Below are 230,686 nucleotides of genomic sequence, written 5' to 3'. Positions count from 1 at the left end.
TCGACAGTAACTTTGCCAATTCTGGTGATATCAAACGTTTATTTATGTATACCTGCATGATCGGATTTTCTTTGACGACATTCTTCGCGTTGTTCTTGTTCACCAAGATCACTCAACCGATGCAACGTGTCATCGAGGCTGCAAACAATATTCGACGTGGTGAATACGGAACAAGGCTGACGCTTGTCACGAGCGACGAAATCGGTCAATTGGCGACTTCCTTCAACCATATGGCTGAGGAGTTGGAAGAGAATATCCGCAGTCTGCACCATGAGAAGGGTCATCTATCCAGTGTATTACGCAGCATGAGTGATGCTGTAATCACCTTTGACACCCTAGGCCAGATAATTCTGACCAATCCGCATGGTCAATCGCTTCTTGAGAGTTGGAGCGATTTAGAGTGGGAACAAGAGAGTGATATTGAACCTCATTCGGAAACGGCTGAGAGTAATGTTCCACCTCCCCTTCGTCCTTTATTTTTGAGCACGTTGAAACAAGGCGGCGATGAGCGTTCTAATGTACATGTCCGGCAGGGCGTGTGGTCCGTCCATATGGCACCTTTATATTCTGAGGGTAGCATTCGTGGAGTGGTTGCTGTTCTGCGTGATGTGACTGAAGAAGTACGACTCGAAAAAATGCGCCGTGACTTCGTGGCGAACGTCTCTCATGAGATTCGGACGCCATTATCGATGATGCAAGGTTATAGTGAGGCTTTACTTGACGGCATGGCTACTTCACCAGAGGAAAGCAGTGAACTGATTCAGGTCATTCATGATGAATCACTCCGTATGGGACGTCTTGTAAAGGATTTACTCGACCTTGCGCGAATGGAAGCCGGACACACGGATATGTTGAAGGCAGAGGTAGATATGAATGAACTGCTTGAACGTGTGTACCGTAAATTTTCCGTACGTGCTAAAGAGCGTGATATTCATCTGCAGCTAAACAAAGAGAGCGATGTCCTTGTTCTTAAGGCTGCGGATGAAGATAAGCTGGAGCAGGTCTTAACGAACTTGCTCGATAATGCTTTTCGTCATACACAGGGCGGTAAGAAGATCACAGTTCATACAGGAACTTGTATCTTAGAAGGACGTCGCTATTTTGAAATTAAAATTCAGGATGAAGGCGTCGGTATTCCTCAGGAAGACCTGCCGTATATATTTGACCGTTTCTACAAAGCCGATAAGGCACGTGTACGTGGAGAGTCAGGTGGAACGGGACTTGGGCTTGCGATTGTTAAAAATATTGTTGAGTCGCATCATGGAACCATTACAGCTTCCAGTAAATTGGGTGAGAGTACTACCTTTACCCTAAGACTTCCTGTCGAAAAACAGTAATTCCAAACACAATGTGTGATAGCGCCTCTGACAGCAGAGGTGCTTTTTGTTGAAACGAACACATTAATCTTGTTCATCGTGGAACATATCTCATTGTTTATGCTTGGGAGGCCATCAAATGATTTTATCTTTAGACCAAGGGACTACCAGTTCACGAGCCATATTGTTCGATAAGGACGCTAGAATGGTCTCACAAGGACAATATGAGGTTGAACAATCTTTCCCCCGCCCTGGCTGGGTGGAGCATGACCCAGAGCAAATTTGGGCGTCACAGCTTGCAGCTGCAAGAGAGGCGATTACTCGGAGCGGGATTGCGCCTCAGGAAATATTTTCTATCGGTATTACGAATCAGAGGGAAACGGCCCTAATCTGGGATAGAGCAACAGGTAAGCCGATTTATCCTGCGATTGTATGGCAGGACAGACGTACTGCAGAGCTATGTGAAGAGATCAAGAGTAAGGGGTTAGAGGGACTTATTGCTAGCAAGACGGGACTCGTTGTGGATGCTTATTTTTCTGCAACCAAATTCTCCTGGATTCTTGATCATGTGGAAGGCGCCCGAGAGCGTGCGAATAATGGCGAGTTATTAGCTGGGACGGTGGACAGTTGGTTAATCTGGAAGCTTACTGGCGGAGCTATACATGCCACTGACGTAACTAACGCATCACGTACGATGCTATATAATCTCCATAAACGCTGCTGGGATGAAGAGCTAATGGATGAGCTTCGAGTACCACACTCCATCCTGCCAGAAGTGAGAATGTCCGGTAGTGAATTTGGTGCAGCAGATGCACAGTGGTTCGGTGCAGAAATCCCTATTCACTCTGTATTGGGAGATCAACAGGCTGCTTTGTTTGGGCATACTTGTCTTGAACCCGGCAGTGCCAAAAACACCTATGGAACTGGATGCTTTATTCTGATGAATACAGGCACGGAAGCCGTTGTTTCCAGTCATGGTCTGTTGACCACTGTGGCCTGGGGAATGGGAGAGGAACTCTATTATGCGCTCGAGGGCAGTGTATTTGTAGCCGGAGCGGCTGTGCAATGGCTTCAGGAAGGGCTGGGACTCATAACGGAGCCGGCAGGCTCAGAAGACAAAGCACGGGAAGTTGAGGACAGTGAAGGGGTTGTCGTCGTACCAGCTTTCACTGGACTAGGTGCACCTTATTGGGATATGTACGCACGTGGAGCCGTATTCGGTCTAACTAGAGGCACAACCTCGGGACATTTGGTACGGGCAACGTTAGAGTCATTAGCATTTCAGTCTAGAGACGTAATAGGGGCTATGGAAAAAGATGCGGGCATGCCATTAACCGGCCTTCGTGTAGATGGTGGAGCTGTTCGTAATGATTTGCTGATGCAGTTCCAGTCTGATATCCTCGGTAGTGAAGTTACTCGAACTACATATGCGGAGACGACTGCGCTGGGAGCAGCGCTTTTGGCTGGATTAACCTATGGGGTCTGGACAAGAGAACAGCTGGAAAGCTTCAATAAAGCGGAGAGGGTCTTTTCACCTGTAATGGGTATGGATGAGCGTGAACGTCGTTACAGCGCGTGGAAAGACGCTGTAGCGCGGACCATGGGCTGGGAGAAACACGAAGGATATCAGTGATCAGGGAGATGCATATGTCTAAGAACAGAAATATAGAAACTGATCCTGCAGGAATGCTTGGCGGATCAGAATCAGATCTTCCGACTGGATTGGCCAAGCCTGCGCTTCGAGCACTCCATGGTGCTGGGTATACAGAGATTCACCAAATCAGTAAGCTCACTGAGTCAGAGCTTCTGCAGTTACACGGGATGGGACCTAAGGCACTTAATCAATTACGGCGTGCGCTCACGGAGAAAGGTTTGTCCTTTGCCAGTGAGTCCTAAAGTCCCCATCACAGATTAACACAAAAAGCGGCAAGCTAAGGATTATCCTTGGCCTGCCGCTTTTTGTGTTGCAATATTTAATATTCAATAACAAATGCTACATTTTGCCATCCGGCATATAGTTACTTTATTTCTTCAATCGTTTCGAGAAGGATATTAAAAGCGGTAATGATTCTAGGTGCCCCTATTGCGGGTACTAAGTGTAATAGAATCCCTTTGAGTTGTTCTACAGTAACTCCCACACGAAGAGCCATGACATAATGAACACCCAATTGATCAAACTGACCCATCGAAATCAGGGCAGAGATAACTGCGATTTCCTTCCAGTCAGCTTCGATTGTGTTGCGTTGAAAAATATCGCCGTAGGCATTTCCCATAATAAATTCAGCCAAATCAGGGAAATGTTCTTTAATCGGAGCCAGTGCCTTAGCTCCGTAGTCTCCTGAGAGATTCGTGAAGTGGTTAAGACCACTGTTTACATTGTCTTTCATAAGTGACCTCCTAATTTAGGTTCAGAGTACGATGAGCAGTCGGAGGGACCTCATCACGGTCTGTTAGCAGTTCAATGACGGCAACACGGTTGATGGCAACAGCGTCCTTGATAGCTGTTTCGAACTCCTCAGCTGTCTCACATTTGTAACCCGTAGCACCAAGTGATTCTGCGAATTTCACAGCGTCCATAGGGACTTCGTAGATCGTTCCGTCAATACGTCCTGTAGTTTTTTCCATACCTTTTAGAGCCATATCTAGCTGTTTATTATTCACAACAATGAATATGACAGGAATATCCTTGCAGACAGCAGCGTTAATCTCTGCGCCTAGCATCATAAAGCAGCCGTCTCCTGTAATGCAGAAGATCGTTTCTTCTGGTGCAGCAACCTTTGCGCCAATTGCCATCCCGATGGAATTACCCATACATGCAAAGTAAGCATCGAATACAAAACTGCCAGGTTTCTTAACCTTGTACCATTTCGCAGCATGGAAACCGTGACTTCCATCATCAACAAAGACTGTGCTGTTATAAGGAATCAAATCACTCATCGTACTCAAGACCGATGCAAGTGAAAGGTTTGGTAAAATCGGAGGCTCTTCGGTATAATCGGAATTTGTCGGTGCTTCGCGTTTTGTGATGTTGTTCGTGTCAATATTATTGAGATAGCAAACTAGATTGTCACGTAGATCTCCAGTCACTGGAATCGTTTTAGAGAACAATATTTTTCCGACAAAAGTCGGATCGCTATCAAACTGAATTAATGTTGCAGGATGATTTTCCCTTTTAAGATTACAAATAGTCATATCGCTTAAACGTGACCCGAGAACGATAAATAGATCACTTTGATTCAGCAAGTCATCCCCATGGGTACAACCGCCTACTCCAATTGGACCGTGATAGAGTGGATGATCCCAAGCTATAGCTCCTTTACCACCTGGAGATGTAACTACAGGAATATTAAATGTTTCTGCTAATTGAATTAGCTCACTATGTGCTCCTGAGCGGTTAACGCCTTTACCCGCGATAATTATTGGATTCTTTGAGTTATTTATAGCATCAAGTACACGGTCGATATTAGCATGGCTAACCAGTGATTCGCGTTCAGGGATTACAATATTACATTCCTCTAGCAATTCCGTTTGTACATCAAAGGGAATACAAAGGTGAACGGGACCACGATTACCGCTCAAAGCAATGGATATGGCATGATTAAAGATTGTGCTAAAGTGATCTCCACGTTCAATAAGCTTGCTATATAAGGTGGCAGGTCTAAACATATCAGCTAAATCAGCTAGAAAAGAGGTAGAGTCCTGACATTGGGGAATTCCAAGCTCTTTAATAGATTGATGGCCAGTAATAAATAGGACAGGTAGGTTGTTGGCCTTAGCATGTGCTGCTGCAGTTAGTAGGTTTGTTCCACCAGGACCCGAAGTGCCAAAAGCTACGCCTAGTTTTCCAGTTTTCAGCGCATAACCAGCTGCTTCGAAGCCGGAACTGCTTTCATGTCTTCCAGGAATAAATTCAATACCGTAATCTACCATTTTAAGAACGATAGGACAAATGGATTTACCGATGATACCAAAGGAATGGGTAACACCAAGGTTCCGTAGTGCTTCCGACATGTAATCTGCGACTGTCTTCAAAAAATACACCTCACAAGTTGATTGTTATTTTAAAACCAAACACTAGAAAACCTGTGCTCTAAAATAGGGCACAGGTTGGTAGCATAAATCGCCATAGAGACTGAACAAAAGTCCAGTCGTCTTGGTTTTCAGCAACCTGGCAGTCATGGCCTCAGATTAAAAATGAGGCTGTAGATCCATGGTTTTGCGTCATCCTCTTTCGAAGATTTTGCCAATATTAATTTAGAAATTTATAAGAAGAATTTTCCTTTACAATATATTCCTAGACACTCTTTGTCAATATATTATCGCAAATTAACTCGAATTTTGACGAAAGTCTTGTCGAACCTATGAAATAATAGATATAAAAAAACTGCTCCTAAGTCTAAGCTTAGGGGCAGTTTTTGAATTTGTTTATATGATTTGGACGTCACTTAAAACTTGAAAATATGGATCGTCTTCTGTAGATTAAATACAGCCTGAGTCATTTTCTCAGTTTCTTCTGCAACGGACTGCAGGGCATTAATTTGTTCATTCATAGCGGCTGATACTTCTTCGGTGCCGGCAGCGGTTTGCTGCGTGATCGCAGAGATATTCTCGATTGCACTTGAGATTTTCAATGCACTTTCCAACATAAGATCACTTTCGGCAGAGAAGGAGGAGATCTGCTCGGTAATATACTGTACACTTTGCACGATTTGAGCAAAGATATGAGCAGATTGAGTGATCATCTCATTCTGTACCTGTACGACTTCTTCGTTGATAGCGATATTATCAATCGCTTGTTTAATATCAGTTTCGATGCTCCGAACCAAGCCAAAGACTTCCTTCGTAGAAGCCGTTGATTCTTCAGCGAGCTTGCGAACCTCCTGTGCGACTACAGCAAATCCTCGACCATGTTCTCCTGCACGCGCTGCTTCGATGGAAGCATTTAGTGATAACAGGTTGGTCTGTTCAGCGATCTCAGTAATGGTCTTTGTGATCATCGTAATGCCGCGAGCATTTTGAGAAAGGGCTTCGATAGTGTCAGCTACTTTTTGAGTAGCCTGGATGTTTTTACGCATGCCTTCAGCTTGAGTATCAACGGATTGGCGTCCTTGTTCAACTAGCTCTAATGTATGTATTGAACGTCTGTTCATTTCTTTTGTTGAGTTCGTATAATTGGATACTTTATTCTCAATATCTTTAATAGATTCTGTCATTTCAGCGATATCCGTAGATATTTCATTTGCACCAAGAGCTAGCTCGTTAGACGAAGAGGCTACCTGTGCCATGACAATTTTCAAATTCTGATTCTTATCTTCGATTCCACGGCTTGCATCCATAACTTGACGAGTGATTTGTGATGCTTCTGTCAAAATCTTCTTGAGCTTGTCAATCATAGTATTAAAGGAACGGCTTACGTCCCCCATAGACCCGTTCTCGTCGGCTCTACTAGTAAAATCCCCTTTTGAAATACTATGAGATACATTCGCGATGTCATCAAAAGAAGATGTAAGCGTTCTCTCGATAAAGCGGGCCACTGGGAAGGTTAGAGCAGCAAGAACGACGATTAGAACAATACCCAAAATAATGTTGCCTAAGATCATAAAAGTAACTAAAACAGGAATAGCAAATAGTGCGGCAACGAGGTAACATCCGGCAACAATTCTTTGTTTTAACGGAAGTTTATGCATCCAGTTCATTGGTATAATGTCCTCCTTATTAATATTATGTATTGGTGTTATTATATGGGATTTAAAGGTGATTGGTCTATAGTAAGAACTGACATAAATCTTCTTTTCGGAGTAGTTCGTTAGATTTCGTGTCAAAAATCCTCATAAATAGCGGAAATTTTTGCGATAGCAGACTTTACCATCTCTAAAAGTTCTTGCGGTGAAAGTACAATAACCGAGGGACTAAAAGAAAGGATTATCCGGCAGGCCGACTCGATCGTATTAAATTCGGCTTCTACGTTCACCCACTCTGCATTGCTAGATGGCTCTATCATATGGATAGAAACGAATCTTTCACGTTGCAATTCTTTTAAGACAGATGTTCTAACCCTTAATTTTACCGGATATTTTGGCAGTGCTGCTTTGAAGGCTGTAGTGGACTCTTCCCAATAATGTTTTAAATCAAATTCATCAGGCCTGTTAAACCGCTCATTGGTCTCTTCTACGTTTATCAATCTGGACACACGAAAGGTTCGCAGTTCATCCCCTATATTGGCTACGACATACCAAACTCCTCGTTTTGCAACTAACCCAAGAGGTTCAATCATCCGGACTTTTGTCTCGTCGTTCCGGAGATAAGTGATTTTTACTTTACGGTCTTCCCAAAGAGCTCTCTGAAGTACAGAAAGGAACGGATAAGTCTCATCCGAAGGATGCCAACTGGCACCGTCAATATGGATCCGCTGGCTTAGATAATTTGCTGGGTTACTAGTTCGATGAGAGGAAGCAGCCTCCAGTTTGAGAACAGCGGAAGAGAAGTCGTCCTGTATCCCCAGATCTTTCATGATAGATGAGTCAGTGGACAGAAGCAGTGAACCAATCTCTTGTGGCTTCATACCTGTTAAGGAGGTTCGGTACCCTTCTGTAAGCATCCAACCTCCTTCACGCCCTCGTTCAGCTACAATCGGGATGCCTGAAGCACTCAATGCTTCCATATCTCTAAACACCGTTCGTTCTGACACTTCGAGTGTTTGGGCCAGCTCGCGAGAAGTCATTTTTCCACGTTTTTGCAATAGAAGCAATATAGATAACAAACGGTCGGCTCGCATTTATTATTTACTCCTCCTCGAATTAAATATTGGACGTGCTCCATTCAACCATTCTAAATTTTGATTATATTATATATGTCAGTGGATGTCATATATTAAGGCTATACTTATAAAACGTAGGGAATGATCACAGAATACTGAAATTGAAAACATACTGAAAGGGTTGAGGGGAATGACATTGAAAGGAAAAGTGGCACTGGTTACGGGGAGCAGTAGAGGCGCTGGTAGAGGGATCGCTTTAGAATTAGCAAGAAGAGGTGCTTTTGTCTATATTACAGGGAGAACCATAGATGTATCTGCCACTGAACCAATTAAGGGGAGCATAAATAGCGTACTTAGAGAGATAAAAGAGAGTGGAGGATCTGGTGCGGTAATCCAATGTGACCATACGAAGGATCAGGAAACAGAAGCAGTGATCCGTCAGATCGCTGAAGAGCAGGGGCGGCTCGATATTTTAGTGAATAACGTATGGGGAGGCAATGATCTAGCTATCGAGCAGAAGCCTTTTTGGGAGCTATCTACAGCTCATTGGGAGAATATGTTTAATGCAGGGGTGAGAGCACAGTTGATCACGAATTATTACGCAATTCCCCTCATGCGGAAGGCAAATACTGGCGGTCTAATTATTCATACAACCTTTTGGGATCATTATAAATATCTGGGCAACTTTTATTATGATCTTTCTAAAAATTCACTTTTACGTATGGCCTTCGGACTATCGAAGGAGTTAAAGGATGACAGTATTGCAGTTATTCCACTTTCACCCGGATGGATGAGAACAGAAGCAGTTTTAGAAGCCATGAACACAGATGAGGAACATTGGCAAGAGGTCGAGGAGCTGAAAATGAGTGAATCGACGACATATATTGGTCGAGCTGTGGCTGCACTGGCCGCTGATCCGGAAGTAATGTCCATGTCCGGTGAGCCGCAGCTGGTTGGAAAGCTAGCTGAAAAGTATGGATTTACCGATACCGATGGAAGGTCCATCCCTGCATTCATAATATAGGAAGAAAAAGGTTCGTTAAATCAAAAAAAGGCCACTCCAGTACATACTGGAATGACCTTTTTATGTTATAGATTAAAGTAGGATGATTTCTTCAGCAGTGTTAATCTCTGGTAAACCAGCAAGTTTCACTAGGACATCCTTAGGAACAGCTTTGTCAACGGTCAGCAACATGATTGCAGCGCCCCCAATAATTTTACGTCCCACTTGCATGGATGCGATATTAACATCGTTCTCACCAAGTAATGTACCCACGAGTCCGATAATTCCTACTTTGTCGTTATGAGATACGAAGATTTGATGACCTTCAGGAGCAACATCAACCGGGAACTTATTTACTTGAACAATCCGTTCTCCATAACCTTGCAACAATGTGCCGGCAACAAGATACTCTTGGTCATGATCAGCTTTTAGAGTAACGGTAATTAGATTGGTAAAGCCCTTAGTTTTGGAAGCTTTAGTTATTACTACGTTCACGTCGCGTGTTTTCGCCAAATGCATCGAGTTTACGATATTAACGTCCTCTGCAAAGTGACGGGAGAGCACACCTTTTACGATGTAACGGGTTAGGGGTTGGGTATCTACATCTGAAAGATCCCCAGCGTATTCAACATGGATCTCACGGATAGCAGCAGCTGCGATTTGGGTAACAAAGCTGCCCAATTTTTCTCCAAGCGTGAAGTAAGGTTGAAGCTTGTTCATTACACTTGGAGCCACCGGAGGAATATTGACAGCGTTAATGAACGGTTCATTACGCAGAATATGCAATACTTGCTCCGAAACATCGATCGCCACATTTTCCTGAGCTTCAATTGTAGAAGCGCCCAAGTGAGGAGTCACGATGATTTTTGGATGCGACAAGAAGGGGTGATCTGCTTGAGGCGGCTCTTTTTCGAATACATCAAATGCAGCGCCTGCGACAATACCGCTATCAATTGCCTCTACTAACGCCATTTCATCAATAACACCACCACGGGCACAGTTGATGATACGCATTCCTTTTTTCATCACTTCGAATTGTGGGCGAGAAATCATATGGCGTGTTTCCGGAGTTAGTGGAGTGTGCACAGTAATGAAGTCTGCTCCGCGTACAACATCGTCTACGGAAGCTAATTTAACTTCCATCTTTTCAGCACGTTCAGCGGTTAGGAAAGGATCAAAAGCAAGAATTTCCATACCAAAAGCTTTGGCACGTTTAGCCACTTCGCTACCGATTCTGCCCATTCCGAGTACACCCAAGGTTTTTCCGCGAAGTTCTACACCTACGAAGGTTTTTCTATCCCAGGTTCCACCAATTGTTTTTGCATAAGCTTGTGGAATGTGACGGGCCAGAGCCATCATCATTGCGAAAGCATGCTCACAAGTCGTAATTGTATTTCCATCCGGAGCATTGATTACAACAATACCACGCTTTGTTGCAGCATCCAGTTTGATATTATCTACACCAACACCTGCACGACCAATTACTTTTAGATTTTTTCCTGCTTCGATGATTTTGTCTGTTACGGTAGTTTGACTGCGGACAAGTAAGCCATCGTATTCACCGATAATTGCAATGAGTTCGTCTTCGCTGAGGCCTGTTTTTTTGTCAACAACTACATCTTCTGCGTCCATCAATTGCTGAATTCCCAAATCACTGATTGGATCCGATACTAATACTTTAAACATGGTTTCTTATCCCCCTTAAAGTTGAAAAGCTTTATATGTCGAGGACGCCTATTGGCAATCCACAATACCTGAAGTTTCACAAACTAGTAGAGAAAAACATGCGATAATAGTAGATCAACGCGGTGTCGCATAAAAGAAATTGCGTGCAAAAGTGCCGCGGAATCGGTAACTTTGGGCAAAAGGGTAGTATAAATTAGGTGTTTAGGAACTAAAAAAACTCCCGACCCCCATACTACTGCCGTAGTAAGGGACGAGAGTTATCTTCGTGGTACCACCCTAATTCACTGCAACTTGGAAGAAGCAGCCTCATTGGCCTGCAAAGGCCACACTGGTAACGGAGTTGATCCGATTGTACCTACTTTAAGGTTCGATACAATATCTCAGGAGCGCTAAAGACATCTGTTCGTCACCGGTTTGCACCAACCACCGGCTCTCTGAAGACTATCAGAATCTTTGTTCCATCATCGTTTTTGATTGATTAATTTTTTCATAATGTAACACGGTAATGTAAATGTGTCAATAGGCTTTGAAAGTAGGCTTTCTTGAAGTGAACTTCATTTTTCGTTATGATTCAATGACTGGCTCTACTCATAAAAGAACGGGAGCTGTGGAATCGTCTCCTTGCTATAGTACTGTTCTCGCCACTTCATAAAATCCTCTGTCTGTATAGCACCTGTGGAAATAAGCAGGGTAACAGAGGACTGGACATCTGTAAGATTTAATGAACTGGCGGTACCAGAATGAATCAAATCGTCTATTTTTGCAGTAATGTCCTGAGGATCATAGGCTGCAAAAATTCCGCGGTTCAACATGATATCAGCAATAGATGCGTTCTTTTGGAGAAGGGGCATTTTTTTCCACTGTATAAAGGACATTGTTTTTAGCTCACCAGCATCAGAAGGGATTTTCTGGTTTGTCTTAGAGCCCCATTTTAGCATAGAATCATAAAAGTTCTTTTGTGCGAGCAATCCGAATTTAACCGCACCGGCAGTATAAGGATCATTTTTTAGCAATTTTGCCGTCTCTACACCAGATGCACTTGCACTTATTTCACCAGAAGCTTTGGAGAATAAAGTTAAGCTTTTGAGAATGTTTAGCTGTGATTGATGCAATAATGGAGAGTTGGAAAAAATAGAGTCCTGGTTAACTCTTTCATATTGCTTATCTGCTAGAAGGCTGAGATTCTTGATAGCTGCTGCGTTCATACGGGCATCTGTACTGCGTGCCAGCTTGTCCACTTGTGTGTTCCAATTCTGCTTGAATTCCCGATAAGGCAAAAATACGTTATGATAGAAAGTAACAAGATCCTTCTGTTGGTAAGAGCCCGTGAATTCTTCTAATCCATATCCATTGCTGTTCTTTTGTTGCTCATATTTAGCTTCCGTCTTGTCTGCGCCAACCTTGACGCCTGTAAAAAATGCGGCGAAGGCGCAAATAAGGAAAAACAAAAAAAATAGGGTGTATAACATTTGAGTACGGGAGTTACGTTGGCTCATAATTAGTGCTCCTTTTTCTGGGGGAATTATCCTATGTATTATGTATTGATAGCAACATTATGGACGGTTTCTCTTTCGGAGCTGCCCGAAAAAATTAAAGAACAGGCAGGTCACGATGAAAAAATTCAAATTTGGTGAGATTAAGATAAAAAAAGTAGAACCAGGCCAGTTAACAGACCGTCTTCTGCTCCTCAATCTCTACATTACTCAGGGGCTTACATTAATTATCGGTTTGATATGGATATTATTTCAGAAAAGAAATCCGTTTCAGCTATTAATTTTTCCAGAAAGCGTACATTTTGTGGCATGGGGTCTTGGACTGGCCGCTGTAATGCTGGTAGTTGATTATTTACTGACTCATATTGTACCTGAAGAAAGTATGGATGACGGTGGGATAAACGATCTTTTATTTCGAAATCGGCCTGTATGGCATATTATTATAATTGCAGCAATGGTATCGATATGTGAGGAGCTTCTGTTCAGAGGAGCGATTCAATATTCCATAGGTCCTTATTGGACGAGTATTCTATTCGCACTTATTCATGTTCGTTATTTGCGTCACTTTGTACCTACCGGATGGGTATTCTTAAGCAGTTATGGTCTTGGATATATATACATTCAATCAGGTAGCCTGTGGGCACCTATACTATGTCATTTCTTCATCGACCTATTCTCTGGTCTGGTGATCCGCTACAGGAGGGAATCATGAGTGAGGAATTGAGCCGGTTGAAGTCTCGTCAGAAAAAGCGTGTTGGCGAAGGCAAAACACCAGGCAAAAGTAAAAAAGCGAATCCGCGATCGGAGGGCGCCCCTAAAAAGAGCAATCATTCGAGGACAACAACGGCAACTTTATCAAGGAAAGCGCGCCGCCGTCCGGCAGCTTCTACTAAGGGAACTAACGGTGGGAACAAAGAGCAAGAAGAAACTGTTCCATCACGTTCGGATACGTATTCTTCAGAACGTGTTCGACTTAGCAAAATGTTCGTAAACTCACTGATCTTCATTTTTGTTATATTGCTGGCAGCGCTCCTCTGGTGGGGAATCGAAGGGGCGCCGCCTTTGAGAACTTTATGGTGATCGTTTGGTTATGGGGATTGATCGGGGCTGTGCTTCTGATCGGGGTAATTATTGCAGTGATTATGGTGAGTAACGCCTTTAGAAACAGAATTATTACCGAGGAAATAATTCTAAAGTCTCTCCCTGATGTGTTTGATGGATTTCGGATCCTATTTATAACCGACATCCATCGCAGACGCCTTCCATCAGCGCTATTGAATCCGTTAAAGGGAAAAGTAGATGTTGTTTTACTAGGCGGTGATCTAACGGAAAAAAATAGTCCTCTGGATCGACTGGCCGATAATATGACGCTTGTCACCTCTATAGCTCCTACTTATGTAGTGCATGGAAATCATGATTATCGAGCTGATATTTCATGGGTTGATCAGATTATTAAAGGCAGTGGTGCAAAGCTGTTAATGGATGAAAATGTGCGTATTGAACGTGAGGGAGCATCTCTTTGGTTAACGGGAGTGGATTTTCCGAAAAAGGGTGGTAAGACCTCATATCGTCCATTTCCGCGTCTTACAATGCCTAATGCTTTAGATGTTACTTGTCGGATCATTCTGGTTCATGATCCGCTCTGGCTCTCCATACAGAAAAGTGTGCCGGCTGATCTGATATTGGCAGGACATACGCATGGAGGACAGGTTATACTTCCTTTTTTGGGTCGCAGGCATGTAGAAAATTTCTATCATAAATATGATGCGGGAATGTTTCAATGGCCCAGAAGGGATGGAACTGGAAGGGAAGCAAAGCTGTTGATCAGTAGAGGGTTTGGAACCTCTCACTTGCCAATCCGCTGGGGGAGTCCTGCCGAGATGCATGTATTAACCCTCCGAAAAGAGAAAGAGTAGTTAGTGATAAAAAAACAGGTAATCACCTCTTCGTAAGGTGATTACCTGTTTTTTTGTTCTATTCCAGAATTAACGCATCTTAAGCTCAATGCTGCGGGGATCTACAAAGCTATAGCCTTTGCCTTCAAGTGTAGTAAGCAACTTATCCAAGGCTTCGACTGTCCAAGGGAGTTCATGCATCAGAATATTACTCCCGGAGTGCAACTGGTCCGTTACATTTTTGATCAATTTATCCGTTTTTTCAGTTTCTTTCTCTTTCATCTCCCAGTCTAAAGATCCGTTGGACCAGGTCATATATAGCATCCCGTTCTCAGCGGCAATCTTTTTGCCGACATCACCGCCAGCACCATGTGGAGGGCGGAAAAAGTGAGGGGCTTCACCGATAGTCTCCTTAACAATGCTCTGAACATCTTCGATTTGCTTTTTAACCTCTGCATAAGACTTGTCTTTGAGAATAATATGATCCCAGCTATGGTTGCCAATAATTCCTCCGCGTTTATGAATTAACTCTAAAAGCTCGGGATGCGCTTTAACACGGTAACCGTTCACGAAGAAAATAGCTTTGGCTTGATGCTTGTCCAGAATATCCATTAATGGATTAATCATATTCGCATCTTTGGGACCGTCGTCGAAAGTAAGCAAAACGACCTTTTTATTTGTTGATTCTTCATTGGGGACGATATCATAATTTTTGTTCATATGGTACTGAAGTGGAACTTCAGCCCCAGTATTGGTGTTACTTCCTGCAGTTTCACCTTCTAATGTTGCTTGAGGTGTAGGGGTGACTGCAACTTCCGCTGTTGGTGCCTCTGTTTCTACGCTCTGTGTAGCTGCCGCTGTGGGCTGATTATTTGTTGTGGTTGTTTCCTTAGTATTGTTGCTATCTCCTCCGCTATTGCTACAGGAAGTCAGCAGCAAGGTAGCTAATAGCAGCACTGATGTCATTTTACCCACTTTTTTCATCTCGCTTTCTTGTGATTAGGTTGTATGAGCTGGAATCTTTACGCGAACACTAAACATGATTTTACCATACAAGGAGGCTGGGATTATGAATACTTCGTCATTTTTATGCGGGGTGCTGATGGGCGCCGCAGCCAGTATGATTATGTCCAAAAAGCGGAATTCTTTAATGTCTTCGCTGGGGCAATCAGGTGGTTCCATGAGCGGGGCCGCAGATAAAGCAAAAGAAAAAATAATTGGTATGGCTACGACAGGATTTGGTAACACTGCTGCTTCAAGCAGTAATGCAAGCAATAATGCGCAAAGTAATGGCTCGAACAATGGAACTTCTGAGCATAAAATGGAATCGCCGGCAAAATCAAAAGAATCCAATCTCAAATTACTAAAGGATTTCATTCGCAACAATCCTGAAGTGAAGAGCGAAGTGGAGCAGATTCTGAAAGATACGCATACAGCCATACCGGGATTGTAACCGTAAAGGTCTCCTTCAGAATCATTTTGAGGATGAAATATTCCTCAGGATGATTCTTTTTTATATTCAAGCTCTTGAAAATGGTTTATGAAGTAGAATAGGCTCTTCAGTAGTGGCAACGTTTTAGAGGATTTTATATATTTATTTTCGTGCATTTATCTCTGCAAAATGATAACATACATACATAGTAACCATTTTTGGCTCATTACTCGGGACTCATCATACATTATAATAAATGAGCTTGCAAAAGGAGGATCCTGTCATGAGAATAGAGCGATTAAGTCAAGATAAGATACGGATTTTCCTCACTTTTGACGACCTGAGCGAGCGGGGCATCCAGAAGGAAGACATGTGGCAGGAAGTTCCCAAGGTACATGACCTGTTTACGGAGATGATGGATCAAGCATATAGTGAACTAGGTTTTGATGCTACTGGTCCGCTTGCCGTAGAAGTTTTCGCATTGCCCGCGCAAGGCATGGTCGTTATAGTGACCCGAGGAAAATATGATCACCATCAGTACGGTGCGTCCGGGGAAGAAGAATTGCCAGAAGAGATTTACGAAATGGAAGTTACTCTTGAACAAAGCGACTCCATTGTATATGCATTCCGCGATTTCGAGGTTCTTGTTGAAGCGGCTCATGTGCTCATCGGTAATATTACTTCCCAGGGGAAACTGTATTCTTATAACAATAAATGGTATCTGTACTTCGATCCAAAGGAATTTGAAGAAACGGCGTTGTCAGGTCTTGTTGGCGTACTTGCCGAGTTTGGAGATTCCTCACCGGTTACAGAAGCTGTTCTCGACGAATACGGGAAGACAGTAATGTCGGAGAATGCAGTCCAGTTGTTGTGCACTCATTTTAAGCGTCAGGATTAATTAGCATGATAGGGCTGATGAGCATCATTTTGAAATATAAGAAAGTATAAGTTTCACACTATACTCTATCCTTATATTTCTCGCATAAACGCTTACCGTCCTTATAAGGACGCCAAAGGCGTTTATGCTTGGCTGATTAGCCCTAGTCTTGTTCTTGATGGTGTGGCGGTCATTCTTGAATTAAAGCTGTTATCTGCCTTGCTGTAATCAGCAGAATAAGGCGCTAGGGATATAGGGAGGTTATTCGGTGCTCGTGTTATCGGTTATTTCGTCGGCAGTAGCGCCGGGACTTGCTCTGCTGACCTTTTTTTATTTGAAAGATAAGTATGATCAAGAACCGCTTCATATCGTTATTAAGGTGTTCCTGCTAGGCCTTCTGATTGTATTCCCTGTTATGATCATTCAGAGAGGACTAATGCTGGGGCTGAATGGCGGTCCTTATGTGGAGTCGTTTCTCATATCCGCTGGCGTGGAAGAATGTCTAAAATGGTTTGTGCTTTACCATATGATTTACAATCACACCGAATTTGACGAGCCATATGATGGGATACTATACGCCGTAGCGATTTCGCTCGGCTTCGCAACAATAGAAAATATAATGTATGCTTGGTATAGCAATGCATCAATCGGTTCCATGTTCCTGAGAGCGCTGCTTCCGGTTTCTGGACACGCTATGTTTGGTGTAATCATGGGCTATCATTTAGGGAGAGCCAAGTTCTCAAAAGGAGCTAAAACAAAAGGGATTCTGTTAATCTCTATCTTGTTGCCATGGCTGTGGCATGGGATTTATGACTTTATTTTGAGTACGACAGCTAACTACTGGATATGGTTTATTGTTCCTCTGATGGCTATTCTATGGTACGGAGGAATGGGGAAAGTGGATAGGGCTAATAGCCGATCCCCTTTCCGCTTTCTGAAACGAGAAGAAGAGGTTAACCTATAATCGAGATGGACACACTTATATTCAAAGGATTGTTCCTTAGCGGGGAATTCCAGAGAGGAGAGAGGTGTCTTTTTTTGCGTATAAAAGTCCGTATACTTTGCAAACAATGCGGTGAGACCTACATATTAAGAGGGATAAAAGAGCAGGGTGTTATTCAGACCGGCTTTAAGCAATGCCTTTGCAGTAATAGCAGTGGCTTTGAGATTGAAGAGAGAGCTTAAGTGCTATGATATGAAATTTTGAAGGAATTAGCTTTGTTCATACACTTTAGTCACATTGTGTTACAGACGGGTGCATAAGACTCCCAGTTTATTGTCAAACTAACGCCAATAAGCTATCGAAAGGAGTCTTGTAGCCCTATGTACAAAAGATTAAGTGCTGTAATGTTCCCCCTGACTGCGCTGCTGTTAATTGGAGCGCTCGTGTGGGGTTATCAGGAGAATCAGGAGAAGAATGCGATTCTAATTAAGGCGGAGAACCAATATCAGCGTGCCTTTCATGATTTGTCTTACCATGTGGAACGTCTTCATGGAGAGCTCGGGAACACACTAGCTGTTAACTCCGCTTCTAACGGGATGCACCGCAAAGGACTTGTTAATGTGTGGCGGATGACCAGTGAAGCGCAAAATGAAATTAATCAGTTGCCGCTCACATTACTGCCATTTAGCAAAACGGAGGAGTTTCTGTCCAAAATCTCTAACTTTTCTTATAAAGCCGGGATTCGTGATTTCACTAAGAAGCCTTTGACAGATGGTGAATTGAGCAATTTAAAAGCATTGTATAAGAGTTCTGGAGAAATCTCTAAAGATTTGCAAGATGTTCAGAATAAAGTGATCGGTAGCCGCCTGCGCTGGATGGATGTCGAAACCGCACTGGCTACAGAGAAAAAGGCAGAGGATAATTCGATTATTGACGGCTTCAAGTCGGTGGATAAACGTGTCGAAGGTTACCCTGAACTGGATTGGGGTCCTTCAGTTGCAAGCATTTACGATAAACGTTCTGTAAAAATGCTGGGGGGCACCCCTGTTTCAGTTGAAGATATCAAACGTAAAGCCATTAAGTTTGCAAATGCAGGCTCCAATGCTAAGGTAGATGTGAAAGAAAACGGCAAAAATACGGATTGGCCTTCCTATACGGCTACTGTCAGCGGTTCGAATAATAAGCAGATTATCAGTATGGATTTCACCAAAAATGGTGGTTTGCTGATCTCTTATTATGATAACCGTGAGATTGGTCCAGCTAAGGTATCTTTAGAAGAGGCGGTTACCAAGGCAGAGCAGTTTCTTAAGAAAAAGGGATATCCTCATATGACTGCGGTGAACGCTGACCGTTATGATAATATTGGGAATTTAACCTTTGTAACCAGCCAGAACGATGTGTTGATTTATCCTGAGAAAATGACGATTCGCATAGGACTTGATACTGGGACAACGGTTGGATTTGAGGCTAGCGAATATGTCAATGAACATAAGGACAATCGTAAGATTCCAAAGCCTAAGCTCTCCCTTGCGGAAGCAAAGAAATTCCTGAATTCGGATTTCAAGGAGAACTATCATCGCATGGCTTGGATTAAAAATGAGGACTCCGTAGAAGTCTTGACTTACGAATTTGGCGGAGAGGTAAATGGTACTCAGTATCGTATTTATCTTAATGCGGATGATGGCATTGAAGAGTCTGTGGAAGAAATCAGAGCTTCTTCGGGAGTTGAACAAAAGTGAAAGAACAGGGCTTATCCATAATATGGATGAGCTCTTTTTTATTTTTAAATTCAAATAATATTTATCTCATTGGGTGATATTCCCATGCTATAATCATTGTTAACTATACTGATTTGGCGGTGACATCTTTGTATCCTAAAATTAATGAATATCTATACATACAGGTTGCTTCCAGTGACGCTGCTGAAGCAGAAGTTGAATATAGATCGAGAATTGCAGAGACAGAAGACGACGCGTTTCTGATTGAAATTCCTATGCAGGAGAGTAACGGTCGTCTAAAACGACTTTTTATGGGGGACGAGCTTTCGGTTTACTTTATAACTGAGGGCGGCATTAAGAATTACTTTAATACTCATGTTCTCGGGTTTAAAGAAGATGTAATTCGTATGGTACGGATCCAAAAACCAGAGGCGGATTCAATTTTCAAAATTCAGAGACGGAGCTTTTTTCGAGTGAATGCAGATCTTGAATTAGCTGTGAAGGATAACCTTGGTAAAAGATTCCTTGTACGTACAGATGATATTGGTGGCGGAGGAACCTCTTTCTTGGTGGATAACCAGGTGAAGCTCGATGTGGGGGCGAAATTATCCTGCTGGGTTCTAGTGCCGTATAGAAACGGTAGTATTGAGCATGTGGATTTTGAGGGTGAAGTGGTTCGAATTAAAAAGCTTGAAAATGGGCGTCAATTGGCCATGGTGAAATTTGTGGCCATTACGGATAATGAGCGTCAGAAAATAATACGTTATTGCTTTGAACGTCAGTTTGATTTCCGCAACCGATAGGCATTTTTCTAAGCTCTATTAAGCGTTCTGATTTTGCACTGACGTATAAACTGTGGTATAATTTTATAAGTCGCAGGCAATGCCTGCTTTTTTCTTGATAATATCATCAAGCATATCCAATTGTATGTGCTTCTTGATATTGCAGGAACGAACTTGACATCGCTAGATGCTTTTCTTATGAAAGAGTGTTTGAGGAGGAATGCCCCGTTGGATAGGCAGGGTACACATACTTACGACAGAATTAACGTCGCCATCGACGGACCTGCCGGGGCAGGCAAGAGTACTGTAGCCCGATTGGTAGCCCAGAAGCTGTCTTATATTTATGTCGACACAGGCGCAATGTACCGGGCAATCACCTGGTATATGATCCGTGAAGGCATAGAGCCGGAAGATCAGAATCAAGTGAACCAGAAGGTTCGCGACATGGTTATTGAGCTTATACCGGAAAAAGACATCCAAAAGGTGCTGATTAATGGGGAAGACGTAACGCCGCATATTCGGAGTCTTCAGGTTAGCGGCCTTGTGTCGCAGTATTCGAAGATCGAAGGTGTAAGGTCCAGACTCAGTCATTTGCAGCGTCAGATGGCGCTTCGCAAAGGCGTTGTAATGGATGGCCGCGATATCGGTACAACCGTGCTGCCCGATGCCGAAGTAAAGATTTTTATGACGGCAAGTGTGGAAGAAAGAGCTCTCCGTCGTTATAAGGAATTGAGAGACGCGGAATCGGTGACACTTCAGCAGCTTGAACATGATATTGCACAGCGAGATCGTCTGGATGAAGGACGGGAGATTTCACCGCTGCGCCGTGCGGAAGATGCAATTCTTCTGGACACGACCTATATGGATATCAATCAAGTCGTTGAGGCCATTGTATCCCATTGCAGATCTCATGTTGACGGGGAGAGAAATCATTTATGATTTATGTATTTTGCCGAGGATTGCTTCGCTTGATTTACGCAATTGTTTTCCCGCTTAAGATTGTGGGGGAAGAGAATGTGCCAAAGGAGGGCGGGGTGCTGCTCTGTGCCAACCATATTAGTTTGCTAGATCCGATGACTATTGGGATTAAGCTAGACCGTCAGGTAAAGTATATGGCTAAGGCAGAACTGTTTGAGGTTCCTGTGCTTGGCTGGCTCATTAACAAATTGGGTGCTTTTCCAGTCAAACGTGGTGGCGTAAGCAAAGAATCCATTAAAACGGCCCTTAACACACTTCGTAGTGGTAATGTCATGGGTATCTTCCCGGAGGGTACGCGTAACTCTGACGCCGGAGTTGCCAAGAAAGGGGCTGCAAGCTTCGCACTTCGAAGCGGTGCTGCAGTTGTTCCAGCTGCTATTGTCGGTGAGTACAAACCCTTTCGACGGATGGTTGTTGTCTATGGGGCTCCTATAGATCTCAGTCAATTTGCCGGTGCAGGAAGTGAATCTCTCGAGGCTGTTACCGATGTCATTATGGAACGCATCAACGAGATGAAGAAGTCGGGTATACCAACTGTTAGTTAAGGGATAAACGAAATAATAAATTTCGTCCAGTACTACGATTAAATAACGGCATAGTCGCTATTTTTTGGAACATACTATCTTCAAGTGTAATTTGTAATGCCAAGCAGTGCTTGTTTTGAACTCTGCTATACGCAGGTTTAAATAAATGGGGTTTTGAATCGAGGAGGCTAATCACATGTCTGAAGAAATTAAAAATCAGGAAACTACGGAGAGTAATGAAACCGTAGAAGCGGTGGAATCCGCTGTGACAGAAAATAACGGAGCTGTAGAAGAAGTTGCTGCCGTTAACGAAGAAGAAGTGACTAACCAAGCTGACTTGGAAATCATTTCTTTGAAAAAAGGCGATACCGTGAAAGGAACAATCGTCAAAATCGAAGATAACCAAGCTTATGTAAGCATTGGATATAAATACGACGGCGTGATTCCGATTCGCGAATTGTCCGCAGTACAACTGGACAACGCTGCAGCAGCAGTAGAAGTTGGACAGGAAGTAGAATGTAAAGTTGTTAGCATCAACGACAACAAAGAAAGCCTTGTTCTTTCCAAACGTGCTGTTGATAGCGAAAAATCATGGGAAGATCTTGAGAAATACTTTGCTTCCCAAGAAGCTTTCGAAGTTACTGTAGCTGACGTTGTTAAAGGCGGTCTAGTTGCTGATGTTGGAGCACGTGGATTTATCCCTGCTTCTATGGTTGAGCGTCACTTCGTTGAAGATTTCAGTGATTACAAAGGCCGTACCCTGCGCGTTAAAGTGAAAGAACTTGACCGTGAGAACAGCAAAGTAATCCTGTCCGCTAAAGAAGTCCTTGAAGAAGAGTTCGAAGCCAACAAGCTCAAAATTATGGCTGAACTGTCTGAAGGTCAAATCATTGAAGGTACTGTACAACGTCTAACTCAATTCGGCGCATTTGTTGATGTTGGTGGAGTTGATGGTCTTGTACACGTATCCGAAATCGCTTGGAATCACGTAGAGAAACCTTCTGATGTAGTTTCCGAAGGTGATAAAGTACGTGTTAAAGTACTTAAGGTTGATCCTGAAAAAGGAAAAATCAGCTTGAGTATCAAAGCTGCTGCTCCAGGTCCTTGGGACTCTGCTGCTGGCGAAATTAACATCGGTGATGTTGTAACAGGCGTTGTAAAACGTCTTGTGAACTTCGGAGCATTCGTTGAATTGCTTCCAGGGGTGGAAGGTCTTGTGCACATTTCGCAAATCTCCCACAAACACATTGCTACTCCACACGAAGTATTGAAAGAAGGACAAGAAGTTCAAGTGAAAGTACTCGACTTCAACCCATCCGAGAAACGTGTTAGCCTAAGCATCAAAGAAACAGAAGAAGCTCCAGCACCTACTGCTAGACCTGAACGCAGCAACAGCAGAGACAGAGCTCCTAAAGAAGTATTGAACAACCCTAACGTTTCTCTAAGCAACGAAGGCCTTAGCTTTACGCTTGCTGAACGTTTTGGTGACAAGTTGGACAAATTCAAAGGTAATAACTAATCCTGCTTTTTGAATATACGGGTAAAGTAATCGGCGAGCCCTCGATACGGGGGTTCGCCGATTCTCTTTTTCCGGTAACAGAAAGATTTATTAAAGCTAACATGAGTGTTAGCCAATTTTAATGTTTTTTGCTATGATGAGTATCGTAAGGATGACAGGAGGAATGAATATGGCAAGACCCGTTGTGGCAATCGTTGGGAGGCCTAACGTCGGGAAATCGACGATTTTTAATCGGCTGATTGGCGATAGAATGGCCATTGTAGAAGATAAACCGGGGATTACACGTGACCGGATTTATGGTATTTCAGATTGGAACGGTAAGTCGTTCAGTGTGATTGATACCGGTGGTATTGAAATTGATGGAGATGACACGATTCTAAAATCAATCCGCGTACAAGCGGAGCTGGCGATTGAAGAAGCGGATGTTATTGTATTTATGTGTGAGGCGAAGAGCGGTGTGACGAATTCAGATGAAGAGGTAGCTCAGATTCTGTTCCGTTCAGGTAAACCAATCGTTCTTGCCATCAATAAAGTGGACAATATGAAGCGTGCAGATGATATTTATGAGTTCTATAGCCTAGGCTTTGGAGATCCGATCGGGATTTCCGGTAGTCATGGTACAGGACTCGGTGATTTGTTGGACGCTGTAGTAGAACGTCTGCCAGAGAAAATAGATGATGAATACGATGATGATGTCATTCGTGTTGCATTGATTGGCCGTCCGAATGTAGGTAAATCATCTCTAGTTAATGCGATTCTGGGTGAAGAACGCGTTATCGTTAGTGATATTGCAGGCACTACTCGAGATGCTATTGATACACCATTTGAACGTGATGGACAACGTTATGTACTTATCGATACTGCGGGTATGCGCAAAAAAGGTAAAGTATATGAGAACATTGAGAAATACAGTGTTATGCGTGCTATGCGTGCGATTGAACGGGCTGATGTGGTCCTCGTTGTTATTAACGGTGAAGAGGGTATCATCGATCAGGACAAGCATATTGCTGGTTATGCACATGAAGCAGGTAAGGCATCAATTTTTGTTGTGAACAAATGGGATGCTATTGAGAAAGACGACAAGACTATGCAAAACTTCGAGACTAAGATTCGTGACCATTTCTTGTTTATGAGTTACGCACCGGTTGTCTTCTTGTCGGCTTTGACTAAACAACGACTGCAAAAACTGCTACCTGTGGTGCAGCATGTATCACAACAGCACGCACTGCGCATTACTACGCATCTGGTGAACGATGTTGTATCGGATGCCATTGCGATTAATCCTCCTCCAACTGACAAAGGCCGTCGCTTGCGTATTAACTACGTAACGCAGGTTGCGGTGAAGCCACCGACGATCGTGGTGTTCGTAAATGACCCATCGCTGATGCACTTCTCCTATGAACGTTACTTGGAGAATAAAATCCGTGCGGCGTTTAATTTCGAGGGAACGCCAATCCGTCTCTTTACACGGCGCAAATCCGAAAACGAAGGTTAGGGGAGAAGAAGTGTGGCGCTTGAACTTCTGGTTATCGTTGTAAGCTATTTGCTTGGTTCTGTCAGCTTTAGTGTGCTGTTTGCCAAGCTGCTAAAGGGAATTGATATCCGACAATATGGAAGCGGCAATGCGGGGGCTACCAATACACTACGTGTATTGGGGAAAGGTCCTGCGATATCTGTGCTAGTGCTGGATGTGCTAAAGGGTGTTGCCGCTGTTTGGTTAGGAACTTGGGTAGGTGGCTGGGGAACCTGGGTTGCTGCTCTTTGCGGAATCGCTGCCATTGTTGGACATAACTGGCCGCTTTACTTTCGTTTCCGTGGGGGGAAGGGCATCGCTACTACGATTGGCGTTATGGCTACATTGTGTTTATGGCCAGCGCTGCTCGCCGGTGTCATCGCCATAGGATCTATCTTTATCACTCGTTACGTATCACTTGGCTCGTTAATTTTTGTCGCGCTGACACCGGTCTTTCTATTGCTGACAGGATTTACTCAGCCAGTGCTCTGGACCAGTATTATTATCGCGGTTTTTGCCTTCTGGCGGCACCGGACGAATATTGTTAAGATTGTGGAGGGCCGGGAGAATAAGATAGGCTCAAAAGTAAAAGGAGGGAATCGTGTTGTCTGATAAAGTAACCGTACTAGTAGCGGGGAGCTGGGGAACTGCGCTGGCAAGTGTGCTGGCTGCTAATCACTCGGAAGTTTATCTGTGGACACGTAACTCTGATCAAGCTGCCGAGATCAATGGCTCTCATATGAATAATAAGTATTTACCGGGGATTTCCCTGCCCGCAAACATCATTGCAACCACTGATATGGAGACCGCAGTTTCCGGTTCTAAAGCGGTTGTTATTGTGGCCCCATCTTCAGGTATGCGGCAGGTTGCTCGCAGTCTGAAGCCGTTCTGGAAGGATGATATGCTATGCGTTCATGCTACGAAGGGCTTTGAGACTGAAAGCAAGAAACGGATGTCCATCGTTATTGCTGAGGAGCTCGGCTGTAACGAAGGGCAGATTGTCGTTCTCTCCGGACCGAGTCATGCAGAGGAAGTAGTGCGCCTATGTCCTACTACGGTTGTTGTGGCTTCACCTGATGATAAGCGTACCGCAGAAGCACAGGAATTGTTCATTAACAATGATTTTCGTGTATATACGAACCGCGATCAGGTAGGGGTAGAGCTTGCTGGTGCACTAAAGAATATTATTGCACTCGGTGCAGGTCTATCCGATGGTCTTGGATTTGGGGATAACGCTAAGGCGGCGCTTCTGACACGTGGACTGGCCGAGATTTCTCGGGTGGGCGTTGAGCTTGGAGCGAATCCTTTGACCTTTGCAGGGCTTGCAGGTATCGGGGATCTTGTAGTGACTGCTACCAGCCAGCACAGCCGTAACTGGCGTGCAGGCTTTATGCTCGGGCAAGGGAAACCATTGGATGAGGTACTGGAGTCAATGGGGATGGTAGTCGAAGGTATTCGTACCACAGAGGCTGCTTATGCCATTTCCATCAAGCTAGGTGTCCAAATGCCCATTACAGATCAAATTTATCATGTGCTTTTTAAAGGCAGAAGTCCACGTAGTGCTGTAGAAGCTCTGATGGGCCGTGATCGTAAACCTGAGCTTGAGGCGATATCTCAGGAAACTTGGGAGCAGTGGCATTCCTGATCCTGTTCACCTTTTTCCGCGAATTCTCATATGTTGTATTGGGGATTGACGGAGGAGGGATGAAAAGTGAGCAGAGATTTTTCCAAGGATGCATTGAACGCCATTAATAAAAAGGCGGGCAAGAACATTACGGAAAGTGCCGTCAAAAAGCTAGCCAGTACGGTCAAACCAGGAACTACGCAGAATGAAGCCCAGCTCCGCCAGTTAATTAAGCAGGTGTCATCGATGGCTAAAGTGCCGGTCAGTGAAGCTACTGTGCAGGAAATTATCAATGCCGTCAAAAAAGGCGGCGCAGGTACCGGCACAATGGAGTCTTTAATGAAAATGATGCTTAAAAAATAGCTTTAGGTTGGGTGAGCAAAAGATTCGGAATCCATACAGATTCTGTTATCTTTTGCTCTTTTTTTGTATTGATTGGAAAACTATCACAAACAAAATTATCTAAATAATAATATATAAAAAATGATGTTTTTTTACAGAATAGGATAAGGTCATGATATAATAGTCCCTAATATATTACAGGCGAATGGGGGCTTTGACCTTGGATCCGATGACAAAAATGTGGTTGTCCCTGATTGCAATGCTGATTATGGGACTGTCTGTGTTTCTAATAACGTTTGCTCGGAGCAAAACAAAGGGGCTGCTTAAAGCACTGCTATCTATCCTAGCGTTTGTCATCATGTTAGTTGGCCTCTTGGGCGGAGTTGTTTCGATTATGTAAGCAGTTACATAGCGATAAGGAAGGAAGTAACATCATGAAACCGCAAAATGGCGTCACCGTCGTATTTCAACCTGAAGGTCGTAAAGCTGTCGTGAATCGCGGTATCTCCGTACTGGAGGCAGCTCGTAAAGCCGGAGTAACGATAACCACTCGCTGTGGAGGCAAAGCAGGCTGCCTGATGTGCAAAGTTAATATTGCAGATGAAGAGGCCTCAGCGGTTAGACCACCTGGAGATGTTGAACGGCGTAAGCTTGGAACTGCGTTAGAAGAAGGAATGCGTCTGGCCTGTCAGGCTGCCGTATGGGGCGATGTGACCGTTCAGGTACCAGAAGATCCACTTAAGGCTGCTGTGCGCCGTAAGCTTGAAGCAGCGCGGCGTGGGGAAGAAGATGAGCTGTGGTAGTGTCAGATTTTCACCGTGGGAGGGACTCGGTTGGAGTTTATACGAAGAAAGAAGAAACTAAAGGCAGGAGCAAGACTTTGTCTAGTAGTGATGTCGATTACTCTTACTCTTTCGGGTTGTCTGTATCCAGGAGAAGAGAAACGAGCTAGTGTTAATTATCGAGAAAGTGTTAAGCGGATACAAGCAGCCGTAGATGATTATCAGCAGGAGGAAGGTGTGCTTCCGATTCTTAATGCGGATGAAACTACTCCAAGATATGAGAAGTTCCGTATAGACCTGGGCAAGCTTAACAATAAGGGATATTTGGATGATATTCCTGCAACGGCTTTTGAACAGGGAGGAAGTGCTTATTTTCTAATTTTAAATGAGGAAATTGATCCAGTAGTTAAGGTAATGGACCTTGTTACCGTTCAAAAGGTTAATGATGTGCAGCGACAGATTAATCGTTATAAATCAGCTCATGACGGCTCTCTACCTATGCTTGATGAGCTTTATCCTGGACTGTACACCATTGATCATAAGAAGGCAGGAACGAGCTCCATATCATTAACTAGTGTCTATTCCGGCCAGGTTCTTGATTTCATCATGGATAAGACTGGTACGGTCTACGTAGATTATGTTTTTGATATAATGGCTGCTATCGATAAGAATGGTGGAGAACATGACGAGAAAAAAGATTTGCGACTAGATCTGGAGGAGGCATCCTATTACGTGCCCGTGAAGTCTTTGCCGTATTTATGGATTAACAATCAGCCGATTCCGCAGCCTCCTAGTTAAGTGTACATAAAATACTGCCATTTAGAAGAAGAGCTTCCCCAAACATCGGTTTCTGGCCGAGGGGGAAGTTCTTTTTTTATATAAAAAGTATAAGTTTCACGTATACATTATCCTTATAATTCTCCCATAAACGCTTAGCGTCCTTTCGGGACATCGAAGGTGTTTTCGCTTGCTTAAAATAGCTGTTCTATCAATGAATCCTATCTCATATGATGGATGAGAAAGCTTCCGGGCGTCAGACGCCTTGCGGCGCGCACAACTAATTTTTTTAGAAATTACATTGCAAAATGCGCGATTATGGGTCATAAATTCGTTCCGGATACATATGATGATACTAGTCCAAATGCATGTCCGAGCATTCGGAGTTTAGCGCGGGGCAAGTACGTCCCGGTCGAAAGCAGCTAGGCTTCGGGCGGGCATACGATAAGTCCGGTTGATGTCCTGCAAGGGTCAGATTACCGGCGGAACGCGAAGTCGATGCTCTTCAGGCATTTTTTCTTCGGAGTAATATGAGGAGGGGATCTCTTTTGGAAAAAGTGGATATTTTCAAGGACATTGCCGAGCGTACCGGCGGAGACATTTATCTTGGCGTCGTCGGCGCGGTTCGCACGGGGAAATCGACATTTATCAAGCGCTTCATGGAAACAATCGTCCTGCCGAACATCACGAATGAGGCAGATCGGGTAAGAGCTGTGGATGAGCTTCCGCAAAGCGCAGCAGGCAAAACAATTATGACCACTGAACCTAAGTTCGTGCCTAACAACGCAGTCCAAATCAAGGTTGCGGAAGGGCTTGAGGTTAACGTTCGACTGGTAGACTGTGTGGGCTACGCTGTAGAAGGCGCTAAGGGCTATGAGGATGAGAATGGACCACGAATGATCTCTACTCCTTGGTTTGAGGAGCCAATTCCTTTTCAGGAAGCGGCAGAGATCGGAACACGTAAGGTCATCCAGGAGCATTCAACGCTTGGTGTTGTAGTAACAACAGATGGTACGATTGCAGAAATTCCGCGGAACTCGTACGTGGACTCTGAAGAGCGTGTCATTGCAGAGCTGAAGGAAGTGGGTAAGCCATTTGTACTGGTCATAAACTCCACTCGGCCACGCAGTGAGGAAGCGCAGCAGCTCCGCAGCGAGCTAGCCATCAAATACGATATCCCTGTTATGACGCTTAGCGCGGCAAACATGACTGAAGAGGATGTAACCGGTGTACTTCGTGAGGTGTTGTACGAATTCCCAGTACATGAAGTGAACGTAAACTTGCCAAGCTGGGTTATGGTGCTTGGAGAGAATCACTGGCTGCGTAGTAGCTATGAGAACTCCGTTCGCGATACGGTAAAAGATATTCGCCGTTTGCGGGATGTTGACCGCCTAGTATCTCAGTTCACTGAGTATGATTTTATCGATAAAGCTGGCCTAAGTGGTATGAACATGGGTCAGGGTGTAGCAGAGATCGACCTGTATGCCCCAGAAGAGCTGTACGACCAAGTTCTGATGGAGGTAGTGGGGGTTGAAATCCGCGGCAAGGATCACTTACTCCAGCTGATGCAGGAATTCTCTCATGCAAAAAGGGAGTACGACCGCTTCTCGGAAGCTTTAGAAATGGTCAAAACTACCGGATATGGTATCGCTGCTCCTTCGTTAGCTGAAATGGCTCTTGATGAACCTGAGCTGATTCGTCAAGGCTCTCGCTTTGGGGTTCGGTTAAAGGCTACTGCACCATCTATTCATATGATTCGTGTTGATGTTGAATCTGAGTTCTCACCAATCATTGGAACAGAGAAGCAGAGCGAAGAGTTGGTTCGTTATCTGATGCAGGATTTCGAGAACGACCCGATCAAGATTTGGGAATCCGATATTTTTGGGCGCTCCTTGCATTCCATTGTAAGGGAAGGTATTCAAGGCAAAATTGCAATGATGCCGGATAATGCGCGCTACAAATTGCAAGAAACGCTTGGTCGGATCATCAATGAGGGCTCAGGCGGACTTATTGCAATTATTCTCTAACCTGAATTTAAGCGGATTGGAAGAGTGGGAGAGATCCCACTCTTTTTATGTGTAAAAATAACGAAACTTGATTCCTAGTTCCTATAATAACGGTGAATCTGACTCAATTTTTATGCGGAAAAGCAGAATTATCCTGGTCTTATAGGTCTATAAAATTAGATAGAAATTAGATAATTACGCAAGCATAGATGATAATTTCTACTCCTTTTTTGTCTTACTGCTTGAATTTATGGATGGGCTGTATTACTATAAGTTTGTTGCGCTTCAAGGTCTATGGGCGCCAGTGATCAGTAATAAACGGGATTATCACGTATATTTTACGTTGAAACGGAAACAGTGTATGATACCGGAAATTTACTCAGGGAGGTGAGAAAACATGAATAAATCTGATTTGATCAATGTAGTTACAGAAGCAACTGAACTTCCCAAGAAGGATGCTACTAAAGCTGTAGATGCGGTTTTCGAAGCAATTACAGAAGCACTGCAAAGCGGTGACAAAGTACAACTGGTTGGATTCGGAAACTTTGAAGTGCGCGAACGTTCCGCACGTAAAGGCCGTAACCCACAAACTGGTGAAGAAATCGAAATTCCTGCAAGCAAGGTGCCAGCTTTCAAACCTGGTAAGGCGCTGAAAGACGGAATCAAATAAAGATTTCTACATATCAATCCCATAGTCTTTTTAAGTAACAACTATGCCGCCCTCCAAGGCGGCATTTGTTTTTTCGGATATCATGGGCTGTACATTAGGGTTAGAGGAGGATCAGCAATGACGGATAAAAAGACGAATGAAAATCCGCTTCCGACAGGCAGCGACTATATTGTGGTTAAGGCTAAAGAGAACGGCGTTCAAGTGATTGGTCTAACTAGAGGTACGGATACACGCTTTCATCATACAGAGAAGCTAGACAAGGGTGAGGTGTTGATTGCCCAATTTACCGATCATACCTCAGCTATGAAAATCCGCGGTAAAGCTGAAATTTTAACGAAACATGGACAATTGGAAAGTGAAAGCTGAAAAGCAGGCATAGCCTGCTTTTTTTCAAAATATAGTAAGGGTGAATGATCATATCCGCATAAAAGTGGGTACTATGGATAAGGGGGCGTGTCCATGAACAAAGCCTGGTTGGTCGGTGCTGTATTACTCTTGACTGCGACCTCTGCTATTATTTTGCCGAAACTGGCAGACTTAGACTCATCCGTACAGCAGAGAAATGGAACAGTGGAGACTTTTACTGGCAGCCATAACACAGTGCTGGGCAATGACAATCTTGTTGATATTATGGGCGCTCTTCCGTTGACCTTATCCATAGATAGCGTAGGCTGGGAAGATCATGTTCTGTCACTGGATCTAAAAGTGAGCGGGAACGATCATGAACCTGAGGAACTCTATCAAAATATGGCTCAGGCCATTTCCTTTGCTATTCAAGAAACTTCGAATGTGAATCAGCTTTTACTTCGCATTGTCGTAGAGGATAAATGGCTTGGTAGCCGACGACTGTTGTTAGCTGGAGATATCAGACGTTCGGAGTGGTCTTATGCGCTGCAAGATGAACTCCAGTCTAGGGGGAATCTTCCTATATCGGATCGTCTCAAAACGGGCTTCCGCATTAGTGAAACCGAGCTCTGGAAGAAACAGTTCATTTATCCATGAATGGATTAAAAGAAACTCAGACGTATCACAGTGCGTGACAAAAAAACATGTGATATAATAGACAAGATTGTGAACAAACGAATTATTATTATGTCAATGGCTTCGGAGGCTGAAATGAAACCGTACTGCATACCGCAACTGGCTAAACCCTACACAGACTACGACATGATTCAGAAGCATACGGAATTGCCGCCGTTTTCTGATGGCCGGGGTCATTTGTTATATATTTTTCTGAATCACGCTTCTTCTGCAAAAGGTAGTGCCGGAGAGTTGTACACGCTTGTGACAGCGCTTGTTCAACTGGGACTGGACACTCATGAGGTAATTGACCGTTCAAATGATAGACGGGGGGGAGATCCTATGCGTTCCCGTCAATTGAAGGTGCTAGCTGGTGATTACTTCAGTAGCTGGTTTTACCATTTGCTTGCAAAGAGTGATCAGATCGAGATGATTGGAATCTTGAGTAAGGCAATTGCAGATTTCAATGTCTTGAAAGCGAATCTCTATGTGAAAATGAGAGGCATACGCCTTTCGGCTGAACAATACTTGCGGCATATGGTACAGCTGAATATGCGGCTGTTCCTTTCTTTTACGCCTTTGATTGAGAACTCTGTAGTGGAGCTGTGGGAGAAACTGCTGGCAGAATTCAGTCAATGCGAGACCGTTGCTCTCGAGCTTTCCCGTAGTGATGATCCTGCAAATGCAGGGAATGGCTATTGCTATTGGAAGATGATGGAGACTGCAACGGAGGAAGAATGCAAGCAGCTTCAAGACCGGAACCTTGATCAGAAGGAATGGAAGAAGCTGAAAATGAAATATAAATGTGATTCTCAACTGACAGACAAGCTGCATCAATCGCTTCAGTCTATTCAGGGACTATTGCAAAGTGTTAAAGACGAGAGTTTGCTTAGAGAGCTAGAGATCGCGCTGGATCGTTTTCTTCTGCAGATGAAGGTCACAGGACAAGCAGCCGTGGAGGGTTAATGGATGACTATGGAAAAGACGACAACTGCTGTGGGTGACAACAGCAAACCAAAAGAGCAGTTTGTGCATTCCGTGTTTGAGAGTATTGCTGGAAAATACGATTTAATGAATGACATCCTAAGCTTTCGCCGCCACAAGGCTTGGCGTAAATTCACGATGAAGAAGATGGGGATGAAGCGTGGGGATTCCGCCGTTGACCTATGTTGCGGAACCTGTGATTGGAGCATCGCTTTGGCGGAAGCCTCGCAGACTGGCAATGTAATCGGACTGGATTTTAGTGCCGGCATGCTTGAAGTCGGACGCCGTAAGGTTGAAGAGCGCAAGCTTCAGAACCGTATTTCGCTGGTGCAAGGCAATGCTATGGAGTTACCTTTTGAAGATAATGCATTTGATTATGCAACGATTGGATTCGGTCTACGCAATGTGCCAGATCCTGTTCAAGTGCTTAACGAAATGAAGCGGGTAGTAAAACCTGGTGGAATGGTTGTGTGTTTGGAGCTATCGAAGCCGATGAAACAGCCGTTTAAAGGCGTATATTTCTTCTATTTCCAGCGTGTACTCCCACTGCTTGGTAAGCTATTCGCGAAAAGGTACGAGCAATACAAATGGCTGCCAGAGTCACTGGCATTGTTCCCTGACCGGGAGCAGCTAGCCACTATTTTCCGTGAAACCGGACTTCAAAAAGTGGAATCCTTCCCCTTGACCGGAGGCATCGCGGCATTACATATTGGGCTCAAGGAGAACGGAAATGTTTAAGAAAATCGGTATCTTTTTGCAAATGATTAAGTTTGAACATACGGTATTTGCTTTACCATTTGCCTTTATGGGGGCTTTACTGGGATCTGTTGTCATGAATGATAGTCTCCCGTCCTGGAGCCAAATAGGCTGGATTATAATCGCCATGTTTGGAGCACGTAGTGCAGCTATGGGGTTGAATCGATTGATTGACCGAATTAGTGATGCCAAGAATCCGCGGACAGCCGGAAGAGCGATTCCTGCAGGGCTACTCAAGATCGGTGAAGTTGTCATTTTTATCGGCATTTCGTTTTTCTTACTCTTTTGGGCAGCCTTTAAGTTGAACCCTTTGTCAGCTAAGCTTTTACCTATCGCTGTATTCTTTCTTGTCATTTATTCATTCACTAAGCGCTTTACATGGGCATGCCATCTTATCCTCGGCCTCACCATTGCGCTTGCACCTCTGGGCGGATGGGTAGCAGTGACCGGAAGTGTGAATTGGACTTCAATGGTATTTTACTTCACAATTGTATTTTGGACTGCTGGTTTTGATGTTATATACTCTTGTCAGGATGTTGAGTTTGATATTAAAGAGGGCTTAAACTCCATTCCAGTGCGGTTTGGGGTTCAAGGTGCGCTCGTTATTGCTCGCGTATTTCACATTCTCACGGCGATTGGATTCGTATCGCTGTTGTTTTTGACGGATTTAAGCTGGTGGTATGTGGCAGGTATGATTCTTGCTTATATTATTCTTTTTTATGAGCATTATATTGTATCCCCTAGTGATCTTAGTCGTTTGCAAACCGCTTTTTTCACTATGAACGGCGTGCTGAGCATCGTGGTGTTCTCTTTCACTTTGATTGACTTGGTGGTGCATTTCAAAAAATGACGCTTACTAAACCGAAAAACTTCGTGGTAGGAATTACAGGGGCAAGCGGTGCTATTTATGGTATTCGTCTGATCGAAACGTTGTTATCGCTAGGCTACTCCGTGCATTTGGTAGTAAGCAATGCGGGCTGGCGCGTATTTAAAGAAGAACTAGGTTATATCGCATCAGACCGGGAAGGCTTTTTGAACGAAAAGTTCAAGGGCTATCCCGGTTCTCTACTTTATCATCCTGTCGCTGATATCGGCGCAACGATCGCAAGTGGTTCCTTTCGTGTAGAAGGGATGATTATAATGCCTTGTTCCATGGGAACATTGTCAGCAGTTGCTAATGGGACTTCAGATAATCTGATGACTCGTGCTGCTGATGTTATGCTTAAGGAAGGACGTCCGCTGGTCCTTGTACCTCGTGAGACACCTCTGCATGCTATTCATCTAGAGAATATGTTGAAGCTGTCCCGTCTGGGGGTTCGGATCATTCCGGCAATGCCGGCTTTTTACTTTGGACCGCAAAGTATGGATGATCTGATTAATTTCATGGTGGGTAAAGTGCTTGACAGCTTTAATATTGAACATCAATTATTTCGCAGATGGGGGGATTGAAAGAATGGAGAATAACAGCCACACCATCATCGGCAAAATCAGCTATACCAACTCATGGCCGGTATTTCACAATTTTCATCCCTCTGCATTGAAATATCCTGCAGAGATGGTGAGTGAAGTACCTGCCATTCTTAATCAGGGGATGAGTCGCGGAACGATTCATGTAGGTGCGTTATCCTCTTTTGCTTATGCTGAAGCCAGTGAGAAGTTATTGCTGTTACCTGATTTATCGGTAAGTGCGGACGGTCCGGTGAGGTCAATATTTCTTTTTTCTCGGGTGCCTCTTGCACAGATAGGTTCAGGTACGATTGCTGTTACGAACACTTCTGCAACATCGGTTAACTTGCTGAAAATTTTAATGGAAAAAGCTTTTGGCAATAAACCAGAATATATTAGTGCTAATCCTGATTTGGATGCCATGATGCATCAAGCAGATGCCTGTTTACTCATTGGTGATCATGCGATTAAAGCCTCTTGGCAGGATCAAGGTTATATCGTAACGGATTTAGCAGAGCTCTGGAAAGAATGGACGGGCTTAGGGATGACCTTTGCGGTCTGGGCAGTGAATCGAAAGGCAGCGAAGGACAAACAGGAAGCCATAGCTGAGATTGCAGAAGCTTTTGCTGAGAGTAAGCTCCGGGGATTAAGTGATTTAGATCCTATTGTACTTGCAGCCTGTACGACAATTGGAGGTACTAAGTCTTATTGGGAAGGGTACTTTCGCAATTTATGCTATGATTTTGGAGAAAGGCAGCAGAAAGGTCTGAACCTCTATTTCCGCTATGCCTATGAGATGGGTCTGCTGCCGCAGGCAGTGAAGATGGAGATTTGGAGTCATAAACTGTTGACACGGGTGAAGGAATGAAACGACTGCAAATATTCGGATTACTGAACAGAGACATGGATCAGATTGAAAAAGAGTTGTATCGTAGCGTACAGGGTGATGACGACCTGCTAACCGAGACTTCCCTGCATTTATTAAAAGCTGGCGGTAAAAGATTGCGCCCAGTATTTGTCTTAATGGGAGGAAAGTTTGGCAAGTATGATCTAGAGAAGCTGAAGCGTGTGGCGATTCCGCTGGAACTAATTCATAGTGCATCACTTGTTCACGATGATGTCATCGACGATGCAGAACTTCGCCGAGGTGAACTTACTGTTAAGGCCAAATGGGGCGATAAAATTGCCATGTACACCGGTGACTACATATATGCGAAAGCACTGGTGATGACGACGGAGCTGAAGAATCCGCGAATTCATCAGATTTTGTCCAAGGCTATGATTGAAATGTCGATCGGTGAGATGGAGCAGATTCGTGACTTCTTTAACAGTGAGCAAAGTGTGCGTCATTATCTACGCCGAATTCGCCGCAAAACAGCCTTGTTGATTGCTGTTAGCTGCCAACTTGGAGCACTTGCTGCTGATGCAGATCCAGAGGTGGCACGTCTACTTTATAATTATGGATATAATGTAGGGATGGCCTTCCAAATCCGTGATGATTTACTCGACCTTTCAGGCACCGAGAAGCAAATCGGTAAACCCCCGGGCAGTGATATGCGGCAAGGAAATATTACCCTTCCTGTCATTTATAGCTTGGAAGATGATAGGTTGCGAGCCCCGCTTCTTGAGGAGTTGAAGTCTATTCGCGAAGGCAACAGCACAGTAGGACGTGCTATTGATCTTATTCTTTCTGGAGACGGAATCGCCCGTTCCGAGGAGCTGGCTTCGCGTTATATCGCGAAGGCACTTGCCGCACTAGATCAGTTGCCTAACAACAAGACTAAGCGTAATCTGCGTGATATTGCCTTTTTTGTAACAGGTAGAGCTTATTGAGGTTTTGGTGATTACAAATTAAACGTTTCCAGAAAGCGCGGTTTCTGTTAAGATAGCGTCAAAACAACCCAACTTATGGGGAATTGGAGAGTGCCTCTATGGAAAAGACGTATCTGATGGTCAAGCCGGATGGAGTACAACGTGGATTAATCGGGCGTATTGTTTCACGTTTTGAAGATAAGGGCTTTAAGCTGGTCGCTGCTAAGCTGATTACAGTTAGTGAAGACCAAGCTAAAAGACATTATGCGGAGCATGCTGGCAAGGACTTTTTTTCAGAGCTGGTCTCTTTTATAACCTCAGGTCCAGTGTTTGCAATGGTATGGGAAGGTGATGATGTTGTAACATTGTCCCGTACACTCATTGGTAAAACGAAGGTAGGAGAAGCTATGCCGGGTACAATTCGCGGTGACTTTGCCAGTCATACACCGCTTAATTTGATTCATGGATCAGACTCGCCTGAAAGTGCAGAACGAGAAATTGCAAATTTCTTTACGCCAGATGAACTGAATCTGTATAACAAAGAGATCGCACTCTGGATGTAGGAGCCAAGCGGGAGGCAGGGGATTAACATGTCTGATCGTAATGTTGCAGCATTAACAGCAGATTCAGATTACATTGGGTTTATTCATCATGTTAAGCAAAGCACCGGAATTGATCTAGCTCAGTATAAAGAAGCGCAGATGAAGCGGCGTTTAACGACTCTTCGTGTGAAGAATGGATATCATACCTTTAGTGATTTTTTTGCCGCAATGATGAAGGACAAGGAATTATTTTATGAATTTTTGGACCGAATGACGATTAACGTCTCCGAGTTTTGGCGGAATCCGAATCGATGGGAAGTATTGCGAGATATCATTCTTCCTGACATACAACAATCTGGTCGCAGATTAAAGCTGTGGAGCGCTGCGTGTTCCACTGGAGAAGAACCTTATACGCTGGCTATGATTTTATCGGATAAGAATTTATTGGGACAGACTGGCATTCTGGCTACGGATATTGACGACGGTGCGCTTTCCAAAGCAAAGCAGGGCTTGTATCTGGAACGTTCTTTAAAGGATGTGCCTAAGGATGTTGCTGCTCGTTATTTCAAACCCGAGGGTCCTTTATTCAAAGTTAGTGATACGCTTAAGAAAAACATAGATTTCCGCAAACAGAACCTACTGCTGGACAAGTTCGACGAGGGCTTTGATCTTATCATTTGTCGCAATGTAATGATCTATTTTACTGAAGAGGCGAAGAATAAGCTCTACCATAAGTTCTCGGCAAGTTTACGTCCCGGTGGATATTTGTTTGTAGGCAGCACAGAGCAAATCTTTACTCCAGCACAATATGGCTTTGAATCGACGGAAACCTTTTTCTATCGTAAAAAATAAATACTTCTTGCTCCTTCGTCCGTGTACTTTTTAACGTATACTTTCGCTATAGTTCAGTGATACTGGGTAGTAGAATCTGTAAGCTAAGTGAAAGGATCGTTAAACCGATGGACAAAAGCAAGGTCATTGCCGCGTACAAACGAGGCTTTATCACCGTTCGTGAGTGCGGGCAAATTCTCGGTGTAGAAGAAATGCAATTGAAGCGCCTTCTGCAGCTGGAAGAGCGTAAGTCTACATTTCCTTCAACGAGTCAGCGGATCGGCAGCTAACAAGCGCCGGACTGAGCCGAGGAGCGCCATTTATACTCTTTAGAGTATGAATGGCGCTTTTTCTTTAAAAATATAAGGAAATAGAAGTTCCGCACTTCCTCAACAGTAACGCTCATAATGTGAATTAGGGAAAATGTACCTAATTATTCTGATAAATACACGGAAATAAGGTTTTTTAGGGAAAACCTCCCTAATCATCCATCGAAAAGATAGACAAAGAGGTGATTTCACGGAAAATTAGGGAGAATTTCCTCAATTCATAGATAATGGATCAATATCTGCTTATAATCAGGGAGATTTTCCCTAATCATCAACATCTTAAAGATACCAGGCACACTGAAGCACCGAATCTTTTCACCCTCAGCCACAGTATTTCACCAGAGGGGTTACAAGCCACTAGCTCATGTGCAAACGGACTCAGATGCAGTTAATTGTACGTTTTGGATCTTTTTAAGCAAGTTTCGGACACATTATTTTGTCGGGAAGGGTGCCTTTTTAGGAAGATCCCTTTCTTGTCAAAGAGGATTGCCTATACTATAATGAGCAAAGATCATTAGGATTTTAGCGGTTTACAGTTTAAAAGTATAAAAGGGGGAACGCAGCATGAGTTTGCGCTATTTAACAGCGGGGGAAACGCACGGCCCCCAGCTCACGGCCATTATTGAGGGATTGCCTAGTAATTTGACCTTGGATTTTGAAGAGCTTAATTTTCAATTGCAACGTCGACAAAAGGGATATGGACGTGGACGTCGCATGCAGATTGAGAAAGATACGGCACAAATCGTAGGTGGAGTGCGTCATGGCTATACTACAGGTGCTCCAGTAGCCTTGGTAGTAGAGAATAAAGACTGGACCCACTGGAAGAACATTATGAATATTGAGCCTATTCCTGGCAGTGATGAAGAAAAACGGCGCGTAAACCGGCCGCGTCCTGGCCATGCAGACCTGAACGGCGGATTGAAGTACAACCATACGGATCTTCGTAATGTTCTGGAGCGCTCCAGTGCTCGTGAAACAGCAGCTAGAGTCGCATGTGGCGCTGTAGCCAGACAGCTATTGGCGGCTTTTGGCGTGAAAGTAGCAGGACAAGTCATCCGTATCGGTGAGATTGAAGCGCCTGCGAACGATCTGCCTATCGATGAGTTGATTGAACGGACAGAACAATCCTCTGTCAGAGTTGTTGATAAAGAAACGGAACAGAAGATGGAGGCTTACATAGATCAGATCAAGGAAGAAGGCGACTCCATCGGTGGAATCGTTGAATGTATCGTCGAAGGACTTCCTATTGGACTTGGCAGCTATGTACAGTCAGACCGGAAGCTTGACGGAGCAATCGCTGGAGCTGTAATGTCAATTAATGCCTTTAAAGGTGTAGAGATTGGCATTGGGTTTGAAGCTGGTAAATTGCGTGGATCGCAAGTCCATGATGAAATTATGTATGAAGCTTCTAAAGGATACTACCGTGCAAGCAATCGCTTAGGCGGTTTTGAAGGTGGTATGACTAACGGAATGCCTGTTGTAGTTCGCGGCGTCATGAAGCCGATTCCTACCCTTTATAAACCGCTTCAAAGTGTAGATATCGACACGAAAGAACCATTTACAGCGCAAGTTGAACGCTCCGACGCTTGTGCAGTTCCAGCGGCTTGTGTTGTACTGGAAAGTGTAGTGGCATGGGAAATTGCAAAAGCCTTTCTTGATAAATTCGGTGGAGATTCACTGGAAGAAATTAAAGCGAACTATGAAAATTACCTATCACAGCTGGAGAGCTACTAATTATGCGTACAATTAATGTAGACTTAGGCGATCGATCGTACCCTATCCTTATCGGTAGTGGAGTACTTAAGGACATCGCCCGTTATTGTGCTGAAGCAGGATTTTCGGAGCGTAGTCCACTGTTAGTGGTGAGTGATAGTGAAGTAGCGCCAAGGTATTTGCCGGCACTTGAAGAAGCTTTGCGTTCTCATGGCTATACTGTGGTTAGCCACATTATGCCAGCAGGTGAAGCTTCTAAATCATTAACCGTGTATGAAGAGGTCATGACAACTGCGATTCAAGCAGGGCTAGACCGTAATTCAGCGGTTTTGGCTTTAGGTGGCGGTGTAGTTGGAGATTTAGCTGGATTTGTAGCAGCGACCTATATGCGTGGGATCGGATTTCTACAAATTCCGACGACGATATTAGCTCACGATAGCAGTGTAGGTGGTAAAGTGGCAGTCAATCATCCATTAGCTAAAAATATGATTGGGGCTTTCTATCAACCGTCGATGGTACTCTACGATTTGGATACGTTACGTACTCTTCCAGCACGGCAAGTCGCATCGGGTCTGGCTGAAGTGGTAAAGCACGGTCTCCTGGTGGACAAAGAGTTCGCCTATTGGTGTCGTGATCATGCCGAAGAGCTGCTAAGTCTGAATGTCGAAGCTTTAGGTTATGCTTTAGAGCGTGGCTGTGCGATCAAGGCAGAGGTAGTAGGAAATGATGAGCGTGAGCATGGACTTCGAGCGATTTTGAACCTTGGACATACGATCGGACATGCGATTGAAGCCGTTGGTGGGTACGGTGTGTTCCTGCATGGGGAAGCGATTGCGATTGGCATGGCGGGTTCAGCGCTATTGGCTGTGAAGCTTGGACGGGATGCTTCCATTTATGAGGATACTGTATCCATGCTGTCCGCGTTATCGCTGCCGGTACGCCTTCCTTCCGAGTATGATGAAGATGAACTGATGGAAGCTATGATGCATGATAAGAAATTCAAAGAAGGCAAGATGACCTTTATCGTGCCTGATTCCATAGGCTCTGTAAGCATTGTGAATGATGTGCAGGAGTCACTTGTGCGAGAGGTTCTCGCAGAGCTTAAGAAGGAGGAAAGACCGTGGTAAACCGAGGAATTCGCGGAGCAACGACCGTGACAAAGAACGAAGAGGCAGAGATTTTACGAGAGACAGTTATACTGCTGCGTGAAATCGTAGAACGTAATGATGTTGTAGCTGAGAATATAAGCAATGTATGGATTACGATGACCAATGATTTGGATGCAACTTTTCCCGCAAGGGCTATTCGTGAGATTGAGGGCTGGGAAATGGTTCCACTTATGTGTTCAACAGAAATCCCGGTTAAAGGCAGCTTACCGAAGTGTATTCGGTTGATGGTACAGATTAATACGGATAAATCGCAGCGTGAGATTCGCCATGTTTATCTGAATGAAGCTCAGAAGCTACGTCCGGATTTATCAGAGAGCAAGTCTTAAATTATAGTTGTGGGTTGTCAATGACCCTTGTCATCATGTATAGTGTAGTTAGCCGAGTATAGAAGAGTTTAGTTTAGTTGAGATGAGTATAGTTGAGCAGAGTGCAAGAAGTTTTTTAGATTAGCATGTATTGTGTAAGCAGAGTCTTTATTTTGATATGCACTGAAGTGTTATTTTCACATCAGTGGTGTATCTTATTTAGGGATAAGTCTGTAAACACTACATCAGTATGCTGATCCATGCTCAAAAACATATACTTACTTACATAAACCCTCTACTTCGGTAGAGGGTTTTTTTGTATTTCGGAACCATTCATATATCTAAGGGGGCATCTAACAATGACGAATCCAAGTGTTCAAGAGGTGGTAAAGCTGTCGCGGGATTATAATCTGATTCCTGTTGTAAAGCGACTGCTCGCGGATATGGAAACACCTATCCGATTATTCCAACGTTTCGCTGAACGTGATCGCGCGTTCTTACTTGAAAGTGTAGAGGGCGGGAAACAATGGGCACGGTATTCTTTCATCGGTAGCGATCCCTTTTTGATGATATCCGGTAAAAAGGGTGCAATTAACGTAGAGGTCGGAGGAGAGCAGAAGCGACTATACGGAAAGCCGATTGAGGAGCTTAAAGCGTTACTCCGTTCATACCGTAGTCCTAAGCTTGACGAAATGCCTCCGTTTACCGGAGGGGCTATAGGATTTTTTGGATATGATCTGCTGCAATATTATGAGAAGCTGCCTCAGCATCCAGTGGATGATCTCCAAATGGATGATATAAGATTTATGTTTTGTGATCGGATCATTGTTTTTGACCATGTGAAGCAGCAGATTCTACTTGTTGGTAACCTGCATGTAAAAGACGGAGATACAGATTCGGATATCAGATCCAATTATGAAATCCTGAGTCGTAAGCTGGAGGACATGGCCGAAGATCTACAAAAAGAAGGTCCTAAGGAAAATGTGAATCGTCGCAGCATACCTCAGGATATCGAGCTTGGTGAGATTCATTCAAATCTTACTAAAGAACAGTACATCAACAATGTTGAACAAGCGAAGGAATACATTCGTGCAGGCGATATTTTTCAGGTGGTCTTGTCACAGCGATTGCATATTGAAACGGAGGTTTCTCCGCTGCATGTATATCGAATGCTGAGAACACTTAACCCCTCCCCATATATGTACTATTTAAAAATGGATGAGGAGATTATTGTTGGTACTTCACCGGAAGCGCTAGTAAAGGTGGATGGAAATCGGGTGGAGACACGGCCAATTGCTGGAACAAGGCCAAGGGGGGACAGTGAAGCAGCGGATCGGGCGTTCGCTTCGGAGCTCTTGGAGGATGAAAAAGAACGTGCAGAGCATCTGATGCTTGTTGATCTGGGTCGTAATGACCTAGGCAGAGTATCCAAATTTGGTTCAGTGAAATGTGATTCCTTTATGGAAATTGAAAGATATTCTCATGTCATGCATATGGTATCGAATGTGTCAGGCACACTCAGTGAGGATAAAGATTTCTTTGATGCATTCCTCTCTTGTCTGCCGGCCGGAACGGTTTCCGGGGCGCCTAAGCTACGGGCCATGGAGATTATAGCTGAGTTGGAAAAAGAAGCGCGAGGAGCATATGCCGGAGCCATTGGATATCTAGGGTTCTCTGGAAACATGGATTCCTGTATCACCATTCGTACGATCATCTTCCGGAAAGGTCGCGCATATGTGCAGGCCGGAGCAGGTATCGTTTGGGATTCGGTTCCTGAGAAAGAGTATGAGGAAACCGTGAATAAAGCGAAGGGCATGCTGAAGGCTATTCGTATGGCAGAAGCTATGTTTCCATCTGAAGTGAAAGAGAAACAAGTCATCAACCAAGATTATATGTACGAATATACCCCTGAACAAGTGGTTTGATTTATATAGTAACTCATTAAGGCTGGGAGGAAGATTATTATGGATGCAACGAAATTAATTCAATTAGGAATCGCCGGACTGATCGAAGGCAAAAATCTGACACGTACTGAAGCACGGGATATAATGGGTGCTATAATGCTTGGAGATGCTTCACAAGCACAAATCGGTTCATTGCTGACTGCTTTACGAATTAAAGGAGAAACCGTGGAGGAGATTACGGGTTTTGCGGAAGCTATGAGAGGTTTCGGCACATCCGTACTCACTGACCGCGCACGTTTGTTAGATACCTGTGGTACGGGCGGTTCCGGCATCCATAAATTTAATATTTCAACCGCCTCAGCGATTATTTCATCTGCGGCTTCGGTTAGAGTTGCAAAGCATGGCAATCGTTCGGCTTCAGGCAGAGCGGGAAGTGCTGATGTACTTGAAGCCTTAGGTGTTAACATTCATCTGAATGCAGAGCAGGCTCGAGAATGTCTGGATCGCATTGGCATTTGCTTTTTATTCGCACAAATTTACCATCCTTCGATGCGACATGCAGCAGCACCTCGTAAAGAGCTTGGTGTACGAACGATCTTTAATATGCTGGGTCCTCTTACAAATCCCGCAGGTGCTGACCGTCAGCTGCTGGGGATTTATGACCGGGATAAGACGGAGACGGTGGCTAATGTACTGAAGGAGCTAGGTTCCAAGCGTGCAATGGTTGTAAGCAGTTCGGATGGTCTAGACGAAATCAGCATTTCTGCCTCTACATTAGTGTCTGAGCTAAAAGAGGGTATAGTGACCACTTATGAAATTACTCCGGAGGGATTAGGTCTTAACAGACATCCGCTTGAAGCCGTTCTGGGTGGAGACGCAGCTGAGAACGCAGCAATTATTACCTCCGTGCTCCAAGGTGAGATCAATCCCTATCGCGATATCGTGTTAGCTAATGCGGGAGCATGTATATATGTTGCAGGTCTGGCAGATACCTTGGCCGGAGGCGTCGAGAAAGCAAAAGAAGTAGTGGATTCGGGTAAGGCATTATCCAAGCTGGATCAGCTTGTTGTGATGACGGAGGAGCTTAATTATGTATCTTGATAAAATTGTCGCTACAAAGATCAAAGAGGTGGAGTCGCTCAGTGAACGCTTTTCTATAGCTCAAGCCGAACGTGATATAGCAGCACTCCCTCAGACTAGGGGCTTTCGTAAGGCGCTGACCCAAGGGAAGAACAGAGAGATGGGATTGATTGCTGAGGTGAAGAAGGCTTCCCCTTCTAAAGGTTTGATCCGTGAAGATTTCGATCCTGTTTCTATTGCAAAAGGCTATGAAGCGGGAGGCGCTGATTGTTTATCTGTTTTGACGGATAGGGATTATTTTCAGGGCAGCGCTGCCTACTTGCAGCAAGTGAAGGATAGCGTTAATCTTCCGCTGCTCCGCAAAGATTTTATTATTGATGAGAAACAGATTTATGAAGCGCGTATTCTTGGAGCAGATGCGGTGTTGTTAATCGTCGCAATTTTGACACCGGATAAACTGTCTCATTTTGTAGATATAGCCACAGGACTTGGAATGGATGTATTGATCGAAGTTCATGATCGAAATGAGCTTGCGGTGGTATTAAGTACAGACAAAATAACTCATCCTAATATACTGCTGGGCATTAATAATCGTAATCTGCGTACGTTTGAGACTTCCTTAGAGACAACGGCAGAACTTGCAGCATTAGTACCTCAAGGCGTCCCTGTGATCAGTGAAAGCGGAATTGCAGGTCCAAGTGATATTGACTACCTAAGAACGACTGGCGCTCATGGTGTACTCGTTGGGGAATATCTAATGCGTCAAGCTAATGTAGAAGATGCGGTAAATGGATTGTTAGGTATGCTCCCAAATGGAAAGGACCGTGTCCGGCATGGCTGAGACATTGGTAAAAATCTGTGGACTTCAGGACGTTGAAGTGCTAAAATCTATGGTACACTTACCACTAGATTATATTGGATTTGTATTCGCACCTAGTCGTCGCAGGATTACTCTGGAGCGTGCTTCCGAACTGATTGCTGAACTTCCACAATGGAAGACTAGTGACAAGCCTAAAGCTGCTGGGGTTTTTGTTAATCCCGAGCTGGATGAGCTGAGCGAACTGCTCTCCGTTGTGTCACTAGATGTTATTCAGTTACATGGGGAGGAAAGTCCAGCCTTTTGTCAAAAGGTTCAGCAAGCTTTCCCACAAGTTCAGGTGTGGAAGGCATTGTCTGTTGCTGATAAAGAGTGTGATGACGCCGAAAACAAATATACATTGGAACAATACGCAGGCTTCGTTGATGCTGTATTGTTAGATACTTATGATCCTCAGCAGAGCGGCGGCTCTGGGCGCACTTTCGCTTGGGAGAGGTTGCCTGATTATCAGGAAATCGCGCTACGAAATGGTTTGCCGTTATTTGTAGCTGGAGGACTTCATCCTAATAACGTAGGAGAGTTGCTAGATACTTATGCTCCGTACGGAGTAGACGTATCTAGTGGAGTAGAGAGTGAAGGCGTTAAAGATATTATTAAAATGACAGCTTTTGTGGAAAGGGTGAAGCAATCATGACACAAGTACCGGACCAGCATGGACGTTTCGGTTCATTCGGAGGGCGCTTCGTGCCCGAAACTTTGATGACTGCATTGATTGAGCTGGAGGAAGCCTATCAGAAGTATTCGGCGGACCCGGCTTTTCAAGAAGAAATAGATTATCTATTAAAGCAATATTCCGGACGGGAGACCCCACTGTATTATGCAGAACGTCTAAGTAAACATCTGGGAGAAGCTAAAATATATTTGAAGCGTGAAGATTTGAATCATACGGGCGCTCATAAGATTAACAATGCGATTGGTCAGGGAATTCTGGCTAAAATGATGGGTAAAACCAAGGTGATCGCTGAGACTGGAGCTGGTCAGCATGGTGTTGCTACTGCTACGGTTGCAGCCCTACTTGGTATGGAATGTAAGGTGTTTATGGGGGAAGAGGATACTCGTCGCCAGGCACTCAATGTATTCCGTATGAAGCTGCTTGGAGCTGAGGTGATTCCCGTTACTTCAGGATCGCGTACTTTAAAAGATGCCGGCAACGAAGCGCTTCGCTACTGGGTTAGCAATGTGGAAGATACTTTTTACATTCTCGGTTCTGCCGTAGGCCCACATCCTTATCCGATGATGGTTCGTAACTTTCAGCGGGTGATTGGTGATGAAACGCGGCGCCAGATTCTGAAGGCTGAAGGAAGACTGCCGGATGTGCTTGTTGCTGCAGTAGGCGGCGGTAGTAATGCCATCGGCATGTTCTATCCGTTTGTAGAGGATGAAGGTGTCGGTATGATTGGTGTGGAGGCAGCAGGCAAAGGAATTGACACACCATTTCATGCGGCGACGATGAGTAAGGGGACTCATGGCGTATTCCAGGGTTCGATGAGTTACCTTCTGCAGGATGAACATGGTCAAGTAACAGAGGCTCATTCTATCTCCGCAGGTCTGGATTATCCTGGTGTAGGTCCTGAGCACTCCTATTTAAAAGATATCGAACGCGCAAAATATGTCCCGATTACAGATGCAGAGGCGTTAGATGCACTGAAGCTGCTATGCGTGACGGAAGGCATTATTCCAGCGTTAGAGTCAGCACATGCGATAGCCCATGTAGTAAAGATGGGTCCAACCCTTACCAAGGACGATATTGTTGTTATCTGTCTGTCAGGCCGGGGAGACAAAGATGTGGAATCGATCATGGCGTACACAGAAGGGAAGGGAAATGAATGACAACCGAAACTACAAACCGAATGGATTTGGTATTCCGGAAGCTTAAAGCTGAAGAACAGACGGCATTAATTCCTTTTCTAACTGTGGGAGATCCTGATCTAGAGACTACGCTTGCCATCATCGCCGAGCTTGAACTAGCAGGTGCAGATATTCTCGAGCTAGGGGTTCCTTACTCTGATCCGCTTGCAGACGGCCCTGTCATTCAGCGAGCGTCTGCGCGTGCTCTGCGGGGTGAGGTTCACCTGCGTACTTGCATGGAGACTGCGTTAAAGGCTCGTCAAGCTGGAAGTGAATTGCCATTTATTTTGTTTTCCTATTACAACCCTATTCTGCAAATGGGACTGGATACATTTTTTGCAGAACTGAATGCTCATGAGATTAGTGGTCTTATTATTCCAGATCTTCCTGTCGAGGAATCAGAGGAGATGCGTCGCCGCAGTAGTGAGGTTGGCGTTAATCTGATTCCACTGGTTGCACCGACCTCAAGTGAACGGATTGCGAAGATTGTCTCAGGTGCGAGTGGGTTTATCTATTGTGTATCCTCGTTAGGTGTGACAGGAGAACGATCCACTTTTCATGCTGATGTAGAAGCGTTTATTGATTCTGTACGTCAAGCAACAGACCTACCAGTAGCTGTTGGATTTGGTATTTCAACGGGTGAACAGGTTGCCCGCTTTGCTCAGATTTGCGATGGGGTTGTAGTAGGCAGTGCCATTGTCCGCAAAATAGAAGATGTCATTCCGCTGCTCGACAATCCTGTCACACGGAATGAGGGGCTGTTGCAAATTCGAGAATTTGTGGCACAATTAAAAAGACCATAACAGGGTCATTTAGACCTGTGTATAGTGGAGTAATCAACTATGGAGAGCGAGGACTATTCATGAATCCAAAACCGAATATAGTTAATCTCCCTGTCTACAAACCAGGGAAACCTATAGACGAAGTTAAGAAGGAGCTCGGCTTAAGTGAGGTTATTAAGCTTGCATCCAATGAGAACCCGTATGGAGCTTCCCCGAGTGCTAAAGAGGCTATTCTAGCAGAGCTTGAGAATCTTTATCTATATCCAGACGGATCGGCCGTTGAGTTGACGGCAGCACTTGCCAGCCGGCTTGGTGTAAATAGCGATAATATTATTTTTGGTTGTGGTTCTGATGAGATTATTGCTCTTATTGCTCGTGCTTTCTTCTTGCCAGGTGATGAGACAATCATGGCTGACCAGACCTTTTCTGTCTATAAGAGTAACGCAGATATCGAAGGCGCTGTATCCATCGAGGTACCCCTTGTAAAGGGTACACATGATCTGGATGGGATGCTGGCCCGTATTACGGACCGCACGAAGGTTGTCTGGATTTGTAATCCGAATAACCCAACAGGAACGATTGTACCAGAGGAAGCCTTGGTTTCTTTCCTTGATGCTGTTCCTTCGAATGTAATGGTTGTCCTTGATGAAGCATACTGCGAGTACGTAACAGATCTTTCTTACTCCAACGGTATCCAATTATTAAATCGTTATACGAATCTGGTTGTGCTTCGCACATTCTCCAAAATTTATGGTTTAGCCGCATTGCGTATTGGTTATGGCGTTGCTAGTCCTGAGATTATTTCATTGATCAACAAGGTACGTGAGCCTTTCAATACTTCTCGTCTTGCGCAGGCGGCGGCTCTTGCTGCCTTGAATGACCAAGATTACGTGGAGCAATGCCGTCGTCTTAATAGCGCGGGTATTGTCCGATTACAAGGTGAATTCAAACGTCTGGGACTAGAATCTTTCCCTGCACACGGGAACTTCATTATGGTAGATGTTCGTAAACCTGCAACCGAGGTTTTCGATGCTTTGATGCGTAAAGGAATCATAGTAAGAGCAGGTCATCAAGTTTACCCTACTTATATTCGTGTTACTGTGGGCTCTGCTGAACAGAACAAAGCGTTTATAACTGCGCTGGAACAAACGCTTATAGAGTATGGTGTGCGCGCTTAGTAATAAACAGCAAGACTAGACTAAAAAAGGCAGGTAGTTCAAAGAACATGACGACAAAAATAGCTATATTCGGTGTCGGTCTGATCGGAGGCTCACTGGCCCTTTGCTTTAAAGGCAAGGAGGGCCTGACCGTCGTAGGACATGCCCACCGTCCTGAATCCGCGAGTAAATATATAAGCAGAGGTGTGGTTGATCAAGCCACGCTTTCTGTTGAAGAAGCGGCACTTGATGCTGATTTCATTTTTTTATGTGTACCGGTAGGGATGTTAGAGGATTATCTGCAGCAATTAAGTAAATTGCCTCTAAAACCCGGCTGCATTATTACAGATGTTGGAAGCACGAAAGCTAGTATTGCCGCATGTGCGGTCTCCTTAGATATTCCTGGAGTACATTTTATCGGCGGACACCCAATGGCAGGATCGGAGCGCTCAGGTGTTGAGGCGGCTTCATCACTGCTATTTGAGAATGCGTATTATGTGTTGACGCCTCCTCCAGGCGTACCAGACGAGGCTTATCATGCGTTGGAGTCTCTACTACACCACACAAGAGCGCAGATTGTACGCCTTGATCCAGAACGTCATGATGAGATTGTAGGCGCCATTAGTCATTTACCGCATATTATTGCCGTTGCTCTGGTGAATCAGATTCGTGCCTATGATGATACTGACTCCTTATATAGCACATTAGCTGCTGGGGGCTTTCGGGATATTACACGGATTGCTTCCAGTGATCCTATAATTTGGCGAGACATTTTACTGAACAATCGTTTTGTAATGCTTCGTTTATTGAAGGATTGGAACGAGGAAGTTTCTTCTTTTGTTCGTCTACTGGAAAGTGAAGATGGTGTGGGGATTGAAGAGGCCTTCCAGGAAGCAAATGGCTTCCGCAGTCAGTTACCTGAACGGCGTAAAGGCATGATAGCACCTTTATTTGACCTACATATTGATGTACCGGATCATCCGGGGATTATCGGTCGTATTGCTACTGAGCTGGGGGACCAAGGCATTAACCTTAGTAACGTACAAATCATCGAGAGTCGTGAAGATGTGCCGGGTATTATGCGCCTATCATTTCGACAGGAGAACGATATGGAACGTGCGAAGGTGCTTCTGCAGCAGCACGATTATACCGTATATGTGTAGTTAGTTGCCCTTCCAATATGGAGGGGCTTTTATTTATTATGGGCTCTAAAAAAGTATAACGCTGTGAACAGCAACTGCTTCAAGTGGATGCAGAAGAGGGTATTGATAATGAGCGGGGCTAACCTGGCTGATTTGTTTTAGTGATGGTAGCTTATATTTTTATAAGTTAGATACAGCGCTTACAAGGCAAAAAAAAGACCGCTTACAAAGTAAGCGGCTACAGTTCACAATAAATTGGAACCGTGTAGTATTTGGATAGGAGTGGAGAGAAACCATACTGTACTTTTATTATATGTATACGTTTACATTTTGTCAACAGTTTATTAAAAAGAGATTAAAGTCATTTTACAGTGACCAAAGTCTTATTGCTGAAGCTAATGTTTATTTATAATCTGATGTCAGGTCGTGCTGACGAGATTACTGCTCTGAAGTCTATTAATGTCATCCTATGAGAATCTGTGATACAATAGATCTGGTATATTTCTAGATTCGTTATAAAATTTATATGCTTTTATAAGTATGCCATTTTTCTTTTTATATTCATCACAATCATCATGCCATAAATATTGGGTGGTTGAATATACATAGGTGTATTTCAAAATTTAAGATCATGTAAGTCTTATGTTATACATTATCTTTAAATTTCGACGAGAAAAGGTTGTCCTACATAAAATGACGACAATATCGTTTCTTCTTGGTAATAAACTAAAAAATTGCAGTTAGCACCGCAACTTTTAAAGCCCAAACCGGTATAATAAGTACGGACCGGACGGGAAAAGACGTGCAAGGGCGAGGAGGGCCAATCTCACCATGACGGATTCCCAGTTGATCCAGCAAATCAAACAAGGAAATACAGAATTATATTCAGAATTAATGCGTCGTTATCAGCGAAAAATATTGGCATTTGTATATCATATGCTAAGAAACTCACAAATGGAGCTAATTGCAGAGGACCTTTGTTCGGAGACTTTCTACAAGGCATTCCGTAGCTTGCATTCCTTTCGAGAGGTAGATGCTTCCTTTTCAACTTGGTTGTACACTATTGCTCGTAATACTGTACTAAGTGAGCTTCGTAAGAATCGTGCCGGAAATGTATCTCTAGAAGAGAGCGGATATACTCCCGTTGCACCGTTTGAGGTAGCACCTGAGCAGGCTGCATTGCGTAAAGAACGGATGAATTTAGTCCGCGAGGCAATTAATAATCTTCCGGAGAAACAACGCTCTGCGCTAATCCTGCGTGAATATGATCAAATGGACTATCAAGAAATTGCAGAAATTTTGGATCAAAGTGTAAGCTCCGTGAAATCATTGTTGTTTCGTGCCAGAAGTAGTGTGAAGCTTCAACTCGAATCCTATTTCAATGAGCCTGAAGTTGAAGAGCAGGTTGAGAGGGTGTAAGGCGAATGAATTGCAGGGAAGCGCAAGAATGTATTCCGCTCTTGTGGGACGCTCCCCCCACACATCCTAGGCGGATTTTACTAGAAAGACATATTGAAACTTGTCCTTACTGCGCTGCTGAATGGTCTTTGTGGCAAGAAAGTAGTCAGCTTATGCATGATTTGAAGGAAGAGATTAGCGAAGAGAGTGCAGAGCTCATAAATGTTAAAGTTATGGAACGGATTTATCTAGAGAGTCCTTGGTTGATGCCAGGGGATGGGAAATCCGCGGGGACATCTGCTATTGTCCGCCATCGGCTTAGCCTCTGGATCGCTTGCTTTCTGGCAGTATTTTTATCCAGTGTTCTTTACTTCACTATGTTTAGAACACCTGCTGATATCACAGCGGCTCAGAGTGGAATTGTAGAGACGGGTATTGCAGGTTCTATGGAATGGACATCGACTTATCCGATTTTAGGGTCTGAAGGTGGGATTATTGAACCGCTTGTAGTGAATATGGGACCTACTCATCCTCAATATTGGATGATGTTATCCATGCTTGGTGTGGGTTTTGCAGTGTTTTCGCTAACCCGGCTGAATCGCTATCGCAGATCTTAAAGGGTCTATTGACGTATGACTTAGCTGTTACAGTATATAATAGTGTTAATAACGTTGTAGGAGTCCCTTTACTTAAAGTTAAGAGGGGCTTTTTTTGTATTCTAATATGCATAAAAGAAGACTTTTTATTGCATCCATGTTACATTAAGAGACAAATACTTGGATGAAAAGGGGGAGGCAATATGCTAATCGGCTTGATACGCCATGGATTGACGGACTGGAACGCAATTGGGAAGATTCAGGGACAAAGTGATATTCCGCTTAATGATGAAGGACGGATGCAAGCTGCTATGCTTGCTGACCGCTTACTACAAGAACCGTATCGATGGGATTATTGCATTACAAGTAACCTTTCCCGTGCCGCAGAGACAGGCAAGATTATTGCCGATAAATTAGGCATACCGCTGCTAGATCCTGATCATCGGATCCGGGAACGTGCTTACGGGCAGGTAGAAGGGCTTACTGCCGCTGAACGCGAAGAGAAGTGGGGCAAGGAATGGAGTCAGCTCTCGCTAGGTCAAGAAACCGACGAGCAGCTTCAGGCTCGTGCACTCGCTTTTATGGAGGATATTTTTGCGCAGCATCCCGATCGGAACATATTAGTTATTTCTCATGGGGGGTTCCTCGCTCAGCTGTATACTGCACTTTACAAGGATAAGTATTCTGAACGAATTGGAAATTTATCCCTAACCATCTTGGAGAAGAAAGAGCGAGAATGGAACCCTATTTTATACAATTGTACTCGCCATATCCTGCAAAATCAGCGTTAACCCGTGCATCGGGTTATTTTTTTTGCGCTAAGGGGAATAAAATGGGCTGTATTTCCCATAATGGTAGTAAAACGGTGAGGCGATAAAACATGAATCTGGCGGATATGCTTACTTATGCAGATATTGGACAGCTGACCGCCATAGCGGGACGCTACCGGTGTGAATGCAAGCAGAATTCTAAACATGACTTGATCCAGAGTATTTTGATTATGCTGGGTAGCAGAAGTTTTATGGAGTCTCATATCCGGGAATGTGCTCCGGAGGATCTGCGGTTTCTGAATACATTACTTTTTGATGAACGCAGCTACTTTAGTCTAGAAGATTTGTTGGCTGTGGCTAGGCAGGCTTCGTTTGACACTCCTGAAGGAAAGACCGGAGGTTTCAGGGAGATGGTTTCTCGTTTCAAAAGCGGAGGCTGGCTCTTTAGTGGCTCCTCCCAGCAAACCAGATACTTGTTCCAAGTGCCTAAAGATTTGAAAGAGCGCTTTCGTGAGACGATGAGCGCACATATCAAGGATAAGGTTACGGTTAGCTCTGAACCAGCCATGTATCGAAATGAAGGCGAATTGTTATTAGGTGATCTGGTTATGCTTCTGAGATATATTAAAGAAAATGAGCCGGAGCTGAATCAGGAAGGGGCAATGTATAGGCGGTATCAGCAAGGAGTGATGAATGCACTTCATATTCCGGAGGATCTTCTTAGCAAAGGCGGCTGGAGATTTGGTTATGGTAGGGCATGCGAGCATTATCCACCTAGATTAGCGCTCCTGTATGACTATGTTCGTCATCGCCGCTGGATCACTGAAGAAGGGTTTCGGTTAAGGCTTACGGCGACAGGAGAGGCAGTGTTGGCCGATGGAAAATGCGACTCGTTGATGCAGATATTCTCTTTTTGGTTAAAACTATATAAGGGGGCTATACCAAACCTGCCTTCACTTGTGTATTGGGTGAGCATTAGTGCAAGGAATTGGGTGAGTGTACCTTCATTAGTGGATGGGGTAGGGTGGTTAATTAAACCGTTCTATTATGACAGTGCTGCTTCTATCCTGGAGCAACGAATTATTCGGATGATGGTGCACCTTGGGATGCTTAAATTAGGGGATACTACTGCTGGTCTCACTGTGATGATGACGCCGTGGGGGATGGAGATAGCCGTTCCTAAACATCTATAGTAGTATGGAGGCATACAAGCAAATGCTTATGGGGATTACATACGTAGATGAGGACTTCGCTTTGGTTGTTAATAGGAACAATAGATGAAGTATTGATCAGAATGGGTAAATATGTAGAACGTAGACAGGATTGTTGAATATGATTTAGTAGGTGCCGTCACTTTTGAAACCGAAAACAAATCATCTTGATGGATATCAAAATATTAAAGCAATAAGGATCTCTTAAACAGCGGAGGTGTATCGAATGGACAAAATGAAGGCTACGTACGAAGTGATGCTAGGACTTGCGGCAGAAATGGTGTGGGATGAAGCGCTGCGAAAGCGTCGCTCCGACATCTTGCACCGTGAGATTGACACGGCGCTGGCTACAGGAGATAAATTGGCTTTTCGAAATCTTACAGAAGAACTTAAAAGTTTGGCATAAAGAAATGCGCTTAGCGCATTTCTTTTTTTATTAATTTGTTGTGATCTTGCTAATGGAGCAATGAAGCTCACTTTCTGTATCAGTAAAAATCTAAATCTAGACGTTTGTACCCCTCTTTCAATATAATGGGATTTATAACTTCGGGCAAATTTGTGAACAGCGGAAACGACGAAGGATTGTATTATAGGGAGATGGACATAAATGAAATTCAGTGAATTTGAAGTTGAACAATGGGCTGACAATCGAAATTTCTATGATACATGTCTCATACCTTTTACAGGATTAAGCGGGTCTGAGAGTCCCCCTGAGACGGTTCAAGCATTAGAAAGATTACGTGATTTCATGGATTTGGTGGAAATACCATTCAAGGGACGTATCGTAACTTACCCAGCGATTCAGTATGGAGGGGGAGGATATGTCGAGCTAATTAATGAGGTTTGCCAAAAAGTCAAATCCAGTGGTTTCCAGTATGCTGTAGTATTGACAGCGGATATAGCACTTCTGAAGGAGGAAATCTTTGAAAGCGATTTAGTGCTCTCTCTGCCTATTATTGAGTCCTCTCTGGAAGGCAAGATTAATAGTGATATTGGTATGAAAATTCAAGAAATGTGGCGACGGTGAGCCTCTTTTAAATGTGACAGAAAATCAACAATTGTAGGCGAAAATCACTTTTTGGCCTGTCACAAATTAGACAATATTCTTGACGGGTTTTGGTGCCTAAGCTATTATTAGGTTGAATCGAAATGGTATGTGATGTATTTCATTGAAAAGATTTGAAAACGGATTATTTATAGTAAGGCATCTCTGATCGGACACCATAGATACTTTCTTATATCTTGTGAAGGGGGTTATATAACAGTATGAGCAGCCATAATGATCAACAGGATATTTGGCCTGAACAACCACCCAGCCGTAAAGAGATGTCGCGCAGGCAATTTTTGACCTACACGCTAGGTGGCGCTACTGCTTTTATGGGGGCAGGCACAATTCTCCCAATGGTCCGTTTTGTCGTGGACCCAATATTACATAAGAAGGGCGCAGGTGAATTTATAAAGGTTGCTGAAATAAGTAAAATCACCGAAGAGCCCCAAGAATTTACGTTTGAATTGAAGCAGAAGGACGGATGGTACGATAGCACAGCGACGCTGACTGCGTGGATCCGTAAAGACGCAAAGGGTGATATTTATGCGCTTTCACCCATATGTAAACATTTAGGATGTACGGTCGGATGGAATAACGATAAGGCTCATCCCGACGAATATCACTGCCCTTGCCACGGTGCGCGTTACACTAAACTCGGCAAAAATCTCGAGGTTGCTCCAAAGCCGCTTGACCAGTATAAAACGAAATTTGATAACGGCTGGGTTCTTTTGGGTGATATTGTGCCTAATACAGTAGCTAGTGGGGAGGCGTAGGTTCTAATGTTTAAAAATGTCTATAACTGGATTGACGAACGTTTGGATGTTACGCCAATTTGGAGGGACGTGGCCGATCACGAGGTTCCTGAGCATGTTAACCCGGCCCATCATTTCTCTGCGTTTGTGTATTGTTTTGGCGGACTGACCTTTTTTATTACAGTGATTCAGATCTTATCGGGTATGTTCTTAACGATGTATTATGTTCCAGATATTATCAATGCTTATGCAAGTGTTGAATATTTACAGTCTAGTGTTGCTTTTGGACAAATTGTCCGCGGAATGCATCACTGGGGTGCCAGTCTAGTTATTGTTATGATGTTCCTTCATACGATGCGTGTCTTCTTTACAGGCTCTTACAAAGCTCCGCGTGAGATGAACTGGGTAGTGGGTATGCTTATCTTCTTCGTAATGTTGGGTCTCGGTTTAACGGGTTACTTATTGCCTTGGGATAATAAAGCTTATTTTGCAACAAAAGTAACCCTTGAAATTGCTAACTCTGTTCCTGTGATGGGACCCGTACTAAAAGAGCTTATGCAAGGTGGTACGATTGTTGGTGCAGAAACATTGACTCGGTTTTTCGCACTACATGTATTCTTCCTCCCAGCGGTGCTTCTTAGTCTGCTCGTAGGACACTTTATTATGATCCGCAGACAAGGGATTTCTGGACCGTTGTAAGTTAATCTGAGAGAGGAGGAATACGGATGGCACATGGAAACAATTCTAAGGAAAAGGTTGTATACGTCGGTGATACCAGAGTTCGTAAAGGCAATGGATTTATCACACCTCCAGACTATTCAGCCTATCCTGGTAAATCGGAAGCCTTCATCCCTAACTTTCTACTGAAAGAATGGATGGTTGGCGTCGTTGTACTTGTAGGAATATTAGTGCTTACTATTTCAGAGCCTGCGCCGCTAGGGTTTCCAGCGAATGCGAGTGCTACGGTTATCCCAATTCCTGACTGGTACTTCTTGTTTCTCTATCAGTATTTAAAGCTTCCATATGCTTCTGGTGATTATATCGTACTGGGTACATTAGGAGTAACCGGTGTAGCTTTTGGTTCACTTCTTTTAGCTCCATTTCTGGATACAGGCAGAGAACGCCGCTTCTATCGTAGACCGATCGCTTCATCTTTGATGTTCTTATCACTTGCAGCGATTGTGTACTTGACGAATACGGCTTGGACTGAATACAAACATGAAATGGCTGAAACCGGTCAAATTCCTGAAGATGTTCAACGGGAAGAGAAGGCGGCGGAGAATAGGGCGAAGGGCCTCCCAACCTCGAATGCAGTTAAAGCAAAGGAAGTAGCGATTGTAGACAAGGATGATCCAGCCATGGGACTCTTTAAGCAAGCTACCTGCATTTCTTGTCATGCCGCCGATTTGAAAGGGGCTGGTGGACCCTCTCTTCGTGGCGTAGGGGACACTCATGATAAAGAAGCAATCCTTACTATTATAAAAGAGGGTCAAGGGCAGATGCCGAAGATGTATGATACTGCTCTGGGAGCGGGGCTTTCGGATCAAGACATTGATGCCTTGGCAGACTGGCTTGCCAAACAAAAAAGCGAACAGTAAAATAATAATAACGCAAAACCTGATCGAATCTGCGGTCAGGTTTTTGTATGTCAATCGTAAAGTTGCCACTACTTGGGAGGTTAATGATCTGTATGTCAGTTCATGGGTTTGATAGACTGTTTAAACACCGAGGAATCATTTGGTTGTTATTTATTGTGAATCTTCTCGGTACCATTTATGGCTACATATGGTATGGCAATCAATTGGAGTTCACGGCAGCTAACTTTCCGCTTTGGTTGCTGCCGTTTGTTCCAGATAGTCCAACCGCGAGCTTGTTCTTTACCTTGGCACTGTTGCTAATGCTCTTTCCTCCAAAAAGCTATACGGGAAATAACGTTAGGGAGCTTATTGAAGCATTAGCGGTAGTGACGTCCGTGAAGTATGGGATTTGGGCGGTAAGTATGATTTTTGCTGGAGGGTATCAAGGAGATATTCTAGTGTGGAAAGATTGGATGCTGGTAATCTCCCATTTGGGGATGGCAGTGGAAGCCTTGATCTATGCACGATTCTTTTCTTTCCGCAAAATGATACCGCTAGCGCTGTTCTGGACCCTTGCTAACGATTTGCTGGACTATTCCTATGGAATATACCCATGGTTACCTTCTGTACTGAATGATGATGTTACTCAGGTACAATACTTTACAATGGCGCTTACGGTGTTTAGCGTAATTGTTGCTTGGTTGTTTAGTAGTAGACAAAGACCAGGTGAGTCTATCTATCAGTTTAAGAATAGGTTCTAGCAAGCAGTTCTAACCCTTGTCCCTTTGCCATACATTTAGAATTATAAGAAGTATTAGTTTTATACTATACTTTATCCTTATAATTTTACGAGAAATGAATATCGTCTTTAAAAGACGACAACGTCGTTTCTTCTTAAGGTAGGAGGGGGATGTCTCATGCTCCGCGGGAGATATTATGTGTTGGTTATTCTAGTATTTTGCTGGTTACTGACCAGCATGAATGTTGAAAAAGCTTCAGCAGCGCAAGCGAATGCTGGTGAAGGTGATGGCAATGATACGAAGCAAAGCGCCGATGTTAGTTCGGGCAATGGTTTGGTTGTGATGAGTGGGAAAACTGGAGCACAGCAGCTAGAACAAGCCGCTGAGGCATTGTATGGGTATGTCTTGGAAGGCGATGTGATGAAGGTCCGACAAGAAACCGAAGAGCTCTCTAGGATCTTAGTTTCCTCTTCCTTTGAAGGAATGACTTCTGTAGAGGGCATTAATGCGCTGTCAGGGGTAATTATGGACCTCAAGGCTGCAGTGGCAAGTGCAAAAATATCTCAGGAGCAATTGGAGACTACAGCAACCAAGTTACGGTTAGCCGCCAACAGTCTAAATCAACCTGGACAGCCCATTTGGCTGCAGTATTATAAGCTAATCCACGAGGATCTGAATGCGATGGAACGAAGCGGTGCTGCAAATGATCTGGCTGGATGGAAAGCGGCTGTAGAGAGGCTACAGAGCAGGTACGAGAATATTCGGCCAGCAGTGATCGTCTCCCGTCAGGCTGAAGTTGTAAATGCTTTTGATTCTTGGCTCTCTTATGCAGCAGGCATTCCTTCTTCTTCACAAAAAATCGAACGGGCCCGGTTGCTTGAAATAGTGTCTTACGGCCAGGATGCGGTGCGGGTAATGTTCGGAAAATCGAAGGATGAGCCGGCTTTGTCATTACCCCTGGCCTCACAAGAATTTGGGATTTGGGGAGGGCTAGCCGCAAGCTTTATTATTGCAGCATTAGCTTATGTGGGCTATCGTAAGTATCGTGGAGAAAATCAAAAATTCAAGCCGATTTAGTGAAATTGGCTTAATGAATAACAAAAAGGAGCGGGAAGAGTCCTCGCTCCTTTTTCTTTATGTTTCTCTGAATCCCTCGCCTTGAACATCATGCACATCACTTATAATTACGAACGCGTGCGGATCAATTGATTTGACTAATAAACTAAGACGGCGAATTTCCTGCCTTGAGACCACACAATACACCATATGCTTGGCTTGCTTAGAATACGCACCGATGGCGGGGATGAGCGTTACTCCTCGTTCTAATTCAGCAGTTATTAGATCGGCAATTTGGGGTGCCTCGTCACTAATGATAGTAAAAGCTTTGGCGGCATAAGCGCCTTCCTGGATGAAATCAATAACACGTGAAGCGATAAACACTGCGACGAGTGTGTATAGAATTTTTTCTTTGGGAATATAGAAGATGGAAGAACCGATAATGAAAATGTCGATAGCCAGAATAATCTGTCCCATGCTCCAGCCGAAATTCCGTCCCAGAATTCTTGCTACAATGTCTACGCCACCTGTTGTGCCACCAAAACGGAACACAATCCCAAGCCCTGTTCCAAGTGTCACCCCTGCGTATAGTGCAGCAAGAATAAAGTCATGTTCGGTGCTGAACGGCACGATCCATCCGGCAGAGATCAATCTTTCGAAGATCCACAAGAAAAGGGATAAAGACCCGATCCCTACACCTGTGTATACAATTTGGCGGCCGCCTAGGACTTTCCAACCCAGCAGAAACAATGGAAGATTGATTAGCAGCGTTGTTAAAAAGATTGGGATGTCAAAGGCATAATTAAGCAACAGTGTGATACCTGTTACGCCGCCTTCCATTAGCTGACTGGGAATGATGAAATACAGTAGACCGAATGCATATACGGCAGTGCCGAGCATGATGGGAGCAACTGTTTTACTGATTGTGATTACCTTGTTTGAATTCATGGAATCCCTCGTTAGGCCTTGTTAAGGCAGTTTTTCTTTTCCTATAATAAGTATACCTTTTCTTGCAGGTGTTAAAATATTCAAAAAAGATTTGTCTTCAAAACGTCTTTACGATAACATAGGGGCAAACAGAAGGCAAGATATACAGAGGGGGCAAAGATACATTTTATGGACAAAAGTCTTGGTGACATTCAGCGTGAAGTAGACGCTTATATATCGCAATTTAAAGAAGGGTACTTCAGTCCGCTGTCTATGTTAGCCCGCATGTCCGAGGAAGTCGGAGAGTTGGCGCGGGAAGTTAATCATGAATTCGGTGAAAAGCCGAAGAAGTCTGATGAAGCAGAGAATTCTATTGAGCTTGAACTGGGAGATATTCTGTTTATTACCGTTTGTTTTGCGAATTCTCTTGGGATAGATCTGACTGAAGCGCATAATAAGGTTATGCATAAGTTTAATACCCGAGACGCTGGGCGTTGGACACCAAAAGACACCGATTAGGCCTCTATAACATATGCTGTACCAAACGAACGGGATTTAGCCGTGAGGATGGTGTGTATATGGATCAAAGAGATTATGTAAGAGAAGCCTACCGATCTATATTGCGAAGTGACTTTGCGGAAGCTATTGTTTGCTTTGAGGCTGCGATTGCGGCAAGTCCGGCAGATGCAGAAGTCAGATATCGTTGTTCCATAACGTATGCCCGCAGTGGTATGCTAGATAAAGCTTTAGTTCATGCTCAGGCCGCTATGAAGTTAGACGGTAGCAAACCTGAGTATAGTCTACATCTACAGCATCTTCAGGCTATGATGCATGTACAGGAAGCTAAGCGGTTGATAGAAGATGAAGATAACAAAACTCGCAACCCGTATCATCCGATTACGCTGCTTAAAGAGGCCATCACTCTTGACCCCTTATATGGGGATGCTTATGTATGGCTTGCCATTGCGCATAGTCGGGTAAATGAGCATATTCAGGCTATAGCTGCCCTGAAAGAAGTGATTTCTTTACATCCGGATGATTCTGGCTTGCGAGAATTGATGGTAGACCTTCAGAAATCCATACAATCGTATATGCAGTAACTATATAACCAGTGAAGGCGAGGATGAAAAGATATGAGCAACAAGATCAGAGTTATCGTATCCGGCGCAGGCGGGAGAATGGGTAAAGAGGTTATTAAACTTGTGCTGCAGGACGAAGAGTTAGAGCTGGCAGCTGCGGTAGATCGTTCAACGATGGATATAGACGCAGGCCGTCTTGTAGGTCTAGAAGACTCGGGAGTTATTGTAACTTCAGATCTTGAGGCTGCCCTCGCGGGAAGCAATGGAGATGTTGTAGTTGATTTCACTACACCACAATCAGCGTATACGAATACAGCACTAGCCATTAAATACGGAGTGCGTCCGGTTATTGGTACAACCGGATTCACACCGGAGCAAATTGTGGAACTGGACAAGCAGTGTCAAGACCAGGGGATAGGCGGACTCATTGCTCCTAATTTCTCCATAGGGGCTATTCTGTTGATGAAATTTGCGGCTCAAGCTTCAAAATACTTCCCGCATCTGGAGATTATCGAGTATCATGGTGACCAGAAACTGGATGCTCCATCCGGAACTGCAATTAAAACGGCAGAGATGATTTCAGAGGTTCGGGAAGAGCTTCGTCAAGGGAATCCTAAAGAAGAAGAAACGATTGAAGGTGCCCGCGGGGGTTATTATAACGGATTCCGGATACATAGTGTCCGTCTTCCTGGTGTGTTTGCCCAAGAAGAAGTGATTTTTGGCGGGTTCGGACAATCCTTAAAAATCCGGCATGATTCTTATGAGCGAGCAGGATATATGCCAGGCGTTAAGATGGGGATTCAGAAGGTTATGGAATACACTGGCTTGATCTATGGATTTGAGCACTTTATAGAATAGACAGGGGAGAACACCATGTTAAAAATCGCATTTATTGCACATGATCGTAAAAAAGATGAGATCGTAAATTTTGTATTAGCCTATGAGCATGTTTTTGTAGGTCATGAATTATTTTCCACGGGGACTACTGGCCAACGAATCATGGATGTGACTAGCTTGAAAATTCATCGCTATATGTCCGGCCCATTAGGTGGAGATCAGCAAATTGGCGCAATGGTAGCGCAGGATGAATTGGACCTTATTATTTTCTTGCGTGATCCATTAATGGCACAGCCACATGAGCCAGATATTACAGCTTTACTTCGTCTATGCGACGTATACGGTATACCTGTAGCTACGAATATTGCGACAGCTGAAGTGCTTGTGAAGGCGATTGATCGCGGTGACTTTGCTTGGCGTGAACTAGTTCATAAATACAAACCAGGTGTCGATGAATGAAGCTGGACATTCTTGTATTTGGAGCTCATGCGGATGACGCGGAGATCGGTATGGCAGGTACGATTGCGAAACATACCGCTGCAGGCCTTAAAGTGGGCTTGTGCGATTTAACGGCTGCAGAGATGTCCTCGAACGGTACTGTAGAGTTACGCAAGGAAGAGGCGCAGCAAGCTGCTGATCTACTTGGTGTATCGGTGCGGACGAATTTAGGTTTATCAGACAGAGGGCTTTTTATAACGGAAGAGCATGTAGCAGCTGTTACGGCAGAAATTCGCCGTTTTGCGCCTGTGATAGTTTTTGCTCCTTATTGGGAAGATCGTCATCCTGATCATATAGCATGCAGTAAGCTGGTAGAAGAGGCGGTCTTTAATGCCAAACTACGTAAATATATGCCGGACAAGCCGGCAGTTTCAGCACCACAATTGTTTTTTTATTTTATAAATGATCTTGGACGTACGGATCTTATTGTAGATGTTACTGAACAATATGGGTTAAAGGAGCAGGCATTGTCCTGTTATCGCTCTCAGTTCACCAAACCGCTGGGTGCCGATGCTGTATCCACACCGTTAACGGAGGGTTACATTGAGCGGGTCCGCTCTAGAGATATGTTGCTTGGACAGCGCAGACTCATTCCTTATGCGGAAGGGTTTGCTACAAAAGTTCCTTATGCGGTAAATTTGTTTACTGCGGGGGATCATACTTTATAAAGTATAGAAGGGGACGGAACATGGATCGTTTGAAAATAGGTATTACCTGTTATCCGTCTCTTGGCGGCTCAGGCGTAGTAGCGACTGAATTAGGAAAACTCTTGGCCGAAAAGGGGCACGAAGTTCATTTTATTACACACAGTATTCCGTTTCGGTTAGGGAAGTTTCAGAAAAATATATTTTATCATGAAGTAGAGGTTAACGATTATTACGTATTTAAATATCCTCCTTACGACTTAGCACTTGCTACGAAGATGGCTCAGGTTGCTAAAATGCAGAATCTGGATCTGTTCCATGTTCATTATGCCGTTCCACACGCTGTTTGTGCATTTCTTGCCAAGCAGATGCTTGGTAATGATATAAAGGTTGTAACGACCTTGCATGGCACTGACATTACGGTACTTGGACAGGACGAATCTCTAAAAGATCTAATTCGTCTTGGAATTAATGAAAGTGACGCTGTAACGGCTGTATCGAAGGATCTCATTAGAGAAACACGTGAAGTGCTGGATATCACTCGCGAGATTGACCTCACTTATAATTTCGTTGATCATCGTGTCTATTACCCGCGGGATGTATCGAATCTTCGGGAAGATTTTGCTTCACCTGAGGAGAAGATCCTGATGCACATCAGTAACTTCCGTCCAGTTAAAAGGGTAAGCGATGTTGTAGATATCTTTGCTAAAGTGAATCGTGAAATCCCTTCACGACTGCTGCTTGTTGGCGAAGGGCCTGATCTTCCCAAGATTCAAGCTAAGATCAGTGAAATGGGTCTGGAAGATAAAGTCCGCTTCTTAGGAAGACAGGATGAGATCGCTCAAGTCATTTCGTTAGCTGATTTGCTGCTGTTACCGTCAGAGAAGGAAAGCTTTGGTCTGGTTGCGCTAGAAGCGATGGCCTGTGGAGTACCGACTATAGGTTCTCAAACCGGAGGGATTCCAGAGCTAATTGAGCATGGCAAGACAGGATTTATTGCTCCGATTGGTGATACGGACACTATGGCGAAATATGCAATTAAACTCCTTTCGGATGATCGCATGGTACAGCAATTCAGACAAGCCTGCCTGGAAACAGCCTGCAAAGATTTCTGTAAGGATTCGATTACAAGTCAGTATGAAGATATATATTACCGTGTGCTCGGGCGCAAGGTACCTAGACTGGATACAGTCAGGGGGTAAGGGGTTCTAATGAAATGGAAAATGGCGCCATCCGCTATGGCTCTTGCGGCGGAAAATGTAATTTCTGAGCTAACTCAGAACGGCCATGAGGCTTTTTGGGTCGGAGGCTGCATTCGCGATGAGCTGTTGGGTAGGCCAGTACATGATATGGATATTACAACTTCAGCAGTGCCGGAGGAAGTGATAGCCATCTTCGCACGCAGTATTCCGACAGGGCTAGCACATGGGACGGTCACCGTGCTTCAGGATGGGCATGGGTTTGAAGTGACGACATACCGAACTGAAAGTGGGTATGTCGATCATCGTCGTCCGGAACATGTTGAATTTGTTAGTGATGTGAAGGAAGATTTGCGTCGTCGCGATTTTACGATTAACGCAATATGCTGCGGACTGGACGGAGATTTGATTGATCCCTTCGGAGGCGAGAAAGATCTAGCTCTCCGTGTGATCCGCTGTGTGGGGGATGCAGAGGAACGGTTCGATGAGGATGCGCTACGCATGCTTCGCTGCGTTCGTTTCGCATCGGTGTTAGATTTCTCCATCGCCAAGAATACGTGGAGGGGACTGTTGCGCCAGCGAGATAAGCTGGCGCATATTGCTGTGGAGCGCGTCCGCGCGGAGCTGGACCGCATCGTAGAGGGGCCGCATCCTCGGCGCGGACTTGCAATGCTAGCGCGCTGTGAACTGCTCGCGCGCGGCAAAGCCCCGTTCCCCTGGACCGGAACCGATCTGGCGGCTGCTGCCGCCTTGACGGCCGGGATAGGGGAACTGGAGAGCGCCCACCTGCGGTGGGCGCTTCTCCTCCATGCCCTGAAGCAGTCGGCCCAGGAGGCCGATGAGCTGCTGCGGGCATGGACGTTCTCTGGGACGACGCGTACCAGCGTCGTCCAGGTGCTGCGGGTCCGCGAAGCTTGGACCGCTGCCCTGGAGGCAGTGCCGCCGGGGGAACCGGACGGCACGGATTTACTGCGGCGGCGCTTCCTCGCCGCCGTGCTGACCTTCGGCGTGGAAGCCGCCGAAGGGTGGCTCTCGCTGCTGGCGATCTTGCCAGCAGGTGGCCTTCCCGCTGCGAACCCGCCAGCGGGTTCAGAGATTTCACCCGCTGTCACCCCAGCGGCGCCAGAGCTTGTAAATGGCTTGATCTATTTGCAAGCTGCAAGAGACTGGATCTCACAGATGCCGCTTAAGAGCTTATCGGAGCTTGCAGTTACAGGTAATGAGCTGGCGGAAGCGCTTGGGAAACGTCCGGGTCCTTGGCTCGGCAATATGCTGAGTGCACTTCTGCAAGCGACTGCTTCGGGAGATCTACTAAACAATAAACAAGTATTGCTGCTTGAAGCAAAAAGGATGGATGGACATGAGCTATGATAAGGCGCTGTCGCTAACCGAATTGAAGCAGGAAGCTTCCGATTCGAATTGGATAGACAGAGTTCAGCTCCTAGAGTCTGTCGTATCTACTCAGGAGGAAGCCAAACGATTGGCAGAAAGCGGCGCACCAGAAGGAACAACCGTAATCGCTGAAGAACAAACCGGCGCTAGGGGGAGAATGGGCAGAAATTGGTTTTCTCCTCGTGGCAAAGGGATTTGGATGAGTATAGTATTGCGGCCGAATTTACCTTTGTTACAGACTCCGCAGTTAACACTGCTTGCTGGGGTTGCCGTTTGTAAAGCAATACGTCGTGTGACCGGAGTCGATGCCGGTATTAAATGGCCGAATGATTTGCTTGCGGGCGGTCGTAAGATATGCGGAATTTTGCTTGAGTCTTCGCTAAGAGAAGGGGAGCTTCATTATTGCATCGCCGGAATTGGAATTTCTGCGAACTTGACTGAAGACGATTATCCTGATCATCTGAAAGAAGTGGCAACTTCACTTCGGATACAGCGGAGCGGTGTTCCTATTGACCGTTCGGAGCTGGTTAGGGCTGTGCTCGATGAGTTGGAATTGCATTACAATCTGTATATGAATCAAGGTTTTAAACCCATCAAAGAGCTATGGGAGTCGATGTCAGTTACATTGGGTCGCCAAATCGCCCTGAATAGCCCTCAGGGGCGTTCTGAAGGCGTCGTAGTAGGTCTGGACAACTTAGGCGGACTACTCCTTAAAAATAGCTCAGGGGACATTTCAAATGTATGCTCAGGTGAAATTGAGCTTTTATAAGTCTTTTCAATATGGCAGGGGTGTCATCCCTTGTCATATTTTTTTCGTGTAATTCCGAGTCCTTTTTGATATACTATGGGTCGGAGGCGGTATCGTTTTACGAACTGTACTCTTGATCTGATGGATTTATAATGTTTTTATTATTGGAATTACCTTCATAACTGCGTTAGACGGTTACGTTGGATTCTGCTCTGAGCCGTAAGGACCGAGACAGAAGGGACGATCGCGAGTGACTCTTTTTTGCCCTTCGGACCTTTTTAGCAAATGATTGCTAAAGGGTTTTTTTGTTGCGATTTTTACGGGGATGTTATTTCAAAAAGGAGGACGAAGAGAGAAATGGCAAACAAACAAGCACTTAATATTGTGAAAATGAAAAAAATGAAAGCAGATGGTGAACGGTTGAGTATGTTGACCGCTTATGATTACCCATCGGCTCTACTTGCTGAAGAAGCCGGTATCGACCTTATCCTGGTGGGTGACTCCCTGGGAAACGTGGTACTTGGATATGATACAACTTTACCCGTTACGATTGACGATATGGTCTACCATACTCGTTCCGTAACTCGAGGCGCACAAAATACGTTCATTGTGGCAGATATGCCGTTTATGACCTATCACGGAAGTGTAGATGAGACCCTGCGGGGTGTGCGCAGACTGATGCAGGAAGGGCGGGCTCATGCCGTCAAAATGGAAGGCGGCCTCGAAATTTGTGAGACAGTCGCTGCAGTTGTAGCTGCGGGAGTCCCTGTGCTTGGGCATATTGGACTTACACCACAATCGGTAAATATGATTGGGGGCTACCGTATTCAAGGTAAGGACGCCAGAGACGCAAAACGCCTGATGGATGAGGCCAAGGCGCTTGAAGCAGCCGGTGCATTTGCAGTCGTACTGGAGCTGGTGACAGAAGAAGTCGCACAAGCGATTTCTGAGGCACTGAGCATTCCGACCATTGGGATTGGTGCAGGTCGTTATTGTGACGGTCAGGTATTGGTTTTCCATGATTTGCTGCGGTATGCCTCACCCTATCGTGAGAAACGTTTTGTCAAAACCTATGCGGATGTGGGTAATGTAATTCGTGAGGGGATTAGCCAATATGTGCAAGAAGTGAAGGATCGCTCGTTCCCAGATGAAGGCCATGTTTTTAAGGCAGATGAAACCGTTCTGGAATCTTTATACGGCGGTGCCGGAAAGGATGGGGAATAAGATGAGAGTTGTCAGAAGCATTGAGCAGCTGCGCGAAGCTTTGGAGTATATGAGACAAGGTGGGCATACCCCAATTGGTTTTGTTCCAACCATGGGATATCTTCACGAAGGACATGCCAGTCTGCTTCGGCGGGCAGGAGAAATGAGCAACACGGTGGTTATGAGCATATTTGTGAACCCGCTGCAGTTTGGACCGAATGAGGATTATGATTCCTATCCGCGCGATGAAGATCGTGATTTGGAGCTGGCGGAACGCGAAGGGGTCGATATTGTATTTATCCCCAGTGTAGAAGAAATGTATCCGCAGCCTACCCGGACTACAGTCTCAGTATCTGAGCTTACTACTCGACTTTGCGGAGCTTCGCGCCCAGGGCATTTTAATGGCGTAACTACGGTTGTGAATAAACTATTTAATATCGTGCAGCCTGATTATGCTTTCTTTGGACTAAAGGATGCCCAGCAAGTAGCAGTGCTCCGCCGAATGGTATCCGATTTGAATATGAATGTTGAAATTGTACCTTGCCCTATCATTCGTGAAGGGGATGGACTTGCGCTTAGCTCACGAAACGTATTCTTATCTTCTGAGGAACGTAGTCAGGCATTAGTGCTATCTCGTTCCTTACGTGAAGCACGTCAGTCCATTGAAGAAGGAAAAGTAAGAACCGTTGCTGAAGTGCGGGAATTGTTGACATCGGTTATTTCCAGCTCTCCTTTGGCGGTCATTGATTATGCGGAAATACTGACATTCCCTAATCTGGAAAGTTTAGACCACGAAGCTTTAATAACGGATGTAGAAGGGGAAATTATTATAGCGCTTGCTGTAAAGTTTGGCAGAACACGCTTAATTGACAATAATGTATTTATTCCAAAGGAGGTTGCCGCTCTTGTTTAGACATATGATGAAATCCAAAATTCACCGCGCTACGGTGACAGAAGCGAACTTGAATTATGTGGGTAGTATTACCATTGATGAGAACTTAATGGAAGCGGCAGATATTCTTGAAAATGAAAAAGTACAGATCGTGGATAACAATAATGGTTCACGGTTAGAAACGTATGTTATTCCTGGACCTCGCGGAAGTGGTGTGATCTGTCTGAATGGTGCAGCCGCCCGTCTTGTTCAACCAGGAGACACAGTAATTATTATTTCATATGCGATGTTGTCTTCGGAAGAACTGGAGTCGCATAAGCCAGCAGTGGTATTCGTGGATGAGAACAACAGACCCGTCAAGCTGGCTGATCATGAATTGCATGCTACAATCGCTTAAATAATGGACTTACGCCATGTAATGAATGGCAGGGATGAAAGACCCCGTTCTCGCAGAAAATGAAGTCAGGCAAGCTGAACTGATTTCATCTTCAGTAAAGGGGGATAGCCCATGTTTCAACATTTGTTTGCTGAAATGAACAAGGTGCTTCAGGAGATCGTTACAGATTACCCTACAGCGGAGGGTGCCCGCCGGAATGAGCTTTTATGCAATTATAATATGCTGCACCGACTAAGCGATAAAGTAATGGATGAATGGCTGGCCTTTGCAGAGAAGCTAAGTCACTTTCGTGAAAGTGTAGATTTTACGACTGTGGCTGTAGAGGACATGCCAGAGCAGGAAGCACCCGAGCTCTGCATGGATACTTTTGTTAGAGGCCAGGGGTATTATAAGCTGCTGATGTATGGAAAATGTATTGAGCAGTTTAAGGAAGTTATTGCGCAATATCCGGATAGTTTGGCTGCTCGCTTATATTTAGCCATCTCTTACCTTCAGGAAGGGGATGGGGAAGCAGCGTGGAGTCATTTGAACCATATGCTCGGTTTGATACGAGAAACCAAGCTGAAAGCAATGGTTTATAATGCTTTAGGCTGCATCCGGGCTTCACAGGAACGCTTCAATGAAGCGCAGGAGCTGTTTGGCCTCTCGTTGCAGCTTGACCCTGCACTTCCTGAACCAACGGTTAATTTGGAGGTTTGCCGCCGCCGTGGAGGAAAGCTTCATTTCGGAAATCAGCTTGTTTCATTATTGTAAATTATTACGTTTACGGTTTATTATTCCGCATTTTCATTCAAGCGATGCATCCCCTGAACCAGTGGTGTGCATCGCCTTTTTTCGCAACTTCTGTTATGCTGATTAAGAGTCTCAATTGAAAGGGAATAGAATTATAATGAAATTTGCCGTGCTTGATTTTGAAACAACGGGAACCCAATCCGTGGGTGAAATTATCCAGGTTGGCCTTGCAATTATAGAAGAAGACCGGTCCATCTCCCGGGTATATGGTTCCTACGTCAAGCCCGGAACGCCGATACCTCCTTTTATAACTGGTCTGACGGGGATTACCGACGATGATGTAAAGGATGCGCCTGAGCTGGATGAGATGATGATGGAGCTTGTTCCACTCTTGGATGATGTTGTGCTTGTAGGGCATAATGTCGCATTTGACTTCCATTTTTTGCAAAATGCTTTAGACAGATGTGGGTATTTACCATTTCAAGGGCGGATTTTAGATACGATTGATTTTCTAAAAATCTGCTTTCCTTCCCTAACATCCTATCAACTAGGGTCAGTTAGTGCACATTTTGGAGTGACACATGATCGTCCGCATCAGGCAGATAGTGATGCACTGGCGACAGCTCTTGTGCTGTTGAAATGTCTGGAGGAGCTTTATAGTTTGCCGTTACTCACCATCCAGCGACTATGTGAGCTGTTTACCGAAGAGGATAGTGATTTAGGTTGGTATTTTGATGGTCTGCTGCGTGAGCGGGAAGCGGAGACGCTTCAACCCGAAGGTGATCTGACTTTCTATCGTCAATTAGCGCTTGCAGTAGGGGATTGGAATGAACTAGCTCCACCTCGTGACGAGCATGCTGAGAATCCGCTACAGAATTTATCATTTACAGATTATATGGATGAAGTAACTAAACGGCTTAAGGACACTTTGCCACAGTATGAAAGCCGAGAAGCTCAGGATATTATGATCAATGAGGTGATTACGGCACTTGCCGAAGACAAACATCTATTGATCGAAGCAGGGACAGGAACCGGCAAATCGCTTGGTTATTTGTTGCCTGCCATATACCAAAGTGTTCGTACTAATGAGAAAGTTATGGTCAGCACTCATACCATTAATCTGCAGGATCAATTGCGTGAGCGTGATATTCCTTTGTTAACGCAGGTAGTTCCGTTTCCATTTAAAGCTGCGATTTTTAAAGGTAGAGGGCATTATTTGTGTCTTCGTAAGTTTGAACATAAAATTAATAAAAAAGACTTTATAAGTCCAAGAGAAGATGCACTTACTGCGGCTCAGATGATCGTTTGGCTGACACAAAGTGAATCAGGGGATGACGAAGAGCTCAATTTAAGCGGTCGTGGCGGAGATTTCTGGGAGACGGTAGCAAGCGATACCGATTCTTGTCTCGGTCGCTCCTGTCCTTGGTTCCGCAAGTGTTATTACCATCGGGCAAAACATGAAGCAGGTATTGCTGACGTGGTTATTACGAACCACTCTAAGCTTTTCGCAGATGTTAAGGCTGGGCACCAGCTACTCCCGGCTTATGAACATCTTGTTATTGATGAGGCCCACCATCTGGAGGACGTGGCTGGCAAGCATTTAGGTATGCATATGAAGCATTTCACGGTGGCTCACACGCTATCCCGATTATACAAGGATAGTCGTAACGGCCAACTCCCAACGCTTCGTCAAATGCTTCAGTCATCAGGCAGTGAGGAAGCTTCTGAATGGAGCGGAGTTATCGATAGAATCTATCCAGATCTGCTTACTGTAAAAGAAACCTGGGATCTACTTAGTGACAAGCTATTTAGCCTCTTGCCGGAACGTAGCGATGCAGCGGCGGGAGAAGCTGGACAGCTAGTCATGCGGTTACTTCCTACCCGTAAACCGAAAGATTGGGATGAATTGGTTGCTTTGGAGAATACTATGAATCTGACATTAAGCGAAATTATCCGTAAGGGTGATAAAATGCTTAATGAGATGCGTGATCAAGAAGGTCAATCTTCTTCAGATAGTTTAGTAACCGATATTAGCGGCTTATTTAAGGATTTAGCTTCTATACGTGAGCAAGTACGGTTTTTTATGGGATTAAACGACGAGAATGTAGTATATTGGCTGGAGGCGAATGGAAATTATCGCAGCAAATCGCTACAGCTATATGCCGTCCCTGTTGATGTTAGTACCCAGCTTAAAGAGCTGTTCTTCGACAAAAAGAAAAGTATTGTGTTAACCTCGGCGACGCTTTCTGTCGATAAATCGTTCCAGTTTATGATTGATAATCTCGGACTTAATGAAGCTGCGGAAGAGGGGCGTCTAATGACATCTCTCCTTCCATCTCCCTTTAAGTATCGGGAGCAGGCACTATTAGTAATTCCACGGGATTTCCCTAGTGTGAAGGGCAGTGTGGGCGATGCCCGATTTGTCGATACGCTCGTACAGTCACTAGCAGAAGCGGCAATTACGACACGCGGACGGATGCTTGTTCTGTTTACTTCTTACAAGATGCTGCGCCAAGTTTACGATCCTTTGAAAGAGGCTCTAGCCTCACAAGAAATTATGGTGCTAGGTCAAGGCGTGGAAGGTGGAAGCCGCAGTAAGCTGATTCGACGCTTTCAGGACAGTGCTGCTTCAGTTCTGCTTGGAACTAGCAGCTTCTGGGAGGGAGTAGATATTCCGGGTGAGGCATTGACATGCCTGGCCATCGTGAGGCTTCCATTTCAACCGCCTAATCACCCTCTAGCCGAAGCGAAGTCTGAGTTATTACAAGCCCAGAAGAAGAATCCGTTTATGAAATTGTCGGTGCCTCAGGCAGTTATCCGCTTCAAGCAAGGATTTGGAAGACTGGTACGGACAGCGCAGGATCGGGGTATTGTTATAGTGTATGACACTAGGGTTATCGAATCTCATTATGGGAAGTATTTCCTTTATTCGTTGCCTGGCCCGAAAATGGAACATATGCTTACGGATCAAATGGTTCCTCGTATAGCAGAGTGGTTGGAAGACGGAGGCGTTTCTTAAGAAGGACATCTTCTGTTTAATTAATCACTCCACAATGAAGGGCGGTATAAGAGAATACCGCTCTTCATTGAGACGAGGTACAGAAATTTTAATAGGATTCAAACAGAATAGTACTTAAATTAGGAGGTAAATTATGAAATCGGATAAAATATCAGAAGCCGTTGTTCGCAGACTTCCTGTATACTTACGTTTCTTGAATGATCTTCAGAAACGTGAAATATTAACCGTTTCCTCGCAAGAGTTAGGACAAAAACTTGATCTGAATCCCGCTCAAATCCGTAAAGATTTAGCGTATTTTGGAGACTTCGGTAGAAAAGGTATCGGGTATGACGTAACTTATCTTATTGAGAAAATCCGTCATATTTTGAAGCTGGACCAACAGCTGAATGTGGCATTAGTAGGTGCCGGTAACCTTGGACATGCGTTATCTAATTATAATGCTTATCTGAAGGATACTATGAAGATTACCGCTATATTTGACTCTTATGCACCTAAGGTAGGGCGGAAAATCAACTCTCTTACGGTTCAACCCATGGAGGAGCTAGGTCAGACAGTTCGTGAGCAAGGCATTCGAATTGGGATTATTACTGTACCTGACTCAGAAGCGCAGAATGTAGCAGATATTCTTATTGAATCTGGCATTGAGGCGATTTTGAATTTTGCACCAGTGATTCTAAAAACACCACCGAATATCCGGGTTCATGCAGCCGATTTTACAACGGATTTGCAAAGTCTTGCTTATTATTTGAAAGACGGAAAGGAAGAAAGCGGAAATGAAGAGTAGTAAAACGATTATCAAAGGCGGGCGTTTTCTTATTCCGGGAACGGATGAGCCTGTTCTTAGTGGATATATGACTATTGAAGATGATTTGATCACTTACATAGGAAAAGAAGAGCCTTTGATGGAAGAAGGTGTGCAAGTTGTTGATGGCAGTCGTCTGTTGTTTATGCCTGGTCTGGTAAACACACACGGCCATGCCGCAATGTCATTGCTTCGTGGTTATGGAGATGATTTAGCGCTTCAAGTATGGCTTCAGGAAAAAATGTGGCCGATGGAAGAGAAATTCACCGGAGAAGATGTGTACTGGGGAACCTCCTTGTCTGTTCTGGAAATGCTGAAAGGTGGCACTACAACCTTCCTGGATATGTATGATCATATGGATCGAGTAGCTGAGGTGGTCGAATTGTCAGGTATCCGTTCTGTATTGATGAGAGGCGTGATCGGTCTTTGTCCAGAGGAAGTACAGAATCACAAGCTTGCGGAAGCGATTTCTTTTGCACGGAACTGGCATGGAAAGGCTGACGGTAGAATTACAACGATGATCTCGCCACACGCTCCATATACTTGCCCGCCGGATTTCTTTGTTAAGTTTGTACAGGCGGCGCATGATTTGGATTTACCGATGCATACCCATATGTCCGAAACGAAACGCGAAGTGGAGCAGAATGTAGTGGATTACGGCCTGCGGCCTGTAGCTCATTTAGAGAAGCTTGGAATGTTCACACGTCCGTCTATTGTTGCTCATGGCGTTCATTTGAATGATGAAGAGATCGAGATTCTGGCTCGTCATAATGTAGGTGTATCTCATAACCCGGGAAGTAATCTAAAACTGGCTAGTGGAGTTGCTCGTGTTACGGATCTTCTAAAGGCCGGTGTGAAGGTGTCGTTGGGTACAGATGGCGCGGCAAGTAATAATAACTTGGATATGTTTGAAGAGATGCGTCTTGCAGCACTTATCCATAAAGGTGTAAGTGGTGATCCTACGGCTGTACCGGCTCCGGAAGCTCTGAGTATGGCTACAGAGTATGGCGCGAAGTCTATCTTTTTAAATGATGTGGGCAGGCTCGCTGTAGGCATGAAAGCTGACTTTATCGCGATTGATATAGACCAGCCGCATTTACTACCGCACACAGATTTGCTGTCTCATGCTGTATACTCTGCCAGTGCCAAGGATGTTGAGCATGTATGGGTGAATGGTAAACAGGTTGTAAAACATGGACAATGTGTAACGTTAGATGAGGAAGCTATCCGTCGTAAGGCGCAAGAATCCTTTGAGGGGCTGCTCAAGCGCTAGTCTAAGATCATAAATTAACTGAAAGGCTGTGACTTTCTGCGTTTGCAAAAGTTACGGCCTTTTCTGTAAATATAAGAATTTATATGAATGAATATGAAACTTTGGATAAACACACGGGTGTGTTATATAATCAAAAAAGATATATTACTAGAAAGGGAGCTGTACCTTGAAGAAAAGGAAAAAATGGATCCTCCTGGGGTCAGTTCTGATTCTGCTCCTTCTGTTTGGACTTATCCAGTTCTATGCCTATATTATGAAAGATCAATGGAACGAGCGAGATATTGCTAAGGATATCGCCAAAACCAGCGCTGGTCTGACAGAGGTAACTAAAGCACAGAAATCCGTGTGGGATGAAAATGCAGTGTACTGGGTCTTAACAGGGAAGAATCAATCCGGGACCGAGTTGATGGTATGGGTACGCTTTACTGTAGACGGGAAGTTTGCAGAAGGCAACGACGCAGTATATGCTGAGGAACTGAGTAAAGGGACCTCTGAAGCGAAAATACGCAGCATAATTAAAGCTGATCTTCCGGACATTAGTATCGAGCGGTTGTTGCCGGGGGTATATAACGGAGAGTATGCATGGCAGCTTTTTTATAAACAAAGCGGTCGGTATTATTATCAATTTTATCGGTTCTCAGATGGAGCTCGAATGGGTGAAGGATATAGTTTACCCAGCCGCTAAAATAAACAAAAGTACTATACTAGAAACAAGCGGACCATTTATGGTTCGCTTGTTTTCGTTAATATGATGGATTATTTTGATATACTCGTAATGTACTATTTGTGATATACTAAGTAGGTAGTTTTTATATATTCTATTTAAAAAACACATGTGGAAATAAGCCTGTTAACGACAAGTAACGGCTCTTTTTTTTCGTTGAAATAAATTAATATATTTAATGAATTGGAAAAAAATAAAAAATAAAATTTTAAATATCTTCACACTTTTTTTCATTTTCGTATATACACATGTGATATACTACTGTTTGTAATTAGAACAGTATTAAGAGAACGTTAGGCTCTGATGAGCGCTTAACAGCTTTGATTTATTGATCATTCTGTTTACATTTTGTCATCTTTGAGAGGAGGACGTTTCTTGAAATTACGTCTTGTACCTGTACTGATAACGTCTCTACTGTCGGCTACTCTATTGTTCGGAGGATTCTTTTTATATCGTCAGTTTGCTTTACAGGAACCGCTCCAAAAGATTGTATCCGGTTATGAGGGAGTAAATAATTCACATATTAGTATTAACCGCGATGAGGTCACTTTGAAACTTGATTTGCAGCCGGGCACGAATTTACGTGATCTAGTATCGTATGTATCCAAAGAAGGAAAGTCAGTGATTGAAGGACGTAAACTTAAACTCGATGTGGATCAAAATTCAAATGAATTATTAGATGATTACTGGGATAAAGCGTTGTTCTCTGTAGCTGAAGCGATGGAGAGCCGTAAATATACTCTTATACCTACTGAACTTGATAGATTAAAAGAGCAACATTCGGAATATAAAGATGTGATAGCATCTACTGAAATCGACGACAACAATGTGTATGTTAGTTTAAGCAATGGAAAAGAAAGTAAATTTATTATTTTGCCGCGAAAACCTGCGACCTTGGGGGTATGGAATAATGCCTAAGTATCTTAAAGAAATTTTACTCGGATTTATTCCTGTACTGTTTATTTTCATGGCTTTTTTAGGTATAAATATATTCCCAATTGTTATAGCAGCTGGAATGCTTACTGCACTTCTTATAATTGCTCATTTGCGCGGCGGGCTTACGGTGAATGCTGGTGCTGGGAAAAAACGCAAGAAGGAAGGACCTTCAAAGCTAACTTTTGAAGAAATTGGCGGGCAAGACAATGCGAAGCAAGAGCTTCGTGAAGCACTCGATTTTTTGATCCGTCATGAGGAAATCAGCAAATTTGGGATTCGTCCCTTAAAAGGGATTCTGCTCACTGGTCCTCCAGGAACAGGTAAGACCCTTATGGCCAGAGCGGCTGCACATTATACAAACTCTGTATTCGTAGCTGCATCAGGTAGTGAATTTGTTGAAATGTATGTGGGTGTCGGGGCCGGCCGGATTCGTGATTTGTTCAAGGATGCCCGTAGCCGCGCTGTTAAGGAGAACAAGCAGAGTGCCATTATTTTCATTGATGAAATTGACGTAATTGGCGGTAAACGTGAAGGCGGGCAGCAGCGTGAATATGATCAAACCTTGAATCAGCTGTTGACTGAGATGGACGGTATTTATAATAACGAAACACCGCGAATTCTGCTGGTAGCTGCAACAAACCGGAAAGAGATGCTTGATTCGGCATTGCTACGTCCTGGACGGTTCGACCGTCATATTCAAGTGGACATGCCTGACAAGAAGGGCCGTAAATCGATTCTCGAATTGCATGCGAAGAATAAACCTCTTCATCCAGAAGTAAGCCTCGACAAAATTGCTGAAGAAGCCTATGGCTTCTCCGGTGCTCAGCTGGAAAGTGTCATGAATGAGGCTGCGATTTATATGATGCGTGAGGACTTGACGGAAGTTGAGCAACGGCATCTGTCGATGGCGATTGACAAGGTAATGATGGGTGAAAAAACGGATCGAGAAACCAATCACGAAGAGAAAAAGAGGGTCGCTATTCATGAATTGGGACATGCCATCATGGCAGAGCTCCTTCGTCCAGGAAGCGTTAGTCAGGTTACACTGACTCCGCGTGGGCAAGCCCTTGGATATGTACGGCACAATCCTCAGCAAGAGCAGTATTTGTACACCAAAGATTATTTGGAAGATCAGATTATGATTGCACTTGGTGGAGCGGCGGCTGAAGAAATGTATTATGGCGGACGAAGCACAGGTTCACGCGCTGATTTCGATCAGGCGCTGAATATTGTGGAAACGATGATGAAGTCAGGATTAACTTCGCTGGGGATTGCTAAGCTGGAAATGGTTACCACTGAAGAGCTTATGAAGGAAAATAGTAAGATATTGGATGAACTGATGACGCGCACTCGTGAGCACCTTGAAAAGCAACGAAATGTATTTGATTACTCTCTTGACATTTTAATGAAGGAAGAAGTACTCTCTGGAGAGCAATTTCGATGTCAATTTCGTGACAGCGTCCTTTTACCAGCATAAATTTTTATGCTGGTTATTTTTTTTTACTTTTCAGGCATGCTAAGATATCATTATATGTCGGGCTTTATAAATTTTTGCGACAGACAAGGTACAATACAAAAGTATAGATACCTGAAAGGATGGAGACTTTTTTATGAATTTCAAAAAAATAGGTGTCATCGGCGGTGGCACAATGGGACAAGGTATTGCTGAAATGTTAGCAGCCAAAGGCCTGGATGTATTGCTGGTGGAGAAAACCGCAGAAAAACTGGACTACTCTTACGAAATGATCGAGACAAGTCTAGATAAGCAATTGGAGAAATGGGCGATCACTCAAGCAGAAAAGAAGCTGATTCTTAGCCGCATTCAAAAAGTGACACATTTCGCAGAGCTCAGCTCTTGTGATATGGTCATCGAAACCATTGTTGAGGATTTGGAAGAAAAGAAAAAGATTCTAAATCAATTGGATCAAGTATGTCCAAATCACATTATTCTTGCCAGCAATACGTCAACACTTAGCTTGACTGAACTTGCAAGTTCTACAATGTATCCGGAACGCGTGATCGGAATGCATTTCATATATCCTGTTGCTAAAGTGGATCTTGTTGAAATCGTACGCGGTCTGAAAACTTCAGATGCTACTTTTGAAGACACAAAATCCTTTGTTGATGAGATTGTTGAGAAAAAAGGTGTAATGATTTATGAATCCCCAGGATTTGTAACATCACGCCTCATTTGCTTGTTTATCAATGAAGCTATGCATGTGTTGCAAGAGGGCGTTGCCTCCGCACAGGATATTGACGATGCTATGCGTATCGGTTATCAATTCCAATATGGACCGCTTGAAATGGCTGACAGATTCGGCTTGGATTCGGTTCTTGCTGCGCTTGAAAATATGTTCCGTGAATACGGTGAGTTGAAATACCGCCCTTCTACAATTCTCAAGAAGATGGTACGTGCAGGACAACTGGGTATGAAATCAGGAGAAGGCTTCTTCAAGTACGACAAGGATGGTGACCGTGTATGAATATTCTAGTTATTAACTCAGGTAGTTCTTCTTTGAAATATCAGCTCTATAACATGAACGATGAATCGGTTTTGGCTAAAGGTTTGGTTGAACGTATTGGAATGGACTCCTCTATTCTGAACCATAAACCGACTGGCAAAGCGGAAGTGACAGAAGTAAGCGAAATCCTGGAACATAATACTGCGATTCGTAAAGTCCTTGCTTGTCTTACAGACAAGGAGCATGGTGTAATTGAATCCATTAAAGAAATTGATGCTGTAGGTCATCGCGTAGTGCATGGTGGTGAATTCTTCAAAGCCTCCGCACTTGTGGATGCTGACGCAAAAACGAAAATTCGTCAATTGTTTGACCTTGCACCACTGCATAACCCAGCAGCAATGATGGGGATTACGGCTTCTGAAGTAAATATGCCGGGTGTACCGCAGGTCGTTGTATTCGATACAGCCTTCCACCAAACGATGCCTGAGAAAGCTTATATGTACGCTATTCCTAGAGTACTGTACAATAAATATAAAGTTCGTCGTTACGGCGCACACGGTACATCACATGACTTCGTAAGCAAGGCTGCTGCGGAGTACTTGGAGCGTCCGCTGGAAGATCTGAAGATCATTACTTGTCATATCGGTAACGGCGGTAGTGTAACTGCAGTTCAGGGCGGAGTGTCCGTGGATACTTCGATGGGTATGACACCTCTGGAAGGTTTGATGATGGGTACACGCAGTGGTGACCTTGACCCAGCAATTGTTCCTTACGTAATGAACAAGGAAGAATTGTCTGTAGGTGAAGTGAACTCCATGTTGAATAAACATAGTGGTCTCTTAGCAATTTCGGGCGTAAGCAGTGACATGCGTGATATTATTGAGGGTATGGAAAAAGGTGAGCCTAATTCCACGCTAGCTTTTGAAATGTATGAGTACCGCTTGCGCAAGTATATCGGTTCATATACGGCTGCCATGAACGGTGTAGATGCGATCGTATTTACTGCCGGTGTTGGTGAAAATGCTTCATTGCTTCGTGAGAAACTGCTAAATAACCTTACTTTCCTGGGTATTGAGTTGGATGCTGAAGCTAACAAAGTTCGTTCCGGCGATCCACGTCGTATCTCTACGGTAGATTCCAAGGTACAAGTGCTAGTAGTTCCGACAAACGAAGAACTTGTCATTGCACGCGATACACACCGTATTGTGCAAGGAATTAACGGCTAAATTAGAGGAGAGATTGAAGGCATGGCTAACAAGAGTGTAATCAAGAACGTGAATGAACATGTTGGAGAGAGCGTTGTTATCGGTTGTTGGGTAAACAACAAGCGCTCCAGTGGTAAAATTCAGTTCCTGCAGCTTCGCGATGGTACAGGTTATATTCAGGGAGTTGTAGTGAAATCAGAAGTACCTGAAGAGGTATGGGATGCTGCTAAGAGCCTCACGCAGGAGAGCTCTTTGTATGTGACCGGAATTATTCGCGAGGAGCCTCGCAGTCAGTCCGGGTTTGAAATGACTGTAACTGGAATTGAAGTCCTGCATCTTACAGAAAATTATCCTATTACTCCGAAAGAGCATGGCGTAGATTTCTTGATGGATCACCGTCATCTCTGGCTTCGTGCCTCGAAGCAGCGTGCTGTTCTGGTAATTCGTGCGGAAATTATTCGCGCAATCCAACAGTTCTTTAACGAGAGTGGATTTACAAAGGTAGATCCTCCGATTCTGACACCAACGTCGGCAGAGGGAACTACTAACTTGTTCCACACGAAGTACTTCGATGAGGATGCCTATCTGACCCAAAGCGGACAGTTGTACATGGAAGCTGCTGCAATGGCACTGGGCCGTGTATATTCCTTTGGACCAACTTTCCGTGCAGAGAAATCCAAGACTCGTCGCCACTTAATCGAGTTCTGGATGATCGAGCCAGAAATGGCCTTTACAGATCACGAAGAAAGCTTGAAGGTACAAGAAGAGTTTATTAGCTTCGTTGTGCAATCCGTCTTGAAGAATTGCCGTACGGAGTTGGAAGCAGTAGGTCGCGATATTTCCAAACTGGAGAATATCAAAGCGCCATTCCCACGGATTACTTATGACGATGCAATCAAGTTCTTAAACGATAAAGGCTTTGAAGATATTGCTTGGGGTGATGATTTCGGTGCACCTCATGAAACAGCAATCGCAGAAGCATACGATAAACCTGTATTTATTACTCATTACCCTACTTCTTTCAAAGCGTTCTACATGAAGCCGGATCCAAATCGTCCAGAAGTCGTGCTGTGTGCGGATATGATCGCTCCAGAAGGCTACGGAGAGATTATTGGTGGCTCACAGCGGATCGACGATCCTGCACTGCTTGAAGAGCGTTACAAAGAGCATAATCTTTCGATGGACTCTTACAAGTGGTACATGGATCTGCGTACTTACGGATCTGTACCTCACTCTGGTTTTGGACTTGGACTTGAGCGTACTGTAGCTTGGATCTGTGGTCTTGATCATGTACGTGAGACTATTCCATTCCCACGTACACTGTACCGTCTCTACCCATAAGTTCTTATATTTGAAGGGGGACGTTCATGGACGGCAAAGGATGGAGTACCTGGGGCGAAGGCGTCTCCTTCGGTCTGGAGAACGGAATGGCCGTCATACCTTATGCATTACTGAAGTATTACCGGAAGCTGAATTTAAGCGGAAGTGAGGCCATGCTGCTGATCCATCTGCTTTCTTTCAGGCAGGTGGAAGGGATTGACTTCCCTTCGCTTGAGGAGCTTCAGGTCGTAACAGGCCGTAGCATATCTGTTCTAGCAGGAGAATTGCAGAAGCTTATGAAGGAAGGTTTCATTAGTATCGATGGAGACAACGATGAACTAAGAGACATCCATTATGAACGCTACAACTTCTCAGGGTTATACGGAAAGCTTGGTGCTTATCTAGCGACAGTTATGCAAGAGCATGAGCATGAGCAAGATAAGCACGCAGGGGGCTATGCAACTTCGGCACCGCGGGCTGCTTCAGGGGGTGGATTCGGCGGAAAGCCCCCCTCATCTCCTTCTCAACTTGGAGCTGAAGAGGAAAGCCGAAATCTGTTCAGTATTTTCGAAAAGGAATTCGGACGTCCGCTATCTCCAATGGAATGTGAGACGATATCTAGTTGGGTTGATCAAGACCGGTATCCCGAGGAGCTGATTCTGTTAGCACTGAAGGAATCTGTATTTGCAGGAAAGGTTCATTTCCGTTATATTGATCGAATATTGCTGGAATGGGCCCGCAACCGGGTCAAGAACGCTCAGGATGTTAAGAACTATACGCAAAAATTCCGCAATGGCGGAAGATAGCTTGCTCAGGAGAGAACCGCATTGCTTTAGCCCATCGCTAAAGTCAGTGCGGTTTTTTTATTATTTTTATAAAAAAATGCAGGGGTAGTTGTAATCGATGGCGTCTATTGCTGTGGGAAGGAGGGGAGAGTCATTGAAGAAGAGGTATTAATTCGGCAGATTTGCCAAGGTGACGAAGATGCGTTCCGCCAATTTGTAAATACATACAGTCAGCAAATTTACAAAATTACTTATTCTGTATTACGCGATGCCAAGATGGCGGAAGATGCTGCTCAGGAAGCTTTTTTACAAATGTACAAATCTCTCCCTGACTACCGTTTTCAAGGCTTGAAATCATGGATTACACGGATCGCCTTAAATAAGGCAATCGATGCTAAGCGTAAGCGTGATCGACTTAGGGAACTGCCTGTTGACTATGAGCTTGTACTAAGCCAGACCGCTTCCAACGAGGAGGATGTGTTGTCAGGTGTTGTACGCCGTGATCGGATGGATCGGCTGCTCAGTGAAATTAATAGCCTGCCAGAAACTCATCGTGGAATTATGGTGGCTTATTATCTGGAACATAAAAAATATGATCAGATTGCTGCAGAGCAGGGAATTTCACTGAAGACAGTAGAATCCAGATTATATAGGGCGAGACAATGGATTCGAAACCATTGGAAGGAGGACGAATGGCTATGATGAAGCGTGGAGAAGATCCAAACCAACGTGAACAAGCAAAAGCGTATGTTGAAGGTCACATGGAAGAAACGATCAGAGAAGATTGGGAACGATTGCTGTTGGAAGATGAAGAAACGTTTACTTCCTATATGGAAATGCTGGATGAGCTACAGGAGGATCTGCCTTCATTGGAGAATTCGTCTGTTTTTACAGAGAGAGTTATGGCTGATTGGGCAAAAATGACCGAATCTTCAGCAGCATTGGATCAAGTGACAGTTGAACAGGGGGGGCGGCGATATCGCTGGTACGAAAAGACAATCTTTCATTATGCTGTTGCCGCGTCACTTACACTGTTGATTATGTCATCAGGTATGTTTGATAAGCTGCACACAGGTCAAATGGAGCTAATGATCCCTAAAAAAGATAATTCCCTATCATTTAGCGAGCAAGTCATACAGGCAACTAGCGGATGGTTGGATCAGCTAATGGGCAGCAGAAAGTGATGAGAGGAGAAATGAAACATGCAACAGCAGCGTAGTAAATTAAAAGCTTTTTTTCTTAATTTGATTCCTGGAGCAGGTCATTATTATATGGGAAAACGTCCACAGGGAATTGCTTATCTTCTGTTAAGCTTTGGCATCTTATTTATGTCGTTCTTAATAGCTGTGGCTGAAGGTGCCGAGGATATTCTAATAATGGGTGTGATGGGGTTCCTGCTCATCGGGACGGTTTCGATGGTGCATCTGGTGGTTAAAATGCTGCAGATGCCTACTCCGGTAATGACTCCAGATGGATCGAATTTTGATTATTCTTCAATGCCCGTTAAGACAGACGATAATGAGCGTGTACATGTAATTTTATTATCGTTCATTCCAGGATTGGGTCATTTTCATATGGGGTTGATGCAGCGAGGATTGTCTTTCCTTATTTCTTTCTTCGGTTTCATGACCGTGATGTTATTCCTGGCAGGGATTACGTCAAGTGATGTTTTCCTTCTCCTGTTTGGCGTATTACCAGTGATTTGGTTATATTGTATGTTTGATGCGGTTCAGTTAATCCATCGCAAGCAAGCTGGAGAAGAAATGGTAGATCGTACCTTATTCGAAGAGATGGAGGCTGGTCGTGAGGAGGGGCGCCGTAGCAAAGTTTTGGCTACACTGCTTTCTGCTTTTCCGGGTGCCGGACAAATGTATCTAGGGCTGCAAAAAAGAGGATTACAGCTCATGTTACTATTCCTCGGGAGTATTTATGTCATGGACCTACTGCGTTTAACGCTGCTATTCTTCCTCATTCCAGTCATTTGGTTTTACAGTTTGTTCGATGGCTTACAGCTTGTCAGCCGACATGGACGTGAGCCTTTACAGGATAAGCCAGTCATAGAAGGATTTTTAAATCATCAAGGATGGCTTGGAGCGGCTCTGATGTGTCTAGGGCTGTATTACATTGTAGTGAATGTCGCAGTTCCCGCACTTGATATCAGATTTCCTGAATGGCGTTTGGAGTATAGAGTCAATGAATATTTCAGGACCATTATTGTATCCGTGCTATTGATTGGCGGTGGTTTGAAGCTGATGGCGGGAAGTAAAAATAATAAAGGAAGAAAAGGGACGGGTGGTCACTCTTGAATAATCCGATAGAAATACAGCAGGGAGTCATTGTTCCAAATGAGCGTCCAGTCACGGAAGATAAAACAAGGCGCTGGCGTGTAGGAACGTTGTCGATGGGACTGAGTCTTTTATTTCTGGGAGCACTAATTATGGTCTCGCAGTGGAGAGGCGCGGAGGTGTTCGAGACGACGTTAGCTTGGTGGCCGATTATTTTTATATTATTAGGCTTAGAAATTGTAATATACACTTTATGGTTTCGTGGAAAAGGAAAAATGTATTATGACGTGCTAAGTGTTCTGTTCGTTGGTTTTATAGCAGTATGTTGTCTAGTTTTTGCAGCATTTAGTTCTTTAGGATTAACACAGGAATTTCGCCGTACCGTTTCAGCTGTGCAAGAAAGTTACGCATTGCCAGATTGGAAAGGAGCCGTTCCAGATGGCGTTAGTACCATCATTATTCAAGCTGCCGAGCCTTATGGGATTAAAGTGGATCAAACGGGTGGAAACGAGCTAAATGTATTTGGAAGTTATTTTTCAAATAAAGGAAAGCTACAAGAAGCACAAGAGCAGCAGCTGCTTCAAACTAAGCATGTTGGGAATACGTTATACATCATTTTAGGGGAAACTCCTAGAGCCCTGCTATTCGATAATTCTCGGAACACACTGGACGTGACTGTTGGGGCTCCGGCTAATGTTAAAGTGATTGTTCGAGATACTTATGGAAATGTTGTGACCAGTTAATCTAAGTTTTAATTTGAAAAAAGATCGCTTCCTGACCAATGTGGTCTGGGAGCGATCTTTTTAGTTAGGAATGCAGCTCTTTCTCAAGCGCAGCGCCCATTTCACGGGAACGTTCGGCACATCGATTTACTGCTGCAATGACAGTTTCAAAGAATTCTCCTTGCTCTAGTACTTCTATTGCTGCTTGTGTAGAACCATTCGGGGAAGTGACCTTCTTGCGAAGTGCAGCTGGATCTTCACCCGTTTGCTGTACCATTCTGGCAGCACCTAGAACCGTTTGAACGGTTAACTGCGTGCTTTGATCAAGCGGCAGTCCGCCTCGTATACCAGCAGCGATCATTGCCTCCATCATATAATAAATATAGGCAGGTCCACTGCCGGAAATGCCCGTCAAGGTTTCCATGCGTTCTTCGTCTATGACTGTTGTAAGTCCGACAGCTTCAAAGATGTTGAGTGCAAGGCGTCGACCTTTCTCATCTACTTCCTTGGAAAAGGCAATGCCGGTGGCACCAAGACCAATAGAACTAGAAGTATTCGGCATTGTGCGGACGATGGGTTGCTCTTTACCAAGCAGACCTTGCATCGTTCGAATGGACAGCCCAGCGATTACAGAAACTATGATCTGATCTGGAGAAAGAAGAGGACTTAGTCCGCGTAGCGCTTCGGCAGCATCTTTTGGCTTCATTGCTAACACAATTACTGGTGAGTTCCGTAGATAATCTGTTTTTTGTTCAGGATCATTTGTACCGATTACGCCGTAACGACTTCTTAGCTCTGCCAGACGTTCACTACTGCTGCGGTTAAGCATAATAACATTATCGGATTTCACGATACTGCGGCTAATCATCCCGCGAACGATGGCTTCTGCCATGGAGCCAGCGCCATAAAATACAATATTATGATTCATTAGTGGAATGGAAGGTTGCTGACACATGGCTAAAATCCTCCTAAAGTGGTGTAATTGAAAACAGATACGTGGACACTAGCCTCGTATTTGACCTGTTCCATAAATCTTATATTTGGTTGAAGTAAGGGCAGGTAGACCCATTGGTCCACGAGCATGGAGTTTCTGTGTACTAATGCCGATCTCTGCACCAAATCCAAATTCAAAGCCGTCTGTGAAGCGGGTGGAAGCATTGTGGTAAACAGCTGCAGCATCTACTTCCTGTAAGAAGCGTGAAGCGTTATCCGGATCTTCTGTTACGATACATTCCGAGTGCTTCGTTCCATACTGGGCGATATGCTGCATAGCTTCATCTAAATCGCTGACGATTTTGATATTCAAGATATAATCGTTATATTCTGTAGCATAGTCCTCTAATGTTGCAGGTAATGCCCATGGGACATAAAATATTGTTTCCTGACAGCCTCTCAATTCAACCTTAACCTCACGGAAAGCTTCGGCTAATGAAAGCAAATACTCTTTTGCGAAATCCCGATGAACGAGCAGCGTCTCCATAGCATTGCAGACCGAAGGGCGTTGTGCTTTGGCATTCAAGCTAATGTTCTGTGCCATTTCTGGCAAGGCGCTTGCGTCGAGATAAGTATGGCAGATGCCTGCACCTGTTTCAATAACGGGCACGGTTGCGTTAAGCACAACATTTTGAATCAGAGAACTACCTCCACGGGGGATAATTACATCAAGTAGTCCGTTGAGCTTAAGCATTTCATCAACGGAGGAACGGTTGGGATCCTCGATCAGCTGAAGTGCATTTTTCGGCATTGAAGTCCCTGCTAGCGCTTGGTGAAGCACCTCGACAATTTTTCGGTTAGAGGACAGAGCGGAGGAGCCACCGCGCAGCACAACAGCGTTACCCGTCTTAAGACACAGACCAGCAGCATCAACAGTTACGTTTGGGCGTGCTTCATAGATGATCCCGATGACACCGAGTGGAACACGGAGTTTCTGGATGCCCAGACCATTTGGACGCTCAATGGTTTCTAGCGTGTCACCAATCGGATCAGGTAATACAGCGATTTGTTGAAGTCCTTCAGCGATACTGTTTATTCGGCCTACATCTAAGGCTAGTCGATCAAGCATAGACTCAGGAGTGCCGCTTAGGTGCCCGCGTTCCAAATCTTCCTTGTTGGCAGCAATAATGGCTGGAGCTTCACGGCGTAGCGCTTCTGCCATCGCTAAGAGAGCTTCATTTTTTTGACCGGTTGTTAGACTAGCTAATACTCCAGTGGTTTCCTTGGCTAATTTTGTTTTATTGACAACCTCACTCATGACGATTCCTCCTTAAATTTTGTATGGACAAGATTCCTTACCTTAAAGTAATCCATTCGTCACGGTGAATGACCTCTAGCCGGTGTACTTCTCCCAGCTTCGGAACAATCTGACGGCTTGGTAAGCCTTGAATACTGCGCAGCTGGGCGTCATCGTAATTCACAATCCCGCGTCCCAGCAATTTGGAGTCAGGTCCAAGGACCTCTACAACATCACCTGCATGAAAATTGCCTTCTACATGTTTGACGCCGACAGGCAGCAGACTATGACCGCCATGGAGCAGCGCTTCAACGGCTCCTTCGTCAATGTAAAGGGAGCCGAGTGGGGTGGACATGAAGCCAAGCCATTGCTTTTTAACAGGCAAGGAAGATAACTTGGTTGCAAAATAAGTACCTCGACCCGTTCCTGACGCTGCGAGTTGTAAATCTCCAGGCTCGGTAGCTCTTCCAACAAAGACAGGTACACCACCTCGTGTGGCAATCTTGGCAGCATCGATTTTTGAACGCATACCACCCGTTCCCACACTAGAGCCGGCTCCACCGGCAATAGCATAAATCTCTGGCGTAATATCATCAACGAACTGATAGCGAACAGCGTCGGGATGTTTCCGCGGATCTCCGCTGTATAAGCCATCCATGTCGGTTAAGACGAGCAATCTGCTGGCTTTCAGCAGGTTGGCTACGAGCGCAGATAAAGTATCGTTATCGCCGAATTTCAACTCATCTACGGAGACGGTGTCATTCTCGTTAAATACAGGCACCGCTCCTTGGCGAAGCAGCTCATCTACCGTCATCATAGCGTTATTCATGGCTCTGCGACTACAAAAGTCGGTACGGGTTAGTAAAATTTGTGCTGTGGTGATTCCATGCTCAGCAAAAGCTTCTTGATATGCCTGCATGAGCAGCACTTGGCCTACAGCTGCCGCTGCTTGCTTCTCATGCAGTAGCTTTGGACGTGTTGGGTAACCGATACTGCGAAAGCCTGCAGCTACAGCACCGGAGGTTACCAATAACACCTCGCAGCCGTTTCTCTTCAATTCGGCAATCTCTGAAGCGAAGAAGGAGACGGCTTCGCGATTTAAACCGCCCTCTGTTCCAGTCAGCGAGCTGCTGCCTATTTTGACTACGATTCGTGTCGTCATTTCTGTTCACTTCCTTAGTATTTTATAGATCCTAAAAACGACAAAAAGCCCCCATCCTTAGACTTAGCAAAGGACGAAAGCTATTAACTTCCGCGGTACCACCTTCATTGATGAGGGATCATCCGACTTCATTCTCGTAACGGGAGGATCCGTCCTGTTTAGCACAGGCCGCTCGGGGGTAGGATTCGGAACGAAAACCGCGGTAAATTCTTTCAGCCTGTCGGAATTTACTCTCTAGGCGCGGTTAGACTCATTCTTACTGGTCCCGTCTGCACGTTTCACTTATTTTCAATAGAATACCATGGAGATGGTTGCATTGCAAAGGAAAAACGAAGGAACTATTTCTCGCATGAGAGAGCTTTAAATATTATGTTTAGCCTCTAAGCGAGGGGGTAAAGTACTTATAATCTGTTACTAGGAGGTGGATTGAAGTGACTAAAGGCAACAATGCTGAGCAGGCACAGAACCAAGATCCAAACGAAATAGCAGAGTTTCAAAATAGTGTGACTCGTGAATTTGTGGAGGAACATACCGGAACTTTCATTGTTAAAGGATCTGTTAATGAAAGTACGGCTCGGGTGTCAGATGATCAGAACCGCCTGATTACAAAGCGTAATATGCGTAAATAAAACAGAAAGTTTTATAAGGTAAACTTGAAAAAATGCCCTGACAACCATGCAATTGGTTATCAGGGCATTTCATATGTTATGGAAGAAGGTTATGAAAGGCTAAGTATCTATTCCTCAGTTAGTTCAGCTACCGTAGATTTAAATGTTTCTACAAAAGCCTTTGCGGCCTTGGATAAATAACGTCCACGTCGATAGGCTACGACTAATGTTCGGCTAGGGGCTGGATCAGCTAGAGGCAAGTAGACAGGCACGAACTCACTCCGCGGTGCACGGGCGATAAAATGAGGTACAAGAGTTACCCCCATGCCAGTAGCCACCAGTGACTGAACTGTCTCCATGTTATTGCTCTCAAAAACAATTTTTGGCTCGAAGCCAGCGTTTCGGCACAGATCCATAGTCATTTTGCGGAAGCCTTGACCTTCTTTAAGTACAATAAATAGTTCGTCCTTTAGTTCTTCCAAAGAGGTTTTAGTTCCATCTAAGCTACGTTTAGCTAGGGGGTGTTCGGGTGGGACTGCAAGATCGATCCTTTCCTCACCCAGTTCTTCGTAAGCAAGAGCCGGAATTTCGAGCGGCAATGAGAGCAGGCTTAAATCAGTCTGACCACTCGCAGTAAGCTTCTCTAGGTTCATGGAGGAGTCTTCAAGCAGAGTGATTTCTACATCCGGATAATTTTGTTTAAAAACCGGAAGCACATGCGGTAGTAAATGTGCACCAGTGATCGGCATACTGCCTACAACGACTCGACCGGTACGCAGTTCAGAAATATCAGACATTTCTTGCCGCAGCAGTTCTACGCCATCAATGATGATTTGGGCTTGCTCTACGAATTTAGATCCAGCATAGGTCAGTTCAACAGAACTGGTATTTCGCTGGAACAGCATTACACCGAGCTCTTTTTCCAGCTTGGAAAGCTGCTGACTGAGTGATGGTTGGGCAATGTGCAGCTTGTCCGCTGCTCGGGAGAAGTTTTTTTCGGCTGCGATTTGCAGTACATATTGTAGTTGTCTCAGTTCCATGTATAAACTCCTTTGGGAGATTGTTTTTACTTATAAGTATAACCTATGAAGTTGAAGTTTTATATAGGTTCGCATGTGAGTTCGTGCACGAACGCTCTGACCGGCAAATAGGAAGGTGTGGTTTACCAGTAATCGCTGGAGTCCTTTATGTTTGCCGGTCTAATTTCTATGCTATCTTATTACGTCTTACTATACTTTGCGGGCTGGAGAGATGCTTTGAGGGTTGTTAAATATATTTCCCGGGTCATATTTAGCTTTGACTCTCCGTAATCTAGGATAGTTCGCTCCATAATATACTGTTCCGGAATTTTTAATTCCCTGGTCTGGAACGTTGATGTAGCTCCCCACGATAAATGGCTGCAGCTTCCGACGTGTATTTCGTACTACGAATATATTTCTGGCAGCTTCCGGTTTCTTGATCCATGAGCTATTCCACTCTACATAGAATTTCGCTTTACGCCAGTAGAAGGCTGTAGATTTGGGTGACTTACGGCTTACAGCTCCACCCCAGTTGAGGAAAAAGAAACCTGCGAACTCTCCCTCCACTTTCTCTAAGAATTCACGCATGGACTTAATTGCCTTGTCCGGGAAGGGTTTTCTTACGAAACCGCTGGAGAACTGGTTGCTGACTCTTTGAGTTAGCACTGGATCGGGCGCTAACATAAAACTCACTACTTTTGTATAGGGCAAAGAACGGATAATTTGATTCGTAGGCGTTCCTACGCTCGTAACGGGCTTTAAGAGGCGAGAAGCCTCTGCTTTTGATCCGAGGAACAGCCCCGTCATAGTGACATTACCGCCTTTTTTCGGACCAATGGATAATTCACTGCCCAACTTGGTATTAACGGAAGGAGCCCAGAGTTGCCAAGCTTTGAATACCTTCTCGAACTGATCCCAAGGCCAGGTGATACGAAAAACGGTAGCCGAAGCTGGAGCTTGACGTACTTTGAATTTGTAACTGGTGTAAACTCCGAAATTCCCGCCGCCACCTCCGCGTGAAGCCCAGAGGAGATCAGAGTTACTATTCTTATTGGCACGAATAATTTTCCCTTTGGCATCAACCATTTCGAGTTCGATTAGATTATCACTAACAAGGCCCACGGTTCGCTGGAGCGGCCCGATACCCCCGCCTAGGGTGATGCCTCCGATTCCAACCGTAGGGCTATCGCCGAATGGAGCCATATATCCTTGCCCAGCAAGCGTGTGTGCAATTCTCCCCACTGTATTTCCGGTACCCACAACAACAGTTCCTGATTTTTTATTTAGTTTGATTTTCTTCATTTCACTTACATCGATGACAATTCCTCCGGTGACCTGTGAAAGATTAACCTCCAGAGAATGTCTACCGCTTCTTGCACGGATGGGGACTTTATTCTCGTTAGCCCATTTTATGGCGTTCGCAACATCTTGTGTTTTTTGTGCGAAAACAAACACTCTCGGGAATTTGTCAGTATGCGGATCCCAATTCTTACGTGCCGTTTCATACCCTTGATCACCTTTGAAAATAACTCGCCCGGTAAGTCTCGTTCCTGACTTCAATTGTTCCAACTCCTTCTGAGCTAACAAATGCACTGCATTTCAACAACTAGGACCCGATATAGTATGAAGGGCATTCGTCTAAGGAGTGGGCTTACTAGGGTCTCAGCAAAAAAAAACGTCTTCTATCTTATAGGTTGAACCTATCAGTTCTATAGATATCATATCTTGGAATTATAAAGACGGTGATGTTATATTTAGATCATTCAAGAGAGACTCCACGCTCTCTTCCAATGAACGATTCTATTAATGAGGTGAAATTATGAGCAACAAGACAATGTTTGAGAAGATTTGGGATAATCATGTTATTCATCAAGAGGAAGGTAAGCCTAGCATTATTTATATTGATCTTCATTTGGTTCATGAAGTAACTTCTCCACAAGCGTTTGAAGGACTTCGCCTCAGTAACCGCAAGGTTCGCCGTCCTGAATTGACTTTCGCTACAATGGATCACAACGTTCCTACCAAGGATCGTTTTAACATTAAAGATCCAATTTCCAAGCAGCAAATCGATACACTTTCTAAGAACTGTGCTGATTTTGGTGTGAGATTGTTCGACCTGAATGATATTGATCAAGGTGTTGTTCACGTAATGGGTCCTGAGATCGGCTTGACTCACCCTGGTAAAACAATCGTTTGCGGTGATAGCCATACCTCTACACATGGTGCATTCGGTGCGCTGGCCTTTGGTATCGGAACAAGCGAAGTTGAACATGTAATGGCTACCCAATGTTTGCAGCAATCCAAAGCTAAGACTATGGAAGTTCGTTTTACAGGTAAACGCAATCCTGGTGTAACAGCAAAGGATATGATCCTTGGTGTTATTGCTAAGTATGGTACTGATTTTGCAACAGGTTATGTAATTGAATACACAGGTGAAGCTATTCGTGAGTTGTCGATGGAAGAACGTATGACCGTCTGCAACATGTCGATCGAAGGCGGAGCAAGAGCCGGCTTGATCGCTCCTGACGAAACTACTTTTAACTATCTGCGTGGACGTCAATATGTGCCGCAAGGCGAAGCTTATGACGCTGCTGTTGAAGGATGGAAGAGTCTTGTTAGTGACGAAGGTGCTCAGTATGATACGGTTGTTGAATTCGATGTGGAGACATTGATTCCACAAGTGACTTGGGGTACTAGCCCGGGCATGGGTACAGATATCAACTCTAGCGTGCCAAATCCGGCTGACTTTACCACTGAAAATGAACGCAAAGCTGCTGAAAAAGCGCTTGAATATATGGATTTGACTCCTGGAACTCCTATTTCTGAAATTCCAATTGATTATGTATTTATCGGTTCTTGTACTAACGGACGGATCGAAGATTTGAGAGCCGCTGCCGTGGTAGCAAAAGGCCATAAAGTATCTGACAAGGTTACTGCCATTGTTGTTCCTGGTTCTGGTCGTGTTAAAATGCAAGCTGAGAAGGAAGGGCTTGATAAAATCTTTACTGACGCGGGCTTTGAATGGCGCGAAGCGGGATGCAGCATGTGCCTTGCGATGAACCCTGATGTACTGCAACCTGGGCAACGCTGTGCATCTACCTCGAACCGTAACTTTGAAGGACGTCAAGGTCGCGGTGGACGCACGCATCTGGTATCCCCAGCTATGGCTGCTGCAGCTGCGATAAAGGGTCGTTTCACTGATGTACGTGATTGGAACTATAAGACGGAAGCTGTCAGCTCATAGAACTAGAGAGAACACGGGAGGATAAAACTATGGATGCTTTTAAAAAATTAACAGGAATTGTTGCACCAGTAGATCGGGTGAATGTAGATACGGATGCGATTATCCCAAAGCAGTTCTTGAAACGGATTGAACGGACTGGATTTGGACAATTTTTGTTCTACGAATGGCGTTTTGATGAGGCTGGCAACGATAATCCTGCCTTTGAAATGAATAAACCACGCTATAAAGATGCTTCTGTCTTGATCTCACGTGCTAACTTTGGCTGTGGTTCGTCACGGGAACATGCACCTTGGGCGATTATGGATTATGGTTTCAGAGTTGTTATTGCACCTTCTTATGCAGATATCTTCTACAACAACTGCTTTAAGAATGGCATTCTGCCGATCAAGCTTTCGGAAGAGCAAGTGGATGAGCTGTTTAATCGGACAGCCGAGCATGATGGCTACCAGTTGACCGTGGACCTTGAAAGCAATACACTTCATGATGAATTTGGACTAAGCATCAGTTTTGATCTGGATGAGCACCGCCGTCAGTTCTTGCTGCAAGGTCTGGATGATATCGGCTTGACCCTTCAACATGCGGATGAAATTGCTGCGTATGAAGAGCGTCATGCGGCTAAGTTATTCTCTTAATAGTAGGGTATGACTGGTTTTATTCTTAATTTTTACAAAAATTACGCAAAACTTCTATTTCCGGGTCAGGGAAATAGAAGTTTTTTTGCTATAATCAAAATATTCATTGGTTATTAAGGAAACATTTGGTGATTTCTGTCGTCTAAGTATTTATCTAGAACTATCACTTGCAGAAGGAGCGGGAAAATGAGAAGAGTTGGGTATCGAACGTTGCTGCTATTGTTGCTGCCATTATTATTACTATCATTCACTGGACGTGAAGCTGCCGCAGCTAGTAGTAGCTCAGGCAGAATTATTATGGATAATCAAGAGCTTACTTTACCAAAAGGAATTAAACTTGAGAACGTCAATGGCAGTGTTATGATCCCTGTCAGAGTGGTAGTGGAGAATCTTGGATTTGAGGTTTTATGGGAGCAGCAGGCCCGCAAAGTAACGGTTCACCAAGATGGAAAAAGCATTGAGCTGGCTGTAGGACGAAAAACAGCTGATGCGGATGGAGTAACGTTTGATTTAAACGCAGCACCCAAGCAAAGCGGTGGTACAGTTCTCGTTCCGATTCGCTTCGTAAGTGAGCAGTTCGGGCTCAAGGTTGGCTGGGATAATAGTGATAAAACGGTCTATTTGACGGGTGGACAAGCTTCGGTGGCTACACCTGAGGGAACCGTTACTAGTCCTACAGCAACAAGTACGCCTTCTCCAACTCAGATTACTACACCCGGCATGGATAATGGCACAAGCGCTGGAAGTGTTGTGCCCTCACCGACACCACAATCATCTTCCGTACCAGGAAGCACTGGTGTGAATGCAGCAGGTCCGCTTGTAAATGGGGCAGCCTTCACTGAGAATCGATTAATCATCGCTGTTTCTGGGGCTGCTAAACCTAGCATCACAAAAATGAGCAGTCCAGATCGAATCGTCGTAGATTTTCCCGGTGCGGCTTTTGCTCCTGATTTCGTAGGAGGCCTACCGAGTATTACCACAAACGGAAGTCCGCAAGGGAAGCTGGATGTTACGGGTTACCCTCTAGTTTCTGAGATCCGGTATGCGTTGTTCAGTGTAAGTCCTTCTACTGTTAGGTTCGTGATTCAAACAGTCGGGAGCCAGCCTTATCAATTAAGTACGGATGAAAGTACTGGACTGGTGACACTAGATTTGAATGTTACAGGCAGTGAAGGGAATACCTCAGGTGGTAGTGGAATGACAGGGAAGCCAGTTGTAGTCCTCGACGCGGGTCATGGAGGGTCACAATCAGGAGCAGTCAGCCTCACAGGTAAACTGGAAAAAGACTTCAATTTAGCTGTTATCCGTAAAGTACAAGCACTGTTAATGCAAGAAGCTTTGGTTGACGTCGTATTTACTAGGACTGAAGATATTACGTTAGGTCTTCAGGACCGTGTGAATATCGCAGAAGCTGCAAAGGCTAATCTATTTATTTCAGTTCATGGGAATTCACTGGAGCAGGGTTATCCGAATAGAGATAAAATAAATGGCAGTGAAACGTACTATTCGCGTAGTGGGAGTCTGCCGCTTGCACAGATTATGCACAAACATCTGATAGCTGGTACTGGATTCAAGGACAACGGAGTAAGAACGAAAAGTCTGCATGTTACAAGAGAAACAAGTATGCCGGCAGTACTTCTAGAAGTGGGGTATCTTACTAATTCAGGAAATGAATCAGGGATGTATAGTGAGCAGCTTCAAGACAAATTAGCGAGGGAAATTGTAGCTGGTATTAAGGAATATTTAGGACTTTAATGCTTAATGTTGGTGAGATTTCTCAATTTTTATGGAATATATTCGCAACCTTTATAGATTATTAGCGTCTAATAGAGGTCTGAGGTTGACGTAGACAGGCCATCACGATCGCCATTCACAGGCGAATACTAGATTTAGAGGTGAAGAATGAAGAAATTCAGTTTGATGTTGTTTTTGTTGCTCTTAGTTTTTGTTTTGCCTGAGAACGGACATGCTGCTGCCGGGAATAGCAAGATTTATCTGGACGGCAAGGAGCTGACCGCAGGGCAAAATGTCCCGGTTGAGAATGTGAATGATACAATCATGGTGCCGTTAAGGTTGATCTCTGAAAGCCTTGGATATAACGTGGGATGGGATCAGAAGAGCAAGACGGTAACGATTGAACAGCAAGGAAAGGTCATCAAACTGGTTGTGAATCAAAAGACAGCCTCAGTTGATGACAAGACACTAACGCTTACCACGGCACCAATCCTTCGTAGTAATACGACACTTGTACCGATTCGATTCATAAGTGAACAGTTTGGATTGAATGTCTCGTGGGACAACGTGAAGAAGAGTGTATATCTTATTACCCCAGGATCCTCAAATGATAACGGTAGTTCTGGTGGAAATACTGAAAATGGTGGATCTGAGGTTGTACCCCCAGTAGATCCTTCTAAGAATTTAACGATGGTAAATGGTGTGAGTTTTAGTGAAAATCGTTTGAGTATTGCGATAGAGGGTAATTCAGCACCGAAAGTGACGGCGATGACTGGACCGGATCGGTTAGTGGTTGATTTTCCTAATGCTACTTTCTCCGATCTGTTCGGAACTGGACAAGTTCTTGACCCTGACCTGAATGGTAAACTGGAAGTAACGGATTATCCTGATGTTTCTGGAGTGCGTTATTCTCTTTACAACACTAACCCTTATACAGTACGTTTTGTGATCGATTTGAATCATCCTAAAAATTATAACGTAAGCGTTTCTGGCACCGATTCTAAGCTGGTCATCATTGATCTGAATGCAGAAGATACGGGAGATACTTCAACACAGCCAGGCAAGGATGGTAAGAAGCTTGTAGTACTGGATGCAGGGCACGGAGCTAAGGATTCTGGAGCAGTTGGAGTCACTGGTAAATACGAGAAGAATTTTAATTTAGCTATAGTGCTTAAGGCAGCTGCTTTGCTTAAAAAAGAGAGTAATATCGACGTTGTGTTGACGCGTAGTGACGATACTTTCTTGGAACTTAAGGATCGTGCGGCAATGGCTAATAATTTAAAGGCAGACCTATTTATTTCTGTACATGCCAATAGTTCAGGATCCTCGGCGGCAAGTGGAACAGAAACTTATTATCAACGGGAAGCCAGTAAGGCATTGGCGAACGTGATGCATAAATATCTTGTTCAAGCTACAGGACTTAGCGATCGCGGTGTACGTTACGGTAATTTCCATGTAATTCGTGAAACGAAAATGCCAGCAGTTTTACTTGAAGTAGGGTACCTGAGTAACAAAAAAGATGAGGCGTTGCTCTTTACAGATGCACTTCAAAACAAAGTTGCTGCTTCAATGGTGAGTGGAATTAAGGAATATTTGGGTATAAAATAACAGACCAGTGGCAGACGAGCGCCGCAAAGTCAGCTTTCTGCTTTTGTTTTTAAAAGGCAAGAAGTGGTTTTGCGGTACCTGTCTGCCCGTATTCATCTAGAGGAGGCGTTTATTAATGATGAAACAAAAATGGACTATGGTTGGGGTTGCCGCGCTGCTCCTGCTAGTGATCGCTGGCTGTGGAGATAAGCCTACAGCAGCTCCAGCAAACGGTGTGGAGACAGATAGTACTAATGTTGTAAGTGGTGCTGGAGAAAGTACTCCGGCTCCAAGTGAAGATCCAGGAAACGAAGTGGCTAGTACTCCGCAACCGACAGCAGACAATACTAGTGCAGAAACTCAGCCTACTGCGAAACCAGTAGCAGATGAGAAGCAAAAACAGAGCCTGAGTATAGAAGCTTATTATACGAATTCACAAGTTATGGATCTGATTCCTGCTAAGACTAGCATTAGCTTCTCTGACGATGTTGAGAAATATACAGAGACATTCAAAGCATTGCAAAGTAACGAGAATACTGAGCTTGTATCGTTATGGGGAAAGATTGAGCTGAAATCGTTAAAGTTTGTGGATGGTCAAATTGTGATGGATATTCATAAACCCGATGAAGCACAGCTGGGTGCTGGTGGGGAGTCCTTAGCGATTTCTTCACTTGCCAAAACCTATTTTCAATTTGATGAAGTGAAAAGTATCGAAGTTTTGGTAGACGGTGAAAAGGTTGAAAGCTTGATGGGTCATGTGGACCTAATGCATCCTATGACTAGAGATAATAGCTAATTGTTATTACAACAAAGGAATACAGCATCTAACTGACGAACTTTAAGGTATACTATTTATTTGTGTCACAGAGAGGGGAATAATCTATTGTCCGCGCAAAAAAGGTCAAAACGTCCATTGAAGACTTATTCTACTAAAGCAGTATCGGCTGTTATGGCTGGTGCCATGATTTTTGGCGGCACAAGCGCAGTGTTTGCAGATACAGCAACGACAGCAGCAACAACCACAACACAATCGGTAGGCATTTTTAGCGATGTGAAAACAGGCTTCTGGGCTGAAAAGCATATTTATAAACTTGCATCACAAGGAATTGTGGTTGGTAATAATGGTTTGTTCCGCCCTGGCGATTCTGTAACTCAACAAGAAGCTGTGCTTATGGCATTACGTTTTATGAAGTTGCAGGATAAAGTGGATACTTCTTCAACAGTTGCCTTACCTAATGATTTTAAGGTTACGAATTATTACAAGGATTATGTAGTGTTGGCCTTTCAACAAGGCCTGCTAGATAAGGCAACCGAAATGGCTCCAGATAATCTGAAGACTTCTTGGGGAGAGCGTAAAGCGTCCCGCGAATGGATTGCTGAACTCCTCATTCGTGCACTAGGAAAAACTGCAGATGCAGCCGTAGCAGCTAGTGAGCCGACAGGTTTTGCGGATGATGCTAAAGTGTCTGCAAACAAAAGAGGCTACATCAACGTTGCTGTTGATCTGAAACTAGCCAATGGTCTTGATGGTAATCGCTTTGATCCACAAGGGGCTGTGACCCGTGCTCAATTGGCAACCTTTTTCAGCCGTGCGGAAGCTCACAATACGGTTGAATATGACAACACGGTATCAGGAACAATCAGTCAATTAGCAGATGGAAAACTATCCGTTTATAACAATGGAAAGACTTCTACATATAACCTGGGAGCGAGCACCGCTTATTACACAAGCGCTTCTGAAAGTAGAATAAATCTAAGTGATATCCAACCTTACACAAAGGTTACTGTAATTGGAGCGACATATAACGCAGCTTATGTTGAAGTGACAGACCCTACACAACAAGTGGAGAGCCTTTCCGGAAACTTCGCAATGGTAGCACCTGGTAATAAGCTATGGCTGAAATCAGCTACTGGGTTCACTGAATATTACTACGATGAAACGACTACCTTTGTAGATGCGAATGGGACTTCAATTGAACCTGCTTCGCTGGTAGCAGACAGCATAGTTACGTTACAGCGTGAAACTTATAGCGGTTCACATAAAGTGGTCAACGTTCAAGTGACTTCAGGCGTTGTTAACAAAACGACGACAGGTACCGTTCAAAGCATAGATCTTACTGGGAAAAGCATTACGTTTAAAAATGCTGCTGGTACGGTGGAAACCTTTAAATGGGAAGATGGCACTTCATTATTCAGCTCGCAATCATCAGTACTGCAGCCAGCAGATTTAAAGACAGGTGCTGCTGTTAAATATACGATTAAGGAAAACGTGATACGTACTGTAGAAGTGACAGAGGGTGTTGAACGGACAGTTCAAGGTGTACTTACGGAACTGAGCAATTCAACAGTTGTTTATAAAAAAACGGACGGAACACTTGAAGTTAAACTGTTAGGCACGAAGCCGGTGATTGTTATTCCGAATATGAATAGCGCCGTGGCTGATGATCTTATAGCTGATAAAGTAGGTGGGGACAAAATTCAGCTTACGCTAAACAGCAGTGACCAGGTCACAAAAATTGAAGTGTTAAGTCGTCAAATTGAGCAGTATAGTGGAGCGACGGTTATTGACTATAATACAAAAACACAGCTGTTGACAGTTCTGGATGTTGATAAAAAGGCACATGTCGTTCAGTTGGATGAAAAAACAAAATTGTTGATTGAAGGCGTACTTCCTAATTTAACGAATGCCGGTACGAAACTTGTTGAGAACCGTAAAGTAAATTTAACGGCAATAGGTCAACGGGCTTTGTCTTTGGAAATTGTCACAAAGTACGAAGGAACTTTGTCTGCTGTTAATACTACTTCTAGAACAATTGTATTGAAGCTTAAAGATGGCGGGCAAACTATAACACTGCCATATCCACAATTAGTTGATCTTTTTGGGAAGACTAATCCATCCTTAAGTGATGTCCCTGTTGGTAGTAATGTGACAGCCTCACTGACAACTAGTCAGGATCTCATTGCAGTATTGAAAGTAAAGACCGTTCTTCAGGTTGAAGCAGCAACTGTTAATTCTGGAACCAACCGTGTAAGCATTAAGTGGAACGGGGGGACCAGTGAAATTAATACTGCGGCGCTTCCAATAACTAATGAAGCCGGTGAGAGCATTAAGATAACCGCTTTGAAATCAGGAGATTATCTGAATGTGACTTTTGATGGAAGCGCACCGCTCTCTATTCAGGCCGTCAAGCTTACAACAGGTCAGATTAGTTCAGTAGGAGCAGCAACCAATAGCTTAATTGTGAAGGAGTATGCTGGAGCAGCACAAAACTTTACTGTAGGTGGAGTTAGAATCATACGTGATGGTGCGACAACAACGGCTCTTAGTAACTTAACAACAGCGGACAGAGTGGAGATTCGGAAAGATACGGATGGAGTGACAGTCATTCGAGTGTTACCACAGTTAACTCGTTCATTCTCTCGCTTTGACAGTACGACGAACTCATTGGTGACGAAGAGAGCAAATCTGAACGATAAGTATCAGTTCACTCTTGCTTCAAATGTATATATTCATCAAGGAGATACGACATTGTCCGTGCAATCTCTGAAAGAAAATGATAATATTATAATGTATTTCAATAATGATATCGTGGTTGAAATTGTGAAACAATAGTAGCAATGGTGGATTTCCGAGTGAATCACCGTCTTGACACAGGAGCTTTGCCTGCGTCAAGACGTTTTTTTTGAAATATAAGAAAGTTTAAGAGTTGTATTTTCTTGAAATGTATGAAACCATACGTTATAATACAGACTTTGCTTATATTTCTTTACATTAGAGGACACGCTCGTGTAAGTTTTACTGAGCGTAATCGCTCCGTGGAGGGGACACTATGAAAGTTGCAGAGGTCCGCCACATCTTGGATACGATTGGAGACTTGTTCCCTGATGCACATTGCGAGCTCAATCACAGTAATGCTTTTGAATTAACGATAGCGGTACTGTTATCAGCCCAATGTACGGATGCAACGGTGAACAAAGTGACCGAGGACCTGTTCCAAAAGTACAAAGCCCCCATCGATTATATTTCTGTACCGCTGGAGGAATTGGAGGGGGATATCCGGCGCATCGGCTTATATCGTAACAAAGCTAAGCATATCCAAAGCCTATGCTCTATACTCATAGAACGGTATGGTGGCGAGGTGCCTGAGGCTCATGACTTGCTTGTAACGTTGCCCGGTGTAGGTCGTAAAACCGCAAACGTAGTAGTATCCAACGCTTTTGGAGTTCCTGCCATTGCAGTGGACACGCATGTGGAGAGGGTTGCAAAACGACTTGCGCTAGCAGGCTGGAAAGATTCTGTGCTGGAAGTGGAAAAGAAGCTGATGAAGGCTGTGCCACGTGACGAATGGACGATCACTCATCACCGGCTTATCTTTTTCGGACGATATCACTGCAAGGCACAGAACCCAAAATGTCAAGTTTGTCCGCTCCTTGATGTATGTCGAGAGGGCAAAAAACGTATGAAAACAGCAGTTGTCAGGAAAGCTAAAGATCATACGTCAAAAAGTTAGAGTTGAAGAAGAGGATGGGATAGAGATGAAATGCATTTCTGTATACACAGATAATTTTGAAGTGTTCTCTGATATTTTTGATCGCGTAGTGGAAAGCCCACTCGAAGAGAACGAAGAGCAAGAAGTAGAAGGTATCACGATCAGTCATTCCGGTGACGTTCCTGAACACTATTTTGAGCGTATGTCAGTGAAACCTGAGGTTGTCGTAATGAGAGATAAATCTCGTGGGTTGACTATTCTGCAGCACGGAAAAGTATTCGAAATTCTGTTACCTGTTTCGGAAACTGCATAAGTTAAAAAATGTTAAAAGGAGTCAGCCCTCAGGTTGGCTCCTTTTTTGTTGCTTACTTTTTAGCGATAATAGCAGAAAGATGTTTTAATAACCTCATTTCGTAAGAGATGATAGGTTATTTTGTAAGTAGTGTGTATTTAATTTGTGTCAAACTGGTGATAAACTGTAATTATTATTTATAAAAAAGGTTTCGCATGACATCTCAGAAATTACACCGTTATAAACATTGTATAAATTTAAATGCCTTCAGCGTCCTTATAAGGACGGCAAGCGTTTAAGCGAGAAATATAAGGATAATGAATAGTGTGAAACATATACTTTCTTATATTTTAAAAATGAGTCTGATTTCGTATTCTTGAATGGGTAATATTCAAAGCATGATTAGATGGTAACAGTGGAGGTGGAGAGTCAGTGAGAGCGGAACAGGTTAGCATTCAGAAAGAGACATTAAATGAAACAGCATCGCTGCTTTTCCAGTTGCGTAGATTAATGCATCGCTGGGGCGATGAGGGATCTGAACGTATATATGAAGATTTACAGCATAAAGAGGGTGGGAATGAACTGACCCTTGCTTTTTGCGGGCATTTTTCGGCAGGGAAATCCAGTATGATCAATCTCCTATGCGGCAGTTCAGTGCTGCCTTCGGGACCTGTGCCGACTAGTGCCAATATTGTCTCTATTCGCAGTGGAGTTCCGCGAGTGCTTATTTATCCTAGGGTTGAAGGAAGTGAAAATGAACCTTCACCTATAGAGACAACTCCAGAAAGATTACAGGAATACTGTCGAAACGGTGGCGAATATTCCGCGATTGAGGTATGGAATGAAATACCGCTGCTAGGTAAGGATGGCGTTTTATTGGATACACCTGGTGTAGATTCAACGGATGATGGTCATCAGGCGGCGACTCGTTCCGCGCTGCATTTGGCGGATGTTGTATTTTATGTAATGGATTATAACCATGTACAGTCAGAGAATAATTTGGCCTTTGCCAAAAATCTTAGCGACTGGGGTAAACCGTTGTATCTGATCGTTAATCAGATCGACAAGCACAGGGAACAAGAAATTTCTATTGAGGAATATAAACGTCAACTTGAAAATGCTTTTGAACAATGGGGGATTCATTGTGCTGGAATTCTGTTCACCTCTCTCAAAAAGAAAGAGCATCCACTTAATCATTGGGATCATCTACTCATCCTAATAACCGAACTATTGGAACAAAAGGAGCAACTACTTCAATATAGCCTATCTCGTTCCATCCATCATACAGCGGACGCTTCTTTAACTGCATTCCGTGAAGATCAGCAGGAGGAGAAAGCAGCTCTCCTTGAAGAATTGGAAGGTACGAATGCAGAGACGGTGACGGAGGAACTGAAGTCGCTAGAAGAAGAGCAGAAACAACTCGAGGAGTTGCCTCAGCAGTCGCGATCGAGCTTGCGAACGGGTCTCGACACCTTACTGAATAATGCTAATCTAATGCCTGCGGATGTTAGAGAGGCATCGGGAAACTATATCGAGAGTGCCAGCCCTACGTTTCGGTTAGGGTTTTTCTCTACGGCTGCGCGACGGGAGAAGGAACAAAGTAAACGACTGGCAGTCTGGCAAGGACTGTTGACCCGAGAGATTTCCGCTCAGCTGGAATGGCATTTGATTCAGCTGGTTCGTGATTGGGCGGAGATTCTCGGGCTGTGGGAGGAGGCGGCGGAGACGACTCTGAAGCATGGGTTCCCGGCGGTGAGCCAGGAGTGGCTGGCGGCTGCAGTTAAGCCGGGAACGGGGTATAGCGGCGAGGCGCTGCTCAATTTCTGCCGCACCCTTGCGGCTGATATTAAGAGCCAGTTCCGCCGTGCCGTCTTAGCGGTGAGCGATGAGCTGTTAGCGAAGCTGCCACCGCTCATGGATGATCGGCGTGCGGAACTCCACCGCCGAGAACAAGCTCTTGCGCGGCAGTCGCGCGCCGTAGCCGCGCTAGCCGCCCTGGACCGCGCGGCTGACGCTCGCGCGCACGAGCTCGCGGCGCTGCTGCCGCCGCGCCGGCCCCTCACCCCCGGCATCCTGCCGGAGGTGAGGGTCACCCCGCGTGCGGCCGCGCAAAGCGCCGCACCGCGGGAGGTCCAGCCGCCGCAAAGCGTAGCGGCTGGAAGTGCCGCCGCCGCAAGCTGGGCGGCGGGAACGGCTTCGCCGGCGGGCGGGCGCCGCCGGCTATCGGCAGCGGCTGACGCGCTGGCGGCTGCGGCAGAGCTGCTGCGCCGCGAGCCTGCGATGGCATCGGCGGCGCGGAGTCTGGCCGCACGGGCGGAGGATCTCGCCGGCGGCCGCTTTACCCTCGCGCTGTTCGGTGCGTTCAGCGCGGGTAAGTCCTCCTTCGCCAACGCTTTGCTCGGCGAAGAAGTGCTGCCCGTGTCTCCACATCCCGCCACGGCTGCGGTCAACCGCATATTGGCGCCGGAAGGAGACTTCCGTCATGCCAGCGCGGTTGTAACGATGAAGACCATGGCAGATTTCTGGGATGACATCTGCCATTCGTTCAATGTGCTGCAGCTGGGTGAACCACAGCAGAACTCATGGACAACAGTTCTTGCAAGCTTGCCTGCAAGAGGAATTCATCCGTCTGCGTTGCCCCATGCTGGATTTCTACGGGCAGCAGCGGCTGGCTGGGCAGAAGCCGAGCCTCTGCTTGGAACAGTTCGAACTGTGGATCTGGAAGAATACCGAAGCCTTGTAGCCGAGGAAACTCGGGCCTGCTTTGTACAGGGGATTGATTTGTATTATGCCTGCCCCTTGACCGAAAGCGGGATTGTACTCGTGGATACACCAGGAGCCGATTCGTTGCATGCCCGTCATACCGGCGTAACCTTTAATTACATGAAAAATGCGGACGCAATATGTTTTGTTACCTACTACAACCACGCCTTTTCAAAAGCAGATCGAGGTTTGCTAGCACAGCTGGGCCGTATTAAAGATAGCTTTGCACTTGATAAAATGTTCTTTATTATCAATGCTTCCGATCTTGCTTCTAGTGAAGATGAATTGGAAGAGGTACGAGAGCATGTCGCTCAAAATTTACGTGCAGGTGGCTTACGTTCACCGAGAATTTACGCGCTCTCTAGCTTGCTGGCTCTGGAAGGTAAAACTCAGCATAATTATGAACGCTATGAGGCTTCCCGTTTCCATCATTTCGAGCAAGCCTTATCCAGCTTTGCGGGAGATGAACTTCCTCAGCTTTCACTTAATGCAGCTGCAGAGAGTATTGCATCTGTTCGCCGCAGGGCGGAAGAGTGGCAGAATCTCGCTTCCATGGCGGCAAACGAGCGCGAAGCAGGATTAAAAGAAATGCAAGAACGTCGTCAATTAGCATTGAAACGGCTATCCCTATTGGAGACAGAAGAACGTCCTGGTAGAGATCTAGTACATGAAGGAGAGGAGCTGATCTATCATGTGTGTCAGCGGATTAGCTTCTCCTTCACTAGAAATTTTCAAGAGTCTTTCCACCCCTCCTTGCTGCGTGAGGATGCAGGAAATTTAAAAGCTATCTTCGCTGCATGTGGTGCAGAGCTGATGAGTACCACTCAGCGTGAATTGGAGCAAGAGCTATGGGCGACAACGCTGCGACTGGAGAATACTGGGCGCAGACTTGTTCATGAAGCTGCCGAAGCGGCTGCTGCTGAGCTGCGCTTCTCTACGCAGGAGTTTCAGCTGATGGAGAATGAAGAAACGGCATGGCCATCTCCTAGTGAGCTGGAATGTCAGCTTCAGTCCGTGGAATGGTCAACCTTATGGGGACATTTTAAATCTCCCCGCTACTTCTTTGAAGGCGCTGGCCGGGAGCAAGTCAAAGGTGCGGCTGAGCCTCTTGTGAAAGAAGCTGTTAATGTTGCGGCGGCAGAGCAGAAGAAAAAATTACTTGCACATTATGTCGAATGCATTGCCAATGAATTAAAGGCCGCTTCAGAACATCTTCAAGAAGGGATGGCGGAGCAAGAGAAAGCGATGCTGGATCTCCTTAAAGGAGGTGAGTCCGCAGATCATTGGGGCCAGTTAGGTCACCAATTATCTCTCTTGGAACAATCTTTTGTTGATAGATTGGACAAAAATCTTTGAAATTTGTAGGAAATTGTCGAAGAACACTTGCAATCTGGCGTATGATGGATGAAAATAAAGAAGCCTGAAAATATACAAAGAAACTGTTCCGTTTTCAGAAATTTATGGAAACGTGATAGTCAATTTGCCGAAAGAGGTTGAAATCGACAATGTGGGGAGCTCCTTTTTCAGCTCAAAGCCGCAAGCTGCTGCTGCTGGGCAGCGGGGAACTGGGTAAGGAAGTCATAATCGAAGCTCAACGTCTTGGCGTAGAGACCGTAGCTGTAGACCGTTATAGCGATGCACCAGCGATGGGTGTAGCTCATCGTTCACATGTTATTGATATGCTGGATGCAGAGGCGCTTAAAACGCTTATTCGCTCAGAAAAACCGGATGTTATTGTTCCGGAAATTGAAGCAATTGCCACTCATGCTCTTCAAGAGCTTGAAGAGGAAGGTTTCTTCGTTGTTCCGACCGCACGAGCGGCTCGTCTGACCATGGACAGAGAAGGCATTCGCCGACTTGCTGCTGAAGAACTTGGATTGCCAACAGCGGATTATCGTTTTGCAGATAGTCTGGAAGAGCTGCATCAAGCCGTTGCAGAACTAGGCACTCCTTGTGTCATCAAGCCAATTATGAGTTCTTCTGGCAAAGGGCAAAGTGTTTGTAAAAGACCAGAGGATGCGGAAGAGTGCTGGAACACTGCTTTGGATGGAGCTAGAGCCAAAGGAACACGTGTGATCGTGGAAGCCTTTGTTACCTTTGAGAGCGAGATTACACTCTTGACGGTAAGGTCCGTGTCTGGCACGATATTTTGTCCGCCTATTGGGCATATTCAGAAGGATGGAGATTATGTCGAATCATGGCAGCCTCACTTTATGAAGCCGGAACTACTAGATGAAGCTCAGTCTATTGCCAAAGCAGTTACGGATCAGCTCGGAGGATTCGGTATTTTTGGAGTGGAGCTTTTCTTGACGGATCAAGGCGTATTGTTTAGTGAAGTGTCACCCAGACCTCATGATACAGGGATGGTGACGATGGCGACGCAGGATTTATCTCAATTTGCAGTGCATGTCAGAGCTATTCTTGGATTTCCAGTCCAATCAGTTCAATTACTGACACCAGGTGCCTCAGCAACGCTGAAGGCTGAAGGAGAAGGACGAGCTTTTGTTGTGACTGGAATTGGTGAAGCTTTGGAGTTACCTAGGACTCAGGTTCGGGTATTTGGTAAACCAGAAGTCCGTCCTGGGCGGCGGATGGCAGTGGCGTTAAGTGCGGCGGAAGATGTGGAAATCGCGCGGACGGTAGCCAAGCAGGCAGCGTCTATGCTAAAAGTGGAGGTAAATGAGGATGAACAGTAGTACCATGGCACCTGTACTGGAAATTCGCAAATGCGGCTTGAATGATCTGGAGAGAGTTACAGCGCTTCTGCGGGAATTCGGCTATCCAACAACGCTTAGCGTGATGAAAGAGAGACTCGAAAGCATGGAGAATAACCATCTCCAATGCACGCTTGTTGCAGAACTAAACAATGAAGTTGTGGGAATGGTCGGTCTTAGACAGGTAATCTCGTATTACAAACAAACAGATTGTATCACTGAGATTACTGCACTTATCGTATCAGAAGAACTCAGAGGAAACGGACTCGGTAAAAGACTTGTGGCCGCAGCAGAAGAATGGGCACGTGAGCAAGGTTGCTGTCAGCTCTTCTTGAGAAGTGGTAACCGCGTAGAGCGCGCACCGGCACATGCTTTTTATCGTCATTTAGGTTTCGAAAAGACAGCAGGTTATCGCTTTAACAAAGCGTTGCTATAATACTTATAGGTTCCGATCATCCCCATCCCAGCTACGGCGGGATGGTTTTTTTTACGTAAATATAAGGATCGATCAAGGATATAAACCTGTAAAAAGAACACTTTTTTATAATACGGAGATCGCTAAAGCAGTAATTTCTGAGAATCTGAAGTAGTTCTTGCTATGAAGTAGCTTTCAAGTCACTTCATCCCCTCATATCTTTCATATCTCTCCGACTAGCACATTGTAGTCATTCGACAGACTCTTTTAGTTTTTAGTAAATCGATTTAAATAACTAACCATAGATGGAATAGTTTGAATCATATAGAATGAATTTTATGACAGTTAAATAAATCGTTTCCAAAGAGGGATGAGAAATGTACAAGTTAATTCTTGCTGAGGATGAAGAAGATGTTAGAGAAGGGGTCATCGGGCAGATTGATTGGGAGCACTACGGTTTCGAAATTGTAGAACAGGCGGAGAATGGGCGGGAGGCAGCGGATGCGATTGATCGTTTGCTCCCGGATGTGGTTGTGACGGATATTCAAATGCCTTTTATGAACGGGCTGCAGCTGGCGGAATGGATTCGCGAACGGCATCCCAATACCAAGATCATTATTTTGACAGGGTATGATGAATTTGAATATGCGCAGAAGGCGATTAAACTGCAAATCGACGAGTATATTCTGAAACCGTTTTCTTCACAGGAGTTGATTGATGTTCTGCTAAAGGTCAGAGCCACTATAGAGGCTGAAATTGCAGAGAAGGAGAATGTTTTTGTACTCAGTGAGCATTATCGAAAAAGTCTGCCTGTGCTGCGTGAGCAGTTTTTATCTTCACTAGTTTCACGCAAGTTACGAATGATTGAAATAGACGAAAAAAGTTCGGAATACGGAATAGATCTACATGGGAAATGGTTCCAAGCCTCAGTAATTAGTGTGGATTATATCCGTCCAGAGCGAGAAACGGTTAGCCTTACCGCAGGTAAGCTAATTTCTTTGCGAGATACGGGAGAGAGAAATTTACAGCTCTTCGCTGTGCTCAATATTGCAGAAGAATTATGTAATAAGCATAATTTTGGCAGGGTTTTTATCCATCGTGATGAGGTAGTGCTTCTTTCCATTTGTGATGCAGAAGAAGAAACTGAAATTACGGGGAAAACTTTTGAAATTCTAGAAGAAATCCGCCACAATGTGCAGCGGTTTCTTAAGCTAACGGTAACCGCTGGTTCTGGAACGGTTTGTCATTCGCCTGCTATGCTATTTAATTCCTTTGGAGATGCCATGCAAGCGTTAGATTATCGTCTCATTCTTGGCAATAACAGAGTCATTTGGATCGAGGATGTGGAATCACGTTCGAATACACTCTTGGCCTATGATGAATTGACCCAGCAGTCCTTAATCCGAACGATTAAGATGGGAACCGTACAGGAGCTTAAAGAGGTCGTGGAGGAGTTATTTGGCGGATTGAATGCTGAGCAGGTATCTACTCAGGATTATCAGATTTTTTTGCTGGAGATTATTACATCTATCCTGCGTGTAGCCAAAGAGTCCGGTAGTGATGCTGCTAAGTTCGTTGGATCTGGCATCTCCTCATTAACTGAGATGAATAAATTTAATAGTATGAGTGAAGCCAAACAATGGATTATTACGATCTGCAGCCGGCTAATGGACTCCATTGCCTTAGAACGCCAATCTAGCTATAAGCTGCTCATTGATGAAGCTAAAGAATACATCCGTAGCCATTATGAGGAATCGGATATTTCTATCGGAAAGGTTTGTCAGCATTTACATATCAGTACGGGTTATTTTAGCAGTATTTTTAAGAAGGAAATGAAGATGACTTTCGTTAGTTATCTCTTGCAAATCCGATTAGAGGCAGCAAAGGAACTTTTACGCTCCACGGAACTGAAGGCTTTTGAAATCGCCGAGAAAATTGGCTTTGCTGATCCTAACTATTTCAGTTTTTGCTTCCGTAAAAAATATGGCCAGTCTCCCAAAGAGTATAAAAACAGCTCCAGAGGAGGGTAGCCATGCGGCAAGAAAAGTCCTATTCTTTTCGACTGCGGCCGCAGCATCCAAAAGGGGGGAAACGCCGGTTGTCCTCCAAGCTGCGGAGCATTCAAGTGACGATTACGCTCACTTTTACATCTGTCGCTGTACTTGTAGCGGTCGTTGTTAGCCTTATGCTGTATAACAAGTTTGCGAAGACAGCAGAAGAGAATGCCAATATGAATATGCAGCAGATTATTGAGCAAGTGAACTACAATCTGGAGCTTTATGTTAAAGGGATGCGGAATATTTTTGAAACCGCAGAAGATCAAATAACGAATAGTCCCTCCGTGGACTCCGCTTTACTGATGGAAAGAATGGCTATGTTAATGGGAAGTAGAGAGGATCTTGTTTCTGCAGCAGTTTTTACACCACAGGGGAAATACGTTGTGGGCACAGCAGGACAGAAGTTGCGCAGCAACACACAGTTAGAAACCCAGAGTTGGTTTACTACGGCCAAAAGAACGTCTGAGATCTCTTATTCAGCGCCCCATATTCAGAACTTGTTTAAAGGTCAATACATATGGGTCGTGTCGATCAGTAAACTCATTCAATATCAGGAAAAGGGAGTATTAAAAACGGGTATCCTCCTGATGGATTTTAACTTTCGCACCATAGATGAGCTGAGCAAGCAGGTTAAGCTTGGTAAAAGAGGATACGCTTACATCCTCGATCAATTAGGCAACATTGTGTATCATCCGCAGCAGCAGCTTATTTATGCTGGCTTAAAGTATGAGAATGTGGAGCCGGTACTGGAATATGCTTACCGTAGCTATTTGGATGAGTCTACCGGTGAAAAACGTTTTATCACAGTGCGTACGCTGGAACAGACCGGATGGAAAATAGTCGGAGTTGCTTATTATGACGAGATAGTAACCACCAAGCGAGATCTGAACACCTTTTTATCCTGGTTCCTAGCGGTAGTTATTTTATGTGTAATTATCGTATCTGTCTTTTTATCTGCACGAATTGCCCGCCCGATCCGTAAGCTGGAACGGACACTTCAGCAGGTAGGCGAAGGGGATCTTAATACTCGAATCGATGTGAGCGGTGCGTATGAGGTAGAGCAGTTGTCCAAACGGTTTAACCTCATGCTGCAGCGAATCCGTCAATTGATGGATCAAATTATTTATGAACAAGAAACGAAACGCAAGGGTGAGCTTGAAGTCCTGCAATCCCAGATTAATCCACACTTCTTGTACAATACCTTGAACTCTGTGATCCGGCTTGCTGAGCGTGGTAAGACGGAGGAGGTCGTCACAATGATTCAGTCCTTATCGAAGTTTTTCCGTATAAGCCTAAGCAAAGGCAATAATATGATTACCGTGCAGGAAGAGCTGGATCATATTCGTCATTATCTCGTCATACAAAGCTTCCGTTTCAAAAATAAGTTCCGCTATGAGATCATCGCGCAGGATGAAGTGCTGCAGTGTCAGACGATTAAGTTGATTTTGCAGCCGATTGTAGAGAATGCCTTGTATCACGGAATTGAAATGATGCCTGATGAAGGTTTTATCTCTATCCAAGCGGAACTGAAGGACAATCTTGTCATCATACGGATTAGTGATAATGGACTAGGAATGTCCAAGGAGACTATGAAGGTTATTTTGACAGGTGGCAGTAAAAGTATGAGCGGTTCCGGGGTAGGCGTAAGAAATGTGAACGAGCGGATTGAGCTGTACTATGGCCGAGAATATGGTCTTTCTTTTGAAAGTGAAATTGAAGAAGGCACTACGGTTACCCTTATCTTTCCGGCACTCGCAAAAGGCGAAGGCAATGAAGGGCTTAAGGAGGATGAGACATCGTCATGAAAACCTTTCGTTTTTGGCTAACCTTGTTAATGTGTGTGGTGTTATGGACTACGGTTTCTTCTTGTTTTAATTCAGCGCCCAATTACATCAATACAAATAAGACCCGTAATATTCATCTCATTGTGAAAATGAACAGGGGTGACTACTGGAATACGGTTAAATTGGGGGCAGAAGCTGCAGCGCAGGAATTTAACGTGAAATTAACCTTCAAAGCTCCGGAATCTGAGAGTGATATCACAGAACAGGTGAAAATGGTGCAGGATTCTATTAATGAAAAAGCAGATGTGATTATTTTAGCTGCAAGTAGTTATATGGGGCTTGCACAGGTTGTAGATCAGGCGGCTTATTCCAAAATCCCTGTCATATCCGTAGATGCGGAAGTAGGTTCAGCAAGAGTAAGGACATATATTGGCTCGAACGGCTATGAAGCGGGTCAAAAATCTGCAGAAAGATTGATCAAGCTTTTGAAAGGATACGGCGAGGTGGGCATTATTAATTTCACCAATTCAACTCAGCGTGAGAAACAGGATTCTACCAGCGGAATTGAATATGGTGCTAGAGACGCAGAGGAACGGGAGAAGGGATTCTTAAATTATACGGCCCGTTATCCAAACATACAGGTGGTTGAGATTTCATACACGACCTCCAGCATTAAGGATGCAGAAGAACTTACGCAGCTAATGCTGCTGAAGCACCCGAATTTGCGGGGAATTGCGAGTCTGAATGAAACTGCTTCACAGGGTGCGGCAATGGCGATCCAAAGTCGGGGGCTGCAAAATATTAAAATGGTTGCCTTTGATAGCTCCCCCTCCATGATGGAATTGCTGCAGGATGGTACAGTTCAAGCAACTGTCATCCAAAACCCTTTTAGTAACGGGTATTTAGCTGTAAAACATGCCGTTGAAGTGATCGAAGGAATCGATGTGCCAGAACGTGTAGATACAGGAACAAAACTAATTGATTTGGACAATATGTTGTGGCCTGAGAATCAAAAGCTGTTATTTCCGTTCGTTAGATAGGAGCTATTTTGAGCGTATACGATTCGTGAAACGGATACCATCCTTGAATGGGGCGGTATTCGTTTTTTTAGAATATAAGAAAGTATAAATTTTTAATGAAAATCATCCTAATATTTCTTTACGGGTTCATTAGAATTTTTATATTAATGAGTAGGATTTTATATTCGCAAGCGTTTTCAGGTGAGGCATAATATGGATGTACCCGAGACGATCAGGGGCAAACAAAAAAGAAGTATAAATAGGAGGTCAATGAATAATGAAAAAAATCACTTCCGTGCTATTAGCTAGTGCTTTACTGGGTGCTGCTCTGACAGGCTGTGGTGGCAACAACAATACTACTAATAGTGCTGCAGGCAATGATAAGGCTACTAATGCTCCAAAGACTGAGAACTCAGGTACTACAACAGAAACTCCTAAAGTTGGGGTCGCCATTTACAAATTTGACGATACCTTTATGACAGGTGTTCGTAACGCCATCGATAGTGCTGCTAAAGGCATTGCTACAGTAGATATCGTAGATAGCCAAAATTCACAGCCAACACAAAATGACAAGGTTGACTTATTCATCACTAAAAAATATAACGGGATGCTGATTAACCCAGTTGACCGTACAGCTGCTGGCGTCATTATCGAAAAAGCTAAAACAGCTAACATTCCGGTAGTATTCCTGAACCGTGAACCGCTTCCTGAAGATATGAAGAAATGGGATAAAGTTTATTATGTAGGTGCTAAAGCAGAAGAATCCGGCACAATGTCCGGCCAACTGATTGTTGACTACTGGAAAGCACATCCTGAAGCTGATAAGAACGGCGACGGTGTTCTCCAATATGTAATGCTAAAAGGTGAACCAGGACACCAAGATGCTGAGCTTCGTACTACTTACTCTATCCAAGCTATCGAAGATGCAGGAATCAAGGTGGAGAAACTGGCTGAAGATACAGCAATGTGGGATCGCGTAAAAGGACAAGAAAAAATGGCTGCATTCCTTGGCTCCCACGGCGATAAAATCGAAGCAGTTCTTGCTAATAACGACGATATGGCCCTCGGTGCAATCGAAGCTCTAAAAGCTTCAGGCTACTTCACGGGTGACAAATTTATGCCGGTAGTAGGTGTAGACGCAACTGCTCCTGCGATTCAAGCGCTGGAAGATGGAACAATGCTCGGTACGGTGCTGAACGATGCGAATAACCAAGGTAAAGCTGCTATCACAGTTGCTGCTTTGCTTGCTAAAGGTGAAACACCTACGAAAGACAATGTAGGTTTTGATATCACTGACAACCAATACGTATGGATTTCCTACAAAAAGATTACGAAAGACAACATAGCTGACGCTAAGTAATTACCTCGGCTACAGCGTTATTGATGATTATATGACAGCACGGGGAGCGGCTAACCGCTCCTCGGTATTTCTTTTAGGCAGGGAACAGGATGGAACCGCTGTGCCTCTCATAAAAAAGAAAAAAAGCGTAGGGGGCGTAACAACATGGAAAAAGCTGAGTTTTTGCTGGAAATGAACAACATTACTAAAGAATTCCCCGGCGTCAAAGCGCTGGATGATGTTAGTTTAAAGGTCAGACCGGGTTCGGTTCATGCACTTATGGGCGAGAACGGTGCAGGTAAGTCCACACTCATGAAATGCCTTTTTGGTATTTATTCACCGGATGCCGGTGAGATTTTTTTGGATGGTGAGAAGGCTTCCATCAGCAGTTCCAATGATGCGTTAAAAAGCGGTATTTCAATGATTCACCAGGAGCTGCACCCCGTGCCGTTCCGAAGTGTTATGGAGAATATCTGGCTAGGACGTTTTCCAACGAAGGGAATCGGACCGATTCAGTTTATCGACCATAAGAAAATGTACACTGACACGGAAAATTTGTTTAAAGATCTGGATATCGATCTGAATCCTGAGACTTTAGTGGGTAAGCTGTCTGTATCCAAAATCCAATCCATTGAAATTGCGAAGGCTGTCTCTTTTCACTCCCGAGTTATTGTAATGGATGAACCCACTTCTTCCTTAACCAGTGTGGAGGTGGAGCATTTATTCCGGATCATACGGGACCTCAGAAGTAGAGGCGTAGCTATTATCTATATATCTCACAAAATGGAAGAGATTCTTGCAATCTCTGACGAAGTTACTATTATGCGTGACGGTAAAAAAATTGGTACCTGGCCAGCGGAGGAATTAACTACAGATTTAATCATTTCCAAAATGGTGGGTCGCGATTTAACGAATCGATTCCCAGAACGTTCTAACGTACCTGGCGAAGTATACATGAAGGTGGAAGGGTTAACCTCTCCGGAGGAAAGATCCTTTAAAGATGTATCTTTTGAATTAAGACGAGGTGAGGTCCTAGGGATTGGTGGTCTAGTAGGTGCCCAGAGAACCGAGGTTATTGAGGCATTGTTCGGTCTGCGAGCCTTGAAATCCGGAACGATCTCTATTAAAGGCAAGAAGGTTAATATCAATTCTCCGAAGGATGCGAAGAAACACGGAATGGCTCTGCTTACCGAAGAGCGTCGTGTAACAGGCATATTTCCAGTTTTGTCTGTTCATGAGAATGGTGCCATCGCTAATCTACATCGTTACCAGAAGCTTCTTCTTCTACTAGATGGAAAAAAGAAGAAAGTGGAAGTCGATAAAATGATTGAAAAATTACGTACTAAAACACCAACAACCAAAACGCTAATCATGAATCTTTCCGGTGGGAATCAGCAAAAGGTGTTACTTGCCAGATGGCTGCTGACTGAGCCCGAAATCCTGCTTCTGGACGAGCCGACTCGTGGTATCGACGTAGGGGCTAAATTCGAGATTTACTCCATTATTACCGACCTGGCCCAGCAAGGGAAGAGTATCATTATGATCTCCTCTGAAATGCCGGAGCTGCTCGGAATGTCTGACCGCGTAATGGTCATGTCGGAAGGTAGACTCACCGGTATACTAGAAGGCGAGCAAGCTACGGAAACCGAAGTTATGCGTCTCGCTGCACAGCATTAGGATAGGAATGTACTGATAGTTTTGCTAGGCGAAACTAGATTTGGTTTACGAAGAGAACTACTCTTCGCGTAACTTTAAGGAGGAACACTACTAATGAACGTTAAAAGAACTCAAACCTTTATTACGCAAAATGCCATTTATATTGTATTGGTACTTCTGATTATGGGTATTGCTTTATACGAACCGGCCTTTATCTCTGTAAATACTTTACGAGACATATTAATCCAATCGTCCACGCGAATTATTATCGCGCTTGGTGTTGCCTTTATCCTTATTACGGCAGGTACTGACTTGTCCGCTGGGCGTGTGGTTGGTTTCACGGCAGTTATCTCTGCCTCCATGCTGCAAATTCCGGACTATTCCCGGCGCTTTTTCCCTGATCTGCCGCAGGTTCAAGTATGGCTTCCAATCCTTATAGCTATTATAGCTGGTCTTCTCTGCGGACTCATAAACGGTATTGTCGTTTCCAAACTGCATGTTCCGCCGTTTATAGCAACACTGGGCACGATGGTTATTGTTTATGGTTTAAACTCACTGTACTTCGATATGGATCCTAACCAATCTCAGCCGATTGGCGGTCTGCGTCCTGATTTCACCAAAATTGGTTCTGGCTTTATAGGAAGCGGCCAATACTCAATTCCGTATATCGTGCTGATAGCCTTGGGTGTCGCCGCCATTGTGTGGGTGGTATTCAATAAAACCAAGCTGGGTAAGAACATGTATGCGATTGGCGGAAACATGCAGGCAGCTAAAGTATCCGGTATCGATGTTTCTAAGAATCTGATTTATATCTATGCAATTGCTGGTGCCCTTTATGGTCTGGCAGGTGTTCTGGAAGCTGCTAGAACAGGTGGAGCAACAAATAACTACGGTAACATGTATGAGCTTGATGCCATTGCAGCTTGCGTAGTGGGTGGTGTATCTACAACCGGGGGTATCGGTACTGTACCGGGTGTTCTAGTGGGGGTTATCATCTTTACTCTCATTAACTACGGTCTGACCTTTATCGGTATTAGCCCGTACTATCAATTGATTATCAAAGGTTTGATCATCATAGCCGCGGTCGCATTTGATATGCGGAAGTACTCTTCGAAGAAGTAGCTTGGTTTGATGATCGTATAGAAGTCTGTGAACTAAATCGATCATTTCATTACTCTTATAAAGGGCTGAAGAAGCGTTTGCTAGTAATAGGCAAATGCTTTTTGGCATGTCTATTTCGTTGCTAACTAGTGCTAGTCTTCTCCATGACTCAGAACCTCAATCGCGCTTCTATACTAACCTAATGTCTCTTACATTACTACACGGCCCTCCTCATGCCATTCTCGCAACTTGATCATCCGGTACCACGCATCACCCCACCTCGGCGAACCAGTCTCGCACACTCACCCCATATCACCAATATCAAAAGCACATAAACCAACATTCTCCCATATTCTATAGGCAAATGCCTTTGTTAAAGGGGAGCGACTGGATGTTAAGAATAAGGTTGAATGAGCTGGGGAAAGGGAATGAGAATGGACCGTTACAGGCGGATGTATGGAGATGGGACGGTATTGGCTGGAACGAATATATTACACAGCAAGATGAAGATTTCATACGTACGGAAGAGGAGCTATTCGTCACAATCCCAGCAGAGGCGGGATTATATCGTGTTGACTACTCCAATAAGCCATATGAGACGCCTTACGTATTACCGGAGTGGGTTGACGACGATTTAAGAAATACTGGGCTACATCCGGCACCTTTTAATCTTAAAGAGGGTACGCTCTGGGGATATATTAATGACGAAGGTCGCGCCCAGATTGAACCTAGATACGAATATGCTGAGGAGTTTCAGAAGAATGGGTTAGCAATTGTGCAGCGAAAAAACAGTAGCGGACTGATTGATAGCTCTGGACGGGAGCGGGTAAAGCCCATTTACTCGTTTATTGCCCCTTTTTCAGAAGGACGCGCAGTGGTGTCTGATGCGAAAGGGTACACATTTATCGATGAAAAAGGTAAAGAAGTGACTCCAGCCCGTTATGATTATCTGAACTCATTGCATGAGGGATTGGCATTATTTTCAAAACAAAATACAACCGGCGGTCAATCGCTATATGGGTACGTAGATGCGCAAGGCAAAGAGGTATTGCCTGCCATTTATGTGGACGCCAATGATTTTATGAATGGTATGGCTTTGGTTAAGATAAAAGAGGGAGAGTATGCACTTATCGACCCTGAAGGCAATATTTTGCATACGTACAATCATCCTTTCGTAGGGAGTCCTGGTGAGGGGCTACTCGCTTATCAAGCAACTGTGAACGGTAAGTACGGATATTTGAACACGGATGGTACGGTAGCAATTCAGCCACAATTCACTTCCGCTTTACCTTTCTCGGAGGGGCGTGCAGTGGTGAATACCGCTGAGAATTATGGTAACGCCTACGGGCTGATTGATAAACAAGGAAGAATGATCATCCCCGCAAAATATTATGAAGTTCTGCAGCTTGGTGAAGGCAGAGCAGCCATAGGAACACCAATATTCCCTAGTCAACCTTATCGAGGCTCACGCTACATTATCGCCGATGCAGAGACAGGAGCGATTCTGAGCAATCATACCCTGCTTGGTGTGAATAATTATCAGGACGGACTGGCGTCTGTGTATGATGCTAAGGAGACCTTTTTTATAGATCGAACCGGAAAAAGAGCAGCTCAGCCTCCAGTCATCCAAGGAACCGGAACGCTTACCCTTAGCGGACGCTTAATTAGAGCAGATATAGATCAACGTACAGCTTATTATGACCGTCAAGGCAAGCAAATTTGGAGGCAAAATGGCGTCATTCCACTGAGACCTCCTTATTCCGTTGTGGAGAAGAAATACAAACCGAACAGAGATTATCTGGTCTACTATCCGGTTGTTGAGGGAATTGCCAGTGCGGAAGTTTCAAGAGAGGTAAATGATAAGCTGCGCAAGCTGTCACTTGCTGAAGATGCTGGTAATGGTGGAGCAGCACAGGATTTCAGTTATAATGGTGATTTTTCAGTATCCTTTTTCCGCAAAAACCTTCTAGTGCTGGAGTTAACGGGTTACCGTTATCCTTTTGGAGCAGCCCACGGCATGCCTACCAAAATCTATACACATACTAATCTACGTAACGGAAGGTTCTATAAACTGGGTGATCTGTTCAAGCCAGGAAGTAGATACGTGGAGAAGCTAAGTAAAATCGTAGGGAAGCAGATTGAAAACGATCCTCAGTACTCTTATGTTTTTCCGGATACGTATAAAGGAATTACCTCAGATCAGCCTTTCTTTGTAGATAATGAGGCGTTGTATCTTTACTTCGCACCATATGAGATTGCTCCTTATTCTGCAGGTTTTCCTACTTTCCGAATTCCATATGCAGAAATTATGGGACTTATCTCTACGGAGGGAGAATTTTGGCAGTCGTTTCACTAGATACCTGATACACTTAAGCATACAAAAGTCGCTATTCTCTCGAGAATGGCGACTTTTTTTGCTTTTTAACGCTAATATCGAATGAATTCAGTCTCGGAAAACTTACAAACAAGACTATTAAATGTTAAAAATTAGAAGAGCACAGCTGATAGATTTATGCTACAATGACTGAGGAACAAATTACAACTTTGTAACATTTGTAGCTGGTCACTCTAAGCAGGAACATATATTACACACAAGAAAGAGGAGATGGCAGAATGAAGAATAAGAGATTAAGAGCAATTATTGGTGGTAGTGTAGCAGCTGTTATGGCACTTAGTATTTCTCTTCCACTCGAAGCGAATGCAGCCTCAACTGAAGTAACAGTCATTAAATCAGGAACTAGCTATGAGCAAGTTTTACAATATTTAAAACAAGCTAACCTACAGGGACTTCCTATTTTTAATAGCACAATCGTGGTGTCCAAGCCTCAAACTGGAACGGTTCCAAATAAAGATACATCCACCGGAACTCCGGTTACTAAGCCTTCGGATACAACTACTGTGACTAAGCCTGTAACTAAGCCTTCGGATACAACTACTGTAACTAAACCTGTGACTAAACCCACAGAGACTACACCAAGTACCGGTTCTGTGAGCAATAAAGAAACTTATGTTCAGCAGATCGTAACGTTGGTAAATAAAGAACGTGCGGCAGCTGGTCTGAAGCCCGTTTCTGGATTGGACAGCCTTCATAAAGTAGCTGCTACAAAAGCTACGGATATGCGCACGAACAACTATTTCTCACACACTTCACCTACGTATGGTTCACCTTTTGACATGATGAAATCCTTTGGGATCACTTATAACGCTGCAGGCGAGAACATCGCTATGGGTCAAAAAACACCAGAAGAAGTAATGAAAGCATGGATGAATAGTCCGGGTCACCGCGCTAATATTTTGAATGCTAACTTCAATTATATCGGTGTAGGTTATGACAATAACTACTGGGTTCAAGAATTTATCGGTAAATAAGTAAATTAACCATTACTGTAATCAAACGTTCTCCGAAGAAAATCGGGGAACGTTTTTTTGTGTCGGAGCTCTAATCACCAAATTTTTTTTGAGGATTTTCATGTCTTTATTTGGATTAAAAATGCAGAGCAGCAGGATTTATTTCTATTTTAGACATTTGCAAAACCGGTAGGGAAGATTTATGTTTATGTACATAGTTAAGATCTTTGTAAAATGTGGAACAATACATAATAGAACGGCACACGGAGGGATGGCTTTGAATGATTCAAAGTGGACATGGCGCACGGTCAGCCTGATTTCCATAATAACAACAATAATTCTAATTGTAGGTTTAGTTTATGCGGTCAAAGACATCATTTATCCGGTTGGAGAAGCGTCAGAGACAAATTTGCCACAGCAAACAGCCGCTCCAGTGACGGAGACGACTAAGAAGCTAAAGGTTGTTGCTCTCGGAGATTCGCTAGCCAAGGGAACTGGTGATAACACCGGAGAAGGATTTGTTAAGCGCACGGTTAGTGGTTTATCCGCTAAAGGTATCGAAGTTGATTTTTTAGGGAACATGGGGATCAATGGTTTGACTACTGCAGGACTGCAAAGCAAGCTGGAAGAAGATGGAGTGGATTACGCACTGCACATGGCAAATGTCATTCTGCTCTCGATCGGAGGGAATGATTTATTCAAGGACTCGAACATTTTGCAGAATAGCGGCGCGCTTCAGAGTGAATCCACAACGGATCAAGAGCTAACGCCAGAGTCATTGCTCGCAGCTCTTCCCGAAGCAGCAGCCAGATTGGGTAAGGTTCTTGAGAAGATCATGGAGATCAATCCGAACGCTCAAATTTATTATATGGGGTTATATAACCCCTTTGGAGATATCCCAGATCTACTTGTACCAGGTAATCAGGCGGTTACGAAGTGGAATAATGCAGCTATGGAAATTATTAACAAGCACAGCAATATGACCTTGGTTCCTACCTTTGATTTGTTTAACAAGCACTTGGACAAATATTTATCAACGGATCATTTTCATCCGAATGGGGATGGATATCAGCGAATCGGAGAGCGATTCATTCAGGCTATACACTAAATCATAAGATGGCTGTGTTAGATAACATATCCTTTGAACAAGTACTAGTCGAGGAAATGACAGTAACAAGGAGATAAGCAGAATATGACAAAAGCGAACAGTGGAGAATCCAGCCCGGTCGTCTTGTCTGTGGACGGGGTACGGAAAAAAATAGGACGAAAGTGGATTATTGATAATGTTACGTTTGATGTGAGAGAAGGAGAAATATTTGGCTTCCTAGGACCCAATGGTGCTGGGAAGACGACTACAATTCGAATGCTTGTCGATTTGATTCGTCCTAGCGAGGGCAAGATTACGGTATGTGGTTACAATGTGAATCGAAATCCGGAAAAAGCGTTGCAATTTGTTGGCTCTATCGTTGAGAACCCTGAGGTATATACCTATTTGACCGGATGGGAGAATTTACAGCATTTTGCCCGCATGCAGCCTGGTATTGATAATGCTCGTATTAGCGAAGTCGTAGATATCGTTCGGCTGGATCAACGAATCCATGATAAGGTAAGTACATATTCACTTGGGATGAGACAGCGTTTAGGTATAGCGCAAGCGCTGCTGGGACGTCCGCGTCTGCTTATTCTGGACGAGCCTACAAATGGCTTAGATCCAAAGGGAATTAAGGAGTTACGAGAATTTATACGCAAGCTGGCTGATGAGGGCCTAGCGGTATTTGTATCGAGTCATTTACTCAGCGAAATTCAGCTTCTTTGTGACCGTGTTGCGATTATTAGCAAAGGACGTGTGCTGGCGGTAGGTGCGGTAGATGAGCTGATCGCTCGAAATTCGCCTTACGTTCTTTGGGAGCTGGAGCCTTTTGCTGAAGCTCGGGCACTGCTGGCTGATCGCCCGGACATTCAGATTCAGAAGCTGGAAGAAGTCACCTTGGATGATTCTATTATTGCAGGGATGGGTCCGAATTCTTTAATCACTATTATGGAGCAGGATTTAATCCCCGAGATTGTGGCCGTAATGGTGACTTCTGAAATCGAAGTTAGGGCTGTGCATAAAATCAATCCGACACTGGAACAGCTATTCTTGAAACTAACGGAGGGTGAGAACGTTGAATAATATGCTTCCGTTAATCCGTAATGAGTGTTTAAAAATCATTAAAAAGAAACGGTTTTATGTTATACTGCTGATTCTGATTGTATTGGTGCCTATGTTTACCTACGCTCAGATGCGATCAGCGGAGCGTAGCCGAGATAAATTCAATTCCGATTGGCGTCTGGAGATCCAGCAGCAGATCATTGATAATCAAAATTCTTTGGGCAGTGATCGAATTCCAGAGGAATGGAAGACTTATCGGCGAATATTTGTACAGCAGCTTCAATATTACCTACATCATGATGTGAATCCGAACGAGCCAAGTGGCGTTACGTTTACCCGAGAGTTTTTGGATAATTCGGTTACTTTATTTATTCCACTGCTCATAATGGCGGTAGCATCGGATTTAGTCTCTGCGGAGCGAACCACAGGAACGATCAAAATGCTGCTGACAAGGCCAGTTAAGCGCTGGAAAGTCTTATTTAGTAAAATGGCGGCGCTGCTTATGTTTGTCTCGCTTATCGTACTCTCCACATTTGTGATCAGCTACCTAATCTCCGGTCTGGCTTTTGGATACAAGGGTTTTAATATCCCTGTATTTACAGGCTTTAAGATCAGTGGGGACTCGGTGGATATGTCTACCGTACATGCAGTGCCACAGTGGAAGTATATGCTTATGCAAGGTGGATTGGTCTGGTTCGTTAGCGTCGTAGTTGCCTTGCTTGCTTTTATGATCTCTGTACTTGTAAGGAGCACTGCTGCTAGTATAGTGGTCATGATGGCAGCGCTGATCGCCGGGAATATTTTGACCAATATGGCTTCAGCGTGGACAACAGCGAAATATTTATTTATGGTAAATCTTGGACTGACCGGTTATTTGTCAGGAACGCCTGCACACATAGAGGGGATGTCCTTGTCATTTTCCATGGCTGTGCTGGCTGTATGGGGGGCCGCTTCGGTGATCATTTCATTCGCCGTCTTTACGAAAAGGGATATTTTGAATTAGAATGTACAAAGTGACCAAAACGTTTGTTTGCATTTCTTGAAATATAAGAAGTATAAGATTTGCATCTATACTTAATATCTTATATTTCTCGCTTAAAGGCTTACCGTCTTTAAAAGGACGCCGAAGGCGCTAATGCTTGAGTATAGAGAAAAGAAGGAGGAGCATGAATGCTCGAACAGATCGATATGTTTGCTGAAGTTTCTAATAACGGCGAGAATGGCCGTACTGGATACGATGCTGACGACATTCAAGTGCTCGAAGGTCTAGTTGCAGTTCGCAAACGACCTGGCATGTATATCGGCAGTACAAGTTCTTCGGGACTACATCATCTAGTATGGGAAATTGTAGATAACGCTGTGGATGAGCATTTAGCCAAGTATTGTACGAAGATTGATTTACTACTTCGCAAAGATGGCTCAGTAACAGTGACTGACAACGGTCGTGGAATTCCTACTGGAATGCATAAGACAGGAGTGCCAACGCCGCAGGTTGTATTTACAATTTTGCATGCAGGCGGTAAATTCGGTGGATCTGGTTACAAGAAATCAGGCGGTTTGCATGGCGTCGGAGCCTCAGTGACGAATGCTTTGTCTGAATGGCTTGAAGTAGAGATCTATCGTGAAGGCAAAATCCATCGTCAACGTTTTGAATATTGGGTGGACAAGAAGGGGAAAGAGCATGTTGGCGAACCTGTAACAGGCCTTGAAATTCTGGGCAACACCAACAAAACCGGTTCGAAAATCACTTTTAAACCGGACATTCGCGTCTTTCCAAATGGAATAGCCCTGAATTATGACACACTGGCAGAGCGGGTACAGGAGATTGCCTTTCTGAATTCCGGTCTGCGTATTACGCTGCATGATGAGCGCAGTAATCGTCAGGACGAATTCTTTTACGAGGGTGGAGCAAGCCAATTTGTTCAATTCCTGAACGAGGGTAAGGATGTTCTGCATGATGTCATTCATTTCAGCGCAGAAAAAGATGATATCGAAGTGGAAGTAGCCCTTCAGTACAATGGAGGCTATACAGAAACCTTGGCTTCCTTCGTTAACTCCATTCCTACTCGTAGCGGTGGTACTCATGAGACTGGCTTTAAGACTGCGTATACTCGTGTGCTAAATGACTATGCCCGGCGTACACAGTTGCTTAAAGAAAAGGATAAGAATTTAGAAGGAAATGATTTACGCGAAGGTATGATGGCTGTCATTAGTGTCAAAATGTCCGAGGTTGAATTTGTTGGACAGACGAAGGATCAGCTCGGTAGTGCTTCTGCCCGTAGTGCAGTAGACTATATCGTATCTGAGAATATGGCTCGTTTCCTGGAAGAAAACCCACAGGTTGCACAAAGTCTTCTGAAAAAGTCGATTCAAGCTTCGAAGGCTCGGGAAGCGGCTCGCAAAGCCCGTGATGAGATTCGTACAGGTAAGAAACGCAGCGAGAGCTCGAATCTTGGCGGTAAATTATCACCTGCGCAGTCTAAGGACGTTACACGAACCGAGCTGTTCATCGTAGAAGGTGATTCGGCCGGAGGCTCGGCGAAGCAAGGCCGTGATTCTAAGATTCAGGCGATCCTGCCGCTAAAAGGAAAACCGATGAATCCGGAAAAAGCCAAGCTGTTGGATATCCTGAAGAACGATGAATATAAAGCGATCATTTCCACGATTGGTGCAGGAATTGGTCCAGACTTTACCGTCGAAGACAGCAATTATTCCAAAATTATTATTATGACCGATGCGGATACAGATGGAGCGCATATTCAGGTGCTGCTGCTGACATTTTTCTATCGTTATATGAAGCCGTTACTAGATGCTGGAAAGGTCTTTATCGCTCAGCCTCCGCTATATAAGCTGACCCGTAAAACGGGCAAGCTGGAGACCGTAAGATATGCTTGGAGTGATGAAGAACTGCAAAATTACTTAAAGGAATTCGGCAAAAACTTCGAGCTTCAGCGTTATAAAGGATTGGGTGAGATGAACCCGGATCAGTTGTGGGAAACGACGATGAATCCAGAGTCGCGTACACTGCTTCAGGTGCAGATTGAGGATGCTGCTAAAGCGGAGCGCCGCGTTTCTACACTAATGGGTGATAAAGTCGATCCTCGTAAACGCTGGATTGTTGAAAATGTCGATTTCACTGAAATTGTAGAGTAGTTGCAGCTAGTATTGCTGCAAGTGACGAATACTTCCACTGTTTTTAATTTTTTGGTGATAGGCAAACGGAGTGGCGGAATCGTTCTGGAGGAGCGTTAGCGTTCGCCTTTGTTTCCGGATTTTATCCGCTAATAGCGGTATAATCGAAAAATCTGGAAACAACAGCGACCGGAAGAATGATCCGCAAAGCGAAGTTAAAGAATATCACCAATCTTTAAGAAAGTGGACAGATTGAGGAACAGAAGGTGAGCAAAGTGAGTAGTTTATCAGAACAATTTTTGCCGGCTTTTCTGGAAGAGGTCGTCGGTGACCGCTTTGGTCGGTATTCCAAATACATTATTCAGGACCGGGCTATTCCCGATGTCCGCGATGGACTTAAGCCTGTACAGCGTCGGATTCTTTATGCGATGTACGATTCTGGCAATACGCCTGACAAGCCGTATCGCAAGTCCGCCAAAACCGTCGGGGATGTAATGGGTAATTACCATCCACACGGTGACTCCTCGATTTATGATGGTATGGTTCGTATGGCACAGCCATGGAAGATGGGGCATGTACTTGTTGATGGTCACGGCAACTGGGGCTCGATGGATGATGACCCAGCTGCAGCGATGCGTTATACGGAAGCACGGTTATCTCCGATTGCAATGGAGATGATGCGTGATATCGAGAAGCGGACAGTATTGTTTAAGGATAACTTTGACAATACAGCTAAAGAGCCTGTTGTTGTTCCCTCTCGGTATCCGAACTTACTCGTGAATGGTACGAGTGGGATTTCCGCAGGTTTTGCCACTGAAATTCCGCCGCATAATCTGCGTGAGGTTATTGATGCTTGCATCGCAGTGATGCAAAAGCCGGATATTGAACTTGAAGATATCATGACCTTCATGAAAGGTCCGGATTTTCCTACTGGCGGCACTATCATGGGTGGCGATGGCATCATGGATGCATACCGCACAGGTAAAGGTCGTATTTACTTGCGCTCCAAGACTGAGATTGAGAATATGCGTGGCGGTAGGCAACAAATCGTGATTACTGAAGTTCCCTTCCAGATTGTAAAATCACGACTAGTTACCTCCATGGAGAACATTCGGTTAGAGAAGAAGATCGATGGCATTGCCGAGGTTCGTGATGAGAGTGGACGAGAAGGTCTTCGGATTGTAGTTGAACTCAAAAAAGAGGCTGATGCCCAAAGCGTTTTGGCGTATCTGCTCAAAAAAACCGATCTTCAAATCACTTATAACTTCAATATGGTAGCTATAGTTAACAAAGCTCCGCAACAGCTTGGTCTTAAAGCCATCCTGGAGGCTTATATTGCTCATCAGCGTGAAGTTGTGACTCATCGCACCCAGTTTGATCTGGAACGCGCAGAAGACCGTGCTCATGTCTTAGAGGGCTTGGTTAAAGCACTGAATATTCTAGATGAGGTTATCGCTGCCATCAAGGCATCGAAGAACCGACAGGATGCTCAGAACAATCTCGTGTGGATGTTCGGGTTCAGTGAACGTCAAGCGGACTCCATTCTTACCTTGCAATTGTATCGTCTGACTAATCTGGAGATTACTTCACTCCAAAAAGAATTGGACGAAATGATGGCAAAGATTACACATCTGCGCGGCATATTGGAAAGTGACAAGAAGCTCGTAGCTGTAATCCGTAAGGAATTACTGGAGATCCGCGACAAGTACGGGATCGATCGCCGTTCTCTGATCCAAGGCGAGGTTGAGGAGATTAAGGTTAGCCTTGAAGCGTTGGTCAACGCAGAGGATGTGTTAGTAGCACTTTCCGCAGACGGTTATATTAAGCGTACAAGTATGCTTTCCTTTACCCGTTCTGGTGGTGAACGCCATACATCGGGTGTTAAAGAAGGCGATCATATCGTCAAGCTGCTCGATGTGAATACCCGTGACAGTTTGCTGGTATTTACGCGAAAAGGACAATACTTCTTGCTTCCAGTTCACCAGATACCGGAGTTTAAATGGAAAGAACCTGGCACAGCGATCGTTAACGTTATCGGATTGTCTAAAGGGGATGGAATCATAAGTGTGATTCCGGTCAATAATCTTGATGATCCGCAGCAAAGTCTTGTGTTTATCACCCGTAGAGGTCAGGTTAAGCGTACAGAGCTCAAGGAATACTCTACAAGCCGTTCCGGAGCTGTAGCAGCCTGTAAGGTAGCAGACGGTGATGAGATCATTACAGTGGCTACTAGTACGAATGACAAGGATATTGTACTCGTGACTCGTGAAGGAATGAGTATTAGATTCCATGAGAATGAAGTTAATCCTATGGGCCGTGTTGCATCCGGTGTAAGAGGGATTCAGCTTCGTGAGGGCGATGAGGTGATTTCTTGCTTCTGGGTCAGCGAAGATGAAGGTGAGATTCTCTCCATCTCTGATATTGGATATGCAAAACGTTCATTACTAGTAGATTATCCATCTCAAAGCCGTGGTGGAAAAGGGATGCCAACCTTTGAATTTAAGGAAGGCAAACGAGTACGACCAAATGGCAGTAGATTGGCAGGGGCTTTCTATTGCAGAGAACCGCTGGAACTGAATGCTATTACAAAGGAGAATGCACATCACACATTCTCTTCTGAATCTGCACCACTTGGAGAGCGTCGTTCTACGGGTAAACAGATTGTCCCTGTAGAGAAAAAAGATGAGATTGTTAATCTTTTTCCGGCAGTTAAGTAAAACTAATCAGTAATTAACAGATTAAGGTGTTTAGTCAATTCTTTTTGAGAACTGACTAAACGCCTTTTTTTAATGTTCTTGCTCAACCGTGCAGAAGATTTATTTTTCTTCACTTGCAGGAAATGGAATTTGTTTCGCGAAAATGTAGTTATACCGGATAGAACCGCGAGGAAAGGAAGGAATAAGTGTGCACGCTTCTGAATTCAGTAAAATATGGCATAAAATTTTGAAAGATTACAAACTACATATGGACAGTAATCTTGCCCCATCGCTAACGGATGCCCAGCTCACAGTACTTGAACTGCTTCAGGAACGTGATGCCATGAAGCCTTCTGATCTGGCTCCACATCTGGCGACCAGTCCTGCAGCGGTTACTATGTTACTTGATCGGATGGAGAAAAATGGGCTTATCATTCGGGAGAGAGATGCTGCGGACCGCCGTATTGTATGGGTGAGTATAACCGAGATTGGAACGCAAGAGACTGTACGTGGTTTGAAGATCCGCAGTGATTTTTTTGCAGAAGCGCTTGATCCGATTTCCTCTCATAACCAACAGTTACTACTTTATTTAATGGGCAAAATGGTAGTTACAGCTACGCCGGAAGGTTCTACGCCGTGAATAAGCTAGCTTTGTTGTATCATTATTACGATAAAGCTACGGGTCCATTTCAGAATTTATCTGATTTACCACCACAAGAAGCAGAACAAATTCTGAATGATCTACGACACCAGAATAGAAGCTTTGCAAGTAAACGTTCGCAAGATTATCTTGAAATTCGACGGAGCCTTGAAGCAAAAGCCAGAGAATTATTTATTCAAAAAGGTGGAAAGCCATCGCGAGCTTACCCACATTATATGACACTAGGAGAGTGTCCGTGGTTATTAGACTGGTATCCAGAAGCTAAAAGCCTGCAGCTTTCCGTTGATCAATTTAATGCTGAGGGTATCAGCTTCACCTACGGGGATTTATTTCCTACAATGAGATATAAAGATGGTAAACCTTATCGCAATCAAGTGTATACCAAGGACGAGATCGTCCGTGTAATAGAACAATTTGGTATGCCGCAGGAATGGAATACCAGCGGTGACAAGGGACCTGAACGATATATTGAGGCCCAGATATGGGATGACAAACCTATAAATATCTTATTAGAGTATTTAGAGAAATGAAGGAAGTAGTGTTTAGAGGCACGAAGTAGGCATTTAGAAATACTTAGTTGTATTTCGTACAGCTACAAGTTGCTATTCACTCTGCCAAATAGATATAACTGTATTTTATACACCTAAACGCAGGGTTATCTTTACTTTTGAGAGGTTTAGCCAGTTTTTAATTGTAGAGAATGCACTTGAAATCCGATTGACTGCTTTTTTATTGTGAATAAGTGTACAGAATGCAGCTACTGGGTTCAATCAACCCACCGTAGATCTAAAAAAACAGGCAGCGATTCTCCGGTTAATGGACAATCACTGCCTGTTTTAAATTGCAAGAAAGGGCTGTTTTAAGAAAGCTCTTTTTTTAGTATTTCCCGCGACCACAGATCCCAAGGATAGGTTTGTGGCGGAAGAGAAATGAGTTCTACTTCTTCTTTAGTAACAGGGTGGGGAAAGCCTACAAGTGCAGACCACAGTGCAATTTGCTGTCCAGGTCTGTTCACCGAAGCCCCATACTTCTGATCACCGTATAAGGGGCAGCCGATGGAGCTAAGCTGCACTCGAATTTGATGTGAACGACCGGTAAGTAAATCGATCTTGAGCAGACTGTAACCCTCAGCGCTGCCAAGTACCGTGTAATCCAGAATGGCTTCCTTACCGCCGGGTGTTCCTTTCCGGACTACGGTGACGGTATTGCTCTTGGCGTCTTTAAGCAGCGTATCGGTAAGACGGCCATGAGATGCTGGTGGTTTACCGTGCACGACCGTTAAGTACACCTTATGAAAGCTGTGAGTTCTGACACACTCGGATAGTCTTGATGCTGCTTTTGATGTCTTGGCAAAGATCATTGCACCTCCAACCGGACGATCCAGGCGGTGGACTAGCCCCATATAGACATTGCCAGGTTTGTTAAAGCGTTCCTTCACATCTTCTTTGAGCAGGTTGAGCAGATCAGGATCTCCAGTAGCATCCTCCTGAACAGGAATATTCACGGGCTTCACAATGCCTAGAAGATGATTATCTTCGTATAACACTTCAAAGCGCTTCGACATTCCGTCCAACGGCTCATTGCTGCCAGATAAATGCTGTGTCATGGCTTACGCCTCCCAGCGTCCCAGAATACCGCATGGCAGGTTCATGCCGGAGGAAGTGATCGGAAGACCGATTTCGCCGGAGGTGAGCTTCCCACCATAACGTTTACCCATGGTCATCGACAACATATTACGTAGGACAGTTGGAGAAATCCCTGTGGTGTATGAATTGATTAGCATAAACAAAGGTTTGTCGCTCATAATTTGCATACAGCTCTCAAGGAAAGGATATAAGCTGGATTCCAGCTTCCACATTTCTCCGCCAGGTCCTCTTCCATACGAAGGAGGGTCCATTATAATCGCATCATACTTACTACCACGACGTTGTTCACGTTGTACGAATTTGAATACGTCATCCGTGATGTAGCGAACTGGACGATCACCCAGGCCGGACAGCTGGACATTTTCTTTGGCCCATTGCACCATTCCTTTAGCTGCATCCACGTGAACAACAGAAGCGCCGGCACTTGCTGCGGCTACAGTAGCTCCACCAGTGTAAGCAAATAGATTCAGTACTGAGATCGGACGGTTAGCAGCCGCAATCTTGTCCATCATCCAGCTCCAGTTGGCCGCTTGTTCAGGGAATAGCCCTGTATGCTTGAAATTCGTAGGACGGAGGTGGAATTTTAATTTTCCGTAACTAATCTTCCAATCGTCCGGAATCGTTTTTTTCATTTCCCATTGTCCACCACCAGCCGAGGAACGGTGATAATGACCATGTACATCACGCCATTTCGCGGTCTCATTGGAGAGTGGCCAAATAATTTGCGGATCAGGACGGCGCAGGATAATGTCACCCCAACGTTCAAGCTTCTCTCCACCGCCAGTGTCAATTACTTCATAGTCTTTCCAGTCGCTAGCTATATACATTTTTTAATCCATCCTTCAAAAATTCATTTAGCCTTTATTGTACATCATTTCACCATATAGCTACAAACAAAATACGCACAGGTCTAATGCACTGTTTATTTTATTGAATGAAGATAATGTGTATAATATTTCCATGCTGACTGCTGTTATTCTGGCAGATCAAGCAGCGATTGTGTATGATCAGAATCCAGAGTGCTTACAATTTTACCGATCGGAGAACAGCAGCTTATGTTCAATCTCGCACCTCTATATTTCCCGATAACTGCAAATCCAGCCCAAACCAGTGAATATCTACCCAACCAAGCTTTGCAGCCGTATATTCGCTGTTTCTGGGGCTCTGTTGCACCACGTATTCGTACGGATGTATCAGTTCCCTTAATGGACAAGATATCTTGTTATGAACCTCGAAATGAAACGATTATTCCGGATACATGCATGGACATTATTTGGGATTTAGATGAATCAACAGGGATAACAACATCCGTTTTTTCTGGCATCAATGATGCTCCATTTGAGGTGCCTTCAGACAGGGGGGAAGGGTTGATTTCACGATTCGGTATCCGATTTCATTTCTGGGCTGTTCATTTTTTTGCGGATGACCATCTGCGGGATGTCTTGAATGCATTTGTGGATGTAGACCATTACTTTAGTACGTTTAAAAGTGAGCTTGGACTATTGCTGGAACAAGCAAACTCTATGGATGAAAGAATAGCGGTAGCTGAGGCTTATCTGTTTCAGCGTCTTGACCGTGGAGGCCGGACTAACGATCGGATGATGAATGCCGTTTATACCCTAATTAAACAAAAGGGTGTCGTAACCGCTGAGGATTTGGAAGCCAGCTCTAATCTAAGCAGACGTCAACTCGAAAGACTGTTTCAAGAATACATAGGTGTATCACCTAAAAAAACAGCTGATCTTGTGCGATTTCAGAATGTATGGCGGGAAATGTATCATCAGCCTGTGCAGACGAAGAATATGCAGGATCTTATTTTTTCGTATGGATTCAGCCATCAGCCGCATTTCATAAATAGTTTCAAGAAATATGCAGGAAGAACACCACTTGAAGCTTTAGTCTATGCTGGCAGATAAAATGTCGCAATTTTGCAATACAAAGGCTGTTAGCCTTGTTAAACTAAATTCAAGTTAAAATTGACACTATGATGCTGAGAATGAAAGGGGACAAATTATGATTTCGTCTTTTGAAGGTACTAACATTTACACCAAGGACACAGCAGCGCTGGCTGCATTTTACTCGGAGGTGCTGGGTATTCCTATCCCGTTCGAAGGTTATGGCAATTTTGATGGCGCAAAGATTGGCTTTGACAAGAAGCAGCCTGGAATTATCATTTGGGATGCGACAAAATGGGACAAGCTCACGACAGGCTTTGTTAATTTAGTGTTCGGCTGCGATAATCTCGATGAGACGTATGAGCAATTAAAAGCTAAGGGACTGGATTGTCAGCCGCCGGTTACGATGGAGTATGGCGGGAAGGAAATGAACTTCCGCGATCCTGAGGGGAACCACATTACCTTACTCGAAGGAGCATACTAATTCAGTATTGAGCAAAAATAAGGATCGAACGCAAGCTTAACCGTGTGAATAACCGGGAGTTTGCGTTTTTTTATTTTTATCATTTGACAATGATAATCATTATCAAATAGAATGAGGGGGAAGCACACATCATTTAAATTTTATGTTTAGTAATGGGAGGAACAGATAGATGACTAAAGTGCTAGTGGCGTATGCCAGTTTAACTGGGAACACTGAGGAAATGGCTGAATTGATTGTAGAGGGAATACGCCAAGCAGGCGGTGAAGCCGTTTTGAAATCGGTCACTGAATGTAATGCGATTGAGATAAATTCATATGAAGGCGTTCTGTTAGGAGCATACACTTGGGGAGATGGAGAGCTGCCGGATGAAGCTCTTGATTTCTATGAGGAGATGGATGAGCTTGATTTGACCGCTATGAAATCAGCAGTTTTCGGTAGTGGAGATACAGGTTACGCCATTTATTGTGGAGCGGTGGACTTATTTGTGGAGAAGTTAAAGGAACGCGGGGCTTTTATATTACAGGATAGCCTAAAGATTGAATATGGACCGAACGCTGCTGAAAAAGAAGCTTGCCGCCAATTCGGTCGTCAATTTATCGAAGCTTGTACGGTGGTTTCATAGGATGGGCGGGCCAGCGGGAAGTTGGATGAAGAAATCAGTGAGTTTACATACGCCATCGTATAAACGGTTGCATGATTATCGAGTGGAGCACATTATGCTTGGTGGAGCCGAGAATTTATCAAGCGGTGCTCCAGCGACCGGGCTCCCACGCTGGCGCCAGCAGGTTCAATATGCTGTAGGGCATACACTTAACGACTTCTACAGTTTGTTGCCTGAAGTTCGAAGGGAAACACCTATACAATTTCTGTTAGAGCGTCGATGGCCTCCTAGAGGGGACGCATTTCCTTCATTACTTCAATATTGGGATATCAAGACGAGTATAGCTGATGAACTTATGCGTATCGTTTCGACCAATCATCTAGAGGAAATTCCGGTAATGCTATACGAGCAGTGGTATGTGCCCGTGCCGGAGTTGAATCTGGAGCTATCTATGATTACTCAATTGGCTTGGAATTCTTCTCAGCATGGTCGAAGTCTGAACATTCAGAAATTTATGGTGAATGGCAATGAGGATACCGTTGCAGGCTTTTTGCATATGACTAATGTCTTTTGTTATGCGGCCTACGGAGAGCCTGCAGAGACCGTGGAAATTTACTCTTTACTAGAGGGGCATAAATACACTTACAAGGGAAATGCAGTCCCGTATAAGGAGTCTTTGGATTACGTGCGATTGTTATCTGTATTTCTGGATCAGGAAGTGCTCGCTGACGGCTCGTTAAGCTGCAGTAACCGTAGAAGTGATAGAGGCGAAGCTAATGTTGGAGGCTTTGGACTCATGTGATAATAAGAAAGCCTCCTGCTCTACAGGCGAGAACGCCATTAGACAGGAGGCTTTAATTCTATGGATTAGCCGATATAGCGGTAATAATCCTGTTTATTCTGAATGACAAAGCCACAGCTTTCATATAGCTTAAGCGCATTAGGATTATCTAGAGCGACCTCCAGATTAATGCCATTATAGTTTTTACGTTCTCGTTCGATCGTTTGAAGAAGTGCGCTTCGACCAATACCAAGTCCTCGTAGCTTCTTGTTGACGGTAAACCCATAAATCCAAGTTTCATTATCTTCGGTCCACAGTCGCATTTTACCAACAGGTTGTCCGTCCATTTCGATCATAATATGCTCTTGCAGATCTTCTTGCTTCTGCAGGTCATAAAGTTCGGCGGCATCTGCTGTCTTCATGTCAAAGCCTCCACAATCCAGCTCTACGAGGATAGGTGCTTCGTCTGCACGAGCAGGTCGTAAGATCACAGTTCCTGTCGCTGAGCTTGCTTCAGAAGAAGCAACCGAATCTCCGCTCCATTTCATTTGATATTCCGCGTGGTTGAACTGAAGAGGTAGTGTTTGCAGGAACGCAGCTCCGGAAGCTGAGGAGGCGGGAGCATTTAGAAGCAGGCTATCAACATTGCCCCGTTTGATAATCGTCTGTGCCCGGTTCCACAGGGAGGTGAAGATTCCACGTCGACGGTAACCTGGTCGAACCATACCGCAAACTTCCATTTCACTTCCGAATCCATACAAACCTAGGAATCCGACCAGTAGTTCATCATCATAGGTCACAAGCCATTCTGTATCACCAACATTTGATGGGCCGCGAAGCATATCCCAATTCAACTTTAGTGAAATTCCGTCATATTGCTCACAGCGTTCTTGTAACTCCTCTATATTTCTCAAAGTATCAGTAGTAGTCAAACCCGTTTCCTCCTAAAGTGTATTTGAACTAAGTGAATAAGTTCGAATAGGTTGATAAAGCTTTACGGAAACGGGAAGAGAGATCAGTCTCGTCCGCCTGTGTTCCCGCTCAGCACGTCCTTATACTCCGGATGCTTCTCGAATTGATGAGCTGCATAGGAGCACACAGGAACAATTTTTAAATTTTCATTTCGGGCTTTATCTACAACAGCCCGTACAAGTTCTTCACCGGTACCTTGCCCGCGCAGTTCTTCAGAGACACGGGTGTGGTCAATGACCAATTCCCCAGCCTCTTTATCCAAACTGTATGTGATCTCGGCAAGGTCCTTACCGTCATTCGCAACAAAAAAACGATCTGTCCCATTTTGAATTTGCATCTTATGGCTTCACTCCTAAATTGTTATTGCCTATATTTTACTACTGCGATTTGTAAAAAGCGAGAAGATACCCAGATAGGATTGCAGTTATCCGTGAGCAACTCATTGTTTCCTAAGTTATGAATAATTATTGTTAAATTGTATGATAATACAATTTAACCCTGTTATAACCTGCATTAATAAGATCCTTAATGGTTCAAAGGCAGGACAAATGGGTAATAAGAGAGTGGTTAGGTTATACGTACATATCTAATCGGTCTTGTTTAAAATCCCTACTTAGGAGGAATCATCATGAATACAACAGTACGTTTGACAGAAAGATCCGGCTCGACTTCTTCACAGCGCAGAAAAGGCTTTGTACCGGTCGTCGTGTACGGTGCAGGTTCAGATAGCCGATCCTTTTCAGCGGATGCTAAGACAATTACCGGGATTTTGGCTAATAACCCTCGGGCAGTTCTAACATTGGAATTGCCAGACTCAGGCAAAAAGAATGCTGTCATTCAAGAGATTCAGCGCCAGCCCGTATCCAAACAACTACTTCACATTGATTTTCAGCAGATTGATATGAAAGCCAAATTGGATACAAAAGTAGCATTCCACTTTACTGGCGAGCCCGTTGGTGTGAAAAGTGGTGGCGTACAACAAATTGATTTGCATGAACTGGAAATTCGTACACTTCCAGATAAATTAACGGCATCTTTTGAAGTGGATATTAGTGGACTGGATATTGGAGATCAATTGCTGGTGTCCGATTTGCCAAAGCATGAAGGCTGGGAAATTTTGACGCCTGAGGACACTTTGATTGTCCGGATCGCACCTCCAACAGCTCAAGAGCCGACAGAAGAGGATGCTGCTGAACCAGCTGCAGTGGAAGCTTCTGGAGAAGACAAAGCTGAATAATCTTGATTTAGTAATACAGTAGATGAATTATAGCAGACAGTTTCCTTACTATTAGGAGCTGTCTGCTTTTTTGTGCTGAGAGTGGAAATCCTCCTCTAGACGGAGGTTTACTTTTTGCCTGTGTCGTAAAATCTTGGAGGGAAACTTTAATGCAATGATTTGTTGCGGTAGAGAAGTTAAGGGGGAGTGTTTTCTTTACAACGTAACAGTGTTATGTTACGATGCTTTCAAGGAGTGATCGCATATGGAAGATGATTTGATTTCGAAGAAGCAACTGCTGGATTTAACCGGTATTTCATATGGGCAATTGTACCGCTGGAAAAGGAAGCAGTTAATTCCCGAGGAATGGTTTATCCGTAAATCTACCTTCACTGGGCAAGAGACTTTTTTTCCTAGAGAGATGATCTTGTCGCGGATTCACAACATTGTGAATATGAAAGATGGGCTGTCCTTGGATGAAATGGCTGATAAGCTATCGGATAAGGCATCCTTTGAAAAGGTGAGTATAACTGCTAAGGAAATTGTAGAACGTAACATTGTTTCGACAACGACGCTGAGGAAATTTGGAGAAAGTCTCGGTGATGAAAGTAAATATACTTTTGAGGAGCTCGTTCATTTATTCGCTGTAGACCGCCTGCTTAGTGCTGGGGAAATGAGTATGGAGGAGGCGGAGCTTCTGTTTCGCACTTTGCAGGAGAAAGTTTCAAGGCTCGAGAGTGGAAGCTGGGAATTGTTTTTTGTCCGGAAAATGGGGGTTTCATCTTTCATTCTGGCACAAGCGCCTGCGGAGTTATGGTTTGATGAAGGGGTTAGATTAGTCAGTAAAATGACATATGCAGATTTGATCGAACAATTGAAAGGTAAGCTTGCCTACAAGCTTGTTGAATAGGAGGAAGAGTAATGGACAAACATCAGCTGCCTGATTTGATTATAAACGGGGTAAGTGGTGGGGCCGGAGGTACTTACAACAACGTAAACATGGATGGTGTAGGTAAAGTAGTGGGGCCGATTGTGGCACGAATGTTTAAAGGAAATGGGCATATGAATTTGAATGATGATCTCACAGCAGCAGAAGCAGAGTGCAACGGGGTCATTAAAGTGATAGGCAATTTGCAATTTGGCACCCTAAAGGTGGATGGGGTTCTTACTGTAGGTAAGAGTTTTCGAGGTGAAAGCTGCACCCTTAACGGAATGATGACAATCAAAGGGGATTGTGAACTTGAGGATTTCGTAGGTGAAGGAAGCTTTAATGTTGGTGGTTTACTCAGTGCTGGTCATGCGGACTTCAAACTGCAGAGTCAGGCGAAGGCTAATGAAATTGGTGTGGAGAGCCTAGTGATACGGCAAGTAAATAATGGGTTTTGGAGTAAGATGTTCAGTGGAATCATCCCTAAACTTCGACCGGAGCTATGTACTCGAACGATCGAGGGAGATTTTATAGATATAGAATATACAACTGCGGATATCATCAGAGGGAATATTGTTATTATTGGCCCAGGCTGTACACTCGGACGGGTAGAGTATCGCGAACAAATTACGGTGCATCCTGAAGCGAAGGTTGGAAAGGTGGAGAAGGTCGGTGAATGATAATCTGAAAATAATTGGAACGACGTCTTCAGCCGGGGGTTCTTTCAAAGATGTTAAGATCACTGGAGAATGCAAATTCGCCGGAGATGTGAATTGCGAGAAGATGAGTCTGACTGGAAATGCCAATATTGCTGGAAATCTGCATATGAAGCAAATGAAAATCACTGGTGAAATTGCGCTAGAGGGTGGTCTTGAAGGAGATTCCTTGCGTGGACAGGGGGAAATAAAAGCAGCCTCTGTAAAAATCGATAAGCTTCATCTCTACGGAAATCTGGATGTGAAGGGTGATTGTGAAGGGGAAAAATTGCAAATTTCCGGTGCCTTAAGCGTAGCTGGATTACTTAGTGCGGAGCATTTGGAGATTAAATTGTTTGGTCCAAGTAGTGCGAAGGAGGTTGGGGGCAGTATCTTAACCATTAAGAAGAGTAAAACTGGGAGACTGCTTCATATGATGAAGCCAACTTCGAAAATACTGTTTGAAGCAGGGCTAATCGAGGGCGATGCTATTGATCTGGTCAATACAAGGGCTAGTATGGTAAGGGGAGAACGTGTAATCATTGGCCCGGACTGTGAAATAGAAACGGTGGAGTTCCGAGATACACTAGAAGTTCATAAGCACGCAACAGTGAAGCATCAAGTGAAGATTTAAAGATAATTTTATAGTTATTTTTTGAGAAAAAGAGGAGTGGAGCATATGAGTGCTGCCAAATCGCCCAATCTGGGCATTGTTATCGCAGGTCTCCTATTAGGAATTCTGATGGCTTCCATGGACAGCACTATAGTTGCTACAGCGATGGGGAATATTGTTGGAGAGCTTGGCGGAATGGACAAATTTGTCTGGGTCACATCAGCCTATCTCGTAGCCGAGATGGCGGGTATGCCCATTTTCGGCAAGCTCTCTGATATGTATGGACGCAAGAAGTTTTTTATTTTTGGAATTATCGTATTTATGGTAGGTTCGGCTCTCTGTGGAACGGCTGATACAATTACTCAGTTAGCTGCGTACCGGGCTATTCAGGGAATTGGCGGGGGCGCGCTGGTGCCGATTGCCTTTGCAATCATGTTTGATGCTGTACCTCTGGAGACCCGGGGGAAGCTTGGCGGGGCCTTCGGTGCAGTATTTGGATTGTCGAGTATATTTGGTCCATTGCTGGGTGCATATATTACCGATCATATTGCTTGGCAGTGGGTATTTTATATTAACTTGCCCCTTGGCCTGTTGGCTTTTGCGATGGTTGTATTCTTTTATAAAGAATCCCATGAGCATTCTAAACAGCCTATTGACTGGTTGGGAGCAGGTACGCTGCTAGGTTCAGTTATTTGCTTAATGTTTGCGCTGGAACTAGGCGGGAAAGAGTATGCTTGGAATTCGTCCATGATTCTTGGTTTATTTGCAGCCTTTGTGATCCTTGCAGCGCTGTTTCTTTTTGTGGAGACTAGAGCGAAAGAACCGATCATTTCCTTTGCTTTGTTCAAAAAAAGATTATACGCAGTGAGCATTATCTGTGCTCTGTTTAGCGGTGCAGCTTTTATTGTGGCTTCCGTATATATTCCGATCTTTATTCAAGGGGTATTAGGTGGATCAGCTACAAATTCGGGACTGGTGCTGCTGCCAATGATGGTTGGCTCCGTGGTTACAGCTACGATTGGCGGATTTCTGATGTCAAAAACCAGTTACCGCAGCCTGCTCATTCCTACATTCGCACTTCTGGTGATCGGTACTGGTCTTGTAGCGACACTTACGCCGGAGGCTTCGCGATTGCTGGTTACATTGTATATGATCTTAATTGGACTAGGGATTGGTGCTTCATTCTCAGTGCTAAGTACGGCATCCATTCATGGATTAACCGCACAGCAACGTGGTTCGGCCAGCGCAACGCTGAATTTCATTCGTTCATTGGGTATGACCATAGGCATTACCACCTTTGGTATCATTCAAAGTCATTATTTCTCCGGCAGTCTTACCAAGCTACTCTCGGCTAGTGGAGGAGGAGCGGCTCCTGCGGGAGCTATGGATTTTAAAGACCCGCATGCCTTGCTTTCACCGGAGACTAGGGCGCTAATTCCACCTGAGATTCTGGGTAAGATTACTGCAGGGTTATCGTCTTCCATAGTAAATACTTTTGCTTGGGCGGTGATTCCCGCAGCGTTAGCATTATTGGCTTCGTTTTATATGGGACGTCAGAAGATGGATGCCTCTGCGGAGGGGGATGTCCGGGCGTCTGGGCATTAGGCTATCGTGATGCAGTACGGACTTCAGTATGCGTACAGTGGGTATTTGGTGTTAACAAACTAGGGTTTTAAAGTAATGCAGCAGCAACCTATCGGGGGCTGCTTTTTTTTGTTGACACGGAGAGCGAACATGGTGGAAATGCTGAAAGAGGGAGAGTCTGAGGCAAGGGAAGGTGCTGATGAAATCACGATATGGCTCTTATTGGTATGAATTGGCTCGTATTTTGTCCCACAGGGCAGGTAGAAAATGGTCGATTGTGCTGCGAATTTGGTTCACTAGCATCTGACGGTTCTCCAGAGAGGACGTTCTGTGCTCTATCTCGCCAGAAGCTCAGGTTCTGATATTCTGAAAGCGTAATCAAAATCTGGATATAGGAGATTCCGATATGGGGGTACCTGCTGGCGAACTGCTTCCCAGCGTAGATCCGGTTCATCGATCCCGCTGGAAGATGAAGAACAAACATAAATTGTTCTTCATGGCTTTTCCATTTCTTGTTGTCACCTTTATTTTCTATTATCTGCCGATCAGCGGATGGATTTATGCCTTTTATGATTTCATTCCCGGAATACCTTTGTCAGATACGCCGTATGTCGGGCTGAAATGGTTTAAGACGATTGTATCCAATCCGACACAAACCGCAGAGGTTCTACGCGTGCTGAAGAACACACTTGCCATGAGTTCACTTGGATTAATTACGTCCATATTTCCAGTGTTCTTTGCCATTATGTTGACCGAGATTAAGTCAGGCTGGTATCGCAAGATGGTGCAGACGCTAACCACGATCCCGAACTTTATCAGCTGGATTCTGGTATATGCATTGGCATTCTCGTTGTTCTCAGTAGATAACGGTGTCATCACTCACATTCTGGTGCAGCTTGGAATAGTGGATGAAGGCTATAATTTACTAGCTTCCAGCTCAAATATCTGGGTCACGATGATCCTTTGGTACTGGTGGAAATCGTTAGGCTGGGGAGCCATTCTTTATCTTGCTGCAATTGCTGGCATTGATCAGGAATTGTATGAAGCTGTTGAGGTGGATGGTGCAAGTCGGTTCCGCAAAATCTGGCATATTACCATTCCAGGTCTGATCCCAACCTTTTTTGTACTGCTGCTGTTATCCATAGGTAACCTAGTCAATAACGGTATGGAGCAATATTTTGCCTTTCAAAATGCTATGAATAAAGATTCCATTGAGGTGCTGGATCTTTATGTATACAATATTGCGTTTGCTAATAACTTTCCTTTTGCCACAGCCGTCAGCATGTTGAAATCGGTTGTCAGTGTAATTCTACTGTTCGCAGCCAACACATTATCTAAGATGGTGCGTGACGAATCTATCATTTAAGTCAGGGGTGATCCCATTTGAGAAAGAAAAAACTAACAACTGGAGAACTTATCTTCCAGATAATTATCTATACGCTCTTTGGATTGTTCACCCTGTCATGCATCTATCCATTCTACTACTTGTTTATCAACACGATCAGCTCGAACGATCTTAGCGCAGCAGGGTATATCAAATTTTATCCAAGACAGATTCATTTCGATAACTATAGCAAGGTTCTAAAAATTAGCGGTCTAGGACATGCGGCAACAGTCTCTGTATATAGAACAGTTGTCGGGACGCTACTTACTGTAGGGTCGTCAGCTTTTTTAGGTTACTTGTTCACTAAAAAGGAAATGTGGGGCCGGAGTATTTGGTACCGCAGTGTTGTAGTTACGATGTATTTTAGCGCAGGTCTAATTCCTTGGTATATCACAATGCATAATTTGCATCTGACCAATAATTATCTGGCTTATATTTTGCCTACGATTATTACGCCATTCAATATTATTCTAGTCAAAACCTTCGTTGAAGCCATTCCACCTTCACTTGAGGAGTCGGCATCTATGGATGGTGCGGGTTACATGCGAGTGTTCTGGAGTATTATTGTACCGCTTACGACGCCAATTTTAGCTACGATTACGATTTTCTCCGCAGTGAATCAGTGGAACTCCTTCATTGATACGGCGTTTTTGATGACAGATACGAAGTACTATACGCTCCAGTTCTTGTTATGGCGTTATTTGAACGAGTCCAGCTCGCTCGCTGCTCTAATCCGCAGTTCACCTGATATGGCCGCTGGTGTAGCGAATATGCAGACTCCAACCTCGGTACGGATGACCGTGACCATGATCGTCGTATTGCCGATTTTAATCGTGTATCCGTTCTTCCAACGCTTTTTCGTCAAAGGAATTATGATCGGTGCGGTTAAGGGCTAATGAGTTACCGGATCGTTAATGAAATGGGGTTTTCCTCTGCTACAAGCAGAGTTGAACTATAAGTGAAGATACGAAAGGGAGGGTATAAAGCAATGAGACTAAGAAGAGCATCGCTTGTCATGCTATCCGTAATCCTGGTCTTCGTTCTGGCAGCATGTGGCGGGGGGAATAATACGGCTAACTCGGGCAAAAACACTAGTACAGAGAAGCCCACGTCCGCTGCCACAAATGCGCCGGCGGAAGAAACAGCAGCACCAGATGATGGAGCACTTGATCATTCCAAGCCGCTGAAGCTGACCGTATTCTCTACAACGGCTAACTATGCGGGGCCACAAACTGGATGGTTCGCCAAAATCATCAAAGATAAGTTCAACATTGAGATGGACATTGTAGCTTCAAATCTAACAGGTGGAGATACCAAAATTTCTGCAATGATGGCATCTGGTGATCTTGGAGATATTATTATTTTCGGTGATGACAAGAACCATTATCCAAATGCGATCAAAGGAAAGCTGCTCTTAGACTGGACACAAGACGGACTTCTGGACAAATACGGAAAAGATATTTCTAGCACTTTCCCAAAAGCTATTGAGAAAGCAAAGGTAGCTTTTGGCGGTGGATCATCAGTCTTTGGCATGGGAAACAGCGTAGCTTCTAACCCATCCGGACCTTCTGAAGGAAAAGATATGACTTGGGGTCCAGACCTGCGCTGGGATCTTTATCAACAAATCGGAGCACCTGAAATTTCAAAGATTGAAGATTATCTTCCAGTCCTGAAAAAAATGCAAGAGCTTGAGCCAAAGAATGAGCAAGGTAAGAAAACCTATGCCTTCTCGATGTGGTCTGACTGGGATGGCAACTATAAAATGACACTGGCTAAACAGTTTGCAAACATGATGGGCTATGATGAAATTCCTGACACTGCTGTGTATGTTAAAGCAGACGAAGAAAAGTATTATGACTTCTTATCCGAAGATAGCTGGTATATGAAATCGCTCAAGCTGTATTTTGAAGCTAACCAAATGGGTCTGGTGGATCCAGATTCTATGACTCAAAAATTCGACGATGTTGTAGCGAAATACAAAGATGGCCGTCTGTTGTTCTCCTGGTTCCCATGGCTTGGAGCCGCTAACTACAATACACCGGAAAGAACAGCTGAAGGTAAAGGTTTTGCATTAGTTCCATTTAAGGATGAGCTGATGTACTCTACAGGCTTCAATGTTTACGGTGGTAACGGTATTATAGCAATCGGCGCAAAAGCTAAGGAACCAGCAAGAATTATGGAATTCATTAACTGGATGTACACCCCGGAAGGTGCAATGATCTCTGCAGGAAGCGGGACTGCTGTACCAAACGGACCTAAGGGGCTGACTTGGGATATAGATGGAAGCGGTAAACCTGTCGTGACTGATTTTGGTTGGAAGGCTTACGCGGATCAACAGAATACGCAAGTGCCTGCAGAATATGGCGGCGGTGACTACTACTACGGCTCCAATCAAATGAACTTCTCTTTTGTAGTACCAGCGATGGTGAATCCAGAGAACAAAGAGCCATATGATCACAATCTATGGACGACAACCCTGCAACGTAATCCGTCTAAGCTTGATAGTGATTGGAGAGCGAAGATGGGCGTTCTGACACCTAAGGAGTATTTTGAGAAAAATAATCTGCTGGCTGTAGCTCCACAAGGCTTCACTGGCAAAGAGCCATTGATGATGGATAAAACACTGGAGCAAAAGAACAAACAAATCGGTACGGTCATTCAACAAATTTCTTGGAAAATGGTTTTTGCTAAAGATCAAGCTGAATATGACAAATTGAATAAAGAAATGCATGATAAGGTGAATGGTCTTGGCTATTCCGAGGTGATGGATTTCTCTATTAAAAAAGCTGAGGAACTATTCGAGGCTCGCAAAAGCGTGAAATAAGGTTCGATTATAAATAGGGCGGGGCGGCGTGGAGGCTGTTCTGCCCTATTCTATTCAATTAAGGATAAATGTGGTATTCTCACATTAATAAATAAAACGCTTACAGGAAGAGAGAAGAGGATCATTCGGATGGTAAGAGTACTTCAGCGTAATCATACCCCAGCTGTCAAATCCTTACGTAATACTCTATTCATCTATCTAGTTATCGGAACGCTACTTCCGCTTCTCTTAGTAGGATTCGTAACCTACACCTCTATTTACTCTATCCTTTCAGGGAAAATTGGCAATGGTATAAGTGCAAGCCTGAAACAGGAAGCCTCAAGTTTGGAGAATGCCATCGACAATATGGATTTTGCTTCTAAACAGTTTGCGCTGGATGGTCAGATTGTGGAGGAAATGTCCTCTTTTATTCAAGAAAAGCAAATTTATCGCAAATCGCAAATGATGAACTCCATCAATCAGAAAATCAACCTCGTCAATTTTACGAATCCCTATATTGGACTTACAGCTTACATTATGCCTAGCAGTGATGATCCGGTTCTGTTCACCAATATGAGTGCGCGCAGAAATTTCGATATCAGTACTTTACCTTCTTTTATGCGATATAACGGGGCGGATTACTACGGGCCGCATTCTACGATGTATGCCGTCGGAGATAATCTCGTATTCTCGGAGCAGCGCATTGTACGCGTACCAGGTGAACATAAGTTATATATTTATTTAGAGACGAATTACAGTCTGCTTCGCAAAATATTTAATCAGGAATCTTACGGGATGAAGGTAAATCATATCCTTGTGAATCAACAGGGCACTAACACCTATGAAATTGACGGAAAATTGCCCCAAGGAATTATCAAAGCTGCAGGAAGCAGCTCCAATCTCTCACATGAGACGCTTACCGGATATCATCTGTTTCGATATGCTAGTCCGCAGGGCTGGAAGCTTATTGCCGTAGTTAAAAAGTCTGAATTCAACAGTGAAATTTATTCCTGGTTCTATAAAATGATCCTGCTTGCGTTCTCGACTCTACTCTTTGCCGGAGTTCTGGCTTGGATGATTTGGAAAAAGATTTATGGCCCATTGCGCAAGGTTAACCTTGAAATTAATCGAATGGCAGAAAATGTTACCTCTCCGGTTGCCTACACGAACGTGGAAGAGTTTGATTTCGTACTTAGTAACTTCCAGCAGATGAAGAAACAGGTGAATGAGCTGATTGTTGCGGTAGCCCATAATGAGAAGCAGAAAAGCCAATTCGAGATTGAAAAGCTGCTCAGCCAGATCAATCCGCACTTTTTGCACAACACATTGAATACGGTGCAGTGGATGGCAAGGCTCAACGGTCAAAAGGAGATCGACAAGCTGGTTACTCTCCTTGTAAAGGTGCTGCATTATAATCTGGGCAAGCAAAGCATCATTGTTACCCTTGGAGAGGAAATTGAAGCGATCCGAAATTATATGGAGCTGCAGCGCATCCGTTATGACTATGAATTCGAATTTAACGTGGAGGCAGATGAGGATGTATTGTCTGTAGCAGTCCCCAGATTCTTACTTCAACCTCTCGTAGAGAACTCTATTTATCATGGACTAAGCGATAATGGCAGGGTAGATGTCTTAATTACAGAGCATGGCGAAGGAGAAGTTAAGCTATGTGTAAGAGACAACGGGGCTGGTATGGATGCGGATACGTTAGACCAGCTGCTGTCAGAGGACGGAGCCAAGAAACGGGGACTCGGAATCGGATTCTCGTACGTGAACCGGATGCTTAGAACCTACTATGGAGAGCAGATGAAGCTAGAGATGTACAGCAAGCTAGGGGAAGGTACGGTTGTATCTATCGTGATTCCGAGGAAAGGTAAGGAGGACTTCGATGATTAAGGCTGTAGTGGTTGATGACGAGAGACTTGTGCGGAAAGGCTTCATATCTCTAATCGATTGGTCGTCCTTAGGGGTTGTAATTGTCGGTGAGGCAGGAGATGGCAAATCTGCCCTGGAGCTACTTCAACAGCAGGATGTGGATCTGCTATTTGTAGATTTGACTATGCCTGGTATTTCTGGATTCGAGCTAATTAAACTAGTGAGGCAGCGTTTCGCAGGCATTCGCTGTGTTGTGCTTACTTGCCATCATGAGTTTGACTATGTGCAGGAGGCCATGCGTTTAGGAGCTGTTGATTATATTGTCAAAACTCTGTTAGAGATGGAAAATGCGGATGAGACTATACGTCGGCTCGTTGATCGGATCAAATGGGAGGACAACACACGGGATGCCTTGGTTCATGGTGAAGGTAAACGGATGGCCGCTGACAAGGCGCTGCTCTATTTACCATTAAACAATCACTGTAATGAAGAAGAGTTATTTCACCTATCCTTTGTGAAGAATAATCCGTTGATCACCTTTCATGAGATGTGGATGTCACCTCTGCTTCAACGTTTCTCAGAAGAAGAAGGTAAGCGGGAGCTTAAAAGCCAGCTTTCTGGGAGATGGCAGATCGCGCTTATCAGTGGGATAAGAGATCAGTCGTTACAGGAATTGGAGGAGCAACTCACAACGAAGCTACGGCATATGCTATTTTATCATTCTGGAGCTGAGGAACTGACCTCTCTGAATTATGAGGAACTAAAGAAGGAAATATCGGGCACCAATTTAATACATGATGAAGCGGATCTATTCGAGCAAGCTCAAAATCTCAAGTGGACGATTGATGGAAACGAATGGGACCATTTTGTATCGAACATACGCTTGCAGAAGCCCCGTTCTGATAGATATCTAACGTTCGCACATTCTCTTTTGCAAAGATGGAGTGCTTTACTCTTGAAGCCTGAAGATGCTGTTCAATTGGAACGGGACATTTCACTTAACTTGAACTGGTGCCATTGGAAGACCTGGCTGCGCAGATTCTCTGATCATGTGGGACGGAGAATGCTCGAGCTAGGATTGACTAAAGAGGTGATGTCCTGCCTAATTCGCGCAGTTCGTTATATGCAGAGCCATGCAGGTGACAAAATCAATCAGAGCGACGTAGCGGCTGAAATTAATATGAGTCGTGGTTATTTCAGTCAATGTTTCGCTCGTTTTGCCGGAGAGACATTTGGTGAATGTTTACGGGGAATGCGGCTTGAGTTGGCTAAATCATTGCTGCTGGAGACCTCGCTACCCGTCTGTGAGGTTGCTTCAAGGTCTGGCTTTGAGGATGACCGTTATTTCAGTAGGCTGTTCAGGGAACGCATTGGTAAACTACCGAGCGAATATCGTGCGGAGGGGAAAGGCCAATGATGAAATTTTGGAGATCCATCCTCCTTCTTATAGTGATCATCGGACTGACATCCTGCCGTGACCAGAGCATACCAGTGGATTCTGGCAGAAGTCCTCAGGGAGAGGTCGAAGATACTTCTATCGCATATAGCAAATATGAAGATCCGATCGTGATCCGGGTAGGATTTAAGGTTCCAGATTCCAGGTTAAATACAGGTGACAGCAACGATAACAATCCAATCACCCGTTATTTGGAGAGTATTACGAATATCAAGGTAGTTCACTCTTGGGAGGCAAAGGGTGAAGATGCTTTTAATCAAAAAGCACAGCTTGCGATCGATAGCAATGATTTGCCAGATGCGATGGTTGTAGATCGAGATCAATTGAAGAAGCTCATTGATAATGACATGATAGAGGACCTTACAGAGACCTACAAAGTATACGGCTCTGAGTTAATTAAAGATATGTACAATTCTACGAAGGGAGAAGCATTAGAAGATGCTTCACGTGATGGTAAATTATACGGATTACCGAATGTAGCGATTGATGCGGATTCTCCTGTTCTGCTCTGGGTACGTCAGGATTGGCTGGAGAAGCTGGAGCTGCAACCCCCTCAGACCTTTGAAGACATCGAGAAAATTGCTCAGGCTTTTATTGAAAAAGATCCTGACGGGAACGGGAAAAGAGATACTGTAGGATTAAGCGGCTACAAAAATATCGTATATGGAACTAAGCCATTAGTTAATGGTCTGGATGCTGTTTTTAGTGCATTTCATGCTTACCCGACGAATTGGATCAAGGATAGCAACGGTAAAATTGTGTACGGCTCTATTACACCAGAGACCAAACAAGCACTTGCTAAACTGGCGGATTGGTATAAACGTGGGTTGCTAGACCCGGATTTTGCTCTGTATAAAGAAACTCAGGAGCCTATAATCACTGGGAAATCAGGCATGTTTTTTGGCCCATGGTGGATGCCTTATTATCCATTGTCAGAGGCTGTAGCTTTGGACACGAAGGCAGAATGGAGAGCGTATGCAGCTCCACTAGATGATTCCGGCAAGTTTGTTGCTCACTTGGCTCCAGTTACGGATCGTTATCTAGTTGTACGTAAAGGATTTGAACACCCAGAAGCCATTATGAAGCAGTTGAATGTGTTTACAAGACTTGAGAGAAGGCAAGACCCAAATACAGAAGAAGTTAAGAAGCTGGATGATTTCTCTGCACAAACAGGAATTCAGCTGCGTGCTTATTATCCGTTTGACCTTCTAATTGATTATTCGGATGCGATAGAAAAACATTATGCAGATATTCAGCAAGCTCTACATGGAAAAATAGACCCGGATACATTAAATCCAGATACCCGACTCATCTATGATCAATGGGTGGAGGACACTGAACAACCTAAAAAAGATCTAGAAGGCTGGAAAGCAGCGAACGCGTATAAATACGGAGTTGCCGTCTTAACCTCAACTGCTATTGAGGGAGTGCGAGGGGTCTTTTATGGAAACACACAACTAATGAAAAGCAAATGGGCGGAACTTCAAAATCTAGAAAGTGAGACATTTTTGAATATCATTGTGGGCGATTCACCCCTTAGTGACTTTGATGTTTTTGTAGAGAAATGGAAGAGCCTCGGTGGGGAAGAGATTACGAAAGAAGTTGCTGAGACTGTAAAGGTGAAGTGAGTACGGAAAAAGAAGCAGCTATCCCATTAGTAGCATTCACTACTTTTGTGACAGCTGCTTTTTTGTTCCTACTCTTCGTCAGTGCTGATCTTTTGAAGTAAGTAACGAAGCTGTTCTACTTCCTCATTTGTTAATTTGCCAACGAGACTTTTATTGTAATCATCTAAAATAGACTGAAGGATAGGTGAGAAATTAATTGCCTTAGGAGTTGGATATAATAGGTGAGAGCGTCGATCATTAGGATCTGGTTTACGTTCAATGTATCCCGAATTCTCTAATTGCTTTACGGAACGAGCGGTGGTTGCTTTATCGAATTTCAATTCAGAAGTTAATTGATCTTGTGTAATCCCTGGTTTGGCAAGAATCAATTTGAGAAAGCTGTGTTGCCCGCCGCTACCTATTCCATAGGGCATGAATTTTTTTACCAATTGCTTTTGATTTTGACGATGAAAATAGGAAATTAATTTACCTATAGGCTCTTTTTCCAAGATATAGACACCTCTTTGGGTTTAGTTCGCGTATTTACTACTCTGAGACAAAGTGTACAATAAAGTCGTTGCGTGCGCAACTAATTTGATGTACACTGGGTATGCAAGTTTTGTTGCGTGCGCAACTAAACGTTGATTATACATTCAATGAGGTGTTAGTTATGAGTTCTATTAGCGCAACCTATCAGGAAGACAAGGAAATTCAGAAGAAACGCTGGATAATATTAATTGTCCTGAATATTTTCACCTTTATGTCCACGCTTGATGGTAGTATTGTCAACATCGCTTTACCTGAATTATCGAAACAATTGAAGCTGCCTATGGCACAAATCGAATGGGTAACCACAGGTTATTTGATGGCGATCTGTGCAGCGATTCTTTTCTTCGGGAAGCTTGGAGATATTGTTGGGAAGATTCGAATCTTTAAGATTGGGACGGTTGTTTTTGTTATTGGTTCTATGCTGTGTGGATTCAGTTTAAGTTTACCTGCTTTGCTTGCTTCGCGCGTTATTCAGGCTATCGGAGCTTCGATGACAATGGCGAACAGCCAAGGAATAGTTACGGATATTTTTCCTGCTAATGAGCGGGGGAAAGCCCTTGGTTTCATAGGTACATTCGTGTCACTGGGAAGTATAGCTGGCCCTAGTTTAGGTGGGATTATGGTCTCGACATTAGGGTGGGAGTATATCTTTTGGGTGAACATTCCAATTGGAGTGATTGCTATCCTGTTAGGATGGAAGGTACTGCCTAAGGATTTAACTAGAACGAAATCTACAATTGACGTTCCTGGCAGTTTGCTCTTCGCAATTTTTATTATAAGTTTGTTTGCGGGATTATTATTGGGACAGCAGCTCGGTTATGGCGACAGTTTAATTGTGACTTCACTAATCGTAGCTGTAATCAGCTTTATTGCGTTCTTGTGGACGGAGCTTCGAAGAAAAGAACCGCTGCTGCAACTGTCATTATTTAAGAATCCATTGTTTTCATTAAGTATTTTGTGTGGGTTTCTCGTATTTACAGCGAACTTTTGCTTTAACATTATCGCACCATTTTATGCACAGAATATGCTGAATCTATCGCCCTTTGAAGCGGGATTCCTGTTGATGCTGTTACCGATATGTATGGTAGTCGTTGCACCAATAAGCGGTGCTTTATCGGATAAAATCGGCTCTGAATTTCTAACTTTTGCAGGGCTGGTGGTCATGGTTATTGCTCAGTTTGGATTAGCAGAGCTTCATGAAGGAAGCTCTGTTGTGCTGGTAGGCGTGTGGATCGCTATGCTAGGAATAGGCAGTGGTCTATTTCAATCGCCGAATAATTCACTTGTTATGTCTAAGGTGCCTAGAACTCAGCTTGGTTCCGCGGGCAGCGTCAATTCGTTGGTTCGTAATGTGGGTATGGTTGTCGGTATTACGATCGCTACGACGATACTCTTTCATGTGATGAGCAGTGAAGCAGGTTATCGGGTAACAGGTCTAGTTCCGGGTCGACCAGAGTTGTTTATCAGTGGCATGCATGTAGTGTTCATGACTTCAGCATCCATATGCTTTGTGGCTGCATTGCTAACGGGGTGGAGAATGATAAGTGCAAGAAGCGCCAGAATGCAGACTTCGGAAAGATAATAAGGAATAAAGAAGAAGATCCTTCTGACGCTACGGCGTGGAAGGATCTTCTTTGTGATGATATTGAAGAGCATTCTTAACGGCTTGTAAGTATTGATACCGGTAATGATCATCCGGCTCTAAATAGGCACCCTCAGCCCACTCGTTCCAGGCGTTTATATAAATAAAATCACTTTTGAACATCTTTTTGGTCCTCTCAATTTGTCGTGACAGGTATTGGCCGAATTTGTGAGGATTTGCACCCAAAGTACTTTGTCCGGCGGCACCTTTGCGTGGTGTATTATCCCAGTTCACAAATGCTCCCGGATATATAATTTCTCCGTCTCTATGAGGTGTCCGCTCTAACATGGATTCCCATAATTCATCGTAATCAATGACGATATGCTTCTGGTCCTCCACCTGCTTGGAGCTCCACAAATGCTTTACACCGCCATGTGCGAATGTGTAGTGAGGTTCAAATTCTAGACTGGCATCGAACCCGTGCTCTGTCTTTAGAGGGAATCCGCCCAGTGTCCTGATCAGATGAAGACCCTTAAGACCGTTTTGCTGAGCTAAATCACGCCAGCATTGAAGCATTTCATCACAGCGAGGGATGCTGGAGGATCTGTAGATAATAAATACCGGTTTGCCATCTACGCAAATATATCGTTCATCTTTGAACGCCTCCAACAGAGCATAAAAATGCATCCGCCAATCCCGTTCTTCTCCATATTCCTGTGGCATCAAGACATCTTCTTCGGTACCATCCCAGCTTCGCGTCCAAGGTTCGTTAGCCCAAGACAGGCAAAAGGGGAAGTCTGGCTCTTTGCTGGTAAGAATCTGCTGAACCGGTTGTTCCAGTAGTCGCCTCCCATTGAACCAATAGTGATAATAACAAAAACCGTAAATGCCATGAGCCCTTGCAGTCTCAGCCTGCCATTGTTTCACTTTAGGGTCCGTTAAATCGTAGTAGTTATTATTTAAAGGTTTTTTCGGCTGATGATGTTCAGGATAAAGGGCTGTAGCCTTCCTGACATTTGTCCATTCTGTAAATCCCTCCCCCCACCAGGAATCGTTCTCTGATATCTGATGAAACTGAGGTAATACAAAAGCAATGCATTTCAAGTCAGGTCACCCCCTATGGTTCCGTGAATATTTTTTTGAGCAGCAGCTTTCCTTGTTGAAGATAAGAATAGTTGTACTTCACTTCCTTTAGTGCACGTGACGCAGAAATTCTTCTTTCATCGCTATGAGTAATATAGTAATTGAAGCTCTCAGAGAGCTCTTTAAAGCTCTGGAAACGAATGAGATCTTCTTCTGTGATTTGGTAACCCTGAAGATGGGGATGATCTTCCACTAACTGAAATACACCACAAGCAGAAACCTCCATAATCTTCTGTACAGAACCTGTGCAATTGATGATGATCCGTGCGCCATTATAATAGTTAGACATATCTTTCTCATGGCTAATGTCTATGAAATTTTTGATGGGCTCCCACCCGCTACCGACGGTTAATACCTTGAGGCCATGAAATAGTTCAGAATGAGCTAAGGTATGCAGAACACTATTCATTTGAAAATGGCCGAGGATGAGTACGTCACTGTGGTATTGGTTCTCCACACGTCTTGGATAATAGAGATCCGTGTCTGGAGCATAAGGGAGATAGCTCGAATGTTTTTCGCGTAAACCCTGATAATAGATTAGATTAGCTATGTTCTGTGTAAAAATATAATCGAATAACAGTGCCAGATTACGTTCTGTTCGGGTAAGGCAGGTCGCGTCTGCCATCCATACGGCCTTTGGAGCTTTAGAAGCCTTAAGGGCAGGGATGTTCTCCTCAGGGAACAGGGTCTCTGATCCCAAGGCAAGTATCAGATCAGGCTGATATTGGGTTAAATATTCTTCTAGATTGTGATGTAACTTAATGGCAAGCACTTCTTTAACCAGATGCCTTAGCTGATCTTTAAAAAGTCGTACATTAGGCATTTTATTACTTATCTCTGAAGGGACCAGAAGCAATACTCTTAATTGCTTTAGTTCCCGTTTTAGGGGTTCCGCTCTATAAGAGTTCATCTCAAGAATGAGATTAGGCGGTTGCGATGGATGAACATGGCTGATGGTGACGTTGTGAGTTGAGGGCCTTTGAGGAGTGAGCCTATTAGCTGTCTTCTTCATAATTCCTCCTGTATTCCTTGGAGCCAGTTATTCGCTCTAGCACCTAGTCTTGCTAAACATTATATGTGTAGGAGGATCATTTGACTTTAGGTATAAGACCATTAATAAGAATCTCGTAGGAAAAAGCGGATTTAGTGAAAGATGTATATCTATCTATGACTGAGTTGGCTTGTTTAACATAAGATATACTATATAACCTGAAAGGGATGATCGCCTTGCCAACCTTTGATAATGTTCTAGTTACAGGAAGTCAGACCATTCAAAATGATCTGCATGTTAACGGAAATGAAACTATCGATTCAAATCTGCATTTGAATGGTAGTCAGACTATAATGGGTAGCCTTAATGTGAACGGTAGTGAGTCTATACTTGGTCATTTGGGGGTAACCGGTGAAATTAGCGGTGCTGGCACCATTAAAACTGCTACACGTTTGATTGCTGTGAATCAGGCGTTGACACCAGTAGCAGCACCTACAAGCCTTCAACAGGTCAGATATTTCGCTGTGGGAGTTGCAGGACAGACAGGACTTGTGCTGAAAGGCACGGATGGAAATGACTATGTATTATTTATCGATCTAACCGGTGGAACACCTAATATTGGGATCCAGCGAGCATAAATCTGATCACATGAATATCTTCAAGCTCTGAACAATAAAAAAACAGCAAGTCGCCTAGGTGCAAATAGGGACTTGCTGTTTGATGTTTCTATTAGTTCTTAAAGCTGTGAATTGGAGCAGGAATCCGTCCGCCCCGGTTAATGAAGTTGGTGCAATTGAAGCCGTTAACTGCCATAACAGGCGCATATCCAAGGAGACCGCCAAATTCTACGATTTCACCTACATCCTTGCCGATGACAGGAATGACGCGAACAGCGGTTGTTTTGTTATTGACCATTCCGATAGCAGCTTCATCGGCGATGATACCAGAGATCGTCTCTTTGGTGGTACTTCCCGGTATAGCAATCATGTCCAAGCCTACTGAACATACACAGGTCATGGCTTCTAGCTTCTCAAGGGTAAGAGCACCACGTTGAACGGCTTGAATCATTCCATGGTCTTCGCTGACCGGAATGAAGGCGCCACTGAGTCCACCGACATAGGAGGAGGCCATAACGCCACCTTTTTTAACATTGTCATTTAGAATGGCCAGAGCGGCTGTTGTGCCTGGTGCGCCGGCTTCTTCCAGACCCATGACTTGAAAGATCTCTGCAATGGAGTCCCCAATTTCTGGTGTTGGAGCCAGAGATAGATCGATAATCCCAAAAGGTACGTTCAACCGTTTGGAAGCTTCCTGAGCAACTAGTTGTCCCACACGCGTAACTTTAAACGCAGTTCGTTTAATCGTTTCACACAAGGTTTCAAAGTCCTGACCTTTAACTTCTTCTAACGCACGCTTAATTACACCTGGTCCGCTGACACCTACATTGATGACACATTCCCGTTCTCCAACACCATGGAAGGCTCCCGCCATAAAAGGATTGTCCTCGACGGCATTGCAGAAGACCACCAGCTTAGCACAGCCGATGGAATCCCGATCCTTGGTGCGTTCCGCTGTTTGAATGATGATATCACCCATTAATTTCACAGCGTCCATATTGATTCCACTTCTAGAGGACCCAACGTTAACGGAGGAGCAGACTCTTTCAGTGACTGCCAGTGCTTCTGGGATGCTGTCGATCAGAATCCGATCACCTTTGGTGCAGCCTTTTTGCACAAGCGCAGAGAAGCCGCCAATAAAGTTAACGCCAACTTCTTTTGCAGCCTTGTCTAAAATTTCAGCAACAGGCACATACGTATCCGTCTTCACAGCTCCAGCAGCGATAGCGATAGGAGTGACAGAAATCCGCTTATTAACAATGGGTACACCGAATTGTCTTTCTAAATCTTCCCCTGTTTTAACGAGCTTCTCGGCGGATCTAGTAATCTTGTCGTATACATTTTGGTTAAAAGTTCTCATATCTGTATGAGCACAATCCATGAGGCTGATCCCCATTGTTATGGTACGCACATCCAGATTCATTTCACGGATCATCTTATTCGTCTCTTGTACTTCTACTAATGATATCATGGTCATCCTCCTAGATGCGGTGCATAATATTAAAAATATCCTCATGCTGAAGCTTGATTTCCACGCCGATTGATTCTCCGATTGAATGTAAATCCTCAACAATATCCTCAAATGCTTTGTTCGCGCTAGAAATGTCTACAATCATCATCATGTTAAAATAATCTTGTACAATCGTCTGGGAAATATCCAGAATGTTCAAATTGTGCTCGGCAAGATATGTACATACCTTAGCAATAATCCCTACTTTGTCTTTCCCTAATACAGTAATAATCCCCTTCATGCTTACAGCCTCCCTTTGTATATGGTGATTACGCCGTGTAAACGGAATGAACCATTCCAATCATTATTACAAATGCTGAAGCAAGCTTCAACCAAAGGTTTTTTGTCAGTTTGATCATTTTTTTATGTAGACCTATGAATTTAAAGAAAATTCGATTGACAGTATATGAAAAATATGATGAAGTGAGAGATTGATACGATACTCTGAAGGAGTAAATATGACTACACAAAAATATAAAGATATGGTTGAAGAGCGGACCAAACAAACCCTCCAGGAATGGTCTGACCTGCCGGAAGTTAAAGAGAAGGACATTTATCGTTTTTTGCATAATTTGAAGGGTACGGCTGGTACTGTTGGGTTAAAAGAAGTTGAACAATTTGCCGATGCAACCTTGCCCTATTTCATGGAAAGCAGTCTAAAGTGCTGGTCTATTGAAGAGTGGGGGGATTATTTGTATCCGCTTATTTCTCTGTTTGACCAAGATGAATCGGTTTCTCTAAGTTCAGTTAAGCAGCTAGACAAAAGAGGGAATGATGAAATACTCCCGCATAATGATATTTTGCTTATTGATGATGATGTTGAATTAGTTGCTTATTTAAAAGAATCATTGGAGAAGCAGAACTATTATGTAAGCATTGCCTTATCTGCTGAACGGGGTCTTAAGATTTTTTATGAAACCAAACCCGATCTGATCCTGCTGGATATTCTTTTACCAGATATCAGTGGAATTGAGGTCTTGAATCAAATTATCGGCAAAGCCAAAAAGGAACGTATTCCAATCATCATTATAAGTGGGGAATACTCCAAAGCGACGCAATTGCATGCCTATAAGCTGGGCGTGATGGACTTTTTATCGAAGCCTGTAGATATTGATATATTCATGGCTCTGATCAAAAACCGTTTTGAGCTGAAAAGGGAATGGCAGGACTCCATCATTGTGGATGAATTAACGGGTGCATTCAATCGAAAACACTTTAATCAAGTGATGAAGCAGCTAATTTGCGATTTTAAGCGTACGGAGCGAGTATTTTCTTTAGCACTGATTGATCTGGACTATTTCAAAAAGATTAATGATACATATGGTCATCTAATCGGAGACGAGGTATTACAGTCCTTATCTGAGCTTGTACAAAGTTCGATCCGTATGGAAGATACCTTTTGCCGTTTTGGTGGAGAAGAGTTTGCTGTGTTCCTGCCAAATACGGATGCGAGCTCTGCATTGACAGTGATACAACGTATACAGGAGCGATTTGCTGCCACCGATTTTTTTGCGAAGAATGAAATCTTTCATGTGACCTTTTCTAGCGGGATATCTGAGGTAACAGAAGCTGAGAATATTGCCGATAAAATTGTAGAGGAAGCAGATCAGGCGCTCTATGCCAGCAAGGATGCTGGAAGGAATCAGACGACGCTTTATAACGACCATTTATTGTCGACTAAAAAGCATTCAGTTCTAAATGTAATTATTGTGGATGATGATGCGTTAATTCGTAGAATCGTGACTCATCAGATTGACACTTGGGAGCCGGAGGATATTGCTGAGGTCAATATCAGCAGTTTTGCGAATGGACTGGATTTTTTACAATCGGATTGGTATTCCATGGATGAGAAGTATATTATCCTGCTGGACGGTGTGATGCCGGATCTTGATGGTGTTGAGGTGCTGGAAAGAATTCGCAAGACATATCCGGAAGTGAATATATTAGTGATTATGCTGACAGGCAGAAATAATCAGGCGGATATTGTACATGCCCTGCAGATGGGCGCCGATGATTATGTAGTAAAGCCAGTCCATATGCCTGAGCTGTTGTCTCGGATGGAACGCTTGGCTCATAGATTCTTGTTCTAAAACGAAGGGGATTGTACCAATATGCAAAAGATAATGGTAGTGGATGATGAAGAAGTATTACGGATGTTAATCGAGGATACGCTGGAAGATTTAGAGAATGTTGAGATTCACACGGCGGAGAATGGATTGGAAGCACTGAATAAGCTGTCCGCGGATCATTTTGATTTGGTGATTCTGGATTATATGATGCCGGAAATGACAGGGATTGAAGTGCTCCAGCAGCTGGACGAGGAGAAAAAGAAAACTACAGCGATATTAATGTTAACGGCCAAAGCTCAAGATGTAGATCGACTTCGAGCAGTGGAAGCAGGAGCACGTTATTTTATGCCCAAACCCTTTAGTCCAATGGAACTCTTGCAGATTGTGGAGGGGATCCTAAGTGACGAAGAGAAGTAACGCTAATCACAGTATCAAAAATAGGTATTTTCGTATCATTGCACTGGTCTTTGCTTTAATTATCATTATGGGATCGATATTTTTCTTTTTCATCAATGATGAACAGAACAAATTAAGCAGAGACCGGGAAATTCTGCAAAATAAGGCGGACACCGTAACTGATTTGGCGAGTGCCTTAAATGAGGTGTTTTTCCGTGCCAGGGGATTTAGCGCTCTTAAGAGTGATAATGAATTAAAGCTTCTAAATTTAGGACTAGTTAACTTTGATAAGATTCTGGATACCTATTCCAATCTCAATTTATCTCCCGAAGAGGCTCTTTTCAGGGATGGCTTAAAGGCCTTTTATGTTCAGTATAAAAATAAAACGCTGCCCGAAGCGATTCGGCTGGTCGAGGCTGATGATTATGTAGCTTTGCGTGCGCTGTCCGCAGATGGTACCACTAAATCTGTAAATGATTTTCTCTCCTATACGGAAGAGTACAAAAAACGCTCTGATGAAGCATTAAATACTATGGCTATGGATTATATCAAACAGGCAAATGAATTTACATTTATCGCATTTTTTATTAGTGCCATCATTCTGTTGTTCTTTACCTTTATGATCTGGCGGATTCTGAAGAACCTGATTGACCCTATTTTGAAGCTGGAAGGAGCAACGCATTCACTGGCTGCCGGTGAGGAAATTCTTCTGGGCAAGCTTAAGCATCAAGATGAAATTGGCCGGCTTTATAATGCATTTCTAAATATGGCCAGAAGTATTCAAGATAAAGAAGAAGAATTGATGATGCAGAATGAAGAGTTGCACGCTCAGCAGGATGAGCTTCAGGATCAGCAGTATAGGCTGCAACGGTCGCTTAGTGAAATTGAGAGCATGATGAAAGCGCTCGATCAGTCATCTGCCGTTGGTATCCTTACCGCTAAAGGTGTGTTTACTTACGCAAATGAGAACTTGAGTGAATATACCCGCTATAAAAAGTCGGAGATTATCCGCTACACATACAGACTATTTGAACTTTATAATGTGTCTCATGATGAATTCCAAAAAATCATCAACAAATTAAGTACAGGTGGAGTATGGAGCAATGAGCTTCAGATTATAGCCAAAGACAGATTGCCGGTCTGGCTGCATCTGACGATTGTGCCTTATCTGAATGAAGAGGGTGTAATTTATCAGTACATCCTTATTGCGAACGATATCAACTCTATGAAGAGCGTGCAGCAAGAGCTTGCGGAGACGCTGAAAAATACGGAACAGACCAAAAAGATGCTTGAGCTAAATAATCAGCTGAATCATGATATTACCTACACGTTAGATAAACATGAATTTGCAGATAAGTTCATTCAATTTATGCATCATCTGTATTCATTTGATTCAAGTTTCTTCCTGCTAGTAAAAGATAAGATCGCTGCTGTTAAAGGGATTCCTCAGGAAAATGTAGAGCGTTACCTCGATAATGAGAACAATGAAATGTTATATCGTCTGAAGACAGAAAAAACCTATCTAATTAAGCGTCTAGCTACGCAATCGGAACAAGGAATCTCTTCGAATGAAGTCTACTGTTATGACTTCTATACTACTGTTGTGAATGCAGAAGATGAGATTTTAGCTGTATTCTGCGGGACCCGGATTGGACATTCCTTCAGCAAAGAAGAGATTAATGAGGTTCAAGGGATGATGAACCGTGTAGCTCTGGCGATTGAGCGTTTATTCATGTATGAAGAGATTGAACATGGCCGAAAGCTGAACCGCGATATCGTGAATAACGTTAACGAAGGCATTCAGTTCGTGAATACAGAAGGCAAGATGCTTCAGATGAATAAGGCACTGTGCAACATTGTGAACTATGAATGGACAGAAGGTACATTGATTCCTAGAAAAGAATGGATGGATTATTTCATCGAACGCTCGAATGAGAATGATGAACTACGGTTGTTCTTTGAGAAGGCAATCGCCGAGCATGCTCTGGAGTCCAGCAGTATGCAATATTCTATCGGAACTGAATCCAAAAAGCATATTGATGTTTATGCGATTCCCGTTTTCCGACGAGAGCTTAGAATCGGTACACTTTTCGTTTATAGAGATATTACTAGGGAGTACGAGCTGGATCTTATGAAATCTGATCTTGTCAGTACGGTAAGTCATGAGCTGAGAACGCCATTGTCGAGTGTTCTAGGATTCACGGAATTGCTATTGTCCAAAACCATGAAGCCTGAGAAGCAGCTGAAGTATTTGGAGACGATTCATAAGGAAGCGAAGCGGTTGACTGAGCTGATTAATGATTTCCTAGATCTGCAAAGAATGGAATCAGGTAAGCAGCAGTATATCACGGAGCATGTGAATCTCAGCGAAATTGTGCTTGGCGTTATCGATCAATATAAACTTAGCAGCACACATCATGTGCTGCTCGTGGATGAGGCTCTTAATGCAGACGTTGATGTGGACAAGGATAAGATCGTCCAAGTTCTAACGAATCTGTTAAGTAACGCGATCAAGTTCTCACCTTCTACCAATGAAGTGAAGGTGCTGCTGCACAATGAGCCGGGTCAAGTTATTGTTCGCATCCAGGATAATGGTCTCGGTATTCCTAAGGATCAGATAGGACAGTTGTTCCAAAAGTTCAGAAGAGTGGATAACAGCGCTTCTAAAAGAATTGGCGGAACCGGACTTGGTCTTGCCATCTGTAAAGAAATTGTTGAGAAACAAAAAGGAACCATAGGGATCGAATCGGTAGAGGGAGAAGGGACTACTGTTTGGTTTAGCCTCCCAATCCTCCATGAGGATACAATCCAACAGCAAGATGAGCTAAATAAATGGAATGCAGAGAAAGAGAGTAAGCCAAATGTAATGATTGTTGAAGATGACTATAGTCTTTCGTTGCTCTTATCAGAAGAGCTTAAAGGAAAGGGCTTCCGTGTCACCCATCACTATCATCCACAGCAAGCCTTTGATCAAGCTTTAAAAACACCATTTGTTGCGATCGTGGTTGATTTGATGCTTGGGGAAGATTTGGACGGTTGGGATTTGATCCGAATGCTGAAAGATGATTCGAGAACAGAGAATATTCCTATAGTTATATCCTCTGCGCTAGATCAATCGGATAAGAACCAATTGAATGATGTGATTCAGAAGTATTTAACGAAACCTTATCCACCTGGCGAGTTATCGAATACGCTTGAAGAGATTGTGAAGATAAAGCTGGGGGTAGGCGAGGTATTATTTCCCGAAAGTAAGAAGGATTTATAGTTTTTATTTATCACAATATTTTATAAATAGTATCACTTTTTATAATGAAACCGATCAAATCAGAGTAAATCATACTGTTTTGATCGGTTTTTTCGTACTTTATTGATATTTTTTCAATAAATAACATTTTTTATGTAAAAACGACTTCATTGATCGTTTACAATTATTGTGATAGCCTGATTTTATGAGGTTCTAAAAAAGGCTCAGATCGATTCAAATGAGGTACGGATCATAACCAGATTTCATGTTTAGGAGAGGTGGATATTGTTGCAACTACAGGTAACGAACAGTCCTTTTAACGAGAACCAAGTCGAGCTTCTCAATCGTCTTCTACCATCCTTAACGGAGACACAGCAAATATGGCTAAGCGGATATTTGTCTGCGATTGGCCGTACTGCGGCAGCGGCGCCGGCGGGTGCCGAACTTCAAGTGCAATCGAATTCGATTGGGAACGTGGAGGTTGGCGCGGCTGTGACGAGTCAACCAGCAGCATCACGGGAGGTAACCATATTATTTGGTTCGCAAACTGGGAATTGCCAGAGACTGGCAGGGAGCTTGTCCCGCAAGCTGGAAGAGCAAGGATTTCAGGTCACACTCTCCGCGATGAACAGCTTTAAACCTACTGCGCTTAAAAAGGTTGAGAATCTGCTTCTACTGGTGAGTACTCATGGAGAAGGTGAACCACCAGATAATGCACGGATTTTTCATGAATTTCTTTATAGTAAAAGAGCTCCTCAATTAGAGAACCTGCGGTTTTCTGTTCTGGCTTTGGGAGATACCTCCTATGAATTTTTCTGTCAAACCGGTAAGGATTTTGATCAGCGCTTAGAGGAACTTGGCGGTCAGCGGTTAAGTCCGCGAGTAGATTGTGATCTCGATTATGATGATTCCGTAGCTCAATGGTTTGAAGGTGTAATTGGTGCATTAAATGCTAATTTGAATGCTCCGGGTATTGCTGCAAAAGCGGTTCAAGCCGCTGAGGACGCAGAATCGCAAGAGCCTTTATATACCCGGAATCATCCTTTTAAGGCAGAGGTGTTGGAGAATTTAAATTTGAACGGGCGCGGTTCTGATCGGGAGACTCGTCATCTGGAGCTATCGCTTGAAGGGTCTAATATACAGTTTGAACCAGGGGATGCATTGGGCGTATATCCTGAGAATCATCCTGAATTGGTGGATGCCATTATTCATACTATGGGTTGGAATCCTAGCGATAAGGTTCCGTTTAATAAGAAAGGCGATGAAGGAGCCTTACGTGAGGCCCTTCTGCATCATTATGAAATCACCGTATTGACAAAACCATTACTTGAACAAGCAGCAAAGCTATCTGCCTCAAGCAAGCTGAGTGAGTTAGTTGCTCCAGACCGTGCTTCGGAGCTTAAAGAGTATATTCAAGGACGCGATCTGCTCGATTTGATCCAGGACTTCTCACCATGGGAAGGCTCAGCTAGCAGTTTTGTGACTATTTTACGGAAGCTTCCTGCACGTCTATATTCTATTGCTAGCAGTTACAAGGCTAACCCGGATGAGGTTCATCTCACCGTCAGAGCTGTACGTTATGAGGCTCACGGCCGGGAACGCTACGGTGTCTGCTCAGTTCATTGCGCCGAAAGAGTAGAGCCGGGAGATACATTGCCTATTTACATTCAGCATAATCCTAACTTTAAGCTTCCGACTAATCCGGATACACCGATCATTATGATCGGACCGGGCACAGGCGTTGCCCCATTCCGTTCTTTCCTGGAAGAACGCGGAGAGCTTGGAGCGGAAGGGAAATCATGGCTGTTCTATGGGGATCGGCATTTCGTTACAGATTTCCTGTATCAGACAGATTGGCAGAGAATGCTAAAGGATGGCGTTCTAAGCAAGCTGGATGTGGCCTTCTCACGTGATACCGAAGAGAAAGTATACGTACAGCATCGTATCTTGCAAAAGAGTCGTGAGGTTTATGAATGGCTGCAAGAAGGTGCTCATGTCTACGTTTGCGGAGACGAGAAGTATATGGCACATGATGTTCATACTGCTTTGCTTACTGTGATTCAGAGTGAGGGCGGTCTTAGCCCTGAAGCGGCAGCGGCTTATCTGGAAGATATGCAACAGACACAGCGTTACCAGCGTGATGTCTACTAATGGATAGATGGGAAGTTATCGAATGACTTCGGGGGGAGATAACAACAATGGCAAACAATGAGAAGGTTAAGCCGATCGGCGGGCCTCCAAGTGATGTTGAGCATATTAAGTCGGAGAGTAACTACCTGCGCGGTGCGTTAGTTGAGACACTAAGCAATCCGATTACGGGCGGTCTGCCTGAAGATGATAATCGTCTGCTGAAATTTCATGGAAGCTATATGCAGGATGACAGAGATCTACGCAATGAACGGGAACGTCAGAAGCTGGAGCCTGCATTCCAGTTTATGCTTCGCGTAGTAGCCCCAGGTGGAGTAGCTACACCGAAGCAATGGCTGGTGATGGATGATCTGGCACAGAAGTATGGTAACGGAACCTTACGTCTGACTACAAGACAGGCATTTCAAATGCATGGTGTTCTTAAATGGAACTTAAAGAAGACCATCCGAAGCATCAATGATACGCTAATGACGACTCTTGCAGCCTGTGGGGATGTCAACCGTAACGTAATGAGCAATCCGAATCCTTATCAGTCTGAGGTGCACGCAGAAGTCTATGAATGGGCGCGAAAAGTCAGCGATCATCTATCACCTCGTACTCCTGCTTACCATGAAATTTGGCTAGACGGTGAAAAGGTAGTGGATAGTTTAGGTGATCGGGCAGAAGTTGAGCCGATCTATGGTCCGGTATATTTACCACGTAAATTCAAAATTGGTCTTGCGGTTCCCCCTTCAAATGACGTAGATGTATTCTCGCAGGATTTGGGCTTCATCGCTATTCTTGAGAACGATAAGCTGGTAGGGTTCAACGTATCGGTAGGCGGCGGTATGGGGATGACACATGGCGATACTAGCACGTATCCTCAGCTTGGTCGTATCATTGGATTTTGCCGTCCTGATCAATTGATCGATGTAGCAGAGAAGACAGTAACGATTCAGCGTGACTATGGAAATCGTTCTGTCCGCAAAAATGCACGGTTCAAGTATACGATCGACCGCCACGGTCTGGAATGGTTCGTCGATGAGCTGCATGAAAGACTAGGATGGCAGCTTGAGGCGGCGCGGGAGTACCATTTCGATCATAATGGAGACCGTTACGGCTGGGTGAAGGGTACCAATGGAAAATGGAATCTAACGCTTTATATCCAAAGCGGACGGATTCATGACCAAGAAGGGTACACATTGATGACCGGACTGCGGGAAATCGCCAAAATTCATACCGGAGATTTCCGGCTTACTCCGAATCAGAATCTAACAATTGCTAACGTAACCTCTGCCAAAAAACGAAAAGTTACTGAGCTGGCTAAACAGCATGGACTTACGGATGGAGCACATCTTTCTGCACTACGACGCAGCTCAATGTCCTGTGTGGCGCTGCCAACCTGTGGGCTTGCGATGGCGGAAGCGGAACGTTATTTGCCTTCATTGATTGATAAGCTTGAGCTTGTCATTGACGAAGCAGGCCTACGTGATGAGGAAATTGTGATCCGGATGACGGGCTGTCCTAATGGATGTGCAAGACCGGCACTGGGTGAAATCTCGTTTATTGGTAAAGGACCAGGCAGATATAATATGTACTTGGGAGCAGGTTTTACGGGAGATCGCTTAAACAAGATATATAAAGAAAACATAGATGAAAAAGAAATTTTGGAGACGCTGGAGCCTATTCTTCATCGTTACGCCAAAGAACGTCTGCATCGTGAGCATTTTGGAGATTTCGTGATCCGAGCAGGTTATGTCAAAGCGGTTACGTCAGGCCTTAATTTTCACGACTAATTCATTCTAGATTGAAGGGGTGTCCCGGAGCCTGCATTATGGCTGCTGGGATGCCTCTTTGTTAGTTGTCATTACTCAAACCCATACCATATCTAACATTCACGTAAAAAGGGAGTCTTTTTTAGAATTATTAATGAATTTATATTTTTTTTGCTTAATGATTTGGATTTCTCGTGTTTTTCTTTCATAATATAAAGGGGAAACTAAATACAAAAGAAGAGCCATTGCCCGAGAGTGATGTGTTCTGTACAGAAGAGGCGATATTATGATTATCATGAAAACGATGGAAGAAATCGAAAAAATGCGTGCGGCGGGAAAAATTCTGGCTGAATGTCATCGTCAAATTGCGCAAATCTTACAGCCTGGAATTACTACCTGGGAGATTGATGAATTTGCTGAAAAATTTATATTGTCTCAAGGAGCGACTCCTGAGCAAAAGGGATATAACGGTTATCCATATGCAACCTGTGCATCTGTAAATGATGTAATCTGCCACGGATTTCCGAAAAAAGAGCCGCTTAAAGATGGGGATATAGTAACAATAGACATGGTAGTGAATTTAGATGGCTGGTTGGCAGATTCCGCTTGGTCGTACGGGATTGGCAATATCAGTGAACAGGCGACGAAATTATTAGACACCACAAAAGAATCTTTATTCCGCGGTATCGAGCAGGCAGTTGCAGGCAACCGGATCGGGGATGTCGCTCATGCTATTCAAGTTTACGCAGAGTCTAACGGTTTTTCTGTTGTGCGTGATTTTATTGGCCACGGAATTGGTTCAGAAATGCATGAAGCTCCAGAGGTACCACACTATGGTCCGGCTGGCAGAGGGCCTCGACTTAAAGAGGGGATGGTATTTACCATTGAACCGATGCTGAACACAGGCAGCTACAGAACAAAGATTGATGCGGATGGTTGGACTGCGCGTACCATCGACGGCGGTCTGTCAGCACAATATGAACATACGTTAGCTATCACCCCACAAGGGACCATTATCCTGACTGAATTATAATTTTGAGTTAACAAAAAGACCTGATTAGTATCATCTTCACAGGATGGGACTGACCCCATAACGTGAGACAAATCAAAACACCTTCAAGAGAATGGAACCTTGTCGTAAGATAAGGAGATCATCTTGGAGGTGTTTTTGCATTGGCAACCAGAGTAAGTTATCCCGTGGAAATAAAGATGAAAGCTATAGAAATGAGATTAGCAGGAGTACCTGTGAAAGAGGTTATGGAGCAGCTCGGAATACGGAATAAGACACAGCTAAAGACATGGATGAGATGGAATCGAAATGGTGAACGACATCGTTTGGAGCAGCCGGTGGGTAAACAGTACAGCTATGGCAAAGGTCCGGAGGACTCTTCGGAACTCGAAAAAGTAAAGGCAGAGAACCGATTCTTAAAACAACAATTAGATCTGCTAAAAAAGTACGAGGAGTTGGAGAGGAGGTGGAACCAGAGGCCGTTATTGCCTGGATTGAATCCATTCGAAACGAAGTGACGGTGTCTGAGGCTTGTAGATGGCTCGGAATCGCAAGAACGACTTACTACCGCTGGAAAGCAGGTGTGGGGACAAAGCATACAGACAAACTGGTGGAGAAAATCCGGGAGCTTTGCATCCGTCATAAATTCCGCTATGGGTACCGGAAAATCACGGCGCTCCTTCGGATAGAGCAGAGTATAAATCATAAGCGAGTCCAGCGGATCATGCAGTGTGAGGGGCTTCAGTGCCGCGTGAGGATGAAAAAACGAAAGGTGACTGGGCAATCTGTACACTCCTTTGAAAATCTGCTCAAGCGACAGTTTCATGCAGAAGCACCTCTGCAAAAACTCGTCACGGACATTACCTATTTGCCATTTGGCGGGAAGATGTTGTACTTCTCCAGCATTCTAGACTTGTACAATGGTGAGATTGTGGCTTACAGTATAGCAGATAAACAAGATACCTCTTTGGTGTTGGATACATTAAATCAACTTCCAAAGCAGAAAAAGATGTTGTTGCATAGCGACCAGGGCAGCGTGTATACGTCCTTTGCGTACCAGGAAGCTGTAAAAGGAAAAGGCATTACCATGAGCATGTCCCGTAAAGGAACGCCCGCTGATAATGCCCCCATTGAATCGTTTCATTCCACTCTAAAGTCTGAAACGTTCTACCTCGAAGATCTCACATCTACAACGACTGCAATCGTTGTAAAGACCATTCGAGACTACATCATTTACTATAACTCAATTCGAATTCAAGCGAAACTAAATAACCAGTCACCGATGGATTTCCGGCGACTGGCTACTTAAACTTGTAAGGTGTTTTGATCCCTGTCTCACAAACGGGGGTCAGTCCCGATGCTACTGATCAGGTCTTTTTGTTGTTGTTCAATTAATCTGTAATGTTACGAGTATAATATTCAATGATATCTTTTCGACGAATAATTCCGATAAACACGCCCTCATTATCAATAACAGGGACGAAATTCTGATCTGCAGCGAGCGTTAGCATATCCTCCATTTCGGCATGAATGAGGACGCTTTCGTTATGGACATGCTTCTGGATTGTGCTTACTGGAACTTCCCCTATATTGTCAAAGGTTAGACCGGCTGTGTTTTTCAACTTCCACAATAGATCACCTTCCGAAAGTGTTCCTACATATTTTCCTTCATTATCAATAATAGGGATAGCCGTATAATGGTGCTGCTCTAATTGTTCTAAGGCTTCCAGCATGGATATTGAATTAGTGATATAGGCAACTTGATCTTTAGGCAACAAAAAAGAGGATATTTCCATCGGCATGAACTCCTTTGTATTGAGATTTTTTAGTTAAGCTCCTTTTATTTAAACATACTTTTTGAAAAGATATGCATTTTAAATTTTTATCACTAAAATTATAGGAAATAAGACCTATTTAGGGTTAGTCGCATTTTGTCGATTAAAGATAAGGTATATTATCCTAGAGTGGAGTTGTTTAGATGGCATTATATCGAAGGCTTTCTTTAACGGTTAAATTTGTTCTGGTAGTAAGTTTAGTTATCATCGTGATCTTTTTCTTTAGTTTGGTTGCAAATTTGCTGAATTTGCGAAGTGTGAGCATATCGAACGGTGAACTAGAGGCGGAAGTTGCTGGGCGAAGTTATGCGGAAACTATTCAGAATACTCTGATTGACATAGAGTCGGCAGCCAAGGTATTCACAGAAGTACTGGTTGAATCAAGAGAAGGTCAAAGCTTGAGTCGTGAAGAAGTTGTTTCTACAATGAAATCGATGCTTGAGAATAGACCTGAGCTTTATGCAATTAGTACTCTGTGGGAACCCAATGCCTTCGATCAAAACGATCAGGCTAATATCAATAAGACGCCATATGATGATGCTTCGGGGCGTTTTATTCCTTATGTTCTTAGAAATCAAGGTTCAATAACGGTTGAAGCCTTAAAGAATTACGATGTAGAAGGGGCGGGTGATTATTACCTTTTACCTAAAAAAGAGAAAAGACCGATCTACATTGAACCCTATTCCTATGATACGAGCGGTGGGGCTATAGAGATGATTTCGGTAATGCTGCCCATTTTAGACAAATCGGGTACTTTTCTTGGGACGGTAGGGTTTGATGTATCGTTATCAAAGCTCCAGGAGGATGCTGATAAATATAAACCTATGGGAGGATACGTTTCTCTAATCACGGGTAACGGTAAATATGCAGCTAATCCAAATGATCCAGCAAGTGTACTTAAAGATTTTGGTGATACGGAGCAGAAAGCGGCACTCTGGAAACAAGTGAAGAATGGAGAGACGGTTCAGGGGTACACGCATAATTCCAAAGGAGAAAATGTACTCCGAATTTTTGTTCCAATTCCTATGCCGGAAAGTGATCAGGTATGGTATACGCAGACAGCGATTCCTAAAACTACAATCATGGCTGACTACGAACAAGCTAAAACAGAATCTTTTATTATCATGCTTGTTGGGATGTCGATTCTAGGAATAGTTATAGTCGTTCAATTATGGTTTATGGTGATCAAACCACTTCGAGTGTTATCTGAGAAATTGCAGCTTATGGCTCAAGGCGATTTAACACAAACCTTGCAGATTCGGAATAATGATGAATTCGGTAAGATGTCCACACACTTTAATCAGATGACACATAAGCTTCGAGAAATGTTTGGACTTGTGGCTGATTTATCGATGTCAGTGGGAGCTACTTCCGAAGAATTAACAGCTAACGCTGAACAGACAGGGAAAGCTGCTGAACAGATCGCTGTGTCTATTGGGCGAGTAGCCGAGGGAGCGCAGTTACAGAATGATTATGCGGGAGAATCTTCTCTGGCCATGAGCGATCTTAGCGTTGGAGTGCAACGTATTGCTGACTCTTCATCAGCGGTGTCTGCATCAGCAGATGAAGTAACCGATCAAACGCAGAGAGGCAGTGCGCAGCTGCAAATGGCGGTGAGCCAGATGACAGAGCTCAAGCAATCTGTTGACGAGACCAGTCTGGCGATCGAACGATTAGGTGAAAGATCTGTCCAGATTAGCGGGATTATTGGTTTGATCTCGAGCATTAGTAAACAAACTAATCTATTGGCATTAAACGCAGCGATTGAAGCCTCCAGAGTGGGTGAGCATGGTCGTGGATTTGCTGTAGTGGCATCGGAAATACGGATGTTGGCGGATCAGACGAAACAAGCTGCCGAACAAGTTACTGAATTAGTCGAACATGTGGTCAAAGATACAAATCAAGCCTCACAGGCTATGGCCGTTGGTAATGAGCAAGTACGTATTGGTGTGCAGAGTGTGTCTGATAGTGATCTTTTGTTTACATCGATTCTTGCTGAAATGACACAGGTTACAGATCAAATTCAGGAGGTATCTGCAGCCGCACAGCAGATGACTGCTGGTACAGAGCAAATTTCAGCTAGTGTCAAAGTATTAGCCGAACTTGCCTCAGAAGCGTCCGCGGATTCACAAAGTGTAGCCGCAGCCTCTGAGGAGCAGCTTGCTTCTATGGAAGAGATCTCTGCTTCGACGGAATCCCTCAGCTCGATGGTGCAAGATTTGCTGGACAAATTGTCTTATTTTAAAATTTAGAATGCATGTGATGTCGTGATTACAAGCGGGAAACCCTGTCCTTTTCTAAAGGATCAGGGTTCTTCCATTTATTACATCATGCAAAAGTGTATCTACATGACTTCAGATGTGCTATAATCAATTTATCGAAAGCAGTTACCTAGCGAATTCACATAGCGTAGAGGGTTATTCTTTAGATGACAATAACCTTGTACCATATGTGAATTTTTATTTTTTTAGAGATTTTGTAAGAGATTTTTTTGGGATAAGAATAACATGTAAATTAAAAAAAGGTGGTAATTATATTATGCAAACAGGAACAGTGAAATGGTTTAACGCAGACAAAGGCTTTGGTTTTATTGAGGTTGAAGGCGGAGAAGACGTATTCGTACATTTCAGCGCAATCACTGGCGACGGATTCAAATCTTTGGATGAAGGACAACGTGTAGAATTTAACGTAGTTCAAGGCAATCGTGGTCAACAAGCTGAGAATGTTGTAAAACTCTAAAGTTGTGAAAAAAATCCCCAAACTTCTAGTTTGGGGATTTTTTTATATATAAGAAATTATAAGTTTCACACAATACTTTATGTCTTATATTTCTCGCTTAGTAGAAAGGTGGCGGATGTAAATGCAAGTGTTTGAAGACTGGAATTTAAAAGTGAAGAAGACCTTTAACGCTACAAGTAACAAGGAAGTATTGACGGTGTCTGAAGCCGGTAACTTGCTCGGTCTGTCTAAAGATCAAATGAAAAGCTATGTTGATCAGCATAAGTTAACTAAAGTTCCGATCATGAGAAGTGTTGTCAGGTATCTTTTACTGAAAAGTGAGATCGATACGATTCTGAACAAAATCTAGTAACCTCAATAAACATGGTAGACCCATCCTTGTTAGGATGAGGTCTTTTTTTTGCCTTAAAAATTTCTTATAAAAAGAAACTTATCGATCCAAAGATCGTCTATAATAATGGGATATTTAGGTAATGGAGGGTAGGCACAAGTAAAAAGTGATGTTCATTAATGGTGAGAAGTCGCATGTACAGAAAGGGTAATTCATCCAATGAAAAATAATCAGAGTACGCCTCCACCTGCTTCATATGCTTTAAGTAGAATCGAGAAAAAGAAGGTAAAGAAGAATAAAATCAGCAAGAAAATGAAGATCTGGTATTTTTCGCTTGCGATCGTACTTATTGTTGGGTTGGGAAGTTTTATTTTCCGTAAAGAATTAATGATTTTTGGGTTTGATAATGTTGTAGTACCAACTATAGAGCACACTCTTGATGAATCTTATGTACCGTTAAAAGAAACAGAAGACGATGGAATTCAGGCAATGACAGAAAATAAAAATCGTCCTTTTTCTATCCTGCTGCTAGGCACCGATCAGCGTGGTAAAGAGAATGGACTTTCTGACTCCATTATTTATACTGTCATTCGACCTGAGAATCATAAAGCACTGCTCGTCTCTATTCCCCGTGATTCATATGCAGAAATAATTGGAGCGGAAAATATCAAAGGTGCAAGAAAAGAAACCAAGATTAATGCGGCACATTCCTACGGTGGTCCTCAGATGAGTGTAGATACTGTTAAGAATCTGTTGAATGCGCCAATTGATTACTATGCTACTATTAATTTTAACGGGCTTGTTGGCGTGACGGATGCGCTAAGGGGCGTGGTGCTTCCAATCACCAAGGTGATCGAGAATAAGAGCCCTGATCATGAGAAATTAAGAATTGAGCCGAACAAACCGATCTATTCCGGTAAGGAAGCTTTAATGTATGTAAGATATCGAGAAGACTCTGACTTTAAGCGAACAGAGCGACAACGGATTTTCCTAAAAGCAGCGCTTGATCGGATGAAGAGAATCGATAATATTCTTAATATCCAGAACATTATCGAAATTGCTGGCAGTAATTTTAAAACCAATATGAAGTCAGATTTTATTCTGGATTTGGCTAAGAAGGTAATTCTTGAAGGTGGAACCCCTGAAATAACGAGTCATATGCTGCAAGGGGAAGGAAAACATACGGATCAATGGTATTATATACTCGATGAAAATGATGTAAAGCGTACCCATGAGATGATCGAGATTTGGCTGAATCCAGAATCTACTGAGGCTGATCTCATAACTGCTTCCAAGGATGAAGCTGCATAATCTTTTTGTCAGACTATTTTATATTCACATGGAGGTTAGCTTCTATGGCAGTAAGAACAAAAGAGCAGATGCTATTCGAATTTAAATCCCTTATTCCATTCGTAGAATCTTTAGAAGAGGTGCCAGATAAACATTGGAATATGCCTATAGCGACTGGGAAATGGACCGTAAAGGATATTTTATGTCATCTTATGCTTTGGGATAAGTATTTCTATGAAGGTGCTATAAAGAAGATTCTTTTGAAGGAACCGTTAACAACGAAACATCTGGATTTTAACGAGTTTAATGCTAACGCTGTGGAGTATGCCAAATTGTTATCTAAACAAACATTGATTGAACAATTTCTGCTCTACAGAACTAGGATTTTAGATGCAGTATCAGGATTAACTGATGAAGAATGCGATGTGGAATATAAGGATGCAGACCGGAAAAAATTCAGTATTCGTAAGTATTTGAGAAGTTTTATTCCACACGATAAGCATCATAAAAAACAGATTGAACAATTCCTTAAATACATACAGCAAGGTTGAACGCTTGTCATACATGGCTTAAGCTTTAGCACGGTTTCGAACGATTTTCATGGATTGGCGAATGAGCATAGGGCCGAACATGCTGCCAGCGTATGCGGCTATGAAAGAATGGAAAGGGAATTTAATCGCAAAGTAAAAGACCGATCCGGCGACAAAATCAAAAATGATATATTTCTTGATATCAGATAATGGAATCGTTACGATTATAACAGATTGCTTGTTTCTCAAGTGGTGACCTCCTATTGATAATGCAGCTTATAAATCCACTGTTCATTCTATTTTGAGAACAAGATGTCCCATTCGAAAAATTTAGAGCGGGATTTGAAATGTGAATATTTGGGGATGGAGATGTGATGTGAGGGATGAAGCAGAAGAAAATCATTGTTTTTTTGGATAGTGGAGATACGATCGTGGATGAATCCACGGAGATTAGAGACGAGGACGGAATCGTGCTTACAGCGGAGCTTATTCCAGGTGCGGATGTCATGATCAGATCTTTGCATGAGAAGGGCTATACATTGGCGTTGGTCGCTGACGGGGACACGCAATCATTCAAGAACGTATTTAATCAGCATGGGCTTCATGAATATTTTACGGCCATGATTATCTCAGAGAATATTAAGGCGGTTAAGCCTAGCTCTCGAATGTTCAAAGCTGCTATCGGCGCTCTTGATTTATCTGAAGCAGACTTTTCACGCACTGTCATGGTAGGAAATAATTTAAGTCGTGATATGAAGGGGGCGAACGCGCTCGGCATTACGAGTATTTTTCAAAGCTGGACGACGCGTTATCCACACACCCCTGCCGATGAATCCGAACAACCAGACTATACGATCAGTGAGCCGATTGAATTGATAGAGCTAATCGACAAGCTCAATGAGGAACTACATACAGTAATAACGGTATAGAAGCGTAAAGGGTGAAGGCTCGAATGGACAATCAGGATCATCAAAAAGAGCGGAAACCGCTATTGTATATACAGACTGCAAATCATGTGATGGAAGAAATCCGGAAGAGAAAGCTTCAGCCACATGATCTCGTCCCATCTGAAGGGGAGATTGCCAAGTTGTACGGGGTCAGCCGCATGACAGCGAAGCTTGCTCTGCAGATCTTGGAGAAAAAAGGGATCGTTTATCGCCATGCCCGTCGCGGCACATTCGTATCTGCTGATTATCAAGCACATTCTGAGGAACTGGTGCTAAAGGCAATAGAGGAGAAGAAACCGATGCGAAGGATTGCATTGGTAATTCCTAACATAGACGATTATATCGGGAGAATCATTGCTTCCGTTGAAAAAGAAGCGCGTGAAGCGGATTGTCATTTACTCATTCGAATGACTGCGGATAAGGAAGACGAAAGTATATGCTTGCAAGAACTGTACGACGATCAAGTAGAGGGTATTATTTTTTATCCGCGTGGGAGTACGCAGTGCAGTGAGAAAGTGTTAGAACTAAGTCTACTTAACTACCCTCTAGTGATTATCGATCGTATCTTTCGAGAGGTACAGCTTGATTGTGTTTACCATGATCATTACCATGGGGCTTATAAGACCACCCAGTATTTGATTGAAAAAGGTCATCAGGAAATCGGATATATTTCAATGCCATTTGACGGTGTGACGAGTAGAGAAGATCGGTATAGAGGTTATCTTCAAGCGATGCTGGATCATGATCTGCCGGTAAACAGCCGTAATTTATATTTGAATTACTTAGAAGATTATATGCATCAGTTGAATGCACCAAATGTACAGTTAGCGTCGTTCTTAGGTAATAATTCGATGCTATCGGCAGTGGTATGCGCAGACGACTATATCGCTACATCGTGCTTGTACACGGCAATTTCCATGCAATTATGGGTTCCGGATCAATTATCCATCATAGGATTCACAGATATTCAATTGGCGAGCTTGCTGCCAGTTCCATTAACTACTGCGAGACAAGCGACAGAGAAACTCGGACAAGCTGCTGTACAACGAGTTGTTAAACGGATGGAGAATTCACGTGAAGGTGCGCTAACGATTAAAATCGATACCACCATCGTCGAGCGGAGCTCCGTTCGACCCTACGGCGTTGATAGATTTAGGTGTTAATTACCATTGAAGCTCTTTCCTCCACTATTTTGGTAGAGGAAAGAGCTTTTTCGTATCAGTGATATAGATGTTTTTTCAATGAAATTATCATATTATTCTAGATTATTCGATTGTATAGATCAGTGACATATATTAGTCTGAAAATAGATTATTCCGAATTTCAGTTTTCAATAAGCGATAACCTAACGGAGGCAGGGTGGGAAAATGAATAACACTAAGAAGGTCCATGTTGTATTTAAAACACATTTGGATATCGGATTCACGAATATGGCTGCACATGTGTTAAGACAATACATGGAGGAATATATACCGAAAGCGATTGCTTTGGCTGATACACTTGAAGCTGAAGGGGGCCGCGCACAATTTGTATGGACAACCGGCTCCTGGCTGATTCGTTATTATTTAGATCATGCACCTGCTTCGGAAAAAGAAGCGATGGAGCAGGCGATCCGTAAGGGACATATTGTGTGGCATGGATTACCGTTCACAACCCATACTGAACTGATGGATATGGAGCTTTTCCGATATGGACTATCGATCAGCCAAGCGCTTGACCAACAATTTGGAAAACAAACGATAGCCGTCAAAATGACAGATGTGCCTGGTCACACACTTTCCATGGTTCCATACATGTACAAAGCAGGTATTCAGTATATGCATCTCGGAGTAAATCCAGCTTCTATGCGTCCTGATGTACCCAAGCTGTTTCGATGGCAGGCGGAGGATGGCAGTGAACTGATTGTGAACTATGCTGGAAGCTACGGTGAGCCGGTAGAGGTTGAAGGGATTGACGATATATTGCTATTTGCGCATACGGGTGACAATTGTGGGCCGCCAAGCGCTGAGGAAATCGAGGAGCAATTCCGTGAAATCCAAGAACGATACCCTGACGCTGAGATTATAGCATCTTCACTGGATGAATTCGCGAGAAGTCTTTTGAAGGTTCGCGAACAACTTCCTGTAGTATGTGAAGAAATCGGTGATACTTGGATTCATGGTGCAGGTACGGATCCGTTAAAGCTTGCCAAGCTTCGGGAGCTTCAGCGCTTGAGAAGTAAATGGCTGTCCGAAGGAAGCTTAGACGAGCATAGTGATGCCTATAAAGGGATGAGCGATGCTATGTTGTTGGTAGTAGAGCATACATGGGGATTAGACGTAAAGAAGTGGCTTCCTGACTTTCGGAACTATGCGAAAACAGATTTTAATGCGGCTAGAATCAAAGACTTAATTAATGTAGATGAGATCCCGGCGAAATTCAATTATATAGGTGCCTTTGCTATGGATGAATTCGATAAGCATTCTAGTGGCCTATTTGCATCTGAGCAGAGCGTCCGAACATATTCGATGATCGAACGTTCTTGGGCTGAGCAACGGGGCTATCTGGATCAGGCCGTCGCTTGCCTGGATGAAGATAAACAAGCGGAGGCAAAGGAAGCATTCGGTAGATTAGAACCTGCTAGGAGAGATTTATCCGCTGATGCTAAGCAGGCTGGTGTCCAAGAAGTATATGCGGTTGAAGGTTATAAATTGTCCTTTGGTGTGAACGGCGCACTTATTCATTTATCGGATGCCAATGGAAAAGTATGGATTGATGAAAGCCATCCCTTCGGCGTTTATACCTATGAGACGTTTGGAACGGAGGACTACGCCAGATACTTCCGCACCTATATGCAAAATTTAGGCTTGACCCACCCATGGTCCGATGCTGACTTTAACAAGCCTGGCTTTGAATTCGTTCGACCATTGCCTAGTCATCAACTTTATGAGCCCTTCGTGACTGATATGAAGCGAATAAACAGTAACCAATTCTTGCTTCGTTTACGCATGCCAACACAAGCGCATGAAGGGTATGGCGCTCCGAAGGAACTCGAAATAATGTATGATTTTGAGCATGAAGGTACGGTTGACGTATCACTGCAATGGTTTGGGAAAGATGCCAACCGTCTTCCGGAAGCAAGTTGGTTCGGATGTGCATTGAATGTCGATAATCCTAATCTTTGGATGATGGAGAAGATGGGCTTGCCAGTCTCACCTTTGCGTGTAGTGAAGGACGGGAATCGTAATCTTCATGCCATTGGACGTGGCGTTAGTTATCAGGGTGCAGATGGGAGCGCCTTTATCGAAACTATGGATGCTGCTTTGGCTGCACCGGGTCAAAAAAGACTGCTGCAATTCGATAATTCTTTTGTCTCCTTAGATAAAGGATGGCATTTTAATTTGCACAACAATATCTGGGGCACGAATTTCCCTATGTGGTACGGTGAAGATGCAGTATTTCGTTTTCGTCTAAATTTGCAATCGAACCGTAAGTAAAATAATAGAAGTATACTTGTGACTAAAATACACCCCTTAGAATAAACATTGGAAAACCCTCTGGGTCCGATATCTTTCTATGAGGTGCATTTTTGCTCCGTTTCTGCAACTGATAAGACCTCAATGTTAAAGAGACAAATTTCCACTTGGAAAATATGGTTTTCATAGGTGATATCCCATATTCCGCCGGTTTCCTCAACCGCCTTTTTTACGCTTTGCAGACCGAAACCATGAAAATGCTTGTCTCGTTTTGTTGTGGCTAGTTCTCCGAAATGATTGGTACGTATTGAATGTTGATATGGATTCTGTATTCTAATAAATAACGTACCCTTATGATAATGCAGTTGGAAATTAATATAGGGCTGAGTCACAGCTGGATGTCTGCACGCTTCGATGGCATTATCGAGAATGTTCCCTAGAATAATGCTAAATGCATAAGTATCCAGGTTAAGCTGAGGTGGAATCTTAATGTCTGTTTGAAAGGAAATCCCCAGCTTTTTAGCGAATTGCTGCTTGTCATTAATGATGGAGTCGATAAGGATAGAGCCGGTATTACAACCCCCTGATGAGAGTTCGAGTACTCCAAGCAGCTTATCCACATCGTTCAGTCCTGCTTCTTTCTCCCCGGCTTGTAATTGTGACCTCAGACCCAGCAAGATATTCCTGAAATCATGTTGAAACGTAAAGACTTCTTGCTGCCTTTCCTTTGTGAGCAAATACTGGTTCATATAGTAGGTGTTTTGTTGTTCCAGCAAGTGGTTTTTATTCTGTGCCGAATGTATGGTTAGTACGCGATCGCATAAAAGAATGATCAGGAAGTTGATCAACAGCATTCCACCGGACAAAATCGGATACAAGATCGGATATTCCCGTAAGGATAGCTCGCCCGATAATTTTGCAATACTGAAAATGCTGATAAATGGAAAACAGAACAGCCCGATCCAATACCAGCTCCCTAAATTCCCCTCGCCAAAGGCCTTAGTGAAACGAAGTGTGATCTTCACCAGTAAAAACATCAAAAGCTTAGACAAAAACAAGGTAAAGATGTATCCGCTGGTCGTATACACAGGCGCAGTAGCTGCATCTGATAGCATAATGAGTGCGACGATGAATAAAGCGGCGCCAAAACGCCATTGTATTTTCCCCTTGTACAAAAAGGACAAAAGTACGACTCCCGCTATATTGAGCCCAAGCATCCATAATCCAGGGAGTGGACTATAATGCAGTAGGAGTACGAAAATATAATAGGCAGTGTAAACGGTATAAAGGATCATTTTGGATTCCAAAAGTCGTGAGAAACAATGATTATAGAAATAATGGATGATAAATGGGAGAGCAGTTAGCGTAAGAGCGTAGAACAACTCATCCAGAACAATATTATTCAAGTAGACTCCCCCTGAATTGCAAATAACTCTTTTTCACTACAATGCTTTGCTTATCACTGATCGGAAGTTCTTCCCCGCTCGTTAACACAATTCTTTTTCCCTGAATTTGTTTGATGTAATCGAAATTCACAAGATAGGATTGATGAATCCGCACAAACTGCTTCGAAGGGAGCTTTTCTTCTTCTATTGACAGAGTACTGTAATATTCCGTTTGATCTTCCGTTGTTTGCAGAATAATTTTTCGACGGTCACTTGCCAAGTACATAATATTACGGATTGGAATAAGTATTTTAGTTCCACTTTGGTGTACAGGCAGTAATTTTGGTTGGTTTTGTTGACGCTTAACCTTTATTTGCTGAATCATGGAGAATAGTTTTTTTTCAAAAGATTCGTTATGTATAGGTTTCTTTATAAATCCCGAAGGCTGAACATCAAATAGCTGAACATGATACTCTTCGTGGCTCGAAACATAAATCAGCCGAACCCAATCGTTATCATAATCCCCCCGTAGCACATGGCCCGCTGTTATTCCGCTTATTCCTTTCATTTCTATATCCATAAAAACAAGATCAAATGGACAGCCAAGCTGAATGGCTTTCGTGAAGCTTTCACCAGAATAGAATATGGATACCTCTATGTTTTCAGATCGATAAACTGGATGGTTAATGATCAATCTCTCAATACATTCAGTTGTCTTGAAATCATCATCACAAATGGCAATATGTATCATGCGATTTTCCCCTCCTGTACATAAAGCAATAATACATTATATGGGATTAGAATCAACTGTTATCCTTTTAGGAATCACTTGGAAGTGTTGAAAGTTACATTTATTTCAGTGTTTTTTACGAACCTAATTATTAATTCTAGTAAACGTGCTAATTTGATATCAATTAGTAGGAGTAAATATGCTATGGAGGAGTTGAACAATGAATACAATAATCTTTGAAGCTGAGGGATTAAGTAAACAGTATGGTAGGGCAGCTGCGCTTCAAAATATAAATATGCAGATTCAAAAGGGAGATATCTATGGCCTAGTAGGAGAGAATGGGGCAGGCAAAACCACACTCATGAAAATAATCAGTGGATTAGTGTATCCAACAAAAGGGACCTTTCAATTGCTGGGCAAAAGTAGTGAGAAGGACATCGCAAGGGTTAGGAGAAAAATGGGGATTTTAATAGAGCACCCTGCTCTCTACCCCCATATGAATGCTGCTGAGAGTTTAAGTTTTTATTGCAAGATTTATGGGATTACGGATTCCGACAGAATTAAAAATGTACTGAATCTGGTGGGACTTACGGATGCTGAGCACAAAAACACATCGGATTATTCTCTGGGCATGCGTCAACGCTTAGGACTGGCAATTGCCCTTCTCAACGAACCGGAATTTATAGTTTTGGATGAACCGATTAATGGACTTGATCCTACGGGAATTGTAGAGATGAGAAAATTATTGACTAAGCTGGTGCATGAAAAAGGGGTTACCATCTTGATTTCCAGCCATATTTTGAGTGAACTCCAATTGCTCGCTACCAAATTCGGGTTTATTCATAAAGGGCAGTTCATTAAGGAAGTCTCTGTGGAAGAACTCATGCAATCAGCCGAAACGCAAATTTGTATTAAAACGGTTGAAGTAGAAGCAGCCATAAACGTACTTAAGAACGATCTTAATATTCATTCGAGCACATTATCAGCTTCCGGAGAAATATTGATTCCCAAGGATTTGATCGATCTTGAACAGTTAATGTCAACGTTAATTAGAGAGGGTATCCCGCTTGAAGGAATCAGCCTGTCTACTGCGAATCTTGAGCACTATTACATGGATCTGATAGGAGAATGAGCGATGAGGAATTTACTGAGAGCTGAGTCTTACTTTATAAAAAGGGATACCATGTTTAAGGGGATATCTCTGCTGTTTCTTATAGCGAGTCTGGTATTAGCGTTCTGGATTGGCAGTAAAGGTGGTTTTGAAGTCGCTAATCTCGCGGAACCCTTAACGATTGTAATGCCTTTATCCATATTTTTTTATTTTATTATTCCAATATACATATGTTTTTTTTCAACCGAAGGATTTGAATATGGGTCTATCAAAGTTATCCTTGCTTCAGGACAAAGTAGATTTATTTACATCACAGGGAAATATCTTTCTGCCTTAAAAATTATAGTATGGTGGATGTTGCAATTTACAGGAGTATTTTATCTCACGTATATGATAGCTGCCTTGATAATTGGGAATGACATCGGTAATCGGAATTTAAATGCTGACTTGATTCAGGTTTCTCGTGTACTGGGATTAAATATCCTTTATTTATCAGCTTATGCCACTCTAATTATTATGGTGGGCCTTATTATTAAAAGAACAGCCTCTGCGGTAGTTGCAACCTTTCTAATTATATTCGGAGACTTCATGATATCCGGTTATTTCCGTGATGCTTCCTCAACATGGCTAAGGGCGGTTTCAGACCATGCTTTAACGACGCAGGTTATGAAGTTTTCTGGAATCTACGTCGTTAACTCACAACATATAGTCTTGACCGGAGCAAAGGATTTTATGGAAGTGTTGCTGATCCCTGTGATTATCATAGCTATCAGTTTGTCTGTCACCTATATTTCGTTTGGAAAAAGAGATATTCATGCGTAGATTCGCAAGAGTACTGAAAGTCACAGAGGATTACTGTAATTATCGATATAATGTAAGCGTTATCTTTTATGGCAGTTCACTTAAATTAAAAGGAGATACGCTATGAGGGTGAGCAAAGTTTCTTTTAACCAGCTAGTGTTTATTTGTTTGGGGATTCAATACACGTTAATGCATTTGTTCTCTGCAGGCGAGGCGATTGTCATCACATCCATAGAGCTTGCTATATATATGATTTTTACAGTCGTTGGCCTAGTAGGATTTTTTATGAAGAGTAGAAAAGTGGACAGTGAGGCTATTTCCGGATTGGTCGCGTTATTCTTCAGTGTATTATGGATGGTGTCTTTGTTCTCACAATTTAAGAAAGAAAGCTACCCAGATGCCTTAACAGTAATTAATTCACTTGGGGTAACTACCGCATTACTTGTTCTTCTCGCTGAGTTTATCATGATAGCCAAGGCCTAGCATGAACATGAACCTGAGTCTTTATTACTTATAAAAAGAAAAACAAGACATGTCTAATTAAGACTTGTCTTGTTTTTTATGCATCCCCAGGAATGAAAGCTCACCTTGAGCATTTCGTTTAAATTCATATTCGGTATCATGCTTGGTATGATGGAATCTTGTTTCCGAGATCGGATAAAACGGAGTGACTTCTACATCATTCCAGATAAAATAGTAATCTTGGCCACTACGCTCTACACTTGCTTTGCAGCCAAAACCCTCGTAGGTTCCCATGTATTCTGCATAAAGGCTATCCTCAAGCGGAAAGGCTTGCGGAGAGGTCGGCACCCATACAGGTTCGCCAAATACTAATCCAGCTAGCGATTCCGTTAACTTAGTGACAGGGACGCAATCATAATTGGTCAACATGATGACGCTCGTTTGATCTTCCGGGTATCGATGCAGTTCACTTCGAAAGCCGCGGTAGGCACCGCCGTGATACATTCTTTTTCGATCAAGGCGTTCGTCCAAGAACCAACCAAATCGATATTTAAGATTACTGGAATGAAAGGCCATTTCCAAGGTGTCATGAGATACTAATTGATCGGAGTACAAGGCTTGATCCCACAGAAAAAGATCTGCAGCCGTCGAATACATCGCACCAGCAGACTGGATAGAGCTCATATCTATGTATTCTCCTTGAGTGTACTCTCCCCAAGAGGAATGATAAGGTGAGGCTAATTTTGAAATGATTTGATAATTGTTATAAACTCCTGTATTTACCATACCCAAAGGCTGTAATATAAAAGTAGTGATATAATCTTCAAAGGTCATCCCTGTAATCTTCTCTATAATCATCCCAAGTAAATAATAACCTGAGTTGTTATAGGCAAATGATGTGCCAGGCATAAAGGCAGGCGGCTGACTCACAAATAGCTGTAACATTTCCTGTGGAGTTAGCTTTAGCTTATTTAATTTTTGATTATATTCGGGTATGGAAGTGTAGTTGGCTATACCAGAGGTATGTCCCAGCAGATGAAGAATGGTGATCCCCTCTAGTGCATGGTGCTCAGGAAGATACTTTAGGATGGGATCATCCAGTCTCAGACGTTTTTGTTCTTTTAACATCAGGATAGCCATGCCAGTAAAAGATTTGGTAAGTGACCAGATCCGGAATTTGGTATCTAATGTGTTCGGGACCTGATGTTCAAGATTTGCATATCCGTAGGCTTTATGTAGCTTTATTTCTCCACGCTGAGCTATTAAGACTGTGCCGCTTAATGGCCAGCTTTGTTCGTATTTATCTAAATAGTGCTCCAGACGCTGGAATTGTATATCCACAGGTAACCCCTCCTTAAAGGCATATTCTAACATAATAATAAATTCTGTTGAAGCGGAGAGAAATCCATGAAATATGATTGTTTGATTATTGATGATGAAATTGAGCTTGCGGAGACCACCTGCGAATATTTTAATTTGTTTGATGTTCAAACCGCGTTTGTTACAAGCGCTGATGCTTGTCGGAGATTTTTAAGTGAGCATCAGGTGTCGATGTTACTCCTAGATATTAATCTAGGTGGTGAATCCGGCTTCCAGTTATGCAAAGAGCTACGTCAAACGACTGGAATCCCCATTCTATTTATTAGTGCCCGCTCCAGTGAGGATGATGTATTGATTGCGCTGGATATTGGGGGAGATGATTATATTCATAAGCCGTATACCCTTAGAGTGCTGCTCGCTAAAGTGAAGGCGGTGCTAAAGCGGTACAACAACGGCGTTGTAGCGGAGGTTTCTCTTCTTGAATCCGGACCCGTTCAAATTGATCCTGAACTCCGAAGGGCTACACTTAACGGTGTACCCCTCAAGCTGAAAACAATGGAATATAAATTACTTAAGTATTTGATTCAGCATAAAAATCGGGTAATCCCCAAAGAGGAGTTATTTACAGGGGTTTGGGGAGATGTTTTTGCGGGAGATGGCACCTTAAATGTACACATACGTCATCTTCGTGAGAAGATCGAGGAGAATCCTAATGACCCACAGTTCATCCGTACCGTATGGGGTATCGGTTATGCTTTCGAGGATAAATAGCTATGACTAAAAAATTGCTGATAACGCTACTCCTCATTATTCTCGCTGCAAGTATAACTCTCTTATTCCTGATTGTTAACTTGAAGGTGGAGACATCAACGGATCGAGTAGCTATCAATACCATCGTTAAGATTACGGAGCAGAATTGGGACAAGCTTGAACCGAAACTGTACAAGGAAAGTCCTTATGATTTCGCCATCATCGATACTTCAGGAGCACTTAAATATCAAACTGAAAATGCGGTTTCTGTTACGATTAACGAAGCTATCAATAATCGGGACACCGTAGTCGATGTTGTTGAGCAGGATAAGATAGTGGGTAAAGTGATTGTTAATAATGATTATCGTACGGTTTTTATACATATGAAACAACAATTTATACAAGTTTCTGTTGTGATGTTGCTTCTGCTTACAATTCTAGGCATCCTCTATATTTGGTTCCTGAATCGATCCATTCTTCGTCCGTTTCGTAAAATGCAGCTATTCGCGAAGCATATTGCAAGAGGTGATCTTGAAGTTCCGCTTGCGATGGATCGTAATCATCTATTTGGTGCTTTTACCGAAAGCTTCGATATGATGCGGGAAGAGCTTGCGGCGGCTAGGCACAGCGAATATCTGGCGAACAAGAGTAAGAAGGAACTGGTTGCTAGCCTAAGTCATGATATTAAGACACCTGTCGCTTCGCTAAAGGCGATTACGGAACTGATGCTATTAAGTGCTAGGGATGAGAAGACAAGCAGACAATTGAACACCTTATATTCCAAAGCAGATCAGATTGATCGTCTGGTCACAGATATGTTCCATTCCACCTTGGAAGAATTGAATGAACTAAAAGTCAGCTTAACGGAGGAGCATAGTCACCTACTGACCCAAATTATAAATAATGTAAATTTCTATGAGCGGATTTCAGCAGCAGCAGTGCCAGACTGTATCCTGACGGTGGATCCCCTGCGTCTGCAGCAGGTTATAGATAATGTGGTGAACAATTCCTATAAATACGCCAATTCCGAGACCCCCATCGATATTAAATTCGAGATTAGGGATCATTATCTGGAGGTTGATATTCAGGATTATGGTCCGGGTGTTCCTGAGGAGGAGCTGCCTTTAATATTCAATAAATTTTTTCGGGGCAGTTTGGCAATGAGCCAGAACGGTGCAGGTCTAGGTCTGTACATTTCTCGTTATATGATGCAAAAAATGCAAGGCGAAATTGTGTGTTCCAACCGGCAGAATGGATTTACTGTAAAGCTGTTGATTCCTTTAGCTGGATAGAATTAAGAATTCGCTAAGGATTGCACAAAGACATGTTAAGAACATTTAACGTACGATAAGGTTGCAATTACGAATGAGCCTGTGATTGCAGCCATTAAATTTCGCTTAGGTCTTTAATTTCTGTTATTAGTCAGCGTAATTAATGAGCATGAATGTAAATGGAGTGTTCAAGATGAGCGAAGTGAATCATAAAGTGCTGATGCAGACCCATAAGCTTGGAAAAACCTTTTCCCATGGAGGGACTCAGCAGCATGTTCTAAAAAATCTAGATCTGACCTTATATCATGGTGATTTCACGATTATTATGGGCAGCTCTGGATCTGGTAAATCAACACTGCTGTATGCCATTTCAGGAATGGATAAGCCGACACTCGGAGAGGTTTTGTTTGAAGGTCAAGAGATAACAGCGATGAGTAATGATCAGCTGGCGATATTCCGGCGAAAGAATTGTGGATTTGTGTTTCAGCAGATCCATCTGCTCGATTCGATGAGTGTCCTCGACAATGTATTATCAAGTGCTTTTCTTGTGCAAAAGGATAGGGTTGGGGCGGTGAAGAAAGCCAAAAAACTTCTCTCTGATGTGGGTCTGGATGATTCAGTTTGGGGCAAGTTTCCTGCTCAAATTTCTGGGGGCGAAGCTCAGCGGGCAGGAATTATCCGGGCCCTGATCAACAGCCCAAAGGCGGTATTCGCTGATGAGCCGACTGGAGCGCTTAATAGCTCAGCAGGAATAGGGGTACTGCGCGTCCTGACAGAGGTGAATAAGCAGGGGCAGAGCATAATTATGGTAACTCATGATCTCAAGACTGCACTGCGTGGTAATCGGATCTTGTACCTGCGGGATGGAATAATTGTTGGAGATTTGCGCCTTTCCCCGTATAGCGAAGATAGTGGACCAGAACGGCAGCAGCAATTACAGTCCTTTCTAACCGAATTGGGGTGGTAGGGATGAGAAGCTTAATAGGAAAGCTTGCTTGGTCCAATATTCGCAAAAGAAAGAGTGCAACGATTACGCTCTTCCTTCTGATTATGATAGCTGTGCTGCTGCTGAATATTGGCCTAACGGTCAGTTTGAAGCTTAATTCTTTTCAGCAAGAGAAAATCTCCAAGCTAAATACACCCGATATCACCGCTTATTTTCCTGTAAACGAGCATGTGAAGGAATATGAGTCTCTGGTGGAAAGTTATCCTTATACTGAAGCATGGGAGAATGAGTCGGCTCTTCTACTACCTGACGTAAAGATAAACTACGGGGGAAACAATACAGCTATCGCGTTCTTGATTCTTAATATGGATTCGCAGCGATCCATGGGACTTTTTAATACAACCTCTCGGTTGGAAACTGAAGATCAAAGTACAATTTACCTACCGTATATTTTCCACGGGGGCTCAGGTTATAACCTTGGGGATACGTTTTCGTTTGAATACGACAACAACAAATTCACTTACACCATCGGTGGCTTTACGGAGGAACCCCTGTTTGGGACATTGACGAATGGGGCTTTAAAAATATTTTTAAACGATGAAGGTTATAAGCAATTGGAGGCACGGCTTGGGAAAGAGGTTCAATTTAATTTTTTGTCTGTGCAACTTAACGAACGGGCGAAAGAGGTCAAGCTAGAGCAAAAGCTAAGTGAACAGATATTTGGCTCTGGAACCTCTAGTTCATTTTTAGTCATGCGTACCGATGTGGGTCTGGAGGGCAACCGTGTTTTTGTGAATATTTTAGCCGCCATCCTGATTGTGTTTGCACTGATTATGGTTGTCATCTCACTGATTGTGATCAGGTTTCAAATCTTCGGAAATATTGAGGATAACCTAACTAACATCGGGGTTTTGAAAGCGAACGGTTATACGTCAAGGCAGATCATATCCTCATTTCTCTTACAGTTCGTCTCAGTGTCTATAATGGCTTCCATACCGGGGAGTTTGATTTCCATTCTAGTCATGCCCTTAGTAGGTAATATGATCTCGTCTTCGGTTGGACTGTTGTGGCCGACAACCTTTGAAGTATTTAGTGCTTTGTATAGTTTGCTTATCGTTACGGTACTCATTCTATTTGTTGCCTACCTGTCCAGTAGAAAGATTCGTAGGATTACTCCGATAGCAGCGCTTCAGAGCGGACTTCTTACCCACAATTTCAAGAAAAATCATTTTCCATTAGCAAGTACTTCATTGAATTTGCAATTTGCCTTAAGTCTGAAATCTTTATTTAGACAGACCAAACAGAATTTTATGATTGTGCTGATCGTTGCAGGCTTGACCTTTTCTAGTATATTTTGCTCCATCCTTAATTTTAACTTTAAAGGGGATACTTCAGCCGTTTTAGATTTAGTGGGTTTAGAACGTACCAATTTGCAACTTGATCTAAAAAAATCTGACCATGCTCCGGGAATAATTGCTGAAGTTGAAGCTATGTCTGAGGTTCAAAAGATTTCCATATTGGAAGGTAGAGTAGCCTCTACAGATGATTCCAGCTTTATGCTCCGTGTATCAGATGATTATGCCAAGCTGGAAACGCAGACGGTCTACAAAGGTAGACAGCCCATTTATGATAATGAAATTGCGATATCCGGCGTAATTGCTAAAATGAAAAATAAATCGATTGGGGACGAGATTCCAGTTACGTTTAATGGGGTAACCAAAAATTATTTGGTAACTGGTCTTAGCCAGCAGATTAATCAGTTAGGTATGGTTGCTACCATAACAGAAGATGGAATGAGGAAATTACAGCCGAATTATTCCGTTCAGTCCATTAATGTGTATTTAAAGGAAGGGGAAGATCCTCAAGCGTTCATTCAAAAGCTCGAAGAACGTTTCCCTGGACAATGGAACGTAACGAACATTTTAGACATGTTAGAAAGCACACTTAGTACATTCACAGCAGCAGTATCTTCTATGACAGCAGTCATTACGGCAGTCACAATTATAGTCGTCAGCTTAATCTTGTACTTGGTGATTAAGACTTTGATTATGAAGCGCAAGCGAGAGTTCGGTATTCTTAAGGGTATCGGATACACCACCTTTAATCTGATGACACAAATTACGTTCAGTCTTTTTCCGGTGATTGTAGTTGGAGTAGTATTGGGGAGTTTAGCGGGTTATTTTTACTCGGATTCAGCATTTGTGTTATTGCTTTCAAGTCTTGGCATTTATAATGTTCAATTGGCGGTTAGTTTGCCTCAAGTGCTTCTACTGTGTGCGGTCATTCTAGTGGTTGCTTATGTGGTGTCTATGCTAGTTGCAAGGCGAATTCGAAAGGTCAGTGTATATGATTTGATTATGGACTAAGTATTTGAACAAGAAAACAACGAGTTGGAGATTGTCCATACTCGTTGTTTTTTTATTACATATTCATTCGTCCGTCATCATAATTGAATTGCCAATCGATGCCAAACTTATCTTTTAGACTACCATAACAGGAGCTCCAGAAGGTTTCTTGTAATTCCATACCTACTTTACCGCCTTCTTTTAGCTTATGAAAATAGTTCTTTATGCCATCCAAATCCTTACTAACTACCGAAAGACTAATGTTGTTTCCTTCTACAAAAGGCATTCCCGGAAAAACATCAGAGAACATTACATTACTGCCTTCGATATTTAAGCGAGTGTGCATAACTAAATCTTTGGCTTCTTCAGGAAGAGTGAAATTGGGATCGGGTGGTGTTTCACCAAAGGTCATGATTTGTGGACGTTCAGTGCCAAAGACCTCTGCGTAAAACTCTGCTGCCTCACGACAATTCCCATTGAAATTAAGATAAACATCAATAGACATTTTTTCACTCCTTAAAATTTGAGATATTTTGTCACATCCACATTGTATCATTTACCAGTTTATAAACAAATATTCTGATAGTCTTTTGAATGATTTTTATTTATCTACTATCTTCTAATAACAAATTGGATATGGTAGTATTCAATAAAAGGGATAATTTTCTATAAATTAAATATTATTATATTTATGTAAAATAATTAGAATTTTTCGTGACCTTAAGAGATAAGGAACTTGAGAGGAGGTGAGGGGGAGTTCAGGTGAGGCATAAAGGAGGTGACGAGTACTCTAAAGGAGTAATACCCGCAATTGTAGCATCGCGTGGCTATTAATAAATTATTTGCGAATTTATTTAATTGCCGAGAGGAGAATAATAATGACAAAGGCACTAAGCAAGCAAATGTTATTATTGCTTACGATTATGGCTTTAGTTATCACCGGATATGCTCCTTCTACCACGTATGCCAGTGAAGTACATGTTGATAATCCATTTGTAGGGGCTACTGCTTATGTTAATCCTGATTATGCCGCACTGATAGATACCTCTATTGCCCAAGTTACTGACAGCACTTTAATTTCCAAGATGGAGACTGTTAAGAAATATCCAACGGCCGTCTGGCTGGACCGAATTGCTGCCATTTATGGCGGGGCTGAGAACGGAGGCAGAAAAAGTCTTGAGGAAACTTTAGATGCCATCCTTGCGCAAAAGCAACCTAACACGCCGATAACAGCTACATTCGTCATTTACGATATGCCTGGACGGGATTGCCATGCTCTGGCCTCTAATGGTGAGCTGCCACTGACAGCAGCTGGCTTGACCACTTATAAATCTGATTATATTGATGTAATCGCAAGTATTTTTGCAAAGCCTAAATATAGCGATATCCGTATAGTAACCATTGTTGAGCCGGACTCGCTGCCGAATTTGGTGACCAACCTCAGTACACCACAATGTGCTCAGGCTAACTCAACGAATATTTACCGTGATGCTACACGATACACATTAAATGCACTCCATGCCATTCCGAATGTATATACTTACATGGATATTGGACACTCTGGTTGGCTCGGATGGGATACTAATCGTGGCCCCGCAATTGACCTTTTCACTTCGGTTGTGTCTGGCACTACAGCTGGACTTGCTAGTGTCGATGGATTTATTACGAACACAGCGAACACCACTCCGCTTGAAGAGCCTAATCTTCCTGATCCGAATCTTACGATAGGCGGTCAACAGCTTCGTTCAGCAAGCTATTATGAATGGAATCCGTATTTTGATGAAGCCGATTTCACAGCAGCTTTGTATTCTGGTTTTGTAGCAAAAGGCTGGCCTTCCACGATCGGCTTCCTGATAGATACTTCCCGAAATGGGTGGGGTGGATCTAATCGTCCTGATAGTGCGAGCGGAACAACCGTTAATGTATATGCGGATTCCGGTCGGATAGATAAACGCCTTCATCGCGGCAATTGGTGTAATGCCAGCGGTGCTGGCATTGGAGAAGTTCCTCAAGCAGCACCAGCAGGTTATGCAGCTTCGCATCTGGATGCTTTTGTGTGGGTGAAGCCTCCGGGAGAATCTGATGGCTCCAGCAGTGCAATCCCAAATAATGAAGGTAAGGGCTTTGACAGAATGTGTGATCCGACTTATACAAGCTCAAGCGGCACACTGACCGGAGCATTGGCTAATGCACCTGTATCAGGTCACTGGTTCCATGAGCAGTTCGTTCAGCTGGTGCAGAATGCTTACCCTGTGATTCCTTTGAGTAATGGAGGAGGAACTGTAGTTCCAGCAGCTCCGACCAGCTTGGTGGCGACAGCGGGAGATGCCAAAGTAAACCTGAGCTGGAGCGCATCAACAGGTGCGACTAGCTATACAGTGAAACGAGCGACTACAAACGGAGGGCCGTATACAACAGTGGCGGCAGGATTAACAACGACTAGCTACAGCAATACGGGCTTAACAAACGGAACAACCTATTATTATATTGTAAGCGCAACCAATAGCGTGGGAGAGAGTGCGAATTCTACACCAACGAGTGCGGTCCCTGTAGCGGTAGCAACTGTTCCAGCAGCTCCGACCAACTTGGTGGCGACAGCGGGAGATGCCAAAGTAAACCTGAGCTGGAGCGCATCGACAGGTGCGACTAGCTATACAGTGAAACGAGCGACTACAAACGGAGGGCCGTATACAACAGTTGCGGCAGGATTAACAACGACTAGCTACAGCAATACGGGCTTAACAAACGGAACAACCTATTATTATATTGTAAGCGCAACCAACAGTGTGGGAGAGAGCGCGAATTCTACACCAGCGAGTGCCAGTCCGCAAGCACCCGCAGCGGTTAATCTAACGTTGCAGTATCGTGCTGGAGATACGAATGTGACCGACAATCAGATTAAGCCTTATTTCAATATTAAAAATAACGGAACAACCGCTGTGAATTTAAGCGATCTTAAAATTCGTTATTATTTCACCAAAGATAGTAATCAAACGTTGAATGGAGTAATTGACTGGGCGCAAGTCGGGAATAATAACGTTCAGGTCGCATTTGCTAATTACACAGGTACGAACGCAGATACGTACGTTGAACTTTCGTTTACTGCTTCAGCCGGTTCCATTCCAGCTGGAGGCCAATCAGGAGATATTCAACTCAGAATTTACAAATCGGATTGGACTAATTTTAACGAAGCTAATGACTACTCCTTTGATGCTACTACAACGGCTTTTGCTAACTGGGATAAAGTAACGCTTTATCAAAATGATAGCCTCGCTTGGGGCATTGCTCCATAACCGAAGCTGGATGTAATGAAAAGAGCCGCTGGAATAATCCTAGCGGCTCTTTCTGTATTATTTAATTCGTTTCCCCAATAGAATTAGCAGCCATATGATACCGGCTCCTAGTATAGCATGACCGAGACCGGCGATATGCGGTAAGAAGCTAATATCAGTCCCGTTAATTTGCAGCATCCCGCGAGTAGCCATAGCACCGATTGTGATCAGGAGACCAATGTTATAGACAATATACCATGCATTAAATGATTTGGCCTCATGGATATTAAATAACTTGGCTAGAATCAAAGCAATAATAAAGAAAAAGAAGCCCAGTACAAGGATATGAGTATGAAGTGCAACTAAGATGGTGTTTCCTTCGAAATCATTCATTTTGGTAATTTCACGATAAGCAACACCTGCTATCAACCCAAGAATTGCATAGAAAAATGACGTGTAATACAATTTTTTCATGATCATGACTCCTTTGTGTTTATTGTTATATCGAAATAATATCATGGAAATAAGAACGCAATATGAACGAATGATGACATAGTGAATATTTTCACGAAATTGTCAAAAATGAATTTCTAACATGACCCACATAGTTTCTACACAATATTTATCTATAATAATTAATATGATTGAACCCACTGTTCATTGGAGTCAGGGTGTTCGATAGCACGGGAGGATGAATATGAGAAAAGCGGATTGGATCATAGCCATTCTAGTTATGGGAATGGGTCTGATGTGCATGTTGGTCTCAGCAAATTTTTTTCGTATTGATTTTTTCCGTATTATTAAGTAGGAGATGATTTTTTTGAAAAGAGGAGTATTTTCAGTAATCTGTGTAGTTATTCTGTCATTTGGAATTGGGACAGCGGTGTATGCTGCCGGAGTAGGTCCTAGCACTTTTAAAGAAATGTTGCCATTTATGAAAGAAAGACACCCTAACTTAGGTGATTCCGAGCTAGAGCAAATGTATAAGAGCTGCCATCAACAAGAGGGCGTTTATAATACTCGTGGAATGATGTGAGGCAATGTTGATGTAAATCAACTATAATGAACGTTTTTTAACAAGAACCCTTTGTTGCATACAACAAAGGGTTCTTGTTTATCTTAAGTTACGGGGTTTAATGCCCCTTGATACTCATACATTAAATTATCGATAATCTGCTGTACGGACAATATCTCTTTAATCTCGTGAACCCTGGACCCGGCAAAAACCAATCCGTTCTTAACATCTCCTCTAAGGGAAGTTAAGAGGGATTCCATGGTACAGAAGCGGTGCGAACATACCTTTAGACAATTAGAGCATTTGGCTATTTTTAATTTGGCATCATCACTGATACGATCTGTGAATTCATTGCGAATCGCTCTGCCATCTAGCCCCACTGTAGACTTAATTAGAATAGTATCACCTTGTCGAGCATCTACATACTTTTGCTTAAATGACAAAGGAGCATCACATTCATGGCTTGCTACGAAACGAGTCCCCATCTGAACGCCGGAAGCGCCCATTCGAAGGGCTTTTGCGATATCATCTCCGGTCAGAATCCCGCCTGCAGCAATAACCGGTATGGAAACGGCTTCTACAACTTCTGGGAGGATATCAAACATGGATCGTTCAGTGCCTAAATGGCCCCCAGCTTCAAATCCTTCCACGACGACTGCAGAGGCACCAAGTCTTTCGGATATTCTGGCCAATTTGGCGGAAGAAACAATAGACACCACAGGGGTGCCATATTCTTTCCCCCAAGCATAAATATCTCTGGAAATTCCGGCTCCGGAAATAATAAAGTCCACTTTTTCTTCCAAAGCAGCCTTCATTTTATCGGCAAAATCCTTCATTGCGAATAGTACGTTCACACCGATATATCCAATCCCTTTAGAGAGCTCTCTTGTTTTGCGAATATGCATTCTCAGTTCATCAGTGGTGATTCCTGTACCGGAAATGGTGCCGATCCCGCCTGCATTGGCTACAGCAGCAGCTAATCCACTTAAGGATATACCTACGCCCATACCACCTTGAATCACAGGAACCTTGGATTTAATATGCCCAAATTGGATTGTTGGCAGCTTCATATACGCACCTCTTTCACAAGTTGTAGATCGTTATACAATGTCTACTGGAGTAACAGCTATAAAGGTATCACAGTTAAATCATTGCAGATGTGACTGTGCGCATGCTCAAACTATGTTAAATATCATGTCCACCTTATTGGAAGGAGAAATATAGAAACCCGTTTATGATACAATAAATAGCAATATCATAAGGAGAGAAGGACAATGTATGGAGTTTGAATATTTACTTCGTGTAGTTGGAGCTGGAATTTGTGGAGTATTAGTAGGATTTGAACGTAAAAGCCGAATGAAAGAAGCGGGAGTTAGGACGCATTTTATTGTAGCTTTAGGTGCTGCACTTATGATGATCATCTCCAAATATGGATTTCAGGATCAAGCTTCTTGGTCCTATGTTAAACTCGATCCCGCACGTATTGCAGCGCAGGTAGTAAGTGGAGTGGGATTCCTTGGCGCAGGAATGATTTTCATGCACAGACACACCGTTAAGGGGCTGACAACTGCTGCGGGGATTTGGGCAACGGCGGGGCTAGGTCTGGCGATTGGTTCAGGGCTTTATATCCTTGGCGGAGGAGCAACGGTTATTATCTTACTCGGGCAAAAGATTTTGCACGGTCGATACAGTTGGCTGGCCTCACCGAAAACCCAACAGATTGTGATCTGTCTGTCTAATACAGAAGGAGCCGTCAGTCGAATCCAAAAGATACTTGAAGAAAAGAACATTACTATACTAAGCTTTCACGCTGAAAATAATAGTCTTGCCTCTGAGTTGAATTTAGAAATTATCGTAAAATATCCTGAATCCTTTAATTCTGTGAATTTGTTATCCCTAATACAAGAAGATGCATCTGTTAAGGCAGTAGATTTTCAATAACGGCTCAAGATGCTCCGTATCAAAGGTTGGTTGCTATAAAAAACTTACTTTTGATGCGGGGCAATTTCCATTTCACTATCAATCCGCGCATGATCCTACCCCTTTTTTTATATTCATATATACAAACCATCTGCTTTGATTGTTTATCTCAAACCTCTTGCTATTCTAATTTATTTTCCCTTTGAAATCAGGTTCTTCCTATTTATAGTTTTCGCACGGTCTATTACGAGATAAGATTTGGTTTTTCGTGTTATGTTTATGTTATGTATTGAATGATATTGTTAAATATTTCACATATTAACCGCTTTCATTTATTTCGAATAAAAAAATATGTCATTTATATTGACATACATTCAATGAGCCTTTATTATTAATCCCATCACTGGAGAAACTAAACTAAAATTAAATCAAATAATACATTATCGTAGCTTAATTGGCAAATTTTTTCTTATTTTTATAGTTTTATCAGCTTGATTAATGCACTGGAGAAAATAATTAGGAGAATGTCTGTGAAAAAGCACGATCAGGATTTTATGAAGCGACAAAACCGATTAACGGTCTTCGAAATCATTAAAAATCAACAGCCGATTTCTCGGGCTTCCATCGCCAAACAAACGGGTATGAGTCCTACGACTGTAAGTCGAATTGTTGGGGAATTAACTGAACAAGGATTTCTACTCGACTCGGATCAGGTATCGTCAGGATTAGGTCGAAAATCAACGTTGCTAGCTATGGTTGACGCTTCTGTGTTGTCAGTTGGGGTTGAATTGGATCGTAGTCTTATGATTGTAGGGATCGTAGATTTGCAAGGCAAGCTGCTCTGCAGCAGGCAATACCCGCGTACACCGGATGAGAGTCCTGACAAGACGCTGGAACGAATTAATGAAGCGATTGAACATCTGACACAGCAGCATGTGATTGACAGAACACGTATCGTCGGTATTGGAGTTGGACTTCCTGGCATTGTAAATAACGAAGAAGGTATCGTCGTCTTCTCGGTTCAGCTTGGATGGAAGAATGTGCCCTTAGCTAAACGTCTAAAGGAACTTACCGGTTTTGAAATTGCTGTAGATAATGAGCTGAAAGTAAGAGCTCTTGCAGAACACCTTAAAGGTGCTGCAGTTGGTTCCATCCGTACCGCACTATTGGGCTTCGGTCAAGGTGTTGGCTCGGCGATGATCCTCGAGGGAGAGATCTACCGCGGGGTGATGAACAGTGCTGGTGAAATTGGGCATACAACAGTGGATCCTAACGGAATGATGTGCGAGTGCGGGAAAGCGGGTTGCTTACAGACCTATATAAATATTAGCTCATTGTTGTCAGAAGCCAATCGGATTCGTCCGATTCGCACGATCGAGGAGTTATTTGAAGCAAAGGATGCAGGAGAGCATTGGGCGGTTCATTTGATCGAACGTGCACTCATGTATATGGCGATTACGATCAACAATGTCGTATGCATGTATAACCCGGATAGTGTGATCTTGAGTGGAGAACTCGTCGACAAATTCCCAGACGTTTATGAAGAAGTCGAGAAGCTCTATCTTTCACGCTTCACTTGGGAACCGCTTCGTGGATCTTTCTCCATTCATCGTTCGATGTTGAATGAGAACGGTGTAATTATCGGATCGGGCCTACTATCGCAGAATCGTTTTTTCGCATTGGATTAATAGAATTACATCGAGGGAGGTTGTACAGATGGGATTTACAACACTGGTAGAAGAATATCGCGGTGGCTTACTAGAGAATGTGCATTATGGTGCAGTTAGCGTAGTCGATGAGAAAGGTAACATCTTGTACAAAACAGGAAACCCGGAGCATATGACCTATCTTCGGTCAGCTGCTAAGCCGTTCCAAGCTTTACCGGTTATGAAGCGACGGATCGACGAAGTGTATGGTTTGACAAGTAAGGAAGCCTCACTCTTTACTGCTTCGCATCGGGGAGAGGCCTTCCACATTGAAGCGCTTGAATCTCTTTTTCAAAAAATGGGATTAAAAGAAGAGGGACTTCATTGCTGTTCTACATATCCATTGAATGAGGAAGCCAAGGCGGAGCGTCATCGGGCGAATGAGCCTACTCGCAAAATCTTTCATAATTGCTCGGGTAAGCATGCCGGGTTAATGGGTCTCAGCAAATATATGGGTTGGGATATAGATACTTATTATGAACCTAACCATCCTGTACAACAGGAGATCCTTGAGACCATGGCCTATATAGCTGAAGTACCGAAGGAATCCATTCCTCAAGGAATTGATGGTTGTGGTCTACCCATTTTCGCACTTCCGCTGCACAAAATCGCTTATTCATATTTAAAGCTAGCCTGTCCTGATTTGATCGAGGATATTGAAATACGCAACGCAGCTGCTGTGACTGCAAAGCTTATGAATGATAATCCGGTGATGATAGCAGATACGAAATTCGTCTGCTCAGAGCTTTTAAAGGATGATAATCTGACGGCCAAGGGCGGGGCTAAAGGTGTATATGGTATTGGTCTTCGTAAGGAACGAATCGGTATATCACTAAAAGTATCCGATGGCTCTGAGCAAGTCTGGCCTTGTATCATCGCATCGATTCTGGAACGTTTAGGCTATAGCAATCAAGCTACAATTGATCGTTTATATGCGCTCGTACCAAATACCATCGTTAATGATGGCGGTACTATTGTAGGCGAACGCCGAGCTGTATTCCAATGGGAAGTTTGATTATCAGGATCGAGAATAATCTTCAAGTCTCATGAATAATCGGACTGGGAGCTTTTCTAATACATCGTTTCTAAAGGGGAGTGTATAACATGAAAGTAAAAGGAAAAGTATGGTCAATGTTCATGCTGCTGCTTATTACAGTAGTAGTGACTGCAGGGTGCGGCAACAAAGCGAACAACGAGGGACAAGGTGGCAATACAGCTGGCGGCACGGAAACTAGCACCCCAACTACAAAAAATGATAAAGACATTGTAATTGCCATCAATTCTAACTTTATTACGCTGGACCCTCATAACGCTAGCGATACACATTCAATAAGCGCTGCCAGAACGATGTACGAAGGTCTAATGGGTTTTGATGAGAATATGAATGTAGTTCCTGTTCTTGCCACAAGCCATTCCATAAGTGATGACGGTTTGGTCTACACGTTCAACTTGCAAGAGAATGTTAAATTCCAAGACGGCACTGACTTTAATGCTGAAGCGGTTAAAGTAAACATCGCCCGTATTCAAGATGAGAAGAATAATCTGAGACTGCGCAAAAGCTTCGCAAAGGTAGCTAAAGTGGAGACTCCTGATGCTAAAACCGTGGTTATTACACTGAGTGAGCCGTACAACGCCTTTTTAAATAAGGTTGCCATGGCGCCGATCATTAGCCCGAAAGCTCTGACAGAAAACGGTGCCGATATTTCAAAAATGCCTGTAGGTACTGGTCCATTTAAGTTCAAAGAGTGGGTACAAGGTGATCGTCTAGTTGTTGAGAAGAATCCGGATTACTGGCAAAAAGACTTGCCGAAAGTGGATAGCATAACCTTCAGACCCGTACCAGAGAATGGATCGCGGATTGCGATGCTAAAAACTGGTGAGGCTGACTTCATTTATCCTATGCCAACCGAGCAAGTATCCGAGGTTGAAGGTCTTGAAGGAATTACTGTAGATACGATCGATTCAACCATTGTTCGTTATGTAACTTTGAATACGATGAAGAAACCTTTCGATGATGTTAAAGTACGTCAAGCCATTAACTATGCTATCAACAAAGATGCTTATATCAAGGTTGTGAAATCGGGTCTCGGCGCTAAGCTTGATTCCACAATGTCCTCCAAAACACAATATTACTCCCAACAAACAGGTTATGACTATGACATTGAAAAAGCTAAACAATTGCTTGCTGAAGCGGGATATCCTGACGGATTCGAAACCGAAATCTGGGGAGAAAACGAATCCGAAACGATGAAGGGTATGCAATTTATTCAACAACAGCTAGCGCTTGTAGGCATTAAGGTAGAAGTGAAGTCTATGGAGGGCGGTACATTGTCCGACCAAATTAACTCTGCGAAAACGCCTGAAGAAGCAAAAATTCAAATGTGGTATGTCAGCTGGTCTCCATCCTCCGGTGATGCAGATGGCGCAACTAGAGGTTTGTTCAGTAGTGAAATGTTCCCACCTGCAGGCTCGAATACAGCTTATTACAAAAATGAAAATGTAGATAAATGGATTGCTGAGGCGAATAAAGCGGTTGATCCTGAAGCGGCTAAATCCATTTATGCCAATATTCAAAAAACAGTATGGGAAGATGCTCCGTGGGCCTTCATGGGCGTTGACCAAATTATTTCTGGCAAAAGATCTTATTTGGAAGGTGTAAAAGTCTTCCCGGACGGTTCCATAAATGTCCTCAATGCAGAAGTAAAATAATGATGTAAAACAAAAGTAAGATTAATATCCCAAGAATTGAACGAGGCCGCTTCTATAGAATGGTAGGAAGCGGCCTCACTAAATCATTTGTCGATACTGAAGGGGGCTTATGAGTTGGGTAGATATGCTTTACAAAGACTCCTCGGGGTTATTCCGCTGTTGTTCATTGTATCGGTACTAGTCTTTTTGTTTATTCACTTAATTCCGGGTGATCCGGCCCGACTTATTGCGGGTAAGGACGCCACACTTGAAGAGATTCATGGCATTCAAGAGCAACTGGGTCTCAATCTGCCCTTGTGGAAACAATACATAAACTACATGGGTGATCTACTAAGTGGTAATCTAGGTAATTCGATCCGTTCAGGGATTCCGGTCACTGATATGCTGGAGAGCAGAATCATGCCTACTTTATGGCTAACATTTCTAAGTATGGCTTGGGCACTTGTCATTGGTCTTCTAATCGGTGTTATTTCGGCGGTTTACCGCAATAAATGGCCGGATCATTTAGGTACATTGACAGCTATTTCAGGGATGTCTGTTCCTGGATTCTGGTTAGGTTTAGTACTCATTCAAATTTTCTCGGTAGAGCTGGGCTGGTTTCCGACCGGCGGTGTAGATTCCTGGAAATCCTATATTCTTCCTTCCATTACACTTGGAATGGGGATTATGTCGATGTTGGCCCGTTACTCACGGTCATCGATGCTAGAAACGTTACGGGAGGATTATATCCGTACTGGACGTGCGAAAGGCTTACGCGAGTATGTTGTTATCAGTAGACATGCGTTGCGCAATTCTCTTATTCAGGTCGTTACTGTAGCTGGACTTCAATTTGGGTTCTTGCTTGGTGGCTCGGTAATGGTTGAGACAGTATTCAGTATTCCTGGTCTTGGTAGACTGCTGGTAGATTCCATTTTGTTCCGGGATTATACGGTTATTCAAGCTTTGCTGCTGCTGTTTTCAACACAATTTATCCTTATCAATTTAATTGTAGATTTATTGTATGGCGTACTCAATCCGAAAATCAGGTTTTCTCAGTAGCTAGATTGCTACAGAGAAACAATACGATAGTTTTATTTAGGGAGAATTTAGGATTAGGAGGGATATCATGAGCGACAATTCGGCAGTTATGGGAACTAATTCTCCTATACCCGGAGAGGTAATAGCCCCGGAGAAAACGAAAGGCCGCGCGGGTGTTTTTATTCGCAAGTTCAGCAAACAAAAGATGCCCCTATTGGCTGCATTTTTTGTCATATTGCTTTTTTTGATTGCAATATTCGGGCCTTTTCTGACCCCGTATAATCCTGAAGCTACGAATTACGACGCACTAATGGAGGGACCCTCTGCCGCGCACTGGGCAGGAACGGATGAATATGGCCGTGATATTCTAAGCCGTTTAATTGACGGAACAAGGTTGACTTTAGCGGTCAGTCTAAGTTCCGTATTAATTGCGGGTGTACTTGGAACCATTCTTGGTCTTGTCAGTGGATATTATGGCGGTTGGCTGGATCGGATTATTATGCGGGGGAGTGATGTACTGTTCTCATTCCCGGATTTACTGCTTGCCATTGGGATTGTCGCCATACTCGGGCCTGGTTTATCTAACGTTGTCATTGCCGTTGCAGTCTTCGGCACACCATCGTTTGCCCGAATTATTAGGAGCGTTACATTGTCTGCGAAGGAAACATTGTTTGTTGAAGCCGCCCGTTCTATGGGTGCGAAGAATCGCCGAATTATTTGGAGACATATTTTTCCGGAAACAGTTCCTAGCATTATTGTTAATCTATCCATGAAGATTGGCGGGGCAATCTTGGCCGCTGCGTCACTGAGCTTTCTAGGCATGGGCGCGAAGCCAACAGAGCCCGATTGGGGCGCGATGCTAAGTATGGGCCGTGATTATTTAAGTATCGCTCCGCATATCGTGTATTTTCCGGGGATCGCTATCTTTTTGACTGTACTTGCATTTAACCTGGTCGGGGACGGACTGCGCGATGCTCTTGATCCCAAAATGAAAAACTAAGGAGGGACAAGACATGACTCAAAATTTGCTGGAAGTACAAGGGCTGAAAACGGAGTTCAAACGCGGCGATGGAAGTATAACGGCCGTTGCAGGTGTTGACTTTGTGATTAAGAAAGGTGAAGTGCTGGGTCTAGTTGGAGAATCCGGCTGTGGCAAAAGTGTAACCTCACTGTCCATTATGCGGCTGCTTAAGGATACGCCAGGTAGAATCTCCGGTGGCTCTGTTCGCTTTGAGGGGACTGATCTGACGAAAGTAACGGATAAAGAGATGCGTCAGATCCGTGGAAATGATATGGCGATGATTTTTCAGGAGCCGATGACTTCGCTTAATCCTGTGCTGAAGATTGGTTTGCAATTGATGGAGCCGATCATGCTGCATTTGGGCTATGGCCGGAAGAAAGCTCGTGAGCATGCCATTCATATGTTGCGTCTTGTGGGTATCCCACGTGCGGAAGAATTGGTGGATGATTATCCGCATCAGCTCTCTGGTGGTATGAGGCAGCGTGTCATGATTGCGATGGCGATGTCTTGTCACCCGAAGCTGCTGATTGCAGATGAACCGACAACGGCGCTGGATGTAACGATTCAAGCACAGATCCTTGATCTAATGAAGCATCTGAAAGAAGAACAGGATATGGGAATGCTGCTCATTACCCATGACCTTGGGGTAGTAGCCGAACTATGCGACCGTGTAGTTGTTATGTATGCTGGTCGTGTAGTAGAAGAAGCTTCCGTACAAGAACTCTTTGCAAGACCGCAGCATCCATATACGAAGGGATTAATTCAATCCGTTCCGAAGCTGCGCCAGAATGTACGCCGTTTGGACTCTATTAAAGGAAATGTACCTGACCTTTCACAAATGCCAGCAGGTTGTAAATTTGCCCCACGCTGCGAGTTTGTCACAGAGCGTTGTCTCACGCAGGAGCCTGAGTTACTTCCGATTGAGGGACTTGAGCGAAAGAGTCGTTGTTGGCTTACACAGCAGGAGAACATGGAAGGAGGGGAACGTTTGTGAAGGAGACTCCACTAATTGAAGTTAAAAGCCTGAAGAAGTTTTTTTCAGTGAAGAAGGGCTTTTTCGGAACTACAAGATATTTGCACGCAGTTGATGGGATCTCATTCGCTATACGTAAAGGAGAAACGTTCAGCCTTGTGGGTGAGAGTGGCTGTGGTAAATCCACTACAGGTAGACTTGTGACTCGCTTGCTGGAACCAAATGACGGTGAAGTGTGGTTTAAGGGTCAAAATATTAGCCATATTTCAGACAATCAAATGCGGCCTATTCGTAAAGATATGCAGATGGTGTTCCAAGATCCCTATGCTTCACTTAATCCACGGATGAAGGTGAAGGATCTTGTCGCTGAACCGCTGCTCATTCATACAAAGCTATCCTCCAAAGAACGGGATAAACTAGCATGTGAGCTGCTAGAGACAGTAGGACTGAACAGTTTCCATGCCGAGCGCTTCGCTTTTGAATTCAGCGGTGGACAGCGCCAACGGATTGGAATCGCCCGAGCATTGTCTGTTCGACCAAGCTTAATCGTGGCGGATGAGCCCGTGTCTGCACTGGATGTATCGATTCAGTCACAAGTGCTGAATCTATTGCAGGATCTGCAGGAAGAGTATGGTCTGACCTATTTATTCATTTCTCATGATCTAAGTGTTGTTGAACATATCAGTGATCGAATCGGTGTCATGTATCTTGGTTCCCTCGTAGAGACGGCGGATAAAGATACTTTGTATGATCGTCCAATGCATCCTTACACGCAAGCGTTGCTATCTTCTGTACCTGTACCCGATCCTACCTTAAAGAAGGAACGCATTATTCTGAAGGGAGATCTCCCAAGTCCGGTTGATCCACCGTCGGGATGCCGTTTTCATACAAGATGTCCTTCCTGTATGGAAATCTGTAAGCAGCATGTACCAATATTCCGAGAAGTTGAACCAGGTCATGAGGTTGCGTGCCATTTATTTGATGAAGAAATGCTGAAATTAGAGCGATAACGGAAATTGTGAGATAACTTTACGGAAAAGAAGGGACAGCGATGAATATCTTATTCGATTCCGCTAACGTGGCGGATACTATTGTCTATTTAGCTTATGACGAGGAGTCATTTCCTTTTAAACTGGGAGCGGCTCACAAACAGTGCAGCAGTGTGACTTGGTTACATGCCCGCACTGAGGAAGAGTCTGACGTATTAGCGGTAGGCATGGGAAAGCGCAAGGATATTACGCTTGAGAAGATTCGCCGAGCAGGAGGAGCTGCTGCTCGTTCTATCTTGAAAGAAAGACGCAGCAGTGCATCACTAGTGAGATTAGCCTCTGAGGCTGTAAATAGGAACAGTGATATTTCTGCTGCTGATGAATTACAAGCTTGGATGGAAGGCTGGATTCTCGGGTTGTACCGTTTCCAAACTTATCGCGGAACGACCAAGGTTGAAGGCTCTGTTGATTTACAGCTTCAATCCTTAGATTGGCCTGAACTGTCTTCTGTTGAAATAGAAGCTGTACGGGTTTCTGCACAGATACGTGCTGAAGGAGCAATCGTTGCTCGTGATCTTGTGAATGAAGTGCCCGGGACACTAAACCCTGATCGTTTCGCGGAATGGATGGCTGAATTTTTTGACCGTGATGATGCTGCATTAAAAGTTCATATCTATCGAGGGCAGGAGCTTGTGGATCTTCAGATGAATGGACTGATCTCTGTTGGAGCAGGGAGCAAGCATTCTCCAGCTCTGGTTGAAATTCGTTACGAGAGCAACCCTGAATTACCGATGTTAGCACTGGTAGGTAAAGGTGTAACCTTTGACTTAGGTGGCATGAACGTGAAGACAGCCAGTGATATTAGCGATGCACGCATGGATATGGGCGGTGCGGCTGCTGTAATTGGGGCTATGGATATTTTGATACGGAAGCGTGCCAATGTAAATGTGACTGCACTTATTCCGGTTGTTGATAATGTGCCGGATGCTGAGGCGATGTTGCCTTCATCTGTTATCCGCTACCCTAACGGGTTAACCGTTCAGGTTGCAAATACAGATGGTGAGGGTCGACTTATCATAGCGGATGCGCTTATTCATGCCGCGAATATCGGAGCGAACCAAGCGATCGATATCGCTACCCTAACTGGAAATGTCGGTGCGGCGCTGGGATTAGGTATCGCAGGTATATGGGGCGATGCTGATATAACGCAGAGCCTGGTAGAGATTGGTGAGCGAAATGGGGAACGCTTGTGGCCCATGCCGCTAATGGATGAATATGAAGCAGATTTGCGGAGTAATTACGCTGATCTGCGCAATGTTAGTACGTCCCCATTTGCAGGTGCGATAACAGCAGCCCTATTTATTCGGCGCTTTGTAGCAGAGTCGATGAGCTGGGTTCATATTGATATGGCAGGGACGGTACAGTACAAGCAGGATGTGGGGTATTCAGAAGCTGGAGCGACGGGATATGGTGCACGCCTGCTCGCCGATTATGTCATGAAGCAAATACATCAATAACAACTGGAAGAGTGGGGGGAAGTTATGAGATTGGAAGTCATCGCTACTTGTATGGATGATGCTCTGACGGCTGAGGCGAATGGGGCAGATCGCCTTGAGCTCATTACTGCCATTACAGAAGGTGGATTAACACCGGGAATAGGATTGGTGGAGCAAGTAGCCAAATCGGTTCGTATTCCTGTCTTTGTTATGATCCGTCCACACAGTAGATCATTTAACTATTCCAAGTATGATATTTTGACTATGGCCTCAGAAATCAGACAGATTGCAGCCAGCGGTGCGTCGGGGGTTGTTCTCGGCGCACTAACAGAGGAAGGAACGATCGATGAGCGAGCGCTTGAAACATTATTACCGTTGACAGATGGCTTACAAGTAACCTTCCATCGTGCTTTTGATGAGCTGGAGGATCAAATTGCAGGTTATCGAACGCTTTGTAATTATCCGCAAATCACACGTATTCTTACCTCTGCTGGACCTGGTCCAGCACCTGATGCCATTCCCGCTATGCGTAGGCTAGTAGAGGAATCTAGAGGTAGTTCGATTAATATATTGGCTGGAAGCGGTCTGAAGCCAGAAGGTATTACATCCTTTATTCAACAGACAGGAGTCACGGAAGTACATTTTGGATCGGCTGTTCGTTATGGCAAAGACGCTTTGTCTCCAATCGATCCAGTAGCCCTGCGGGCGTTAGCTGAGAATATTCATTCTAACGGCTAATATTTGATGGTGAAAAGGTGAATGGTTATGCATAAGGTAGATAGTTACGTAGTTGGAATTGATTTAGGTGGGACAAAAATTGCCGCAGCATTATTCGATTCAAAAGGTGTTTTGTTGAATCGAGAGTTGATGGAGACGGCCGGAGCACGCACTGCGGAAGAGGTAGTACAGCGAATGATCGGAATGATACGTTCCGTTTCTGAAGGACGACCGCTAATTGGGGTTGGACTTGCTTCTCCCGGAGCAGTGAACAGCCAGGATGGAATTGTTATTCACGGTACCAATCTTCCTGAATGGGACAATGTTCCACTGAAGCGTTGGATGGAGTCAGAACTTGGTGTTGAAGTGAAAGTGGTAAACGATGCGAATGCTGCAGCTTGGGGCGAGTATGTAAGAGGAGCTGGCAAAGGTTCAAACAACATGGTATATGTTACCTTCAGCACAGGAATTGGAGCTGGCATTGTCATGGATGGTGAGCTATTGCTCGGCACGAACTCATTTGCAGGAGAACTCGGTCATAATATTATTGACCCGAGCGGAACGGAATGTAGCTGTGGAAGATATGGATGCTGGGAAGTATTTGCTTCGGGTACAGCGATTCGGGACATGGCACTGCGGAGGATGGAGAGCGGAACGTCGATGATTACAGAGCTGGCTAATAGAAGTGGTGAAAAGATTAATTCTCGACACGTCTTCGAAGCGATGGCACTAAAAGATCCGGTAGCTGTCGAGGTGATTGAGCGAACAATTCATTATATGGCGATTGGATTAGCTAACGCGGTACATACGTTTAATCCAGATCGCATTGTAATTGGTGGAGGCGTAAGCAAAGCTGGTGAACTACTGTTTCCGGCGCTGAGAGAGAAAACAGAGGAACTTGTCATGAAGCCGTATAAAGGAACTTATACTATTGAGTCAGCAGGTCTGAGGGATGATGTAGGTCTTATAGGCGCTGCGGCATTATTTCATACCGTCTAGATGATGGTAACTGTTTATCAAAGCTATCGAAAACGGAGGGGCTGAAGAGAGATGGGTACAAGAGAAGAAAGAACGAGATGGTTCTTGCAGGATAGATTCGGCATGTTCATTCATTGGGGATTATATTCAATTCCTGCACGAGGTGAGTGGATACGTGGGAACGAGCGAATGAGTAGAGAGCACTACATGACGTATTTCGATGAATTTGACGCATCTCGATATGACCCGAAGAAGTGGGCCAGCGCAGCAAAAGCAGCGGGGCAGAAGTATGCGGTTCTTACGACCAAGCACCACGACGGATTCTGCTTGTTTGATAGTAAGCTAACTGATTTCAAGGCGACTAACACGCCCGCTGGACGTGATCTTGTACGAGAATATGTAGACGCTTTCCGGGCAGAGGGTATTGCTGTAGGTTTGTACTACTCTATTATTGATTGGCATCATGATGATTACCCTGGATATGGTGATAAAGCGCATCCGGATCGGGACAATGAAGCGGCCAAAGACAAGCCGATTGATTTTGATAGATATTTGGAGTATATGCATGGACAAGTGAAGGAACTGTTGACGAATTACGGCAAAATCGACATCATGTGGTTTGACTTCTCCTACGATAATATGACCGGAGAGAAATGGAAAGCAACGGAGCTAATCCGTATGATTCGCTCTATCCAGCCGGATATTATTATCGACAATCGTTTGGGTGGGAATATCCGCGCGGCCGAGCCAGAAGAATATGCTGGAGATTTCTTCTCTCCAGAGCAAATCATTCCTCCTGGCGGCATCGTTGACGTGAATGGTCAATCGATCCCTTGGGAAGCATGTATTACGCTAAACGATAACTGGGGTTATCATTCCGAAGATAAAAATTATAAATCAACCCAGCAGGTCATTCGCTCGATGGTTGAATGTATCAGTAAGAACGGTAACCTGCTTCTTAACATTGGTCCAGATGCCAAAGGTGAAATGACAAGGGAATCGCTTGTCATCCTTGATGAAGTGGGCGAGTGGATGCGTCTGAACGGTGATAGTATTTATGGCTGCGGTAGTTCTTTGCTTGCTAAGCCGGAGTGGGGCCGTTATACGCAAAAAGGGAATAAGTTGTATGCACATGTCTACGATCGTGGAATTGGTCCGATCTATTTCCAAGGCTTGAAGGGGAAGATTAAGAAGGCTAGATTACTACGAGATGGCACCGAATTGAAGGTAGAAGCACCTTGGATGGCTGAAGAATATTCAGATGTTAACGGTGGAGCGTTTATTACATTAAAAGGGGCCAAACTGCCCGACGAAATGGATACGGTTATTGAGCTAGAACTTTTTAATTAATACAGATAGAGTGTCCCAAAAGTCATGAATGGCTGCTGGGGCACTCTATTGTCTTTCGATATCGGACCTGATAGACCCCATTAACGTCATTTGAGTCCAAAACTATTAGTGGAGGATGATACTGTTAAAAAAGGAGTCTAATGTCTACAATCACCGAGCAGTGATATTGCATTAATAGATAAAATATTAAATTCTAGCCTTACGGAAGCCTTCGTATATATTGAGAGCTGCAACTAAAATGAACAAGGAAATTCCACCGCCGACTAGCCCGGTTTTAAATTGATTCGTCGTAATGTTAAATAGATCAGACATATACGTTATGAATTCTTGGTTGAATACATTTGGATTCCGTAGGATGATAGCGAATACAATGATCACAAGGAGCTCGAGAGCTGTAGCACATAATGCCAATCCCTTTGTCCATTGTTTCTTAATTAATTTATAAATAGCTAATGCGGCTTCAAATCCGATCACTACAAGAACAATAGGCCAATACTGAAGTAATACATCCTGATTAAAAACGGGTGCGACAAAATCAAGTACACCTGTACCCCCTTTATATACACCGATCAAATGCTCAGCATTAAAATATAAGGTAGCCCATATCGCAATCCAGAAAAAACTACTGAATACTTCAAAATTCTTAATCGCTTTTTTCTTATGAATAGGAGTGATGTCCTTCAAATCATCAGGTGTCCATTTGCTCATTTTTGTTGTGAAGGGGTGTTTCTCTTTTCCGTTATCCGTTCGTTCGATGATAGCAAAAACTATAGTTATCCAAAAAAAGACTTGGATTCCTACCTCAAGGATACTAGCAATACCTTTGCTTATAACAGTCGTAACAATCCCCGCCACTGATTGATCGCCGCTATACCCGATCAGATATTCGGCAGTCATCGCGATTAAAGAAACCACTACAGCAATCGGTATTATCATTTTTAATAAGGTAAGATATAACTCATAATAACGTGGTCCGATGAGATGCATGGGCTGGTCGCGATATTCACTGGCTAATACTGCAGGATTCCCCAACTTAGCAAGTACAGCCTTGACCTCTTGTTCATCAGGATCATCCGGTAACATATCCTCTATGGTTGATCGTAATTCGAGAGCGATATCCTCCCGAGTTTGTTCTGGTAGCCTCCGAGTCACTTCATGGATGTAAATCTCAATCAGCTTCATGGTCATCCTCCCCTTGTAATAGGCCGTAGAGTTCTTTCGAATTCTTAAGCCATTCTTCCTTTAGCTGCAAAAAAATTTCTACGCCATAGTCACTTAAGACATAATACTTACGGGGTCTGCTCTCGGATGTGTCCCAGCTACTCGTCACTAGTTCCTGTTTCTCTAATCGGCGAAGCAATGGATACAAGGTGCTTTGATCAATAGCGATGCTGGATTCCTCCAGTAATTGAACGAGCGAGTATCCATACTGTGGTGTTCGTAATTGACTTAAAACAGCTAGTGTTAACGTACCTCTCCTAAGCTCTGTAATTAAGGAGTTTAATAAAGTACTCATTCACCCACCTCATTATATTTCTCATTTAAATACTTGCCGCCATTGAAAGGATACTAATAATGATATTAATGTATGTCATACAGTATATGTTTTATACTATGTATCATACACTATTGTTGCTACAGTATCAATTGAATTAGAATATTCTTCTAGGAAATAACAAGAAAATTTTACTAATCAATCAAAAAAAGTAAAGGGAGGGTGGAATGAAATGGATTCTTTCTATAAAGACATACCGAAAGCCGCTACATGGGTAAGTGTTGAGCCTGTTCATAAAGGTTGGTCAAAGGATAAGAAATACTACATAAAGACCAATAGTGGCAGCGAACTTTTGCTGAGAACATCAGATATTTCTCAATATGATCAGAAAAAGCGGGAATACGAAGCAATTCTACGGCTAGTTGATCAAGATATTTTGATGTCAAGGCCGCTACAGTTTGGGGTATGCAATGGTGGTCAGAGTGTATATTCCTTATTGACTTGGATTGATGGGGAGGATGCGGAAAAGATTATCCCTACGCTAAGTGTAGAAGAGCAATATCAATTGGGTGTGAAAGCGGGACAATACTTACAATCTATACATCAAATGCCTGCGGGGAAAGATCAAGTGCCGTGGGCTGATTATTATAATCGGAAGATCGATAAATACATTACCAACTATAAAGCATGCGGCATTGTTCTAAAGGGAGAAGATCAAGTCATTCAATTTATAGAGGCGAATCGATACTTACTTGACGGACGCCCTCAAACTTTTCAGCATGGTGACTACCATGTGGGAAATATGATCGTTACGAAGTCGGGGGATTTGGGGATTATTGATTTCAACAGGTTTGATGATGGTGATCCGTGGGAGGAATTTAATCGAATTCCATTTTGTGCGATGATAAGTGCAGAGTTCGCTTCGGGTCGTATTCATGGATATTTTAATAACAATGTCCCGGACTTGTTCTTTAAAATGATGGCTTTATATATTGCTAGCAACCAGATATCAAGCATTCATTGGGCCATTCCATTTGGGAAAGAGGACGTTGCTGATATGCTGAGCAGGGCGGAAAGTGTTCTGAAGTGGTATGATGATTTTCAAACCTATATTCCAAATTGGTATTTGGCAAGCAAGTAGGATTCCTGCTATGCTTGACTCCTTGTCAGTTTACTAGTATACTCATATTAACAAATCAAATCACAAACAAAATAAACAAATGATGGGCGTGACCAAATGAGGAATAATGGTTTCACTGAAGATAACCAGTTAAGCTTATTGATCTGGTTACGGCTGGTAAGGGTATATGAGAATAGTAACGATCTTTCTAATGAGTTCTTGAAACAATTTGGCTTAACTGTCAATCAGTTCGATACATTGGTACAAATATTAATACATCAACCTGTGACACAGATGGAGATCGCCGAGCACCTAACCATTACTAAAGGCGGAGTATCGCATATGTTAGGCCGATTAGAGAAGGAAGAGTTCATTGAACGCAAACAGGATTGGAAAGTGAAGTACATTACTTTAACGGAAAAGGGTCAAACACTTATCGAGAAGGTGTTGCCTTTGCAATCAGACTTCCAAGCTTCGTTATTCGATCCATTGACTGACGAGGAGAAGAAAGTATTTTACAGTATGCTTAAGAAAATTCATCGGCATAGTCAAGATGTGAATCGGCTCCCGCGAGGGGTCCAGTAGTAATGACAAGCTTTATTAATCATAAAGCTTACTTTTTTTCTTATCAGTATACTAGTAAACTTAAATTCAATATAATTCAACTAGGAGGTTTTTAAAATGAAACAACAACCCATAAACGGACAACATCATGTATCCATGATTACTAAAGACGCTAAACAAAACTTGTGGTTTTATACAGAGGTACTGGGCCTCAGACTTGTAAAGAAAACAGTCAATCAGGACGATCCTTCCATGTACCATCTTTTTTACGGCAATCGCAATGGCGCTCCAGGCACCGAGGTATCTTTCTTTGAAATGCCAAATGCAGGTCGGACTCGCAAAGGGACGAACAGTATTAGTTCTTTCTCCCTTCTTGTTCCTAGTGATGAAGCCTTGTCATATTGGGCTAGTCGATTAGATTCTTTTGAAGTACCTCATGAAGCTATTGTAAGTATAGGGGAGCGCAAGTCGCTTACTTTTTATGATAGGGATGAATTGATGGTCCATCTGGTATCTGCTGAAAAAGATAACGGAATCGAGCTCGTTGAACCGTGGATTACAGAAGATATCCCTCCAAAGTATGCCATCGTGGGGTTAGGACCCGTTGAATTGACTGTACGTGAAGCTAGCCGAACAAAAGCGGTTTTGGAAGATATTTTAGGCTATACACAAGTTCGGACAGTGCCTTCCATGGGTGATCCGAAGGCTATGGTGGATATTTATGAAACAGATAAGGGTGGCTTGTACACTGAACTTCACCTCAAAGAAATTAATGACAAAGATCGGGAGAGACCAGGTAGAGGCAGTATTCATCATGTGGCTATTAGAGTGAAGGATGTTGAAGAATTAACCGAATGGGCCGCCAAAATCACTGCTGCAGGGTTTGAAAATACGGGGGTCATTGATCGTTATTACTTCCATTCCTTGTATTTCCGGGATCCGAACCATATTCTCTTTGAGCTTGCTACAGATGGCCCAGGATTTGAGATTGATGAAGCTTTTGATGCACTAGGAGAGAATTTGACCTTACCTTCATTTCTGGAAGAACGTCGTGAAGAGATTGAATCGAAGCTTCATCCTATCCGTTAAACTTAATACAGCTATGAAAAGAGGACATTATCATGATGGAACAATATAGAATCGATGAGAGAAAAGGGTTGGAGCTAGGTTTATACACGTTAGGTGATCACACCACAGACGCCTTAACTGGTAAAGAAATTAGTGAACGACAACGGATTCAAGAGATCGTATCTGCTGCCAAATTAGCTGAGGATGCTGGATTAGATGTATTTGGAGTAGGTGAGAGTCATCAACCGAAATTCATTACCTCTGCAGCCTCGGTTGTCCTTGGAGCCATAGCAAATGCTACCGAGCGTATAAAGCTTGTAAGTTCAGCCACTGTGCTAAGCACTGCAGATCCTGTACGTGTATATGAGGACTTCGCAACTTTGGATTTGTTATCCGGCGGTAGAGCAGAGATTGTTGCTGGACGCGGATCGCGTCTTGGTGCTTATGAACTCTTTGGTTATGACGTAAGAGATTACGAAGAATTATTTGAAGAGAAAATTGAATTACTTATGAAAATAAATGAGTCTGATCGTATCACGTGGGAAGGGAAATACCGCCCTGCTTTAAATGATATGGAAATATTCCCTAAACCTTTGAATGGCAAATTGCCAATCTGGCGAGCCGTTGGAGGTCCCCCAGCAAGTGCAATTAAAGCAGGAAGAATGGGGATTCCGATGATGCTGACCACCCTTGGCGGCCCGTCATCTGCTTTTAAGGGTTCGGTGGACGCGTATCGTATGGTTGCAGCACAATCAGGATTTAATCCAGCGGAGCTTCCAGTCAGCACTACTTCATTAATGTATATTGATCCGGACTCACAAAAAGCATTCCGCAATTACTATCCTTATCTCAATCACTTGATGAAAGAGCTTCGCGGATCGAGTTATCCGAAGGATCAATTTGCGGAAGCGATAAGTGTGAGAAATGCACTGCTTGTGGGTAGTCCACAACAAATTGTAGAGAAGATCCTCTATCAGCATGAGATGTACGGGCATAACCGTTTTCTAGCTCAAATTGATGTTGGTGGGTTACCTTATCCTCAAGTGGAACAAATTATTGACTTGTTCGCATCTGAAGTAGCACCAGCCGTAAGACGCGCTACAGCTAAGAAATAAGAAAGAGGGGTTATGATGAAGATCATTGGGATATCAGGGTCTATTGTTGGATCGAAGACAAGAATCGCTGTACAGCAAGCACTTAATAATATTATAGAAAAGCATCCGGATTTCGAAGTAGAACTCATTGATCTAGGCGATTATATATCATCGGAACCCCTGTTTTTCAAGCTTCGATCCCGGGAACACTTAAGAACTTATTTGATTTACTTCCGGTTAATGGGTTCAAGGAAAAAGTTATCGGAATTGTGGTTACAGCTGGCTCTTCCAAACATTATTTAGTAGCAGAACAGCAGTTGAAACCGATTCTCTCATATATGAGAGCGGTGGTGGTTCCTAAGTATGTTTTTATTGAAGAGAAGCAATATGATCGGAAAATAATTGTGGATGATGATATTCTTTTTAGACTGAATCGACTAGCTAACGAATTGGTGAATACTACTAAAGCGATGCAGGTTGTGAAGAAAGAAGAAGAAGCAGCGTTTTTCTTTTAAAAATGTGTAATATAAAAGAGCAATTCAACCATTACGTTGAACTTCGTGCAACAGAATGGATCCGAAAAAAAGCGGATCTAAATTCTGTTGCATTTTTTACAAATGAATGTGGCTTGAAACTCTTTTTAATCTCGTCATTCAATGGAATCAATAGTAATATCGAACATAGGCATGAGGCATGAACTTAACCATTTTGTTAAATAACTGGAAGTATATAATTAAGGTTTCATTTATGAACAGGAGGAACGATGTGATTAATAACCGTATTGCCAATAGCAGGTTGTATAATCAAATAATTTCAGGATCTTTACATCACACACCAGAGCAGGTTGTGAAAAAAATGGGGGCTATGCAAGCGCAAGATTATATGCAGGCGGTTTGGGCTATCGGATTACGTTCTCCAGCTTCGAAATTAGCAGATGTTGAGCGTGCAATTGTTGAGCGGAAGATTATTCTTACTTGGACGCTGCGGGGTACGCTTCATTTCGTCCCAGCAGAAGATGTGAAGTGGATGCTTCAGCTATCTGCACCGCGTTTAGCATCACAGACAAAGCGGCGAATGGTGGAGCTCGGACTTGATGATCAAACACTTGAGATCTGTAGGGAAATTATTGTCGATGCTTTAAAGGGCGGGAAGCAAATGGATCGTTCGGTCCTACTTTCAGCTAATAGAAGAGGAAGGTATCCACACTGGGAATCAACGCGGTTATCATATGCTCTGGAATTGCGCCTATCAAGGGTTAATTTGTTTTGGACCGATGAATGGTAAACAGCAAACGATTGTGTTATTAGAGGAGTGGGTGCCGGATTGCCGAGAGCTATCCTACGAAGGAGCATTGCAAGAACTCGCCTTACGGTATTTTACTGCCCGTGGATTGGCGACCGTTCAAGACTTCGCTTGGTGGGCAGGTATAACTCTTACAGATGCTAGACGTGGGTTAGAATCTGTGAATAATGAACTTCAATCGGAGGATATAAACGGCGGCGAGTATTGGATGACTTCCCATCGACCAGCTCCTGCGGATGAAGATTCTGGAGTCTATTTACTACCGGGTTTTGATGAGTACATCCTTGGATATAAAGACCGGAGCGCTGTACTTGAGCCAGAGTCGGCTCCTTTGATTGTCCCTGGAAATAACGGTGTTTTCCTGCCGATGATTGTTGTAGGTGGCCAAGTTGTAGGTACATGGAAACGAACAATGAAGAAAAAAGGGGTTGAGATTGTCATCCATCCTTTTGGAGAGCTTGGGAATGCTAAAGAAGCGGTGTTTAAAGCTGCTGAAAAATATGCTACATTTATTGACCTACCGATACTCAATATAAGTGTGTACTCTCCATTGACATGAGGACAATTGTTCTATGGAATAAACTTGAGTAAATTCAAATATCGTTCAGGGATGAATATCATGTTCATGAATGAGGACGAGTTAATAAGCTTTATTGATCAAGCGAAGACGAATACATAGGCTATAGGGGACCGTCACATCACAGAATGAACAATTAATAATGTAACCCGGCGGGCGCGGCCTGCCGGGTTTATTTTACATACATTTATTTGATCATATGAACTAGATTCGTCTAGCTAATTCTGCACCCTCCCAAATCGCATTAAGCGCTCTGCGAGCTTGCACAGCGTCACCAATTACATGATAAGGAATGGCACTTTCCTCCAAGAAGTCCTGAAGGGTTTGCTTGTTGAGGGCACGTGAACCTACTGCAATTACTACATAATCGGCTGGCAAGCTATGAAGCTCCCCATCTTTTTCAACCAGTACACTATCCTTGTGGATCGCCATACACTTACTGTTAGTCATTAATGTAACGCCATGGCCATAGAGACTTTCCATTACACAGATTTTACGAAGGATTCCCAGATCATTTGCTACATCGGCTTGCATTTCAACAACAGTGATTTGATTTCCACGTTCAACCAGCAGCTCAGCGACCTCAAGACCGACTAATCCCCCTCCAATAATAACGACTCGACCTTCAGGATGGGCTGTTCCCCATAATACATCATGTGAATTCACAACATGACCACTCAGAACGCCTTCTACTGGAGGAATAACAGGGGCGGAGCCGATTGCAAGAATGACTTCATCCGGACTAATTTCTTGGATAAGTGCTGGAGTAACCTCTGTATTCATTCGAATTTCCACACCTTCACGTTTAGCGGCTTCTCCCATATTTAGAGCGGCGGCGGCCATTTCTTCTTTACGCGGTGCAGCTCCGGCGATATAAAGCTGTCCGCCAAGAATGTCATTCTTTTCGCATAATATCGGAGAATGCCCACGCCGTTTCAAGGTGACTGCTGCTTCTAATCCGGCTGGTCCACCACCAGCAATAAGCACTTTCTTAGGCGTGCCCGCCCGTTGCAATTCATATTCACTTTCCCGTCCGGTTGCAGGATTAAATACACAGCTGATGAAAGGCACTTTCGGATTCACGAATCCATCGAAGCAGCCTTGATCACAGCCCACACATTTAACAATCGTGTCCGCACGTCCAGCTAATGCTTTATTACAGAATTCAGGATCTGCCAATTGAGCGCGGCCTATGGCTACGAAATCAGCCAGTCCTTCGGCAATAATCCGATCCGCAATCGCTGGATCATTAATACGTCCTACGGCGATAACTGGGATGCTAACCACGGATTTAATTTGTGCGGCATTATCTACATTGAAGCCTACGGGTAGATCAATTGGAGGTACTTCATATTTAATAGCTGTGCCTGCTGGAACGCCACGCGATACATTAATCGCATCAATACCAGCTTCCTCAGCCAGCTTCGAGAAGAGCTTCATATCTTCCAGTGTTAGTCCGCCCGGTAGATCCTCGATCGCTGAGATTCTCATCAAGATAGGGAACCCGGGTCCAACCGCTTCTCGAATGGCACGGATACACGCGAGCGGAAAGCGACAGCGATTCTCCCAAGAACCCCCGTACTCATCCTGACGGAAATTCATAGCTGGGCTTAGAAATTGTTGCGGCAAATAACCATGACCGGCATGGAATTCCACACTGTCAAAACCAGCTTTTTTCGCACGTGAAGCAGCCTCTGCGTAAGCTTGAACCATCTCGCTAACTTCGTGAAGCTCGAGCTCCCGGGGAATATGAGTGACACCCTCGAAAGGAACAGGAGAGGAGGAGACTTGAATCAAGTTAGGAGTTACTTTCCCTCCATGCCATAACTGAAGACAGCTTTTGCCACCTGCATCACGAATAGCTTGAGCTAATAGGGTCATGCCAGGAATGAATTTATCATCATAAATGGCTGGAGCATCATCAGAAGCAGCCGTTGGGTGAATAGTTGTTACTTCAACTGTATTTAAGCCGTTACCGCCTTTTGCGCGTGCAACATGGTAATCAATCAAGCGTTCGCTGACATAACCACCCGGAGCGTTCATTTTTGTTCCCATGGCAGGTAAAATGACCCGGTTCTTGAGCTCCATATTTCCGATCGTACCTTTGCTGAACAAATGTGCGAATTCCATGAAATAACTTCCTCTCTACACTTAGGTTAAAAATAACTAGGTTATTTTAACCTATATTATCGAATGGGGTGATAAAAGTATGTGCATAAAATCACGAAGTATTTGGCACAAATGCAATCCTTGAGGTAATATAAGAAAATGACCGGAAATGAAGTCCGGTAGTTCGGAGGATGAACATGGATATTGAAGTCTTGATTCTGGCTCAATTAATGAAAGGGTCAAAGCATGGTTATGAGATTAAAAAAAACATTATTTTCGTAATGGGTAACGATAAAATCGTTAATAATAATTCGCTGTATCCGAAGCTGAAATTGTTTGAAAAGCGAGGTTGGGTAATTAAGAAAACGGAAATGCAGGAAAACCGGCCTAAACGGTATGTGTATTCGATCACAGCCGAGGGTGAGGAGCGGTTTCATATCTGCTTGAACGAATTTACGCTGGAGACTATTCGTATTGATAATGAATGGTCTATTCGTCTTGCTTATTATGAGCTACTGGATCAGGAGGCCCGCCGAAGATTACTTGATTACAGAGAGACTTACATGAAAGAGAAGCTGGAACATTTACAACAGCTATCCCTAGTGCTTGGGAACGGTGAAGATTTGGTTTACTCTGAAGAGCTATATTTTTATACCCGTAGTATGGTATTACATGAGCTAGAGTTAATTCATATGCTTTCCCATAAACTGGACTCCTTGGATAAGCATTGATCCGTATGACAGATATCTTACATACACACCTCGATAACATTGTGAATGAATGGTACATTTGATATTGGGATAGAAGGGGGCTTTCCATGAGAAAAGAATACTTATTAACCCTTAGTCTTGTGTTTCTGTTTATTTTCCCAGCTTGCGATCGAGAACAGGCCAGCGATACTGTAATTAAGGAAGTAACGGTTACATCTAAAGGGAGAGTAATTCAATCTATCGTGATGCCACTTGACAAGAACACTGATTTAGAAGAAGCTAGTGCATCTTTCCAAAGCCTTACGGCTGACCGGGATGTTTCAATTCCCTATGTGAAGCTTGGAGAAATCATACAAATCGAATTTAGCGATACAGCTCCAGACAGCTACAATTTGACAGAATATATTTTGAGAGATGATGGCACTTTTAAGTATAAAAAAGAAACAGCAACGCCGGTAACTGTTGAATTTGAGGATAAGACAGCTACTTTTAAGCTCGATTCGAATATGGCGTCTTTTCTTAGTTCAGATAGTAAGGATTATGAAGCAGGGGCAACTATAAGGGGATTTCGACTGACAGGTGAGTGGGTAGACCAGACCAAGGAAATCACGTTTGTTGTTCGGACAGATGCTAAGTAGTTGTGGAGATCATAGAGTGTAAGGGAAAACCTAGGATTGTGGTTCATCAATGAAAAAAGACTAACCAGAAAGTCTAGCTAGTCTTTTTTTCTGTCCGATCTTATTATTTCACTTTAAGGCCCATGGCTTGGGCGACCTTAGTAAATACTTCAGTGTTTTCGTAGATTCCAGTAAACAACTGAGCATTTTTACCCATGGCTGTAATAGGAATATCTACTGCTGTATGACCCGAGGTCGTCCAGTCCACCACAAAATTCTGTTTGGAATTAGCGATGGCAAACGGACCATCCTCTTTAGAAATACCGTCGCCTGACTCATCTTCAGCATCCACAGCTTCAATAGAGAACCCACCTGTTTCATGGTCAGCGAGAACTAAGACAAGGGTATCGGGATTTTTTTTAGCAAAATTTTTGGCGACCTGTACGGATTTATCCAACTCTTGCCCCGCTTTAATTGTCATCTTGGCGTTGTTTTGGTGTGCAAATTCGTCAGTACCTTCTTCTTCAACCATCAGGAAAAATCCTTTTTTATTTGCTGCAAGCGTGTCTATCGCTTTTTTCGTCATTTCAGGCAAGGATACAACCGGATTATAAATATCTCCTTCACCCTCTGGCTTTTGCTGGAACATTTCCTCGTTTGCAAATAACCCGAGAAGCTTGCCGCTTTTCGCCTTTTGCATATCTGTTTTGTTCGTTACATAGGAATATCCAAGCTGCTTAGCTTTTTCTACAAGGTTACCTTGAGTACCCTTACTCTTCTCTGAAGGATCTTCAGTAGGCTCATCCGCGAACGTTCCTGGATTTCCTGCCGGATACCAGAAATCTTCGCCTCCACCGAGAAGAACGTCAACTTTGCTCTTGGTTAGGAGCTGCAGAGCGATATCACTTTGTTTGGAGCGATCTTCGACATGAGCGCCGAAGGCAGCGCCTGTAGCGTCTGTAATTTGACTTGTAGTTACAACACCTGTAGATTTTCCTGCTGATTTTGCATATTCCATAATGGTTTGGACGGACTTTTTATCTGCATCCATCCCGATGGCTCCGTTATAAGTCTTGACTCCGCTGGCATAAGCTGTGGCTGAAGCAGCTGAATCTGTAACAGGGACAGTGGAGCTTGTATGAATGAGTCCGGCATATGGCATAGAATCCATCGCTAGATTTCCTTTTTCACCTACTGTAGCTAGGCGGATGGCATTGCGCTGGGCACTTCCCATCCCGTCTCCGACAAACAGAATCACATTTCGTGTGTTTGATGAAGCTGCATTGGCTTGATTAGGGGCATGCGTAATGACTACGTTGGAAACGAAGAGAGCAGTTGCTGCAGTTGCTACAATGGCCGTCTTAACGCCGTGCTTTTTCGGTGATTTCATAATTTCCCTCCTAATGTATGTTTACAACCTCATACTATAGTAATTACATTAAGAGAATGTTTTCGTTACTTGTAAAAAATGTAAAAAGCGCTGTTGAACATTTGATTTTGCAGTAGGTATGGTTTCAAAATAAAATATATCTAGGTGTACGATTACAATATTTAATATATTCAGCTCCGAATACGGACTTTAAGTGCTGTTCTTCCTGAAGAATAAGTAAATGTATGGCGATAATGTTAAGTAGGAATATAATTAGTGTTAATAGATTTGGGTACATAAGATATAATCCCAGAAACATGAGATCAAAACCGACAAATGCGGCGTTTCTGCTAAATTTATATATACCATGCGTGATGAGTTTTGTTACAGTAGTCTTATCAATCCCAACTCTCCATGAAGTGCGCATAGCAATCATTGCTTGAATAAAAATGAAACATCCGAGGGCCGCTACCCCAACCCCGAAAAAGTGAATGACGGGATTATCAAACTGCTCACCGACTAGTGTAACTATGTATGACTCAGCTAAGGAGAACGCAAACCACGTTGCACCCCATACAAAAGTGGTAATCTTAACGAATAGCTCGGTATAATGAATCTTGGCTAGTTTTTTACCTTTTGCTAATACATTTCCTTTAATATGGTTCTTCTTGTATAGGATAACGAGCTTCATAAGGTAAGAAATAAGGAAAATGCAAAAAAGAATGAGAGATAGGATATTTTTTAGATTATTCAATGTATTTCCTCCTCACTAATACATATGAATGATTGCTCATATGTTTATCTATATCTTATTTCTTCATGCTGTGCGTGTCAACCCAATATTACTTCAGGAGGATAACGTGTTAAGAACAGTGTATAAGAAATGGTGGTTATGTGTGTTGGTTATAGCGGTTATTGCATTAGGAAGTACTGGAATCGGAATGCTTGTCAAGCGAGCGGGGGTTTCAACATATACTTCAAAAGAGTATAAGGTCACTTTGAAGTATCCTTCCGATTGGGTAAAGAATCCAGAATATGATGAAAAATATCAGGGGGAAAACGGATTCTTTCAATTATCCGCTTTTTCTGGTGAGAGGTTATCCATTGATGATGTAGCAAACATGGATGCATTTCATCAACTGAAGCCTTATGGCTCCGATCCACAAATCATTGAGATGAAAATGCAGGGGCAGAAAGAAAAGGAAATAGAGGCGCGTTTGATTGTGCCTTCTGCTGATCAGGTAGAGGAATGGAACCATCAGGCCGCTATTATCATGAAATATCCAGAAGCTGTGAATATAGGAGACGCCTTGTATAACTATTTTATTTTATGGGCCGATATAAAGCATGTGGAGGATATAGGTCAGACTGTACGATTTTCTGGGAAACCGTAAAGCATTTGCGTACGAAGAAAGTCCAGTGGCTTATCTGCTGGGATCTCTAAGAAATATTCCAACTGCCATTTTTGTGTCTTTTGAGCCTGACGACTTGTGGGAGTATCCCATGGCGGGTACACACGTATTGCTCTTTTTCCACCTTCGCCTTTATTAGATAATATATCTTGGTTAGCTAGGGCTGCTTTTGGAAATACAAATTGACCAAAGTCATTTTCCTTGCGTGTACTTATAACGAAGAGATCGGCAGGATCAGATATGTCATAAGGTTGAATCGGCCCATCTCCAGTTCTCTCCCATAACGTCACAAACTGCCCGATCTTTGTAGGTGTGATTTTTGCAACACGGAATCTAATGGATAGCGCGTTTAAATTAAACATATACGCACCATATTCAGCATTGTGTGGTTCATGAATGTGATCAGAGCAATCAAGATTGCAAGGGTTATATACAAGTTCCTGGGTAGCAAGTAGATCACTATGAATAATATCTGAAGAGCTTTGTTTCTTAAGTCTCATCTGTTCAAATCTCCCGGTTGAGTCCCATTGAAACTCCTAATGCTCACTATCTTAATGCAAGAATAGCGAGTTCACAAGCGTGAACAGGGCAGATGTTCCGGAGTCGTTTATTTTTGAAGTATACTCAGATAATTGTAGAGGTATTGCAGAGAGTGAGTTTTTTTAATATAAAGAGCGCTATTTAAATGATCTATGGGGGAGTTATAGGCTTTGGATATAAAGAATAAACAAGTTGAACAACGGTATTGTCCATTATGTAAAGAATTGAATTATTGTGGTGCTGACAGTGGTGGTTGTTGGTGTTTTCATACGGAAATTCCTGCAGAACTACTAGAACGGGTACCTTTAGAACTGAGAGGCAAAGCCTGTATTTGTCAAAGATGCGTAGAGGCGTTTAAAAAACATCAACCGGAAATTTAACTAACTCAAGACGAAAACAGTAATTATATTGTGTATACTTAAATAGTAATATAAAAAACATATGGGGGACACAGATGAGAAAGCCTATAATTGCAGTTGATATGGATGACACGATATGCCATCTAGTCAAACGAGCTATATACCATAACAACAATGATTTCCCCACTCATGTACTGAAGTACGAGGAGATGCTTGATTGGAATACGGACCATTTACGTCATCCAGATTGTACACAAGAGGTATTCTATGGGCGGCCTGGTTTATATGAGGAGCTTGAATTGTTCGACGAACATGTTGTAGGTGAAATGCAGAAGCTTCACAACGCTTATGATGTTATTATCGTTACGGCGGCCCAGCCCCAGGCAGTTGTTGAAAAATGGAACTGGCTGCAGAAGCATATGCCGTTTATTCCCCTAGAAAATTTCTTCCCTTGTAAGCGAAAGAATCTTATTAATTATGATCTTCTGATTGATGATGGGGTTCACAATTTGGTTCCTGCATTGCAGGACGGAAGGAAAGTACTTTGTATTCCTCATCCATGGAATTTGAGAGCTCGTGAACAATACGGATTGCCGTTATTGACCTCATGGGAAGGTGCAAAAGAGAAGATTGATGAAATATTGGGAACTCAAGAGAATCGTTGAGCTGTGGAGAGTTGTTCACTTAGAACAATTCTCTTTTTTTATGTTGTTATTCAAGAAAAGCAGTATTGACACGATGAATTAATTGTATATAATTGGAATAGACCGACGGTCGGTCTACGAAGAGGAGGACTCGAAATATATGAGGATTTCAAAAGAACCGGAAGAACGCAGAAATGAAATATTAGATATAGCAGAAATGCTTTTTTTTACTAAAGGCTATGCGAGAACTACAGTGAACGACATCTTGCAGGAGATCGGGATTGCCAAAGGTACGTTCTATTATTATTTCAAGTCGAAGGAGGAGGTTATGGATGCGGTGGTCATGCGATTCATCGATGCTGGAGTGGACGCTGCCAAGATCATTGCTGCTGATTCAAAGCTCTCCGTACATGAAAAGCTGCTTCAAATCATAATGGCGCAGAAGCCTGATTCGGAGAGAAAAGGTCAGATGATTGAACAGTTTCATCAAGCTGAGAATGCACTAATCCATCAGAAAAGCTTGGCTGAAACTATTTTGAAGCTAACGCCTGTATTAACAGAGGTGATTGAGCAGGGAATCGAGGAAAACTTGTTCCACTGTCCCTATCCTAAAGAAACGATGGAATTTCTGTTGGTCGCCTCACAATTTCTGTTTGACGAAGGGATATTCAAATGGGAACCGGAAGAGATCATTCTTAAAATTCAGAGCTTTATTTATATTATGGAGACTACATTAGGCGCTGAAAAAGGAAGCTTTTCTTACGTAACGCAAATGTTTGAGTAAGGTTCGAACAAGGAGGATGAATGTGACGCAGGGGAGAGATCGTCAATGCTGCTACAAATTGTGAAAAAAGATTTTCAAAGGAATAAAATCATAACGATCGTCTTATTTATTTTTATGATGTTATCGGCTTTGCTTGCTGCCTGTGCTTCTCAAGTCATTATGGAATTGTCCGGTTCTTTAAGTAATTTGCTGGATAAATCAAAAGCTCCCCATTTTGTTCAAATGCATGCTGGTCCAATAGATAACGCAGTTATTCAACAATTCGCCTCTACAAATCCACTTGTTAAGAATCAACAGACAGTAGAAATGCTAAGGATAGATGGCTCGAAGATTGTCTTGGGTAACAGCAATAAGTCGGAAGAGAACAGCGTAATGGATATAGGTTTTGTTAAGCAGAACCCATCATTTGATTTGCTGCTGAATTTAGAGAATCAAGTGATTAGGGTATCTAAAGGAGAAATCGCAGTTCCTATTTATTATAAAAAGCAGAATGATCTGAACATTGGTGATCAGGTAACCCTTTCCAATGGACAGTTAGATCAAAAATTTATTGTTACGGATTTTGTCCGTGACATTCAAATGAATCCAGCAATTGTTAGCTCTAAGCGCTTTGTTGTAAATGACACGGATTATAATGCACTTAAGAAGAATCATGGAGAAGTTGAATATCTAATTGAATTTCAAATCACCGATTTAAGTAGACTTAGCGAGTTCCGAAATACCTATCAATCCTCAGATATGCCCGGTAAAGGACCAATGATAGACTATCCTTTGTTTAAGACGCTGAATGCGCTGACAGATGGGATTATTGCAGTTGTCATTATTTTAGTAAGCATCCTTCTTATGATGATTGCCACCCTATGTTTAAGGTTTACGATGATCGCGACCTTAGAGGAGGATTACAGAGAGATTGGCGTCATGAAAGCAATAGGAATCTCACAGCGAGATATTAGAAGGATCTATTTGGCAAAATATATGGTGATGGCAGCATGCGCCTCACTGCTAGGATATTTATTATCTTTGGGTGTGGTGCGATTGTTTACAGCGAATATCACCTTGTACTTGGGGACTGCTCCGAAAACGATCCTTCAGCCTATTGTTCCCGTCTTAGCGGTCGGTCTGATCTTCGGGATGATTGTGTTCTTTTGCAGAGTTATTCTTAGAAGGTTTAATCGTATAACAGTAGTAGAAGCTTTAAGGTCAGGGACTGTGGGAGAGATGAAAGGCAATACACGTAGAATGGATCTGAGTAAGCGCAAGCATCTAAATGTGAATCTTTTTCTTGGCCTAAAGGATGTTTATGGACGCTTCACCATGTTCGGATTGTTATTCTTCGTATTTGTGATCTGTTTATTTATCATTCTTGTGCCAGTGAATATATTGAATACTCTTCAGTCCCCACGGTTTATTTCTTATATGGGTGTAGGTCAGAGTGACATGAGAATAGATTTGCAGCCATCTGATCAAATAGAGAAGCGATTTAATGAACTGATAACGACGCTACATAAGGATCCAGACATACTTAAGTTCTCACCATTAATTACTTCTCGATTTAAAGTGCTAGGCAGTGATGGGGTATGGGAGAACATCAATGTTGAAACAGGAGATTTCTCTATTTTTCCGCTCACCTATGTTAACGGAGGAACCCCTGAAAGTGGAGATGAGATTGCTCTTTCTGATCTGAATGCCAAGGAATGGAACAAAACGGTAGGGGATAGCGTTATTCTGGAGGTGGATGGCGCTTCGAAAAAATTGACGGTTAGCGGGATCTACCAAGATATAACGAACGGTGGTCGAACTGCAAAAGCCCGATTACCTTATAACCCGAAGTCCGTGCTATGGTATATCGTAGCTTTAGATGTGAATCCGAATGTTTCCGTTCAGGAGAAAATGGATCAATATGCAAAGTTATTTTATCCAGCCAAAGTTACTCATCTAGAAAGCTATTTATCTCAGACGCTTGGGAATACGATTCGCCAATTAAAGCTGGTCACTGGCTTATCCATAGCCATCTCGATATCAATTTCAGTATTGATTACAGCTTTATTTCTAAAAATGCTGCTAGCGAAGGACGCCTCACAAATTGCGATTTTGAGAAGCGTTGGCTTTACGTTGGAAGATATTCGAAAGCAATATCAGGTAAGGCTACTATTGGTTTCAGGTCTTGGGATCATTCTTGGAACCTTTGCAGCTAATACCATCGGTCAAAAATTCGTTCAATTACTCGGATCTTTTATGGGAGCATCCAAAATACAGTTTGTAGTTAATCCGGTTGTAGCTTATCTTGTACTCCCTCTTTTTTTCATGCTCATTGTAGCACTCACAACCGTAGTAAGCACGATATCGATGAAGAAATCCAATTTATCTAAACTGATTGTCGAATGAGGGTGAGGTGGTAGTATGTTCATATTAGAGACGAAGGGTTTAAATAAAACTTTTGTAACCGGGCAAGGAACCCCGCAAACGGTATTAAAAGATGTTCATCTACAGGTATCGAAGGGAGAATTCGTAGCTATAATGGGGCCTTCTGGCTCAGGAAAATCAACATTGCTCTATACGATCAGCGGTATGGATCGGATGACTTCAGGAAGTGTTGTTTTTAAAGGGCAGGACATCAGTGGTCTTTCTGAGCGTGAATTAGCTGAACTGCGTTTAAATCAAATGGGATTTATTTTTCAGCAGATGCATCTTTTAAAAAACCTGACTATTCGCGACAATATCATCTTATCCGCTTATCGAGCTAAAATTGTTAGTCGTAGAACCATCAATAACAGAGCCGCTGAGTTAATGAGAAAAACCGGAATCTCCGCACTCGCTGAGCGTGATATTACACAAGTGTCGGGCGGACAACTGCAAAGAGCGGCGATCTGCAGGTCAATCATCAATGAGCCTGATATTCTATTTGGTGATGAGCCGACAGGTGCACTGAACTCTAAAGCTGCTAGTGAAATTATGGAGATATTAATAGATATTAATCAGACAGGTACAACGATTCTACTGGCTACGCATGATGCGAAAGTCGCTGCTCAGGCAGAGCGTGTCCTATATATGCTGGATGGCAGTATAGCTTCTGAGCACAGGCTTGGAAAATTTAATCGATTAAATGGTGACTTAAAAGAACGGGAAGAGAAGCTGGCTGCCTGGTTGTTTAAATTAGGATTCTGATTGTTCTAGGATCATACCTATAATGCTTTTCATACACTATCCAAAAAGGAGTTATGCTCTTTATGGATAGAAACCCTAAACTAAGCAACGTGACCCAAGCTTATCTGAATGAATTCTGCAAGATACTCCAAACCATGATTAGAAGGATGACAAGTGTCCCCCTCTTATGTAGCATTTCCAATACCTTTATTCGGCAGATGATTCCACATCATCTAGCAGCCATTGAGATGTCTCGGAATATTCTTAGGTACACGACAAATCTGGAGCTGCAGAGCATCGCTACAAATATCATTTCAGCACAAACTAATAGTATCTCCAATATGCAAGCTATTCAGTGTAAATGCAGAATGCTGACAAATACAGATTTCGAACGATCTCAGTATATGAAGAGGTTCGAGAAAATAGCGCAAACTATGTTCGCGGAAATGGGATCTGCAGCTGTAACCAACGGAGTGAATGCTAATTTTGTACGAGAGATGATTCCTCATCATGAAGGTGCTGTGCGAATGTCAAATAACGTTCTTCAGTTCAATATTTGCCCAGAGCTCAAACCAATTCTGTATGCCATTATAACAACCCAATGCGAAGGTATTAAGCAATTAAAAAATCTATTAAATCAACTCGATCATTGCTAATATAGCCTTATCCATTAAAGCGATTGCTTACCCCGGATCTCCGGATCAAAGCAATTGCTTCTTTAGTTTACGGCTCAGAGTTATAGAGATATACTTTATATGTTTTACTCTATCAGGAAAGGAATACATAACATGGGAGATCTGAATTATAACTTAAATTTTGAAATGCTATGTGCAAAATACAAGTTAGGTAATCTGAAAAATGAACCTGAACAGGTAACAGGCGGCCTTCTTCACAGAATGTATCGTCTACAAACGGACAAAGCGCTTTATGCAGTGAAAGCTCTAAACCCTCAAATTATGCAGCGAGATACTGCTATGTACAACTATACTCTTTCTGAAAAAGTTGCGAATATGGCTTATCAAAATGGAATAAATGCGGTACCGGCGATTGTAACCAATGATTGTTTTATGCATGAAATTGAGGGTCAATTCTATTTATTGTTTCCATGGGTCGAAGGTAAAGCTTTGTCATCAGGAGAAATTGATATGGAGTGCTGCAAAGTGATTGGCGAACTCCTTGCAAAACTTCATAAGATCGATTTCTCTACACTTCTTGATCATCATCCTAATGTGAATCTTGAGCCAGTAAATACATCCACCGTTCTTTGGAATAAGTATGCTCTACAAGCAAAACAGGAGGGTGTGGAATGGTCTGCCTTGCTATTAGATCACTTGAGCCAAATAAATCATTGGGAACAACTAGTAGATTCTTCAGCGGAACAATTATCGAATCATATGATAATCAGCCATAGAGATTTAGATCAAAAAAATGTACTATGGGATGAGCATCGCGTACCCATTATTATTGACTGGGAAGCAGCAGGGCCTATCCATCCAACACAAGAGTTAATTGATGTAGCTCTTTATTGGTCAGGTTTTGAATCGGGAAGTGTAAGCAAAGATGCCTTCTGCACACTTATTAGTACCTACCTGGGTCATGGTGGCGGGATTTATGCTAACTGGTCCGATGTTCTCAACTATGGTTTTCATGGGAAGCTAGAATGGTTAGCTTATAATATCAGACGATCACTTGGAATAGAGAGTACGGATGATACGGAGCGAGAACTTGGAACCCTTGAAGTAACCAGAAGTATATTAGGGTTAAAGGACTACGCTGATTTTATTCCAGAGTGTATTGAATGGTGTAATCAAGTCTACTAAAGGAGAACTTATATATGAATGTAGTAAACGCTACCATGGAAGATATAAAAGGGTGGCTGGAGCTGGCGGCAGAGGTGGAGTCTCTTTTTGGACCCATGGTAGATGATCCGAATTTCACGCTAGCCTTAGAGAAAAATATCAGTCGACAAAGTGCTTTTTGCATACGAGAGAATAGTGGTTCATCAGGTTCTCGATTACTGGGTGGAGTGTTATTTTCTTTGTCCAACGCCCCGAATTATAAGATTGGTTGGTTGTCAGTTTCAAAGCAAGCAAGAAATAGAGGAGTAGCGACAGCCCTACTTAACCATATTCTACAAAGTGTTGAAGCTCCCTCAGAGATATTGGTTACTACTTTTGGAGAGGATCATCCAGAAGGTCAACCTGCTAGAAGATTTTATCAGAAGTTTGATTTCGTTCCTATGCAGAATAGAGTTCCAAATGGCCCCGAAGGCGGTTCAAGACAAAATTTCAAGCTGACGATCGCTCACGAGGATTCATTATGAAGAAAATAATGTATTTATCGACGATTTCATTTTTCTTGTTAGCGATTTCTTTTAGCCCGTTGTTCAACTATATCCGTGAGTATATAATTTCAGATCAGATCCAACAGCGTTATAAGATAGACCATGCTGAAAAAGGGTATAACACTTTAAACGTTCAAGAACTAGTGGTTGACGATAAGCATATTAAAATTGAAGAAGAAAATACAGGCAGGATTGCAGAATTGACGCTCTGGGATAAAGAGGAGAATGTCCCGCCTGGTGATATTGTCAAAGTGCAGTTTCTATTAAATGATCAGAAAATCTCAACCCCTGATGAAATATGGTTGTCTAATCGGGAAAGAGGAAGCAGATATTTCTCATGGATAGATATCCTTACTGTAAAGGATCGAAAGACTGGCGAAAAAGAAATCAATATAGTCCAAAGGCTTACAGATGATAGTCAGCCGATGGAAAAGCAAAAATGGAAAATAATCACGATTTCGCATGATGGCAGCATAGAAGAAAAATCACTGAGTTATGCTCAAAGAAGTGATAATCCTCTAGGTGTCAAGCTTATCGAATTTTCGGGTACTGCACTAATGGGTATGGGTTACTATTCAGATATTGCTAAAAGTTATCCAAGTGTAATTTTTCCTCTGATTTATCCATTTTTAACAGGTGTGTTGGGAATTTTCTTATTGATCATTACAGTTGTTCAATTACTGATTGAGCTTCAACATAGGCGCGTAATAAGGAAAAATGGGCGCTAATGTTCATAAGAGGTTGTGAATTTACCTGTAATCACGAATCACCTTTAACTTAGTCAACGTCGATAAAGCAAACAGTAGTAGCAATACACCGATGGAACCCATGACAGGGGCTGGACTGAAATGATCAGACAAGGCTGAGACGGCTGTAAGGCCAATAGAGGGCGCTACACTCATAATGGAGCCAAGTACACCGAAAACTCTGCCTTGTATGTCCTCCGAAACTTCCAGTCTGAGAATGGTATTGATCAGCAATGTACAGAATGAGAACATGAAGCCAATCAGTAGAATGATGGGAATGGCTAACGCAGCGGTAGTGACGAACGATAACAGGAGGTACATGGGACC

Annotated in this window: 219 protein-coding genes, 1 pseudogene, 1 riboswitch and 1 other annotated feature (2 of these 222 cut by a window edge); of the genes and pseudogenes, 183 read left to right on the top strand and 37 right to left on the bottom strand. The window is 43.5% G+C overall.

The annotated features are described in order from the left end of the window. The 3 genes from ACN6MV_RS21285 to ACN6MV_RS21275 form a co-directional block, all read left to right on the top strand. Positions 1-1,337 carry the 3' portion of an ATP-binding protein gene (locus ACN6MV_RS21285; protein WP_419884773.1) on the top strand. 100 nt of this gene lie to the left of the window's left edge, so the window shows 1,337 of its 1,437 coding nt (coding positions 101-1,437); the start codon falls outside the window, past its left edge; the stop codon is at positions 1,335-1,337. A gap of 118 nt (positions 1,338-1,455) precedes the next feature. Then, complete coding sequence (gene glpK / locus ACN6MV_RS21280) at positions 1,456-2,949, top strand: glycerol kinase GlpK (RefSeq protein ID WP_419884772.1); 1,494 nt, start codon at positions 1,456-1,458, stop codon at positions 2,947-2,949. A gap of 14 nt (positions 2,950-2,963) precedes the next feature. Then, positions 2,964-3,212 (top strand): DNA-binding protein, encoded by a 249-nt coding sequence (locus ACN6MV_RS21275; RefSeq protein ID WP_231573845.1) that lies wholly within the window; start codon positions 2,964-2,966, stop codon positions 3,210-3,212. A 122-nt stretch (positions 3,213-3,334) separates the two neighbouring features. On the opposite strand, the gene ACN6MV_RS21270 is transcribed toward ACN6MV_RS21275, so the two are convergent. The 4 genes from ACN6MV_RS21270 to ACN6MV_RS21255 all read right to left on the bottom strand — a co-directional run bounded on the left by ACN6MV_RS21270 (position 3,335) and on the right by ACN6MV_RS21255 (position 8,091). Continuing rightward, on the bottom strand, positions 3,335-3,703 hold the full coding sequence (locus ACN6MV_RS21270) for a carboxymuconolactone decarboxylase family protein (protein ID WP_042129622.1): 369 nt from the start codon (positions 3,701-3,703) through the stop codon (positions 3,335-3,337). A gap of 10 nt (positions 3,704-3,713) precedes the next feature. Next, positions 3,714-5,357 (bottom strand): thiamine pyrophosphate-binding protein, encoded by a 1,644-nt coding sequence (locus tag ACN6MV_RS21265; protein WP_419884771.1) that lies wholly within the window; start codon positions 5,355-5,357, stop codon positions 3,714-3,716. Positions 5,358-5,475: 118 nt separating this feature from the next. Continuing rightward, positions 5,476-5,571: riboswitch (cyclic di-GMP riboswitch) on the bottom strand. A gap of 190 nt (positions 5,572-5,761) precedes the next feature. Next, positions 5,762-7,012 carry a methyl-accepting chemotaxis protein gene (locus tag ACN6MV_RS21260; RefSeq protein WP_042129618.1) on the bottom strand — a complete coding sequence of 417 codons (1,251 nt, stop codon included), beginning with the start codon at positions 7,010-7,012 and terminating at the stop codon, positions 5,762-5,764. A gap of 122 nt (positions 7,013-7,134) precedes the next feature. After that, positions 7,135-8,091 (bottom strand): helix-turn-helix transcriptional regulator, encoded by a 957-nt coding sequence (locus ACN6MV_RS21255; protein ID WP_076119786.1) that lies wholly within the window; start codon positions 8,089-8,091, stop codon positions 7,135-7,137. A 172-nt stretch (positions 8,092-8,263) separates the two neighbouring features. Here ACN6MV_RS21255 and ACN6MV_RS21250 point away from each other — a divergent pair, with 172 nt between their 5' ends. Further along, positions 8,264-9,097 carry an SDR family NAD(P)-dependent oxidoreductase gene (locus tag ACN6MV_RS21250; protein WP_042129615.1) on the top strand — a complete coding sequence of 278 codons (834 nt, stop codon included), beginning with the start codon at positions 8,264-8,266 and terminating at the stop codon, positions 9,095-9,097. 72 nt (positions 9,098-9,169) lie between these two features. On the opposite strand, the gene serA is transcribed toward ACN6MV_RS21250, so the two are convergent. Together serA and ACN6MV_RS21240 are read right to left on the bottom strand one after the other, a co-directional pair. Further along, positions 9,170-10,762: a phosphoglycerate dehydrogenase gene (gene serA, locus ACN6MV_RS21245; protein ID WP_419884770.1), complete on the bottom strand. Its 1,593-nt coding sequence runs from the start codon at positions 10,760-10,762 to the stop codon at positions 9,170-9,172. Positions 10,763-11,005: 243 nt separating this feature from the next. Then, positions 11,006-11,236, bottom strand: a binding site (T-box leader). A gap of 110 nt (positions 11,237-11,346) precedes the next feature. Beyond that, a complete protein-coding gene (locus ACN6MV_RS21240; protein ID WP_419884769.1) occupies positions 11,347-12,258 on the bottom strand; it encodes a hypothetical protein in 912 nt (303 codons plus the stop codon). Positions 12,259-12,373: 115 nt separating this feature from the next. Here ACN6MV_RS21240 and ACN6MV_RS21235 point away from each other — a divergent pair, with 115 nt between their 5' ends. Genes ACN6MV_RS21235 through ACN6MV_RS21225 form a run of 3 tightly spaced genes read left to right on the top strand, consistent with a single transcriptional unit; the run spans position 12,374 to position 14,171 of the window. Then, positions 12,374-12,967, top strand: coding sequence for a CPBP family intramembrane glutamic endopeptidase (locus tag ACN6MV_RS21235; protein ID WP_419884768.1), 594 nt, complete (start codon positions 12,374-12,376; stop codon positions 12,965-12,967). Further along, on the top strand, positions 12,964-13,335 hold the full coding sequence (locus ACN6MV_RS21230; protein WP_042129606.1) for a hypothetical protein: 372 nt from the start codon (positions 12,964-12,966) through the stop codon (positions 13,333-13,335). Before ACN6MV_RS21235 ends, ACN6MV_RS21230 begins: the two co-directional genes overlap by 4 nt. Then, on the top strand, positions 13,293-14,171 hold the full coding sequence (locus ACN6MV_RS21225) for a metallophosphoesterase (protein WP_419884767.1): 879 nt from the start codon (positions 13,293-13,295) through the stop codon (positions 14,169-14,171). Before ACN6MV_RS21230 ends, ACN6MV_RS21225 begins: the two co-directional genes overlap by 43 nt. Positions 14,172-14,240: 69 nt before the next feature. On the opposite strand, the gene ACN6MV_RS21220 is transcribed toward ACN6MV_RS21225, so the two are convergent. After that, positions 14,241-15,134: a polysaccharide deacetylase family protein gene (locus ACN6MV_RS21220; RefSeq protein ID WP_375103454.1), complete on the bottom strand. Its 894-nt coding sequence runs from the start codon at positions 15,132-15,134 to the stop codon at positions 14,241-14,243. An 85-nt stretch (positions 15,135-15,219) separates the two neighbouring features. Here ACN6MV_RS21220 and ACN6MV_RS21215 point away from each other — a divergent pair, with 85 nt between their 5' ends. The 50 genes from ACN6MV_RS21215 to ACN6MV_RS20970 all read left to right on the top strand — a co-directional run bounded on the left by ACN6MV_RS21215 (position 15,220) and on the right by ACN6MV_RS20970 (position 59,503). After that, positions 15,220-15,603 carry a hypothetical protein gene (locus tag ACN6MV_RS21215; protein WP_042129605.1) on the top strand — a complete coding sequence of 128 codons (384 nt, stop codon included), beginning with the start codon at positions 15,220-15,222 and terminating at the stop codon, positions 15,601-15,603. Positions 15,604-15,865: 262 nt separating this feature from the next. After that, on the top strand, positions 15,866-16,480 hold the full coding sequence (locus ACN6MV_RS21210; protein ID WP_042129604.1) for a genetic competence negative regulator: 615 nt from the start codon (positions 15,866-15,868) through the stop codon (positions 16,478-16,480). A 247-nt stretch (positions 16,481-16,727) separates the two neighbouring features. Continuing rightward, the gene (prsW, locus tag ACN6MV_RS21205) at positions 16,728-17,423 is read left to right on the top strand and encodes a glutamic-type intramembrane protease PrsW (RefSeq protein ID WP_042129603.1); all 696 of its coding nucleotides are present in this window, start codon (positions 16,728-16,730) and stop codon (positions 17,421-17,423) included. 359 nt (positions 17,424-17,782) lie between these two features. Next, on the top strand, positions 17,783-19,141 hold the full coding sequence (ypeB, locus tag ACN6MV_RS21200) for a germination protein YpeB (RefSeq protein WP_042129600.1): 1,359 nt from the start codon (positions 17,783-17,785) through the stop codon (positions 19,139-19,141). Between the two features lie 128 nt (positions 19,142-19,269). Further along, positions 19,270-19,923, top strand: coding sequence for a flagellar brake protein (locus ACN6MV_RS21195; protein WP_076119780.1), 654 nt, complete (start codon positions 19,270-19,272; stop codon positions 19,921-19,923). A gap of 207 nt (positions 19,924-20,130) precedes the next feature. Continuing rightward, positions 20,131-20,841, top strand: a complete 711-nt coding sequence (gene cmk, locus ACN6MV_RS21190) for a (d)CMP kinase (protein ID WP_231573844.1) — start codon at positions 20,131-20,133, stop codon at positions 20,839-20,841. Beyond that, on the top strand, positions 20,838-21,425 hold the full coding sequence (locus tag ACN6MV_RS21185) for a lysophospholipid acyltransferase family protein (protein WP_042129595.1): 588 nt from the start codon (positions 20,838-20,840) through the stop codon (positions 21,423-21,425). Before cmk ends, ACN6MV_RS21185 begins: the two co-directional genes overlap by 4 nt. A 175-nt stretch (positions 21,426-21,600) precedes the next feature. After that, on the top strand, positions 21,601-22,923 hold the full coding sequence (rpsA, locus tag ACN6MV_RS21180; protein WP_256716304.1) for a 30S ribosomal protein S1: 1,323 nt from the start codon (positions 21,601-21,603) through the stop codon (positions 22,921-22,923). 169 nt (positions 22,924-23,092) lie between these two features. Further along, positions 23,093-24,418, top strand: coding sequence for a ribosome biogenesis GTPase Der (gene der, locus ACN6MV_RS21175; protein WP_042129594.1), 1,326 nt, complete (start codon positions 23,093-23,095; stop codon positions 24,416-24,418). A 12-nt stretch (positions 24,419-24,430) separates the two neighbouring features. Continuing rightward, positions 24,431-25,048 (top strand): glycerol-3-phosphate 1-O-acyltransferase PlsY, encoded by a 618-nt coding sequence (gene plsY / locus ACN6MV_RS21170; RefSeq protein ID WP_042129592.1) that lies wholly within the window; start codon positions 24,431-24,433, stop codon positions 25,046-25,048. Beyond that, positions 25,041-26,081 (top strand): NAD(P)H-dependent glycerol-3-phosphate dehydrogenase, encoded by a 1,041-nt coding sequence (locus tag ACN6MV_RS21165; RefSeq protein ID WP_042129591.1) that lies wholly within the window; start codon positions 25,041-25,043, stop codon positions 26,079-26,081. The genes plsY and ACN6MV_RS21165 overlap by 8 nt, the downstream gene beginning before the upstream one ends. A 66-nt stretch (positions 26,082-26,147) precedes the next feature. Further along, positions 26,148-26,423, top strand: coding sequence for a stage VI sporulation protein F (locus ACN6MV_RS21160; protein ID WP_042129590.1), 276 nt, complete (start codon positions 26,148-26,150; stop codon positions 26,421-26,423). Between the two features lie 199 nt (positions 26,424-26,622). Continuing rightward, positions 26,623-26,802, top strand: coding sequence for a DUF2768 family protein (locus ACN6MV_RS21155; protein WP_042129589.1), 180 nt, complete (start codon positions 26,623-26,625; stop codon positions 26,800-26,802). A 34-nt stretch (positions 26,803-26,836) separates the two neighbouring features. Continuing rightward, entirely contained in the window at positions 26,837-27,205 is a 369-nt protein-coding gene (locus tag ACN6MV_RS21150) for a 2Fe-2S iron-sulfur cluster-binding protein (protein ID WP_042129587.1), read from the top strand. A 30-nt stretch (positions 27,206-27,235) separates the two neighbouring features. Further along, positions 27,236-27,982, top strand: a complete 747-nt coding sequence (locus tag ACN6MV_RS21145) for a DUF3939 domain-containing protein (RefSeq protein WP_231573838.1) — start codon at positions 27,236-27,238, stop codon at positions 27,980-27,982. A 527-nt stretch (positions 27,983-28,509) separates the two neighbouring features. Next, positions 28,510-29,988, top strand: a complete 1,479-nt coding sequence (gene spoIVA / locus ACN6MV_RS21140; RefSeq protein WP_042129583.1) for a stage IV sporulation protein A — start codon at positions 28,510-28,512, stop codon at positions 29,986-29,988. 376 nt (positions 29,989-30,364) lie between these two features. Continuing rightward, complete coding sequence (locus ACN6MV_RS21135) at positions 30,365-30,637, top strand: HU family DNA-binding protein (RefSeq protein WP_036676223.1); 273 nt, start codon at positions 30,365-30,367, stop codon at positions 30,635-30,637. Positions 30,638-30,754: 117 nt separating this feature from the next. Continuing rightward, on the top strand, positions 30,755-31,003 hold the full coding sequence (gene mtrB, locus ACN6MV_RS21130; protein WP_042129580.1) for a trp RNA-binding attenuation protein MtrB: 249 nt from the start codon (positions 30,755-30,757) through the stop codon (positions 31,001-31,003). A 93-nt stretch (positions 31,004-31,096) separates the two neighbouring features. Next, a complete protein-coding gene (locus ACN6MV_RS21125; RefSeq protein WP_042129578.1) occupies positions 31,097-31,639 on the top strand; it encodes a hypothetical protein in 543 nt (180 codons plus the stop codon). 114 nt (positions 31,640-31,753) lie between these two features. After that, on the top strand, positions 31,754-32,623 hold the full coding sequence (locus tag ACN6MV_RS21120) for a heptaprenyl diphosphate synthase component 1 (protein ID WP_076119778.1): 870 nt from the start codon (positions 31,754-31,756) through the stop codon (positions 32,621-32,623). Positions 32,624-32,626: 3 nt separating this feature from the next. Beyond that, positions 32,627-33,379: a demethylmenaquinone methyltransferase gene (locus ACN6MV_RS21115; RefSeq protein WP_139328547.1), complete on the top strand. Its 753-nt coding sequence runs from the start codon at positions 32,627-32,629 to the stop codon at positions 33,377-33,379. Beyond that, entirely contained in the window at positions 33,372-34,247 is an 876-nt protein-coding gene (locus tag ACN6MV_RS21110) for a UbiA-like polyprenyltransferase (RefSeq protein ID WP_042129574.1), read from the top strand. Before ACN6MV_RS21115 ends, ACN6MV_RS21110 begins: the two co-directional genes overlap by 8 nt. After that, positions 34,244-34,846: a UbiX family flavin prenyltransferase gene (locus ACN6MV_RS21105; protein WP_042129573.1), complete on the top strand. Its 603-nt coding sequence runs from the start codon at positions 34,244-34,246 to the stop codon at positions 34,844-34,846. Before ACN6MV_RS21110 ends, ACN6MV_RS21105 begins: the two co-directional genes overlap by 4 nt. Positions 34,847-34,850: 4 nt before the next feature. Next, complete coding sequence (locus ACN6MV_RS21100) at positions 34,851-35,711, top strand: menaquinone biosynthetic enzyme MqnA/MqnD family protein (protein ID WP_419884766.1); 861 nt, start codon at positions 34,851-34,853, stop codon at positions 35,709-35,711. Continuing rightward, positions 35,708-36,676 (top strand): polyprenyl synthetase family protein, encoded by a 969-nt coding sequence (locus tag ACN6MV_RS21095; RefSeq protein WP_076119776.1) that lies wholly within the window; start codon positions 35,708-35,710, stop codon positions 36,674-36,676. Before ACN6MV_RS21100 ends, ACN6MV_RS21095 begins: the two co-directional genes overlap by 4 nt. 98 nt (positions 36,677-36,774) lie before the next feature. After that, positions 36,775-37,218 carry a nucleoside-diphosphate kinase gene (gene ndk, locus ACN6MV_RS21090; protein ID WP_042129567.1) on the top strand — a complete coding sequence of 148 codons (444 nt, stop codon included), beginning with the start codon at positions 36,775-36,777 and terminating at the stop codon, positions 37,216-37,218. Between the two features lie 27 nt (positions 37,219-37,245). Further along, positions 37,246-38,049 carry a CheR family methyltransferase gene (locus ACN6MV_RS21085; protein ID WP_042129566.1) on the top strand — a complete coding sequence of 268 codons (804 nt, stop codon included), beginning with the start codon at positions 37,246-37,248 and terminating at the stop codon, positions 38,047-38,049. Positions 38,050-38,156: 107 nt separating this feature from the next. Further along, entirely contained in the window at positions 38,157-38,318 is a 162-nt protein-coding gene (locus ACN6MV_RS21080; RefSeq protein WP_170880309.1) for a hypothetical protein, read from the top strand. Between the two features lie 603 nt (positions 38,319-38,921). Then, on the top strand, positions 38,922-40,091 hold the full coding sequence (aroC, locus tag ACN6MV_RS21075; RefSeq protein WP_042129564.1) for a chorismate synthase: 1,170 nt from the start codon (positions 38,922-38,924) through the stop codon (positions 40,089-40,091). A gap of 2 nt (positions 40,092-40,093) precedes the next feature. Then, on the top strand, positions 40,094-41,197 hold the full coding sequence (gene aroB / locus ACN6MV_RS21070; protein WP_042129562.1) for a 3-dehydroquinate synthase: 1,104 nt from the start codon (positions 40,094-40,096) through the stop codon (positions 41,195-41,197). Beyond that, on the top strand, positions 41,191-41,565 hold the full coding sequence (gene aroH / locus ACN6MV_RS21065; protein ID WP_042129560.1) for a chorismate mutase: 375 nt from the start codon (positions 41,191-41,193) through the stop codon (positions 41,563-41,565). The genes aroB and aroH overlap by 7 nt, the downstream gene beginning before the upstream one ends. A gap of 338 nt (positions 41,566-41,903) precedes the next feature. After that, positions 41,904-43,469: an anthranilate synthase component I gene (gene trpE, locus ACN6MV_RS21060; RefSeq protein ID WP_042129559.1), complete on the top strand. Its 1,566-nt coding sequence runs from the start codon at positions 41,904-41,906 to the stop codon at positions 43,467-43,469. A gap of 39 nt (positions 43,470-43,508) precedes the next feature. Then, on the top strand, positions 43,509-44,549 hold the full coding sequence (gene trpD, locus ACN6MV_RS21055; RefSeq protein ID WP_419884765.1) for an anthranilate phosphoribosyltransferase: 1,041 nt from the start codon (positions 43,509-43,511) through the stop codon (positions 44,547-44,549). After that, the gene (gene trpC / locus ACN6MV_RS21050; protein ID WP_419884764.1) at positions 44,539-45,369 is read left to right on the top strand and encodes an indole-3-glycerol phosphate synthase TrpC; all 831 of its coding nucleotides are present in this window, start codon (positions 44,539-44,541) and stop codon (positions 45,367-45,369) included. The genes trpD and trpC overlap by 11 nt, the downstream gene beginning before the upstream one ends. Next, positions 45,362-46,039, top strand: coding sequence for a phosphoribosylanthranilate isomerase (locus ACN6MV_RS21045; protein WP_042129553.1), 678 nt, complete (start codon positions 45,362-45,364; stop codon positions 46,037-46,039). Before trpC ends, ACN6MV_RS21045 begins: the two co-directional genes overlap by 8 nt. After that, on the top strand, positions 46,036-47,235 hold the full coding sequence (gene trpB / locus ACN6MV_RS21040) for a tryptophan synthase subunit beta (RefSeq protein ID WP_042129551.1): 1,200 nt from the start codon (positions 46,036-46,038) through the stop codon (positions 47,233-47,235). Before ACN6MV_RS21045 ends, trpB begins: the two co-directional genes overlap by 4 nt. After that, on the top strand, positions 47,232-48,056 hold the full coding sequence (gene trpA / locus ACN6MV_RS21035; protein WP_076119772.1) for a tryptophan synthase subunit alpha: 825 nt from the start codon (positions 47,232-47,234) through the stop codon (positions 48,054-48,056). The genes trpB and trpA overlap by 4 nt, the downstream gene beginning before the upstream one ends. A gap of 59 nt (positions 48,057-48,115) precedes the next feature. Further along, complete coding sequence (hisC, locus tag ACN6MV_RS21030; RefSeq protein WP_419884763.1) at positions 48,116-49,213, top strand: histidinol-phosphate transaminase; 1,098 nt, start codon at positions 48,116-48,118, stop codon at positions 49,211-49,213. Between the two features lie 47 nt (positions 49,214-49,260). Continuing rightward, positions 49,261-50,355 (top strand): prephenate dehydrogenase, encoded by a 1,095-nt coding sequence (locus tag ACN6MV_RS21025; protein WP_042129543.1) that lies wholly within the window; start codon positions 49,261-49,263, stop codon positions 50,353-50,355. Positions 50,356-51,165: 810 nt separating this feature from the next. Next, entirely contained in the window at positions 51,166-51,753 is a 588-nt protein-coding gene (locus ACN6MV_RS21020; protein WP_042129542.1) for an RNA polymerase sigma factor, read from the top strand. Positions 51,754-51,758: 5 nt separating this feature from the next. Then, positions 51,759-52,349: an anti-sigma factor family protein gene (locus ACN6MV_RS21015; protein ID WP_042129541.1), complete on the top strand. Its 591-nt coding sequence runs from the start codon at positions 51,759-51,761 to the stop codon at positions 52,347-52,349. 182 nt (positions 52,350-52,531) lie between these two features. Further along, positions 52,532-53,119, top strand: coding sequence for a histidine phosphatase family protein (locus tag ACN6MV_RS21010; protein WP_419884762.1), 588 nt, complete (start codon positions 52,532-52,534; stop codon positions 53,117-53,119). A gap of 89 nt (positions 53,120-53,208) precedes the next feature. Next, on the top strand, positions 53,209-54,291 hold the full coding sequence (locus ACN6MV_RS21005) for a hypothetical protein (protein WP_419884761.1): 1,083 nt from the start codon (positions 53,209-53,211) through the stop codon (positions 54,289-54,291). Between the two features lie 244 nt (positions 54,292-54,535). Then, entirely contained in the window at positions 54,536-54,715 is a 180-nt protein-coding gene (locus ACN6MV_RS21000; protein ID WP_042129535.1) for an IDEAL domain-containing protein, read from the top strand. Between the two features lie 201 nt (positions 54,716-54,916). Further along, positions 54,917-55,336, top strand: coding sequence for a DUF2487 family protein (locus tag ACN6MV_RS20995; protein WP_419884760.1), 420 nt, complete (start codon positions 54,917-54,919; stop codon positions 55,334-55,336). Between the two features lie 239 nt (positions 55,337-55,575). Beyond that, positions 55,576-56,130 carry a ubiquinol-cytochrome c reductase iron-sulfur subunit gene (locus ACN6MV_RS20990; RefSeq protein WP_042129531.1) on the top strand — a complete coding sequence of 185 codons (555 nt, stop codon included), beginning with the start codon at positions 55,576-55,578 and terminating at the stop codon, positions 56,128-56,130. A 6-nt stretch (positions 56,131-56,136) separates the two neighbouring features. Next, positions 56,137-56,808 carry a menaquinol-cytochrome c reductase cytochrome b subunit gene (gene qcrB, locus ACN6MV_RS20985; RefSeq protein WP_042129529.1) on the top strand — a complete coding sequence of 224 codons (672 nt, stop codon included), beginning with the start codon at positions 56,137-56,139 and terminating at the stop codon, positions 56,806-56,808. Between the two features lie 26 nt (positions 56,809-56,834). Continuing rightward, positions 56,835-57,707, top strand: coding sequence for a menaquinol-cytochrome c reductase cytochrome b/c subunit (locus tag ACN6MV_RS20980; protein WP_076119769.1), 873 nt, complete (start codon positions 56,835-56,837; stop codon positions 57,705-57,707). Positions 57,708-57,799: 92 nt separating this feature from the next. Further along, complete coding sequence (locus ACN6MV_RS20975; RefSeq protein ID WP_042129526.1) at positions 57,800-58,447, top strand: DUF1405 domain-containing protein; 648 nt, start codon at positions 57,800-57,802, stop codon at positions 58,445-58,447. A 156-nt stretch (positions 58,448-58,603) separates the two neighbouring features. Beyond that, a complete protein-coding gene (locus tag ACN6MV_RS20970; RefSeq protein WP_052414667.1) occupies positions 58,604-59,503 on the top strand; it encodes a sporulation protein YpjB in 900 nt (299 codons plus the stop codon). A 57-nt stretch (positions 59,504-59,560) separates the two neighbouring features. On the opposite strand, the gene ACN6MV_RS20965 is transcribed toward ACN6MV_RS20970, so the two are convergent. Continuing rightward, positions 59,561-60,430, bottom strand: a complete 870-nt coding sequence (locus ACN6MV_RS20965) for a YitT family protein (RefSeq protein ID WP_076119766.1) — start codon at positions 60,428-60,430, stop codon at positions 59,561-59,563. Positions 60,431-60,598: 168 nt separating this feature from the next. Between ACN6MV_RS20965 and ACN6MV_RS20960 the strand changes: the two genes are divergently transcribed. From ACN6MV_RS20960 to ACN6MV_RS20835, 26 genes are all read left to right on the top strand, one after another. Beyond that, positions 60,599-60,928, top strand: coding sequence for a nucleotide pyrophosphohydrolase (locus tag ACN6MV_RS20960; protein WP_036676271.1), 330 nt, complete (start codon positions 60,599-60,601; stop codon positions 60,926-60,928). Positions 60,929-60,987: 59 nt separating this feature from the next. Next, the gene (locus ACN6MV_RS20955) at positions 60,988-61,509 is read left to right on the top strand and encodes a tetratricopeptide repeat protein (RefSeq protein ID WP_042129521.1); all 522 of its coding nucleotides are present in this window, start codon (positions 60,988-60,990) and stop codon (positions 61,507-61,509) included. 33 nt (positions 61,510-61,542) lie between these two features. Further along, on the top strand, positions 61,543-62,346 hold the full coding sequence (dapB, locus tag ACN6MV_RS20950; RefSeq protein ID WP_042129520.1) for a 4-hydroxy-tetrahydrodipicolinate reductase: 804 nt from the start codon (positions 61,543-61,545) through the stop codon (positions 62,344-62,346). A 15-nt stretch (positions 62,347-62,361) separates the two neighbouring features. Next, a complete protein-coding gene (locus ACN6MV_RS20945) occupies positions 62,362-62,784 on the top strand; it encodes a methylglyoxal synthase (RefSeq protein WP_042129517.1) in 423 nt (140 codons plus the stop codon). After that, positions 62,781-63,491, top strand: a complete 711-nt coding sequence (gene bshB1 / locus ACN6MV_RS20940; RefSeq protein ID WP_076119765.1) for a bacillithiol biosynthesis deacetylase BshB1 — start codon at positions 62,781-62,783, stop codon at positions 63,489-63,491. Before ACN6MV_RS20945 ends, bshB1 begins: the two co-directional genes overlap by 4 nt. Positions 63,492-63,511: 20 nt before the next feature. After that, on the top strand, positions 63,512-64,669 hold the full coding sequence (gene bshA, locus ACN6MV_RS20935; RefSeq protein ID WP_042129514.1) for an N-acetyl-alpha-D-glucosaminyl L-malate synthase BshA: 1,158 nt from the start codon (positions 63,512-63,514) through the stop codon (positions 64,667-64,669). A 9-nt stretch (positions 64,670-64,678) separates the two neighbouring features. Beyond that, entirely contained in the window at positions 64,679-66,037 is a 1,359-nt protein-coding gene (locus ACN6MV_RS20930; protein ID WP_419884759.1) for a CCA tRNA nucleotidyltransferase, read from the top strand. Beyond that, positions 66,027-66,827: a biotin--[acetyl-CoA-carboxylase] ligase gene (locus ACN6MV_RS20925; protein WP_339287405.1), complete on the top strand. Its 801-nt coding sequence runs from the start codon at positions 66,027-66,029 to the stop codon at positions 66,825-66,827. Before ACN6MV_RS20930 ends, ACN6MV_RS20925 begins: the two co-directional genes overlap by 11 nt. A 336-nt stretch (positions 66,828-67,163) precedes the next feature. After that, a complete protein-coding gene (panB, locus tag ACN6MV_RS20920; protein ID WP_375103441.1) occupies positions 67,164-68,030 on the top strand; it encodes a 3-methyl-2-oxobutanoate hydroxymethyltransferase in 867 nt (288 codons plus the stop codon). Position 68,031: 1 nt separating this feature from the next. Further along, on the top strand, positions 68,032-68,922 hold the full coding sequence (gene panC / locus ACN6MV_RS20915) for a pantoate--beta-alanine ligase (RefSeq protein ID WP_042129506.1): 891 nt from the start codon (positions 68,032-68,034) through the stop codon (positions 68,920-68,922). Beyond that, entirely contained in the window at positions 68,915-69,298 is a 384-nt protein-coding gene (gene panD / locus ACN6MV_RS20910) for an aspartate 1-decarboxylase (RefSeq protein ID WP_419884758.1), read from the top strand. The genes panC and panD overlap by 8 nt, the downstream gene beginning before the upstream one ends. Before the next feature lie 111 nt (positions 69,299-69,409). Then, on the top strand, positions 69,410-70,051 hold the full coding sequence (locus ACN6MV_RS20905; RefSeq protein ID WP_419884757.1) for a hypothetical protein: 642 nt from the start codon (positions 69,410-69,412) through the stop codon (positions 70,049-70,051). 136 nt (positions 70,052-70,187) lie between these two features. Next, the gene (gene dinG, locus ACN6MV_RS20900) at positions 70,188-73,049 is read left to right on the top strand and encodes an ATP-dependent DNA helicase DinG (RefSeq protein ID WP_419884756.1); all 2,862 of its coding nucleotides are present in this window, start codon (positions 70,188-70,190) and stop codon (positions 73,047-73,049) included. 133 nt (positions 73,050-73,182) lie between these two features. Further along, entirely contained in the window at positions 73,183-73,833 is a 651-nt protein-coding gene (locus tag ACN6MV_RS20895) for a redox-sensing transcriptional repressor Rex (protein WP_042129497.1), read from the top strand. Beyond that, complete coding sequence (locus ACN6MV_RS20890; RefSeq protein WP_042129495.1) at positions 73,823-75,124, top strand: amidohydrolase; 1,302 nt, start codon at positions 73,823-73,825, stop codon at positions 75,122-75,124. The genes ACN6MV_RS20895 and ACN6MV_RS20890 overlap by 11 nt, the downstream gene beginning before the upstream one ends. A gap of 166 nt (positions 75,125-75,290) precedes the next feature. After that, entirely contained in the window at positions 75,291-75,809 is a 519-nt protein-coding gene (locus ACN6MV_RS20885; protein ID WP_339287400.1) for a DUF5590 domain-containing protein, read from the top strand. A 414-nt stretch (positions 75,810-76,223) separates the two neighbouring features. After that, a complete protein-coding gene (locus ACN6MV_RS20880; RefSeq protein WP_375103439.1) occupies positions 76,224-76,766 on the top strand; it encodes a hypothetical protein in 543 nt (180 codons plus the stop codon). Next, positions 76,759-78,261 carry an AAA family ATPase gene (locus tag ACN6MV_RS20875; protein WP_419884755.1) on the top strand — a complete coding sequence of 501 codons (1,503 nt, stop codon included), beginning with the start codon at positions 76,759-76,761 and terminating at the stop codon, positions 78,259-78,261. The genes ACN6MV_RS20880 and ACN6MV_RS20875 overlap by 8 nt, the downstream gene beginning before the upstream one ends. A gap of 133 nt (positions 78,262-78,394) precedes the next feature. Continuing rightward, on the top strand, positions 78,395-79,267 hold the full coding sequence (locus ACN6MV_RS20870) for a 3-hydroxyacyl-CoA dehydrogenase family protein (protein ID WP_042129488.1): 873 nt from the start codon (positions 78,395-78,397) through the stop codon (positions 79,265-79,267). Next, positions 79,264-80,472, top strand: coding sequence for an acetate/propionate family kinase (locus tag ACN6MV_RS20865; protein ID WP_042129486.1), 1,209 nt, complete (start codon positions 79,264-79,266; stop codon positions 80,470-80,472). The genes ACN6MV_RS20870 and ACN6MV_RS20865 overlap by 4 nt, the downstream gene beginning before the upstream one ends. Before the next feature lie 21 nt (positions 80,473-80,493). Then, entirely contained in the window at positions 80,494-81,792 is a 1,299-nt protein-coding gene (gene asnS, locus ACN6MV_RS20860) for an asparagine--tRNA ligase (protein ID WP_419884754.1), read from the top strand. 26 nt (positions 81,793-81,818) lie between these two features. Continuing rightward, entirely contained in the window at positions 81,819-82,577 is a 759-nt protein-coding gene (locus tag ACN6MV_RS20855; RefSeq protein WP_419884753.1) for a DnaD domain protein, read from the top strand. 93 nt (positions 82,578-82,670) lie between these two features. Continuing rightward, positions 82,671-83,258 (top strand): sigma-70 family RNA polymerase sigma factor, encoded by a 588-nt coding sequence (locus ACN6MV_RS20850; protein WP_197069815.1) that lies wholly within the window; start codon positions 82,671-82,673, stop codon positions 83,256-83,258. Continuing rightward, a complete protein-coding gene (locus tag ACN6MV_RS20845) occupies positions 83,255-83,740 on the top strand; it encodes a hypothetical protein (protein WP_419884752.1) in 486 nt (161 codons plus the stop codon). Before ACN6MV_RS20850 ends, ACN6MV_RS20845 begins: the two co-directional genes overlap by 4 nt. An 18-nt stretch (positions 83,741-83,758) precedes the next feature. After that, positions 83,759-84,862, top strand: a complete 1,104-nt coding sequence (locus ACN6MV_RS20840; protein ID WP_375103436.1) for a hypothetical protein — start codon at positions 83,759-83,761, stop codon at positions 84,860-84,862. After that, positions 84,859-85,584 (top strand): hypothetical protein, encoded by a 726-nt coding sequence (locus ACN6MV_RS20835; protein WP_419884751.1) that lies wholly within the window; start codon positions 84,859-84,861, stop codon positions 85,582-85,584. Before ACN6MV_RS20840 ends, ACN6MV_RS20835 begins: the two co-directional genes overlap by 4 nt. Positions 85,585-85,648: 64 nt before the next feature. On the opposite strand, the gene proC is transcribed toward ACN6MV_RS20835, so the two are convergent. From proC to proB, 3 genes are read right to left on the bottom strand one after another with little or no spacing between them, the layout of a single operon-like run. Beyond that, positions 85,649-86,518, bottom strand: a complete 870-nt coding sequence (gene proC, locus ACN6MV_RS20830) for a pyrroline-5-carboxylate reductase (protein ID WP_042129476.1) — start codon at positions 86,516-86,518, stop codon at positions 85,649-85,651. Between the two features lie 48 nt (positions 86,519-86,566). Next, positions 86,567-87,814: a glutamate-5-semialdehyde dehydrogenase gene (locus ACN6MV_RS20825; protein ID WP_419884750.1), complete on the bottom strand. Its 1,248-nt coding sequence runs from the start codon at positions 87,812-87,814 to the stop codon at positions 86,567-86,569. A 37-nt stretch (positions 87,815-87,851) separates the two neighbouring features. Then, on the bottom strand, positions 87,852-88,955 hold the full coding sequence (proB, locus tag ACN6MV_RS20820) for a glutamate 5-kinase (protein ID WP_042129472.1): 1,104 nt from the start codon (positions 88,953-88,955) through the stop codon (positions 87,852-87,854). 431 nt (positions 88,956-89,386) lie between these two features. Between proB and ACN6MV_RS20815 the strand changes: the two genes are divergently transcribed. After that, on the top strand, positions 89,387-89,584 hold the full coding sequence (locus ACN6MV_RS20815; protein ID WP_042129470.1) for a hypothetical protein: 198 nt from the start codon (positions 89,387-89,389) through the stop codon (positions 89,582-89,584). Positions 89,585-89,691: 107 nt separating this feature from the next. Here ACN6MV_RS20815 and ACN6MV_RS20810 read toward each other — a convergent pair whose 3' ends face one another. Both ACN6MV_RS20810 and ACN6MV_RS20805 read right to left on the bottom strand, forming a co-directional pair. After that, positions 89,692-90,603, bottom strand: a complete 912-nt coding sequence (locus tag ACN6MV_RS20810) for a LysR family transcriptional regulator (RefSeq protein ID WP_339287393.1) — start codon at positions 90,601-90,603, stop codon at positions 89,692-89,694. A 189-nt stretch (positions 90,604-90,792) separates the two neighbouring features. After that, the gene (locus tag ACN6MV_RS20805) at positions 90,793-92,142 is read right to left on the bottom strand and encodes an FAD-binding oxidoreductase (RefSeq protein ID WP_419884749.1); all 1,350 of its coding nucleotides are present in this window, start codon (positions 92,140-92,142) and stop codon (positions 90,793-90,795) included. A gap of 259 nt (positions 92,143-92,401) precedes the next feature. On the opposite strand from ACN6MV_RS20805, the gene leuC reads away from it, so the two are divergent. The 26 genes from leuC (at position 92,402) to ACN6MV_RS20675 (ending at position 129,928) form a co-directional block, all read left to right on the top strand. Continuing rightward, a complete protein-coding gene (leuC, locus tag ACN6MV_RS20800) occupies positions 92,402-93,826 on the top strand; it encodes a 3-isopropylmalate dehydratase large subunit (protein ID WP_042129465.1) in 1,425 nt (474 codons plus the stop codon). A gap of 29 nt (positions 93,827-93,855) precedes the next feature. Further along, complete coding sequence (gene leuD / locus ACN6MV_RS20795) at positions 93,856-94,458, top strand: 3-isopropylmalate dehydratase small subunit (protein WP_042129463.1); 603 nt, start codon at positions 93,856-93,858, stop codon at positions 94,456-94,458. Positions 94,459-94,644: 186 nt separating this feature from the next. Then, the gene (locus ACN6MV_RS20790; RefSeq protein ID WP_042129460.1) at positions 94,645-96,213 is read left to right on the top strand and encodes an N-acetylmuramoyl-L-alanine amidase family protein; all 1,569 of its coding nucleotides are present in this window, start codon (positions 94,645-94,647) and stop codon (positions 96,211-96,213) included. Positions 96,214-96,360: 147 nt separating this feature from the next. Continuing rightward, a complete protein-coding gene (locus tag ACN6MV_RS20785) occupies positions 96,361-97,800 on the top strand; it encodes an N-acetylmuramoyl-L-alanine amidase (protein ID WP_042129459.1) in 1,440 nt (479 codons plus the stop codon). A gap of 115 nt (positions 97,801-97,915) precedes the next feature. Continuing rightward, positions 97,916-98,575: a GerMN domain-containing protein gene (locus ACN6MV_RS20780; protein WP_042129458.1), complete on the top strand. Its 660-nt coding sequence runs from the start codon at positions 97,916-97,918 to the stop codon at positions 98,573-98,575. A gap of 87 nt (positions 98,576-98,662) precedes the next feature. Continuing rightward, on the top strand, positions 98,663-101,392 hold the full coding sequence (locus ACN6MV_RS20775; protein ID WP_081389878.1) for an S-layer homology domain-containing protein: 2,730 nt from the start codon (positions 98,663-98,665) through the stop codon (positions 101,390-101,392). Positions 101,393-101,609: 217 nt separating this feature from the next. After that, the gene (gene nth / locus ACN6MV_RS20770) at positions 101,610-102,290 is read left to right on the top strand and encodes an endonuclease III (protein ID WP_076119747.1); all 681 of its coding nucleotides are present in this window, start codon (positions 101,610-101,612) and stop codon (positions 102,288-102,290) included. A gap of 25 nt (positions 102,291-102,315) precedes the next feature. Continuing rightward, entirely contained in the window at positions 102,316-102,582 is a 267-nt protein-coding gene (locus ACN6MV_RS20765; protein WP_042129455.1) for a hypothetical protein, read from the top strand. Between the two features lie 411 nt (positions 102,583-102,993). Continuing rightward, positions 102,994-106,680: a dynamin family protein gene (locus tag ACN6MV_RS20760; RefSeq protein WP_419884748.1), complete on the top strand. Its 3,687-nt coding sequence runs from the start codon at positions 102,994-102,996 to the stop codon at positions 106,678-106,680. 149 nt (positions 106,681-106,829) lie between these two features. Then, complete coding sequence (purT, locus tag ACN6MV_RS20755; protein WP_042129454.1) at positions 106,830-108,020, top strand: formate-dependent phosphoribosylglycinamide formyltransferase; 1,191 nt, start codon at positions 106,830-106,832, stop codon at positions 108,018-108,020. Continuing rightward, positions 108,010-108,474 carry a GNAT family N-acetyltransferase gene (locus ACN6MV_RS20750; protein ID WP_231573317.1) on the top strand — a complete coding sequence of 155 codons (465 nt, stop codon included), beginning with the start codon at positions 108,010-108,012 and terminating at the stop codon, positions 108,472-108,474. The genes purT and ACN6MV_RS20750 overlap by 11 nt, the downstream gene beginning before the upstream one ends. A gap of 356 nt (positions 108,475-108,830) precedes the next feature. Continuing rightward, positions 108,831-110,483, top strand: a complete 1,653-nt coding sequence (locus tag ACN6MV_RS20745; RefSeq protein ID WP_419884747.1) for a response regulator — start codon at positions 108,831-108,833, stop codon at positions 110,481-110,483. Between the two features lie 2 nt (positions 110,484-110,485). Next, positions 110,486-112,315, top strand: coding sequence for a sensor histidine kinase (locus ACN6MV_RS20740; protein ID WP_042129447.1), 1,830 nt, complete (start codon positions 110,486-110,488; stop codon positions 112,313-112,315). Continuing rightward, on the top strand, positions 112,312-113,334 hold the full coding sequence (locus ACN6MV_RS20735) for a substrate-binding domain-containing protein (RefSeq protein WP_419884746.1): 1,023 nt from the start codon (positions 112,312-112,314) through the stop codon (positions 113,332-113,334). The genes ACN6MV_RS20740 and ACN6MV_RS20735 overlap by 4 nt, the downstream gene beginning before the upstream one ends. Before the next feature lie 256 nt (positions 113,335-113,590). Beyond that, positions 113,591-114,673 (top strand): galactose ABC transporter substrate-binding protein, encoded by a 1,083-nt coding sequence (locus tag ACN6MV_RS20730; RefSeq protein WP_139328545.1) that lies wholly within the window; start codon positions 113,591-113,593, stop codon positions 114,671-114,673. Positions 114,674-114,817: 144 nt separating this feature from the next. Further along, on the top strand, positions 114,818-116,329 hold the full coding sequence (locus ACN6MV_RS20725; protein WP_042129442.1) for a sugar ABC transporter ATP-binding protein: 1,512 nt from the start codon (positions 114,818-114,820) through the stop codon (positions 116,327-116,329). A gap of 93 nt (positions 116,330-116,422) precedes the next feature. Continuing rightward, complete coding sequence (gene mglC, locus ACN6MV_RS20720) at positions 116,423-117,430, top strand: galactose/methyl galactoside ABC transporter permease MglC (RefSeq protein WP_042129441.1); 1,008 nt, start codon at positions 116,423-116,425, stop codon at positions 117,428-117,430. Positions 117,431-117,800: 370 nt separating this feature from the next. Beyond that, positions 117,801-119,765 carry a WG repeat-containing protein gene (locus ACN6MV_RS20715; protein WP_419884745.1) on the top strand — a complete coding sequence of 655 codons (1,965 nt, stop codon included), beginning with the start codon at positions 117,801-117,803 and terminating at the stop codon, positions 119,763-119,765. Between the two features lie 257 nt (positions 119,766-120,022). Next, a complete protein-coding gene (locus tag ACN6MV_RS20710; RefSeq protein ID WP_375103428.1) occupies positions 120,023-120,778 on the top strand; it encodes a CAP domain-containing protein in 756 nt (251 codons plus the stop codon). 250 nt (positions 120,779-121,028) lie between these two features. Continuing rightward, entirely contained in the window at positions 121,029-121,865 is an 837-nt protein-coding gene (locus ACN6MV_RS20705) for a GDSL-type esterase/lipase family protein (RefSeq protein ID WP_419886786.1), read from the top strand. A gap of 84 nt (positions 121,866-121,949) precedes the next feature. Further along, the gene (locus ACN6MV_RS20700) at positions 121,950-122,930 is read left to right on the top strand and encodes an ABC transporter ATP-binding protein (protein WP_419884744.1); all 981 of its coding nucleotides are present in this window, start codon (positions 121,950-121,952) and stop codon (positions 122,928-122,930) included. After that, positions 122,923-123,912 carry an ABC transporter permease gene (locus ACN6MV_RS20695; RefSeq protein WP_419884743.1) on the top strand — a complete coding sequence of 330 codons (990 nt, stop codon included), beginning with the start codon at positions 122,923-122,925 and terminating at the stop codon, positions 123,910-123,912. Before ACN6MV_RS20700 ends, ACN6MV_RS20695 begins: the two co-directional genes overlap by 8 nt. A 167-nt stretch (positions 123,913-124,079) precedes the next feature. Continuing rightward, positions 124,080-126,062: a DNA topoisomerase IV subunit B gene (gene parE, locus ACN6MV_RS20690; RefSeq protein ID WP_042129430.1), complete on the top strand. Its 1,983-nt coding sequence runs from the start codon at positions 124,080-124,082 to the stop codon at positions 126,060-126,062. Positions 126,063-126,316: 254 nt separating this feature from the next. Beyond that, positions 126,317-128,758, top strand: a complete 2,442-nt coding sequence (gyrA, locus tag ACN6MV_RS20685; RefSeq protein ID WP_076119739.1) for a DNA gyrase subunit A — start codon at positions 126,317-126,319, stop codon at positions 128,756-128,758. Positions 128,759-128,945: 187 nt separating this feature from the next. After that, the gene (locus tag ACN6MV_RS20680; RefSeq protein WP_042129426.1) at positions 128,946-129,377 is read left to right on the top strand and encodes a MarR family winged helix-turn-helix transcriptional regulator; all 432 of its coding nucleotides are present in this window, start codon (positions 128,946-128,948) and stop codon (positions 129,375-129,377) included. Further along, positions 129,374-129,928, top strand: a complete 555-nt coding sequence (locus ACN6MV_RS20675; protein ID WP_339287381.1) for a hypothetical protein — start codon at positions 129,374-129,376, stop codon at positions 129,926-129,928. Before ACN6MV_RS20680 ends, ACN6MV_RS20675 begins: the two co-directional genes overlap by 4 nt. 329 nt (positions 129,929-130,257) lie before the next feature. Here ACN6MV_RS20675 and ACN6MV_RS20670 read toward each other — a convergent pair whose 3' ends face one another. Next, on the bottom strand, positions 130,258-131,004 hold the full coding sequence (locus tag ACN6MV_RS20670) for an RluA family pseudouridine synthase (protein WP_231573831.1): 747 nt from the start codon (positions 131,002-131,004) through the stop codon (positions 130,258-130,260). A 3-nt stretch (positions 131,005-131,007) separates the two neighbouring features. Beyond that, entirely contained in the window at positions 131,008-131,871 is an 864-nt protein-coding gene (locus ACN6MV_RS20665; RefSeq protein ID WP_042129425.1) for a class I SAM-dependent methyltransferase, read from the bottom strand. A gap of 228 nt (positions 131,872-132,099) precedes the next feature. On the opposite strand from ACN6MV_RS20665, the gene ACN6MV_RS20660 reads away from it, so the two are divergent. The 4 genes from ACN6MV_RS20660 to ACN6MV_RS20645 all read left to right on the top strand — a co-directional run bounded on the left by ACN6MV_RS20660 (position 132,100) and on the right by ACN6MV_RS20645 (position 134,826). Continuing rightward, positions 132,100-132,960, top strand: coding sequence for a helix-turn-helix domain-containing protein (locus ACN6MV_RS20660; RefSeq protein ID WP_042129422.1), 861 nt, complete (start codon positions 132,100-132,102; stop codon positions 132,958-132,960). Positions 132,961-133,057: 97 nt separating this feature from the next. Beyond that, entirely contained in the window at positions 133,058-133,423 is a 366-nt protein-coding gene (locus ACN6MV_RS20655) for a VOC family protein (RefSeq protein WP_042129420.1), read from the top strand. A gap of 169 nt (positions 133,424-133,592) precedes the next feature. Continuing rightward, a complete protein-coding gene (locus ACN6MV_RS20650) occupies positions 133,593-134,045 on the top strand; it encodes a flavodoxin (protein ID WP_042129418.1) in 453 nt (150 codons plus the stop codon). 25 nt (positions 134,046-134,070) lie between these two features. Beyond that, positions 134,071-134,826: a hypothetical protein gene (locus ACN6MV_RS20645; protein WP_375103427.1), complete on the top strand. Its 756-nt coding sequence runs from the start codon at positions 134,071-134,073 to the stop codon at positions 134,824-134,826. 65 nt (positions 134,827-134,891) lie between these two features. Here ACN6MV_RS20645 and ACN6MV_RS20640 read toward each other — a convergent pair whose 3' ends face one another. Then, complete coding sequence (locus ACN6MV_RS20640) at positions 134,892-135,737, bottom strand: GNAT family N-acetyltransferase (protein WP_042129416.1); 846 nt, start codon at positions 135,735-135,737, stop codon at positions 134,892-134,894. A gap of 83 nt (positions 135,738-135,820) precedes the next feature. Continuing rightward, positions 135,821-136,114 (bottom strand): GNAT family N-acetyltransferase, encoded by a 294-nt coding sequence (locus ACN6MV_RS20635; protein WP_339287380.1) that lies wholly within the window; start codon positions 136,112-136,114, stop codon positions 135,821-135,823. Between the two features lie 291 nt (positions 136,115-136,405). Between ACN6MV_RS20635 and ACN6MV_RS20630 the strand changes: the two genes are divergently transcribed. The 12 genes from ACN6MV_RS20630 to ACN6MV_RS20575 all read left to right on the top strand — a co-directional run bounded on the left by ACN6MV_RS20630 (position 136,406) and on the right by ACN6MV_RS20575 (position 149,959). Next, on the top strand, positions 136,406-137,014 hold the full coding sequence (locus ACN6MV_RS20630; protein ID WP_419884742.1) for a 50S ribosomal protein L25: 609 nt from the start codon (positions 136,406-136,408) through the stop codon (positions 137,012-137,014). 244 nt (positions 137,015-137,258) lie between these two features. Further along, positions 137,259-137,903 (top strand): YhbD family protein, encoded by a 645-nt coding sequence (locus ACN6MV_RS20625; protein ID WP_042129412.1) that lies wholly within the window; start codon positions 137,259-137,261, stop codon positions 137,901-137,903. Positions 137,904-137,914: 11 nt separating this feature from the next. After that, the gene (locus ACN6MV_RS20620; RefSeq protein ID WP_419884741.1) at positions 137,915-138,601 is read left to right on the top strand and encodes a hypothetical protein; all 687 of its coding nucleotides are present in this window, start codon (positions 137,915-137,917) and stop codon (positions 138,599-138,601) included. Beyond that, positions 138,594-139,250 (top strand): hypothetical protein, encoded by a 657-nt coding sequence (locus ACN6MV_RS20615; RefSeq protein WP_076119733.1) that lies wholly within the window; start codon positions 138,594-138,596, stop codon positions 139,248-139,250. Before ACN6MV_RS20620 ends, ACN6MV_RS20615 begins: the two co-directional genes overlap by 8 nt. Before the next feature lie 45 nt (positions 139,251-139,295). After that, positions 139,296-140,834: an MDR family MFS transporter gene (locus tag ACN6MV_RS20610; protein ID WP_339287370.1), complete on the top strand. Its 1,539-nt coding sequence runs from the start codon at positions 139,296-139,298 to the stop codon at positions 140,832-140,834. 75 nt (positions 140,835-140,909) lie between these two features. Then, positions 140,910-141,044 carry a hypothetical protein gene (locus tag ACN6MV_RS20605; protein ID WP_419884740.1) on the top strand — a complete coding sequence of 45 codons (135 nt, stop codon included), beginning with the start codon at positions 140,910-140,912 and terminating at the stop codon, positions 141,042-141,044. A gap of 175 nt (positions 141,045-141,219) precedes the next feature. After that, the gene (locus ACN6MV_RS20600) at positions 141,220-142,179 is read left to right on the top strand and encodes an ABC transporter permease (protein WP_076119731.1); all 960 of its coding nucleotides are present in this window, start codon (positions 141,220-141,222) and stop codon (positions 142,177-142,179) included. A gap of 17 nt (positions 142,180-142,196) precedes the next feature. Further along, complete coding sequence (locus ACN6MV_RS20595; protein WP_042129404.1) at positions 142,197-143,093, top strand: carbohydrate ABC transporter permease; 897 nt, start codon at positions 142,197-142,199, stop codon at positions 143,091-143,093. A gap of 92 nt (positions 143,094-143,185) precedes the next feature. Beyond that, positions 143,186-145,021, top strand: coding sequence for an ABC transporter substrate-binding protein (locus tag ACN6MV_RS20590; RefSeq protein WP_419884739.1), 1,836 nt, complete (start codon positions 143,186-143,188; stop codon positions 145,019-145,021). Between the two features lie 129 nt (positions 145,022-145,150). Continuing rightward, entirely contained in the window at positions 145,151-146,896 is a 1,746-nt protein-coding gene (locus tag ACN6MV_RS20585; protein WP_076119730.1) for a sensor histidine kinase, read from the top strand. Then, entirely contained in the window at positions 146,889-148,292 is a 1,404-nt protein-coding gene (locus ACN6MV_RS20580) for a response regulator (protein WP_339287368.1), read from the top strand. Before ACN6MV_RS20585 ends, ACN6MV_RS20580 begins: the two co-directional genes overlap by 8 nt. Then, positions 148,289-149,959: an extracellular solute-binding protein gene (locus ACN6MV_RS20575; RefSeq protein ID WP_339287367.1), complete on the top strand. Its 1,671-nt coding sequence runs from the start codon at positions 148,289-148,291 to the stop codon at positions 149,957-149,959. Before ACN6MV_RS20580 ends, ACN6MV_RS20575 begins: the two co-directional genes overlap by 4 nt. Positions 149,960-150,027: 68 nt before the next feature. Here ACN6MV_RS20575 and ACN6MV_RS20570 read toward each other — a convergent pair whose 3' ends face one another. Further along, on the bottom strand, positions 150,028-150,447 hold the full coding sequence (locus ACN6MV_RS20570) for a MarR family winged helix-turn-helix transcriptional regulator (RefSeq protein ID WP_042129398.1): 420 nt from the start codon (positions 150,445-150,447) through the stop codon (positions 150,028-150,030). 161 nt (positions 150,448-150,608) lie between these two features. On the opposite strand from ACN6MV_RS20570, the gene ACN6MV_RS20565 reads away from it, so the two are divergent. Next, positions 150,609-152,069, top strand: coding sequence for an MFS transporter (locus tag ACN6MV_RS20565; RefSeq protein WP_419884738.1), 1,461 nt, complete (start codon positions 150,609-150,611; stop codon positions 152,067-152,069). A 30-nt stretch (positions 152,070-152,099) separates the two neighbouring features. Here ACN6MV_RS20565 and ACN6MV_RS20560 read toward each other — a convergent pair whose 3' ends face one another. Both ACN6MV_RS20560 and ACN6MV_RS20555 read right to left on the bottom strand, forming a co-directional pair. Beyond that, positions 152,100-153,173 (bottom strand): glycoside hydrolase family 99-like domain-containing protein, encoded by a 1,074-nt coding sequence (locus ACN6MV_RS20560; protein ID WP_042129394.1) that lies wholly within the window; start codon positions 153,171-153,173, stop codon positions 152,100-152,102. A 13-nt stretch (positions 153,174-153,186) separates the two neighbouring features. Continuing rightward, on the bottom strand, positions 153,187-154,224 hold the full coding sequence (locus tag ACN6MV_RS20555; RefSeq protein ID WP_419884737.1) for a glycosyltransferase family protein: 1,038 nt from the start codon (positions 154,222-154,224) through the stop codon (positions 153,187-153,189). 206 nt (positions 154,225-154,430) lie between these two features. Between ACN6MV_RS20555 and ACN6MV_RS20550 the strand changes: the two genes are divergently transcribed. Then, positions 154,431-154,841 carry a hypothetical protein gene (locus tag ACN6MV_RS20550; protein WP_231573830.1) on the top strand — a complete coding sequence of 137 codons (411 nt, stop codon included), beginning with the start codon at positions 154,431-154,433 and terminating at the stop codon, positions 154,839-154,841. 91 nt (positions 154,842-154,932) lie between these two features. Here the strand turns inward: ACN6MV_RS20550 and ACN6MV_RS20545 are convergent, their stop codons facing one another. Together ACN6MV_RS20545 and ACN6MV_RS20540 are read right to left on the bottom strand one after the other, a co-directional pair. Next, positions 154,933-156,291, bottom strand: a complete 1,359-nt coding sequence (locus ACN6MV_RS20545) for a PFL family protein (protein WP_419884736.1) — start codon at positions 156,289-156,291, stop codon at positions 154,933-154,935. Between the two features lie 10 nt (positions 156,292-156,301). Beyond that, positions 156,302-156,571 (bottom strand): ACT domain-containing protein, encoded by a 270-nt coding sequence (locus ACN6MV_RS20540; protein ID WP_042129386.1) that lies wholly within the window; start codon positions 156,569-156,571, stop codon positions 156,302-156,304. A 217-nt stretch (positions 156,572-156,788) separates the two neighbouring features. On the opposite strand from ACN6MV_RS20540, the gene ACN6MV_RS20535 reads away from it, so the two are divergent. From ACN6MV_RS20535 to ACN6MV_RS20505, 7 genes are all read left to right on the top strand, one after another. Continuing rightward, positions 156,789-158,420 (top strand): diguanylate cyclase, encoded by a 1,632-nt coding sequence (locus tag ACN6MV_RS20535; RefSeq protein ID WP_042129384.1) that lies wholly within the window; start codon positions 156,789-156,791, stop codon positions 158,418-158,420. A 21-nt stretch (positions 158,421-158,441) separates the two neighbouring features. Next, positions 158,442-158,816 (top strand): response regulator transcription factor, encoded by a 375-nt coding sequence (locus tag ACN6MV_RS20530; protein WP_042129381.1) that lies wholly within the window; start codon positions 158,442-158,444, stop codon positions 158,814-158,816. Then, positions 158,800-162,060: an ATP-binding protein gene (locus tag ACN6MV_RS20525; RefSeq protein ID WP_419884735.1), complete on the top strand. Its 3,261-nt coding sequence runs from the start codon at positions 158,800-158,802 to the stop codon at positions 162,058-162,060. The genes ACN6MV_RS20530 and ACN6MV_RS20525 overlap by 17 nt, the downstream gene beginning before the upstream one ends. 267 nt (positions 162,061-162,327) lie before the next feature. Next, positions 162,328-164,190 carry an assimilatory sulfite reductase (NADPH) flavoprotein subunit gene (locus ACN6MV_RS20520; RefSeq protein ID WP_419886785.1) on the top strand — a complete coding sequence of 621 codons (1,863 nt, stop codon included), beginning with the start codon at positions 162,328-162,330 and terminating at the stop codon, positions 164,188-164,190. Positions 164,191-164,237: 47 nt separating this feature from the next. Continuing rightward, positions 164,238-165,962 carry an assimilatory sulfite reductase (NADPH) hemoprotein subunit gene (cysI, locus tag ACN6MV_RS20515; RefSeq protein ID WP_419884734.1) on the top strand — a complete coding sequence of 575 codons (1,725 nt, stop codon included), beginning with the start codon at positions 164,238-164,240 and terminating at the stop codon, positions 165,960-165,962. Between the two features lie 265 nt (positions 165,963-166,227). Then, positions 166,228-166,974, top strand: coding sequence for a type I methionyl aminopeptidase (map, locus tag ACN6MV_RS20510; protein WP_042129378.1), 747 nt, complete (start codon positions 166,228-166,230; stop codon positions 166,972-166,974). Positions 166,975-167,114: 140 nt separating this feature from the next. After that, a protein-coding gene (locus ACN6MV_RS20505) for an IS3 family transposase (RefSeq protein WP_419884733.1) occupies positions 167,115-168,259 on the top strand; the annotation gives its coding sequence in 2 pieces (ribosomal slippage) (positions 167,115-167,403 and positions 167,403-168,259; 1,146 coding nt in all). 82 nt (positions 168,260-168,341) lie between these two features. Here the strand turns inward: ACN6MV_RS20505 and ACN6MV_RS20500 are convergent. Then, the gene (locus ACN6MV_RS20500) at positions 168,342-168,746 is read right to left on the bottom strand and encodes a CBS domain-containing protein (protein WP_042129376.1); all 405 of its coding nucleotides are present in this window, start codon (positions 168,744-168,746) and stop codon (positions 168,342-168,344) included. A gap of 182 nt (positions 168,747-168,928) precedes the next feature. On the opposite strand from ACN6MV_RS20500, the gene ACN6MV_RS20495 reads away from it, so the two are divergent. The 5 genes from ACN6MV_RS20495 to ACN6MV_RS20475 all read left to right on the top strand — a co-directional run bounded on the left by ACN6MV_RS20495 (position 168,929) and on the right by ACN6MV_RS20475 (position 173,696). Then, positions 168,929-171,037 (top strand): methyl-accepting chemotaxis protein, encoded by a 2,109-nt coding sequence (locus ACN6MV_RS20495; RefSeq protein WP_419884732.1) that lies wholly within the window; start codon positions 168,929-168,931, stop codon positions 171,035-171,037. Between the two features lie 286 nt (positions 171,038-171,323). Beyond that, entirely contained in the window at positions 171,324-171,524 is a 201-nt protein-coding gene (locus tag ACN6MV_RS20490; protein ID WP_036685790.1) for a cold-shock protein, read from the top strand. 121 nt (positions 171,525-171,645) lie between these two features. Next, the gene (locus tag ACN6MV_RS20485; protein WP_042129374.1) at positions 171,646-171,873 is read left to right on the top strand and encodes a helix-turn-helix domain-containing protein; all 228 of its coding nucleotides are present in this window, start codon (positions 171,646-171,648) and stop codon (positions 171,871-171,873) included. A 201-nt stretch (positions 171,874-172,074) separates the two neighbouring features. After that, positions 172,075-173,166, top strand: coding sequence for an LCP family protein (locus tag ACN6MV_RS20480; RefSeq protein ID WP_419884731.1), 1,092 nt, complete (start codon positions 172,075-172,077; stop codon positions 173,164-173,166). Between the two features lie 44 nt (positions 173,167-173,210). Next, entirely contained in the window at positions 173,211-173,696 is a 486-nt protein-coding gene (locus ACN6MV_RS20475) for a DinB family protein (protein WP_339287360.1), read from the top strand. Positions 173,697-173,714: 18 nt separating this feature from the next. Here the strand turns inward: ACN6MV_RS20475 and ACN6MV_RS20470 are convergent, their stop codons facing one another. Then, positions 173,715-173,924 (bottom strand): hypothetical protein, encoded by a 210-nt coding sequence (locus tag ACN6MV_RS20470; protein ID WP_339287359.1) that lies wholly within the window; start codon positions 173,922-173,924, stop codon positions 173,715-173,717. Positions 173,925-174,058: 134 nt separating this feature from the next. On the opposite strand from ACN6MV_RS20470, the gene ACN6MV_RS20465 reads away from it, so the two are divergent. The 3 genes from ACN6MV_RS20465 to ACN6MV_RS20455 all read left to right on the top strand — a co-directional run bounded on the left by ACN6MV_RS20465 (position 174,059) and on the right by ACN6MV_RS20455 (position 178,098). Continuing rightward, entirely contained in the window at positions 174,059-174,604 is a 546-nt protein-coding gene (locus ACN6MV_RS20465) for an HAD family hydrolase (RefSeq protein ID WP_419884730.1), read from the top strand. Between the two features lie 23 nt (positions 174,605-174,627). Beyond that, positions 174,628-175,785 carry a GntR family transcriptional regulator gene (locus ACN6MV_RS20460; RefSeq protein ID WP_339287357.1) on the top strand — a complete coding sequence of 386 codons (1,158 nt, stop codon included), beginning with the start codon at positions 174,628-174,630 and terminating at the stop codon, positions 175,783-175,785. Between the two features lie 204 nt (positions 175,786-175,989). After that, positions 175,990-178,098 (top strand): DUF5054 domain-containing protein, encoded by a 2,109-nt coding sequence (locus tag ACN6MV_RS20455; protein ID WP_076120756.1) that lies wholly within the window; start codon positions 175,990-175,992, stop codon positions 178,096-178,098. Between the two features lie 77 nt (positions 178,099-178,175). Here ACN6MV_RS20455 and ACN6MV_RS20450 read toward each other — a convergent pair whose 3' ends face one another. Together ACN6MV_RS20450 and ACN6MV_RS20445 are read right to left on the bottom strand one after the other, a co-directional pair. After that, complete coding sequence (locus ACN6MV_RS20450; RefSeq protein ID WP_419884729.1) at positions 178,176-179,483, bottom strand: ATP-binding protein; 1,308 nt, start codon at positions 179,481-179,483, stop codon at positions 178,176-178,178. Further along, entirely contained in the window at positions 179,476-180,213 is a 738-nt protein-coding gene (locus ACN6MV_RS20445) for a LytR/AlgR family response regulator transcription factor (RefSeq protein WP_042129365.1), read from the bottom strand. Before ACN6MV_RS20445 ends, ACN6MV_RS20450 begins: the two co-directional genes overlap by 8 nt. A 199-nt stretch (positions 180,214-180,412) precedes the next feature. Here ACN6MV_RS20445 and ACN6MV_RS20440 point away from each other — a divergent pair, with 199 nt between their 5' ends. The 3 genes from ACN6MV_RS20440 to ACN6MV_RS20430 all read left to right on the top strand — a co-directional run bounded on the left by ACN6MV_RS20440 (position 180,413) and on the right by ACN6MV_RS20430 (position 182,587). Continuing rightward, positions 180,413-181,324, top strand: a complete 912-nt coding sequence (locus ACN6MV_RS20440; protein WP_076120753.1) for an ABC transporter ATP-binding protein — start codon at positions 180,413-180,415, stop codon at positions 181,322-181,324. Positions 181,325-181,327: 3 nt separating this feature from the next. Further along, a complete protein-coding gene (locus ACN6MV_RS20435; protein WP_042129360.1) occupies positions 181,328-182,125 on the top strand; it encodes an ABC transporter permease in 798 nt (265 codons plus the stop codon). Between the two features lie 102 nt (positions 182,126-182,227). Further along, positions 182,228-182,587, top strand: coding sequence for a hypothetical protein (locus tag ACN6MV_RS20430; protein WP_042129358.1), 360 nt, complete (start codon positions 182,228-182,230; stop codon positions 182,585-182,587). 57 nt (positions 182,588-182,644) lie between these two features. Here ACN6MV_RS20430 and ACN6MV_RS20425 read toward each other — a convergent pair whose 3' ends face one another. After that, entirely contained in the window at positions 182,645-183,907 is a 1,263-nt protein-coding gene (locus tag ACN6MV_RS20425; protein ID WP_052414656.1) for a serine hydrolase domain-containing protein, read from the bottom strand. Positions 183,908-183,973: 66 nt separating this feature from the next. On the opposite strand from ACN6MV_RS20425, the gene ACN6MV_RS20420 reads away from it, so the two are divergent. From ACN6MV_RS20420 to ACN6MV_RS20405, 4 genes are all read left to right on the top strand, one after another. Next, positions 183,974-184,657, top strand: coding sequence for a response regulator transcription factor (locus ACN6MV_RS20420; RefSeq protein WP_076120751.1), 684 nt, complete (start codon positions 183,974-183,976; stop codon positions 184,655-184,657). A gap of 2 nt (positions 184,658-184,659) precedes the next feature. Further along, positions 184,660-185,928 carry a HAMP domain-containing sensor histidine kinase gene (locus tag ACN6MV_RS20415; protein WP_042129354.1) on the top strand — a complete coding sequence of 423 codons (1,269 nt, stop codon included), beginning with the start codon at positions 184,660-184,662 and terminating at the stop codon, positions 185,926-185,928. A gap of 172 nt (positions 185,929-186,100) precedes the next feature. Continuing rightward, positions 186,101-186,874, top strand: a complete 774-nt coding sequence (locus ACN6MV_RS20410; RefSeq protein ID WP_042129352.1) for an ABC transporter ATP-binding protein — start codon at positions 186,101-186,103, stop codon at positions 186,872-186,874. A 2-nt stretch (positions 186,875-186,876) separates the two neighbouring features. Then, the gene (locus tag ACN6MV_RS20405) at positions 186,877-189,219 is read left to right on the top strand and encodes an ABC transporter permease (protein WP_419884728.1); all 2,343 of its coding nucleotides are present in this window, start codon (positions 186,877-186,879) and stop codon (positions 189,217-189,219) included. A gap of 55 nt (positions 189,220-189,274) precedes the next feature. Here the strand turns inward: ACN6MV_RS20405 and ACN6MV_RS20400 are convergent, their stop codons facing one another. Next, entirely contained in the window at positions 189,275-189,703 is a 429-nt protein-coding gene (locus ACN6MV_RS20400; RefSeq protein ID WP_042129347.1) for a VOC family protein, read from the bottom strand. Positions 189,704-190,100: 397 nt separating this feature from the next. Here ACN6MV_RS20400 and ACN6MV_RS20395 point away from each other — a divergent pair, with 397 nt between their 5' ends. Next, complete coding sequence (locus tag ACN6MV_RS20395) at positions 190,101-192,491, top strand: glycoside hydrolase family 6 protein (RefSeq protein WP_419886784.1); 2,391 nt, start codon at positions 190,101-190,103, stop codon at positions 192,489-192,491. 57 nt (positions 192,492-192,548) lie between these two features. Here the strand turns inward: ACN6MV_RS20395 and ACN6MV_RS20390 are convergent, their stop codons facing one another. After that, positions 192,549-192,944 (bottom strand): DUF2871 domain-containing protein, encoded by a 396-nt coding sequence (locus ACN6MV_RS20390; RefSeq protein ID WP_042129343.1) that lies wholly within the window; start codon positions 192,942-192,944, stop codon positions 192,549-192,551. 346 nt (positions 192,945-193,290) lie between these two features. On the opposite strand from ACN6MV_RS20390, the gene ACN6MV_RS20385 reads away from it, so the two are divergent. Next, positions 193,291-193,506 carry a hypothetical protein gene (locus ACN6MV_RS20385; RefSeq protein ID WP_231573828.1) on the top strand — a complete coding sequence of 72 codons (216 nt, stop codon included), beginning with the start codon at positions 193,291-193,293 and terminating at the stop codon, positions 193,504-193,506. Positions 193,507-193,589: 83 nt separating this feature from the next. Here ACN6MV_RS20385 and ACN6MV_RS20380 read toward each other — a convergent pair whose 3' ends face one another. After that, on the bottom strand, positions 193,590-194,555 hold the full coding sequence (locus tag ACN6MV_RS20380) for an NAD(P)H-dependent flavin oxidoreductase (RefSeq protein WP_419884727.1): 966 nt from the start codon (positions 194,553-194,555) through the stop codon (positions 193,590-193,592). 208 nt (positions 194,556-194,763) lie between these two features. Here ACN6MV_RS20380 and ACN6MV_RS20375 point away from each other — a divergent pair, with 208 nt between their 5' ends. The 12 genes from ACN6MV_RS20375 to ACN6MV_RS20320 all read left to right on the top strand — a co-directional run bounded on the left by ACN6MV_RS20375 (position 194,764) and on the right by ACN6MV_RS20320 (position 208,361). Further along, positions 194,764-195,426, top strand: coding sequence for an MgtC/SapB family protein (locus tag ACN6MV_RS20375; RefSeq protein WP_042129338.1), 663 nt, complete (start codon positions 194,764-194,766; stop codon positions 195,424-195,426). A gap of 509 nt (positions 195,427-195,935) precedes the next feature. Next, positions 195,936-197,093 carry an ROK family transcriptional regulator gene (locus ACN6MV_RS20370; RefSeq protein WP_042129336.1) on the top strand — a complete coding sequence of 386 codons (1,158 nt, stop codon included), beginning with the start codon at positions 195,936-195,938 and terminating at the stop codon, positions 197,091-197,093. A 28-nt stretch (positions 197,094-197,121) separates the two neighbouring features. Then, complete coding sequence (locus ACN6MV_RS20365) at positions 197,122-198,126, top strand: asparaginase (protein ID WP_042129334.1); 1,005 nt, start codon at positions 197,122-197,124, stop codon at positions 198,124-198,126. Between the two features lie 89 nt (positions 198,127-198,215). Beyond that, positions 198,216-199,820, top strand: coding sequence for a glutathione ABC transporter substrate-binding protein (locus ACN6MV_RS20360; RefSeq protein ID WP_042129332.1), 1,605 nt, complete (start codon positions 198,216-198,218; stop codon positions 199,818-199,820). Between the two features lie 114 nt (positions 199,821-199,934). After that, on the top strand, positions 199,935-200,858 hold the full coding sequence (locus tag ACN6MV_RS20355) for an ABC transporter permease subunit (RefSeq protein ID WP_042129331.1): 924 nt from the start codon (positions 199,935-199,937) through the stop codon (positions 200,856-200,858). A 67-nt stretch (positions 200,859-200,925) separates the two neighbouring features. After that, entirely contained in the window at positions 200,926-201,837 is a 912-nt protein-coding gene (locus ACN6MV_RS20350; RefSeq protein WP_042129329.1) for an ABC transporter permease, read from the top strand. Between the two features lie 13 nt (positions 201,838-201,850). Then, positions 201,851-202,852 carry an ABC transporter ATP-binding protein gene (locus ACN6MV_RS20345; protein WP_339287351.1) on the top strand — a complete coding sequence of 334 codons (1,002 nt, stop codon included), beginning with the start codon at positions 201,851-201,853 and terminating at the stop codon, positions 202,850-202,852. Next, positions 202,849-203,841: an ABC transporter ATP-binding protein gene (locus ACN6MV_RS20340; protein ID WP_042129325.1), complete on the top strand. Its 993-nt coding sequence runs from the start codon at positions 202,849-202,851 to the stop codon at positions 203,839-203,841. Before ACN6MV_RS20345 ends, ACN6MV_RS20340 begins: the two co-directional genes overlap by 4 nt. A gap of 41 nt (positions 203,842-203,882) precedes the next feature. Then, a complete protein-coding gene (locus ACN6MV_RS20335; protein WP_042129323.1) occupies positions 203,883-205,337 on the top strand; it encodes a leucyl aminopeptidase family protein in 1,455 nt (484 codons plus the stop codon). Between the two features lie 24 nt (positions 205,338-205,361). Further along, complete coding sequence (locus ACN6MV_RS20330; protein WP_042129321.1) at positions 205,362-206,054, top strand: copper homeostasis protein CutC; 693 nt, start codon at positions 205,362-205,364, stop codon at positions 206,052-206,054. A gap of 27 nt (positions 206,055-206,081) precedes the next feature. Then, positions 206,082-207,032 carry an ROK family protein gene (locus tag ACN6MV_RS20325; RefSeq protein WP_156114832.1) on the top strand — a complete coding sequence of 317 codons (951 nt, stop codon included), beginning with the start codon at positions 206,082-206,084 and terminating at the stop codon, positions 207,030-207,032. Between the two features lie 51 nt (positions 207,033-207,083). Further along, positions 207,084-208,361, top strand: a complete 1,278-nt coding sequence (locus tag ACN6MV_RS20320; protein ID WP_042129318.1) for an alpha-L-fucosidase — start codon at positions 207,084-207,086, stop codon at positions 208,359-208,361. A 186-nt stretch (positions 208,362-208,547) separates the two neighbouring features. Here the strand turns inward: ACN6MV_RS20320 and ACN6MV_RS20315 are convergent, their stop codons facing one another. Together ACN6MV_RS20315 and ACN6MV_RS20310 are read right to left on the bottom strand one after the other, a co-directional pair. After that, complete coding sequence (locus ACN6MV_RS20315; protein WP_042129316.1) at positions 208,548-209,543, bottom strand: HAAS signaling domain-containing protein; 996 nt, start codon at positions 209,541-209,543, stop codon at positions 208,548-208,550. Then, a complete protein-coding gene (locus ACN6MV_RS20310) occupies positions 209,530-209,877 on the bottom strand; it encodes a PadR family transcriptional regulator (protein ID WP_042129314.1) in 348 nt (115 codons plus the stop codon). The genes ACN6MV_RS20315 and ACN6MV_RS20310 overlap by 14 nt, the downstream gene beginning before the upstream one ends. 211 nt (positions 209,878-210,088) lie before the next feature. Between ACN6MV_RS20310 and ACN6MV_RS20305 the strand changes: the two genes are divergently transcribed. From ACN6MV_RS20305 to ACN6MV_RS20275, 7 genes and pseudogenes are all read left to right on the top strand, one after another. Beyond that, positions 210,089-210,997 (top strand): aminoglycoside phosphotransferase family protein, encoded by a 909-nt coding sequence (locus ACN6MV_RS20305; protein ID WP_419884726.1) that lies wholly within the window; start codon positions 210,089-210,091, stop codon positions 210,995-210,997. Positions 210,998-211,093: 96 nt separating this feature from the next. Further along, on the top strand, positions 211,094-211,561 hold the full coding sequence (locus ACN6MV_RS20300; RefSeq protein WP_042129310.1) for a MarR family winged helix-turn-helix transcriptional regulator: 468 nt from the start codon (positions 211,094-211,096) through the stop codon (positions 211,559-211,561). A gap of 96 nt (positions 211,562-211,657) precedes the next feature. Continuing rightward, positions 211,658-212,629 (top strand): ring-cleaving dioxygenase, encoded by a 972-nt coding sequence (locus ACN6MV_RS20295; RefSeq protein WP_419884725.1) that lies wholly within the window; start codon positions 211,658-211,660, stop codon positions 212,627-212,629. Positions 212,630-212,661: 32 nt separating this feature from the next. Further along, complete coding sequence (locus ACN6MV_RS20290; RefSeq protein WP_419884724.1) at positions 212,662-213,723, top strand: LLM class flavin-dependent oxidoreductase; 1,062 nt, start codon at positions 212,662-212,664, stop codon at positions 213,721-213,723. Positions 213,724-213,735: 12 nt separating this feature from the next. Then, positions 213,736-214,217 (top strand): annotated as a pseudogene (locus ACN6MV_RS20285) (NADPH-dependent FMN reductase). 250 nt (positions 214,218-214,467) lie between these two features. Next, positions 214,468-214,986 (top strand): DNA glycosylase AlkZ-like family protein, encoded by a 519-nt coding sequence (locus ACN6MV_RS20280; RefSeq protein ID WP_419884723.1) that lies wholly within the window; start codon positions 214,468-214,470, stop codon positions 214,984-214,986. Beyond that, positions 214,931-215,563, top strand: coding sequence for a winged helix DNA-binding domain-containing protein (locus tag ACN6MV_RS20275; protein WP_419884722.1), 633 nt, complete (start codon positions 214,931-214,933; stop codon positions 215,561-215,563). Before ACN6MV_RS20280 ends, ACN6MV_RS20275 begins: the two co-directional genes overlap by 56 nt. A gap of 222 nt (positions 215,564-215,785) precedes the next feature. Here the strand turns inward: ACN6MV_RS20275 and ACN6MV_RS20270 are convergent, their stop codons facing one another. Beyond that, the gene (locus ACN6MV_RS20270) at positions 215,786-217,711 is read right to left on the bottom strand and encodes an FAD-dependent oxidoreductase (RefSeq protein WP_419884721.1); all 1,926 of its coding nucleotides are present in this window, start codon (positions 217,709-217,711) and stop codon (positions 215,786-215,788) included. 176 nt (positions 217,712-217,887) lie between these two features. Here ACN6MV_RS20270 and ACN6MV_RS20265 point away from each other — a divergent pair, with 176 nt between their 5' ends. Beyond that, a complete protein-coding gene (locus ACN6MV_RS20265; protein ID WP_076120734.1) occupies positions 217,888-218,421 on the top strand; it encodes a PadR family transcriptional regulator in 534 nt (177 codons plus the stop codon). A gap of 86 nt (positions 218,422-218,507) precedes the next feature. Then, the gene (locus tag ACN6MV_RS20260) at positions 218,508-219,038 is read left to right on the top strand and encodes a hypothetical protein (protein ID WP_339287345.1); all 531 of its coding nucleotides are present in this window, start codon (positions 218,508-218,510) and stop codon (positions 219,036-219,038) included. 103 nt (positions 219,039-219,141) lie between these two features. Here ACN6MV_RS20260 and ACN6MV_RS20255 read toward each other — a convergent pair whose 3' ends face one another. Next, positions 219,142-220,407 carry an alkaline phosphatase gene (locus ACN6MV_RS20255; RefSeq protein WP_419884720.1) on the bottom strand — a complete coding sequence of 422 codons (1,266 nt, stop codon included), beginning with the start codon at positions 220,405-220,407 and terminating at the stop codon, positions 219,142-219,144. Positions 220,408-220,531: 124 nt separating this feature from the next. Continuing rightward, entirely contained in the window at positions 220,532-221,140 is a 609-nt protein-coding gene (locus tag ACN6MV_RS20250; protein ID WP_419884719.1) for a methyltransferase family protein, read from the bottom strand. Between the two features lie 106 nt (positions 221,141-221,246). On the opposite strand from ACN6MV_RS20250, the gene ACN6MV_RS20245 reads away from it, so the two are divergent. Beyond that, positions 221,247-221,780 (top strand): peptidase M56, encoded by a 534-nt coding sequence (locus ACN6MV_RS20245; protein WP_375103398.1) that lies wholly within the window; start codon positions 221,247-221,249, stop codon positions 221,778-221,780. Here the strand turns inward: ACN6MV_RS20245 and ACN6MV_RS20240 are convergent. Beyond that, the gene (locus tag ACN6MV_RS20240) at positions 221,750-222,298 is read right to left on the bottom strand and encodes a MepB family protein (RefSeq protein WP_419884718.1); all 549 of its coding nucleotides are present in this window, start codon (positions 222,296-222,298) and stop codon (positions 221,750-221,752) included. The genes ACN6MV_RS20245 and ACN6MV_RS20240 overlap by 31 nt on opposite strands. A gap of 210 nt (positions 222,299-222,508) precedes the next feature. Between ACN6MV_RS20240 and ACN6MV_RS20235 the strand changes: the two genes are divergently transcribed. From ACN6MV_RS20235 to ACN6MV_RS20195, 9 genes are all read left to right on the top strand, one after another. Then, on the top strand, positions 222,509-222,718 hold the full coding sequence (locus tag ACN6MV_RS20235; protein ID WP_339287341.1) for a cysteine-rich CWC family protein: 210 nt from the start codon (positions 222,509-222,511) through the stop codon (positions 222,716-222,718). A 74-nt stretch (positions 222,719-222,792) separates the two neighbouring features. After that, entirely contained in the window at positions 222,793-223,362 is a 570-nt protein-coding gene (locus tag ACN6MV_RS20230) for a 5' nucleotidase, NT5C type (RefSeq protein ID WP_339287340.1), read from the top strand. Positions 223,363-223,501: 139 nt separating this feature from the next. After that, on the top strand, positions 223,502-224,125 hold the full coding sequence (locus ACN6MV_RS20225; RefSeq protein WP_076120727.1) for a TetR/AcrR family transcriptional regulator: 624 nt from the start codon (positions 223,502-223,504) through the stop codon (positions 224,123-224,125). Between the two features lie 45 nt (positions 224,126-224,170). Beyond that, positions 224,171-226,510, top strand: coding sequence for an FtsX-like permease family protein (locus tag ACN6MV_RS20220; protein WP_419884717.1), 2,340 nt, complete (start codon positions 224,171-224,173; stop codon positions 226,508-226,510). Positions 226,511-226,525: 15 nt separating this feature from the next. After that, a complete protein-coding gene (locus ACN6MV_RS20215; protein ID WP_042129292.1) occupies positions 226,526-227,290 on the top strand; it encodes an ABC transporter ATP-binding protein in 765 nt (254 codons plus the stop codon). A 62-nt stretch (positions 227,291-227,352) separates the two neighbouring features. After that, positions 227,353-227,925, top strand: a complete 573-nt coding sequence (locus ACN6MV_RS20210; protein ID WP_419884716.1) for a DUF305 domain-containing protein — start codon at positions 227,353-227,355, stop codon at positions 227,923-227,925. A gap of 132 nt (positions 227,926-228,057) precedes the next feature. Further along, on the top strand, positions 228,058-229,089 hold the full coding sequence (locus ACN6MV_RS20205) for an aminoglycoside phosphotransferase family protein (protein ID WP_076120723.1): 1,032 nt from the start codon (positions 228,058-228,060) through the stop codon (positions 229,087-229,089). Between the two features lie 14 nt (positions 229,090-229,103). Then, positions 229,104-229,592 (top strand): GNAT family N-acetyltransferase, encoded by a 489-nt coding sequence (locus tag ACN6MV_RS20200; RefSeq protein WP_419884715.1) that lies wholly within the window; start codon positions 229,104-229,106, stop codon positions 229,590-229,592. After that, complete coding sequence (locus tag ACN6MV_RS20195; RefSeq protein WP_042129286.1) at positions 229,589-230,341, top strand: hypothetical protein; 753 nt, start codon at positions 229,589-229,591, stop codon at positions 230,339-230,341. Before ACN6MV_RS20200 ends, ACN6MV_RS20195 begins: the two co-directional genes overlap by 4 nt. Before the next feature lie 21 nt (positions 230,342-230,362). On the opposite strand, the gene ACN6MV_RS20190 is transcribed toward ACN6MV_RS20195, so the two are convergent. After that, positions 230,363-230,686: the final stretch of an MFS transporter gene (locus ACN6MV_RS20190; RefSeq protein WP_042129284.1), read on the bottom strand. Its footprint extends 942 nt past the window's final position; only the last 324 of its 1,266 coding nucleotides appear in the window; its start codon lies beyond the right edge, outside the window — the gene reads right to left on this strand; the stop codon is at positions 230,363-230,365.

The organism is Paenibacillus sp. B-A-8, assembly GCF_048572915.1.
Lineage (GTDB): Bacteria > Bacillota > Bacilli > Paenibacillales > Paenibacillaceae > Paenibacillus_AQ.
This window is presented reverse-complemented; position numbering and strand designations above follow the sequence as displayed.

What these genes read in the sequence shown, in the direction of transcription:
- glpK (WP_419884772.1), top strand. Translation starts at nt 1,456, where the DNA reads ATGATTTTATCTTTAGACCAAGGGACTACCAGTTCACGAGCCATATTG.
- ACN6MV_RS21275 (WP_231573845.1), top strand. Translation starts at nt 2,964, where the DNA reads ATGTCTAAGAACAGAAATATAGAAACTGATCCTGCAGGAATGCTTGGC.
- ACN6MV_RS21270 (WP_042129622.1), bottom strand. Translation starts at nt 3,703, where the DNA reads ATGAAAGACAATGTAAACAGTGGTCTTAACCACTTCACGAATCTCTCA.
- ACN6MV_RS21260 (WP_042129618.1), bottom strand. Translation starts at nt 7,012, where the DNA reads ATGAACTGGATGCATAAACTTCCGTTAAAACAAAGAATTGTTGCCGGA.
- ACN6MV_RS21255 (WP_076119786.1), bottom strand. Translation starts at nt 8,091, where the DNA reads ATGCGAGCCGACCGTTTGTTATCTATATTGCTTCTATTGCAAAAACGT.
- ACN6MV_RS21250 (WP_042129615.1), top strand. Translation starts at nt 8,264, where the DNA reads ATGACATTGAAAGGAAAAGTGGCACTGGTTACGGGGAGCAGTAGAGGC.
- serA (WP_419884770.1), bottom strand. Translation starts at nt 10,762, where the DNA reads ATGTTTAAAGTATTAGTATCGGATCCAATCAGTGATTTGGGAATTCAG.
- ACN6MV_RS21240 (WP_419884769.1), bottom strand. Translation starts at nt 12,258, where the DNA reads ATGAGCCAACGTAACTCCCGTACTCAAATGTTATACACCCTATTTTTT.
- ACN6MV_RS21235 (WP_419884768.1), top strand. Translation starts at nt 12,374, where the DNA reads ATGAAAAAATTCAAATTTGGTGAGATTAAGATAAAAAAAGTAGAACCA.
- ACN6MV_RS21230 (WP_042129606.1), top strand. Translation starts at nt 12,964, where the DNA reads ATGAGTGAGGAATTGAGCCGGTTGAAGTCTCGTCAGAAAAAGCGTGTT.
- ACN6MV_RS21220 (WP_375103454.1), bottom strand. Translation starts at nt 15,134, where the DNA reads ATGAAAAAAGTGGGTAAAATGACATCAGTGCTGCTATTAGCTACCTTG.
- ACN6MV_RS21215 (WP_042129605.1), top strand. Translation starts at nt 15,220, where the DNA reads ATGAATACTTCGTCATTTTTATGCGGGGTGCTGATGGGCGCCGCAGCC.
- ACN6MV_RS21210 (WP_042129604.1), top strand. Translation starts at nt 15,866, where the DNA reads ATGAGAATAGAGCGATTAAGTCAAGATAAGATACGGATTTTCCTCACT.
- ypeB (WP_042129600.1), top strand. Translation starts at nt 17,783, where the DNA reads ATGTACAAAAGATTAAGTGCTGTAATGTTCCCCCTGACTGCGCTGCTG.
- ACN6MV_RS21185 (WP_042129595.1), top strand. Translation starts at nt 20,838, where the DNA reads ATGATTTATGTATTTTGCCGAGGATTGCTTCGCTTGATTTACGCAATT.
- rpsA (WP_256716304.1), top strand. Translation starts at nt 21,601, where the DNA reads ATGTCTGAAGAAATTAAAAATCAGGAAACTACGGAGAGTAATGAAACC.
- der (WP_042129594.1), top strand. Translation starts at nt 23,093, where the DNA reads ATGGCAAGACCCGTTGTGGCAATCGTTGGGAGGCCTAACGTCGGGAAA.
- ACN6MV_RS21150 (WP_042129587.1), top strand. Translation starts at nt 26,837, where the DNA reads ATGAAACCGCAAAATGGCGTCACCGTCGTATTTCAACCTGAAGGTCGT.
- ACN6MV_RS21135 (WP_036676223.1), top strand. Translation starts at nt 30,365, where the DNA reads ATGAATAAATCTGATTTGATCAATGTAGTTACAGAAGCAACTGAACTT.
- mtrB (WP_042129580.1), top strand. Translation starts at nt 30,755, where the DNA reads ATGACGGATAAAAAGACGAATGAAAATCCGCTTCCGACAGGCAGCGAC.
- ACN6MV_RS21125 (WP_042129578.1), top strand. Translation starts at nt 31,097, where the DNA reads ATGAACAAAGCCTGGTTGGTCGGTGCTGTATTACTCTTGACTGCGACC.
- ACN6MV_RS21120 (WP_076119778.1), top strand. Translation starts at nt 31,754, where the DNA reads ATGAAACCGTACTGCATACCGCAACTGGCTAAACCCTACACAGACTAC.
- ACN6MV_RS21115 (WP_139328547.1), top strand. Translation starts at nt 32,627, where the DNA reads ATGACTATGGAAAAGACGACAACTGCTGTGGGTGACAACAGCAAACCA.
- ACN6MV_RS21110 (WP_042129574.1), top strand. Translation starts at nt 33,372, where the DNA reads ATGTTTAAGAAAATCGGTATCTTTTTGCAAATGATTAAGTTTGAACAT.
- ACN6MV_RS21105 (WP_042129573.1), top strand. Translation starts at nt 34,244, where the DNA reads ATGACGCTTACTAAACCGAAAAACTTCGTGGTAGGAATTACAGGGGCA.
- ACN6MV_RS21100 (WP_419884766.1), top strand. Translation starts at nt 34,851, where the DNA reads ATGGAGAATAACAGCCACACCATCATCGGCAAAATCAGCTATACCAAC.
- ACN6MV_RS21095 (WP_076119776.1), top strand. Translation starts at nt 35,708, where the DNA reads ATGAAACGACTGCAAATATTCGGATTACTGAACAGAGACATGGATCAG.
- ndk (WP_042129567.1), top strand. Translation starts at nt 36,775, where the DNA reads ATGGAAAAGACGTATCTGATGGTCAAGCCGGATGGAGTACAACGTGGA.
- ACN6MV_RS21085 (WP_042129566.1), top strand. Translation starts at nt 37,246, where the DNA reads ATGTCTGATCGTAATGTTGCAGCATTAACAGCAGATTCAGATTACATT.
- ACN6MV_RS21080 (WP_170880309.1), top strand. Translation starts at nt 38,157, where the DNA reads ATGGACAAAAGCAAGGTCATTGCCGCGTACAAACGAGGCTTTATCACC.
- aroC (WP_042129564.1), top strand. Translation starts at nt 38,922, where the DNA reads ATGAGTTTGCGCTATTTAACAGCGGGGGAAACGCACGGCCCCCAGCTC.
- aroB (WP_042129562.1), top strand. Translation starts at nt 40,094, where the DNA reads ATGCGTACAATTAATGTAGACTTAGGCGATCGATCGTACCCTATCCTT.
- trpE (WP_042129559.1), top strand. Translation starts at nt 41,904, where the DNA reads ATGACGAATCCAAGTGTTCAAGAGGTGGTAAAGCTGTCGCGGGATTAT.
- trpD (WP_419884765.1), top strand. Translation starts at nt 43,509, where the DNA reads ATGGATGCAACGAAATTAATTCAATTAGGAATCGCCGGACTGATCGAA.
- trpC (WP_419884764.1), top strand. Translation starts at nt 44,539, where the DNA reads ATGTATCTTGATAAAATTGTCGCTACAAAGATCAAAGAGGTGGAGTCG.
- ACN6MV_RS21045 (WP_042129553.1), top strand. Translation starts at nt 45,362, where the DNA reads ATGGCTGAGACATTGGTAAAAATCTGTGGACTTCAGGACGTTGAAGTG.
- trpB (WP_042129551.1), top strand. Translation starts at nt 46,036, where the DNA reads ATGACACAAGTACCGGACCAGCATGGACGTTTCGGTTCATTCGGAGGG.
- trpA (WP_076119772.1), top strand. Translation starts at nt 47,232, where the DNA reads ATGACAACCGAAACTACAAACCGAATGGATTTGGTATTCCGGAAGCTT.
- hisC (WP_419884763.1), top strand. Translation starts at nt 48,116, where the DNA reads ATGAATCCAAAACCGAATATAGTTAATCTCCCTGTCTACAAACCAGGG.
- ACN6MV_RS21025 (WP_042129543.1), top strand. Translation starts at nt 49,261, where the DNA reads ATGACGACAAAAATAGCTATATTCGGTGTCGGTCTGATCGGAGGCTCA.
- ACN6MV_RS21020 (WP_042129542.1), top strand. Translation starts at nt 51,166, where the DNA reads ATGACGGATTCCCAGTTGATCCAGCAAATCAAACAAGGAAATACAGAA.
- ACN6MV_RS21015 (WP_042129541.1), top strand. Translation starts at nt 51,759, where the DNA reads ATGAATTGCAGGGAAGCGCAAGAATGTATTCCGCTCTTGTGGGACGCT.
- ACN6MV_RS21010 (WP_419884762.1), top strand. Translation starts at nt 52,532, where the DNA reads ATGCTAATCGGCTTGATACGCCATGGATTGACGGACTGGAACGCAATT.
- ACN6MV_RS21005 (WP_419884761.1), top strand. Translation starts at nt 53,209, where the DNA reads ATGAATCTGGCGGATATGCTTACTTATGCAGATATTGGACAGCTGACC.
- ACN6MV_RS21000 (WP_042129535.1), top strand. Translation starts at nt 54,536, where the DNA reads ATGGACAAAATGAAGGCTACGTACGAAGTGATGCTAGGACTTGCGGCA.
- ACN6MV_RS20995 (WP_419884760.1), top strand. Translation starts at nt 54,917, where the DNA reads ATGAAATTCAGTGAATTTGAAGTTGAACAATGGGCTGACAATCGAAAT.
- ACN6MV_RS20990 (WP_042129531.1), top strand. Translation starts at nt 55,576, where the DNA reads ATGAGCAGCCATAATGATCAACAGGATATTTGGCCTGAACAACCACCC.
- qcrB (WP_042129529.1), top strand. Translation starts at nt 56,137, where the DNA reads ATGTTTAAAAATGTCTATAACTGGATTGACGAACGTTTGGATGTTACG.
- ACN6MV_RS20980 (WP_076119769.1), top strand. Translation starts at nt 56,835, where the DNA reads ATGGCACATGGAAACAATTCTAAGGAAAAGGTTGTATACGTCGGTGAT.
- ACN6MV_RS20975 (WP_042129526.1), top strand. Translation starts at nt 57,800, where the DNA reads ATGTCAGTTCATGGGTTTGATAGACTGTTTAAACACCGAGGAATCATT.
- ACN6MV_RS20970 (WP_052414667.1), top strand. Translation starts at nt 58,604, where the DNA reads ATGCTCCGCGGGAGATATTATGTGTTGGTTATTCTAGTATTTTGCTGG.
- ACN6MV_RS20965 (WP_076119766.1), bottom strand. Translation starts at nt 60,430, where the DNA reads ATGAATTCAAACAAGGTAATCACAATCAGTAAAACAGTTGCTCCCATC.
- ACN6MV_RS20960 (WP_036676271.1), top strand. Translation starts at nt 60,599, where the DNA reads ATGGACAAAAGTCTTGGTGACATTCAGCGTGAAGTAGACGCTTATATA.
- ACN6MV_RS20955 (WP_042129521.1), top strand. Translation starts at nt 60,988, where the DNA reads ATGGATCAAAGAGATTATGTAAGAGAAGCCTACCGATCTATATTGCGA.
- dapB (WP_042129520.1), top strand. Translation starts at nt 61,543, where the DNA reads ATGAGCAACAAGATCAGAGTTATCGTATCCGGCGCAGGCGGGAGAATG.
- ACN6MV_RS20945 (WP_042129517.1), top strand. Translation starts at nt 62,362, where the DNA reads ATGTTAAAAATCGCATTTATTGCACATGATCGTAAAAAAGATGAGATC.
- bshB1 (WP_076119765.1), top strand. Translation starts at nt 62,781, where the DNA reads ATGAAGCTGGACATTCTTGTATTTGGAGCTCATGCGGATGACGCGGAG.
- bshA (WP_042129514.1), top strand. Translation starts at nt 63,512, where the DNA reads ATGGATCGTTTGAAAATAGGTATTACCTGTTATCCGTCTCTTGGCGGC.
- ACN6MV_RS20930 (WP_419884759.1), top strand. Translation starts at nt 64,679, where the DNA reads ATGAAATGGAAAATGGCGCCATCCGCTATGGCTCTTGCGGCGGAAAAT.
- ACN6MV_RS20925 (WP_339287405.1), top strand. Translation starts at nt 66,027, where the DNA reads ATGAGCTATGATAAGGCGCTGTCGCTAACCGAATTGAAGCAGGAAGCT.
- panB (WP_375103441.1), top strand. Translation starts at nt 67,164, where the DNA reads ATGGCAAACAAACAAGCACTTAATATTGTGAAAATGAAAAAAATGAAA.
- panC (WP_042129506.1), top strand. Translation starts at nt 68,032, where the DNA reads ATGAGAGTTGTCAGAAGCATTGAGCAGCTGCGCGAAGCTTTGGAGTAT.
- ACN6MV_RS20905 (WP_419884757.1), top strand. Translation starts at nt 69,410, where the DNA reads ATGTTTCAACATTTGTTTGCTGAAATGAACAAGGTGCTTCAGGAGATC.
- dinG (WP_419884756.1), top strand. Translation starts at nt 70,188, where the DNA reads ATGAAATTTGCCGTGCTTGATTTTGAAACAACGGGAACCCAATCCGTG.
- ACN6MV_RS20895 (WP_042129497.1), top strand. Translation starts at nt 73,183, where the DNA reads ATGAAATCGGATAAAATATCAGAAGCCGTTGTTCGCAGACTTCCTGTA.
- ACN6MV_RS20890 (WP_042129495.1), top strand. Translation starts at nt 73,823, where the DNA reads ATGAAGAGTAGTAAAACGATTATCAAAGGCGGGCGTTTTCTTATTCCG.
- ACN6MV_RS20875 (WP_419884755.1), top strand. Translation starts at nt 76,759, where the DNA reads ATGCCTAAGTATCTTAAAGAAATTTTACTCGGATTTATTCCTGTACTG.
- ACN6MV_RS20870 (WP_042129488.1), top strand. Translation starts at nt 78,395, where the DNA reads ATGAATTTCAAAAAAATAGGTGTCATCGGCGGTGGCACAATGGGACAA.
- ACN6MV_RS20865 (WP_042129486.1), top strand. Translation starts at nt 79,264, where the DNA reads ATGAATATTCTAGTTATTAACTCAGGTAGTTCTTCTTTGAAATATCAG.
- asnS (WP_419884754.1), top strand. Translation starts at nt 80,494, where the DNA reads ATGGCTAACAAGAGTGTAATCAAGAACGTGAATGAACATGTTGGAGAG.
- ACN6MV_RS20855 (WP_419884753.1), top strand. Translation starts at nt 81,819, where the DNA reads ATGGACGGCAAAGGATGGAGTACCTGGGGCGAAGGCGTCTCCTTCGGT.
- ACN6MV_RS20845 (WP_419884752.1), top strand. Translation starts at nt 83,255, where the DNA reads ATGATGAAGCGTGGAGAAGATCCAAACCAACGTGAACAAGCAAAAGCG.
- ACN6MV_RS20840 (WP_375103436.1), top strand. Translation starts at nt 83,759, where the DNA reads ATGCAACAGCAGCGTAGTAAATTAAAAGCTTTTTTTCTTAATTTGATT.
- proC (WP_042129476.1), bottom strand. Translation starts at nt 86,518, where the DNA reads ATGTGTCAGCAACCTTCCATTCCACTAATGAATCATAATATTGTATTT.
- ACN6MV_RS20825 (WP_419884750.1), bottom strand. Translation starts at nt 87,814, where the DNA reads ATGAGTGAGGTTGTCAATAAAACAAAATTAGCCAAGGAAACCACTGGA.
- proB (WP_042129472.1), bottom strand. Translation starts at nt 88,955, where the DNA reads ATGACGACACGAATCGTAGTCAAAATAGGCAGCAGCTCGCTGACTGGA.
- ACN6MV_RS20810 (WP_339287393.1), bottom strand. Translation starts at nt 90,603, where the DNA reads ATGGAACTGAGACAACTACAATATGTACTGCAAATCGCAGCCGAAAAA.
- leuC (WP_042129465.1), top strand. Translation starts at nt 92,402, where the DNA reads ATGAGCAACAAGACAATGTTTGAGAAGATTTGGGATAATCATGTTATT.
- leuD (WP_042129463.1), top strand. Translation starts at nt 93,856, where the DNA reads ATGGATGCTTTTAAAAAATTAACAGGAATTGTTGCACCAGTAGATCGG.
- ACN6MV_RS20790 (WP_042129460.1), top strand. Translation starts at nt 94,645, where the DNA reads ATGAGAAGAGTTGGGTATCGAACGTTGCTGCTATTGTTGCTGCCATTA.
- ACN6MV_RS20785 (WP_042129459.1), top strand. Translation starts at nt 96,361, where the DNA reads ATGAAGAAATTCAGTTTGATGTTGTTTTTGTTGCTCTTAGTTTTTGTT.
- ACN6MV_RS20780 (WP_042129458.1), top strand. Translation starts at nt 97,916, where the DNA reads ATGATGAAACAAAAATGGACTATGGTTGGGGTTGCCGCGCTGCTCCTG.
- nth (WP_076119747.1), top strand. Translation starts at nt 101,610, where the DNA reads ATGAAAGTTGCAGAGGTCCGCCACATCTTGGATACGATTGGAGACTTG.
- ACN6MV_RS20765 (WP_042129455.1), top strand. Translation starts at nt 102,316, where the DNA reads ATGAAATGCATTTCTGTATACACAGATAATTTTGAAGTGTTCTCTGAT.
- purT (WP_042129454.1), top strand. Translation starts at nt 106,830, where the DNA reads ATGTGGGGAGCTCCTTTTTCAGCTCAAAGCCGCAAGCTGCTGCTGCTG.
- ACN6MV_RS20750 (WP_231573317.1), top strand. Translation starts at nt 108,010, where the DNA reads ATGAACAGTAGTACCATGGCACCTGTACTGGAAATTCGCAAATGCGGC.
- ACN6MV_RS20745 (WP_419884747.1), top strand. Translation starts at nt 108,831, where the DNA reads ATGTACAAGTTAATTCTTGCTGAGGATGAAGAAGATGTTAGAGAAGGG.
- ACN6MV_RS20740 (WP_042129447.1), top strand. Translation starts at nt 110,486, where the DNA reads ATGCGGCAAGAAAAGTCCTATTCTTTTCGACTGCGGCCGCAGCATCCA.
- ACN6MV_RS20735 (WP_419884746.1), top strand. Translation starts at nt 112,312, where the DNA reads ATGAAAACCTTTCGTTTTTGGCTAACCTTGTTAATGTGTGTGGTGTTA.
- ACN6MV_RS20730 (WP_139328545.1), top strand. Translation starts at nt 113,591, where the DNA reads ATGAAAAAAATCACTTCCGTGCTATTAGCTAGTGCTTTACTGGGTGCT.
- ACN6MV_RS20725 (WP_042129442.1), top strand. Translation starts at nt 114,818, where the DNA reads ATGGAAAAAGCTGAGTTTTTGCTGGAAATGAACAACATTACTAAAGAA.
- mglC (WP_042129441.1), top strand. Translation starts at nt 116,423, where the DNA reads ATGAACGTTAAAAGAACTCAAACCTTTATTACGCAAAATGCCATTTAT.
- ACN6MV_RS20715 (WP_419884745.1), top strand. Translation starts at nt 117,801, where the DNA reads ATGTTAAGAATAAGGTTGAATGAGCTGGGGAAAGGGAATGAGAATGGA.
- ACN6MV_RS20710 (WP_375103428.1), top strand. Translation starts at nt 120,023, where the DNA reads ATGAAGAATAAGAGATTAAGAGCAATTATTGGTGGTAGTGTAGCAGCT.
- ACN6MV_RS20705 (WP_419886786.1), top strand. Translation starts at nt 121,029, where the DNA reads ATGGCTTTGAATGATTCAAAGTGGACATGGCGCACGGTCAGCCTGATT.
- ACN6MV_RS20700 (WP_419884744.1), top strand. Translation starts at nt 121,950, where the DNA reads ATGACAAAAGCGAACAGTGGAGAATCCAGCCCGGTCGTCTTGTCTGTG.
- parE (WP_042129430.1), top strand. Translation starts at nt 124,080, where the DNA reads ATGCTCGAACAGATCGATATGTTTGCTGAAGTTTCTAATAACGGCGAG.
- ACN6MV_RS20670 (WP_231573831.1), bottom strand. Translation starts at nt 131,004, where the DNA reads ATGACACAGCATTTATCTGGCAGCAATGAGCCGTTGGACGGAATGTCG.
- ACN6MV_RS20665 (WP_042129425.1), bottom strand. Translation starts at nt 131,871, where the DNA reads ATGTATATAGCTAGCGACTGGAAAGACTATGAAGTAATTGACACTGGC.
- ACN6MV_RS20660 (WP_042129422.1), top strand. Translation starts at nt 132,100, where the DNA reads ATGTTCAATCTCGCACCTCTATATTTCCCGATAACTGCAAATCCAGCC.
- ACN6MV_RS20655 (WP_042129420.1), top strand. Translation starts at nt 133,058, where the DNA reads ATGATTTCGTCTTTTGAAGGTACTAACATTTACACCAAGGACACAGCA.
- ACN6MV_RS20650 (WP_042129418.1), top strand. Translation starts at nt 133,593, where the DNA reads ATGACTAAAGTGCTAGTGGCGTATGCCAGTTTAACTGGGAACACTGAG.
- ACN6MV_RS20645 (WP_375103427.1), top strand. Translation starts at nt 134,071, where the DNA reads ATGAAGAAATCAGTGAGTTTACATACGCCATCGTATAAACGGTTGCAT.
- ACN6MV_RS20635 (WP_339287380.1), bottom strand. Translation starts at nt 136,114, where the DNA reads ATGCAAATTCAAAATGGGACAGATCGTTTTTTTGTTGCGAATGACGGT.
- ACN6MV_RS20630 (WP_419884742.1), top strand. Translation starts at nt 136,406, where the DNA reads ATGAATACAACAGTACGTTTGACAGAAAGATCCGGCTCGACTTCTTCA.
- ACN6MV_RS20625 (WP_042129412.1), top strand. Translation starts at nt 137,259, where the DNA reads ATGGAAGATGATTTGATTTCGAAGAAGCAACTGCTGGATTTAACCGGT.
- ACN6MV_RS20620 (WP_419884741.1), top strand. Translation starts at nt 137,915, where the DNA reads ATGGACAAACATCAGCTGCCTGATTTGATTATAAACGGGGTAAGTGGT.
- ACN6MV_RS20610 (WP_339287370.1), top strand. Translation starts at nt 139,296, where the DNA reads ATGAGTGCTGCCAAATCGCCCAATCTGGGCATTGTTATCGCAGGTCTC.
- ACN6MV_RS20605 (WP_419884740.1), top strand. Translation starts at nt 140,910, where the DNA reads ATGCAGCAGCAACCTATCGGGGGCTGCTTTTTTTTGTTGACACGGAGA.
- ACN6MV_RS20600 (WP_076119731.1), top strand. Translation starts at nt 141,220, where the DNA reads ATGGGGGTACCTGCTGGCGAACTGCTTCCCAGCGTAGATCCGGTTCAT.
- ACN6MV_RS20590 (WP_419884739.1), top strand. Translation starts at nt 143,186, where the DNA reads ATGAGACTAAGAAGAGCATCGCTTGTCATGCTATCCGTAATCCTGGTC.
- ACN6MV_RS20585 (WP_076119730.1), top strand. Translation starts at nt 145,151, where the DNA reads ATGGTAAGAGTACTTCAGCGTAATCATACCCCAGCTGTCAAATCCTTA.
- ACN6MV_RS20580 (WP_339287368.1), top strand. Translation starts at nt 146,889, where the DNA reads ATGATTAAGGCTGTAGTGGTTGATGACGAGAGACTTGTGCGGAAAGGC.
- ACN6MV_RS20575 (WP_339287367.1), top strand. Translation starts at nt 148,289, where the DNA reads ATGATGAAATTTTGGAGATCCATCCTCCTTCTTATAGTGATCATCGGA.
- ACN6MV_RS20565 (WP_419884738.1), top strand. Translation starts at nt 150,609, where the DNA reads ATGAGTTCTATTAGCGCAACCTATCAGGAAGACAAGGAAATTCAGAAG.
- ACN6MV_RS20555 (WP_419884737.1), bottom strand. Translation starts at nt 154,224, where the DNA reads ATGAAGAAGACAGCTAATAGGCTCACTCCTCAAAGGCCCTCAACTCAC.
- ACN6MV_RS20550 (WP_231573830.1), top strand. Translation starts at nt 154,431, where the DNA reads ATGATCGCCTTGCCAACCTTTGATAATGTTCTAGTTACAGGAAGTCAG.
- ACN6MV_RS20545 (WP_419884736.1), bottom strand. Translation starts at nt 156,291, where the DNA reads ATGATATCATTAGTAGAAGTACAAGAGACGAATAAGATGATCCGTGAA.
- ACN6MV_RS20540 (WP_042129386.1), bottom strand. Translation starts at nt 156,571, where the DNA reads ATGAAGGGGATTATTACTGTATTAGGGAAAGACAAAGTAGGGATTATT.
- ACN6MV_RS20535 (WP_042129384.1), top strand. Translation starts at nt 156,789, where the DNA reads ATGACTACACAAAAATATAAAGATATGGTTGAAGAGCGGACCAAACAA.
- ACN6MV_RS20530 (WP_042129381.1), top strand. Translation starts at nt 158,442, where the DNA reads ATGCAAAAGATAATGGTAGTGGATGATGAAGAAGTATTACGGATGTTA.
- cysI (WP_419884734.1), top strand. Translation starts at nt 164,238, where the DNA reads ATGGCAAACAATGAGAAGGTTAAGCCGATCGGCGGGCCTCCAAGTGAT.
- map (WP_042129378.1), top strand. Translation starts at nt 166,228, where the DNA reads ATGATTATCATGAAAACGATGGAAGAAATCGAAAAAATGCGTGCGGCG.
- ACN6MV_RS20500 (WP_042129376.1), bottom strand. Translation starts at nt 168,746, where the DNA reads ATGGAAATATCCTCTTTTTTGTTGCCTAAAGATCAAGTTGCCTATATC.
- ACN6MV_RS20495 (WP_419884732.1), top strand. Translation starts at nt 168,929, where the DNA reads ATGGCATTATATCGAAGGCTTTCTTTAACGGTTAAATTTGTTCTGGTA.
- ACN6MV_RS20490 (WP_036685790.1), top strand. Translation starts at nt 171,324, where the DNA reads ATGCAAACAGGAACAGTGAAATGGTTTAACGCAGACAAAGGCTTTGGT.
- ACN6MV_RS20485 (WP_042129374.1), top strand. Translation starts at nt 171,646, where the DNA reads ATGCAAGTGTTTGAAGACTGGAATTTAAAAGTGAAGAAGACCTTTAAC.
- ACN6MV_RS20480 (WP_419884731.1), top strand. Translation starts at nt 172,075, where the DNA reads ATGAAAAATAATCAGAGTACGCCTCCACCTGCTTCATATGCTTTAAGT.
- ACN6MV_RS20475 (WP_339287360.1), top strand. Translation starts at nt 173,211, where the DNA reads ATGGCAGTAAGAACAAAAGAGCAGATGCTATTCGAATTTAAATCCCTT.
- ACN6MV_RS20465 (WP_419884730.1), top strand. Translation starts at nt 174,059, where the DNA reads ATGAAGCAGAAGAAAATCATTGTTTTTTTGGATAGTGGAGATACGATC.
- ACN6MV_RS20460 (WP_339287357.1), top strand. Translation starts at nt 174,628, where the DNA reads ATGGACAATCAGGATCATCAAAAAGAGCGGAAACCGCTATTGTATATA.
- ACN6MV_RS20455 (WP_076120756.1), top strand. Translation starts at nt 175,990, where the DNA reads ATGAATAACACTAAGAAGGTCCATGTTGTATTTAAAACACATTTGGAT.
- ACN6MV_RS20445 (WP_042129365.1), bottom strand. Translation starts at nt 180,213, where the DNA reads ATGATACATATTGCCATTTGTGATGATGATTTCAAGACAACTGAATGT.
- ACN6MV_RS20440 (WP_076120753.1), top strand. Translation starts at nt 180,413, where the DNA reads ATGAATACAATAATCTTTGAAGCTGAGGGATTAAGTAAACAGTATGGT.
- ACN6MV_RS20435 (WP_042129360.1), top strand. Translation starts at nt 181,328, where the DNA reads ATGAGGAATTTACTGAGAGCTGAGTCTTACTTTATAAAAAGGGATACC.
- ACN6MV_RS20430 (WP_042129358.1), top strand. Translation starts at nt 182,228, where the DNA reads ATGAGGGTGAGCAAAGTTTCTTTTAACCAGCTAGTGTTTATTTGTTTG.
- ACN6MV_RS20420 (WP_076120751.1), top strand. Translation starts at nt 183,974, where the DNA reads ATGAAATATGATTGTTTGATTATTGATGATGAAATTGAGCTTGCGGAG.
- ACN6MV_RS20415 (WP_042129354.1), top strand. Translation starts at nt 184,660, where the DNA reads ATGACTAAAAAATTGCTGATAACGCTACTCCTCATTATTCTCGCTGCA.
- ACN6MV_RS20410 (WP_042129352.1), top strand. Translation starts at nt 186,101, where the DNA reads ATGAGCGAAGTGAATCATAAAGTGCTGATGCAGACCCATAAGCTTGGA.
- ACN6MV_RS20405 (WP_419884728.1), top strand. Translation starts at nt 186,877, where the DNA reads ATGAGAAGCTTAATAGGAAAGCTTGCTTGGTCCAATATTCGCAAAAGA.
- ACN6MV_RS20400 (WP_042129347.1), bottom strand. Translation starts at nt 189,703, where the DNA reads ATGTCTATTGATGTTTATCTTAATTTCAATGGGAATTGTCGTGAGGCA.
- ACN6MV_RS20395 (WP_419886784.1), top strand. Translation starts at nt 190,101, where the DNA reads ATGTTATTATTGCTTACGATTATGGCTTTAGTTATCACCGGATATGCT.
- ACN6MV_RS20390 (WP_042129343.1), bottom strand. Translation starts at nt 192,944, where the DNA reads ATGAAAAAATTGTATTACACGTCATTTTTCTATGCAATTCTTGGGTTG.
- ACN6MV_RS20380 (WP_419884727.1), bottom strand. Translation starts at nt 194,555, where the DNA reads ATGAAGCTGCCAACAATCCAATTTGGGCATATTAAATCCAAGGTTCCT.
- ACN6MV_RS20375 (WP_042129338.1), top strand. Translation starts at nt 194,764, where the DNA reads ATGGAGTTTGAATATTTACTTCGTGTAGTTGGAGCTGGAATTTGTGGA.
- ACN6MV_RS20365 (WP_042129334.1), top strand. Translation starts at nt 197,122, where the DNA reads ATGGGATTTACAACACTGGTAGAAGAATATCGCGGTGGCTTACTAGAG.
- ACN6MV_RS20360 (WP_042129332.1), top strand. Translation starts at nt 198,216, where the DNA reads ATGAAAGTAAAAGGAAAAGTATGGTCAATGTTCATGCTGCTGCTTATT.
- ACN6MV_RS20350 (WP_042129329.1), top strand. Translation starts at nt 200,926, where the DNA reads ATGAGCGACAATTCGGCAGTTATGGGAACTAATTCTCCTATACCCGGA.
- ACN6MV_RS20345 (WP_339287351.1), top strand. Translation starts at nt 201,851, where the DNA reads ATGACTCAAAATTTGCTGGAAGTACAAGGGCTGAAAACGGAGTTCAAA.
- ACN6MV_RS20335 (WP_042129323.1), top strand. Translation starts at nt 203,883, where the DNA reads ATGAATATCTTATTCGATTCCGCTAACGTGGCGGATACTATTGTCTAT.
- ACN6MV_RS20330 (WP_042129321.1), top strand. Translation starts at nt 205,362, where the DNA reads ATGAGATTGGAAGTCATCGCTACTTGTATGGATGATGCTCTGACGGCT.
- ACN6MV_RS20325 (WP_156114832.1), top strand. Translation starts at nt 206,082, where the DNA reads ATGCATAAGGTAGATAGTTACGTAGTTGGAATTGATTTAGGTGGGACA.
- ACN6MV_RS20320 (WP_042129318.1), top strand. Translation starts at nt 207,084, where the DNA reads ATGGGTACAAGAGAAGAAAGAACGAGATGGTTCTTGCAGGATAGATTC.
- ACN6MV_RS20315 (WP_042129316.1), bottom strand. Translation starts at nt 209,543, where the DNA reads ATGAAGCTGATTGAGATTTACATCCATGAAGTGACTCGGAGGCTACCA.
- ACN6MV_RS20310 (WP_042129314.1), bottom strand. Translation starts at nt 209,877, where the DNA reads ATGAGTACTTTATTAAACTCCTTAATTACAGAGCTTAGGAGAGGTACG.
- ACN6MV_RS20305 (WP_419884726.1), top strand. Translation starts at nt 210,089, where the DNA reads ATGGATTCTTTCTATAAAGACATACCGAAAGCCGCTACATGGGTAAGT.
- ACN6MV_RS20300 (WP_042129310.1), top strand. Translation starts at nt 211,094, where the DNA reads ATGAGGAATAATGGTTTCACTGAAGATAACCAGTTAAGCTTATTGATC.
- ACN6MV_RS20295 (WP_419884725.1), top strand. Translation starts at nt 211,658, where the DNA reads ATGAAACAACAACCCATAAACGGACAACATCATGTATCCATGATTACT.
- ACN6MV_RS20290 (WP_419884724.1), top strand. Translation starts at nt 212,662, where the DNA reads ATGATGGAACAATATAGAATCGATGAGAGAAAAGGGTTGGAGCTAGGT.
- ACN6MV_RS20275 (WP_419884722.1), top strand. Translation starts at nt 214,931, where the DNA reads ATGCTCTGGAATTGCGCCTATCAAGGGTTAATTTGTTTTGGACCGATG.
- ACN6MV_RS20270 (WP_419884721.1), bottom strand. Translation starts at nt 217,711, where the DNA reads ATGGAATTCGCACATTTGTTCAGCAAAGGTACGATCGGAAATATGGAG.
- ACN6MV_RS20265 (WP_076120734.1), top strand. Translation starts at nt 217,888, where the DNA reads ATGGATATTGAAGTCTTGATTCTGGCTCAATTAATGAAAGGGTCAAAG.
- ACN6MV_RS20260 (WP_339287345.1), top strand. Translation starts at nt 218,508, where the DNA reads ATGAGAAAAGAATACTTATTAACCCTTAGTCTTGTGTTTCTGTTTATT.
- ACN6MV_RS20255 (WP_419884720.1), bottom strand. Translation starts at nt 220,407, where the DNA reads ATGAAATCACCGAAAAAGCACGGCGTTAAGACGGCCATTGTAGCAACT.
- ACN6MV_RS20240 (WP_419884718.1), bottom strand. Translation starts at nt 222,298, where the DNA reads ATGAGACTTAAGAAACAAAGCTCTTCAGATATTATTCATAGTGATCTA.
- ACN6MV_RS20230 (WP_339287340.1), top strand. Translation starts at nt 222,793, where the DNA reads ATGAGAAAGCCTATAATTGCAGTTGATATGGATGACACGATATGCCAT.
- ACN6MV_RS20225 (WP_076120727.1), top strand. Translation starts at nt 223,502, where the DNA reads ATGAGGATTTCAAAAGAACCGGAAGAACGCAGAAATGAAATATTAGAT.
- ACN6MV_RS20220 (WP_419884717.1), top strand. Translation starts at nt 224,171, where the DNA reads ATGCTGCTACAAATTGTGAAAAAAGATTTTCAAAGGAATAAAATCATA.
- ACN6MV_RS20215 (WP_042129292.1), top strand. Translation starts at nt 226,526, where the DNA reads ATGTTCATATTAGAGACGAAGGGTTTAAATAAAACTTTTGTAACCGGG.
- ACN6MV_RS20210 (WP_419884716.1), top strand. Translation starts at nt 227,353, where the DNA reads ATGGATAGAAACCCTAAACTAAGCAACGTGACCCAAGCTTATCTGAAT.
- ACN6MV_RS20205 (WP_076120723.1), top strand. Translation starts at nt 228,058, where the DNA reads ATGGGAGATCTGAATTATAACTTAAATTTTGAAATGCTATGTGCAAAA.
- ACN6MV_RS20200 (WP_419884715.1), top strand. Translation starts at nt 229,104, where the DNA reads ATGAATGTAGTAAACGCTACCATGGAAGATATAAAAGGGTGGCTGGAG.
- ACN6MV_RS20195 (WP_042129286.1), top strand. Translation starts at nt 229,589, where the DNA reads ATGAAGAAAATAATGTATTTATCGACGATTTCATTTTTCTTGTTAGCG.